Below are 230,686 nucleotides of genomic sequence, written 5' to 3'. Positions count from 1 at the left end.
ATAATAAAAGTATAGATGGCTTCCAGCCCTTTTCTTACCCAGCTTCTGCCCTGCCAAAGGAAGACATTTTTGGCCGTCTGCTGGGAGATCGTACTTCCGCCTCTTATTTTTTTCCCTTTTTCATTATACTTCATTGCTTTTTCAATGGCTGTATAATCAAAACCATCATGATCAAAGAATTTCTGGTCTTCTGAAGCAATCACTGCTTTTTTTACATTGCTTCCCATTTCATCATAGGAAATATAATCTCTGTGTAATTTTCCGTACTCAAAAAGACCTCCTATCTGCGTAAGGGTAATGGGTGGATTAAAAAATCTTCCCCAAATGATAAAAACCACGTTCAGCACAAGAACGATGAAAATAAATTGTTTAATTCTTTTCCACATAACTTTATAAAAAGGAAAGGCAAAAATAAGCAAATAGTCCGATTTACTGCAATTCTTTCATATAAGTAAGTTGGTAATCCGGTAAAAGTTCAGGATGAAAGATTTTAATATAATCTTTAAGGATCAAATCTGCTCTTACCACACCACTTTCAAAGAAATCGTTGGCTTTCTGTCTCTCTTTTCCAGCCATAGTATACAACTTCCCTGTATTGAATACATCTAGTTTTCCGTAAAAAGAATTCATCTTCAGCATTTCTTTTTTTGAAGTGTGATTTCCTGCATTTACCCAGTACTGAACGCCACTGGTCTTAGCAAAAACTTCTTCAAAACTCATGGTTAAGGCTTTTTCATCCTTATTATCTTTCATAATATAAGCAGCATTAGCATCAGCAATATAGTGAGCTACGGAAGTATTTCCACCAGGAAGATACCAAATATCACCATACATTTCATTCGCCAGTACAACAGGTTTTTCTTTTGCCGTTAAAGCCAGTTTCTTCAGAGCATTATAATTTTTCTCTATTTCCTGGTATTTAGCTTCGGCTTCTTTTTCTTTTCCAAAAAGTTCTCCGAACACTTTTACATAAGCTGTTTTCTGTAATGGCTGCTGCTCCATATACTCATCCAGGAATATCACCTGAATACCGTTGTTCTTTAATAGCTGATAGGCATTGTCAAAACTTGCAATATAGTTGGTGAAAATCGCATCAGGCTTCATGGAAATAATTTTCTCCACGTCATACTTCTGATCACTTCCTACATTCTGAATTTTTCCTTCTTTAATCAGATTCTGTATTTTTTCTGAATAAATATACTCGGGACTAGACACTCCAATGATCAAATTTTCAGCTCCAAGCTCTGAAATATACCCTGCCATACTTGCATTAAGCAAGATAATTTTCTTGAAAGGTGTTTGATTTTGCTTGAAATTATAGGTGAAATTTCCCGATTTCAGCTCCAAACTTCCATCTTGTTCCTTGTATTGGGTACGATTTGAGATATTTGTCCAATCTGAGGACGAAATTTTTGATTCTCTTTTACAGGCAATTAGCGAAAATACCGTAAATAAAAGTAAAATTTTCTTTTTCATGTTTCAAAGAACGGAAAAAAGTGGTATATTTGCAACCGTTAAACGACAACATAACAAACGGCCTCGTGGCGCAACTGAATAGCGCATCTGATTACGGCTCAGAAGGTTACAGGTTTGAATCCTGTCGAGGTCACAAGACCGACATTTGAAGATTTCACTCTTCGATGTCGGTTTTTTTTATTTCCTAATCCGTTGTTATACTGGTAGATACACTGAGCAACAATATTCATTTTAGGTGTTTGAAAACTTTTTCCGTCAAATTCGACTTTTTGGGGAAATATCAAACACCCAATCGTCCTTTTTGTTTGAAGATCTCCCTGCTGATAAAGGTTTGCAAGGTTTTCCATCCCGTCAAGTGCATTTTCTATTTTTGTTCTAATGTCAAGTTCCTTGCTATCCAAAACCATTTGCTGAAGTTCCTGTTCCAATTGTTCAATTTGTGATTTTGTGATTCTTTTGATCTCTTTATAATCTTCTTCATCCAGTTTATCAATAAGATATTTATCTCTTGCATTCGCGACCTTTTCATTAAGAAAGTTGATCTCTTTTGAAATTGACTTTCTTTTAGCTTCTATATCATAGGTGAATTGTTTATAATTATCTAAAAGTATCTCCTTCATAAGTTCTTTGATGATAGGATTGTATTCCAGTTTAGAAATTTCAAGCTCAAAGAGTTCATTTAACTTGTCAGAGTCAAACCTGAATCCGCACTTATAATGGCAATGATAGTAATAATAGGTTTTAGACTTTCCTTTTGCTCCGCTTGCCGTAAGATTCTTTCCACACCTTGGACAGACCAGAAGGCCTCTAAGGGGAAAGCGTTCGTTTCCAAGAACTCTTCCACCAGGACCCTCTGCTTTTCTTTTTTTGTCCATAATGTGTTGAACCTGATTAAACAATCGTTCACTAATCAATGCCTCATGTTTTCCTTCAGTGTAATAAGCCTCCTCTTGTTTATAGTCTTCAATATAGATCTTCCCGCAGTAAACAGGGTTTCTCATAGCTTTGGCGAAAGCGCTTCTTGACATTGATACTCCCTCTCTTTTATTCATTTGCTGCCTTACATGGTCAGCAGGAATATGACCTTTGGAAACTTCATTAAATGCCCAGATAATATTGGAAGCCTCCGGATCCTTAATTGCAATATATTTTTTACCATCTTCATGACTTCTGTTGATATATCCATAAGGAGCAATTCCCATCAATCGCCCCTCTTTTTTTGCTCTTCGCATTCCATGGAAAGTATTTAATGCTCTTCGGTCATTTTCCACTTCAGGAGTTGATAAATAAATAGCCAACATTAACTTATTTTCAGGAACCGACATATCCAAAGGCTGCTCAATCGCCTGAGGAATGATATGGTTTTTTTGAAGGAGACTGATCATTTGATAGGCATCACCCGTATTACGGCTAAATCGATCCCACTTTGTGAACAGAACCAAACTGCTTTTATGGCTCTTTTTTTTGATTTCGAGAAGATATTTTTTCCACTCAGGACGTTCAAAGCTTTTAGCTGAATGGTCTTCATAAATTATTTTGTTGATCAATATATTGCTATTAGCACAATACTTCCGTAATCGCTCATCCTGATCTCTTTGTGAATAACCTTTTTCAGCTTGTTCATCGGTAGATACTCTTATATACAGATCTGCAATAACCATAATTGTAATAATTTCGTTAAAATTGAGTTAGATTGGCATCAAAACAAAACTGATGCGGCAGAAATTCATCATTCCGATATATCGCTAAGATACAAATTATCAGTCAGATGTAAAAAATTCTTTTAAGGTAAGTTTTACAATAATATATATAAATTCCATTATTTCTTCGGATTGCTCTTCATTAATATCGTAGCCAGCTTTTCTTAGCAAATGCAATGCTTTTTGAGGAGAAATCTTTTTTAATTCAATAGATGGGATATATTTTTTACTCTCAGAATATAGAACTTTTTTGTTTTCTCTATGATGATTTTTCATAATGATTGGCTTAATGATTATAAATCACCATTAATTTAAAATCATCATTCCTGGAATCTTTTGAAGTGTCTTTGTCGTGTACTTGATGGCCTTCTTTTACAGTTATTTAACGACAGTATTTTTTATTAAAAACTTCTAATTTTTGTAACTTTGAAAACATGAAAGAACAACATCTGGAGCCTAAACAAGAACTTTATCATTCTATTGCCAAAATTATTGTCGATTCAAAATCAAGTCTTTACAGAACAACTAATACAATATTATTAAACATGTATTGGGAAATCGGTAAACTCATTGTTCAGGATGAGCAAAATGGCGAAAAACGTGCAGGTTATGGAAAACATATACTTAAAAACTTAGCGAACCAACTATCTCTTGAGTTTGGCAAAGGTTTCAATGAAAGAAATCTGAATAATATGAGAGCATTCTTTAGCTCTTTTCCAATTTGGAACGCAGTGCGTACCGAATTGAGTTGGACTCATTATAGGATTATTAGCAGAATTGACAACCCTGATCACAGAATTCAGTACGTAAATCACGCCATTGAAGGTAACTGGAATACAAGAACATTGCAACGAAATATTGACAGTCAATATTTGGGCAGATTATTAAAATTTCCTGATAATAATGATGAGAAAGAAGTTTCATCTTTTATCAAAGATCCCTATATATTTGAATTTCTTGGATTGCCCACTGATACCACACAGACAGAAACTCAAATAGAAACAGCACTTATCTCTCACTTGCAAAAATTCCTGATGGAATTAGGAAAAGGTTTTGCATTTGTTGCAAGACAACAGCATATTGTTACCGATACTTCCGATTTTTTCATAGATCTTGTTTTCTATAATTATTATCTAAAATGTTTTGTCCTTGTTGATTTAAAAACACATAAATTAACCCACGAAGCTATCGGACAGATGGATATGTACGTTAGAATGTATAATGATCTTAAAAAAGGAGATGATGACAATCCTACTATTGGTATAATCTTATGCACTGAAAAAGATGAAACAGTGGTAAAATATTCTGTTATGTCTGAAAATGAAAAACTGTTTGCAAGTAAATATAGAACTTACCTACCCGATGAGATAGAATTAAAGCAACTTATTGAAGCTGACCGATTAAAACTTGAACTGGACGACCTGACATAGAATAAACAATAATTCTATAATAAAAATTATAACCTCTTAGAGTTAAATAAAATTCTTTCTATGATTCCTTTTATTATTACTGATAAAGTATTAATAAAGGTCTTTTTATCTGAATCAGAATTACGAGACACCATTGCGTATTTCAATAAGTTCATTATTCATTTGTACACATTAGTAAATTAGTACGATTTGATTCGTCCAGGGAAGTTACACAATAATTTATTTTCAAATTCTTACATCAGCTAATCTCGACTATCTGGCAATTTTTATGATAAACCATATTAAAAAAACTCCCGTTTACAAATTAGATCACCATCTTGTTACTATAACGAAATTTTATATCCTGTATTTTTTACAGGATTTTTTATTTAATGTTCTGATATTTTCAAAAATAACCGGTAAAAAGGCAGCTAAGGTATTGTTGTCAGCCATCGTTGTGCCTCCAAAAGACTACGGCATAAACGGTTTCCTCCCTAAAGGTACCCTCCAATTATTCCGTTTCCTTTTGGTTTTTATTCTTTGGCAACACTTTATATCTGCTTTCTTTTTTCCGGTTTTTCTTTTGAAAAATATTCAGCGAAGCTTGAAAGGCTTTTAAGGAGTTAATCGGAAAAGAGACTGAAAACAAGTTAAAAATATAACAAGTACGGGAAATTCAAGTCTCTGCCGTATAAGAGCAATCACATGGATTTTAATATTGTCAATGAAATAAAACTAAGTTATTCAAGAAAAGGCAACTCTGAAAAATTAATAAGCTGCTCACTTGATGCTGTTGATGTATTCCGTCAATACTTTGACCTTGAAGAAATAGATTACAGAGAATCATTTTTTGCACTGTATTTAAATCAGGCAAACAAAGTTTTAGGGATAAAGAAAATATCCGAATCAGGTATTTCTTCAACAATAGTTGATGTAAGAATTATTATGCAAGCAGCCCTTTTGTGCAATGCAACTGCGATAATTTTAGCACATAATCACCCGTCAGGTAATTTAAAACCCTCAGCGGAGGACTTGAAAATTACTCAGAGCATAAAAAATGCATCAGAATTTTTAAATATCAAATTACTGGATCATTGCATTTTAACCTCAACAGATTACCTATCATTTGCCGATGACGGTCATCTATAAATATGAATTATAATTACTTAAAGCAAGCGACAATTGTGAATTGTCGCTTATTTACATATCGGCGAAAAGACAATTCCTTCCTTTGGTCAAAAACGTCTTTTCGCAAATTGTTAGAGTAACCCTATTGAAAAAAAATCTAGGTTAATTTTTTTTCAAAAAGGTTACGATTAGTTTCTCTGGCTATTTCTTATAGCTTTGAATGGCAAAAAAAAGCTATTTCTGATGAAATAGCCTAAGTATATTACATTTTATATAAAATCTATCTACAACGTCCCCGTACTTTGAGGATTAAACTGAAAACTGGCTTTCTGCTTATTTCCCATATTATCTGAGATCCAAATATCAAAACTTTGCGATACAGTGGATTCAGAAGTATAGTACAACCTGAATTCCTTCTCAGTTAAAGGATAGAAATCATTTGGAGCAAAAGGTGGATCGTTAAATAATCTGAGATTACCCGCTCCGTCGGATTGAAAATATCGTATCGAATAGGCAGTTCCTGCATAATTTCCAGTGGATATAATACGACATCGGATTTCTACTGTTTCACCTTTAGCGATGTACTTCTGAACTGGCATCACCTCTACCTCAAATGGAAAACTCTGTTGAATTTCTAAATCATCATTCTGACATGAGTGTAATATAAAACCCACGACGAATAGAAATAAGCCATACCTGAACAGTATCTTAAAAGTATTATCAATTATATTTTTCATTTTATATTATTTTAAAAATTATATCTTATTCCAAAACCGAATAGGGAATGAATCTGCCCCTGCTGACTGTTTTTTAAAAAGCGCAACTGCCCGTTAATTAAAAAGACCCAATGTCTCGTCAGATAACTTTCAAAAGAAAGCTTACCACCAACTCCATAAATAAAGTTGTCTGTTGAGTCAAGCATTGAACCGTCCTCAATCACTTTATTACCTCTATTTACCTGTTCATAACCTGCCAAACCTCCAATTCCAAGATTAAGATTGACATTTCGCATAAAGTCTCCCCACAAGTAAAAACTGTAACCTCCATTGAACAGGAACATCTCTATCGGGATTTCGTAGTTGGTGTATTCATAATACTTTCTACCATATTCTGCCAGTCCAAAAAAGTAACTACCATTTCGTACGTAAGAAATGACCCCAACGTTTAAAGCATAGTTTTGCTTTTTGGGGGATTGCGAAAATACTGAATAAGCAAATTCAACACCCTTTTGCTTTGGAATCATTTGCTGGGCAAATGTTTTAATACTCGCTGTAAGCATAAAAATTACTGTTAAAAATATTTTATACATCTTATTTCGTTTTTATGTTTAAACTGTTAATGAGCCTTGCGTGAATTAGGTCTTTATTTTCAAGCTGTACTTTCTGATGTCTTCCCCCACTCTTTTCCAGAATTTCGATCTCCAAAATCTGATCCTTTAGGAGCGTAAACTGATCTAATAGATAAATTCCTAACATGTTCGAATGATCGGAAGCCGTCATTGTAGGAAAATAAACTCGAATAGGTTCTAATAGCTTATCCTGAGCAACCGTACGTTTTAAGTTCTTCTTGTCAACAATCTTGAAGTTGACCCATTCAATAGTATATGACACATTACTGGAGTTTTCAACCTCCAAGGTGAAATATAACTTGTTATCATTGACATGTAGTGACCTGACCGAGAATTGAATTCCATAGCTTTTGGAAACAATATGCTTAATAGTTCTATTGTTTTTCTGGTAAAGATTTTCCATAATAAGCTCTGTCAGCATAGATGAGCTTCCTTTAAGATCTTCAAATAAAACATCTGTTGCATATTGTCGTTCCGTATCTCTCTGCAGTTTTAATAAATCATAACTAACTACTGTCGGATAAGGACTGTAGAATGCATCAAAACTGTAAAATTTCCCGTCTTCAGTAATGACTGAAAAATTAGTTTCTTCTTCGAAATCTCTTACTGACGACTTAACCCGGAGGACATTTCCAATAGGTTCTGCCTTATTGGCAACCAAGAGATCGCTTCCAAGATCAACATATCGAATGGGTGAGGGAAATAAGAGATGTGATGTTTTATTATAGGTAACCTCCATTCTGTACGGTATCAATCGTGCTTGCTCTAAAGGAAGGTAAGAAGTGGTGGAATCCTGAGCAAATGACCTGCTGCTTATGATGAGCAGCAGTAGAATTCCTAAAATATAATGGCTCTTTAGTGTGTTCATTTTTTATTAATTTAATTAGTTATTCTTTGGCACAAGTAAAATCTGATGGCCCGCTTTTACCGTTATCTTCTGTTGTCTGACTTTTTTCTGAAAATAACCGGACACTCCCTGTATCACTCCCCTGCTTAGATCCGATGCAATCTGCTGCCCGGCTGATTGGGTCATCATTATATTAGTTCCTGAAGTCTGACTCATATTCGCTATCATGTCATTGACTGCATTTTGTTCTGGTGAATAAGGAACATTCAGTCCTGGCTGGCCATCATTGTCATATACATTAATTTCCACCGGATAAATACTGCCTCGATATTCAATTGAACTCACTTTTAGCTGAAGTCTTCCCCCTTGAAATTTACAAGTGCCGATGAGCACTGTCCCAGATGGAATCTCTATCCGATCCAACTGCATACCTTCTGAAAGCATGATTGATAATGAGCTTTCATTCACTAATGTTTTGGTTTCAGAAACAATAGCCTTTATCGCATTCTTAGGTTGACTTGATTTTTTTTTATCACTTGGTACATCAAAAAATCTATTATGATTCAACCCTAGAATAAAAGCACTGTCAGATGGTTCCCTGTACAAGGATGAAACTATTCTGGAATGGGCAGCTTTCACTGCGGTAAGCTTGACCTTCTTTTCATTCGATGGATTTGTTTCTTCTTCTTCCTTTGATAGAGTCCCTTCTTTCGAAGCGGAAGGAAGGTATTTAGCTGCCATCTGGTAGGATTTTTCCATCAGCTCCAACTGATCGTTGATTCCAAGACTTGCAGGAACAGAATTATTCTGTATTGCGTCCTTTTTCAATCTGGAAATTTCCTTTCTTAAATCATTGACTTCCTGATTATCCTGCTGATAGAAAGAACCTAAGGTCTGTTGTGCATTTCGATAACTGTTTACCGCATTCTGATCTGAACGTGATAAATCACCTGATTTATTGGCAGATAAGGATGATCCGGAATTTTGATTAACATCACTTTCATCTGTCCAATAATCAGATAATATAGTGAGGGCCTTTCTCTTTTCTTCAGTTTTTTGTTCCAAAAGTTGCTGCTCATAAGCTTTCTGCTTGTCCGACTGCAACTGACCGTCTTTTGCATGGGGAATTGCAGCATTAAGCCCTTCCTCTGCAACAATCGTATTATTTGTTTTTGGTTTAAAAATCAGATATAAACAAATCGCACATAATAAAGTCATTAAACAATAAATCATTGGCTTTTTAAGCTGCTCCCATTTCGCTCTGGGATGATCTCCTACCCCATTATCATTCTGAAGTAGGTCATCTTCTGTAATTTTTATTTTTTCAGAATCTTTCATCCTTCTATTTCTTAATTAATGAGTTAATCTTATCAGCCTGTATTGTATCCTTCATTTGAAGGCTCCTAGAAATTCCATCAATATGATTGATCGATATTTCATTATTTCTCTGACTTGTCGATATGCAGATGCTAACAATTACCAGTAAAGTGAGCAAAGTATATCCTCCGAAAAAAAGCTTGGTTAATAATCTTTGCCTCTTAATAGGAAGAATTTTCCACTGATTATCAGCTTGCAAGACGTAATATTCTATTTTATCTCTTATACTTTTCATAAGGGGAGTTTTAGCGTTCAACGGTTTCAATATCTTTGTTTTCAAGGACGTTGAATTTCTCAATGGTAAATCCCTGAGGATTGCTGTCAGACCTTACTGAATTAACCAATGAGCAGTTTGTAATCAGACTTCTTATGGTAAGGTTGCTTGATCTAATGATAAATTGTCTGGCGTAGGTTTTTACGGTATATGGATAACTGTCAAAGTCTGCAGCTAAGCTGTCTACCTCCACTCTCTGCTGGATGTTCCCTGAAATAATTCGGTTATAATATCCTTTTTCCTGAAGGTCTTTATAATAATTAAATGCAGATTGATCAGCAAGATTGAATGCTCTTTTGACATTGCTTTCAATAGCATTTTTATCAGGTGCTACCGTAAAAAACAGTTCGTGAAATCTTCTGACATGTTCTCTGGCTTCAACAGGTCTGTTGATCGACATATCCTGAGACAGAGCAACCATCAGAGACTTGCCGTTATCCAATACATAAATCTTCTGGCGCTGCTCTTCAACAAACTGATATGATTTAAAAACAACAACTCCTACAACTCCAAAACACAGTAGAGTAAAAACCAGTGTAAACAAACGGATCTGCTTGAAGCTACTCTCAATATTCTTTAATGATTTAAATTCCATAGTACTGTATTTTTATTTTAATAACCTTCCTGAAATATTACCTGTTGCTGAGCCTGCTGCCGCTCCAGCAATATTTCCCGACTTTGAGGCGGTCTGATTGACATTTCGCATAAAGTTTCCTGCCCCTCCCGCCTGAATTACCCAGCCTGTAACAGTAGGTACCGTAAAGTATCCTATAATTCCGATCACCATATAGATGATGTAAACCGTATTGGAAGTATCCGGAATAAAGGTGGGATCTGCCAGCATTTCAATATCCCGCTCCAAAATGAGTGACTGTATTTTAGCCAGTATAGAACTGAAAATATCAGCAACAGGAAGCCAGAGATAAACACTGATGTACCTTGTCAGCCATTGCGTTAAAGTGGTCTGAAAGCCATCCCAGACTGAAATTGCAAAAGCAATGGGACCCAATATAGAAAGTACAATCAAAAAAAATGTTCTTATCGTATCAATGACCAATGCGGCTGCCTGAAAAAGAATTTCCAGAAACTCTCTGAAACCATCCCGTATGTCTTTCTTGATAGCAAACATTTCTCTTTCTATATACATACCGGACATGGTTACCAGATCAGAAGGTGACCATCCCAGTTCTTCCAGCTTTTTATCAAACTCTTCATTGGAAATCAGATAAGCCATCTCCGGATTTCTAAGCATAGCTTCTCTCTCCAGAAGGTCTTTTTTCTGTTGTAATTCATTCAAATCCAAAACCTGACTTTCCAACATCGAATGACTTCCCTGAACAATAGGGCTCAGAACACCATTGATACTTCCCAATACCAAGGTTGAAAAAAACATGATGCAGATCCCTATGGCAAAGGGTCTGAGCATTGGAAACAGATCAATGGACTCAGCACGGCTTAAGGCCTGCCAAACTTTGATGGCTACATAAAACAAAGCTCCTAAACCCGCAACCCCTTTTGCAACAGCCGCCATATCAGCACACAAAGGCATCATTTCCTCATATACTGATCGTAGAACTTCATGTAAATTCGTAGGCTCCATATTACCAGTATTTTTGGTTAGATGTTCCATACAAATCCAATACTCTTTTGGTATTGTTCTGCTTTTTAGCTCTCAGATAGCTCACTGAAATATTTTTGTTGGTATAGTATCTGACAAGATTATGGTATTCCTTGACCTCTTTGTACACTCGATCAATGACATCCATTCTTTCTTTATCATTTAAAGAAAGACCATTAGAGGTAATAATTTCTTTCAGTTCTTTAAGTAGCTCAGTACTTTCAGTGAGTAACGCAGAATAACCATTGGCTATGGAAGATAATTCCTGTGCATTAAAATTCGGGTCATTCAGCATTTTACCGAAATTATTGACATACATCTCGGAAACATCCCCTACAAGCAAAACAGTCTGTTGCACTTTTCTGGCATCTTTTACCAAATTATTGATCGCTTTCAGCTTATCGTAATATTCCTTGCCTTGTTCGTAAACTTTCTTTACTTCATTAAAGTTTTTTACTACGTTCGATACGGTTGATGAAGTCTGCACAATTTCATTGGCAGAGTTTAAAATACCTGATGCAAGATTAGCAGGATCGGTAACGACAAATTGTGCTTTTGCAAAGGTGAAGGTGGCGAAGAATGCCACCACTACTATTTTAATAATTAAATTTTTCATTGTTGTAAATAGGTGTTGATTAATTGTCTTTGGTTGATTTGATTCTTTTTAGAGAAATCCTCTTGATGGCATGCTCGACATTGCCATCAAGTTCTGATGCAAGATTCATTACTTCCATCTTTTCTGTCTCTTCGGTGGTGTACGCAAGATATTCCTCAGTTGATACTTCTGTGGCATACACCGCCGAGTGCGTTCCACCCAATCCGATCCAAACCTCTTTGTACAGTTGCTTCGGATCATTGTTCATATTGATAGATAATACCTGAGATTTTTCTTTATCCGTTAGTCCGAGCATTGCCTGAATGTCATCGAACTTATTCATGTATTTTCGCTGATCCAGAAGAATCTTACAGTCTGAATTATTAATGATGCTTTCCTTTACAATAGGTGACTGAATAATATCATCGACCTCCTGAGTCACTACAATGGCTTCTCCGAAAAACTTTCTGACAGTCTTGAACAGGTATTTGATATACTCTGCCATCCCCTCTTTGGCAATTGCTTTCCAGGCTTCTTCAATGAGAATCAGTTTTCTAATTCCTTTCAATCTTCTCATCTTATTGATAAAAACTTCCATAATGATAATGGTCACAATGGGAAACAGAATCTTATGATCTTTAATGGCATCGATTTCAAAAACAATGAAACGCTTGGACAGCAGATCCAGCTGCTTTTCGGAATTGAGCAGGTAATCATATTCCCCACCCCTATAATAAGGCTCCAATACATTGAGAAAGTTGGCAATATCAAAGTCTTTTTCCCTGACTTTTTTCTGCTCCAACACTTTTTGATAATCCTCCTTGACATAATCATAGAATCCATTAAATGAGGGATGTTGCTCGTTGGTCTTAATCATTTCAATATAGCCGCTTACCGCATTGGACAATGCTACTTCTTCTGATCGGGTTGGCGGTTCATCATCTCTTTTCCATAAGGTGAGAATCAGCGTTTTAATACTTTCACGCTTTTCGATATCAAAAACTCCATCATCAGTATAAAATGGATTGAAGGCAATTGGATTGTCCTCTGTATAAGTGAAATAGACTCCATCCTTCCTTTTTGTTTTAGCTTTGATCAGTTCACACAATCCCTGATATGAATTTCCGGTATCGACAAGCAGAACATGAGCTCCTTGCTCATAATACTGTCTGACCATATGGTTCGTGAAAAAGGATTTGCCACTTCCTGAAGGTCCAAGGATAAACTTGTTCCTGTTTGTAATGATTCCCTGTTTCATGGGAAGATCTGAAATATCTAAGTGGATCGGCTTCCCTGTGAGGCGGTCTGCCATCTTGATTCCAAAAGGAGAAGGAGAATCCTGATAGTTCGTTTCCTCAGTAAAGAAGCAAAGTGCCGGCTCAATAAATGTGTAGAAACTTTCCTCACTCGGAAAATCGCCTGCATTTCCGGGAATTCCTGCCCAGTACAGAGTGGCTGTATCCGTAGTGTTATGACGAGGCTTACATTCCATCAAAGCTAAAGCACTTCCTGTATCGTTTTTTATTTGCTTCAACTCAGCCGAATTATCAGACCAGGACATCACATTAAAGTGGGCACGTATCGATTGTAAACCAAAAGAATGTGCTTCATTCAAATACTTTTCAATCCATTCCTTATTGATCTGATTGGCTCTGCTATACCTTGCCAGGGAATGCATATTTCTTGCAGATTTTTCAAACTTAGACAGGTTTTCATCACTGTTGTCAATAAACAAATATTGATTATATAGGTGATTGCAGCTTAGTAGCAGCCCTACTGGAGATGCAAAAGACAGCAAACAGTCACTACGGTCTGTACTTAGCTTTTCATATCTGCTGTGAGATGAAACAGTACCGGGCAAATCATCGGTATCCGATAAGGTATGCATACTGAGACGGTTGTTGCCGATCCGCATTTCTTCCGAGCCTAGCTTAATATCCTGTAATGATGGATAGGTTTCACGAGATAAAGTGAGATACTGTTCCAGAAGTCCTGATTTTTCTGCAGTACCTGAAATTTCATCCTCGGTCATTCTTTCCAAATGGATATAACCACTATCATTCATAATCCGCTCAAGCTGATCGACAGCCTCCAGAAAACGGCTGATTACCTCTTTGTCCTTAATCTCCTTTGGAATCAGTTTGCCTTTACATAAAGATGAAAAATTACTCTGCATCCGTATTCTTTCCTTGGAGGTCTTCGTAATGAACAGATAACAATAATGATTTAAAAAAGGTCTTTCATTGAAATGCCTTTCAAAAGATTTGGAAAGAAAGCTTTGATCTTCTCTCGAAAGATCAGGATTATAATTTTCCTTGATAAACCAGTCCTGTTTATGAACGACGGTATAGTCAGGAAGCGTTTTAATCGCCTTGAACCATGCTGAATGAATTGCTTCATACTCAGCCGAGGCAATCGTAAATAATTCTGGAAGTCTGACCTTAAAACAAACCGTAATGTCTGCATCTTTTGAAATAATGCAATCATTTTCTATAGCAAGCAGTGGAAATTTACTCTCCAACGTTGCCGATTTAGAAGAATTTCTCATACTGAAGTTTTTTTACGGTTAGTGTGCAGATAGCGGTAAATACTCTTGCGACTAATGATATATTTGGGATGTTTTTTCTGAGCTCCCATTTTCATCAGACCATGCTCTCCGTATTTTCCATTCAGGGCGAAAGTCTGCCAGATCAAAAGACCACTACTGGCTCCACCTATGACCAAACACAAATAAGTATTGACACCAGCCATATACATGATCATCATGCAGACCAGTAATCCTAACAAACCACCTGCGAAAATAAACAGGTATTGTGCCTTCAACCCTTTGAACTCTACCGTCCGTCCTATTCCCTTATTGATATGATATATATTCATAATCGAAGATTTTTAAAGGAAGAATGAACGTAGGATGGTAGCAGCTACAATCAGGAATATACATGCACCAAACCAGCTGGCAGCTGTTTTACTGGTGTCGGGATCTCCACTACTGAACTTATTGTAAACCTTGACGCCTCCAATCAATCCGACTACCGCACCAATAGCATAAATTAATTGGGTAGCCGGTTCAAAATAAGAGGTGACCATCTGTGTGGCCTCATTGATTCCGGCACTGCCATTACCTTGTGCAAATACACCTGTATTTAGGAAAAGTGCCAAACTTGCATACAGCAGTTTTTTTCTCTGTTTCTCCATTTTTTAATATTTAAATTGGTTAATGAGACCCTGCTCCCTGCAGGATTCAGGAGCAAATGTGCTGTGGAAAAACCGGCTAATTTTTAAGTGTCTGCAATAGGTATAATTTGGCTTTGGATGACCTTTTCTTCAGTTTTTTGCATAAAAAAATCAGACTTTTCAGTCTGATTCATACAAAAAAAAGGGAGTCTGTTTAAACAAACTCCCCAATATCAAAACCATCCAGTCCTTTATGAAGTTGAGAAGAGATTGGCGTCCCATCATTCTGATAATTTTTACTCAATAAATGATCTACTCTTCTTGACGCTTCTCCCAATGATTTTTCTAAAAGATTGAAAAGCTCGGTTCCTTGAATTTTTTGAATAATATAGGCTGCTTCATTTTCAACATCAGGATCCAATACATCCTGTTGGAAAAACTGACTCACAGTATTCAATTCCTGAAAGGTAACCCCCGTGGCAAAACCGCTTTCAACTTCTATTTCCATCTCATCAACCCAGTCCTCTTCCTTTTCTTCCCAGACTTCACTTCTGACTAATATTTGATCCAAATTTTTCTTCAGATCGTTATTGTCAAATCCTTGGCTGTTGGTTTCTGATTCAAAAATAGGCACCCCCATTTTATTATTTTCACTCTGGCGTTGATCAGCATATGATGGCACTGATTGTCTCTCTTCTTTTTTTGTATCTCCAATAATAGAAGGCAAATTAAACTGAGTATACTTTTTTTCTTCCTGAGCTTTTCTCCGTGATAACTTCTTTTCCAGGAGAAGTAAAACTATAATAATTAATAAACCTATGATGACAAGTTGTTCCATAACTATTCATATTAAAAAATGGGACGATATTTACTATTGAAATCATCTGTAATTTCTTTTTCAAACATTCCGAAATGATAGGCCAAAATATTATCCAAATACGCATATAAAGGGATCTGGTCATCTGCAATGATTTGGATAATGCGGGAAAGACGCTCATGATACTCTGCCCGTATATAAATACTCTTATCCCCACGTTTAGTCATCGTATGATAGGTAAGGAATTGCTCAACGTATGTAATTTCCTCATTTTTTTTATTTCTCGATTTCTGCCTTACCATCAGTTTTTCTTTTGGCTGTTCTGATTCAAGGATTGGCGATTCTTTCTTTGTATTACCAGCCATGATGGACATCAGATAGTGTTCATCTATACTATTATCTTCCATCTTCTTTTTTTCATTTTCCATACTCTTGTACCTTGATAATTTGTAAAAGCTCTTCCATAAATTGATCAAACCGACATAAAGACATTAATTTGGGATCAGCCGGCAGCAGTGTAGAACGAAAAATTGTTTTAGTCAGCGCCTCACCCTCTTTACGAAATCTTTTGCTATCAGTAATGGTAGTTTCCATGAGCCGCAGCCCCAATTCTTTAATCACTTGGCTATAATTATTATATAAAACAGTCTTTTCTCTTCCATCAACCTGATTCCAAAATAGTTGAATACTTTTAATCTCTGTATATTTTTCTTTCATTAAAACATTGGTCAGAACATCTGTAAAACTTAAGGTACTTTCCAACACTAACCGATCTGCTGTAATCGGCGAAAAAATATGATGGACACTGGCTAATGTTTTTAAAATACCTGCAGTATTCACTGTTCCCGGCAAATCTAAAAAAATAAAATCAGGAGCAGTATCCAACTCGTCTAAATATTGCTCAATCTCTTCCAGCACTGTATCAGCTTTTGATTGAAAAATTGGATAGGCTTTTTTATTAATGGTTGTAAATTGCTGATGAGCCATTTTCTTTAACGCTTCATTTTTCATCACTGTCTTTAAATCCCGTTCACGCATTTGGATCAGACTGTACTGCGGAAAATCGCAGTCGAAAATCGCCACATTATAGCCTAAGCGGTAATGAAGAATACTTGCTGTAAGCACTGTAAAAGTACTTTTTCCTACTCCTCCTTTTTGAGTGGAGAAAGCAATAATACATGGTCTTTTTTTTGTGTTCATATTTCCTAATTTTTGAGTTAAACTTCAATTAATTAATTGTTTACTATTGTACTAAAGTGTAGTGATTGGATGCCATCAGCATCACTGGCTGGCTATCTTGATCGACTGAAAACAACCCATCACTCTATCTAGATTTAAATCAATCAATCAATCAATCAATCAATCAATCAATCAATCAATCCTGAAAGAAAGCTGTATTTCCAGCCCTATATAAGTTCTGACGGGTTTCGTGCCGGCTCTCTTGATTTCAGGCCTGCAGGCTTTCAGGAAACTGAGCAAGACCTTTTGATGGCACTCCGGATAACTTCCCTGTACAAATAACACGTATAAAATTGCTGCTAAAAGGTGATATTCTTTCTTTGGCGTGATATGTCATTGTTTGGCTTTATGATATACAGAGCATTCATTATCAATTGATTGTTACTTTGTAAAAGAAGCCGATGTTGATTTAGAATTAAAGAGTCTTTACAATGCACTCCTTTGTATACGAGATTTCAAGAGATCAAATCCACTATAATCTTAGGAGTTATCCTTTCACCCGAAAGGGGCAAGTTGTGTTTTGAGCATCTCGGAATGATTTCCGATGCTAAAAACAACTTGCCCTTGCAGGGAGCAGAAAAACAACCTCCGAAGTCGGTGTTTATATATTAAAGTAGAAGATTATGAATGATAAAAACAATGAAGAACAGAAAAAGGGAGGAAGACGACCTAAAGTTGATCCTGCCAAGATTAGATATACCATCTCTTTGAATGAAGTCGAGCATTCCCGATTTCTTGAACTTTTTGATCAGTCAGGAATGAAGGTTAAAGCTCATTTTATAACGTCATGCATCTTTGACAAACCCATAAAAACTATAAAAATTGATAAGGGAAGTTTGGATTTTTATATGCGTTTGACTTCTTTTCATAGTCAGTTTCGTAATGTAGGCGTCAATTACAATCAGATCGTAAAGATTCTTTACATTCATTTTTCTGAAAAGAAAGCAGCATCTTTTCTGTATAAGTTAGAAAAGCAAACGGTAGAAATGATTGAAATTTTTAAAAATGTCATTAAGATTACCGAAGAATTTCATCAAAAAAATCTACAAAATAATAAGGTAGAATGATCGCAAAAATTGGTAGAAGCAACAATCTTTTTGGAGTTTTGTCATACAATAATACCAAGATACAGCAGGAGAAAGGAGAAATTCTTTTGACCAACAAGATGATAGAAACCCTGAATGGACAATATTCTGTGCTACAGTTGATGAAATCATTTGAACCTTATTTGATCGCTAATCAAAAAACTGAAAAGCATACACTGCATATTTCTCTTAATCCCGATCCGGGCGACCATGTTTCTGATCAAAAATACACAGAAATAGCGGAGCAGTATATGCGTGAGATGGGTTATAGTGAGCAGCCTTTTGTGGTATTCAAACACACTGATATTGATCGTTCCCACATCCATATCGTTTCGGTTTGTGTAGATGAAAATGGTAAAAAGATTTCTGATCAGTTTGAAAAAATGAAGTCGATGAAAATCTGTAGGGAATTGGAAAAAGAATTCGGACTTCAACCGGCAACTGAAAAACAAAGTCAGCAAACTGAGAAAATTTTTCATTCTGTAGATTACAAAAAAGGTGATGTTAAAAGTCAGATTTCTTCGGTCATTCGCCATCTCCCTGAATATTATCAATTTCAAACATTGGGAGAATACAATGCATTACTTTCTCTCTATAATATTACTACAGAACAGATAGAAGGTGAATTGCATGGGATATTGAAAAGGGGTTTATTATATTTTCCTTTATCTGATGATGGAAAAAAGACAGGACATCCACTTAAAGCTTCTCTATTTGGGAAAACAGCCGGGCTTGAAAGCTTACAATTACATTTTGAGAAATGTAAACTCAATCTGAAAAATAATCCCACACAAGAAAGTCTAAAATCTCTTATTCTTAAAACTTTTCAGTCCACAAATAATGAGTCTGATTTTAAAAGAAAATTAGCTCAACACCATATTGATACGGTCATTCGGAGAAATGAAAAAGGAAGAATTTATGGGGTAACATTCATAGACCATCATTCTAAAACAGTCTGGAATGGATCACGGTTAGGAAAAGAGCTTGCTGCCAATAACTTTAATGACTGTTGGAATAGGAATATCAACCCAGAGATAAAAGAGCCAGAAGTATCAAGTCCCAAACTATCTACGTCGCATCCTGCTGATATGCCTCTAAAAAATCCACACCATCTGTTCGAATTCTTAACGACAGGTAAACAAGAAGACAACTGGGTTGAGTCACTTGGAGGTCTATTGCCCCAATTACAAGGAGAAGATTACGAAGGACAAAGCTTTGTCAACGAAATGATGAAAAAACGCAAACGCCAAAGAAGTCAGAAATAATATATAGCCAGGCACGGCAACAAAAAGCCAGGTACTGCCAAATTACTATAACAATTTTGTAAAGCCTCTAAATTCATTCCTGAACAGTAAGACATGAAATCATGCAGGGAGAGGATGACTTAAGAGGGCTCGCCAAGATAATGGCCTTTATGCGTGCAGTCAGTATTCTTTTGATACTGATGCATCTTTATTGGTTTTGCTATCGTTTCTTTTTGGAACGGGGTTGGACGTTGGAAATCATCAATAAAATATTAGCAAATTTCGACCGAACGGCAGGCCTGTTTTCACATCCCCTTTACACCAAAGTATTTGCAGTGGTTTTGCTGGCTTTGAGTTGTTTGGGAACTAAAGGGGTAAAAAATGAAAAGATAACCTGGTCAAAAATTTTCTTAGTAATAAGTATTGGCTTTGTGCTTTTCTTCCTCAATACACCGTTGCTAAATCTATCTCACGAAACAGCAATATTCCTCTATTTCATTACGATCTCATTAGGTTATATTGCCTTATTAATGGCCGGCGTATGGATGAGCCGATTGCTTCGCACCAATCTTATGGACGATGTATTCAACAACGAAAATGAGAGTTTCTGGCAGGAAACCAAACTGGTAGAAAATGAGTATTCCATCAATCTCCCTACTCAATTTTATTACAAAGGAAAATGGAACAAGGGATGGATCAATATTGTTAACCCTTTTAGAGCTTCAATTGTGCTGGGTACTCCAGGCTCGGGAAAATCTTACGCTGTTATCAACAATTACATAAAGCAGCATATAGAGAAAGGTTTTAGTATGTATATCTACGATTTTAAATTCGACGACCTTTCATCCATTGCCTACAATCATTTACTGAAACACAGCGATAAATATAAAGTAAAGCCGAAATTTTACATCATTAATTTTGATGATCCACGTAAAAGCCACCGATGTAATCCGTTAAATCCAAGTTTCATGACAGATATTTCGGACGCTTATGAGGCTGCTTATACCATCATGTTGAATCTCAATCGAAGCTGGATACAGAAGCAGGGAGACTTTTTTGTCGAAAGTCCAATTATTCTTTTGGCAGCAATTATCTGGTTTTTAAAAATTTACAAAGAAGGGATCTATTGTACATTTCCGCACGCTATCGAACTGCTGAATAAAAAGTATGAAGATGTATTTACCATATTAACTTCATATTCAGAGTTGGAAAACTACTTGTCTCCTTTCATGGATGCCTGGCAGGGAGGTGCACAGGATCAACTTCAGGGTCAGATTGCATCTGCAAAAATTCCATTATCGAGAATGATATCTCCACAGCTTTACTGGGTGATGACAGGAGATGATTTCTCTCTGGATATTAATAATCCTAAAGAACCAAAAATATTATGTGTAGGAAATAATCCTGATCGTCAGAATATTTATTCTGCAGCTTTGGGATTGTATAATTCTAGGATTGTAAAGCTTATTAATAAAAAAGGCAGGCTTAAAAGTTCAGTGATCATAGATGAGTTACCTACTATTTATTTTAGAGGGCTAGATAATTTAATCGCAACAGCAAGAAGCAATAAAGTCTCAGTTTGTCTTGGATTCCAGGACTTTTCTCAACTGACCAGAGATTATGGGGATAAAGAAAGTAAGGTTATTCAAAACACCGTTGGAAATATTTTCAGCGGCCAGGTTGTGGGTGAAACCGCAAAAAGTCTTTCGGAGCGTTTCGGAAAAGTACTTCAAAAAAGACAGAGCATGTCGATTAACAGAAACGATACCTCAACGTCAATTTCAACACAATTAGATAATTTAATTCCCGCTTCTAAAATTTCAACCCTAACCCAAGGATTTTTTGTGGGTGCGGTTTCAGATAATTTTGATCAGAGAATAGAACAAAAAATATTTCATTCTGAAATTGTTGTAGATAATGCAAAACTTTCTTCCGAGCTGAAAGATTATCATCCGATCCCACAAATTCGTTCTTTTGATGATGAAGATGGTGAAGATCGTCTGAAGGCAGAAATAAACAAAAATTACAAGAATGTTAAAACCGATATTCTTAGCATTATCACGGATGAGATGAATCGGATAAAAAATGATCCGGGTCTCCAGCATTTGATTAAAGAAGATTAAATAATGAAACCTCAAATACAATAAGATTTGAGGTTTTATCTATTACATTACTCATTATCATTGTTCATAAAGTAGTGATTCAAATTGTCACTCACCAATTGAAGGAATTTGGTGGGTCCCTTCTTTCGGTTACGAATTTCAAATATGGTTTTATGGAAATTGCCAAGATCACAATCCAATGACTTTTCTGTAAATTTTATGACTTCGCTTAATTCTATATTACCCCCGTTAAAACAACGCATCTGGTAAAGAGCATAGATAAGCTCTATAAGCCCGACCTTTGATCCCGACCAGTTAAGAGGAGAAAGTACTTTAGATGTTGTACCTTCATTGAAGCCTTCAATCTGCTTTTTTAAATACTGATCAAATTGCTGATTGGAAATAAATCGGGCAATCATATGATCATGTGATGTTGTAAAACATGGGTCATAGTTATAGAACCCGGAAGATAGCTTCATTTTCAAATCATAGGAGTTACGTACAAATATTTTATGATCAAGATAGGTCGCTTCCCGTTTATAATAACTATAGAATTCAGAATGCTCTGTATAAAAGTTCCTGAGTTTCTCCTGTTCAGCCTCATAGTACTTTTTTACTATTTTATTTCCTGTGGCCGGCTTATGGGACTCGATGTCCAGTACAGCAGAGTAATAAATGAATTTCGAGATAAATTGTGGTTTTAGCTTCTTAAAAAAATACACCTCTTCAGCAATATGATCAAAATGATGGTTGGAAACCAAAAGCTTTAACTTTCTTATGGACTCATCAATGATGAGTAAAGCCTTTTCTGAAATCTTGATAAGATTGTTTCCATCAGCACAGACTTCATTAATTTTTAAGTCCATATCTTCCAGCAATTGTGAAGTTCGTTTAAAAATAGTTTTTGTTACCATGTCCTTTTTTAAGGAATTTACAAAGATTACAGCTAAAAAGTATTTATTCAATTTTAAGTTCTTGTTTTCTTTTGCGAATAAAATCGGTTGGTCTTAATCCATTGACTTCATAAAAAAGGTCTGAAAAATGCTGGCGAGTTGAAATACCAGATTCTTCAGCGAGAGCTTCAATCGTATACAGGAGGTATTTCCTTTCCGAATTTAGTAGGTGTGTGATATAGGAAATTCTAAGCCCATTGATATAGGTCTTAAAATTTTCACCTTTATTTTCATTGATAAAAGTTGAAAGATATGATGTATTAGTGTTCATTTTAGTGGCTAATATTCCTAACGTTAACCCCCTTTGCTTAAATCCGTTTTCGATTTCAAATTGCTGAAGTTTTTGATCCAATTCTCTATAAAGTTCCTCAGGAAGAACTGTTTTTATAGGATTCCCACTAGCATTTTGCTTATCAATAATTAATGCATCATATTTCTTATTATTTAATCTATCCTGCATTAGCAGATATTTCAATTTTATATGTTGTTCCTTCTGATACTTCAAAATAAATAGACAGAGAAAGAATATTGTTGACACAATAAATACAAGCATGTACATCATACGTCGCGAACTCATTTTTTCCAATCTGTTTTTACTTTCGGTAAGCAATCTTTCATCATACTCCCGGTGTATTTTTGATGATAGGTAGGTGAAGTCTTTGCCAATAAGCTTATCAACCTTCAATAGCTGCTTGGTATAATATAGCTGATTTTCTTGATCCCCTTTCTCTGAATAATACATTATAAGATCTTCATATGCTGGTCTTACTTCAGGTAGAATAAATGTATGCCGATTGAAAATGGAATCAACCTTCTTAAGATAATAAACTCCTTTATTCTCATTACCAGGCATATGGTTTTTCCCCAGATAGTAATAAATAACAGATAACCACGAAAAATCATTCGATTTTACCATCTCTTGTAAAGCTGCATTTAAATCATGGATACTTCCTGCATAATTTTTATGATGATATGCCGAAATGCCGCGGCATTTTAACAGATAGCTTTTTTCAAGTAAAAGGTTATCCTGATCTGCAAGATGTCCTAAAGCATCTTCAACAAGGTCATCAGCTATATCATATTGCTTAAGATTTCGATAACAGATCACCATTTGATGAATAGAATTAAAATAACCTCTTTTAAAATTGAATAAGGTATTTGGATGATGTTTTTCTTTACTCTTTTTTTCAAAAAAGGTGCTGCATTGTTTAAACAGCTCTAAAGCTTCCTGATAAAATCCCAAATAGCTTTTTACAACACCCAGATGGTATATAATTTTTTGATGTAAATACTCATCCTTACCATTTTTAGAGTATTCATAAGCTTTTAGATACTCTGCCAAAGCAGGTTCATATTTTTTTAGGTTAAAGTAGTAAAAGATTCCTTTGCCCAAATAGGCATCCCCGATAAGTTCCGGCTGCTTTGACCTCAATGCTACATAGATAGTACTATCTGCATAGGAAAGTTTTCCTTCGTTGGACGGAGTGAAATATACAGCAAACTTATAAGCTTCCGAAAGCCTTGCAAAATCAGAATCCTTCTTTGCTTTTGATATATAAATATTTAAATACCTGAAAGCCGTCGAATCATTCTTTTTAAGATTTTCATATTGACTTCTGAGCCAAACATAATCATTCCTGTTTTCCTCTGCATGGAAACCATTCCTGGAAAAAAACAGCAACAATATTATCATGATACATTTTGAGGCCGCCATAGTGATTAGTTTTTAGCTGAAAGAGTCAAATTTAGCCAAAAAAAGACAACTAAAGCCACATAACTAACTAAATCACAATAATGTGCAGTATTCATTATCAATCATTCACCAATAAAGAGATTTTAAAGATTTATAACCGTCATCATTTATAAATGATGACGTCTTCTTTTGAAAAGCTGATCCAATATCACTTTTTTTATAGTCCGGTTTCAAAATACCTTTGGTTTAAGAATTCTAATAAATACCCCCGACCGGTTGGGAATAACTTAAATCAATATTAATATGAAAAAGTATATTCCTCACATCATTTTAGCAATAGCAGTATTGATGACAACTTTAAGCTGCAGACAGAACGATATAATGGATGAACAAGAATTACACATCATCCACAATCCTAAAAATAGTAAATATTCTTCCGGAAAAAATCAGGATACTATACAAAAAGACATACATCCGGCAGCAGATCCACCAATAAAAGATACCCACGATTGGCGGATAACTGAAAATAACCCTTAAAAATGCAAAGATATGATTCCCCATCACTTATCCCTTATCTGCAAAACAGGCTTACCATGTCCTAGAAGTGGCATTTGGGAAAGTATGGGGAATTTCAAAACAACCTGTCCGATTTCTAAAGGTTCCAAAATGCCGGATTACTGCGGAGAGAAAATAAAGTGGATTCTGATAAGAGCAATATAAATTAAAAATTACACCATGAAGATATCAACAACGTCCATCAGCATCATAGCCTACTTCTTTGTCTTATTGTTTGTATATGCTGCAGTGAGTAAAATACTTGATTTTGAAAATTTTCAGGTCCAGATAGCACAATCTCCCTTACTGAGCACCTATGCAGGTATTACTTCATATGCTGTAGTAATTACAGAACTTTTGATCTCCTTTTTTCTCATAATACCCAGATATCGACTAAACGGTTTATATGGTTCGCTTGGACTCATGGCCTCCTTCACAATCTATATTTATCTGATTATTCATTACAGTGAATTTGTGCCCTGTTCCTGTGGCGGTATTCTTGAAGAACTGGGCTGGGAGGAGCATCTTATTTTTAATATTGGGTGCATTATCATGGCTGTGATAGGTATTTATCTCTCTGTCCTTCCCAAACAAAAAATAATAAGAACCTCATTATGGATCAGTTCTATCATCATTTTTAGCTTTTCCCTGGTATTATTCCTCTTCTTTTCCTCTGAGCAGATGATGAAGAAAAACAACAATTTTATAAGACGTTTTCCCCATCATCCGGTTGTACTTGACAAGAGTCTTGACTTAGGAGCCAACTCGTATTATTTTGCAGGCATTAAGAACGGAAAGATAATGCTTGGCAATTATACCAGCCCACTTACCTTAACCGAGATCGATTCCACTTTTACCACTTTCACCCATCATGCCATACAACTTGATTATTACAATCATCCATTTAAATCTCTGGGGCTTTACATCCGTGGTTCATATTTTTATCTTGCTGATGGAACTGTTCCGGTCATCTATCATGGGAACCTGGATGATCTATCAGCAAAAACGATCAGTTATCGTAAAATGTATTTCGATCAGTTGCAAGTATTGGATTCTACCCAAATCGCGTTTAGAACCCTTAACCCTAATACCAAAATCAGGGCATTAGGAATTTTACAACCATTATCAGGGCATTATGAGCTCAATAATAAGATCATCAAAAAGCAAAAAGACGGCCTTTTTGATACAGACGGGCAGCTTATTGCAGACAGCCATACCAACACCTATTATTATATCTACTACTACCGTAATAAAATCATTACGATAAAAAATCTGGGCAATTCATTTTCAGAACAAAACACCATTGATACCACCCATATTGCAAAAGTTCAAAGTACTATTCTTTCCAATGGAAAAACAAAAATGACTGCTCCCCCTTTTATCGTTAATAAGATGGCAACAGCATGTAAAGGAATCATATTTAATCAATCAAATCTCATGGGGAACTTTGAAAATAGGGATCAGTGGAAGACCAATGCTATCATTGATATGTACAACACCAGAAATAAAAGTTACAGTGGAAGTTTTTATATTCAGAACCGGGGTAAAAATAAAATGACCGGAATGCTCGCCACAAATCATTACTTCTATACACTTATAGGCAATGAAATCGTTCGCTATCGTTATGCGCAGGCCATCGTGGATGATTTCAAAAAAGGGGAAGCCGAAAACCTTAGATCAGAGTAGGCAAAACAACAAATCCAATCTTATGAAAAAGTTTATTCTGCCTGTCGCCATTGTGATGATAGGCGCAACATCTGCTCTTGCGAGCAATGTCAGCAAAAGCAACACTAAAATCCCTGCAGCAGGTTATGTATTTCGTCCTGCAGCAGCTATTAAATGTGTCAATGCTCATGTTCAATGTGACACATCAGGGAATGTTATGTGTACCGCAGATCTCGGAAATGGACCTGAACAACTCTACCAGAGAATCAGTGATACCTCATGTCCCAATGCACTTTTTGTAAAACCATAATTTAAAAAGGATGCCTTTCGGCATCCTTTACTATTTGCTAATTAAACTTATTCTTCATATCCCTTCATCCAATCTGCTTTTACCCCATCCTTAAGATGATATTCAAACCACTGCTCTACTCTTCGGGCGATATCTATTTTATTGGAGCGCATCAGGAATCCATGAGCTTCATCCTTGTAAAATAAGGCTACTGCATCTTTTTTATTCCGCTTCAATCCAATATAAAACTCCATTACCTGATTCCAGTCTATATTTTTATCATTGATTCCAGTCCAAAGGAATATAGGTGCATTGACTTCAGATACATTATAGATCGGGCTGTTCTGAATATACAGTTCCTTATAATCCTTAAAACTTCCCGGCATTTGGTACTGCCCGTTTTCAAACTGCCAGTAAAAAGGTTTTAGAAAATTGTAATTATATGAAAAATAGGACCTGACCAAATCACTGTTTCCAGCTCCCGAAGCATACGCTTTAAACCTACTAGAATGGGTGGCTATGAAATTAGTTTCATAACCTCCATGGGAATATCCTATGAGTCCAAGTCTTTTAAAATCAATGGACTTCAATCCGGATAAAGCATCCAGTGCACTATTCACACAATCCAGAGCCGAGTACCCTGTCCCTTTTTTACCAAAAACAATATCAGGAAGAAACACAAAATAGCCATCATGAAGATAAGAGCGTATATTCAACCCCTCTGTGCGTTCAAAAAAGCCATCACGCAGATATTGGTTTCCAAAATGGCTTTGCCGCTCATATACAGTAACAATCATGGGATAACTTTTTTCATTCCTGAAATCAACGGGATAATAGAGAATACCAGTTAGGTCTACCCCTTCTGAATTCTTATAGCTGATCCTTTCACTTCGAATCCTTTCCACTTCTACATCATCCCTATTACTTTTATAAATTACCTTAGATGTAGAACCGTTATATATCCTAAGATAGGTAGGAACATTATAGTCTTCAAGACTAACCCCCAAGAGGATGCCATTCTTATACTCTATTTTATCAACCCGCTCTCTTGTGGGAGGCAGCAGCATTGCCTTTTTACCAGATCTGGAAGAATATGAAAAGATTGCTGTTTCGTCATTCTTTTTATCATAGATTTTTATGAGTACAGGTTCTTTGCTGTTATAAACTTTTTTGTCTACAATGAGATAGCTGCTACTATTGTTCCCGCGAATGCTATTTATAATAGTGGTATGAAAACCATTCAATAAAGGAATGTTTATAAAATCCCCAGTATCTGTGTTATACTGTAATAACCCGCCCTTAGTTTCAAACAGTATATGTTTATCATCCTCTGAAAAATAGGCATCTCCCATATCCGCTGTTATGATTTTTTTTTCAACAAGAGAGTGAACATCATAGAGCACCCATTTATTTTCAGGATTAGACAAAATAAACCTTCCCGTTGATCCGTAGTACAACAGATACCCTCCCTTTCCAATATATTGCTGTTCCCCACTCTGTACCTGGTAACGATACAGATCAAACTCAGGATACTGGTGTACATAATCCTGATTTTTACAAGGGTTAAAACCGATTACATATTTACTGTTGTCGATATTGATTTTCTCCGTAGCATTATTATCAGTATCCATTCTTATCTTATGCAGTTGTGGTTCCCAGACTACTTTTTCTTCAGATTCTCCTCCATGAAACTTCAATTCCAGCATTCGGTCATCAGTATGCCAGATATCCGGATTCCCCGGTAACTTCGATGGATCAGTATTATAAGTAAGTCTGACCAGAAAACGTTCCTCCTGCCCTAACTGAGAAAGTGAGGCCGTCTTAAAATCCCGGTTCATATCGCGGCTTAGGTGAAATACCTCATGGCTTTGGTTAATATAAACAAGATCAGTTTTTCCGTTACGCTCGGTAATCCACGCACTGGCTCCATTCGCCGACCAGCTGCAATCCATTATTTCCCGGGTGGACAAATAGATTGCTTTTTCCGGGCTACGCAGATCATAAAGTAGCTTTTTCCCTGATTCTTCTTTTATAAAAAATACATCAGTCCCGCTTACAAAAAACCTAAGAACGTTTTTATACTTACCTGTCAGACTCCCCTCTTTCCAAATTTCCAGGTCCTTTGCAGAACTTGAAGTTCCTCGTAATACCACCAATGTATTTGAAGACTTTAAAAATTCCAAACTGACAACGTGATTCAAGGTCGTATTCATTCCCGAATCAGGATCAATCAAGTCAGCGCTCCCTTTTCTTACTAAAAGAAGGTTTGAACGGGCTGTAAAATAAAATCTGGAGACTCCTGCATACTGCCTTATTATTTCTGGATTTTTATGATTTACTACAACCACCGTATCCCCGCTCTCTTCATAAGTCTTTCTAAAGGCCGTCCATTTGCCGTCAGGCGACGTTTCCTGAAACATCATTGAATATCGCAGATTATGATATTTGGGATCAGATCTCCCTTTAACAGTCTGGCTCAATCCTGCTACAGGAAGAAGCAGAATGATTATATATAACAGTTTAATAGCCTTCATTCTGAGGATTTAAATTAGGATTGAGTAACAGTTCATTAAGCGGAATGGGCCAAATCCTGTGATAAGATTTCCAATTAGGTTTTAGAAGGGGAAGCTGATTTAATTTATCCATTCTTTTCAGGTCAAAGAACCGCAGTCCTTTTTCCGTAAAAAACTCGTGCTGTTTTTCTTCCAGCAGTTCATTGAGAAAAACCTCTTTTGTAAGATCCATTCCAAGCGCAGGGATACCAGCTCTTTGTCTTATGCGGTTAAGGTAAGTAGTAGCTTCTGCCACCTTTCCCTGCTGGGCCATTGCTTCAGCAATAATACAATAGCCTTCTTCAAGCCTGAAAATAATCGAATACTCTGTGGTGTTAGGAGCTAGGCTTTTGTATTTATAGGGTCTATACCAAGTCTGCCCGTTGAATGTAACAGGAAGTGTCCAAAACTTTTTCCTAAGGTCTACATCAGAAAAAGAGACCAATAGTCCTTTAGAAATCGCATAGGAAGAGGGTGCAGCATCTGTAAAATAATAGAGCATAACCTCCTGCGTTCCATCATTTTCATTTTGCGGTTTCATCTGCCACAGGATGTGTTTTCCGGTCTTTAAAAACACATTTCTTATATCGTCTTCAAAAGTATATAAAGGATCATTAACCACTTGTTTTCCGATCTGTTCTGCTTCCAACCATTTTTTCCGGGACAGGTACACATCAGCCAAAACAAGCTGTACCACCTTACGGTTAGGATAGAGCCTCTCAGCATTCTGATATTGATCATCCAACATTTCCACTGATTTTAGAAGATCTTTTTCAATATGGCCTAAGACATCATTTTCAGGCATTCTTTGAAGGCTCTTATTGATGTTAAAATCTGTTGTTTCTGTATAAGGGATGTCTCCAAATAAACGCTGAAGATTAAAATAAATCATTGAACGGACCAATAGGGCTGTTCCGGCAATGCGCTGTCTATCCTTAAGTGGTATTGCAGAAGCCCTTTCCAATCCTTCTATAATTGAATTGGTCATATAAATTTCCTTATACGCATTACGCCATATCAGCTCTACACTGACATTACCTGCAAGCTGCTGATTGTTATAAATATCCTGAGCGGCATTGGTATTACTGATAAAGTAAGCGTCAAGTTCATCGGTATAGCTTGATAAAAAGGCTGAGAGTCCATTACTGCCTCCTGAAAACATAGAGTTATCCCTTACTTCCGTCATCAGATTTGCTAATGCTGCATCGGCAGTATGGACATCTTCAAAAACCATAGCGGTACTGATCTGGTCAGTGGGTGGATCAATTTCCACCAGTTTGTCACAACCTGGCAGGAACACTAGAAAAAGCAGGCCTGCCCCAATTATTCTATTGATATTGTATTTCATGATTTGATATTTAAAAGTTAAGCTGTATTCCAAAGGCAAAAGTTTTAAGCGGCGGAAGATATCCTGCTACACTGAACTCGGGATCTAATCCGAAGTATTTTGTCCATGTCCAGAGGTTTTGCCCCTGTACATACAGCGTTGTATTTTTAAAGAAACTGTTATCGCTTTCAATACGATAATTAAGCTGTATATTCTTAAGCCTTATAAAAGATGCATCCCCTATAGCTGCCGTACTATTCCTAAGATTGGCTGTTAGTCCATTCACCGTGGCGTTCCCACCCGCTGAGTATGGCATCACCATTCCTTCCTTATTATCCGGGGACCATACATCCAGAAAATCTACAGGCATATTATTCATAGTACCCGGAACCGCCATTCCTCTTATATAGTTCCAGTTTCTCTGCTTCACAAAATACAGCAGAAATGAAAGACTTATATTTTTATAGGAGATCTGGTTCTGCCAGCCTCCGTAATATTTCATGCCTATATTTTCTATCGCCTGCGCATCTGCCGGGGCGGTTATCTTCCCGTCTTCGTTAAAATCTTTGAACCGGTACTGCCCCGTCGTAGGATCAATTCCCTCATATTCAAAAACCCTTACCATTGAGGTGGGATATCCTACCTTATAGGTATTAGCATAGGTAGATCCTTCCAATCCGGGAAATGCCATCAGCCTGTTTTCGGGAATACTCAGATTCAATGCGGTTTCCCATTGTACAGGTGTTGACTTCAAAACATTGACATTAAGCGACAGTTCCCAGCCTCTGTTTTCAACTGTGGCACCAAGATTGGCCGTTACATTTGGGAAACCTGTTATAGAAGGCAGCGGAATTCCTACCAGCTGGTCCGTTGAACGGTTCCTGTAGAATGCTGTCGTCAGCATGATCCTGTCCTTTAGAAAACCTAATTCCAGAGCCGTTTCCAGTTTCCTTGTCTTCTCCCAGCTGTAGGCAGGATTATAAAGTCGTGAAGGATAAAGGCCTGTTACCCCGTCATAATTTGAGTCTCCTATCGTATAGGTATTCAAATACTGATAATCCCCTATAAAATCACTTCCTGTGATCCCGTAGCTTGTACGGAACTTCCCAGAGCTCAGCCATTTCCATGAATCGAACACCGGTTCTTTCGAAAATAGCCAGGCAAGTCCTGCCGCTCCAAAATCTGCGACCCTGTTCGAAGGTCCGAACCTGCTTGAGGTGTCACGGCGGCCCGTTATATTCAGTATATAGCGGTCTTTCCATTTATAATTTACCCGTGCATAAATGGCTGCATATTTATAGGGATTAACAATCTGATTGGATATAATCTTCGTTGAGGCAGCCCCGATATTTCCAATAAGGGCATTGCTTGCAAAACCTACTCCTGTCATGGAAGACAGTTGAGTGGTTGTCTTCTGAAAGGAAGTACCTAGCAGAATATCCAGTTCATGATGGCCTAGTTTTTTTGCCCACGAAAGCTGAGGTTCCGAGATATAGGAGAACATGGTATTACTGCTTTTGGAAGCTGAGGAATTTGCAGAAGTCATTCCATAGGCAGGATTGTACATTGAACTGGGCTGTAAGGAAAGTTCCTCCAGGTTCTGGTAATTGACACCGCCATTGGCTTTTAATACAAAATCTTTCCAAAACCGGTATGACAGATTTACACTGGAATTCCACTGCAATACTTTATTGGAATAGGTACTCTCTAAAGCTGCTAATGGATTAGCAAAGGTATTGTTCTCCCAGTTCAGGCTTCCATCAGCTGTATAAAGCATAGGAGCATTGGGACTCAGACTCAGTGCTTTTAACGTAAGATCTGTATTCAACACATTATTGGAAAGTGATGAAAACATATTGGAGACCTCTATCCTGAATCTTTTATCCGGTGAACTGTGACTGAATGAGGAATTCAATATATTGGTCTTATAGTGAAAGTCACCCGGAAATACCGTAGTCTGGTCATTATGGGAAAAGCTTACTAAAAAACTGCTATTTTCTGTCCCGCCACTAAGGCTTGCCTGGGTCATACTTCCTGTCGCTGTCTTCCCTATCAGTTCATTCTGCCAATTGGTATACCTATTCTGACTCCATACCCCATTAACATCATATACATTGGCAGGAAATACCGATATTCCATCATTCTTATAGGCTTCCCTTCGCATAGAAAGATACTGCTCAGTATTCATCATTTTCATACTGCTTCCCACACGGCTTATACTGTATGCAGTACTGATTAGCCCTCCCAATCTTCCTTTCTTTCCTTTTTTAGTGGTCACCAGCACCACCCCATTAGCTCCCCTTGATCCATAAATAGCCGTTGCATCTGCATCTTTCAGGATTTCAATACTTTCTATATCATTAGGACTGATGGCATTAAGCGGGCTTATACTTTTCAAGGGAATCACTCCCACCGAAAATGCTGAGTTCAGCTGCCCTCCTACCGGAACTCCGTCAATTACATAGAGAGGCTGGTTACCATTCACCACATTATTGGTCAGATTCCTCAAGCTATTTCTTCCCCGGATCTGGATATCATATCCACCTCCTGCTACACCCGAATTTTGGGTAATGTTTACTCCTGTCATCCTACCCTGTACTGCTGACAGGACATTGGTGACAGGTTGATTTTCTATATCTTTTGCTGAAACTTTGGCAATACTCCCGGTTCTTTCTTTGTCCTTTACCTTGTAGTAGCCAGCGTTGAGAATAACTTCTTCGATTCCCTTTACTTTTTGTTCTAAGCTGATATTAACGACGGTCTGATTAGTGATTGTGAATTTTTCTTCTGCATAATCAGGGTGTCTGAACAATAGGACGGTATTTTCTGCTGAAACCTGTAATCTATAGGTTCCGTTGTTGCCGGTCATGGTTACCTGATCACTGCCCTCTTGGGAGATGACGACTCCCTGTAAAGGTTTACCTGATGAGGTGACGGTACCGGAAATGGTGCGTGTCTGGGCTTTTGTAGTAGTGCTTACAGTGGTAAACACGAGCCCAAAGAAAATGCCTCCTATATTGTAATAGGAATTTTTCATAGATTTGTAAAGGTTTTTAATTTAATTAATGACTTAATTGTGCTCTTTTCTATAGGTCTGCAAACTGTATGGAAAAGGGCTTTCTTATGAGTTTCTGTTTCTTGGTTTTATTTTTTACTTTTTTGTACTCCTCTTTCCAACATAAGATAAGCTGCATCCAGCATCTTTGAGAGGTGGATATAAGGTTTTATCAGATTGCCTTCCGGTCCATATCTATACATTTGCTGTGAGAAATAGACAATGCCGGATATAAAATAATCATACTCCTGAATGCTGTATTCCTTAAAGGCTCTTTTGAAAACCAATATTGGGTTTTCATATTCTTTATTAGACAGAGAACCTTTCATGGGAGAGGCGATGTCTGGCGCTTCATTTACCTTCCATTTTTTTGTCTTTTTACCGATCATATAACCTTCTCTGATGAATATGCATAATGACTGATGAAACTGTAAAATGACAGAAGGATCTTTCTTTAGCCAGTCTTTTCCGTTGACTGCATATTGCATCATGGAACTGAGCATCTGTTTAGCTGTAACAAGGTCATGGGTCTGAAAGAAATTTTTAATACACTGTAGTTTTCTACGCTTCTTTCTAACTGATCCAACAGCTGTTTTCTTGTTTTTCAATGGTTGTTTTATAGTAAATAATAGTTTTTAAAGACCATGTAGGAGAAATCATAATGCTCCTCCCTACAAGGTCAAATGTGAATATGAATGAATTTGTGTTCCCGTGAAAGCCCTAAAGCCGCAATAGGTTGTACGTGCCTATTGTACCGTATCAGTATACCTCTATTTTGTAGAGCGGCTTAGAAAAGATAATTGTAGAAAAGCAGAACTGCATAAAATAAAAAACGGCATGGGACTCTACATTATCCTAACTGAGGTACTGGTATACCTAACATACAGATAAGAGAGCCCACGCCTAGGTCGTGAGCTTTCTGCTTATCGTCTCGTATGTTTAAAAATTACCAGTTTTCAGTTAGAGATTCTAAGCAATAGCTTCTATTATTCGTTGAAGTATCGCAAAGTTACACTTATTGTAACTTATTTTACAAATATAATAAAAATATATTTGGTAAACAAAAGCGTACCGAATTAAAATTTTAATAGTTTTTAATTGCATGTATGTTTACTGATGCTGAGAAAATCATAATGATAAAGACCGCAATTGCATTACGACTATTACTTGGTCGTAATAAAGGTTATTCCGAAAATAATAAGTCTGATATCATTGATAGTTATGAAAAAATTGCAATCAATTCTAACGCTGACTTAAGAAAGGCAACGGTTACCAATGCATTTAGTGGTAGAAAAAGATCATCAATGGTAACAATAACTCTTATCGTTGAATCAATGGGATTTACAATGTTTGATTTTGGTGAACAATACTGCAAAGTAAAGGATGAACATATTTCAGAATTTCAAAATAGTATTTTAAGAAAAAAGTCCTAACTAAAAGTAGCTATAATTTTATTATAACTTCCAGTCCTTTTTAACCATAATGGTAAATCTGGCATGGCAGACTAGTGACAGATCTATAAAATCGAATGTACGAAGTTGATTAAAGTTCAAATGATATTGAAATGCTTACAATTGCTTTGTCAATGTAAGCTTATACAAAAATAAAATGCACTTTATTGCTAAATAGCTATAATAGATAAAAAATCATTCCATATACGTAAAATACTAAGGATGATTTTAAACAATGAATATAGTACTACACTCTATCTATTACCGTCTGCTGGAAATTAAATCTTCCCTAATAACATAAGCAGTTGATGATAAGCCATGATTGATTAAGTGATCTAAAATGTTGATAAAATTGTTACGGAAAGTTACTGAATTTCGGATGTTGACTCGATGTTCGTGATTATGAAACGTCCTGATAGCAATCTTCTCAATATAAAACAACGTTTCTTTTTGGCCGGACCATTGGGTGTTATCCAAAAGTTCTGAAAGCCACGTAATGGCTTCTGGCATAAGTTCCTTGTAACCAATAGTAGCAATAAGTCGCGCAGAAGCATCAAGATCTCCTATGGCAGGAATAACCCTTCCAAAAAAGCTTTTTTTACCCAAAAAAGGAGTCCACTCACTATCCAATTTGAACTCGGTATGATTAAGTAATAATTTAGATCCATAGTATACAGTTCCGTAGTCAGTGATCTTTTTGAAGAAATAATCCCATAATCTCCAGAAATTGTTTGCTAAAGAGTGGTTGGGAATAATCTCCCAGAGAATCCATTCAAGCGTCTGTTCGATAAATCCATCCTTTTTTCGATTATATTTAGCATCCTCATCTATTGAAAAAACAGGTTTTAAAAGCTCATCAAATACCCTAGAAGCAACATCAAAAGGCTGATGTAACATGAAAGCGGCCAAGAACCTTTGAAATATTTGAGTTAATTCGAAATGTATTTTTTCAGTATTCCAACCTGTCTCTTTTTCAAATGTGCAATATAAAAATCGTAATAAATTAAAAATGTATTCTCTGAGTTCCTCCAGTGCGGTTGCATGAGGAATGATTCGCAATACTTCAAAAGCATGAAAAATGACACCCCGCTGGTCGAAATTGTAATGATCTGCACTCATCTGAATATTCCCTACTTCTAGCCCTTCTAATATTTCGTTAAATCCCTCTATATAAATATCTTGCGGATTTTTGCCAATATTTTTTTCTTGTGCCACCCTCTTCTCTTTTTCAGTAAAAAGTTTCTTTATAAAATCCACTGCACGAAAAACAGTCTTTTTATCGAAACTAACCTCTTTCCCAGAAATCATTCGCTGAGGCTGCATTCCCCTTAAATAGGCAATTTCCGTATATTTCAAGATAGCCCTAATACAAGTCAGCATAAAGTCAGGGTCATCTTTCCAAGTGTATTTATTAAGAGAATCAATCAACTTATCTCTTGATAACTTATAATCAATATGGAGACCGATTAAACCGATGAAGATTCTTTGCTTCCACGGGGACTTATTTTCCTCCACATTTAATATTATTGGCAATACTCCGAAAGCAGAATCGGTTTCGAAACTTGAATATCGCAGGTCGGGTGACCCATCCATGAGAATACCTTGGCCTGTCAAAACATAATCCACAGATTCTGCTATTAATTTGATGCAATCTTCTTTTTCTTTCGCAGAAAGATTCTCACCATAATCCCGGATTCCTATAGACGCCAATAAAACAGGTTGGTTTTCATGACTTTTATATTGATAAGCATCTGCACTTTGTGAAAGACTAAAATGGGATTTCCACTGTTGATAAGAACTATCGTTTACAGGATCATTATTGAATTTTTTTAATCCCCAAGTACTCGCTTGTAAATACTTACTCTTCGCTATCTCTTCCTTCTCACTCTCTGAGTAAAGAACCTGCAGATCTTCAGGAAGCTTATTTTCCATGATAATACCCTCTTCACTTTCACCGATCTTCTCCCATTTTCGTACATCCATCTTGTTTAAAAGCATTCGCCATTCGCGATCTTCTCCCGCAGATTCATACAGGTTGTCAATGATTGTATCAATAGTCTTTTTCTCCGTCGGGTAATAATTAAATATAATACTTTGAATCGTCTTTTTTCGATGCGTCAGACCATTGAACCTCTTGAGATCTTCCCAATATGTACGTTCTTTACGCGTTGTAAAAGGACTGTTAACTTTGTGTTCTTGTGCGCATCGATAAATATCCCATCGATAGAACACCTTAACAGGAAGCAGAGGCAACATCCATTTTTTTAATAGGTTAGGATTATAAAGAGCCGCACTCACCACAACTGCGGTTGTAGAAACATTATTACTCTTCGTCACTAAAATCTCACAGGCATCATTCAGAAGTTTTTCGTGTTCAGCTTTTTGTTTTGAATTATCCTCTTTCGATAGAGTGTCCAGCAAATTGATTAGCCAGTCTTCAACGGCCATTAACACAGATTTCAAAAGGTTAGGAATGGCAATATAACCACCTCTGTACATGGTCCACAACGTCAGGCTACAATGCTGATCAACCGTTTTACCATCATGGAGTACTATTTCAATTTTTTCCCGGACGTCATTCATACCCCACATGATATTTAACCCAAAATCCGTCTTAAGATAGGATTCGGTAGAATGGTTAAGCAACCTGGTCACAAAATCTAAGGTCTTTAATGGTTCCACATGTAATAAGTGACGAATAGGTGTTTTTTTTGGACCCGGATTAGAATACATCATGTTTACCTCACCATTGATTCCAAATGTATCTTCATCTTTATGAGATGACGCTAGTATGGCTCTTATCTTTTCGTCTTCCTCTTCAGTTTTCTTAGCATCCTTAGGTTTGTAGAACCACTCTTCTTCGGCAATTTGAAGGATGAATTCAGGAAATGATGCACATAAAGCTACACTGGTATCGTCTAACATAGTGAATTGCAGAATTTTATCATATAGGTCCCGTAAGCGGTATTCTTCAGCATTTTTATTATCCAGTGCATGCTGGATAAGATCCTGAACTTCTTGCTCTACCACAGGCGTAAGACGGAATAGTAATTTTATAGCCTTGGCAATATGATCGAAATCCCTATAGCCATTCTGTTGATAATCATATTCTAAAAAGTTATCATCCTTCAGATACTCAAGTATAATAAAACCAACCTCCCGGGCTTGCTTGGGAAAATTTTCAGAAGATCCATAGGAACTTTCCCAACTGAAAAGCACTGGGATAACCATAGGAAGAATCTGCTGTAGATCCTGCAGATTACTATAGATAAAATGGATCAGTGTACCCCAGCCTGGGCCATAAGGAATCAGATTAATATCATCGTAAAGATGTTCTCTTAATTCAGTCTTGATGTAAGGCAATAAATCAAAATCAGGTTTACGACATGAAACCTTGAGTAAAAGCAGACACCGCTTAAGAATATGAAAATCGTCTTCATAGAGCAGATTTGTATTATTCTGTAAAAAATGACCATTATAATCTGATTGCAAAATAGCAACTAAAACCTCATCCTTCCAAAAATTATCAATCTGCGCCTTTAAAGTAGCCCTTATCAAATCCTCCAGATCGAAATCAGGCCTCTGAACTTTCTCAGCCATCCACAATCGAAACGCCCTCCTTATAGAGGCGGCGGTTCCTAGCTCAGCATAAAAATCAATCGGTGCAAAACCGTTCCTGAAATGCCGTTCATAAATCACATCTATATGCCGATTCAGAGCCCAATCTTCATAGATATTATGAGAAACAGCATAGGAGATTCTTCGCTGAGGTTCAACATCAATGATATTATCTCCATTCAGTCGTTGAATAACGTCGGGATCTGCATTATCAACACCTGTATATAAAGCCATTTTTTCGGCCCTTCCAACAGCTATTTTCGATAATAGTTCACCGCGCATTTTCCGGATTGAAGCTGATGTCTCTTTATTTTCACCTTCTATAATAAACTTCCACATTAGTTCCCTAAAATCGGACTCTGTATTCAGTCGCGGAACCTGAATATCTCTAAGCAGAGTCGCCTTATCCATGTTGAAAGGAATCTCAAGAACTGATTGAAGAGAAGCCTTCTTCAATAAAAGTTGAATGTGGGGATACGTACTCGAAATATCTAAAAGTTCTTCATTACTCAATGATGGAACTTCAAACGAAAAATAGGACGGAAACTCATATAAAAATCTGAATTTCAGATTTTCCAGAGCATACGTTCTACAGGTGACTACTAGCTTAACGGTTGGATCAGCATTGATTATCGCCAGGAAATCGAGTATCGTGGAAGAATTGCTAGTTTCCATAATCTTCTCGATACTGTCGATGAGTAAAATTCTATTCGGTAATAACGCCTGCGAGTTCAATAGGGGCTGTAACCCATTTTTAAACAAAAAAGGTTCAGCTGAAAAAACACTTACTATATCCGTTTTATCAAGTTGTTCACCCTGTAAAGCGATGATTTCATACTCTTCGGAAAGAGCGTGTAACACTACCTTGGTAAGTGCTGATTTTCCCGAACCCGCCTTTCCGGCAACAATAACCACCCTATTGTTAATAATATATTGTCTTAATTTATCAACCTGTACAGTTCTTGGCAATTCAATATTTCCGATTTTCCCCCGAATTCTTTTTAAAATACGGTCTGTGTTAGATTGAAGCCTCTCAATTTCCCCAAGGATGTTGACGTCTGTTTCAATAAGCGGTAACGGGATTTCCTGATGACCGTGTTTAGTCAAAAGCACATTTAACATACGGAAATTAATCCCCAGTATCCTCTTACTGTTTTTCTCGTAAGCTCTGAATAGTCCACAGACAAACCAATTATTCCCGGATTCTATCACAATAGGGCTTCCGGAATAACCTTCCACCAAATTGTCAGCGTTATATTGGCTGCTTACTGGATCCTGAACTTCAAGTTGAATCTCATCTGAATAATCGCGGTCAGACAAGAATGTAAGCTTGTAGAGAGTCCGAAGATACTTTCCGGAAGTCTGCTTTGAAAAACCTGAAACAGTGGCTGCGGTTTCTAAGTCTGTTAAGTGACATAAGCGCTGTCTGTGAAATCTAAAAATAGCTTCGGGAAATACATCTTTTGGAAGTAGAATAACGGCAATATCTTCGAATTGATTATTATCACCATAATATATAATCGTGCTTTCAGGCAATTGTAATCCTACCCCGGGATCACCTGTACTCAAAAAGAAATTGAGTTCACTCAGATCCCACGGCAGATCATCATTAATGAGATTATGCCGGCTTGTTATCAGGTAAATATAGGAACAATCATATTCAGGATAATACACGAACCCACTTCCATACCCTTTTGGATTCTCAATCCTGAAAATACTGTTTTTTATATCTTGCATCCTAATTCAAATTCCAAATAATAATCATTTCCCTTTGGAAATTCCAAGTTCACTCGTTGCGGCTTATCCACCTTAAAAATATTCTCCGTTAATGGATTTTTTGCGGTAATATGAAACGTTATATCGCGATCAGGAAAAGCCTTGATGTATTTTACCATGGTCTCTTTATTGGGTAAATTATTCGTATTGTACGCGTCTCCCGAAATAATAAAGTCATTACATTCCACAGACTGCAATAGCTTCTTCGAGGTGTTGCTTTTACTGCCATGATGGGGAATCTGCATATATTGTAATGAAAGCTTCTCTCCATTCCACAAATCGATGATCCGTGCAGCAACCTTATTAGGATGACTATCTCCGGTCATTAAAATACGCTCACCATTGTATTCTAAAAGAAAAGCAATGCTGCTTGCGTTCTCAACAGAGCTGTCACTTCTATACTGATTCACATCAAAATCTTCGATTGTAATGCTGTAATCATTCTTCTTGGCCATCTTTAAGGAAGATGAATCCTTTTGCCGAATCTTCGTTTCTTCCATCTTCCATTTTGCCATAAGTCGGGAAAAGGACTGATGGTTAGGTGATAGAATCGTAATTCTCGCTCCAAAAAAGTCAACAACTTCACTTTGATCACTAATCATTTCATTAACCCTACTATTCTCCAACAAAAAATCTCTCAATCTCATCGCCTGACCTACACTCTTCAAATTATCGGGCCGAATGCCGGTATCATAATCCCAGTTCGAATAATTATACCAAAATTGCATCCTAGAAAAATCAACTATCTTACAAAGATCTTCATCTTTAAGGAGCCGTAAAACTCCCCCTATGTGATCATCATCAATATGCGTAATAATCCATAAATCAATATGTTCTCCCTGTTCAACAATCGATGTTAATGTTCTTTTTAGCGTTCTTTCATATACATCTCCCTCTTCGGTTCCACCATCAATCAGTATATTCCGTTTTTGTCCTTCTTTATCGGTAAAAAAAATATGGATGCAGTCACCACAACCCACATCTAGAAATCTTATTTTCATAATGTTATTGTTTTTTTAAATACTGTTCACCAGATTTTTATCGATTTTCGAGAACGAATGCTACAAAAAGGTTCCTTTTTGTAATAGCTGTGAAACGAGTAATTTTTATGGTTAAAATCTGAACCTATAAACATTTTTCAAGATCAAAAAATGTAACAGGAACAAATAGCGATAAGGCTTTATATAACCTTGCATAAAAATAGTAAAAATATACCTATAATATCTACTAAAAGTAGCACCCTGCATTAAACCATATTTTCAATAAACAATGATTTACCTTCAATTAATCATTATTCTGGTCTAAATCCCATATCATTTTTTTATCTCGAAAGCACGTCTCATTCTTTTCAACCTTTAAAGTAATCAGTTTCAATATTTAAAAATACTAAACAGTCAACACCTTTCCACATCTTGAGCACTTACTTTTTATGTCACAATTAGGATCCATTAATGATTTTACGGTTTCCCGTAAAATAATCTCGTATAATTATCTTATTTTAGCTTGATATGACTTTTACTAACCAATCACAAATGAATCAAGAACATCATAAATGGCTCACCTACTGGAAAAAGAATTTAGCAGACTCTCTTAATACCAATATTGAAATTGACGGTTCCCAGCATTTTGAAATTGAAGATTTAAAAATTGAAGACAATTCTATTGCTGATCTTCAAAAAGTCAATACACTCATTGATTTTGAAGAAAGAAGAATCAATGAAAAAAGAGGGATTAAAAATAAAGATGATGAAGACTGGATTACTATAGATCACGTATTTGTTGTTATAGCACCCTTTAAGCTTAAACCGGCAACAGATCATCTCGTTCATCTCAGAGACAAGAAACCCAAATTTCCTTTCTGGTACTCTGCTTATTTAGACAGGAATGGAAAACTCTATATTCCTGACGAAATGTTTCCTTTATTTCAAAGACAATATCTGGAACCCCTTGCTGATGAACGTACTGAATTTATTTTTGGGAATATTGAAGAAGTAGATTTAGCTACTACGCTAGGGAAAGAAAATTATTCAAAATATCCTGAATATGTACAATATGTAAAGGATATATTTAAAAAAGTTACCGGTCAGAAGCTATGCGAATACCAATCAGGAGCTTATGAAACGATCTTTAATGCCATAGTACTACTTCCACAAGAAGAAATGAATGCAGCAATGGGAATCATTGAGCTGTATGAAAAAATTCTTCACCAAAAGAATCTTCCGGACCTTTTACAGTCTTTTATAACCTTAAACAATAATCAGGAAAAGTTACCTATTACTGTACCTGATTTAATAGATAGCAATGAGCTGCATCTCGGGCAGATGGGTTTTGATTTTCCTATTTCCATTTCACAAAGAAAAAGTTTAAATACTCTTTTAGGGTCTAATGAAAAAGTTTTTGCTGTTAATGGTCCTCCCGGTACAGGAAAGACAACACTATTACAAAGTATTGTGGCCAATAAAATGGTTGAAAGTGCCCTAATAGGAGAAGATGCGCCAATTATTTTAGCCTGTTCCACCAACAACCAGGCAGTTACCAATATCATAGACAGTTTCTCAAGATCCAACACAAGAGAAGGAAAATTACAGGGCAGATGGATTCCTGATGTTGATGGTTATGCTACTTACCTTCCCTCTACCAGTAAAAAAGAAAGCGAATTAAAAGGGATTAACTATAAAAAACTAAATGGTAACGGCCTTTTTAATGACATTGAAAATTTAGAGTTTCTACAGGATGCTAAAGAATATTTTTTACAGAAAAGTAACGAATACTTTAATTCTACCGCTCTCAGTTTATCTTCTGTAGTTCAAAAATTACAAACAGAAATTTCAGATATTGAACAAATCCTAAAAGACTCCGGTGATACGTGGAAGGCTTATTTACAATCCGAACATGTATTTACCTCTCATTACCTTCTTGATAATTCAAAAATTTCCAAGTATTATCATGAAGATTTACTCAATGAAGATGTACTTAAAAATGATGTTGAGAAATTTGGTAAAACTGAACAAAATATCATTACCTATTTTAACAATGAACCATTCTTTAGAAAGGTCTTTTGCTTCCTGGGAATACAATCGGCACTGAAAAACCGCGCTTCTGAAGTAAAAATAATTCTAAGAGATTCCCAAATTGCAATTCCTGAAAATTTTTTGTTCAAGAAAAATGAAATTCTTGATACCATAGACTCTAAGATAAATACCGCTAAAAAAATTATGGGTTCCATTGAAAAATGGAAACTATGGAAGAATAACAATTCAATTAAAGGTAACCCTCCACGTTCAGAAGAAAAATATTGGGAGTTTGAGCACTTAAAAATAAAAGAAAAAATAAGTGCCAACTGTTTTTATGATGAGCTTGATATTTCACTTCGCCATAAAGCATTTCAATTGGCTTTACATTACTGGGAAGGAAGGTATCTACTACAGCTTGAATCTGATCTTTTCGATCCTAAATTTAATGGAAAAGGGAAAGAACCTATGATTAACAGATGGAAAAGACATGCTATGTTAACCCCATGCTTTGTCAGTACATTTTTCATGGCGCCAAAGTTTTTCAGTTTTTATAAATTTTTAAGGATGAGTGGAGAAGGCAACAAAATACATGATAATCCGCCTCTATTTAATTTTATTGATCTTCTCATTGTTGATGAAGCTGGTCAGGTTTCTCCTGAAGTAGGTATTGCCACATTTGCTTTAGCTAAACAGGCTGTTGTTGTAGGAGATGTAAAACAGATTGAACCCATTTGGAATGTTACCCATAAAATTGATATCGGTAACCTTAAAAAGTGTGAAATTATCGAGGAATATGATGATATTGTTTACGAAAAAGAATTTGACCCTAAAGGTTTTCTTTCTTCTACCGGCAGTATTATGAAAATGGCTCAAAATGCATCAGGATTTAAAGAAGCCAATTTACATGAAAAAGGAGTACTGCTTACTGAACACAGAAGATGTTATGATGAAATCATTAACTACTGCAATGTATTAGCTTATGATGGTAAACTTATTCCATTAAGGGGAAAAGCAAAAAAAGATTTACTTTTCCCGCCAATGCATTGTATTCACGTTGATGGCCAATCTACAAGAAACCCAAATGGCAGCAGGTTTAATATTGAAGAAGTCAAAACAATTATTAACTGGCTGACAGAGAACAAAGCAGAAATTGAAAAGAAATATGAGGCAATTGAACATGCTGTCGGTATTATTACGCCATTTACAGGACAAAAAAACAGTTTAAAATCAGCTTTAAAAGATGCAGGATTTAAAGTTGATGACTTTAAAATAGGCACAGTTCATGCCTTACAAGGTGCAGAGAGACCCATTGTCTTATTCTCAATGGTGTACGGTGACGAAGATAAAGGAACTCTATTTTTCGATAGAGACAACAAGCCCAATATGCTTAATGTAGCTGTTTCGAGAGCCAAAGATAATTTCATTGTTTTCGCCAATACCAAGATTCTTAATAAAAATGCAAAAACACCTTCTGGTGTACTGGCTAACTTTTTAAAATACGACGTAACAGCAAATTGATGTAGGCACAACTGTAAAAATAATCATTCACCATTAATTAAAAATAACTTCTATCAATATGAAAAACTCTGAACCTCTTACACCAAAACAAATTAAAACTAGATGGACAGATATTAAACGGCAAATTAATGCAAGACAGTTATTAGCATATAGAGTGTCTATTCCAGTCGAAAAATGGGATGAATATATGCACTCAACTCCATCTGAAGATGACATTAATCGAATATATGAAGCTATACAACAAGATAGGATAAATAAAACTGCTAGAGTTAAAGAAGCCTTATCAAGAATTGTAGGATACAGAGAATCGGTTGTTTATAGTAAGAAAATAGGAATTTCCGATAGCTCTATACGAGAGATCATTGAAGGAAAAAAAATAAAAGCAGGCTACGAAGTAATTGATAAAATAGAGTTGTTTTTAAATACTATCTTATGTGATTTTGAAATGTCCATTGAAAATCCTTTGACATTGAGAAACTTCACACAAGATTATGCAAACACCGTCACAAATGATATCAATAAAGTTGTTGAAAATCTAAAAGACTACCGCTTCGAACTTTCTCAGATGATTATAAAAGGAGAAACAACAACAGATTGGAAAGGCAATAAAATTCCGGTTACAAAATCGATTGAATACGCTATAGAGAGGCTTAAAGATATCAAGGAAGAAATAGATCTCTTTTGGAATCTTTATATTGAAAAACAAAATAATAAGATTAAATAATGGCAGTTGACAGCAAAATAAGAGGAGATGAAGGAGAAAATTTTGTAAACGAGATTGCTTACAAATCTTTTTTCAAATATTGGTGCTATCCAGGACCAAGATATGAGAATGGTGACAAGAAAGAAATTTGTGATTTACTTATCGTTTTTAATGACGTATGTATTATTTTCTCTGTAAAAAACTACGAATTCAAAGGCAATCATCTTCGCTATTTCAACAATACGATTGAAAAGGCTGTCAGACAGTTAAATGGAGCTTACAAAACATTATTCAAACAAGAAAATGTAGAGATTAAACATCCCGACAGAGATATAGAAAAATTTCCAAGAAATCAGATTACAAAGATTTTCAAAATAATAATCAATCTGGGTGAAGGTGTAGATTTTTATGATATAACTAGAACCCAAAGCAATTCAGATTTTATAACAATCTTTGATAAAGAAACTTTTCAGATTATCGCAGAAGAATTGAATACAGTTCCTGATTTCATTGACTATTTGGAGAAAAGAGAATTGCTTTTTAAAAGTAAAACTGTCCAAGTCATTTCACCTAAATTTCCAAAAGATTTAAATGAAAATGACAATAAATATCTTAAGGAAACTGTTGAAAATTCAATAAAAATTATTGGTACTGAAAAGGATCTCCTTGCTTACTTTTTCACAAATACCCGGACCTTTCCTAAAATTATTTCTGATAACATTGAGAAGAACCATATAGTTATTGATATAGAATCTGCCTGGGAGACATTTAAAAGCTCGCCAAATGCAATCAAAAAAGAATTTGCAGATTCCTCAAGTTATTTTGTTGATGAACTTGTGATGAATGAGATTTTAAGTCGGGAAGAACCATTAATGGAGGAAATAGCAAAGGAGCTATTATCTTTAAATAGATTACAACGCAGAGCTGTAGGTATCAGCTTTGAAGAATTTTTTGATGATATTCGAAATGCTCCTGAGGGAATGATTAAAAGACGCTTTACAGAACATGGCAATTTAGCCCTTGTCTTTTTTAATTTTTTTCCACAATGGGGTGAAGATTCCCTACTAAGAATGTTTGATTTAATTTTTGAAACATTTGCTTTTCACTATCAATATAAACATCAAACTTTTATATTAATAGGAGTAAGTTCAGATCCATATTTTATATTTCAGATGCATAAAAATTATGGAAAATTTGATGTAGAAGATGAAGAAATTATAAAAGCAAATATTAAAGAACTTGGGTGGTTTACAGAGTACAATGAACAGATTAGAAATGTTGATGAATTTCCTGAGTAACGAACTATATTTAAAATACATATTTTTTAATAGTAATAAACTTCAAAAATTAATACAATCATTTAAGCTATAATGAATAATATCGTTAAACTTACCCGTACAGAACTCTATGATAAGGTATGGACTACACCGCTAACTACATTATCAAAAGAATTTAATTTGTCTGATAACGGATTAAGAAAGATCTGTAAAAAATTTGATATCCCCTTACCTCCTATGGGACACTGGCAAAAATTACAGTATGGAAAAAAAGTAATAAAGACACCATTACCTAAACAAGAAAATGAGCAAGAGATAAAAATTTATGTAGATCAAAATAAAAATGATCCTAATCCTATAAATTTATTCAAACAGATTGCTACGGAAAAGATTAAGAATAATTCAGCACTAATTTTAAAGGTTTCAGAACGATTAAGCAAACCTGACGAAATCGTCAGTAAAGTGCAAGATAACCTTAGCAAGAAAAAAGTTAATGATTATGCCCAGATAAAAGGAACTATTCATACCGATGGTGGGTTACCCAATGTTGTTGTTTCTCCAAAAAATGTTTCTCGTTCATTAAGAATACTAGATAATCTAATAAAGAATTTTAAAATCTTAGGATATAGAGTAAGTGTAGATTCTGAAGGATTAAGATTCGCCGCATATGAAGATAAAATTACATTATACATTAAAGAAAAAAGTAATATTAAAGATACAACAAATGAAAGAGGATGGAAAAGCAGAGATTTAATAGCAAACGGTAAGCTAGCAGTTAAGATCATACAATACGGAACGACTGAATTTGCAGACACAGATAAATTACTTGTTGAAGATCAAATTGAAAAAATTTTGATAAAAGTTGAAACTGAGTTTCAAAGAATGGCTGAAAAAAGAAGATTGTGGAAAATTGAAAGTGAAAAGAGAGAAGAGCTCAGAAAAATTGAAGAAGCAAAACAAAAATTGAAGGATGAAGAGCTTACAAAATTTATTTCTTTTTATAATGACGCCCATCGATGGAAGAAGTTTATGATTCTAAAGGAGTATTTTGAGCATTTGAAATCCACTCATACTACAGACAAAGAATGGCTTGATTGGGCTGAAAAAAAACTCGATTGGTACAATCCGGCTAAAAATGCAGAAGACAATTTAATGGAAGATATTGATAAAAACTCGTTAGAAACCAAGAAGAAAAATAGATGGGAATGGTAAAGAATAAATTAATATACAAATCAGAATGTTATAGTAACACTCTATTATAAAGAATTTATTAGAATATTTTCAGTCATATAAATCCATGAAAAAAATAAAGAATTCAAAAGACTTTGGTACTTGCCAAGTAACATCTCCGAAAGTCTGCGCTAAATAAAGATGCAATAGGGATCTGAGAAACAGCCCCTCGCCCTTTATTTGGTTTCTTACCTGTGAACTTAACGTATTGGAATTTGCAACGCCTTCAATGACCGCATTGATATTATAAATCTGCGTATAGGTAGTTGCCAATAAATTGCTGATTTTGGAAGAGCTGGTCATATGGCTTAATTGGTAAAAGATCGAGACATCGCTGGCCACAAGAGCGTATGATTGTAATTCATCCACATACCCCCCAGCACAACCTGTGCGCCGGATGAAGAATCTGACAGAAATCCGGCTTCTTCCAGAGAACGGTAAACACCGGCCATTGCTGATTTTGCCAACTGGTCATCTTTAAATACAACATCCCTTGTGGTCTGGTTTTTAGGCAGACCAACATCGGTGAAGCTGTCACAGCTTTTGATAAGAATAAGCATAAGGATCAAAAGGCATACTAAGATGATATTTTTTATGATTGTATTGTTCATGATAATGCTGTTTAATAGGTTAATGAAAATCCAAAACTGATAATCCGCAGCGGGCTACTGTATCCAGCTAGCGTAAACTCAGGATTTCCCTGTTTATAGTCGGAGAATACAAATAAATTTTGCCCACTGAGAAATACTTTCGATCTCAGCTTTCCTTTTTCTTCTGATGGAATGCTGTAGCTTAAGGTTGCGTTCTTAACCCGTACTGTCAACATATCTGAAACCGAAGCATCACTATTATTAAAAACAATGCTTGCTATAGCAGCGGCTCCATTATACACTGCACTTGGCTTTTGGAACTGGGCGTTCGGGTTATCCGGGGTCCAGTAATCGGTAAACACAGACGGTATATTGGTCATAACAATGAAAAACCCTAACTAAAGAAGTAGGATTTTATTATTTAATTTTATTATTTACCAATTTCTTTATAATAACGATTAGAACATTGTTGAAGAACTTATTCTGTTTCTTTAAGTTCTTTTTTAGTTTTGTTATACACTTTATAACGTATGGTTTAGATCACTGGAATAAACTGATTAAAACAAGACTCACTTGATTACATTGTATCAAGATTCTCTATTTGTAATTAAAAAATAATCAGAAAATTCAAACCTGTTTAAAAAAATCTGTTATTTAAAACTAGTAAAATTACTACTCAAATATAGATTGAAAATCCTGACGAAAGTTAGATCAATTTATTTCTTTAATTTTCAAGATTACGAATACTATTACATTGAAAATTAAAGAAATAAAAGCATTCATTTGCAATCTGCAAAAAAATACTGTAATATATTTATTAAAAATTGCGCTAGAACTACAATTTATTTGTCTCTTATTTATACAGAAAGTTCGAAGACTTTTATTAAATTGCATTTCTATAAAAAGGTTTTGATAACCGATTAAATGTTGAAATATTTTATAAAATTAACTGATGGATTTAGTAGAACAAGGAATAAAAGAAGGGCTAATTAGATTTGATGAAGAAAATAAAAACATCTATTACATTCACCAAGAGGATAAACGTAGAAATTATAACAATCCTGAAGAAGTAGTGCAAGCAGATGCTTATTTAAGATTGATTCTTGTATATGGTTATTCACCAAGCCAAATTAAGCTTTTTAAAAGTATAACTATGGGATCTTCTATAAGAGAAGTGGATATTATAGTTTATAATGACGATGAATGTACACAGCCTTATATTGTTGTTGAATGTAAAAGAGAAGATGCATCAGAGTTGGAATTTAAACAAGCAATAAAACAAGGCGCTAGTTATGCTTATGCAGTTTCTGGTACTATTAAATATCTTTGGGTAACATCAAAAATAAAGAATGAATCTTTTTTGATTGATAAAGATAATGATCTAACCCAAACAATACCTAGTATTCCAAGGTTTGGTGTTTCAGAAATCCAAAGATTTCAATTTGTAAAAGGTGGGCGTATAGGACAAGAACCAATCACAAATGATATAAAAGCAAAATTCTTTGAACTTGAAAAAATTAGTGAAGAAGATTTAACAAAAGCTTTTAAGTTAGCTCATAATTCACTTTGGGCTGGTGGAGAATTGAATCCTTCGGAAGCTTTTGATGAATTAGACAAATTAATCTTTTGTAAAATTTGGGATGAAAGGATGCTACGAAAAAATGGAGAACCTTATGATTTTCAAATTTTTAGTGAGCCTATACCCAAAAACGCAACTAAAGAACAAAAAACAAAAATAGAAGAAAAGATTACTAATGATTTATACAATAGAGTAATCTCAATTTACGCTGAAGGTAAGAAGAAAGACCCAGAAGTTTTTAAAGACAACATTCGTTTATCACCTTTAAAAGTAAAAACTGTTGTAGGATATTTAGAATCAATTAATTTAAGTGCCACTGATTTAGACAGCAAAGGAAAAGCCTTCGAAACCTTTATGGGTAGTTATTTTAGAGGTGATTTTGGTCAGTATTTTACTCCAAGACCAATCGTTAAATTTATTGTTAATTCACTCCCTATAACTCATGAATCAAAGGTATTGGACACTTCTTGCGGCAGTGGAGGGTTCTTGCTTTATGCTTTAGATAAAGTTCGGAAGGAAGCGGATACATATTATTCAGAGTTTAAAACTAATCCCGAACAGTCCATTAAACATTGGACTCATTGGCATGACTTTGCAGAAAAGTGTCTTTTTGGAATCGAAATTAATGAACAAATTGCACGAACTGCTAAAATGAATATGATTATTCACGATGATGGACACACAAATGTCATTTCCTCTGATGGCTTAATTCGGGATGACGTGATGCAAGAAAGAAGTGGAAATAAAGGATTTCAATATGGATCTTTTGATTTTATTATTACTAATCCACCATTTGGCAGTTCAGTAAAGCTAACTGAAAAAGCATATTTAAGCCTATATAATTTAGGTAATAAAGATGTTAGCTGGTTAGATACTAAAAATGCTGGAGTTAAAGAGCGTGCAAATCAAAGTACAGAGGTATTATTTATTGAACAATGTCATAATTTTTTAAAAGAAAATGGCTATCTAGCGGTAGTTATTCCTGATGGAATTTTAACTAATAGTAGTTTACAATATGTTCGTGACAATATTGAAGAATGGTATAAAATTATTGCTGTTATTTCCTTGCCACAAACTGCATTTGCACACACAGGAGCAGGTGTTAAAAGCTCAGTTTTATTTTTGCGTAAATGGCCTAAAGCAATTACAGAAAAATATCAAATCTTAAAAGCTGAATTACAAAAACAAATAATAAAAGAAAATAAATATCTAGCACAAGTTGCTAATATTGAAAAAGAAAAAAAAGAAGTCATTAAAAATCATACTGGCTTTGAAAACACGACAGGAATTAAAGATATAAAATTACTGGAAAAACACGACTTATATTTAAATTGGAAAAAAGAAATTGGTGACACTTTCAATCAAAAGATAAATGATTTAAAAGAAGATTTGTCAGACAAATATGTTTCATTAAAACAGGAAAAACTAGATAACTATTCTATCTTTATGGCAATAGCTGAAGACATTGGATATGATGCCACCGGAAGAGAAACAGGAAATAACGAATTAGAACTAATCGAAAGAGAATTAACTCGCTTTATTAAAAGTTTAGATAAATAGCTATGGTAGATTTTAAATTAAGTGATACGGTAAATCCTAATAAAATATTTATTTTAAGTACCTCTGAACTTGAAAAAAGATTAGATCCTTTTTATTACATTCCCGAAATCAAAGAACTTGAAGATAAAGTTCGAAAAAAAGATGTAAAACCTTTAAGATATTTTGTAAAATCTGTTTCCAGTGGTGCAACACCCAAAACAGTAGAAAAAGATAAATATTATTCAGATAAGGAAAATGGAATACCTTTTTTAAGAGTACAAAATTTATCTCCAACAGGTTTCTTAGAGTATGAAGATTGTAAATATATCAACGAAGAAACACATAATGGTTATTTAAAGCGTAGCCAAGTACAGGCTGGCGATTTATTAGTTAAAATTACCGGTGTTGGTCGTATGGCTGTGGCATCTGTAGCACCCGATAACTTCATTGGGAATACCAACCAGCATATGGTTGTAATAAAAACAGAAAGCAAAGAAGTCAGCACTATATTAGCGTCTTTTTTAAATTCAGATATAGGTGAAAAATTGGCAAGTAGAAGAGCTACAGGTGGAACAAGACCTGCTTTGGACTATCCTGCATTATTATCAATCCCAATATTATTTGATGAAAGGATTTTAGCAATTTCTCAAAAAGCGGTTGAAGAAAAGGTAAAAAAAGAAAACAAAGCAAACGATTTGCTTGCAAGTATTGATGATTACTTATTGACTGAGCTCGGAATTACACTTCCAGAAAGAGATAATACAGTTGAAAATAGAATTTTTATTACATCAATAAATAAGCTGAGTGGCATTAGATTAGATCCGGACTACTCAAGTAAGATAGAATATTTAAAAAATCAAAAATGGAATTTCCCAACAAAAAAGCTAAGTGATCTTCTTTTAAATTCTCCACAATATGGAGCTAATGAAACAGCAATAAACAAACGACATGAAAATGACATCAGATACATAAGAATAACGGATATCGATGATTTGGGAAATTTAAAGAATAAATCTTGGAAGACGGCTGAAAAAACAGAATCAAAATATCTTTTGGAAAAAAATGATATTCTATTTGCTCGCAGTGGCTCCGTTGGGAGGTGTTACATTCATAAAAACACAGATATTGAATCTATATTTGCAGGATATCTAATTCGTTTTAAATTAGATACAAAAAAAATTAATCCAGATTATTTATTTTATTATTGTCATTCTTCAATTTACAAATTTTGGGTTTCTGCTATTGAAAGACCAGCCGTGCAATCGAATATAAACTCAGCAGAATTTAAATCTCTTGTAGTACCTGTTCCAACGCAAGAAAAACAAAAAGAAATAGCCGACCATATAAAGGAGTTACGAAATCAAGCTTTTAAATTAAAACTTGAGGCTGATAAAATAATGTGGGAAGCGAAAGCAGAAGTTGAAAAATTAATTTTGGGATAATGAGCATTATAAAAATACAAATAAACCACACCGAAAATCTAAGTAAAACGATTTTAGCATCACATTTATATGATGAAATAGGTGAAGAATACGATTTGAGCGAAGACGATGTAGAATCTTATCTTGAAATTGAAAACGTATATAAAATACCCAATGGTAGTTTCTCAACAATTTTCACAATTGATTTTCCTGATCTATCTCTAAGAGATCTAGAACCAAAGGATGTCGTCAAGTCATACTTAGATACTTTGAATAATTTGGAGGAAGTGATTAGTTTAGTAAAGCTACAGGATGATTTTTTGCAAGAAGTAGCTAACCAATATTTTAATAAACTTTTTATAATTGAAATGGAATTAAGAAATGTATTAACGTACATTCTTACATATGATGAAAAACCTATTGAAAAAGGAACTTTTAAAGAGTTTGGCGTACAACTGGCTGAATCTTTTGAAAATGGAAATGTTGCAGATAATTACGAAAATGGGTTATATTATATTCTTTTCAATCACTACGCAAGTTTTGGAGAACCCAAAAAGCTTAAAGCAGAACAAATTTCAGATATTTTGCAAGAAATTAGTTTAACTGATTTTCAAGAATTTAAAAACAGGTTACAAAAGAGGTATATTTCTGAACTGAGACACACAGAATTTCTTTTCTCGATTATGCAAAAATTGAAGCCTTTGGAAGATATGCGAAACTCAGTCATGCATATCAGGAACCTATCGGACACTAAAATGGCAAATTTTGATAAAGCTGTTAATGATATAGGAAGTGATAAAGGTATTCAAAGTTTGATTTCTGATTTCTGGACAATCGAAAATGAGGTATTAAAAGAAAGAACTTGGTTATCTTTAGCTGAAAAAGAAATTACGAAATATCAGTTAAAACAAAAAGAAGAAATCTATTTTATTGACATTAAAATTAGTGATAATGTTATCTTAACAAATGATGAAGAGGAGTATAAAGATTTAGACGAAGTAAAGAATTTTATATATGAAGAACTTAAAGATTCAATAGTGATAAATAACTTTTTACCAGATTGTAAAACGCAAATTGATCAATGGATTGATGAAAAATCAATTCATCAAGAATAAATAATATATTAGTAAAGTAATAACATTGTTACTTAGTTGAACACTACATATTATTCTGAATAAAATCTAATTGTATTGTTTTCCAGAGGGATTATAGAGTATGCTATGTTATTATTTTGGTATAGCAAATATAAAATACAACTATTATACAAAGCATGCAATTCAATTAAAATTATAATACATTCAAAACCAGTATTTTGAATTCATAACATAGCTTATTTAATAAGCATAACTCTTTTTTTGTATTATTTTTTAGATCCTTGCTTTAGTCTTGCATTTTCCTCTTTTAATAAAGTAATATAATCCAATAAGTTCCTAATAAGCTCAACATTTAGGTTGTCTTCAGGCGTAACAGAAGTAATTTTTTTAGATTCTTCATTTGTAATTTTTTTAGATCCTTCCCCCTCATAAATATCTTCTAAAGATACGCTTAGAAAATTGGAAAGTTTGTTCCATTCTTCCTCAGTGATCTTCACATCTCCGCTTTCTTTTCTGCTATAATTAGAAACATCGGTTGCAAGAGCATCGGCCACCTGTTGTTGTGTAAGACTTTTTTGCTTTCTTATTGTACGTAATTTATCTTTTTGCATGATAGTTTTTTGCAAATATGCAAAAAAAAATACAATTCATTATTATGGGATATAAGAAGACTTTTTTTAATTCTAAAACCTTTTCAAATCAGGAGTCGTAGAATTACTACACTTTTTAAAATTTATTAAAAGAATGGAATTAAAATAAAATAATATTTCTAAATTTCAAAAATTATTACAAAAAACACACTCTATATTATGAAAAAAAATATCCCAAATTCGGGTAATTTTCTGAGGGGAATTACCCCATCCTTGAAACAGGACATCTACTTTGTAAAACAAGGAGAAACACTGGAAGGTATTTCATGGGATTTGACCCTTGAAAATCCTAAATACCTTCGTGAATATCACAACTCAAGATGTAGTTACTTAGACCTTATTCCTGAAGACGGAACTTTAAGGTTTTTGCAGAAACTTCATATACCCAATCCAGATGAAATATTAAAACTCAATGAGCAAATACGAAAATCCGGAGAAAGCTTATGTTACCTACTTCCAATGGGGAAAATCTCTTTTAATATAGAATTAGTAGACGGGGATTATGAAGTGAAACAATCTGAAAGTGATGAAGGGATTAAAAAAAGTGAATATTCATACACGCTACACTTTAAATATATAAAAGAGGATGAAAAAGGACATCACGTACAATTCTCTATGAATAATTTCAAAAAAAATGAAGAGGAGCCAGAGGAAAAAATAAATAATCTGGCATCTGATTTTGTAAAAATAGTGTATCCTATAACATTGATTATAGACAAATCCGGAAATTTTGTTGAAGCAAATCCTATTAAAGAGACTAAGGATATAATTAATGAACTTGAGGCATTAAAGCAATATCATACTGGCTCTTATGCCGTTTCTCATATTGATCAAATGAAAAATAAAATGGCTGATCCACAGATGATCTATAATAGTCTCAAAGAAACATTACCCTTTCAATTCATTTTCAATCAATTTTATAAAGCAAATTATCATTCAAAAGATACTACGGCTCCATATCGTGATGAATTTTCGTGGCTGGCTCCGGCTTCTCCTATTAGACTGGAAATGGTTCATCAAACCTTACCACAAAACAGTTCCAATTTAGTAGAGCTAGTACAAACAGGGAAATCCATAGATTACCGAACCGTTTCGGAATTGTATTATTCAGACTTGGAGTATGACAAGCAAATAATACCCCATTCAAAATCATTAAAGGCTAATCACTTAGCTACATACACACTGGATTTCATGAACTTCTCTATTCAAAAGATAAAAGCCAGATTTGATATACAGATTGCCGATTATGAGAAGACAATGACTTTTGACTTAGAAAAGCTAGCAGGATAATTATCATTTTTAGAACCATCAATCACAAAGATATGTCAGAAAATTCATCAGCCCATAGTGACAAGCACTTTGTCATTCAAAAAGGCAAGGCTCAATGCAATCAAGGTGACAAGTTCCCGCAATTTAAAGTAACATCACACCAAAAGCATTATTGGAATAATAAGGAAGGACAAACAGATTATCTTGCCGTAACGGAAGACGATCTACAATTTAATCCTCCCGGACCAAGTTTTGGGCAATGTAAATTGAAACCCACATCAGGAGGATATTTACCCTGTGCTTATGCTCCAGCCGGAAAATGGCAGAAAACGTATGAAAAAACAAAGGTGATGAATAAAAGCTGCCTTTCTGAAATTTCTGAGTTGATGTGCAGTGTTGGGGGAAAAATCACCGTAAAAGAACATGGACAAACATCAACTATGAATAAGCAAAGTATAACAACAGCTGATCCAAAGACCTATAACATCATTAACCCATTTATGAATTTTGAGGAGTCCCAAAATGAACTGGAAGGACCTGATCAGGTTTATGAATAAAATGTCTATCAAACCTAACGACTATGGCAAAATTAACTATTAGAGGTAATACAAAACCTATTGTTGGAAATACGGAGGCTTATTCACTTTCAGTATTTGATAACGTAATGACATCCAATCCTTTTTCTTTTCCACCTCCTAAGGTAAAATGGGATATCTATGTACAAGACAGAAACGGATGGCGGATCGCCAAGGGAAATATAAAGGAAGGAGATAATGTAACCTATAAATTCACAGCTAAAAGTCTTAAATATAAAGCTTTAAGAATTGAAGTTGTAAGGGGGAAAGATAAAGGAGAACTCTATATAAAACCACAGGAAGCAGAAGATCCGAAAATTGTAAGTGTTGAACTACAAGACATTAATTCTGAACGACTACCCAAAGGAAAACTATTACATTATACTGATACCGTAATAGCTAAAGCCCATTGTGTAGGAATGTTTGGATATAAAGTGGCCTTTACTCTTTGGGAAGATGATGCCATAGGAAAAGGACATGATCCTATTGTAAATATGATGAATAAGATCAACCAGGTACCACTCATTGGGGAAGTGAATCATGAGGGAGTTGCCAAGGTTTATTTCAGGCTGCCTGCTTATACTATGGCCGTTCAAATTGCCAATGCCGGAGTAGCAAGAGGAGACAAAAGCGAAGGAAAAACTCATGAATATTATGTAACCGCAGAAGTAGTTTCCAAGCATATTTTAAAAGCGAGTCCTAATGTAAATGTTGCCAACCCGGCTCATATTCCAGCTCCACCTAAGAAAGCTGAACCGGTGGACAATACTCCAGCACACAAGAAACCGCCGGTTGCTCCTGAACATAATAAACCAAAACCCAATAAGCCGAAACCCAAAGAGGAAACAGCAAAGTTTCCTGTAACACCTGCGGCCAAGAAACAGGCAGATCCTGAAGGGAAAATATTAAATGCAGAGTTTACAGATGGTACAGGAAAAACGCTTAAGAAAGCCAAAACAGGAGATACAGTATCCATTAAAATAACTTCTCAAGGAATGAGAGGTAAAAATGTAACAGTAAAAATTTGGGAAGAAGACCTATCACGATACAACGATGATCTTCTATATAAAGAATCTGTAACATTGGCCTATGATACGTCTTTTATTAATTACATTAAGCTAACACAAGAGATGTATGATAAAAGTAATGATTTTGGAGAAGGAAATGAGCGGGAGTATTATATAGAGGTTGAAGATCTTAAGACTTCTGTCAACTCTCAGGTTATCCCGATAAGTCCAAGTACTGAACCAGTAAAAGTAGATCCTAATGATTCTCCTGCTATTATTAAGGAACCTAAGCAGGAAAAAGCCAAAAAACAAGGAAAGTGTTTCTGTAATAGAGATTTTACACCTGATGAATTTGAAAAAATAATTCATGGACTAAGAGATAGTGAACCAAGCGTTAAAAAAAATATCGGTTATACATTATTTGGTGCTAGTAATTGTAAATTAAAACAAGAGGATAAAACAATTGAAAAATTAAGAATTGAACTTAATAAAGTTTTTAATACTTATGAAATAAATACTTGTATAAGAAAGTTACATTTTCTTGCTCAGATTTATCACGAAACAGATCGTCTAAAAACTACTTTGGAATATGATACAGATAAAACATATAAACCTTATTTTGGTAGAGGATTAATGCAATTAACTTGGGAAAGCAATTACATAGTATATAAAGACTATAGTAAAATTGATTGTGTTAAAGATTATGATAGTATTGCAAATAATCTTTCCTATGCTTGTGACTCAGCCGGATGGTTTTGGAAACAAGGCAAAGTTCTTAGTGTAGGAAAGAGATGGACAGGACCCTCAAAACCTCCAACATACGTGAAAATTCATAAACCAGATTACCCAAAGAAAACTATTAGTTATAAACATGGCGAAAAAACAATTAAGTATGGAACTGTAGATTTAGGTTTAATAGCAGATGATGATAAAGTTGATTTAATAAGTTATTTGGTTAATGGAGGAAAAAATGGATTAGTAGAAAGAAGAAACTATGTTATAACATTAAAAAGTATCTTTAACTATCCACAAGAATGTATTAATAAAAAACAAATTGCGGCAGTAAAAAAAGAGAAAGAGGATGACGATGAAGTGACATTGCATTTTGTTGGTCAAACTGCTAAAGAAAATGCTCTATCAGACAAAACAAAAAAAATATTAAAAGAAGTTGGAAAAGTATCAGGAAACTATGATATATATATAACCAGTACTGCAAGAAGCTCTTATGATCAAGCTAGAATTATGTACGATAATTGTAAAACTGATGTAAACGAACAAAAAAGAATCTACAAAGCTCCGGGAAAAAAAGTTATAGCAGTTTATGAAGCTAATACTAAAAAACCTAAAAATGAAGTTGTTAAGTTAATGGAAAATAAGATTAATGAATTAGGTCCTTCAACTGTGTCAAAACATTTGGCCAATCCAGAGGTTTTAAATACCTTCGATGTGTCTTATGATAATCTTTCCAACAAAACTAAATTTTGGAATGAGATGGAAAAACGGCCTGAATTAGATGCCATACTTAATGAAAACAGATGTTATCATATTCAAATAAAACAAAAATGAAAAATATAATAATCCTTCATTTCCTAATTGTATCATGCTTGTTTTCTTGTAAAAAAAATGAGAAGAATGATTCTCAAAACATCAATTCTCAAGAAAAAAAAGATACAATAGTGAATAGTTCTGCAATTTTCTTATTAACTCCTGATGATATAGAAATAAAGGAACTAAAAGAAAAACATGGGGAAGATAATTTTTATACTATTGCAGATGACGCTAATTATTATGTCTCTCAAATTAGAGATATTTCCCCTCAAAAATTAAATAAAATTCATTATAAAAATATTAATTTTAGCAGAGAAGATTATGTTTTTAAAAAGAATGCATATAGTGATAAATGGCTAATTATAAATTATAATGAAGGAAGTAAGCCAAAAGTATATTCGTTAGTAGACTACTATATGTCTTTAAATGGAGAAGGGAAAGAAAATAGAGACTTTTCTTACTATGAGAAAAACGACGATTATTTTACTAGAGATATTGATATCAATAAGGATGGTTTCAAAGATAAAGTTGTTTCTAGTAAAAGAAATATGGGTGATGATTTAATATTTTTTTTAGGGAATGGAAAATCAAAATATCAATTTGCTTTAAAAACCTATAATTTTTCGGAAGATGGTGGGTTTGTGATTGATGATATAAAGCCTATTACTAATAATTCAACAAACGAAGTTTTTTATATTACTACATATTTTGATGGTTCAGGCGGGGATCAACGAATAAATTATGTTGCCTATGAAGGCAACAAATGGAAATTAACTAGGTCCGTTTATATAACTTCAGATTGGCGTTTGGATGTAAATAAAGAATACTATTGTGATGTAAAACAAAATATCGCTTTAGATGATAAAAAGATAAGAGAAAAATTACATCCAATACCTGATGAAGCCGTAAGAGATAAGGTATGTAAATCAAAGTATAAGTTTGGGGATACTTTAGGGCAATTTGAAGAAAATATAAAGAATTCAGCTAACTATACTGGCATTGAAAGATATCAAGAGTTATTACTTAAATTCCCAATAAATAATAGTAATATACTGCAATATAATAACATTGCTTATTACTTGTATCAAAAAGGTGCATATAATGAATCAATATTATTAATCAAAGAAATTTTAAAAAAAGATCCGAATAGGATTGTGGCATGGTTTAATTTGGCTGATTTACAATGGGAATTGGGTAATAAAAATGAGGCTAAAAAATCCTATCAACAATACATTTCATTAATGAAAAGCCAGGGTAAAGACCTAAAAAAAATTCCAAATAGAGTATATGAAAGAAGTAAATAAATTAATTTATTGGATATTCCTAGTATCTGTAATAACTTTAGTAGTCTCTTATTTTCTGTTAGAAAGCTCTAACTGTGGAAATAAAGTTATTGTGGGTGATGACATGTTTGGCATCAATAAAGCAAAATCGAATTGGTGCTCAATTCTCACATTTTTAAAAAATATATCGACTGGCTCACTATTTGTGGGAGCGTTGATCTATATAGTAAACTATTACTTTTCAGATAAGTATGATTATTAAAATGCCTTAGATTTTGACCTATAAAAATGATAATGCATATCTAAAAAACTCCGCCTCACTTTTTTTTGAGACGGAGTTTTTTTTGTATTTATCCCATCCTATAATTCAGTTCTAAAGAACGTGATACTGAATAAATATAAGAAAGTTTTCTTCAACTATTAAATGATAATACCTTAACGGTTTTCCGTAATTAACCTTACATACTATAATTTACTTTTGAAAATGATAGTCATCTGTTTTGATATTAAAAGTAATTATTAACTATTTTTTAACGCTATGAATACAATCGAAACAATCAAGCCAGGACCTAAACCTGGGAAACCAGATGGTGAGACTGACAGAAGAAGGAGAGTAAATCCTGCTAATCAACCTAAACATCCAAAGCTAAAACCTCATGAGCATGAGAAAGGTGATTAAGATTGAATATTAAAAAGTAAGCAGCCCTAAAGCTGCTTACTTACTATATTATTAATTTAATTTCTCTTTACAAATTCAAATGATGTACATAAATCATCCTTCAAAATGATAAATGCATCAAACTTTTTACCGTTTTTACTCTTCATGTTCTTGATTAATGATGTTTTGTTTTGAGTTAACAGTAAAGTAAGATCTTTAATGCTGAGTTGTATTCCGCAAATAGTTCTGAATAGAATCCAACTGCATTGTTCCTTGGGACATTTTACGATTTTATCTTTGATGATAAGATTATGTTGTTGACATTTGGGGCATTTGAGTTGTGGGATGTTTTCTTGGGAAATATGAAGTGATAAAAGTTCGCTGGTGATTTCTGCCGTGTAAGCTTGGATGTCTTTCATGAATTGATCTTTGTTGAGTTCGTCTTTTTCAATTCTATCCAGTGCTATTTCCCATTCTGCGGTCATTTGGACATTGGCTATTTTTTTGTTTTTGACAAGGTTGTAGACCTGTAAACCTTTATCAGTGGGATGTAGGGTTTTGCTTTTTCTGATGATATAGTTTCTGCTGAGCAGCGTTTCGATAATGGAAGCTCTGGTGGCTGGGGTTCCGATGCCTATATTGGATAGCGCTTTCTGCTCTTCTTTATTTTCAATAGATCTGCCAACGTTTTCCATCGCTGATAAGAGATCAGCTTCTGTAAAAAGTTTGGGAGGTTGTGTAGTTTTTTCCAATAAGTCGGTTTTTGAAATCTTCAACTCATCGCCGATTTTGAGTTCCGGTAGTTCAGTAAGAACTTCATTTTTATTATTGGAATTTTCATTATCAGATAGAATTCCTTTGATGGCTCGCCAGCCTTTGTTGAGTATTTTTGATCCCTTGATCTGGAATTCATAATGATGTACTTTTATCTGGATCTGACTGACTTGTTTTGTACAGGTATGAGATAGAGATTCCAATAAACGGTAAGCAATCATATCATAGATAGCTTTTTCAGTGGCAGTAAGTGCGGATGGAACTTTCGTAGTGATGAGTAAACCGTGATGGTCCGTTACTTTTACATCATTAACGATTCTCTTGTTGAAGTTTCCGAATTTTAAAGTAGATATGGCTGACTTAAATTGATCGTTTGTATTGAGGATTCTGACCAGTTCAGGAATCTCTGTCCAAAGGTCTTCAGGAATATACTTGCTGCCGGTTCTGGGGTAGGTAATGAATTTCTTTTCATACAAGCTTTGGGCAATTTGTAAAACCTCATCGGCAGAAAGACCCAATTTTCGGTTGGCTTCTTTCTGTAATTCTGTGAGGTCGAAAAGTAACGGAGATTGTTCCTGAACTGTTTTAATGGATACATCCTCGACAACAGCTCTCCCCTCGCGCTCTATGGATTTTTGGATTTGTTCTGCCTGCTTTTTTTCTTCCCATTGTAATAGTGAAAGGCTGGTGAAATCTGTATATTCTTTTCTATGGCTCAGCTGAATTTGAAAGTACTTTTGCTTGGTGAAGTTTTGATGCTGAAGAAATCGTTGACAGATTAAAGCAAGGGTTGGTGTCTGCACTCTGCCTAAAGAATAAATATCTTGGTTCCCTGCGATGGTTAATGCTTGTGTGGCATTGATTCCTACAAGCCAGTCGGCTTCGCTTCTTGCTTTTGCTGCCTGATATAAACCGTCAAAGGCATCGCCTGGCTGAAGGTTTTTAAATCCGTCCTGTATTGCTTTTTCGGTAAGGGAACTGATCCAGAGCCTTTCAAAAGGTCTATTGCATTGTATGTAATGATAGATATAGCGGAAGATCAGTTCTCCTTCCCTTCCCGCATCTGTGGCGACAATAATACTGCTGCATTGATTAAAGACTTGCTTTATGATATTGAGCTGTTTTAAAGCTGAAGGATCAGGCTCATAGCCTTTTGCTTTCTTTAGTTTTTTTGGAGTCAGAATAAAAGGATTTGGAAAGATAGGCAAAGAGGCTTTATTAAAGCCCCTTATCCCATAATCTTCCGGCATTCCTAATGCTATCAAATGTCCTAATGCCCAGGTGACACAATATCCGTTACCGGATAGATAACCCTCTTTCTTTTCATGAGCACCTAACAACAGTGCAATTTCTCTTGCAACGCTCGGTTTTTCTGCGATGATTGCTTTCATATGATGGGTGTAGATGGTTGTTATAGTTTTTGTCTTCTTGGTTTTCTAACCTTTTTTTGCTGATCTTCCTGTTGTTTATTGGCAGGCTGCTGCTGTTTTGATTCTAAAGGTTCCTTGATATTTTTAGTCGCTTCATTGGTTTTACCCTGAGAATTAATTGCAGTTTGAGTTTTATGATCTTCTGTAGGTTTTGCCTCCTCTTTAAGCTTATTAGGATTGTTGAATGAGAAATCGGTTTTGGAGGTTTCTTTGTTGAAGGTAATATAACCTTGATAGGCCTTGCCTTTAGCATCTTGGAGGCCATCGATATAAATGGTTTGTCCGGCTTTGAATTTTTCATACTGTGAATCGTCCAGTTTCTTTCCTCTGAATATTTTGGGTGCTTCTTGATTCGTATGTTGAGTTTGCTGTTGATCGTGTTGTTGGCTTTGTTGCAATGCCTGATTATTATTGAACAAAAATTCTACATACCGCTTATCTGCATTGAATTGTACTGTAGCATCGAAAAGTTCACCTTTTTTAGAAGTCATTCCTTCAAGATACAATGGTCCTCCTTCTAGTAGGATTTGTTTCTGATGTTCATCGAGTTGTATTCCTTTGATTTCATCAGGAATTTTCATGTATTCCGCTCGATAAGCTACCAGTTCGTTGGTGAGCCGGTCACGGCTGATGACTGATGGAATAATTTCATCGGTTTTAGGATTAACCAAATCTACTACCCTGCCCATATTCCCGGTTTCCTTTAGATTTTTTTTGTCCTGATCACTGAACTCATGCCCGAGAAATTTCATATTGAGATTAGGTTCTTTCCGGATACCATGCAGATGAACAGCAACCTGTCCGGTATCTCCTGTTTGAAGGGATAACCGAACATCCATCTTGCTGACAGCTGTTCCCAAATTAATAGTAATAGGAATCAATGTATTGGTTTTAAAACCTCTGAGTAATGAATCCATGGCGTTCATCTTTTCAAGCTTCTCCTGATTAAGTCCGAACTTTTCCATCGTTTTCCAGTCGATCTGTTCAGGCTGAAAACGATATTCCTGATTTTCTGTGTTGTTGTCCATTGTATTTTGATTTTTGGGATTGTTATTATTTTTAGGTAAAACTTCGTAGTCTTTCAACTTTTCTTTTTCTTCAGGAGATACCTGATCAACATATTTTTGAAGATCCTTGGCGGTATTGACAGCATCATATTCTGAAACCTTGAAAAAGTTGAAATGAAAGGGATTTTTGAGTTGTCGGTAGAAGTTGGAAAAGAAGTTGGAGAAAATATCGCCGTGTTTATCTACCTTGATCAGCTCATCATTTTCCTTTTTATTCTCGGGAGGGAACTTTTGCAGATTGCCTTCCTGATCAACTCCTTTGACCATTTCTACCTGATTGGTATGAATGTTCAAAACAATGACTGTATCTCTTGTTGGTTTAATTTCACCGGTTTCCTGAGAGTTTATTATTTCATCTTCCATCTTATTTTATTTAATGGGATGAAGGTATAGACTAGGTCACGAATCCATAAAACTTGGAACTATAATAGTGAATTTGGCTGTTGAAGTCTTTATCATATTTATGAGCTTAGGCTCTCTCTGATCAGTTGATGAACATCCGAAAGCTTATAATACAGCTTTCCGCTGATGGTATAGTAAGGCAGCTTTTTATCCGTTCGATATCGTTGTAATGATCTGGAGCTTATTTTTAAAAGCTGTAAAACATTCTGGTTGTCCAAAAGCTGCTCCCCATCAATTTCTATAAATCTGGACTGGTTCTTAATCATCTGTTCTTTTAGAATATCAAATCTTTCCATGATTCTCTCCATCCAGGCTATAAATTCTGTTCTCTCAATATTCATAACTGTGATTTTTATGATTTGTTGGTGATGTAAAATTGAACAACAGGAATGATATAAAATCACTACTTTTTCGTAGTACCGAAAAAAGAATATAGAATGATCGAATCTTTGACAAAAGGATTGTAACTTACAAAGCATTTGATAGCAAGGACTACCAATTATGAGTGAAATGGCTGATTTTAGAGAAAACTATATTAAACAACTTGAAAAAGAGGCGGAAAAAGTATTAAAAGACAATGAAAAAATAATTCTTGACTTTATACACTTTGCTGCTAATAAAAATGTAGAATTAACTACTCAGGACTTCAAGTATACCCAAATATCGGGTGTTGTTGTTGAATCACCTGATATACTTTTGAAGTTAAACGAAGATCTACTTCCTGATAAAGATGGTCTTTTAGATTATAAGCTGCTCAGTTCTAAATTTAAAAAGCAAATATTCTCTGATGGTTATTTTTTTGCAGACAATTATATAACGATGGCTAGTCCCTTATTCCGACGGAGCTACTCATCGTTAAATGGCTTCCAGCCTCGATTCATTAATAATTTTTGGGCTATAGACCCCACCACTTATGATGAAATAAAAATAAGCCTAGATCAGCACAATTTAAAAATTGATGTAAATAATGCTGCTATCTTAGAGTTAGATACCTGGTATGGTTCTGTTTTTAACAAAAATGTAGAGAGCATTTCTGATCAATTAGTAAAACTAAGACCATCGCCTGATTTTAATGATTCTGAAATTATTTTTTTCTTTGCAGATACATACTCCTTAGATATCAAATGGGCCTTATCAAAAAATATCAAAACGTTTCAGGCAGAAGAATTTAAAAGTGAACATATCAAAGTAAAAATTGATGATATTATTTATTTTCCTGTCAGATATATCCATGCAGAATTTGATATGAACACTCTTAGTTTTAGACATTTTGATGGAGCTTTTCATTTCTACACTGAAGAAGAATATTTCCGAAGACGGGATTCTGACCTTAACTATAACAGAAAAGATTATTCACAAATTAAGCCAAAGTCAAAAAAAATGTTTAAAATAAATGGTAAGATACCCATCGAAACTTGGGTAGATCTAACAGGTCATTTTTTTTCTAGAAATCCTTTGATCTATGAATATTTCAATGGTGAATACCCTCCGAATATAAAAGAAATTTTAGACTTAAAACGAAAAAATCAAACCTCTTAAAAATCCTTGAAAAAAATCATGAAATGTTGGATATGTCAAAATAATGAAGCAAATTCCGAGGAACATAAATTTAAGGCCTCAGATATCAGGCGTCAATTTGGTAAGTCATTTGATGCCATCTATTATGATGGTGAAAATTCGCATCCATTCAATTCACCAAAAGATAAACTTATCAAATTTCCAAAAGTGATCTGTATTGACTGTAACAATAACCAAACAAGAAATGCAGATATTGCTTATACCGAATTCTTTGAAAATATTGATCTTATCAATAATATGATAGAAACCTCAAACCAAATTAACTATCATGAAATCTTTGGTAATGATTGGAGAGTATCTAAAATGAACCTCTATCGATATTTTGCAAAGCATGCAGGATGTAAAATTATGACAAGTAATTTACTGGATTATGTAGACATAACTGCACTGAGACTCTTCATCCTAGGACGGGAGCATATTAGTAATTTTCATATTAAAGTATACTTTAATAAGGTCACAAAATATTATACTGATTATCTTAAACTTGATCAAAAGAATAAGTATAGAAGTAATATTGCGTTCGGATCAACTATATATGTTGGACAAGGCCATGATACCGGTTTTGCAGGAAGTATTATAAATGGCTCCATTCGTATAGAATGGTTTTATGGTAATCAAAATCAATTTAATAAAACTATCGATTTCAATACACATACTGATAATGTAGAAGTATTAAATACTGATGATTTTTATCCTCAGGCTTTTAAAGATTTTCAAAATGAAAATTTCTTTTCTTATTTAAATTTTGGAAAATATCATTTAAATGAAGAAACTCTTAAAGACGATTATCAAGCCGTCTTCAGGAATCTCCAGGTTTAGAAATAATTAAACGAAATGTCAGGTTGATACATTCTTTCATAGATATTGCTGATTTAACAATTCTATGTTCCCAGTTTTCCTGCAGATCGCATTTCATGATAAGTAATGCAAGTCAGCTTCTTCCCTGCTCAGGAAATTCTCCTTGTATTCCAAAAGATCTTCTGGAAACTCATAGAATTCTTCGGCATCAAATAAACTCAGCTGGGTCATGATAACTTTATATTAAAATATCTATCTTAGCAATATCCCGTTACTGCGGGATTTTTTTCATCATTTGTGTTTTTACTTCCCTCCGGGGAAGTTTTGTTCTTATGATCAATGATTTAGTTGAAAAATCCCCTTTTCCAAAAACAGGAAGTTTACCCTTAAAGCAGACTAACGGATTCTATATTGCATCTGAAATAGTTACATTAATGTATGTCGAGTTCAAAATTATTACTAATATTTTCATTTTTAACGATCATTCAAACTGAGCCTTGTAAAGTTCAAAATACCTACCTTTCTGCTCCAGAAGCGTTTTATGATTACCATATTCCACAATATTACCTTTATCTAACACAAGAATTTCATCTGCATTCTCGAGTGTTGACAAACGATGGGCTATAACAAAACTAGTACGGCCTCTCAAAAGTTGGTCGATTCCCTTTTGGATAATCTGTTCTGTACGGGTATCAATAGAACTTGTTGCTTCATCCAGGATAAGAATGGGTGACTGTGCAATAGCGGCCCGAGTTATGTTTATTAATTGGCGCTCCCCTTGGCTCAAACTTTGCCCATCATTTTGTAAGACTGTGTGGTAAGAATCTGGTAAGCGCGAAATGAAAGTATGTGCACCAGTTAATTTAGCAGTACTGATAATATCTTCATCAGTAGCCCCCAACCTACCATAGCGTATATTATCCATAATATTCCCTGTAAACAGATGGGTATCTTGTAATACCATAGCCATCAAACTACGTAACGTACTACGTTTGATGTCCTTTATATCAATATTGTCAATGGTGATGTTGCCAGAATCAATGTCATAAAATCTTGGTAAGAGATTCATAATTGTTGTTTTCCCCGCTCCCGTGCTTCCTACCAACGCTATGCTTCTGCCTGATGGGGCTTGGAACGAAACATCTTTTAAAATCATTTTGGACGAATCATATGCAAAAAACACATTAGATAGCTGTACATCACCTTTAATTTCAGGTAGTTCCAATACCTTATTTGTATCTTCCAAAGTTTCTGATGGTAGATCAAGAATCTGAAAAATCCGTTCTGCTCCTGCCAAAGCAGCCTGAAGGCTATTGTATTGGCTCGAAATTTCATTTACTGGACGTCCAAATTGTCTAGAATATTGTAAAAATGCAGCCAACCCACCAATATCAAGCCCTCGAACAATGGTAAATATCCCACCCAAAGTTGCCGTGATAGCAAAATTGATCGTGTTAAGGTTTTGCATAACAGGCATCATAATTCCTGAATACAATTGAGCTTTACCTGCTTTGCTCTTCAAACTGTCATTTAGTTTATCAAAGTCTTGTGCTATGACATGTTCATATCCAAATACTTTAATAGTCTTTTGTCCCGTTATCATTTCTTCTGCATAACCATTGACAGCACCAACTGCTTCTTGTTGCATAGCAAAATATTTTTTGCTTTTTTTTACGATAAACGAAGCCACCCACAACATCAGCCCAACCATTACCAAAGTAAAAAGTGTAAGCAATGGACTAATGTATATCATCATAAAGAATACACCTATCAAGGTAAGCGTACTCGTGATGAATTGTGTAATACTCGTGTTTAAAAAATCACTGATCGAATCTACATCATTGGTAAAGCGACTCATGAGGTCACCATGACTTTGGGAGTCAAAAAATTGCAATGGAAGTGTTTGAAATTTTGCAAACAGCTCGTTTCGGAGATCAGCAATAGCCCGTTGAGCTACATTAATCATCATACGGTTTTGCACAATTACCGTTATTGCACCAACTACATAAACACACAATAATATTGTGGATATTTTTATCAATCCGAGAATATCTCCAGGAATAATATAATCGTTAATAATTGGTCGGAGCAAATAGGAACTAGCAATGGTCGTTCCTGAGCTAATAATGAGCAGAAGTGTGATGATAAGCAACTGTTGGTGATCCTTACGCAAGTATTTCCATAGTCGTAGAACTATTCTAGGTGAAGCTTTTTCCTTTACCTCGGATGGTTGAGAAAGTGTTTTTGCTTTTCGTTTCATAGATCAACTTTAATTTTTGATTGTTGTGAGTAATATATTTCCCTGTATACTTCACAACTTTCCATTAGGGTCACATGCGTGCCGGAATCTGCAATTTCACCGTTGTCCATTACCAAAATTTTATCTGCTTGCTGTAAGGAACTTATTTTTTGTGAGATAATAAATAATGTTCTCCCACGATTATCCTTGCTTAAGGCATTTCGAATTTTTGATTCTGTAATGGTGTCCAAGGCACTAGTACTATTATCCAAGATAAGTATAGGGGATCTCTTCAAAAGAGCTCTGGCTATACATATCCGTTGTTTTTGTCCACCAGAGACATTTACTCCTCCCTGTTCTATAATTGTATTATACTGTTGTGGAAAAGACATGATAAAATCATGTGCTTGAGCTTCTTTTGCAGCTGTAATGATTTCCTCATCTGTGGCATGATGATTACCCCATAAGATATTTTCTTTTATAGTTCCTGAAAACAGTTCATTTTGTTGTAAAACCATACTGATGCTCTTACTAAGGTTTTCTAGAGTATAGTCTTTTATATTACGATTATCTATACATATTGTTCCTTTATCGGTATCATATAATCGAGGTATTAATTGTACCAATGTACTTTTAGAAGAGCCAGTAGGCCCAATGATACCCACAGTTTCTCCGGCTTGGGCCGTGAAGTTGATATTTTTGAGGATATACTGCCCTGCTTGAGAATTGTATTTAAAATAAACACGATCAAACTCAACCTTTCCATTTTCGATCGTAAAATCATTGTGTACAGCAGTTGTCGTATCCTTAATATCAGCAGAAGTATCCAACACCTCAGAAATACGGGTGTATGATGCACTGGCTCGGGAAAAGGTCATAATTGTCATGGAAAGCATCATCAAGGACATCAATATTTGGGTAATATAGCTGATGAAGGACATAAACGCTCCTACCTGAAAGGCTCCTGCGATTATCTTGTTACCACCAAACCATACAATACCTACAATAGATATACCCATAATAAGTTGCATTACCGGAATCATCATGATAACTATTCGTGAGGCACTGGTGGCAGTATCTTTGAGCCCAGTATTAGCATCCCCGAATTTCATGATTTCATAATCTTCCCTTACAAATGATTTCACAAGGCGTATATTGGTTAAGTTTTCCTGAACAACCGTATTGAGCCAGTCTAACTTTTGCTGCATTATCTTAAAAAAAACTATTCCTCTTCTTAGTATGAAATAAATGCTCAAGGATAATACTGGTACAATTATCACAATAATAATAGCCATTTCCGCATTGATATTGATAGCCATTAAAATGGCAAAAAACAACATAAGAGGTGCTCTTATCAACAAGCGGAATGACATAATGATTACTTGCTGCAATATGTTTACATCGTTTGTAATACGAGTAATAAGCGAGGCTGAGCTAAATCTGTCTAAATTGGAAAAGGACAGCTCTTGTATTTTGTTGAATAGTTTTTTACGTAACTCATAAGAGAAACTTACACCCAAAAGTGACGAATAATATATGTTCGCTATATTTACTATTATGGATAAAATAGACAATCCTATCATCAAAAACCCGATTTGCAATATGTAGCTAATATTGCCATCTTGTACCCCCATATCTACAATTTTTGACATAAGCAACGGTTGAGCTATTTCGCAGGCAACGTCTATGCATATTAACAAAGGGGCAAGTAATACGGCTATTTTATTAGCAATTAAAAAAGGGTACAGTCTCTTTAGCATAAGTAACCAAATGGAATTTATAATATTTAAAATAAAATGCGACCACAAATATATAGTCGCATTAAGAAAAAAAACTTATTTGTATTTATGCCAAATGAGCTCTTAAAAACCAAGCCATACTTTCATGTATTTCCAATAAGGAAGTTAAGAAATCTTCAGTACCTTGATCTTCATATTTTTCACTTATGATATGAACCAGTTCTCTTAAATAAATAATAGTACTTTCGTGATCAGCTAATAAATCTTTAATATAACTTATACTGTTATTACTCGTGCCACTTCTTTTCTCAGTTAAACGAGTTAGTTCCAAAAATTCTTTAAGCGTTCCCGGAGTGTAATGTCCCAATTTTCTAATTCTTTCGGCAACACTGTCAATCACCTTATCTAATTGATTGAACTGGTTTTCAAAGAAAACATGTTTGGAATGAAAGTCTGATCCTTCAACATTCCAGTGAGCATTTCGGGTTTTAGTGTACAAAATATGTTCATCAGCCAAAAGGACTGATAAATATTGAGTGATTAATTGTAAATCTTTTTGAGCAATGCCAATGTTTGCAGTGCTCACCTTTTTGTTGATTGTGGGTGTTTTCATATTTTAAATTTAAATTATAGGATAGGATTACTTTTTGAGTTTTTTCAGTTTATTTTGGGTACTAAAAAGATCAAAATATTGAATGACATTATATATGATTAAGGAAAAGATTATTTATTCGTAAGTGATACATACTGTTTAAGCATTGTTGGGTTTTCTGCTTGCTTTACCATAAAATCAGCTATGTCTGCACGGTTTATGGATGAGATACCAATACCCTTATACAATTTAGTTTCAAACCGGTATTGCTCTGTAAGCGGTTTATTTCTCAACATTCCTGGACGTACTATTTCCCAATTCATATTTGATGAGGTAATAATCTGTTCCATTTTTGTTTTATCAAAATAAATATCTTTTAAAATAAAACGGAATATTAGCTTACCAAAAAAACCTACATATTTGCCACTATCGCCAGCGCCAAAGCCGGTAAGCACAATAAAAGGGATAGTGGTATTCATATCAGATTGTACCTTCGTAAGCTGTTGTGCAGTTTCGGAGAACAATGTTGTGGCTTTAGTACTGCTACCCGTGCCTATAGCTACAATAACTGCCTCCGCATTTTGTATAGATATTTTTAAATCTGATGGGTTAATAGCACTTCCTTGTTGCATAATTAGGCGGCTATTGGAAGCTAGATCTATTTTAGAGCGTGAAAGAGTTGTGACAGTGTGCCCTCTTTCTAATGCTCGTTTTACAGTTTCAAGCCCTACACCTGCAGAAGCTCCGATGACAGTAATATTCATGATTTATTGTATAAATTTTATTGCTTAATAAAGCCTCTGTTAGTAACTTTACAAAGTTGAAAAACAGTGTCTAAATTTTACGTAGCTCAAATTGCTGACTCATAAATGTATTTCTTATCCTCATCATTTCAGCTTTGCTAACATTTCGTCTGTAATGGGTTCAGAATAGATACCATATCCATTTATCAAAATACCTTTTAAATTATATTTTGATGATGATATAGCATAAATAATTGAAGCCTCGCTTGGGTCAGTGTCTCCTTCAAATCGGTAATAATTTATTATCTCAAATTCATTGTGAAATACTTTGTATTGCCCATTCCGACATTCCAGACAACTTTGCTTTAGATTGAAATCTTCCACATATCCTTGTTTTCTAAGTCCGTTTATTGCATCTAGAAGGCTATCATAATGTTGCATGTTGTAGTTTGTTTACATTAATTTAACAAGAACCATTAATCATTTTTATTTATCCTGTACCCCAAAGCTCCTGTTGGACAGCTGTCAATTTGTGATTTTAGTTCCACTACGCTCACTCCTTCTGGGGTTATCCAAGGTTTTTCTTTCGGATGATAAACTTTTGGTAAGGTTTTTACACAAACACCAGCATGTATACACTTTGATGGTGTCCAAAGTATTGTAATATCTTTGTTTTTAGAGTATTCTCTCGTTTCCATATTTATTGAATTTGTATTAAATGTATATTTGCAAGGCAAATCACTCTAATTAAAATGTGAATTATTCTAAACAATTATGGATTTACCTCCACCCTAATTCTGGTGCTACGTGTTGTAAGATACTTGAAAGTACGTGTACATTGTATTCTACACCAAGTGTATTGGGAATTGTTAGAAGCACTGTATCTGCTTCCATAATAGTAGTATCTTGTGCCAACTGCTTGATAAGTTGATCCGGTTCAGCAGCATAACTACGTCCAAAAACAGCCTGACGGCCTTCGCCTAACATCCCAATTTGGTCTGTACTGTCACGATCTCTTCCAAAGTACAAGCGGTCAGTATCATTCATTAAGGCAAATATGGAACGGCTTACCGAAACTCTCGGCTCTCTTTGATGTCCAGCTTTTTTCCATGCTTCTTTGTATTGCCGTATCATTTCTGTCTGCTGAACGTGCAATGGTTCTCCGCTTTCATCCATTTTCAAGGTTGACAGCTGTAAGTACATTCCATGTTCTGCCGCCCAAACGGCTGTAGCATTAGTGGCAGCTCCCCACCAAATACGCTCCCGTAAGCCTTCCGAATATGGTTCTAAACGTAACAACCCTGGAGGATTGGGAAACATAGGATTTGGATTAGCAACAGCAAATCCTTTTCCTTCCAATTTCTCCAAAAACTCTAAGGCTTTACGACGTCCCATATCTACTTGAGTCTCTCCTTCTTTTGGTTCGTAGCCGAAATAACGCCAGCCGTCAATTACTTGTTCAGGTGAACCTCTGCTGATACCCAATTGTAAACGTCCGCCTGAAATAAGATCTGCCGCTCCGGCATCTTCTACCATATACAGTGGATTTTCGTAACGCATATCTATAACACCAGTACCAATTTCAACTTTTTTTGTTTTTGCACCAATGGCAGCCAAAAGAGGAAAGGGTGATCCTAATTGTGCAGCAAAATGATGCACCCGAAAATTAACAGTATCTATACCTATTTCTTCTGCAGCTACCGATAAATCTATTGACTGCAACAACGTATCGCTCGCAGTTTTAGCCTGGTAAGCTGGGTGATTAGCCCAATGTCCGAAAGATAAAAATCCTATTTTCTTCATTTTTTTTTCATTTTTAGGAATATCATAAGCATTCTTTCAAATAGTTATTAAACTTTAATACTACTAATTGTGCCTATTGTTCTTTGAAAATATTACTCAAAGCATCTAATGCTTCCCACGGGTGGCCTGATGCTATTTTTACTTTGGGATTTTTCTTGGTAAAAGCTGAAATAAGAATATTTCTGCTTCGAGGTCCTACTCCTCCTCCAAGTAACACCCCATCAAAATCAAATTTATCAAATGCTTCAAGAGCATCTTCATCTATGCTTTCACCATGGGCATCATAGTCATTTTCCTTAAGCATTTCTACCACCCCCTGTAAGGTTTTCGGATCACGGCCTACTACTAATATATTATTCTTTTTCATGGTATTAAGATTTTACAATAGGTTATCTTTCTTCTCCATTCATCCACCTTCTGAGCATCACCCTATGAGCAGGTGTTTCCTGTATACCACCCGCCAGAACATCCAAAAATTTATCCCAAAGATTTTTCTTTTTAGATGCTTCTTCCTTTAGTTCCTTATATGCCTGCATATACTCTTTTTCATATTCTGATGCTTCTTCTAATGAATAGTTCAAAGGGATGTGCTTAATTATATCCTTGGTTAGCTCATCAATCTCTTCAGGTCTAAGTATTTCAATCATCGAGAGCTTTGTATAAATAGTTTCTGCAATATCAAACAACTCGTTTACATCTTCTCGTACCTTTGCCCATAGTTCTTTCCATTGCTCTAAATCTTTTGATAAAAAAATAACCTCTCCCATTTTTTCCATTTCTCCAAACTTTACTTTGGTGATATCAGCATAGTTTTTCCCTTCTTTCCAAAAGGTAGATAAGCCTGCAGTTTCTTTTTTCTGAAGCCTATCAGACATAGTTCTTAAAAGATCCATGATGAGTGCTATATTAGAATTAATCTCATTTTTTTCACTCACCCAAATTTCTGTAAGGTCTTTTTGTAATGCGATTTTAACTCCTGCTTCTTCGATTTTACTAAAAATATCGTTATTCAGTTCAGTAATTCTTGGGGTTTCATCCGAAATATCGGAAACCATTTTACGTATTTTAACTACTGATTCAATTAATAAGCTTTGGTTATTTTCATCTTTCATATTGTTTATTTTTAGATTTATTATGTCTGAAACTCTTTTCATTCATTATTTTTTGATAATTATTTCTGGTTTTGTATTCTAATTTAATACTCATTACTTTTTCCAAAATAGGAAGGCTATAAAACACATTAGGTATTCTATGGAATACCTAATGCATAGAACCTAATCTAACCTAAAATCCACTTTTTCAACTTAAGATATTATTCTGAATATGTAGAAAAATGGTTTATTCCATCACATCCAACAATTGAGATTTCTACTCTCACATCTAATCAATCTCCTTTGAATATTAATCTAGATAATCAGGAGAAAAAGAGATTTGTCCATATTTTTTATTCAGACTATCTAAACGTTCCACGAACTCAGCTGTAAACTCAGGTACAGCCAAAAACTCCTCTGCCTGAACAGGTTCTCCCAATTCTTTAAAAAACTCGTCTAATCCCGCAGGAGCAATGGTACAAATTACACGTGCAATTTTATCAGATACATTTTTAAAACAGTGAATAGCTCCTCCTTTCGGAATATCAATAAAGCCACCAGCAGTAACATTCACTTGTCCCGCTTCAGTCTTGTAGAGTAACTCTCCTTCTGTCACAAAAAATGTTTCATGAATATCAGGATGCGAGTGAGGTACAGGCCCTCCACCAGGAGGAACCTTCATATCTATAATTGCATATTGCCCATTTGTATCTGTGCCGGAAACAACTATTCTATAATTATCACCCATCACTCCAAGATGTTCTCCTTGGTCTGGACTAGTAACCTTAATATTTTTAGGGTAGGTTTTATTCGACATTGATATTATTACTATTATTTATTGTTAATTTTTATTTACAGAATTATTTTTTTGGAAAGCTAGATACTAAGCTCATTTTTATGATAATAATTATCCAAAATACAGCATCATATATCTGTAGTTTACGACTTGATTATATATGATTTTTTAAGAGTAGCTTATTTCTGATTTCCACTATACATTCCACCATCATAATAAGGAGATTTCGTATCTGTAACAAATAGAACTAATTCAGCTCTGTCACTGGTTTGAAAACTAATGTTTTCATCCTTTATAAAAATACTTTCTCCTTTGCCTAATTCTATGTTACCGTTTACCACCATACTACCTTGAAAAACATATAACAGGCAATGAAATTCTTTATTAACTTCTTTTGGCAGACTAAAAACGATTCCAGGAGTAATCTGCATGTCATAAATCCATGTCTGACTACTGAGTTCCAAAACAGTTTTCGTTTTATCAGGAGATGCTATCAGACGCCATTCATTCATACTGTGTACTTCTTCCAATTCCTGAAAAATAACCTCAGGTTTCGAATCTTTCTCACCCGGACGGATGAATATCTGCAACCCTTCCTGTTCCTCCATTACAGCCTCTTCGTGATAAAAAAGCTTACCTGCTTTCATCAACATAAGCTTCGTAGGGGTTATATACTCCGTAAATCCTTCCGAATCTGTATGTTTCACCTTTCCAGAACGGAAATAAGAAAGAATGTCATCATTAATATGTGGATGCATTTTTATTACGGCTCCACCCTGGATATGTGCCTGATCAATCCTACCTATACTGTAGTAACCAGTATCATTATCAGTAAGCTCCAATCCAGGATATAGTATTGATATGTGCTGATTCCCTACTTTCTTAGAGTTATCAATTTTTCTTAACATCTTCTAGTTTTATATTAAAATTGACCAATCTTGGACATAACCTCTTCATAAACGATCTGCACGGCTTTCTGGCCATCCTCTGTCGCCCAGCTATCAATTAATTCCCCAACGAGCTGATTGATAGTAGTTGTACGGACTCCTCCTTTTTCCCAAGTTTGTTGGGCAATATCATCAGCAATCTGAGTAGGTGAACCACCTGCATCGATCACAACCTGTACATCGAATCCTTCATCTGTCATAGACCGAGAAGGAAAAACAATACATACGTCATGCGTAAGTCCAGCCATAATTACATTTTTTCTATCTCCGGCAGCTTCTAACACAGCCTTTTTGTAATTCTCATCATTCCATGCATTTGTTATTCCCTCTCTTTTAATTCGAGCAGCATATTCCGTAGGTAAAATTTCCTGTAGTTCCGGCAATAATAATCCTTGTGCCTGTGTTTCCTGACTACTCGTTAATACGATCGGAATACCTAACGCCTTACCTAACTTTGCCAGAGCAATTGTTCTGCTTATAATCATTTCTTTTGGACGGTTTACAGACCATCCGAGTGTACCGACCTGGTGGTCGATTAATAAAATAATCGTATCATTTTTTGTGAAATTTTTCATTTTTTTAAAAATTTTAGTTATTATATTTTCGAAATTACCGTTAATACTTTACATTTGCAAGTAGTTACATAAGTGTACAGTAATACCAAAAAGTAAAGTATTAAATAAATTAAGGGGTTTCAAAAGGATGAAAAAAAATGTTAAAATTGAATTTAAATGTGTTCTAAAGGATGTGTTAGATATTTTAGGGGGTAAATGGGCTATTCCAATTATATATGTTCTATTTGATGGTACCAAACGCTTTAAAGAGTTGGAACGTACTATTCCCAATATCAATACACGCATGTTAGTCAAAGAACTTAAGAAATTAGAAGCAGCCAATATCTTAACCAGAAAAGCATACCCCACTGTTCCACCAACAGTGGAATACTCATTAACTGTAAAAGGTAAAAAACTAGAACCAATCATTTTAAATTTATATAAATGGGGGGAAGAAAATGTGGACTTATAAAAATTAACATTTTTTGATCTTTCTACTTATGGGGTGAATTTTGAACAAATTTTTGCTTTCTCAACCTTTTAGTTTCAATCAAAAGGTGCCTCGCCATATTTAATTCTCTGAACTGATTTCATAAGATAATTGGACACAATTAAAACTGGAAACAGATAATATTTTCATATTTTAAATAGTTTTTTCCATTTCATAACTGTATTGCGGCTTATCTTAAAATGTTTTGACAATTCACTATTATTCAAACTATGTACCTTCTGATAATCCAAAATCTTATAAATATCAAACTTACCATATGAGCGATATCTTTGGTTATCCGAATTAATATCGTTATCAAAAATTCTATTATTTAGCTCAATGATATCAAATACTGAAAGTTTTTTTTTCAGTAATGCCTCACATTCATTCCTCTTTTCAGGATATTTTTGATCAAGTATATCATTATAAATTAAATTATAATTTGGACGTTTCTCGAAATATTGTATTCCCATAATTAGATGCATCAAAAATTAATAATCATGATAAGACTTCCTAACAATTCTTAATTAATTGTATTAATTAAGAAGATTTACTTATGAAAATCTGGAAACCGAAATATTAACAATCCTTTCATTAAGATTAACATTATCTATAAAACATGACCAATAAACTCGATACCACTTTCCATCTGGAAAGAATACATCAGCGGTCTCTGTTTCAAAGGTTTTACTTCCTCCATAAACAATCCCATCTGCATCTACATTTATAAATGCACCTGGCTGCAGAACAGTATTTGCACCTGATACATTTTGATTGACGGAAGCTATGGCCGAAAAATGAAACTTTATTGGCAAACTGGTTTTGTTATCAAATCTTGGATAATACAGTGCATCGGTCCCAGTTGTATAATTCTTAATATTAACAACCAACCCGTTTATAATTAGAACATCCGAATAAACATCTGATAATAATAAAGTAGCAGGTGCTATAGGCATTTTTCTAACGTAGAAAACAGTTTTACCGACTTCTATATCGACATTTCCTCCACCAGATGTACTAGTAAGGTCTTTAGGATCTACGGTCTTGAAAGTTCCATCCGCACTAGCCATGACTACTCTATCTGTTTTTACAGATCCTTTGTAAGGGTCAGAGTTAATGTTTCTTACTTTTAGCCCTCCTTTACCTAGTGAACTAACACCTGCTAAATCGAGTAATTCTGTTGGATTAGGAGTCCCAATACCAACCTGGCTAAAAGCTAACACGCTAGAGAAAACCCCTAGTGTCGTAATAATCTTTTTCATTGTGTTCATTTATTTTATGTTTTTATATAATAGCAATAACAGATACAATACTTTGATATATAATAAAGTTGACTGCTATGCTATCCTGTAGCAAAGGAATACTATTTTATTATAAAGACAAAACAAAAAAACCTCAAAGCATACTACAATAAATACATCATAAATACATCAAAAAGAAGCAGACTATGACTTAGAAATAACACTCCATCAATTACAAAAATATTTGCATCATGATTTTTGGTTCACACCAAACCCATTAAAATCTTAACAAAATCATCTTTTCTACATAATTATAATTAAAATAAATATTTCAATATTTAGAGACATAACGCCAATCAACCGATATCTACAATTAAAACAGCAGAAAAAAACCATTACATTCTCATGAGTAAAAATTAGGAGAAAACGTTATTTTAATAACATACAACGCAATGATGTAGGCATGATGTATCTATGTCGCAACTCATTATTCCTTGCATATTTTCTTAATTATACTTTTGCATCATATTCAGTTCCCTTCATTATTGAAATGATACAAAATCTAGTTCTATAACAAACATCAATTTCAAAAAACCATCTTAATGAATAAAAAAATTTATGCTTTAATACCATTGCTCATACTGAATATAATTTTTTCAAGAATGTATGCGCAAAACTTAATTAACAATGGTACTTTTGATACAGCAGCCTCTTGGTCTTTTGCCTATAAGAATAGTCCCACTAATCCTACTGGTTCCATTAATATTTCAGGAGGGAAACTAAACAGTTATGCTGACAATAATGGAAACTCATTCTCTGCTCTGAATAATAATATTCTGGCAGTCAACACTACTTCATTTAATTTAGAAAACGGAAAGAACTATTCCTTCTCAACACAGATACAGAGAGTGATAGGTTCAACATCCTATCAAGCAGCTTTTCAATGGGTTATCATTAACACCAATGGGAACATCGTACAGACAATAACCAATCAGTATATTACACGTTCACCAAACCCAGTATCAGGAAATTCTACTGGAACATTGATATCTACAAGTAATACCACCTATACCAGCAATATTACTTTTTCTGGAACAACAGGTAACTATCAGCTGGCGCTTGTTTGGATAGCTAATCAGCCATCTGGCTCAGGTTCTGTAGATGATGCTGCTTTTGATAATGTTAGCTTACAATGTACAATTCCTGCAATTACTACTCAACCCAATACTTCAGCATCGTACACTCAGAACTCTACACCTCAAGCTCTGAGCGTAACAGCAACTGCTGCTACTTCCTATCAATGGTACAGTAACACAACCAATTCGATAATAGGGGGGACATTAATAACAGGAGCAACCAATAGTATGTATACACCGTCTACAGCTGTTCCAGGAATATTTTATTATTATGTTGTGGTAACAAATTCCTGTTCCTCCGTAACATCTTCTGTTGCATTGATAACAGTAAATTCAGATAGAGATGGAGATGGCATATCTGACAATTTGGACCTTGACAACGACAATGATGGCATTTTAGATACCAATGAATGCTATGGAGAAAAAATAGCCAATGGTACTTTCACAGGAAATGCTAACGGGTGGACATTAGGAGGTGCCTGGTTATTCACTGGAAATATGGTTCAGAATAGCTTTGATAATGCTAACAATGACATCTTAAGCCAATTATTGGCTCCTTTAAGTACCCAAAGCTATAAATTATCTTTCAGATTGGGATCAACGGAATACAATAATACCAGTTCAGCCTATTCAGCATCTCTTACTATACGTATAGGAGGTGTCATTTATGCAGTATTTAATAATGCCGTGGGAAGGAATAACAATGTTACCCTGACGCTTAGCAATGGTGCGACCTCTGATTTTGTCCCTTTTTCCTCGACAAATACTCGAATCAACACAGATGTAAATATAAATATACCCTATATCTATTCTTCTACACAAACCAACAATATAGAGTTCATTGTAAGCGCAAATGGAGATGACTGGTATCTTGATAATGTTTCATTGATGGGAGGATGTGATACTGATGGAGATGGAATTCCAGATTACTTAGACCTTGACTCTGACGGAGATAATTGTCCTGATTCAATAGAAGGAGATGGAAATATTACACTTAATATGCTTAACCCCAATACGAGTATTTCGGGAGCGGTTGATGCTAATGGTATTCCCGTTTTGGTAAATGGAGGACAAGGAACTGGAAGCTCTAATATTCAAACAATAAATGCCTGCATTTGTTACAAACCAGCAATTCCTTCCAGTGCAGGAAATCCTGGATTAATAAGCAAAGTAGGAATTACTTCCTTAAACAGAGCCGGTTCAACAGGTGATAACTGGCCAGCTGTGCGTACTGGAGCTTGGCTGGTATTAGAATCAAAGACAAAAGGATTCGTTCCAAACAGAATAGCTTTTTCAGGAGGAAATCCAATAGGTATAAATCCTGCTAATTTTGTCGAAGGAATGATGGTGTATGATACAACAAATAAATGTATGAAAATATATACATCAACTAATGGAGGCAGCACTTTCGCCTGGTCTTGTATCAACACACAGACATGCCCTGATCTATAAATTAATAACAGCATTAGATATGACCAAAGAAAATATTCCCAACACTACATCATCACGAATAACCCAATAAGAAATGAAAAGAATTGCCCTATTTTTAACATTATGGATTACAAGTTTTACTAAAGCCCAAATAGGAATTGGAAGAGCAGATATTGCAAATGAATCCGTTTCCTTACAGTTTGGTGATAATGAGAACAGAGGTCTTATTGTTCCTTATGTTACAGATAAAAACAGTATTACGGAAAATGGAACAGTCATTTTTGATACAACGGACAACAAAGTAAAATACTTAAAAGACTCTAATCAGTGGTTTGACCTAAGTGTCGATACCACTGGAACTGCAAATTTGAATATTCAGGGAAACGATAAAACAGAATATGTAGGATCAAAAGTATCTATCCATAATACAACCAGTTCTGATTCTACACAGGGAATACTTGTACTTTCTGATAATAATAAAGCTATGATTTTGCCAAAGGTAACTAGTCCACATCTTAATATTATCAGTCCTAGCGCCGGAATGATAGTATATGACCCAATTAAGAAAATACTTGCAGTATACAATGGTAGCGTTTGGAGTTTTTGGAAACCATAAGTTTTATATAATAGAATAATAATCTATACATATGTATAGATTATTCTAATTGTTTAGTCTAAAGTATATCCATTACAAAACCTATTTAAGCAACAGGTACATTGCCTGCTGCAGAAGAGAAAAAAGTAGAATTATTATTCTAATTGGAAGAAAGTAGAAATAGCAAAAACTTTTTTTTAAAATAGGGAGTTTAGTACGTTGATATAGTATACTAATAGTAGCTACCGTTAACCCTAATACAAACAACTCGCAAATATTCAATAAATTATGAACTTCAAAGAAATCCATATTGGAATTTTAATCAGTCAACTTGTAACGGAGCGTGAAATAGAAATGTCTCGTATCTGTAAGTTTATGAAGTGTACTGAAAATGAAATAGAGAGAACATATAATGCCAGCAGTATTGATGCAGATCAGCTACTTCGATGGAGTAAGCTTCTGGAATATGACTTTTTTAGGATATATTCACAGCACCTGATATTATACGCCCCCTTACCTACCAATTTTGACAAAAAAAAGATAACCAAACTGCCACAGTTCCGGAAAAATATTTATACAAAGGAAATAATTAATTTCATACTTGAACAAATTAATGATAAAAAAATGACATTAAAGGATGTAGAAGAAAAATACAGGATACCCAAAACAACTCTATATAAGTGGATTGCCAAATTTAGAATTTAGTAACTATGCGTTTATTTTCGGGGGAGGATATAATTTCTTTTAAAAATAATTCTAATACAATAACAAAACCTTATGGCTTTATAAGGAAAATAAAAAATACCATGGAGAACTCAAAAGAAACACTGAGGCCTAATTATTGGCAGATTTATACCGACATGCTAAATTCAAAATATCCCGAGAAAAAGGAGATATGTAGTCCCATATTAAATAAGGGCCAATTATCTGTAGTTGATATAATAGAATTAAATAAAAAAATTTTTAGTGAAAATACCAAAAATAATCAGAAATATCGCTCTTATTCAAAATTTGATATTTTGGAAATACTAGCTTATCAGAAAAAAGAGAGAATGAACAATACTCAGCTCGCAAAACAATTTGATTTAAGCAAAAACACAATCACAAAATGGAAAAAACTATTTTTCTAACATTGGGATGCAAAACACTAATCACAAAAGAACCATCAAACTATACACAATATGTTTAATCATTGTTTATTTTTTTCGTTACATTTACACCCATAGTTACAAACAATTAACTAATCATTATACATTCTTATTCATCAAACAAATTTTAGGATTATATTCCATGATCATAACCAAGCCCAAATTTTGGCAAATTTCATCAGCATTTATTGTATGTCTTCTGTTTTTTATAAGCTGTAATAAAAAACATAACAATAAAATAATTGATAATGCATTAATTCACACCACAGAAGAATTAAGAGCAAAAGGTAAAACCCAAGAGATTATTACCCTTAACAGAAAATACATCAGCATTTCACAAAAACAAAATTATACCCGAGGTATTATTCTTGGCTATATTAATATCTCTAATGTATATGCCATGATTGGTAACTACAAAAAAAGCATGACCAACCTTAACAATGCTAAGGAATTGCTAAAGAATGACAAAGACCCCTATTTAAATATGAGGTTTAATCACGAATATAGTCAAATGAATTTCGTCATGGGGTTGTCTAATATGGCACTGAAATACAATACTGATGCTATTGAGTGGGCAAAAAAAATAAAATCAGACAGTATAAAAAAGATTTTCAGTAATATTTATACTGTAAGAGGGGATTTTATTTCTTCAAAATTTAAGGACTCCACATTAATATATTATCATAAAGGCTTACAAGAAGACGATTCTGATTTAAATTATGCACTGATTGGAAACTATCAGGTCATTGAACTCAAGAATCAAGACTCTGCAAAGATTTATTTTGATAAATCCTTAGAATTGTTGAAAAACCAAGAGTATTGGACAATCAGAAGGGGTATCATCTATTCTTCCTATGGTAATTACCTCTTTCAAGAAGGACGGTTCCAGGATGCCTTGGAGTATTATGAAAAGGCCTCAGAAATCTTTTTGAAGACAGGAAGGGTAAATAAGCTTCCACAGATTTATGCCGGAATAATTCAGGCATCCCAATTGGTTGGAGATAAAAAGAAAGAAGAGGAATACACACAAAAAAGTATAAAGGTAAAAGACGACTTGCAGCTTTCGGCTAATAAAGCTATTGATTTGGCATTGACTGATACCGTACAGGAACTCGAAAGCTATAAGGCTACAAACAGCAAGGTATTAATAATTATCTTATGCGTTGGCTCAGCTGTTGCTGCTGTGATTACATTCTTGCTTTTGGCTCATAAAAGAAAAAAGAAAATTAGGAATAAAATTGATGGGGTAGATATAGAAAATCATCCTCAGCAAAAAGATAACCTTGAAGAGATCATAAGGTTAGCAAAAGAAAATAACAGTGAGTTATTTCCACGTTTTTATGAATTCAACAAAGAATTTGTAAAAAACCTGTACAACATAAACCCAGAACTATCTAGCTCAGATATTGTTTTCTGCATCATGATATGGTTGGGATTTTCTTCGAAAGAAATTGCCCAGTATAGCTTCATGGAACATAGATCGGTACAAACTAAGAAAAACAGATTAAGAAAAAAACTGAATATTGATTCTGAAATTGACGTATATAAATTTCTTAGAGATCTATCCGTTTTTTCTCCAACAAAGCAATCTGACTATAAATCCACAACATAATTAAGAGACATTACTTGACCAATCTTACAAAAACCTACTGTATATCTCTGGTTATTTAATATTCATGTTCTCTATTCTGATTATTCCCATTATGTTTTTTAATATCTACCGGTTTATTCAGCAGGCTAAATACCTGCTGAACGTCCGGATTTATAATGAATCTGTGTTTTTCTATTTCTGACAATTAGGAGCCAACATAAAATAAAGCATTTTATTCTTGAAAATGTTCAGTTACATTTACCATATTATTACTTGGGGAACAAATAAATATGGTAATAATTAATATAACAAATATTATTTTCAAAGGAGTTACTTATTTCAGTTATAATGAAGTCATGACTCCTATTATCCGAAATAGTTATGGGTTAGTATCATATCATGGATGGTATGCATACTTATGCTCCCTAGGCTTTGTCATCCAGAGGCCAACATTAGGATCTTTCATGACATTCTAAAATTATTTTAATAAGATTTTCTTAAAAAAAACAAGCAATTAACAACATACATCACCAATTGCCTGGTCTTTATACATATAAACTATTGAGCCTTAACCTCTTCTATCTTTATATAAACTTTTGTTCGATCTGGCCTTGCAGAACCTCCTGTTGGAGCACCTGCCATGATAGTAGCTGTATAAGCCGTCTTAGAGCCTAGATCTGAATCAATCCAAGAATATCGTCTGTGTTCAGGCCCACTGCTATTAGCATCAAGTATCCCTTCATTTCCCCAATATGCAGAACCCAGAGCTCCTGTTCCTTGTGAATTCCAAGTTGTACCACTAGGTGCTCCGCCCCATGCAGACGTCGGAACAGTCATGATGCCGGCATCTATAAGAATACCTCCGTATTCTGTATTGTAGTTCCAATATAGATTTACAGACGCTCCTGTAAGATTAATAAGTTGTACGTTGGGACGAACAGCTGTTGCAGGATTGGTTGTATCCATAATTACACGTATCGCATATTTACCGTCAGGAGTACCCAAAATAATCGCATGAGACTGCTTTCCATTGACATCGGTATGCAAAGTTGGATAACCCATAACCGCCACAGATAAAATTTCTGCACGGCTGTTATTTCCTATTATGGCTGTACAGTTTTGTGCAGCTGTAAGAAATGGTATTAAGGAATCAGACATAGGGATAGTCATCTGATCTGAATTAATTGGTGTTCCTGTTACTGAAAAAACTAATTCTCCACCACCATATTCTAAGGTGCCAGGACGCAGTTGGAAAGTGAGTCCATTTACAGTATAAGGAGCACCTGTACTGTATCTACCTCCATTACCATTAGTATAGGTTACTCTTAAATTTCCAGTATAAGGTACTCCAGCTTGATAAGAATTGGGATTAAGGAAAGCACTATTACATTCAAGACTTGTTATCGCTGGAGAAATTGAGCTGACTGCCTCAATCCCTTTCCAGTATACTCCATCCCAATAGTAATACCCCTCTGGTAAATTACCTGTACCTCCAGTGTTATATACCCAAAGCCCCTTAGCATTTGCTGTTGTTGCATTAAGCTGTAAAGTACTATTGGACAGAACAACACGAGGAGGTAGAAATCCTTTATCTATAGCTTGTATCTCCAACAAAGCTGAACCATCAGGTGAAGCTGTACCTATTCCAGTATTTCCATTATCCTGAATAACAAAATCGGTTCCACTATCACGTGCTGTGATTCCATCTGATTTTTTCCCAAGAATAACATTTCCAGTGGCATTTATCCATTCATCATTAGTGTTATCAGCTCCTCCACTTCCTATTTTCTGCCATACATTTCCATCAAAAAAGTAATATCCAATAGTTGTCATATTGGCTCTTTGACCTGATGCAGTCCCACCACTCACATCAGTTATGTATATAAGCGCTCCTTTCTGATCAATACCAAAGGTTGCAGTATTAGCCGTAAGCTCTGCTCTACTTAGACGAGGAGCCTGCAATCCAATTGTTTGATCATTGTTTGTAATGGCTCCTAATCCATTTCGTTTTGCACTGACATCTAAAGTAGTTTTGGGATTTTCAGTATTAATTCCGACTTGTGAGTATGTCAATCCAAAAACCAACACTGAACCTAAAAAGATTATTTTTTTTTTCATGATATATTGTAGTTTGGTTAATTTAAATTCTATGGACAATAAAATGGTTAAGGTTATAATCTAATTACTTTTTGTTCTAGTATTATAGATTATTTCAAGTTTGATATCAATTTATGTTACTTTAGTATTATCTGATTAAAGATTTATAGTAAGAAAGAATAGGCCAGGTGGTGCTCTGAGAGCTCCTGAGAATATTTTAAAGATTGAGAAGAAGGGTTTGAATACAAACCCAATCTTCTCGCTATCTATAGTAAAAAATGAAAATATTATTGATTTTTTTTGCTTCAAAAAATTATTGATATAAACCCTTTTATTATTTGAAGGATTAGGAAATAGGGTTATAGATTTCTGAGCACTCACTGCAAAAAAGACATACAAAAATGCCAAAGAATAAGATTTTTTTTCTGATTCAGCTTCTCCCTGTTGTAATGATTTTTTCTTTTCAGCAACCATTTTCATCTTTTTACCAATGAGCTGAATTATCTTTTTTTTAACCTTTTCCTGCAAATTGTTCACATGAATAATTTCTTCTGAGAATTTATCTGATATAATAATTCCCGAATGAATATAGATCAATAGTGAAAAACCAAAAAAATTAGATGTTTTTCCTGGATAAAAAGAGTGATTTGATGTAACACACACTCCTCCTTCCATATGAATTTTGGAGAATATTAAATTTGATAAGAATAGCAATAAGGATTGTAAAATTCTATCAAAAAAAAATTTATAGTGAAAACACTCCACACGAACCCTAGTCATGTTTTATTATTTACACTAAAACTAATATTTCAATTAAAAATATTCACAATTCAAACATACATCAAGCATACACCAATAATACATCATAATGTAATATCCAAACAATTACAGTACAGTCGCGAGTTAACAGAGGTAACATCCCATTTTTTGACTAAAAAAGCATCTAAATAAGCAATATTAATTTTTCAATCATAAACAAATTCATTTAATATTTCCTTAAAATTCAACATCTCTCACCCATCAATAAACCTACCATTCTCCAAAAAAGACCTTAACAAGGTACATTCAACCCAAATACAACACGTAAATGTACTTATGATGTATCAACCATATGCTTGATATTAAAGGTTTTTTATTTGTAAAATGATATTATTGCAGTCATTATATTCTACATATGCAAGACATTGAAATATGAGCATAGAAAAGAATACTACTGATAACAAATAAGCATCTTCTTTTCAGTACATCAAATAATAGAAACTTTTTTCAATAAAAATAAAAAACACATGGATAAAAAAATATACACCCTACTCTTGGGGTTATCTGTATCTCTTACCTATTCACAAAATATTGAAACAGCAGAATGTGGAACTGATTTGTTAATGCAAGAACATTATGCAAAATTTCCACAGGAAAAAATTAAGTATGAAACATTGGAGTTAGAAATAACCAAATACTTTAATCCTGAAACAGGTAAAAATGGTACAAATCAAATTTATGAAATTCCAATTGTAGTGCATGTTATTAGTGATGGAAGCCCGATAGGTTCTGCAAATAACAGATCTGATGCTGCAATCCAATCATGGATAGATTATACCAATAAAAGACTTGCAGCTGATATTTCAACTGGAATGTCTCCACAAAGTGCAAAAATACCTGTCAAACTAGTTTTAGCCAAAATAGATCCAAACTGTAATCTTACAAATGGTATAAATCGAATCGATGCCTCCAATCTTCCTAAATACTCAACCAATGGAGTTACGATTTCAAGCGATACCACACGAGTTTCACAAAATCAAATACGAGCTTTGATAAAATGGGATCCAACAAGGTATTACAATATCTATATGGTCAATAAATTGTATGCAGGAAACAATGTAATTGGTGGAGTTGCCCAATTTCCAAATGGTAGTAAGGACGATACTTTTGTCACAGGAACGGGATCATACATAGGAAGTTCTACTATGTCCCATGAATTTGGTCATGCCCTCGGTCTATATCATACTTTTGAAGGAGGTACGTCAACAACTTGTCCTCAAAACAGCAATTGCTCTTCTCAAGGAGATCGAGTGTGTGACACTGAACCATTAAGGCAGATATCTTGCCCTTCAACAGGAGCTATAAACCCTTGCACAAATTTACAATATACAGAAAGTAGCATAAGAAATGTAATGGGATCCTCATGTACACGAGATTATTGGACACAGGGTCAAGCAAATCGGGCATTATCCCAACTTTTAGCATATAGACAAAACTTAATTGATTCTCCTGGGCTCAATGCATCAATATTAACAGACAATACATCTTCTCTTGTCCAAGCATGCACACCAACTACCATTCAAAACCCAACAGACAAATCAATTGGAATTACAGCAGTGAAGTTTGGAAGTATAAATAATAGATCAAGACCTTATGATTTAAATAAAAACAACTTCTATGAAAACTTCACCCAAAATTATTGTTCAGGAATTTCCAAAACTAATATACTTTTAAATACATCCACACCACTCTCCATTTCAGTTGGTAGTAATAACCATATGGTAAAAGCCTATATTGATTATAATAACGACGGCCAGTTTAATGAAAATACAGAATGTATTTTCAGTCAAAATATATCAAGTAATGCTAGTGCAACATTATCTGTAACTCCACCATCAAATGCTATCACAAACATACCACTTAGAATGAGAGTTGTTGGTGAGTCAGCCACTACGACTATGATTACAGCCTGTTACACTCCTGAATATGGGCAAATTGAAGACTATTCTGTAATAATCATACCTAATGGAACTCTGACAACATCGGAAAATAAAAAGGATCAAACCCATGTAACAATTTACGAAAACTCAGTTCTGGTAAAAAGTAAGAATAAAATTTCTTCAATAGTGCTTTATGATGCATCGGGAAGAGTATTACTGAACCAATTTGGTATTAATAAAACAGAATTCTCATATCCTCTAAATTACAAAAACATAATTGTAACGATAAATATTATTCTAGATAATGGAACAGTTATATCTAAGAAACTAAGAAACTAAAATCACTTTTCTATAAAATCACAGCAGCCAGTAGCAGTTAAATGTTTCATATCCAATATGCTACTGCTGTTGTGATAATTTCAAATACAATATACTGGATCGAAGAATGGAATTTTCATTCCGGTATACTCTCTGCTAATACATTCACTTAACATAGACATTATTAACATAACGGATCTTTAAAAGTATCTATCCAACCCATTTTGCATACCAATAAGTAACTTAATATTTAGTTTTCACAAATGCAGTTTACCTTCTTCTGGAAATACTCTTTCTTTAAGAGGCTCTATATCTGGCCATGAAAAACCTTCTGGAGTATATCTTGTTGGTTCCTGTATATAAAATGAATTGATACCTTGCACAACTGTCCCAATTCTTTTAACACACTCTTTAATATTCTCTTGATGTATTCCAAAATCAGGAAGATTTTCCCACAAAGTGATAAATTCCGCAAGGTCGGCATCATGAATCCGTTTACATTCAATAACAGCTTCCTCAAGAGATATTTTCAGCTCATTTTTCAGTAATATTACTGTATTAAAAGTTTCTTTTTGATTATGCAACTCTTTGCGTAGGGAGTGAATGTCATTTTGCCAAAGAGTCAATCTTTCTGCAAGTCTCCTGATACGCTGTATAACGGGATGTCTGATAATATCACCGGAAAATGGATAATCTAACCCTAGCTCAACAAAATCAAAATGCATATACATACCCACTGCATACTCCCTGATGATTGCATAGTTGGCAAGTGGTGGTAATGCATTGCTTTTCCTATAGGGTGTTTCGCCCTCTATACCATACTGGATATAGTCGCTTGTATCCTGTATAAATCTATCCATCCATTCTTTTGTTACAAATGCATTGAATTCGTCCCTTACAAGAGCAAGCTGACGAAACATGCCATTCTCTGTGTCCAATACTTCCCCTCCCTGTAAGATAGCTACTGTCCGTTCACGCAGGTGTTCCAGTTCCTCTATTGTACAATGTTCATACTGGTCATCCATTACAGTGTGCAGAAACAGAAAACGAACACAAGGGATCATCTGTTCTCTAGTCAGGTAGGGTTGCATCCTCGATGTCACCTTGTACAATTCAATTTTTTTATACTTTTCCCGAAGTTTTTCAGAGAGATGCAGGTAATCAGTGTCAATAGCTGTACATTCTACGATTCCCATTTCCTCAACATGTTCATTGATTAAATCAGGGAAAGGATAGTACCCCAAATGAAGAAAATCAGCAGGATTGAATTGTTGTATAAATTGCTCTGTTGTCATATTTTTAGTTTTTAAAAATGAATTACTGGTTGTTTATTGTTGATACATTAAATTATGCACTTGTTATTTTTGATTTAGTTTTTCTTTGAGTTCATTTGCATTTGGGAACTCCAAAGCATTGTACCGGGCTAGTTTTGTGGAGATATTTTTCCAGCCACTAAGTACCATACTCATGTAGTGTACCCAATTAACAACAGCATCGTGCCATATACCGAAATCAGGAAGAGAGGCTTGCAGCGATATGAATTCTTTCAGATCCTCATTATGCAAACGGAGGTCTTCGAGACATGCATCCTCCAACGAGGTTTGCCGTTCATTCTGGATTACTTTCACAATATTATAGTAAATACTTCCTGTGGCTTCATCTTTCATTATTGACTGTACTTCGTTGAAATAAGTAACCAGACGACAGGCCAATGCTTGCAGCCTGCAAATTATGGGATGTTCATGTATTTCAGGTGGTAGAATGATACCCGTTTCCACTTCTGTGAGTTGTAGGAAAGGATATAGGCAGATGGAATCTTCCCTTAGAGCAATGCATTCCGCTACACTAGGATATATTTTATTTTTCTTATACTTCAGCTCCGTTTCCAATCCGTTAAAATACCTGTTGATCATCTGACTGAAACGAAAAATGGATTCCTCCGGAATGAATTGAAGTAACTCTTTTCTTAATGAGTCCAGCATAGCACCCAAAGGAATTGTTGAATCGACAGCGTTTATCTCACCATTTAGTATTGCAATGGATTGGGAGCGTACATATTCAATGTCATGTGGTTCACTTTCCTCATAAAGATCATCATTGTACAAGGTCCATAGCATCAGTCTGCAAATGGGTTTGAAGCGTTCAACTGGCGCTGTAGGAAACCATTGTGCAGCGATGTGTGCTGTTTTTGTTTTCTTGTACTTTTTCCGTAAATCAGGGTTGTTTTCATAAATCCAAAGGTACTCTCCATCAATCCACTGGTTATCGGTAATCTCCTGTAGTTGATCTGCATTGGGATTTTTTAATGTTGGGAATGGATACTTAAATTGATGATTAAGTAAGTCAAATGTGTTCATAATGTATATTTTTATAATTTCAGGTGAGGGTAATATTTATTGGAAAAACTAAATCGAAACAGAATTTATGGAATAGAGTAGGATAAGAAATCTAAAATGTACAGAAAACAACAAAATGTATATATTGTTAGAGATACCATTACAATGTCATTCAATCCACTTACATTAAACTTTTTGGAAATATTGTACATAGATTATATATATATATGAAAAAATAATTCAATCATTGACATTAATAATCTGTTGATGCCTGACAATATATTACAAAGATAATGTCCAGTTTGATAACAGATTCCTTGACGCAAAAACACAGTTGATAAAGCTAAATAATTTCACTTTCTCGCACCAGAATTAGAATAAAATTTCCATAATTGATACATTAAATGGTTTAATTATTAGCCTATTGCTAAATTAATTAATTTTTTAATTAAAAGTAATTTTATTTCACATAAATTTGAGATTTAACATATTAAGATTTAAAAAATCATCATTATTAACTGATTTAAATGCACCAAAATAGTTATTAAATAAGATAAAATCGAAGGAAAACAAATAGCATCGATCTATTCAAAATATAAACATGAAGTCTGTCTGGTAATTGCCATTATCATTATAAAGATCAAATTCTAGTAAATACATCTCTTTCAAAATTTAAGTGATAATGGTTCAAGTAGTCTAGATAGAAGTCATATTTACTAATAAGGTTTTGGCAATATATTGAAGGAATAGAACTCTGTCTGTCTCCTTTAGTATTTGCATTTTTCTGTTCTGTTTTGACGACTCGAATCAATAAAAAAGCCTTTAAATACAATATTTAAAAGCTTTTTTTATTTATTTCTCCAACTTGTGGAGATAGTGAGAAGGATTTGAACCCAACACGTAAAGTACTATAAATGAAAAATACTTTTCTTATATATCAAATATATTCCACTACTCCTTATTATGATAGAAACTGCAACATCAGGAATGCCTTGCTAAAATCTTCTTTGATTTCTATAACAAATAGGCTAAAATTGATCTATATGTATCAATAATACTAAAAAAATGGTGCGAAAGTGTAAGCTTTTGCACCATTTTTTTTATAAATTTTCAACAGATAAATACTTAAGATATTATTTATTCAAAAACGGATAATCTATATAACCATTTTCGCCACCACCAAACATAGTTCCTTTATGTGGTTGATTAAGTTCCGAACCTAATTCAAAACGCTTTGGAAGGTCAGGATTAGCGAGAAATGAAGAACCAAATGAAATGAATTGTGCAATACCTTTCTCCAGTTCTGCCTCTGCTGTTTCTTTCGTATAGGCTGTTCCTGCTACCAATATATGTTTTATCAGCCTTCCAAATAATTCTATTTCATCCTCTTTAGGATATTGCGGTAATAAAGGGAACATTGGGCTGCGTTTCATTAGCTCCACAAAAGCAAAATCCAATTTGTTCAACTCCTCAATTAAATAGGTAAATGTTGCCAAAGGGTCAGTATGCCCAATTCCCGCATACGGATGCAATGGGGAGATTTTAATACCTACTCTATCACCACCTATAGCTTTTATTAATTCTTGCATTACTTCTAAAACAAAACGACCATTGTTTTCTATACTTCCCCCGTACTCATCAGTTCTTTGGTTGGCGCTTTCTGCTAAAAATTGGTTGGGTAAATAACCATTTGCGGCATGAAGTTGCACTCCGTCAAAGCCTGCCTCAATAGCATTTTTTGCTGCCTGTCCGAAATCTTTGATAATTTGTTTGATTTCATCAATAGTTAAAACGTGAGGTGTTTCAAAATCTTTCATTCCCTGTGAGGTAAAATGCTGTCCTCCCTCAATGCTAATTGCAGATGGAGCAACAGGCAACTCTCCTTTTTTGTCAGCAGAATGCCCTACACGTCCCGTATGCCAAAGCTGCGCAAAGATTACACCTCCATTATTGTGCACGGATGTTGTTACCTTTTTCCACGCTTCAATTTGTTCTGTTGTATAAATTCCTGGAGTTAATGGACTACCAATAGCCTGCTCTGAAATATTGATGGCTTCCGTTAAAATTAGCCCTGCACTTGATCGTTGGGTGTAATACTGTACGGTTAAATCGCCAACGACACCGTTAAGGTCTGCACGGCTTCTAGTCATTGCCGCCATTACCATTTTGTTTTTAAGCATTTGCTTACCTAGCATTGCCTGTTCTAATAATTTCATAAGTATTGTTTTTTACTGTGTTATTGATAAGATGATTTTAGCTACTTCTTCGGGTTGTTCTTCGGCTACGAAATGACCTGCGTCCTCAATTGTCCGTACTTCTACATTTTCAGCCACTAGACTAACCATATCACCGACATGGGTTCCCAAACTCTGTGCACCACCAACTGCGATAACAGGTACTTTTACTTTATCCTCCATCAGTGGTGTGGTTTGCTCTATAGAGTCAAATACTCCCCTATAGATACCAAATGCACCATTTACGCCCTCTTTGCCAGAAAACGTTCGCCATACTTCATTGATTTCCTCTTCTCCGATAGCTTCCTTGTTGACGGTTACCCAATCGTAAAACCAAGTAAGAAATTCACGTTCCTTACCCACAAAAAAGAGTTCCAGTGCTTCTTGTGCATGAGGGAGTATCCACCACCACATAGGCCCGATTTTACTTTGAGCGACTTCCCGCTTAAATGACAGATGATTGCCGAGTATGGCATCAAGCATAACGACCATTTCCATATACAGCAAGGCTGTTACTTCTTCAGGATGATCTGCTGCCCAAATCAGTGCAGGTGCTGCGCCCATATCATGTGCCACAAGGATTATGGGTTTACCTTTACCAAACTCGATTTTCTTAGCAAGCTGACGAAAGTCTTCACTCATTGTACGTGCATCATATCCAATTTTTCCCTCCGGTTTTTCAGAATCTCCATACCCACGCATATCTGGTACAAGCACAGCGTATCCAGCATCAGTCAAAATAGGCATTATCCGTTTCCAAGATTGTGACGTTCCCAGGAACCCGTGCCACAATATAACGGGGATTCCGTTTGGCTCTCCACCTAATAGATAATGTAAGCTAACTCCGTTTATCTCGGTTACATTGCTGGAGAACCCAGCTATTGCAGGGGTATTTCCATTTACTTTAATTCCTTCCATTATGATGATTTTATTATATTACTCACTTAATCCAAAAAATCTTTTGAATAGAACGGCGTATCATATTTTTCATTAAGCGAAATACAAGTTCTATATATTCTGGTGTAATTTTAGGCATTGGATAAAATTGTTATGTTTCAACAGGGAGTCCATATCTCCAGAATAGTTTTCCAGACCTATGGAAATTACTATATATAATAGAGTTTCAATATTTTTCAGACGAATTTTTGAAACAGAGTATTGCCCCACATTTAAGATCTTTTGCAAATCGGGCTTCCAAACAAGTTTCTTTTCTAGTTTCGATTTTAAATTCAAATTGTTTTTGAAGAATGTAATATGTTTCTTTAATATCCGAGCGAATATAATTAAAAGCTTCCGCCCTGTGGATTTGCCTGAGAACCCATACAGCAAATAACTCAAACCCTCTTTACAGTTAAAGTGATGTGCTTACATTGTATGCCAATAGTTTCATATTATACTAAATTTATTGATATTAAGTGGTAAAATTAATTCTATTACTTTACTTTAGCAAGTAGTTACACTTATGTATAGTAATAACATAAAGTAAAGAATCATTTAAAATCAATCTGTTATGAGCGAAAAAAAATTGAAAGATGATTTTGATATTGTCAGTAGTAAATGATCTATTCATTCATAATACCCTTTTTTGATGGAAGGAAACGTTTTGGAGAACGGGAACAAACGATACCAAAACTCAATACCCAAATGTTGACAAAATTTTTGAAAATCTGGAATAACATAGGTAATTATTCGTGAAGTATAAGTTACCATTCCTCTGAAATACCCAAATAGTTCTAATACTTAGTAGATATTATTTAGATCTTTTATTATAAGATTAATTTTACTATGCTACTTCATATAATATACTAAAAGTTTAACAAATTAAATTTGCTAAATTAGTCTGATGACCACATAGGTGTTTAGAATGTTCAACTTTTTCGAATGTATGAGTTTACCAACAAAGCCCAAGAACTTATTAAGACTAATCCATAATGTACAACTTAGTTTTTTACATGAAATTGACATATTATTCAGGTTGTAGAGATGTATTTCATCAGCAATCAGATCACTTAATATATTTGTGGAGTTATCTTTTCCACAGAAATTGTAAGGGTTTTCATCAGATACATTTTCCCTTCGGGGATTACTAAGATTATATCTTCCGAACGCAGTCACCTTAAATCAGGTAATTTTACTAAACTCTCCTTTCCGTGAGCATATTATTGTTGATGTTCTTATTATTTTTTTACAATAAATGAAAATTTATATTTTTGAGAAAAAAAATTTAATTTACACAACGTTGATGAATTAATTCGGTTAATACATATCAAAAATACAAACAATGAAAAAGATTATTACAATACTACTATTTTTAGGATATCCCTCACTGGCTTTTGCTCAAAAAGAAGTAAATGCAAAGGTCACAATTGATGAGAATTCAAATTTACAAATCACACAATATTTAAAAAATAAATCAAAAGATACACTACAGTTTGCAAAAGAAATTGCACTGAATTCAAAAGCTGCAAAATTGTTAGGCTCCTCATCCTCAAAATATAATGATTATGAAATTCAAAACAGTGATTTATTGGACTTCAATCTTAATATTCCTCAAACACCAAATGCTAAATCAACCGTAACTGCTGATTTTTTTTATACTTCTCAAAAATATTTAGCTCTACAAAAAAAGAGTGCTAACATAAAGAAGCAATTTAATCTAAAAATAGATTCAAAAAAATTCAAAGTTATTTTTCCTACTGAAGAAGATTTGAAGCGGAAGTATTTTACAGTACCTTCAATCATTGGAGGGGATTTTGAAATGATTAATGAGAATGATTTTCAAATTTACTTTTTAAAGAAGGATTCTTTGAAAAAAATTGAACATGCATCTTCTAGCATGCACAAATCTTTTAATTATTATAAAAGTATGTTTGGAGATGCAAAAAGACCCAAGGTAGTATTCGCTCCTATCTTTGGACCTAGTACAACATCTGAAAATCTCATTGTTTTTAGTAATGATCGATTGCAACCTCAAACCATTTCTCATGAAATTGCTCATATTTGGTTTGGCTCAGACGGAAAAATATTCAAAGAAAGACCAATAACTGAAGGAATAGCTGAGTTTCTTTCTATGCAATATCTTAAAAATATTTCCAATTTTGATAAGCAAGATTTCGATAAACTTATTAAATCTAAGTTCTATAGAATAGAAGGCATCAAATCATTTAAAGCTTTAAATGACAAAGACTTGGACCAAAAAGAAAATTTCACTTTATCATATAATCTTTTGCCATTATTTCTATACACCAAACAAAATGCAAGTACAAGTTTCATAAATCAAATTGTAGATTTTTACAAATACAAAAAAGGCGATAATACAACAAGCCTTGATGAAATGAATTATTATTTTATATCAAATAACTTTGAGCCAGTCTTTACAATTTCCAGTTTTCCTGATTACTTTGTTAAAGACTTTGGGAATTCTAGTGTTTGTATCACTTCTACTGCAAAAGATAATTCTGATTTAGAACTTGAAATTGTTTTAGATGACAACCAGAAAACAATCAAACATATATCTTTTTCAAAAGACAAAAAACAGCAAATCTTAGATGTTAAGAATATTAAGAAAATTACAATTGATCCTGAATTTAAAAAAATTCAAGTCACCCGATTAAATGACATTTGGAATAAGAATGATGATAATCTTCTTAATAAAAGCAGATATACTACAATTCAAGAAATAGCACCCGAATTTAAAGAAATCTCACAAGATATATTAGCCTTTTTAAAAAATACTGATACAACAGAAATCTCAAAAAATCTTATCATCGGTGAAAACGAACATTCAGATTTTTTAAATTTAAAAAAACGTTTGTTCGAGCTTAACAAAAATATAATCACAGGAAGTTTTGCAAGTTGGAACAAAGGTAATAAAACACTTTTCATTAGTTTATCATATTATGATGAAAGATCAACGGACACAAATGTTGCTACCCTAAAATTAGGTTTAAATGATGATTTAAAAACATTAAGAAAGCTTTGGATAATAGAAAATAATAATTAAAAAAGGTCATTATATACTAAAGTATACCAAAAGAAGAGTATTGAGAGGGAGAAACTTATGCTCGATTTCTAACTTTATAGATTCTGAAAGAAAACAAAAAAATCCTGATTTTCAGAAATACTTAATCTCTTTCTTAGCCTACTTTTCTTTTGCTGTACAGATCTATGCTGGATAAAGGTATAATTGGCAATCTCTTTGGATGTAAAATTCAATTTGAGCATCGCACAGAATTCCAGTTCTGATGTTGTAAGGTCCGAATTTATTTCTAAAAGTTTAGGGATAAAATCGGGATATGCCTTTTGAAACCCCGCCAGGAATGATGAATCATTTTTTTTAGCCATCTCAACCAATTCTTTAAAATCGTCATCAATTCTAGCTGATTCTATATTATTTATCAGCTTTTCTCTAGTCTTTTTCTGGCTTTTATAAATAATGAAACCAAGCATCAAGACCACCCCCATTACAGCAGTACAATATAGAAGAATCTTTTTCTTAAAACTATTTACCAGTTCATTTTCACTTTTTGAAATTTCCTTAGCTACGGAGCGGTTTATACCTACATCCTGAAGATAATCAATACTTTTTTTCGTTTTTACATATTGAACAAGATACTGTTGTTCTTCGCTTTTTTTATTAAGTTTTCTATAATCAAGAGCTATGTCTTGGTAAAGCTCTGGGATATTGAATCTCCGATTCGTTTTATCATACACAAATGCAGCTTTTTTATAGTTTATGATAGCCTTTTCATATTCCTTCCTTGCAGTGAAATAATCCCCATAAACTGAATAAAAAAATGCTTTTCTTGCTGTGTTGATTGTATCATTTTTTAATAATATCTCAGCTTTCCGAAGATATATAAGGGATGAATCAAGACTTTCTGAGATATGGTATTTCGCCAATTGCAAATTGGAAAGAGGAGTATTATTAATATGCAATGCTTTATGAAGATATACGATTACAGAATCAGTTTTATTCTTTCTGAGTAGGATATGCGCCCTGTTAGAATACAGTTTATCCAAAGAATAATTTTTCTTGTCTTCGGTCGAAATACCCTTCAAATAAGAAAGTCCCTTTGTATTATACTTTAATGCATTATCATATAATCTTAAAACGATATTAATTTCTGCATATTCATAGGAAATCCGGGCCAGTAAAACAGGATTATTGGTTATTTTCAAAATATCTTCAGCTCGTTTATGATATGAAAGAGCAGCTTCAAAATTGCTGATGGTAGCATAGATATTGGCTATATTCATATAACATAATGCTTCTCCATTTCTGTATTTTTTTTCTTTGGCTCTTTTAAGATATTGTAAATTAAGCCTGACAAGATTTATATAATCACCAGATTGTCGTAAAGCTTCATTTTTTTTTAATAATATACTATCAAAAGTTCTATAAGATAATTCTGTTTCTTTTCTCTCACAGCCTGAAAATATCATTAAACAGATATATACCGAAATAAATGTAGCATATCTATGAATATCTCGTAAGTAAGTTTTCATCATACCAGTGTTACAAATCTTTAAATCATAAGAATGAATCAAAGACTACTGATCACAAATTTATTATTTTTTTTATAACCTGCTTAAATTTTGTTCAGTAAAAGTCTTCTATCATTATCAAACCAGAAAGATATACTGTCAAAAAAATAATCTTTTATAAATGGGATTAAGTCCTATTTTTTGGTTATCAGACTACATAACTAATTGTATAATATAACCAAATTTTCATTTTTCTGACACCTATTACTTCTCCTCTATAACCAACATCAGCAATAATAACAGCTACGGGACTTAGAAAATAAGACATTAATATCATTAGAAATCTACAGCCTTACTATTGAGGATACTAGTTACTGTGACCATGACAACCAAATGAGTTCATTATTTTCTTTATAATATTCGGCCTTTGGAAAGCTCTTACCAACATTTAAACAGACTATAAATACAAAAATTTTTTTCTCCATTTTGCCACTGTATTCCTGCTCAGTTTAAACTGACTGGAAATCTGGGTATTATTAAGTTTATTCTTCTTTTGATAATCAAGAATTACTAATATAGTAACACGATCATAGGAACGAAAACTTTGGTTGGATAAAGCATGTTCTGCTTCGAAATTTGAGGTCAAAATTTCATTAAGCTTGATTACATCAAACGCAGAAAGCCTATTCTGAGATAAAATATCTGAACATTGTTCTTTTTTATCCGGATAACAAGCTGCTATAAGGTCTGTGTAAATTCTTTTATAATCTGGGAGCGGAGAATTTTTCATTAATATAAAAATTTTATTTTTTTACAATTTTACAGATATGCTAAGACCTGAAACATAATAATAAATATACTTAACTTATGTCATGAAACATAAACAGAATATTTCTGTATCCATGTATACAAAGTGGTTTTAGGTATTCTATAATCATCTACAATCTGTTGTTTAGTTTTTTCGCCGGAAATAATGAGTTTTAAAATAAATAATATTACTTCTTTAGTATAAATATTCTTTCGAAAACAAGGTAAACAACTCATTTTATTACCATTAGAATCAAATATGTTATTTTTTTTAGGAGGAGAATACAAAACCAGATGCTGCGAATAAAGACGGAAAAAATCATATTCCAGTAATTTACTCCATTTCAATACAATTTCAGTGGAAAGTTCTTTTTGTAAAAAATATTGGTTTATTTCTGATTCTGTACATTTCATAAAACTGGCAGCCCTTTTTATCGCAATATTTTCTTCAGCAAGCTTTGCCTGAATAAGTTGTCCTATATGGATTTCTTTAAAATTAATCATATTCTTTAATACATTTGATACAATGTCATTTATTTCCAGTAGCTCCATACTTTCCCATCAAAGAATGCAACACTTTTACTGGTTCTGTCATAACACATCATTCCGGGAAATGGACGGACAACTGAAGTATGTGGATTGGTTACCTGCGGAAGAATTACTGCTTTATTGTTACTTTCCAGAATAAGAACACCTTTTGCTAAAGAAGAGCTACTCCCCATAATAACACTTAATGAAGTACCAGGTGAAGTATTAGTTAGAATATTACTACCATTTCCTGTAGGAGATATGTCTACCCATACATCATTTTGATACATCCGGATTTTGGAAGTACTTTTATCAAAAATAAAAGTTCCATTATTCGCATTATTAATTCCGGTATAAACAGGCGAATTCAGTACAGCTGGAAGAATAATTCCCCTAGTATTCTCTACATTGTTATTAAAATCTAAAAGCGAACTGGTTCCCATCACATTTGCTTTCCCTATTGCAATCTGGGAACAAAAGATACCGGGTAATAAAAACACTAAGATATTTGTAAAATTTTTCATTATAACTTTTTATTGGTTACAGCTTTGTTCAATGCAATTCCAACTGGCTCCATTGTATAGCTTTACACATTTATCCGTAATACTGTAGATCAACATTCCTTCCCGTGGATCAGTGATTGAGCTGTCATTATTTACACGACTGATTACAAAACCTTTATCTGGAGCTTCTAATGCAATAAATCCATTTGGAATATTTTCCTGCCATCTAGGATTCACCGTTTTATGACTGGTAATTCCTACAATGGAGTGTACTGTATTTCCAGTCAGTAGGGGGGGCTGGGTACAAGCATTGGGTGCCTTAAAGCTTCCTACTTTAAAAAACAACCAGGAATCCAATATATTATCATAAAAATCTTCAACATAAATGGAGATGGTATTAAGACCAGCTTTAAGGTTAGTAGTAAATGTAAGAGTTTTAGAAATTCCGTCTGGTTCTGAATAGTAATTTCTTCCCCCTGTTGTATTCCAATCATTATTGATAAAAAGGTTGGAGTTTTCTATAGTGTTAATGTTATCTACAGCTACTTCTCTTCCATCTGGTGTAAGCAGAATATTAGTCCCGTTTACAATAATCCGGGTAACATCATTGATAAGGCCTACGTATTCCAAATATTCTTCAGACCCAAATATAACCTGACCACTGAACGGTCCTGCTGAAGGAGCATCATAGGTAAAAGTAATACCTGTTTTATCAAAATATATTTTATCCACAAAAGGATCTATACCATTGATCCCGCTTCCAGGCCCACTTGTAAAGCCTGAGGAAGTATTATCTGTCAATGAAAATGTTCTTCCAGTAGAAAAAAGAATAGCTTTATCAAAAGTTGCAAAATCTGCAGCAAAAGGATAGGCCTTCTTGATCTTGCTTAGGTCATGCATTCCATAAATTGACGTATTCTTTCCCCAGACCGTAATGTTGGATACTCTTGATGAAATATCTTTTCCAAAAAGAAGATTCAACAACTGGTTATCTGTCCATCCGGCGGCAGAAATAAATCCGGGAGTTCCAGTATTCATAATGACAGGTACTGCCTGTGCTTTTTTATAAATGGGAAACATAAACAGTAAAAAAGCAAAAAAGAAAAGACGGTTCATTCTCTAAAGTGTTAAATTATTTTTTAAAACTACCCCTGTACTAATTGTAAAGAATATATGGTGTAATTTTTTTGCAAATTTGACACAAGACAACATATTTATACCAAAATACAGGTGCCACGTACATACTACATACTATTAAAAAATGGTATTCGTACATACTTCATTCATTATTTTATTTGCTAAGCAATAGATTAACAATAACTTAAAATAATCATCAATAAGAAATTCAATTTACGATTTTACAGTTGTTTCTTCCAGCATAAACTATATGCTTCCCCGCAAGGGATGACAATAAAACTGCTGAATTCTGTTATTTTATTGAACCTGCTTCTTTAAGTATTTTTAATTGCAAATCAGTAGTTCACCATTCCATATAATAAGCATCCATATAAATATATTTCCCTCGAACTGATGAACATATTCAACTCATAGAACAACAACTTTTATCTGCCCATTCGTTAAGTTATCAGGCAAAAACAGACAATACGAGTCTTTAAGTTCTATTGGTTCTAAAACTTCCCGTTAGAATTCAAATGTAGCCATTATTGCTACAAGAAATCAATAGAAAGCAAGTTTTCGCCCTCCTTTAGACACTGCTCTCTTTACTAAATTATAAAAGCCATCTAATTGTTGGCTTTGTTAACTTTATATTTTATTCTTATATGTAAGAAATAAATATTGATTCTTACTCAATCCCAAAGCTGGCAGCACATCATCTTTACTTCTTCCGGATAATAACCTGTAAAGGATAAGTTTTTGGCTGTACGTTTTCTATCAACATCCCAGGTGGCTATAATGATTTCCCATTTTTCTTGGTTAAGTTTGGTTTTCATTTTTGTAATCTTAATTTATTTTCTTAAAAAACAACATCTGCCGAATTTGAAATTCGGCAGATGTTTGAATATATAGAATTTGTATTTATAAATTTACAGTTTTCATAACAGCTTAGTACAATAGACTAGCATATTTTTTGCTTCTTCTCTTTGAGCTATAGAAAACTGTTTGTTGTTGAAAGCTATAATTGCTAATTACAGTTTCTGTCAGGGTTTCCAAAAGCTCCATACAGTACCATTATATACACAAACAATTTTACTGTCAGGGTTATAGAGGATCATTCCGGCCTCAGGATTCATAAAATCACGAGAAATGAACCCTGCAACACTCGGTAATATCATAGCTTTATTGGTGTCAGAAAGGATTAAAATACCACTTACAGTATCGTTTGCTCCATTGGCTCCGATAACAGTTTTTGCTTTAGAGGACTCAGTTTTGTTTACTCCTTGAATGCTAAGATCAGCTGTACCAATAGTAACTGCTGTACCGTCATCTTCACTTAAGTTTACCCAATTTCCTCCATCTCTCAGATATTTTACCTTATGATCTGTTGTATCGAATATGACACTGCCTTCTGTAGTGATACCAGTTTTGTCTGTTACATATGGTAGAATTAATCCTCTAGGCTGATCATTAGCAAATTCTAACGATACCGAAGCATTTGTGACACTGCTTTTACCTATTGCCACCTGCGCATGAACAGAACACACGAATGTTATGGTTGAAGTTATAATGATATTTTTAATTTGTTTCATTTTGTAATTATTTTAACCTTCCAGATTTTTTATAATCTGGAAGGTTGAGTTTGTAGTTAATGTTTACCTTCTAAAGGTCTGCGGCATTTTCATCACATGTTTGTTTTGAGAGGCAGTGCCAAGCCATAGAAGTATCGCCAGATTTCAAAGTATAAATTTTCATACATTTATTGGTAGTGTCGTAGACCATCATACCTTCGACAAAGTCAGCAGGTGGAATGCCCACAGGGTTTGCTCCTGAAAACTCTACTCTGTTGACAACGAAAGGCTTGGTTTTGGATTCCAAAGCAATCCAGCCACTTTTTCTTACCATCGGCCAGTTATCTGGGTCATTTGCGCCAGCTCTCTTAAGTGAGGTGATGCCAACTTTCGTTTGTAACGGAGTACCGGATATATTTCCAGGCTTATAACAAACTTCTGGAGGACAACTGTTAACATTTGGATCGTACGCACTACCTCGTCCCTGTCCTTGCGTACCATTTCCACCATCTGCTACGCCACCAACGTTAACAAGGTTTGGAACCCCTTGAGCATCAACCCCTCCATTAGCATTAATATTAATGCTGCGGTCTGTGTTCAATTGATTCATTTTCACATTTTCATCTCCTTCTACTGCATCGGGACATCCGTCTCCATCAGAGTCTAAATCTAGATAATCTGGGATTCCATCACCATCTGTGTCACATTTTAGTATTAAGAAAGATACATTGTCAATTCCTACATCATCTCCGTTGCCCGCTGCTAATGTATAAGAGTCAAATCTTAATTCCTGTGACGTTACAGACGAATTATAGGGAAAAGAGATTTGAATATTCTGCCATCCTGTGGTAAATGATGAAGATTCTGCAAAAGACCCGATATTACTTACCGCCCCATTTTCGGTGATTACTGTGACATTTCCATTGCCATCCGAACTTGTCAATACTGCATAACGAACAGAGCCTAAATAAACATCCAAACGTTGTCTATCTCCACCATTGAAGAACACTGTTGAGAAGTTTAGCTTTACCATCGTTGGTGAAGTTATTCCCGTTAAAGTTTGTCTTAGCAAATTCACATTTGGTATTTTGGTGTCAGCTGTAATTCGAGCTTGTCCACTTGTTAAGCTCCAGTTGCTCATTGTCCAATTACTTGAACTAGCAAAACTTCCATTTTGTACTAAATCTGATGGAAGACACTCAACTGTGTCTAAAATACCATCATTGTCATTATCCAAATCAAAAATATCAGGAATTCCGTCTTTGTCTATATCGTTACATGCATTTACCTGACTCTGCTGAGAATAACCGATTCCCTGACCTACTTTTCCATCAACATCTGCTGCTCCGCCTGGGTTTACCAAATTGGGCACTCCATTCGGATTAACACCACTGTTAATACTTCCGTTAGGATTTAATTGACTATTAAGAACATTATCTCCTCCTTCTATTGCATCTGGGCAACCATCATTGTCTGAGTCTAAATCTAAATAATCTGGGATTCCATCACCATCTGTGTCAAAAAACAATGGAATTTCACAAGGATTGTCAAATCCTATACTATTATTTGATCCTGTTGCTCCCGTAGATCCTGTAAATCCAAAACGTACATTTGTTGTACCACCAAAGATATTTGCTATAGCGTTTGAACCTGTATTTGGAAATGTGTAGTTTGATACTGGAGCTCCATCAAATGTGTAAGAAATGGTTTGTGTAAATGCATCCCACGTTACAACCACATTATGCCATGTCCCATCATCTACTGTTCCATCACCTAATTGCCCATCACCAGCCAACTTGGTCCAGCCAGTAGTAGCAGTCCCTGCAGTTGTTCTTATACTTCCATGATCATAACTTGGGTCACAGTTCCCTCCATTATTACTATCATTAGCACAACTGTTTGTAAATGTATCCAATTCCAGCGCTATACCATTTTGAATTCCCCTTGCTCCTAATCCCTGACCATCAATTCCAGTAGCAGCAGTACCCAAAGGATCATTTTGAAAAACAATAGCAATTCCATCTGCGCCTGACAATAATACTTTCATAGATATAGTAAAATTTTTGGCAAAATCAATTTTTCCATACGACCAAGCCTGGCCACGTTGGCTCCCCCCATTTGTTAGTCTGAATTGGTTTATAGGTGCGGAACCTGGAGGATTTGTAAATCCTGTAGCATTAGCATTGGTTTTAAATGCTGAATTTGGGTCTCCATTAAATCCATTTTCAATACAGTCTAGAATACCATCATTATCATTATCCAAATCTACTATATCAGGAATTCCGTCACCGTCTGAATCACAAAAATCAATAAAATAATCATTGGTTTCTGGAGTATAAACATCCCCTAAAACAGGTAAACCGGCAGTAAAGTTATTGGTCGATCCGTTAGTTCCACTTGCTTTAATTTCAAATCTAAAAGTTTCTTTTGGTTCAGAAATTCCATCTGAAAGGGAAGCTATATTTATCCTTACCCCATCTTCATTATTGTTGGGACTAGCATATCCCGGTGTAGTACCTCCATCATAATCACCAGCAGGGATCGTAATTAAATATATATTGCCTGAATTGGTTATAGAAGGTGTACCTAGTGAATTGGCAGTTCCGGTTAACTGAATATCTGCCGGAGAAGCAAAGGCAGTTCCGTTGTTGGGGTTTTTCAATTCTACTGCTACCACAGTACCGGGCTCTACCTTTCCGCTAATTCTTAAAAACAAAGTTCCATTAGCCCTCCCTTCACAAGCAGTTGCAGCCATAGAGCTTTTTAAGTCAATTAGCGGTGTTGTGTGAATCTGAATATCATCTAAAAAATTCCCTACACCTCCACCTGAAAGAGCTTCAAATCCTACACGATAAACTCCAGCACTACCCGTGAATGTATAATTACCATTATATGTTATCCATTTGCTTGTATCAGCAGGTAAAGTGGTTGTAGCCAAAACTGCTATTTGTGCCCCGTTTTGATCTCTAATAACCCATTGTGCTTGTTCACTACCACTAACACGTGCTCTGTGTTTGAATGACCCACTGATAACATCACCTGGCACAAGATACATATTTTGGTATATCATGGATGCAGAAGCAGCATTTAGCTCCACGAAATTATTTCCTTGTGCCGCAGGAACTCCATTAAAGTTATTAACCCATACTTCAATCGGATGACAAGCTCCTTGAGTTCCTCCTCCATTACATAAAGAGGAAGTAGGATGAGAGGTAAACCACGGATTGGTTATTGTAGAGCCAGCATCAAAGGTTGCATTATACCCAAAGTTAGTATCATAATATGTGACTCCACTCATAGTAGTTGCTCCAAATTCTAAGCCTGGATTTACAAAAGTTCTCGATTGTGCAATTGTTTTGTTAGGAATACAAAACATGAAAATTGTCACAAAAACAACCCATATTTGATTTATTAAATAATGATAGGGCTTCCTTTCATTACTTAATGATAAAATGTTTTTATTCATCATAAATATTTATTTTTTACTTTAAAACTCACTTAATAGCGAATTATATTTTTTTTCAATTGAGAAGAACTAGTCTGAAAGAATTTCAAAAAAGAAAAATATTTAATTGATCCTATATTGTTTTATCCTTTCTATATGCAATTGGCGGGGGGCGTATTATCGATTCTCTGTTAAGAATGGAAGACATGACATTCCATTCGTATTCCGGTAATGCTGTCACATACTTGTGGAAACTTCCTAATATTGCTAAGGAAAAAAATTTCTGTATGTTTTGTTTTTGTTTTTTAGAAGCTATAAAACATACTTCCTTTTTTCCTAAAACTATTAAACTGGATGAACTGTTTTGACATGGAGTTACTTTACAAACAGAAAATGAATCATTTTTTTTTCTTTTTGACTTTTTATCGTCTAGAGCTTTATGTTTTTGTTTTTTAAGGATTGGCCGAGATGCCGCTGCAATTTTCTCTTCAGAATCAGTTACATAACTTATTAAATATTGAGAAGAAAGGCCTTCTATATGTGCATCTCCAATTATATAAATTTCAGATGGAGCCAACATTTTAATGGAGTCAATTTCGGCAATCAAAAATTTTGTGCCTTTTCCAACATAAATATGTTCACTTCCAACTATACTTATCTGAGCAGAAGTCCATGTAATATTGTTTAAGAAAAAGAACAATCGAATTAGTAACTTCCGTTTTGCATTAGAAGCTAACCAAAGTAGAGTGATTGGAAACATAGGTTAAAATTAACCCAGTATGTTTAAATTAAGAAATTTCAAACACTATCATAAATACATCACAAATACAACAATATGATGTATTTATGATGTAGACATAAGATTGTGTATTGATTTTTTTAAAATTTACCATTTCATCACTTCGAATTACTACCTTTTATACTATTCTATTTAGCTGAATGACTTTCAAGCTTTTATTCTATTTTTCCAACAATTTTTGACTTTGTATACCTTCATTTTTCAGGATTTTCTTTTTCCACTTTTTTCATTGTTTAAAACTGACTTTTTATCTCTTTAAATATACTTGATAAGCAATGTATTGTTGAAACTCATAGTGAATATTTGATTAATAGACTCAGATATTTAGTTGCAATATTTGAGGGCGATTCATTAGCAAAAAATTCTATTTTATATTTTGTAGAAAAAGAAAATTCTTTATCAACATATAAAGAAATTCGTATTAATAAATACGGAATTATTAAAGATTGGCAGAAAGGTTTCTTCGATGAAAGTGAAAAACTAGCATCAAGTATGCTTGAAGCGGCTATGTTAAAACGTAAAAAAGAAACGGAATAATGAATTTCTATATAGACCCATATATATTTGCGTTAGACAAAGACAGTATTACAAAAGACCAGATAGAATTATTGATCGAGAAAATTATTGATTGGAAAAAGCTAATTGATTCTAATTGGTCGAAGGTATACAAACTTACAGAAACATTTGATATACTTTTTAGTAATAATCTTTTTCCTTTGGTTAATAATATAAAAGAAATAATCTTAAAACATAACATTGAATACATTCAACCTAAAGAAGTTGACAAAATTTTAAATTCATTATTAATTAAACTTCTCACAATTGAGGACCATACTAAAATAAGTGATTTACTAATAGAAGATGATAATTATAATTTTAATGATGCATGAAATGATGATTTTAAAAATGCATTTAAAAAATTAACAATTTTAGCTAAATTAGATTGCATTCAAAATAAAAGAAATGAAAATTCTAAAATTATTATTTCGACTGAAGCAATAAAGAATAGAATATGATGTTAATCTATCTATTGTTGAATCCAAAACATTATTTGATTTATCAAAACCCTTTAATATAAATTTCAATCAGTATGAAACATATAAATATTTTTGTTTTTTCACGGAGCCAAAAGTTGTTTGGTTGAATTTTGTAAATAATAATTGTTTCAAAGTTTCATTATATATAAGCTTGTATCAAAATGATAATCAATTTAAATATTTTTATCTAGATAGAGAACCAAATTTTAAATTTAATGAAAGTTTTTATAAATCACTTAAAGACCTACATTTTGATAATGATGAAACCAATTAGAGCAATTACTGAAGAGATATTGCATATTAATATGAAAGATATTCATGAGCTACGAGAAAAAAAGGGAGGAAATAGTAACCAATTAAAAAATAATGACCACTCTGTTTGGAGAAGAGATTTAGATTATGAATATCATTTACATTATTGGCGAAAAGGTGATCAATTAATTTTTCAGATGTTGTAACTCACAAAAATTTCAAAATATTATCAATATAAACTACGTTTAACATATAAATATAGTAACTAGTCAGGTAAGCTATCCTAAAAATGGCTGATTCATAAATAAAAGATTTGGAGAAAAAATAAATTAAAATCAAACTTTAAAGAATATTCTATTTTCAAATTTATATTGTGTATCTTAAAAATTTAATATCACAACATCATAAAAAAGAATATAAAAATTCAACGTGCACTTTAACTTCTGAAACATCCACACATTCAAGCGAATCTCTTCACTCTCCTACGCCTCCTCAAAAAATCAATCAAATATGAAATCATCTAAAAAAAGAGATTTGCAATTTTTGTTTAATTTGGCTTAAACGAATCAAATCATCGACAAAAGTGTTTGAAGATACGCTCGTTTTGCACTGAAGGAGACAACTATTTGATAGTTGTCTCTCTTTTTTTATGCATAAAAATCTCTATATCAAACTTTTACAGCCTGATATTTTATGGTTTGAATTTTTTGATGTGAAATCCTTAGTCCATCTGAAACAGACAGTCTAAAAGTGCTCTATCAGAGATTTCATCGGTATTGAACCATAGTTTGAAATCCCATTAAGGTTCTAGTATTTTTTTCTCTTTCGGTTTATCATAATTTTTTGATACTAAATATAGTAATTCCAATATAATTTTAGCTTCCTTCTCATTTACCTGAATTCCATTCTTGGCAAGAAGAATGATTGCTTGCTCAACTGAAACATTTTTATCAATGAAGTTCATTTTTCTTGTTAGGTTTTCGGTTATTTTTTTTTAATAATATTTTTGAAAATGCTTGATTTAAGTCCAAAGAGAGATCTCCCGTTTTATAATCAATATCAACTGGTGGAATAAGACTCACAAGATATCTTTTGTCTGAAGTATCAAACTCGGAAAATTTTTGAAAGATTTCAACCAGTGCTTTATTTTCTATTTGATTCTTTCTATCAATAGCTTTTAATTTAAGAGTAATATCACGTCTTTCTTTACTGAGATTTTTAGTATTAACCAGACATTCTTTTTTTAAGTCATTATAATCATCAATCTTCAATATTCCTGCTATAAATAATTTTCTACCTCTAGAAAGAGTTAGTTCTTCCTCCTTTATTCTTCTTTCTAATAGTTTTTGACCGTATAAATAACTTGCTTTCTGTGTCTTTATATTCTGACCTTCCAAAATATCCTTAAATAGTTCAATTGTGTTATTTGATAGTATCAATTGCTTAAGCTTATTTTGATAGCAATCATTCAACAAAACTGCGTTTATCCTTGTTCTACAGCGATCATGACAATGATAATATGGGTATTTTTTTGAGCTTCCTTGCGCAATACTCCCACTGAGTTTTCGATCACAAACAGGACAGGTCAAAAAACCTCTAAGAAAAAACAGCTCTTTTAAATCATCTTTTTTAGAAGTAGTTTTTCTTTTTGTATTAATAACAGATTGAACTTGATAAAATAACGATTCAGATATTAAAGGTTCGTGCAAACCTTTTATCATTTGTTCTTCGTTAGATTTAAGTTTGATTGATATAAGCCCACAGTAAATTGGATTCCGTAAAATTCTAAAGAAGTGTGACCGTGAACATATCAATCCTTTTTCATTAGCCATTTTCATTATTTCGGAAATCTTATGATCGTTCTGGGCAGCTTGATGAAAAGACCACTTTATAATATCAGCTTCAGGCTCTTTAGGAGCAATAGTTTTTTTACCATCCATTAATGTCAAATTAATAAATCCAATAGGTGCTTTATTAGGATATCTACCCATCAGCTTCGCTCGACGAATACCATTTGCTGTATTTTGAGCCCTCCGAGTATTTTCCGCTTCCGGAACCGCTAAATATACAGCCAGCATAACGGTACTTTCCGGCACAGAGAAATCAATTGGTTGATCAATAGCCATTGCTGTTGTTTTATATTTTCGCAGCTTTCCAATCATTTCGTAAGCATATTCAACATTACGACTGAATCTGTCCCATTTTATAAATAGGATGCTTTTATCTTCTCCTGATGATTTCTTTTTAATTTCTGAAAACAATTCTTTCCACTCAGGTCGGTTGAAATTTTTGGCAGAGTAGTCTTCACGATAGATTCCTTTGACTTCAATATTGTTATATTTACAATATTTCAATAATCTATCTTCCTGCTCAGGCAGGGAGTAACCTTTTCTTTTTTGTTCATCTGTACTTACGCGGACGTATAAATAGGCTGACTTCATATAATTAATGTATTTATTTGATTTACAAATTAATATTTTTAAGTATATGAAATGATAAACAAAAAGCAGTTTACGCTATATCAATTAAAAAGGGAAATTCAGTAGAAACTTTCATAGCAGCAGCAGTAATTAATGACATTCTCACATCAATATGACACCTAGATATCAAAAGTATTTTTAAGGAACTGCAAAATTTTCATTACAATAAATACATATCTTCCTGTCATTAAGGATACCGCAGCAAAAAGGAAATATTACAGCAATAATGATTTAATAGCATAAAATCTATTTTAATATTTCATACTTAATCCAAAGTAGATATTATTAGCAGAATCACAACACCTATTTTAACACACTCATAATCAAAGTCTATCAAAAATTTTCACCAAAGCAAATACAAGCCTTATCAACTTTTTACTCTCTCCTAGCATAATAATTCCAACCAAATTAAACTCCAATTGACATGCCTTGTAATTCGTAGATGTTATATTGTTTGTTTTTAGTTACAAACAACCATTAAGTTTAAATAATAATATTAATGGTCTTCTAAAGCAAAGTTAAAATACCTTCCCGATTTACATAATATTATTCTCTTTATTACGGATAGCGTCTTGTTAAGTTCACAAACCGACATTTGAAGCTTTTTTCGCTTCATTGTCAGTTTTTTAATACATTTAACTACCTGTTTTACTGCAACATACGGACTTTACAAAGTGGTTTGATGTCATAATTTTCAACAATAAAGCCTTTTTGCTATCAAATGTCTAAAATACTTTTTATCAGTATTTTAAATAAAAAAACAGCAATATTCATTTTAAAATAATGCTATTTTTTTGTCGACAAGACAGGATTCAAACAATCCTCAAAGTACCATCAAAAGGGAGGAAATGTAAAATAAAAATTACGGTAAAAATTCTTTCAAAGTAATTTTGACTAATAAATGTAAAAAATCAAGTATTTCATCCAATTCTTCTTCATCTACTTTTATATCATTATCAAGCAATATTTTCAAAGCTTGTTTTGTAGAAATTTTCTTGAAATCACTTAATAAATATTCGTCGTCCATACATTTATCAAACTATTTTTTTATTTCAATATTTTTAACTAAGAAGTTGCACATTCAAGTGTAATGCCTTTAAAAATTTAATTTTATTAAATAAGAATTTTACGATTGTATAAATCGCAAATTTTTCATTTTCAAAATTTAGTAACATACTTAGAGGATTACTTGAGTTTAAATCCTCTCTCTTCTACGCTAGTACGAAGATTTTGTCTCCCATGCATATAATCTAAACTGTTGGCAGTATATGCAACATCTTTTTTCCACTGTTTCTCTTTCATTTTTTGTTCCTTTCTGAATTGCTGAAAGGATTCTTCATAGGTATCTAATGCCTCTAATGAATTAACCATATTATAATTATTATAATGCAGAACTACTTTTTGGCTGGGTCTAGGTCTTATTGAATTTAGACGATCCGGATCAGGTTTACCAACGACCATTCCAAAAGTGACATAGCTATAATCTGGTAAGCCAATCAGTTCTGCGATCTCCCTTGACTGACTACGCATAGCACCTATATAAACAACACCAAGTCCCATTGATTCAGCTGCTATAGCAGCATTCTGCGCTGCCAAAGTTGCATCTACAGTTGCCATAACAAAAGCATCCAGATAATCGTGAATTTCAGCATTACCGCCTTCTTGTTTAGCAATAGTATTACTTCTGGATAGATCTGCGACCCAAAGTAATAGTACCGGAGCCTGCTCGATATAAGGATTTCCAACACCGCCTGCTTCACGTTGCGAAACCTTCGAAATCTTTTCTTTTAAATTCGGATCTGTGATTGCCACAACACTCCATTGGTTTAAATTTGATGACGTAGAAGCAGACTGAGCAGAGGCAACCATTGTCTCAACAGTTCCGGTTTCTAGTGATTCTTTTAAATAATGCCTGACAGAACAGTGATCTAATAATAATTCTATATGTTGATTCCAATGAATATTTTCAGGTGTGCTTTGAAAACCATATCTTCTCCTTAAAAGTTCTCTTTGAAATTTTGTTTCTTTTAATTCCATTACTTAATAATTTGCTTGATAAATTGTATTGCAAAAGTATCTACTGTTTTCAACTCTGCTGGCATCAACAAGAAATTGTATGTGACATACAAATTTGTATGAAACCTGAATATCAATAAGATATTAGTAATGATTGTTGCTTTTCACAATGCTATTTCTTTGACTGCTGCTATTTTCATTAATTTTGTTTTTATAATTATTTAATTTGTCTCTATGTCAATTAAAAAAAGTTCGACTAACTGTGTTAATTGGCTTAACTATATTGTGCCACACGATTTGACATATGCCTATCTAGAATTGGTGGAAGATGGAAAGTCACAATTTTAAATACTCTTGAAAATCGAACGCTACGCTTTAGCGAACTGAGAGATTGTATAGAAGGTATCACTGAACGTATGCTGATTCTGCAACTCAAAGAACTTGAAAAAGAAAAACTAATAAGCCGAACAGTTTACAATGAAGCTCCACCAAGGGTAGAATATGAATTAACAAATATAGCAAAGCAACTCTCACCAATCTGGAGAGAACTAGAAAAATGGGGTGCAAAGCATCGAGAAATCATTGATGATCAGGAAAGCGAAAGTAAAACCGAGCAAAAAGCAGGAGAATAGCGATTTGTTAAATTATTTTATTGAATAATATCATTCGAAGTATTACAAATAATATATAGAAAACTTTAAAGACGCTTGAATTTTAAACTTTAAGCTGCAATTTTTTCTGATCTTTACAAAGTTAGCAACTCCAAATTGATGATGCCCGTGCTTTTAAGACACCCACAATCAAATTTAATGGAAATGGGAGCTTAAAGAATTTGACATCATATCGGAAACCAGAGACCTTCAGCAGAAAGGATTGATCCGTATAGAAACACAGATTCTGATGACGGTGATTTCTCTTCTCCAATACCTTTAGCTAGAGCAAGTATCACAATATCCGGAATGAATTTTTGTGGTTTATTATCGTTAGATGAAATTGAAACTAAAGTACTGCAAAAACTTAATGAAATGACTAAAATAAATACATAAGAGCTCTAAACCAGACACTCATTTTTAAATTTCATTAACGCATTTTAACATTTATTAACTTTTGGTATATATTTCGAATACTATTACATGTCAAAACAAGCCAAACAGCGACATAAAAAGTAGTAGGCGAAAAACAAAAAATTAAACAAGTGAGTAATTCAAACAACACAAACAAAAACTGGCCAAGTAAAACAGGTAACAAATCAGGAGATAACAGAGGTAATAATCCTCCAAAGTCATCTGGTGGAAAACCATTGACCCCAAAGAAATAAGCGTTTGAAAATTTTGAGAGTCTGAAATTTCAGACTCTTTTATTTTATTTGTAATGGTAAATTTCTTATTTTTTGAGAAGATAAGAAGTAAGGGTTCGAAATTTATTTTAGAACAACTGCCAGAAAATGCTCAAAATTTGTTAAAATCGAAGAGAGAAGATGTAATTAAAAATATTCCAAACCCCCTCACGAGACCTAATAATTTTACTTTAAAACATCATCAAGTTCTTGAAATGATTCTATCATTGCTTCCTAATAAATGATAAAGTAGTTATAATTTCTATAATTTCACTAAGTTTAGAGATTGTTTAAAATATATAAAAGATGAAAATAATACTTTTACGGAAAACCGTAAAAAGTGAATTAATATAATTTGTAAATTGCGATAGAAACTACAAACCATCAATGAGTATTATTTTTGAGCATGTCGATGAAGAACACCGTTCATACCAAGGTCTATCAATTAATGAAGATCAATGCCGCGAACATTTGCAAAATGGCGTAAAAGACAACCTTCTTGATCGGGAAGAATGGGAAGATTCACTAGTTAGATTAAGAGCACTTGAGGAAGAAACAGGCTTTGAAGCTAATGAGGGATTGCTTGCTGACATAGAAACTTTACTTAATGAAGAAATTGAATTTAAGCAATTTCGAATAGGTGAAGCTTATGCTGAAATTATATTAGAAGAGGAATTTGTATGTAGATTTCACTGGAATGAAAGCAGAGATGCAAGAAATCCCAGGGGCAACAAAACAGGAGCTGATCTTGTAGGATTTACAGAATTAAATGGGCAGGTAGTTTTTCTATTCGGTGAAGTAAAAACTTCCTCCGAAACAGCCAATCGCCCACCCCAGGTTATGACCTCCAAAGAAGGAATTGAAAAACAATTAAGAGATCTTTACAATGATAGAAATAAAAGGTTAATCCTTATTTCTTATTTGAAAAGTAAAATGCGTCATTATCCGGATGGTCACCCTTTCAAAATTGATTTTAACGAAAGCCTGCGCAATTATTATCGTGATACTTGTAATTTCCAGCTGTACGGAGTTTTAGTCAGAGATGTAGAACATGATCATAGAGATGTATCCATAAGTTATGATCGGTTGAAAAATCATATTTTGGCACCCAATGGTATCAGACTATTAGCATTATATTTGCCGTTTCGTAAGGAAGAATGGGAAAATATTATTAATGAAGAAACAGAATGAGTATCACTTTAAAATATAGCTTTCTAGAACATGCATACCCTGAGATGCTTGATTCTATCGGCTTGCTTATTCAGAAAATGAAACTCTCTGCAAGGTTCAATGACATTGAACTGACAACAGAAAATTTTCACCAACTTACGATAGCCAAAGAGCTGTGCGAACTTAGAATTATAGAATTGTGGGAAACAAGAACTGAGAATAATTATGAGTTCAAAGCTTTATGTGCGACATATTTTGATATTTCAAGTCAGCTTCCAGCTTCAACATATGATGAATACTTTGTCTACGAACAATTTAAAATCATTTCCTTTGGATATTTAGGTGAACACTGGCATTTTGTTAAGCAATATTTGAATAAAACAATTCAAATATTTGATAATATTGATGACAAAAATAATTGGAATCTCCGCATAATAACTCTTGCTTTTAAAGTACTGGTACATTTAGTTAAAAAAGATTCCTGGCGTGAAATAGATTACGGCGTAAATTTTATAAATCAACTAAGAAGAGAACAAGAAGAATTTGAAAACAATTTTCTTGAACAATTAGATGAAGAAGGCAGAGCATATGGGGCTGCAGAATTAGTTTCATTATATCATTTTGTAAAATGCGTTGAAATAGTCGGCAACTATTTACTGGAGGGAAGACCATTAGAGCCAGAAATTGAAATTAAATATCACCTTAGTTTTGCTAGAGAATATGCGCAAAAATCAGGTAATCTAAGTCTCACTCTATTATATCAGTTTTTTGAAGCCTTTGCTGAGAAAATTGTAAGAAATACAATTTGGTATACTACTCGAGGAATTAATAATTGGGTAACTAAATTTAATAATTATATTTCTCATAAAGAAGAGAAAGGTTTATTTGAATTATTGTATCCTCAGAGAGAATCGATTATAGAGGGTGAACTTTTAAATCCCGCGCATCGAGCAGTTGTAGTTAACCTGCCAACTTCCAGTGGAAAAACATTGATTGCAGAATATAAAATACTGCAAGCACTCAATCAGTTTAAAGCACAGGGAGGATGGATTGCATATATTACTCCTACTAAGGCATTAGTTAATCAGGTTTTTATACAATTAAAAAAAGATCTTGGATCCATTGGAATCAAAGTTGAAAAAGCAAGCGGTGCTATAGATCTAGATGGATTTGAACAGCATCTTGTAGAAGAAAGCGGAAATAATACAGATTTTGATATTTTAGTTACGACCTATGAAAAGATGAATCTCTTAGTTCGTCAGGGATTAGGAACTACAGCTGAACGGCCTTTAGTATTAACAGTGGTTGATGAGGCTCATAATATAGAAGAAGCTTCAAGAGGTTTAAATCTTGAGTTATTACTTTCCACCATCAAAAATGACTGTGAAGAGGCGAATTTTCTTTTAATGACTCCGGATATTTCAAATTCCGCTGAAATCAGTTCTTGGCTCGCAGGAGATAGAGGAAATGTTATTAACCTTGAATTAGACTGGTGGCAGCCCAACGAAAGAATTGTCGGAGCTATTGAGGTTGACGGTTATGGTAGAAATTATGATTTTTCTTTACGGCCGTTGCATACAAGCAAAGGAACTTATGAGATCGGTGAAAAAATTCCAATGGTGCAGTATGTTAACGCAAGCCAACCAAAGGCGACTGTTACGAATTCAAAATTAAAGATATCATCATATTTGGCGGCAGGTATGCTTGATATCAATAATCCGATTATTATTTTAGCATCGAAACCTTCAGAAACTTACACTATTGCTGAAAAATTAAGTAATGATACTCCGGATTTTGCAGAAAATGACGAAGATGTTGACTTGCTTATTCGTTTAGTAAAAAGCGAATTGGGAGATGCCTTTCCATTAGCAAAATATTTAGAGAAGAGAATTGCAGTTCATAGTTCTGCACTTCCTGATGATATCAGGTTTTTAATAGAAGATTTAATGGCCCGTGAAAAGTTGCAGGCTTTAGTCGCTACAACCACTATTGCACAGGGAATAAATTTTCCTGTTTCTGCAGTTATTATTGGATCATATAATTATCCATTTGTTGGTGCGATGCCTGTCAGAGATTTTTGGAATCTTGCGGGAAGAGTCGGAAGAGCTGGACAGGAAAATATGGGCTGGGTTGGAATGGCAGTAAGACATGATCGTGACCTTGTTGAGGTGACAACTTATGTAAAAAAAGCATCTGATGAACTGCATTCCCAGCTAGTCAGTGCAATAGATAGTGCACTAAGACATGCAGATGCAGATTTCGATCGATGGCTGTTTGTTGATGAACGATGGTCATCAATCTTGCAATATATTTCACATTTAAGACAGCAGGTTGAGCAGCAAGATGCATTCATAGCTCAACTTGAACTTAAACTCCAAAGCACTTTTGGATACCAGCAATTGTCAAATGATAAAAAAATATTTTTAAGAGATAATCTAAGAAGATATGCTTCAACATTGCGACTTTCAGACGCAAAGATATCTGATTCAACAGGATTTAGTTCCATTTCTGTTCGACAGATGATCGGCAAACTAAGACAGAGTGCTTTAAATGCAAATGACTGGAATAAAAACCAGTTATTTTCAGAGCAGAATCAAACTATGCAAAATTTAGTTGGAATTATGCTGAACACTTATGAAATAAGAAAATCGATTGAAGAACTTAATGGTGGTGAACAACCTTTAGACCGTGCATCAATCGCTAGGCTAGTTATTGATTGGGTCAACGGAAGAGAACTGTCGTCCATTGCTGCACGTCTTTATCCTGGAGAAGATTCAACAACTGCCATACAAAAAGCAACAAAAGCTTTATATAAAGTTGTCGCTAATTCAGCAACATGGGGCTTAGCTGCATTACAAAAAATGCCGACGAGCGGTATTGATTGGGAAGCGATGTCTGAAATTGATAAAAAGAAAATGGCTAACCTTCCTGCGTACTTACATTATGGTGTAAATACAGATGAAGGCGTTTTAATGAGGAAAAACAACGTTCCAAGAAGTTTAGCAAAAAACATGGGTGAATTATATCAAGCTAGTATAGAAGGTAGCATTTTTACTCAGTCATCGGATTCGGTTACGAATTGGTTGACTGCTCAGGCAATTGATATTTGGAATAGAGCAAAACCTCAAGATTCTCCCCTATCAGGTGAAGATTACAAAAAAGTTTGGAAGAAACTTAATGGCCTCTAATTTTAACGCTTGTCTTTTTGTCTACTCAAATAACTAAATACTTTGGCACTTAAGCTAAATATACAGTAAAAATAAAATATCTTATCCTCATTCAACTAATTGTTTGAGGATATTTTTTGTAAAAATAATTGCAGCAAAAAAGATTTATCTGCATCATATTTTTAATTTTTAAAATACTTCGAAAATAAAGTATGTAATTTTTAATGCTGATTATTAGGCTTAAATTTCCTTTTAAATATTTTTTCACGAGAAAATAATGCAATATTTTCGAAGGAAAAACTTACAGATTCTATTCCATTTATAACAATTAATAAATAGTAGCTATTTCTGTAGGTATCAATTTGCCGACTTCCATCTTCATCTGTTATTATTACAAGCCCGCCGATACATTTTTTAGGCAAAAGTTCTTTAAATCCTGTACTATTACCTTTTTTAAGATCTAAAAGTTCTAAAATATTTGCTTTGGACGGGTTATACCAGACTTTTCTGACCACAGTATCTACTGCCTGTATAGTATCAATTTGCGCGCAAGTTAGAAGAGTTTGTAAAACGGCTTCTAATGTTTTACTTCCCAGGTCGTATGATGACATTGAATTGGAGATATCAACAATAATATTCTTTGCATTATAATTTCTAATGTCCTTATAAAGTTTTAATGGAATAAAATTTGGCAAAACTGATTTAGGATATAGTTCCTGAAGTTTTTCTATAAAATCTTTCTGAATACAAGAATCAGGATATACATCGCCATAAGCTTCATTTCTACTTGGATAAGGGAGCACCAGAGATTTTGACATTCGCCCGTAATTAACAAGAATAACATAGGCTTTGGAAAAAGCGACAGAATAATCTCTAATCGCATCTCCAAAGTTTGAATTACTTGGTGTTCTATATTGTTTGACCTCAATGACAGCTAATGCATTTTCTATCTTATGATCATTTTTGAAAATAACATAGTCTGGCTGGACATGATCTTTTCTTTTATTACTTTGTAAATTTGCAACCTCAGTGAGCATTTCAGAAAAAACCAGTAAATCACCTTCTATAGATTGTATTGTCATTAGCCTTTTAGGTTTAAAAGGAATTTTTAAAACTCCGTCAGTATGATGCACATCTAAAGGATATCCGTCAAAAGATTTATCAATATTGGTCAATATCCATGCAGAATATAGTTCATGTCGTTGACTCCAGATTGGAAGGTTTAGCAAATCAACTAATTCCTTGACTATAGTGTCTTCGCTACTGGTAACTATAGGGAACGAATCCAATAATACACCTAGCTCTTTTGAGAGTTGAACTGCTTCAACATCTTTTTCTTGACCACCTTTAAGATTCAACTGCTCTACTCTGTAAAATATTGCATTCACAAAAGTAGCTGGCCAAGCATCAGTCAATGATATGTGTAGCGTTTTTAATGGCCAAGAACCAATTAAATCTTCTTTATTATTTGAAGATCTCATTATATCTTGAGCTGTCTGCCGAAACTCACTAACACTACGACAAGTGATCACATAGCTTTTCCAAATCCTCATACAGAAATCCAATTGAGAATCTAATTGATCATTACCAGTTTTAGGTAAAATTAAGTTTGGCTTTTCAATATGCCCTCCTTCCTTTTCGAACTCATCTTTCCATATCTTTAAATAAGGATCTAGTGATTCTACTTGCTCAAAATCATTATAGAATATATTTTTTAACTTCCAAAGATTACTGTCTATTAATTCATTGTCTATATATAATGACTTAACTGTTTCTAGCTTTGAAATATAAGCTCGAAAATTTTCTAAATTAAAATTCAGTTTATACTTCTCCAACTCCAAAAAGTCAAATTCTATTTGTAATGTTTTGTCTTCTTTTTGAATTTTATATTTTTCAAAGAATACACAAAGATCATTCATCATCATTCCATATGGCTGCAGAACACTGAAAAGAGCATTAATAAATTTTTCGACTGTAACGTTGTTGTTGGCAAGATCCTCGACAAAAGAATCTTTTTTATTTATTTCAAGTAATTGATAAATTCCGTCATAGGACTCGTTACCCTCAACCAAATCTTTATCATAAAAAGATTCATCTAAACCAGCTGTAAGATTCAATGCAGTCCATAAATCCGCTGCATTGGTAATTGGTTCAATAATGTTTTGATTTACAAATTGTTTAGCTTTCATGATTAGTTTATTTTGATTAAAAGGTACATATATTACTTCAATTAGAATTAACTATTTGTATTTAATATGTAAAATTTAAAATAGGCTATAAAGTTGCTGGCTCAATTATTGATCCTGAAACTATAGAATGCTTTGCTTTAAAAAAAATGACTCTAAAAAAAACAAAAAAGTTTACAAAATACTATTGCAAAAATTTTTCACAAGTATAATTTACTAACGTTTGAGTCTTAAAATTAAAAAATGTAATGGACTAAGCTACCACAGTAAAGCTTCTGGAGCAGCATCAAATAAAATTTCCAAAGCAGGCAATCTGCTTTTCTGGCGTTTCATTTCACGCCATACAGTCTGGTGATGCTCTCCTTTTATATCTTCAATCATATTATCCAGTTGAATTTGATTAGCGCCAGCATTTCTTCTGATAATATAGTTAGAGAGACGACTTTCAAAATTAGAAAATGCAAGTTTTCTTGCCTTTACAAGATACGATCTAGAATTTAATCCCAAAATATTTATCGTATAATCTGCTCTTATACTTATTTCACTAGTACTGTCGTCATCCATTGATGTAAAGAAAAAAGTGCTATCAATATCAAGAAATAAGTAATCAAGTGGATTTTCTAGACGTGGGTTTATCAAAACCGCTTCACCTTCTTCAGGTTCTATAATATCAGAATCTTTATTTCTGATCAGCTCCACCACTGTTCCGTCTATTCTCTTTAGAACAGCAAATTTGTTATTTTTAGGACCATTACAAGTACCACAAGCATAACAATAATTCATCCAGGCAAAACATTTTTCAGGATACCAATCTTTTGGGTAAATATGTTCAACCTCATCTGCTTTACTGTCTTCACAATAATTACATCGATCAGGCCCACAGCACATTACACTAAGCTTCTTCTTAACCTCTATAAATGCTCTGTTTTTCGTTGTGTTAGATGATTTGAATTTTTTCTTTGCTTCAGCTACACGTTCCGGATAAGTTGGTTTATCGTCAATTAATTTCTGATATTCTGCCAGCTTAGTAATTGCAAAATCCTCTAAATTACTATCATTTAGTTGTATCATTACTTGGCATCATTGATTTTAGTTGGCTTAATCTCAAATTCTCTTCAGAATTTATTGTTCCTTTGAAGGATTTTAAAGTCAAACCTGCTAACTCAGCTGAAAGTTCTTGACCACTTTCTGACTGCGTAACATTATTACCAAATAGTTCGGTACCATAAGCGTCAAGGAGGTCACCAAAAAGTAATCTCTCTCTATCAATACCTAATACCTCTTCAGAATCTTGATCAGTTCCAGGTGCTCTCAATCTCCATATAGTACCAGTTTCCGCAGCTCTACATATCAAAGGGCTATGTGTAGTAACAATGAATTGAATCTTAGGAAACACTTTTGTAAACCATTGCCCGATTCTAGCCTGCCAGGTTGGATGTAAATGTGCATCTATTTCATCAATCAAAACGACCCCGGGCATATCTATAAAATATTCATTTTGATTAAAATTACGAAATACCTTTTTAGATCCATAAGATCTTACGAGTTGTCTAATTAATTCAAATGTTAAACTTAAAATCGAACGGTATCCATCACTCATCTGAGTAACATCAATTTTGCTCCCATTTCCATCAATAAAAAAAACACCTTCACTGCTTATAGAGTCTAATCTTGAATTATGAGGAAGCAATCCCCCTTCATTTAGAAAAGATTTTAAGGCATCTAAAATAAAAGCAGTATCACTTTTAAGTGAGCTATTTTCCAAATTTTTAATATGTAAATCCTTTAGCCAATCTATCGCCTCAGTTAGGGCTACATCTTCACCAAAAACAGACAGATGAGCTGCTGCTCTAGGATCAGAGTAATAGACTTTCATCCATTCTTTTTCTCCACCAGTGAAACGTCTGAAGGGACCAAAAGCACAAGAAAACCAGCCTGCACTATTACTCCAGATACTTTCATAAGCTAAACCTTTATTTCCTTCTAAGATATAACCATTATGCTTATTGTCTATCAACGATAAAATGGCATCAAATTTTTTTTTAGCCTTATGAGTTGTATCTGATTTTTTATCATCAGGATGCTTAGTAACTGTTAGATGAATTTTTCCAGACTCGTTGGAATTCCACCTGATCCAGTTATTAAGATTTAATCGTAGCGCTCTCGCATCATTGGGACCGACAATCCCTAATGCAATGGAACGAACAATTGTAGACTTTCCAGCACCGTTATCTCCTATAATAACATGCCACCCTGCAGGCTCTTCAAATGTCATTTCGAAAGACTTTACAGATCGTATGTTTTTTATGCTAACTTTATTTAAATACATCTTTGTTCTATAATAGCAGTTACATTTTGAAATTTATATGGAAATACAGATGATAGATTAGTAAGTTCAACTGTTCCATTACAAAAATAATTAATTTGAGTCAAAAAAAATCTAAAATTATAATTATTGGATCACTATTAACATCAGTACAATTACGCACTCAAGATTAATAAATTATGAATTAATAATATTTTTCAAATTATCAGTAAACCAGGTAGGCAAATCAATGTCAAAAAAATCAGGAACACCATCATGAATTTGTACCAATTCAATATGCTCAGTAAATGAGGTGTCAAAAATTCTGATATAATTAAACATTTTGTAGTAAATATCTAACTTCTCCAAATTCCCGTAAAAGTTAGATTCCAAAGTTAGTGGATCAACATAATGTCCTCCCTCATTGACTCTTCCTAATACACGCAGTTGAGATGCATCGGTATCAGTCAATCCAAAAAATATCATAATTAAATTGTAGCCGGCTTCCTTAAATCTTTTTGGAATATCCCATGTTTCATGATTGGTAAAGTGCCCTTCGTACGCAAAATCACTTTTGTTCGCCAATGCATCTTCTACAAGATCATTAAAAGTTTCTTTCACGACGTCATAAGCTTTTAACTTACATATTTTAGGTGATCGAATGCCACTTCTCCAAAATTCATTTTTCTTTTCCATGAATAATTTATCTCCATCAAAAACAGATTTTTTCAAATGTTCAGGAAGATAATCAGGCCCTACAGAAGATTTACCAGCACCATTTGAACCAGTAATTATATATAAGTCAGGCATTATTTCACAACTTCAAAATCAAGTTGCTTTCTTAATTTATTAGCCTCGCTCTTTGTAAGAGTTTTAATTGTAGACATTTCTTTTGGAGTCATGATTGAAACAAGCTCAATAACACCATTTGGAAACTCATAATAACACTGATTTGATGCAAGTTCTTTAACATGTATCATAAATGGCATACCATTACTAAGCTTGTTAGTACGTAATTTTCGAACAATTGAAGCGCCAGCGGCATTATGATTTTTTACGCTTTTCATACAGTAAATATACTAAATATTAATCAAAAAATCAACAATAAGAAGACTTTAATTCAATATTATACCTGTTAAAATTCATGATAAAAAGTCTTTAATTTCTGATTATAAATTTAACATCAATACTGCTACTCAATGAATAAATAATTAGAAACTGTTCCATAAAGCAATAAGGCTGATCTTTATTTTAATAGTTTTATGATAATTCTATTTATATTTTTTCAGCAAATCTTTTGAAGCTAGGTCTTTCAAAATTTCTGAAATAATTGCTTGAGTCATTTTTTTTGCTGCGTAATTTTTTCCAAAATAAAATCCCGTATTTACAAATGGTTTAGATGTGAATGACCAAAATTTGGATAGTAGATTCTTTCTATATTTTTTCTTGATCCATTTTTCAGCAATCATATTTTTCTCAGCAGCTCTTTTAGCCATATTTCTTATTTTTTCTCTCTGTTTCTCCGAGAGATTTTCTAATTCTGTCCTCTTAGCTTTTTCTATTTCTTCAGTGAAATCACGGTTTTGTATTACATTTAAAATCTTTTTGAATCTGTTTTCAATTTGTTTTTCAAGTTTGAAAATCTCCTCTGGATTGTATTTTGGTAAATCTTTAATATCATAGTGAGTCCGTTGATTTTTTCTTTGATCTTTATCTTCATCGAATAGATAAAGATCCGGGATTATTGGCAAATAAAATTGCCCGTCCTTCTCAAATATAAATGTATCAACCATATCTTGTGTCCACTTCCTATGAATTGGATGCACATCATATTTTTCAGGATCATTACTATTATTATATGGAAACGAGAAAAAATATCGTACAAAATTACGGGCATTGTTACGACCCAGAAAAAAATCATGCTGTCGAAAACTAATATCTAAAAACCCTCCAAATGCCATTGCAGAGTCACATGCTATTGTTCTAGGAGCACCATTAATATTTCCGCCAAAATCAGTTCTCCATTTTCGAGGGAAGATTATACTTTTAAAATGTTGTGATGAATCCGTTTCTAACATTTCTCTTCGTTTAATCCTTGACTGGTCCATTAAAGTTCCAATAATCTTCTGAGCAACATCGACTGCATCATTAGGTCTCGCATAAGTTTCCTGTAACTGTGCTCTATCAGGAAAAGGATCTATCATGACTACACCATATCGTGGGTATCCATCATTTATTTTATTACTCTTATGTTCAAGGATGCTTAATATTTCTCTATAGGGTTCATTATTGATCGCCCCACCATCAATTACCACAGATGAATAATTTTCAGGAAGAAAATCAAGATTTATTTTATTATACGGATCAGGATTGTCACCATAATCACCTGTCACAACTCTTTTAATAGCGGTCCTAATATAATTCCCAGTCAGATGTTCACTTTTAAATTCTCTATATGCCAAGCCTATAGGAAATGCACCGGTTGCAATTGTCGATAATTTGAGTAAATCTGAATGTTTTTCATCATAAGGATTAAACCAAAGATATTTAGAAGGATCAGGTTTTATACCTTTGTTTAAATTATATTGGGTCACAATGTAATGTTCAAAAGTACTATGGTTAGGTATTACACTTCTTCTTCCCCTTTTTGAAATTTGAGTTTCAAAATTTACAGCAAGTGGTATACCTCTAAGTAAGCAGTGGGAATATAACAACTGGATATCTTTTGAAATGAATGATGGTAGATTTTCTACTTTGTCAACTAAATTTATACCTGCATTTACTTTAAAAGCTTTTTTAGCAATTGAGTCAATAAACTTAGAGTTTAGTAATGATCCAAATACACCTTTCTCTAAATCATCAGTATCCCAAAGTTTTTCAAACAATGGTCTTTTATCTCCATCCTCATTATTATCCACACCCTCACCCATCAACACCCAGCTATCATAAAGAATATTTACTTTGTTTTTACACAAATCTTTTGCTTCTATTACAGGATTAATAACACCATTGAGGGCATAGATAGCTGACATAGTTGTAGTCATTCCACCTGCAGAAGCACCACCCATCGCATCAATTCTCACACAATGCTGAGGAACTTTTTTAAAATCAGGTGATGATTTATCCTTTTTAGCTTTTTCCCACTTATCTAATATTTCGAAGAGGTAATCCATTACCCCCGCTGTATAACAGCCTGCAGATACAGCACCAGCCATTGTGATACCTAAAGAAAATATCTCTTCTTCGTTTTGAATTTCCATATAAATTGATTATTAATTAGTTACATATAAAATTACGGAATTTCAACAGAAAAAATTAAGAAAATAAATAAAAAAAAATGAAAATTAATAGACTATTAATATCAGCAAATTTTGAAAATTGATAAAACTAAATCTATTAATTAATTCCTGCCCGTATTTAATATAATTAAATTAATTTATCAAATGGAATTTCTGTAATTTCTAATTAGATGTCAGAATGGTTATAGAATATGTCGGCATCTATTATAATTTATATGGGAGAAATCCAACATTTTTTATACATTTATTTACATTTTAAATGTATTTACAGGTAATAAATACAGAATTGCAAAGAAAAAAGACCGATCTTAGTACATAAAAACTAACCTATAAACTCAACCATTTTTTTATGGAAATCAACAAACTTTTCCTTTTCTCAAAAGATACCGATGCATTTAGTTCTCAAAGAGGTTATAATTATCAAACATTAAAAACATTAGAAGCTTGGGTTTTTAATTACTTAAACAATATAAAGGAAGACATCTACTGTGAATATGAAGAAGATATTTTTCAAAAAAATATTGTTAATAGGGGTATAAAATTTAGGCAGATTAAACTGTATTCAAAAAACTTTTCATTCAGTACTGAAGAAATAAAGAAATGTCTTGCGCATTTTTTTATGCTCCATGTAAAATCTGATTATAATGAATTTACCAAGGAATTCATTTTTGAGACCAACAGCGGCATTGCTCAAAAGCGTCAAGAAAATGATGCTGAAATGTTGAAAGAATGGTTTGAACATCAGGATAGTTTAGATGAAGAAAAGCTAATTACTTATGCCAATAAAGTCAAGCAAATCATAAATGAATATGTTAATGAATATACTGGCAATGAAAAAAACAAAACAGAAATTGAAGAGGCCAAATCCATATTTAATGGTTTGGATGACAATTTCTGGATAAGTTTTGTAAAAATGATCCAATGGAAATTCTTAAGTATCAGTCCAGAACAAGAGTTTTCGAATACGAGAGAGAGAATAATAGATCTCATACAAAAGATGCCATTTGAATTTGACGACGATGAACCAAGTCAGATTCTGGGTGTTTTGCTGGATAATGTATTTTCTAAAGTCAATGAACCCGATGGAGAAAAGAGGAAGCTAACAAATGATGAGCTTGAGAAGCTTATGCTTGATATTGGCAGTGAGGAAGATAAGTGGTACGCTTCAAGACTAGAATACTATAAGCATATAGGAGAAATTACTGTTTTTCGTTTAGGTGAATTTTATGAGATACTTGACCTCGTAAACTATTGTCGCAGAAAAAAATACCTACATCAACATAAAGACATTTGGAATCCATTGCTAATTTTCTACGCACGAAACCACAGGCTTCATCAATTATTCCGGAGAAAGGCAATTTACGAGATTGTCTTTCTTAATAATGAATTTTATGAGGTCGATTATGAAAATTTAGGTAATAGAGTACGTCCAGACGGAAGTTTGATAGGATTCGAAGATGATATACGTTACTATTTTAGTGATTTTGATTTTTTTAATAATGCCGATGAAATGGAGACTGCGGACATCTTAATGAAGATCCTCTTTACCGTTATCGAAAATGAAAATATAGATATCCCCATTGAAGACCTTCAGAAATGGTATATTAATAATTACAAAAAAATAAGCCAACATCTTCTTTATGAAGAAGATCCAAACGAGAGATGTAAACTTTTAGAGATGAAAGGCACAATCTTAATGGTAATCAATAGACTTAGAGCTAAAAATAGCAGATCTTTTTTGCCATATTATGAGGAAATTATTGATCTTGTTAGACAAGCACCTCTATACAATCTTTCGCAATTTTCGGATAGAATCGATAAATATATAAAAATACAAATTTCAAGTGATCCATCTGATGACCTGGGTATCACTTCTGCTCTAGACGAATTTTCAAATAAATTAGATCCTATTGTGGCAGAACGAGATGGTAAGATCAAAGTAGCGCAAAAGCAGGTTAAAAGAGGTGTAGATTATTTAAAAACCAGATTACCTTTTAATATGTTAAAAGCTCTTGAACAGTTTCACTTGGCGAAGGATAATTATCAGCAAGAAGATACTATGGAAGGTTTTATTCTTGCACTTCTTAATATCGCTCAATTGTACAACTCTATTGGGATGCATTTTGCTGCAAAATATTATGCTTTGGGAGCATTTCGTGTTAGTATGAACAATCAGCTTGTCAAACGAGTTGAATCCAGCTTTGGTATTCTTTTTCATTCAGATTTTAAACAAGGATCCTGGCTTAATGCCATGATGATGTACAGTAAATATATACGTCTCCGATTCGACTCAAATTATGATGTTGAGACAGCAGAAATGGAAAAAACTACAACAAGAAATTTATGTTTTATGTTACATATAATGCTGTCTCATTCTTATCAATTCAATTATTTCATTCAAAGTTATTTTAACTTCTTGAATCATTTAAACGATCAAACCGGTATACAATTCGGAGATGACATTGTGAAACCTTCTATGGAAATCATCAAAACAGAAATTAAATCTGGCGCGGAAATAAATAGTGCTTTAAAAAATCTTGTCGATGATTTACCGTTAAATGATATTGGACAACTAAGAAATATATCTTTTTATGCATTAGGGAGTAAATGGACCGTAAGCTTTAATAATAATTACCAGATGATTTCTATCGCAGAAGAATATATCGCCAATATACAGATTGTACTGTCTGAAATTGCATTATCGGGAATCGATTTTCATTTACTCAAGACGGAAATAGTAATAACTTTAGAGTTAGGGACTTTAGTTAAACAACCTCAACAAATAGCATCAAATGAATTCATCAAATGGAAAATGACAGTAGTACATTTTGATGATCGCGACCCTGCAAAAATTAATCGGCATTCAGCAATGAACATGGGAACCTTAATGTTTATTCTTTCAAACATAAGTCTTCTTAAATCCGAGGAGTTTACAGAACTTTATTTAAATTTCTTTAAAAAAGCAAAACTAGACACTAAACAGCAATCAGTAAATCTTTATCAAAGAATCCATCGAGATGTATATACTGAAGAAGATTTTAATACTTTGACAATAGGACACTTCCAGAATGAAACATTTGACATTAATCTTCCAAAAGAAAATGAAATAATGATCTATGATGATTCATTAAGTTCTAAATATGATCATGAGTCAGCGATTACAGCAATAAGAAACAGATTTGAAAATATAAACAAATGCATGCATTTAACTTTAGAAGAGTTAAAAAAAGATCCTTCCTTTCCTGAATTTATTAAAAACTTTAGAAATGAAGGATGGAAAGACTGGCAAATACTAAGTAATATGTTAAACTTTATGCTAAACAAAAAAATAGACCATTTTGAGCAGGAAAACAGCAACAGTCAGGAGGAGTTTTTTAAGTTCAGGCAAGAAATGCATGAAAAATATATGAACTTGGATGAAAAAGACTGTTACCTAAACTTTCCTTTGGAGGTTTTTAAAAGTGAAGAATTTAAGAGTTACTTTGATATATCATATTTATCAATATTAGCGCTGCATGGGCTGGAATGTAATCTTGAAACTCCAAACTTTAGGGCTATAAGAGAATTTATGAACACACGCTTTAATATGGCCAATGATGATTATCAAGAGAATAATCTTCTTAAAGATGTATAAAACATAAACAAAGAAGTATACAAGGAATTTAAATTATCGAACCAACTTGTGTACAAAATAGTTTTAATACTATTTTAGCAAGACTAAACAATTGTCTATCTTTTTCATAAACTCAAAAAAATATATCTTTATCAAAGTTCCACGTACAACTTTTAGTGTTTAACGTTTTAATCGTAAAACACTAAAAGTCGTCTTAGTCTTACTTATTTTTATTAAACATCTCAGATATTGTACCAACATATTTAAGTATCATCGTTTCCGGTAGAAAGTGATCAAAAAGTATTTTGGTAAAGAAACCGTGTCCAACAAAAATTTCATTTCCGTCAATTTCTAACTTAATACCTTTATTGTCATTTGAAAATATTTCACGTTTGTTATGTTCAAATTTTTGGAGATATTTTTGAAGCTCTTTTGGCGTTGACCAAGATGCACTTACACCTAAATCATTAGAAAATTCAATAAAATTGTTGTAATTTATTCCTATAAAGACTTTAATTCTACCTAATACTATATCCATAATGACATCTTCAGGAAAGGGCTTTAGAAAAATTGGCTCACAGATTAATACCCCTCTGCTAGACATAAGATCCAAAAAAGGAAAAGGATCACAAAGCTGCTCCATTGAAAATTGTCCAAAAACTCGCCAATCATTTTTATAAACCCCGATATGTACGATTGCACCTACGCAGGTATATGCATAATCCTGAGACCGTAGTTGACTCAGTAATCCAAGAAGTTCCATATGGTAAGTCTCTATTTGAAAATTATTTTCAACAATATGTACGGCAGTATCTTTATATTTGGGATCTGGACCGCTGTTCTCCTTTACAATTTTAGCAGCTCTTTCTGTTTTACCCTTTTGTGATACCATTCTCTTCATCTGTTTGATAAATTTATCTTCAAACTCCTCCGATAATTTCTTTTCGTTAAAATCATCATCCGTGAGTTTTCGGTCATTTATTATATCAAGAGCCTTGAAATTCATCTCGCCAGACTTTATTTCTGACACTTTTATCCCATCTTTGTCTCTAATTAAACAATCTCCTAATTGAATGTTATTGGTAATGTCAGCAATAAGACAAAATACATCCGGATCTGCATTAACCTCGTTGGTAAAATCGATTACATGTGAAAAGGCTTTGTCAGACAAATCTTTAGTACCCGTTTCACCAGTATAGAATCTACGATATAGATAATGTTCACCATTTAACATCTGCCAAGCAATTGTATCAGCGAGATTTCTAAATATACTATCTTGGTATTCAATAGTTTTTGACTCTAAAACAAGTTCATCAGATAAATTTTTATTACCTTCTCTGCGGGCGATCTTTAATAAAATTTGATTCTCTTTTGCGCGGGTTTGAAGTGCTTTCAGCTCTGTTAAAATTTTCTCTTGACCAGACTTAAAACCAGATAAAATCTTCCGATGAATTTCCTTTAGTTGATCACTTGTTACTTCTTGTTCACTCTCTTCAAATTCAACCGCATACCTAACATCATGATAAATATCCCTAACTTTTTCTTCAAAAGCTTTATTTTCTTCGTCGAATTCCATATTTGTTTAATTTATAATTGACATACAATTTACTGAATATTAAAAGACCATTTTATCGACAATTTAGAATCAGATTCTTAAATTATACTACCTGTCTTTAAATCGGTATTAGCAATGTATTTAACTTTAGAACGATAACTAATTATTCAGAAACTCTCCTTTAAATTAATGATTTATTGTAAAAGATATTTATATTTAATTTCAGCTAAGTCAGCATCATATTTTTGCAATAAAGAGATATCAACAGATTTAATTATCGCTTCTATACCTGCAAATCTTTTTAAAATGACAGGAGAATCCTTTACTTCAAGCAGCCATCTAGTATCAAATTGACTGTAATCAAATTGTTGAGGATTAAGGAGCCAAGCTTCAAATGAGTTTAAATTGATGAAAACTTCAAATTCTTTCTTTCCAAAATCTATGTTCAGGTGATATATTAGAAGAATGAAATTGATGTATACAAGATCTGTTAATTGAAGATCTCCAAACTTATAAGCAATCTGCTTATTTTTAAGATCATTAATTACAACTGCATACTTAAAAAAATAATTACGATCCTCAATATTCAAAATCTTATAACGTAGTAAAAGACTATAAAAATTCTCTTCAAAATTCTCTTCGAGATAATCATTAAATGCATCTAATAGGATTCTTGTACAGTTTTCATCAGCGATCAAAGCTAGATAGATAATCTTTCTGTAATCTGTATTTGAATTGTTTTCTGATTGACAATTAAGTATAGCTCGTCGGATTAGCAATGTATTTGAAAATTTGTAATCCGGATAATTTTTTTTGATGGTTTTCGGAATCTTATTTAATAAAAGATCATATTTTGAGTATTGTTCATCTCTTCTAATTGCTGTGAACAATATTGCTTCCAAGTCTATAATATCAAATAAATGACCTTTTTTGCTTATGAAATTTGATAACTCTTCTATATCATACCAAACAAGAATATTTTCAATTTCCAAAAAAGATCTTAATGGCCTAACTATATTTTTTAACTGGTCATTATCCATTTCAATTTTTGAGAACAAAGTAAAACTGTTTGTAAAAATTGAAGTATACAGTTGTTTAAAATCCCAGTTGTTTAATTCTACAGCTAAAATATGATTTTCGTAAGGGTGTTTCAAAAAACCCTCATTTAAATAAGAAGTGATACAATTATATAGTTTATTAAGAAGTTTATTTACAGTGGTTTCATTTGCAGATATTACTTTTTGCTTTTTTAGTAATTTCTGCAGGTTCTTGCGCGGTATATTAAGAATAGACTCCCCCAAAACAAATTCATCAAAATCCTGCACACCATAGCCTGGTGTATTGTGGCTTATTAACAAAGCTTCCAAAATTTTTTCAACAATATTCTTATATCGTCCGAATTTTACGTAGAAGATTGAATTATTATAGAAATGCAGACAAAGTTTTTGATAATTAATTATCAAATTATAAGCATAATCAGCTCCTGTCATGGAGCCTCCATCATCAATTAGATTTTTTAATTCTTTAATTTCATTTAATAATTTTTCGACTTCATCTTGTACTTTGTAGATAAGATCATTATCTCTGATTTTTTTCAAGTATTCAATTACATCTCTTTCCAAATAGAATTCAAGTTCATTATATATAGTTTTATCTAGATCAATAGCTTTAATCTCGTTTCGAATTTCATCTCGATCATCTAAGCTATAAATGTTGAAGTGATTATATAGAAAAGTAGTATTTAATGACGCTAAAAAATAAGTTATTCCGTTTTCTGATTGTTGTTTTGTTTCATCCCTGATACTTTTCAAAATATTATAAGATGTTTTATAATCATTCCTAGAAACTAAGAAATTACCCAATGCATAATTTAGATTATTGTAGTCATTATTTCCTTCAGCGACCTTAAGTTTCTTCATCAATTTTTCAAATTCAAAATTTCTGTAATTACATACAATACAATCACAGATTTCTGCCTCATTTCTCAAATCAATATCCGCTTTAACAGCAATACTATCGTCGGTCCAAAAAACATGCTTGTGCGAAAATCCGATCGTATTGTTATTTTTTCTTTTATCTATTTCTTGTTGATAATCTTTTATCGCTTCGATTTCCGTAATCATTGAATTATTAAGAAATTTAAACGACCACATCAATTTTTCTTTAGCCTCGATAATATGATAGTCTTTAATTTCTACCTTTAATTTTTCAGATAGAAATATATCACCGTCTTTAAATTCAATTTCTTGAAGAAGGTAATAAATTTCTGGATTTAGAGTAAAAAGTTTATAATCATGATAATGCCAAACATATTCGTCCAAAATATTAAAAGGTTTAATTGAAGCCAAATAATCAGGATTTACAAAACCTAGCTCTTCAAATCTTTTAAGCGAATCATAAATTTTATCAATTATGTGAACTGTTGAATTAGGCATGGCCAGGACTTTAATAGAATGGTCAAAGAGTTTATCTGTATTTGATTTTTCTTTTAAATCAAATTTTATAAATCTGTCTTTATGGAAAAGAAATAATAATTCTTTAAGCTTTTCTTCTTTATTTAGATCTTTCAAATAAAAGATTTGACATTTAGACCTATCCAGAGATGGATAAATTCTGATTTCACGAATATTTGATATTATAACCCATTTGCAGTTCCCTCCCATCTTGGAAACATAATCATAAGCTTGTTCAACTGGACTAAGGCTTTTTGTCCTTCTTTGTTTTAGATCTAAATCAGTTTTGGCATCTTTTATCTCTATAGCAACTCTGACATCGTCATTGTTTTTATTAATAAAGAAGTATCCCAATACAGCATCTGGCTTTGTACCATCAGTCTTAGATTTTTTCTCTTCTCTAAGCATCCACTCATTGGCATTTCCATAATTAAAATTTAAAATATCTCCAAAAAAAGTTGATACGAACCTTGACTTAATTTCCTCTTCTTTTAAACTATCAAACTTACCAGATTCCAATTCTTTAATTAAATTGATAACAAGCATATTGATATGTCTAATATTTGGAATAGAAGAAAGTCTAAAATCGTAAAGATATTTATGGAGGAATGATTCGGAGAAAATAGGTTTAGTCATGAGTTTATTTTTGTAAAAAGAAATATTTCATTGTATGTATTTTTATTGACAACCACTTGAACGCGGCTTTTTAAATTTTAAAATATTGATTTAATGATATTAATATCATCCACACTTCTCTTTTCAAGATAGTCGTAATTAACCTTTTTAATTTCAATTACCTGGGCTTCATCCCAAGTATATTCCATATTCTCAGGATTAAATACGACCAAATTATCTTCGTCACTAATAGAACTAGGAAATAAAATACCGTCAAAATTTAGTTTTCTAATACAATCCGCTATAAGTTGCGTTATGTTGTATGAGCGCCTTTCAGAGGGAGTAATAACCTTTTGAAGTAATTCTGTAAATGTATTCAGCTTTCTATACTCATGAAGCATATGGTCATTGTAATAATATTTTACGAAGTGATTAGCTGTCAAATCAAAAATCAATAAATCTTTAATAGCGATAAACTTACCTATAGATACAATATCTCCAGGATGTGGTCTAATCTCAGCTGTAGCAGTATACTTATCAGTGGCGCAGTATAAATATGAGACGCCTACCCGATTTATTCTTCCATCACCAGCAAGATGAGGTGGAGGCGCTCCTATATTAGAACCAGAATATGGTTCATAAACGGTCTCAACTTCAACACTTAAATTTTGAAAATCTATTTTTTTATGTGCAAATCCTACCCTTGCTCTGAAAAACTCACTTTTTTTCTTAATAATAATTTTACAATTTTCCGCATACTCTGAAAGCATGCTTGTTATATTATTTTCGTACTTAAAATAATTTTCTGTTTTTAATTTTTCCTGAATTTTTAAAATCGAACTATCAAGAATTGATTTTAAAGAATCAAGCAAAGGGATTTGTTGACCATCAAGATATCCAGCATAAAGTGAAACTCCATTATCCATATCCCCATATGCATCTATACTTTCAATTCTACATAAAAGTTCCTCGTAAACATCTAAATTTTTAAAATTTTGTTTCTTAAAAAAAATATTATTCTCTGGTGAAAAAAAATTAATAAAACTAACTCCTCCAAAATGATGATTATAATCCCACTCTGAATAGTGATATCTTACTAAAGCTTTGGTCATTTGAATAAATTCATTGCTGTCCTGATTAATAACAATACCTTTTGTTTCGCAACATGTACAAATGCCCCTATTTCCTATTGTCTCAATTAGTCTTTTATATCGTTTATCTTTAACACACTTTGTACAAATTAATATTTCATCATCTTCAGTCATAATTTTACTGTTTATATTTTGTAATCATTAAATGTTAAGTTAATCATTTTTCTCTAATCTAAGTATTCTTGTCCGATGATAAGTGAACCTATAACAAAGTATTAGTGAAATCCCTAGTAAATGAGCATAAATTCCACTAGTTTGCTATTTAGCCATAAATCTAATCAGCTATAAAACATAGTTATCCTCAATTGAGATACAAACAGTCTCGATTGGGATACAACTCTTGTCTCTTTAATGTTCAACTTTGCTGCATTAACTTTAAATCAATTAAAATTATGCAGACAAATAAAAATAAAGTAGCTCTGGTATCAGGCGCAAATACAGGTGTAGGATTTCAAATCGCTAAAGCTCTTGTTGAAAACGGGTACATCGTTTATATAGGATCACGTGACAAACAAAAAGTAGATGCCGCTGTGGCACAACTTGGAGGATCAGCAAGAGCAATTCAGTTGGATATAACTGATAATGAATCCATCAGAACAACTGTAGAAACTATAGAACGTGAATATGGATATCTTACACTCTTAGTTAACAATGCTGCGGTTTCTCATGTTGGTAAACAAGGTCGTACAATGGAAGAGGTTCTTGACTCGCAGCGTGCATCAATTGTACCGATCAATGAACTGAAAGCCGTATGGGAGACGAATGTATTTGGAACTCTTGCATTAACGCAGACTTCCCTCCCTTTACTACATAAAGCGGAAAGTGCTCGGATTGTAACTGTTTCAAGTGCTCTTGGCTCACTAACAATCAATGCTAATCCGGAAAATCCCTTTCGAACAAGTTTCGATGCAGTTTATGGAGCTTCGAAAACAGCGCTAAACGGTATTTTTCTTTCTTTAGCAATCGATTTGGAAAAGACTAATATAAAGGTTCACCTTGTAAGTCCCGGATTTACGGCTACCGCACTTAATAATTTTCAAGGAACTGATACAGTAGAGGAAGGTTCTGTTGAGCCAATAAGAGTAGCTTTGGCTGAAGATCTCCCAACTGGAAGCTTTACCGGTCCTGCAAATTTTGGCAGAACGGACACTACTCTTCCTTGGTAGATTGTTTTTAAGATTAGAAACCTATAAGAGCAAATTTCATAGGTTTTTTATTTAAATTTATATTATGAAAAGTAAAGATGATAAACTGATCCGCTTTATATCAATATCGGAAACCCATCAGGCGTTCGGACTACCAGCACCGCAACATCCGATGATTAGTCTCGTTCATTTCAATGATGAAAATCCCTTCAATATAACGATGGCTCCCATCTACGATATTTTGAGTTTCTATAAAATCACCTTCATTACAAAAAATAGAGGGAGATTAAAGTACGGAAGAAATTATTATGATTACGATGAAAGCAGCATGCTGTTTTTAGCGCCCAATCAATTAGCTGGAAGTACTGATTACAACAGTGAAACTCATTGTTATATTTTACTAATCCATCCGGACTTTTTGTTAGGTCATCCAATTGCAAAGAAGATAAAACAATATAGCTATTTTTTATACTCCTATAATGAAGCGCTGCATCTTTCAGATACTGAAAAAGAGACTATCCTTTCTATTTTTAACATTATGGAGCAGGAACTCAACAGCCGGATTGATGAATTTAGCGAAGAGGTTGTGATTGCTCAGATTGAATTACTGCTAAGCTATGTTAATAGGTTTTACAAACGACAATTTATTACCCGAAAATTAGCTAACAATGATATTCTCCAGAAAGCAGAAACTATTATTGATGAGTATCTCAATAATCAGGAAACATTACGTCAAGGACTTCCGACTGTGCAGTACATATCAGACAAGCTGAACATTTCCCCCGGATACCTAAGCGATGTTCTGCGTTCGCTTATCGGAAAAAACACTCAACAATACATACGAGAGAAACTTACTGAAACAGGAAAAGAAAGGCTTACTAATACAGATCTTACAGTGTCTGAAATAGCTTATGAATTAGGCTTTGAACATCCCCAATCTTTCAGCAAAATGTTTAAAACAGCAACGGGTCTTACGCCCTTGCAGTTCCGGACTTCATTTAATTAATTAGTTAGTTAGTTAGTTAGTTAGTTAGTTAGTTTTAGCCTTTAATACACAAATTAATCTTCAATATAATTCAATAGATATTTTGATATAAAATAAAGATTTGTTTATTTCATTTTCCCGCCTTAAATTATAACTTAAATTATACTGAAAACATTCAAAATCTTATCGATATCTTCTAATAAATGGTTTGAAGATAGTCCTGTCAAGTTCACAAACGACAATATGCGCAAATTTAGGACAATTTGCGCATATTTATTTTTATACAACTCATAGTCAATCAGTTAACTTTTATCAAATTAAGACTTTCATTAAAAAAAGTGCTGATTCCAAAAAACTCATTGATTTTACAACAAAATATAAAAACAACTGAAAATCAATCAGTTAAAATCACAAACCATAGGGATTTGAAAATTTAGCTTTCGATGACCTAACAGGATTCGAACACCAAAAATTCACAAAAAATCACATATTTTTCACTAAATTGTTTTCAATTGTTGTTCAAATGCAAACAAGGAAATTTCCTTTAGAAAATGATTTATCTTCTCATCATTACCTAGAACCGCATCGGGCTTAGTACCGTCTGTTAACGATTTTTTCTCCTCCCGCAGCATCCACGTGTGAGCATTTCCGTAATTGAAGTTTAAGATATCTCCAAAAAAAGTAGTAACAAATCTAGATTTTATCTCCTCTTCTTTTAAACTACCTAACTTTCCAGACTCCAACTCTCTACTAAGTGATTCAACGAGATTTTTTATTCGCCGAATATTGGGTACAGTAGATAATTTAAAATCATACAAAAACTTATTTAGAAAGAATTCGGAAAAAATAGGTTTATTCATCATAGATTACTTGTAATTACAAATTCAAAACATAGCATATTTGACTCCTTTTAAGAATCAATTTTGAGATAAATCTTTAACAGTATAAATATTAGTAGTAGCAAAAATATCTGTAGCTCCAATTAGTTTTTTAGCGGCATCGACATCTGCATTAAAATATATTACCACAAGATCCTTTCTCGCCCGTGAGCAAGAAACATAAAAAAGTCTTCTGGTTCTAGCTATCACATTATCTTTTCCATCTTCAATATTTTTTTCATCTGTATCTGAAAGAGGAATAATACCAAAATATTTATCATATGAAAAAAGATTATGAGAACTTTCATCATCATCTAAAATTGTAATGACTTTTTCGAATTCAGCTCCTTTGATACCTTGCTGTGTCGCAAATGGAGATCCATCATCACAGTATTTTTTATAACCTAAGAATTCGTTTGCTCTACATGCAAAGTATCTTTGCATTGCATCGATTTCAATAGCTAAAGAATCATCATCACCATCATTTTGTTCAATAAACTCGCTTGCTATTGTTCCGTTTAAGTGGGCAACTATTCTTTCATCCAATACGATCAGATTATTATCTTGAATAATTTTAAATACATCTAGTACAGTAGAATTTGATGAAATATCCATCATCTCTATTAATTTGTCAGTGGCTATTTTTAGATCAACCAAAGCCTTTCGTAGTTCGGTCCCTTTTAAAGCCCCATTTGATAATTTTGGACATTGATTACGAAGAATATTTAAAATATCGAAATTTGATCCCTTATTATAAAATTCTACGACTGGAAGAACAAAATTCATAAATGGCTTGAGTGGCCAAGCACTACCATCAAGAAGTCCATCTCTAAATGCAGAAGGCGCAGCGTCATTCATTGAAGAATAAAGATTAGGGAATCCCAATCTGATAGCAGCCATTCTATGGACAATGACTAAAATTTTAATATCATCGGACAGCCATGATACATCTTTTTGAGTTTCAGCCATCCATTGTTGAACTTTGTTCACATTTTCAGTTCGAAATTCATCGATTGGTAATATAAATATTTGTGAACTTCCTTCTACAAGTTCACCTTCCTCAATACGTCCTCCTATTTGCTCTAATCCATCTGCTGGTTTTCTAATTGCATTTACAGTTTTTAATACTTGTTGTGAGCATCTAAAATTCTCTGGTTTAGTAATCGTCTCCCATTTCTCCTCAATAGGAATTTCTCCGACACCAGTCGGGAAAATTTTCTGCATGGAATCCCCAAAAAAACCCAAACAAAATGTTTCGCTATGTAATGAATCAATTTTTTTTAATGAGGTAACTATATTTGGAAAAGTATCCTGGCTCTCATCAACGAATATATATGGATATTTTTGACTAACAATTGTACCAAGCATTTTATAATCCTCAATCATTGAAATGGCCAATTTAATAATATCATCATGTCCAAGAATACCTTTGCTATAATTACTACCCGTACCATAACCAAAATAAGGTATATTTTCGATTGTTAATGCTTGAGAATTTAATTTTTCTAATTGTCTATAAAGCTTATCTTTGGATATTCTTGTACGTGGATTATCTATTTTTGATTGTATATCAAACTGTTTTTCACCGATATGCTTGATCACCCACTTCTTAATATCTTTTTGGAAAGGTTTGATTATAGTCCAAAGAAAGCTATGAATAGTAGAAACATGCACAAGAGGATTATTTTCAACATCATTCCAAATTTCTTGTGCAGCTATCTCAGTATAAGTAATACAAGCAACCTGTTGCCCTCTTCTTCTCAAAACATCCCCCTTTGTTGTGATTATATGATTTAATGCTTTAACAAGTGATGTTGTCTTACCTGAACCTGCACCAGCAATCATTTTAAAACTTACTCGAGGAAATTTGTCTAAACAGGTTTTTAATTTAACATCAGCTTCAGTATCGGGAGAATTTAATCTTTTAGTCATTGGATTGTTTTTTAGAATCATACTCGGCGCCAGTCATATCACTATGAATATTTTCCTCCAGTATTTCTGTAGGTACAATTGGAATATCAACCTTTACTTAACAGTCTAACCATTTTAGCCCTTCTTCTATATATTTAGGCACAATCCAATCTTCTGAACTTGAAGATAAAACTCCTAACGCAAAACTTGTTTTGTTAAATGAATTAGATTTTACACGCTTATGTATTTTTTCAGTTAGTTCAGTTATACTTTTAGGCTTAGTTCTAAGTTTTAATCCCACATGTTTTCCATCCGATGACTGACACCATTCTGTGTTTTCTAAACCAAAAGCTTCCTCCAAGGTCCTACCCACTACCATATGTTTTCCACCATCCCAAATTATTTCCACCATTCTTTGAAATGTAATATATACTGTTGACAAACTAGTTTCTGTTGGGTTCTGAATTAGATTTTCACTATTGCAAGCTAAAAGATCAGAAATTAATATTTTCTTAGGCAGCCATCTAATAAGTGTTTGGTTAGAAGTAATTGCATTTTCAAAGTCAGGCAGGCATGCCTTTCCTATAAGATATTTTTTTATTGTTTCTCCAGATTCAGCAGATTCAGAAATTTCCAATTCAACATCATCGTCGTCGTCGTCATCTGTATTAACACTACCATCTATTGTTTTTTGTTTTACACTATCAAGATCAGTAATGACTAACGCTGGTATACCTAAAAATTCGATCAAGCTTTTAAACTTATAAGCATAAGCTCCACCGACTTCTAAAATACTCAAATAAGCTTTAGTTAAATTATCTGCACATTTTTCAATCATCGCTGGTAATAATATTCGTTCAACATTTCCTTCAACCAGAATTGCAGCATCTGCAAAAAAAAGATCGCAATGTGTCATTTTCATATATCTTTCAAAAAAATATTTTTCTGGTTCATCCTTATAAAATGTAGAAAGATTTAAAGCAACAGAATGTTGGTCAGTGCCCGCAATCCCCTCTCTTCTAAAATATCTTACAGGTTTAAAGCCTCTTTCATACAAAATATGGGGTGAATGTGTTGTTACTGCTAACTGCATTCCATAATAATAAGCATCTTCACCTGTAATCTTCAAAATATTTAATATTTGCCTTATAAAGACTTGTTGTAGCTGTGCATGCAGATGAGCCTCAGGCTCTTCAATTATAATCAGTTGTAATAAGGCTCTATCTTCTTTTTCATCTATCCATTGGGCTTGCAGATCTAATAATTCTACAACCATGTATATTAAGTTCTTAAAACCTAAACCATTATAGTTATCAGGCAGCGTAAGTCCGTTTGAAGTCCCATCCATAGAATAATGAACCTTTGTATCTTGGCTCATTATAGTAGTTGGATTCAAAGCAGATTTAATAACTAGATGAGGATTAGAAATACCTGGATATCCCAATTCTCCAAGCTTTTTTAGCATATCAGCAAAAACACTTTTTAAATGCTCATTCAATTGGGTCTCAGAATCAAATAAAGCACTTAATGCATCATGGTCATCTTCTCTTTTTTCGAGGTTTCTTTTATAAAAACGGCTCAGACACTTAGAAAGATCTTCAGATCTAGCATTTGAGGCTAGATCTGAAAGATATCTTTGAGCATGTAAAGTGTCTACTCTAAGTAGTGATTTTACTAATGGTTTACTCTTGTCATTTTGTAATAAAAGTGGTGTATAGTTTTCTTTCTGATTAAATTGTTCATCAAATTTTGATTGATCTAGGGAATAATATCTAAATTCATACTCCTGACTTAGGTGCTTACTTAAAAAATTGATCAGATCTTTAGGCCAAGGCTTATATTGTTTATCTTTTTCTTTTGGCACATATTTAGCAACCTTAGCTTTAGATTCCATAAATCTAACTAATGTTTCCCGACTACTTTTAGGCTGAAATATAATTCTAAGTCCAATTATTGAACCTTCCCAAGTTAACTCTGGCAAAAGATATAAAACTCTGTGCAAATCAGTTTCTCTGATGTTGAACCATAAATCTAAACTTATTTGTGGAAGCTCAATATCATCAATAATACTCTGATCAGGATTATCACCAATGTTATTAATAATTGACCAACAACTTGAATTGAAATCATAAATAGTGAATTTATCCTTTTGATTGTTTACAAACATATCTAAGGCATGAGTAGCTGAGGTTTTACCACTGTTATTAGCTCCAACAAGAATAGAAATATCAGACTCAACATCCACAAGAATATTTTTAAAACGGCGGAAGTTTTGAATCCTAAAACAGTTAATTTTCATGGTTAGTTTTGAGATTTTATTAATCATAATATTAAGAAAAATTCATATGCAATCAAAACTCAGAAAATCATTTTTTAATTACTAAAATTAAGAGAGCTCAAACCACTAAAAAAATAATAAAAAGAGAATTATACAATTTGTTTATTCCGGCTTAATATAAAATATTTTATAAAGTCTATTTGAAATTTTCATTATATAGAACCTTTATTGAACTGTATTATTCATCAAATCTGTCAGTAAGAAAATTTAAGATATAAACAGACATCTTACGAAGCCTTTGCTTAAATATCTAATTTGATTCGTAGACTTTGTTCCTTTACAAAAGATGATAATGATAGATAACCTAACAGAATTCAAACAAAAACACATCGTAATTAAATGATTCATTTTCAATGCATTAATATTAAAATATTTTCTATATCAGCAAAAAAAGAGTTTGGATAGCGTCCTGTCAAGTTCACAAAAAACTACAAGGCGCCAACTGAAGACAGTTGGCGCCATTTTTTTATAATCTTTTTGAGATTATTTAAATCACAAATATCAACAATATGAATTCATAAAAATATCTTTTTCCATTTTCCAATCGTATTACGGCTCATATTGAATTTTAATGCTAATTGTTTATTATTCAATTTATTTATTTTTTGGTAGTCAAGAATTTCTAAGATAGCTTTTTTATCATAAGACCGATGTTTCTGATTCAAAATAAAATATTCATTTCCCCCGAATATTCTTTGATTTAGTTTAATAACATCCAGAGTTGATAGTATTTTTTTCTCTAATATAGATTTAAATTCCATTTTTCTCTCCGGATACCTTCTATCAATCAAGTCATTATAGATTCGTCTGTAATCAGGTTTCAATATTTTTTTTTGTATTTGTCTATCCATTTATGTAAAGTAGTTTTTGGAATTCTATAATCTTCTATTACCTGTTTTATAGTTTTATCTCCAGACTCTACAACTTCTACGAGAAAATCTATAACCTCTTTTGTATAAATATTTTTCCTGAATACAGGCAATGAATGCTTTTTACCGAATATCTTAGTTTGCTTAAGGGAAGCTGGTGGGGAATATAATATAAGATGCTGGGAATATAGTCTGAAAAAATCGTATTCAAGAAGCTTAGACCATCTAAGAAGAGTTTGTGTGTCTAAAGATTGTTGAATGTACATATTTTCAATTTCCATAGCATTTAAACTGAAAAAATCACAAATTCTTAAAATATCTATCCCTGCTTCATCGACCCTTATTTTAATCAGATTCCCTATGTGTATCTCTTTATATAAACTCATTATTCCGATTTATAATCTTTGTTAATTCACTTTCTAAACATAGCTGCTGAGCATTATTTAATCTATAAAATTTGAATGATTGGCTATGGAAACTCGAATTGTATACTTCTCCTCTTTTAAACGATATTTTAAGATTTGTTTCAAATAATGTCCTTTTAATTTTGTATTTAGCAAGTCTTTGTTTTGGAAATTCTGTAAGCATCTTTGAATTATGTATATTTTTTTTCTTAAAAGGATGGAAAATAGCAATACTAAGAACCTCACCCGTGCTGTCAATTTCTATTCTATTAGTAGAAATTAGATTATTAATTACTCCAATCATTATAAGTGTAAGAAAAATGACGATTAATATTATTTTCGAAATATTGAAAATAAAAATTAGAAAAAGTAGACCTAGAAAAGCAGCTGTGAGTACAAAACAGTTTACTATTAAAAATGTTCGTGCACTGCTATAATTATTAAATTTCATAAAGGTTCTATAAGATTTTTTAAGGATATTAAAATCTTGCCTTCTTTATTATTATATATATTGAAGTTGTGTTTTTTCTATTTTGAAGAAAACAAGAAGGCAATTAATTTTTATTTATCATTGTTGCTATTAAACAACAGTAATATTAATCGAATAATCCCTTAATTTGATGCCCAGAAAGACCAAACTGAGCCATTAAAAAAAGCTAATCTTTTAGCACCAATTTTATTAATATACACCATCATGCCAGGTGAGGGACTGGGGATATTGTTAACATCGCTTACAATAGGTATAATCATCGCTTTTGTTACAGACTCCAATACTAATACTCCATCTGCAGAACTGGTGTTAGATCCAATAATAACTTTTGCATTAGTATTTTCGATATTATCTGTTTGTTGAGTAAGAACTGCTCCCATGTTACCGTCTTTCCCACTTAGATCCTGCCAAGTCCCATTATAATATTTAATTCTCGCTTTTGAAGAGTTGGAAGCATCCAGCAGTATTGTTCCAGGAGTAGCTGCATTAGGTAGACTTTTTACGTAAGGCAGGATAATACCTTTATTATTTGTGTTTGCAAACTCCAGCAATACGGAAGTTTTATTGACTGCTGTTCCTATTGCATCACCAAAAATCACTTGAGCAAAAAATATTTTATACAAAAATATTGCACTTAGCATTATAATTTTTTTCATATTGAATGGTTTTAATTTAAATGAGGAATAGTAATTATGGACAAGACGGGATAGAAAAACATTTCCAGGCACCATCGCTATATATTTTCAGACATTTTGCTGTAGTATCATATACCATCATTCCCTCTTGTGGGGCTGTAATTCCGGATAATCCAGTGGTTGGAACCCTGGTAATCACAAAACCCTTGGTATTGGATTCTAAAACAGCGTGTGCTGATTTTCTGATCATTGGCCAATTTCCATTATTGGCGCCAGCCCTTTGCTGTAGGGTTATACCAAATTTTGTATCTATACCTGCATTTGTATTTATAGCCGGATTATAGCAAGAGCAATTCCCTACATTTACGACTAATTTTGATTCGCTGACACAACCACTTGCATTGGTATGATTATAAATAATTTCTGCGGTTCCGGAAGCTCCATAAACGGCTGAAGCAAGCCCTGTACTCGGGTTGATTGTAACTAAACTTGGATTATCTGACCTCCAAACCCCTCCTGCCAGAGAATTTGTAAACTGGTATTGTGTAGGACTACTACTCATATTACTGCACATAGTTGTTAACCCGCCTGCCATTTCAACGTTGGGTATCTCCGGAGGAGCCGGTGCAAAAGTGATATCATCAATGGCAATATCATTTCCATCACCTCCCACTGAATTATTCTTTAAAAATATCTCTCCGGTTGTAGAAGTTGCAGTAAATGTAAAACTATACCTCTTCCACACAGTAGATGAAATATCACCTGTATTAATAGAAGCCAGTAAAGTTCCATTATTAGGATCCACTATTCCCATTGTAACATTTGGACGTATGGGAAATGATGGACCTAGATCTGCAACCCAAAAGGCAAATTCATACTTTGTACCTATAGATAAACCTGTAACCGTTTGCCTAAAGAAGTCATCCGTTGCATATGAAGCATTGAAAAGTGCAAAGTAGCCATTAGGATCATTAGGAGTATGATTTAACAAAGGCGGCACCGGTCCACCCGCAAACCATCCGGCACTTGTTTTAGCTAAAGTATAATAGCCATCAGCCACTTGTCCGTTAGCAAAATAATGATATGAAGTAAATCCTTGTGCAGCATCTCCATAAGAAGAAGCACCTTGACCAAAAGTTAAGATATAGTTTGTAGCACAAACAGCAGGGGTTACTATCGAGTTTTCTAAAACATTACTGTAAACTACATTAACCACTTCATTGGCAGAAACATTTATTGTAGAAGTGGAACTCGCCAAATTTACAGAACTGTTATTAGTAGGATCATATAATTTGATATCACTATTATTCCATCCCGACGGAACTATCTCAGAAAGGTTGTAAATTCCTGCCGGAACCGGAATCATGATAGAATTACCATTTGTACTAGTTCTTACTCTTTCATCATCTAGCCAATCACCTGTGGAGGTTTTGGTATAAATGGTATGCTGAATAATTCCTGGATTATTTTTATTGATAGACCAAACCTGATCACTAGCCCCTGCCGTAAGACCATACAAATTTCTTGATTGTGGATTTGTGCTCCATGCACTCCCATTATATTTATAAATATTTACAGCAAAACTAGCATATATATTACCGTCATTAGTGATAGCAATATCACGTCTAATATCTACCGGGTTATTTGAAGGTGCATTTGTAACAAGAACAGGAACTGCTGAAGAGGGATCCGAAGATGATATTCTGTAAATATTTCCATCACCATTGTTCTTTATAAAAACAACGTCCCCTGTACCTGGTTGCACATCTAATCGAAATGGAAGACTAATCCCGTTATTCATTACTTTAGAAAATACAATCCATGAGTCATTAGTTCCATCTCCTGTGTATTTGTAGATCATTCCATTATCACCCACTACGGCTATAATTCCTGTAGGTCCACCAGAAGCAACATCTACAATTCTTACATTAGAATGGGAAGCAGGTGACCAGATAATAATAGAACTTCCATTATTATACAATCCCACATTACCAAGTACATCAGAATATACAGCAGTATTCTGCCCTATTCCATCTACAGATTTTACATTAGTAACTGAGGTTCCAAGCCAATTAGAGCTACCCACTGGTCTCGTATAAATTGTTCCGGCAACAGTATGTACTTCTTGTGCATTACTATTATTATTGACAACTGTCCATAACTGCCCTTCTCCTGCATCATGACTATTTCCTATATCAAATGAATTAAATCCTTCTGGTTTATCATTAAGGGTAAAATTGGCAACAGAATTGCCTCCGGAATCGGTTAAATTAAAATTAAAATTAAGTGACGCCACTTCACTTATAGCCTTTTTGTGAACATAAATATATCCGTTTTGAGCCTTTATGTTTTTGCCAAAAAGACAAAAAATAATTAGTCCGTAAATGTGTTTTTTCATTCCTTAGATTTGTATTTTTTTGATTCTAGTCTATATTAATTAGTGTTTTTAAAATGATATTATTAAGACATTCAAAAAAGCGTATTTAATACTTTTTATCATTAATAGTGTCCTTGTTTTCCGAGTAGATATTCGAACCATATTCCTCGATTGGGATATGGCGATTTTATACAATATAAAATGTCGTTTTTGAATAAATATTTACAACGCAAAACTAGTATTGATGTTAGAGAATAAAAACAAAAACACTATGAAGTAGCAGGAATTGAGATAGCCCAATAAAACCATAAACAACTAAGGATCAACAGTCTTTAATTGTATAATAGTTTTTTTTAATATTATTGAAAATTTAGAATTTTGGGACAGGTAGAATCATGAGTATACTCATAATTTAAAATTTGCATTTGGAAAAAAGAAAAAAAACAGCATGCAAATACATCACTTAAACAGCAAACCTGAAAATTATAATATAGATATTTTGATTAAAAAAGATTTTCTACTAAGATTTAATTTTCTGTTCCTCAGTTAAAAAACTAATGTATTGGCTAGGAGAAATATTCTTAATTGATTTAAAAATACTTCCAAACTGACTATGAGAATTGTAGCCACACATATCGGCTAATACAGAAATCTTATATTGTAGTAAGTGAGGGTTATCGTGAAGCTCTTTCACAATATAATTGATCCGTTGGGTATTGATGTAGTTGTAAAAATCCGAATTCCTATATTTTTTTATAATATAATTAAGATACTTTGTATTAGTTTTAAGCATTACAGACATTTGTGCAGCAGAAATTCCTTTAGTTATATAAAGTCTTTTCTTTTCAAAAGCGTCCAGTTTTTTTAGAATTTCTCTTTCTGTTTCCTCGCTTATTAAAATTTTTTCCTTTGAAGAATCACTTACACTTTTTTGAGATTCTGAAAAAATAGTAGTCTCTGAAAGCGGACTTTCAAGCTCCTTAATGATTTTTTGATATGTTGATTTTATTTTTTTATTTTTCGCCCTAAAAATGAAAATACTACAGATGATTAATACAATGATAATACAAATAAAAATGATCAGATTAAGCTTTATATTTTCTTTTTTTTCTTTTATGTTGTTTTTATCCTTAGTGGTTTCTTTTATTGTTAGATTTTTTGTAACTGTAATTTGAGAATTGGTAATACCAGAAATGATTTTCAAAAATTTTAATTGCTCTGTAGGGGTATCTATATTGGCTTCTAACCTATTCATTAGAATTTCTTTGATAACAATTCGTTCTACATGTGGATGAGAATAAGCCAAGTCAAAGTTTTTTCTCGCCTCGTACAAATTATTGTCTTTGAGATTAATAAGTGCTTTGTCCAATAAATAAAACTCATAAAAATTTATAGGAGATTTATCTTTAATACTTTTGAGAGTAATTTCAGTTTTTTTTAAAGTTTCTTTAGCCTCATCAATTCTACCACATCTGATTTGTTCATAGCACAATTGCACCAGCAATGTAAAATCGAACCGCTTCTTATACTCTACATTAGAGAGAGTATTGGACATATTGTCTGGTATCTTGCTGATATGTTGAATATACTTTTTTCTGCTATCTGCCGCTTTGCAATAATCACCATCAATATCAAAGATTTTTGCTTGAGTGTATAATAAATTTGCAGTCTTAATAAATGGGCTTGATTCATTATCAAGCTCTTTTACCAATTTCCACGTTTCCTCGGATTCTACGATTAGTCCTGCTCTTCGGTATGAATTTATAAGTGAATATAATATCGTTATTCGATTTTGGACAGAGTCGCTCTTCTTCATAAGAGAATCTGCTTTTTGCAAAATTGTTACAGATCCCAAATAATTTCCTTGTCCATACAGGCAATCACCCAAATTAGAGTAAGCAAGAGCCTTTTCATAGTCATTCTGTGCGTATTTAAGCATATTTTTTGCTCTTATCAGCAGTTTATCCGGACTATATGATTTATCATCGTATTGTTGATAGAATAATTTTCTCTTATTTACATCAATTTTAGCCTGAGAAGAGACTTGTATAAAAAGGAAAAGAGTACTAAAAATTAATAAAAACCTTATCATTTTATATTTAACCTTATATGTTATTTGCATACTCCACATAAATTATTGAAAATGTTCTTATTACCATTATATTCTTATTGTTTAAGCTATGTTTTTTTTAATATCAGCTGACCAAAACTAATATTTAAAAACCAGATTTCAAAGTATAAAGGATGATATAATAGTGGAGGTATTTTAAAATATTAATAGAGGTAAAATTAATAAACACAGTAGATAAAAATTATTAATCAAACTGGTATACATTTGTTGGTGAAGCAAAAGTTTTCGCAAAGATCAATTATATACATAAATATCCAAATGAAAGCAATAATTCTTGTTTAATTTGACTCAAACGAACTAAATCATCTATAAAAGTGTTTGAAGATACGCTCGTCTTGTCACTTAAGGAGACAACTATTTGATAGTTGTCTCTCTTTTTTTACGCATAAAATACTCTATATCAAACTTTTACAGCCTGATATTTTATGGTTTGAATTTTTTGATCTGTGAAGTGAAATCCCTAGGCCATCTGAAACAGACAATCTAAAGTGCTCTATCAGAGATTTCATCGGTATTGAAGCGTAATTTGAAATCCCATCATTGGGAGACAAACTTTTACCTTCGTAAAGACCTTGTATGGCTTCTGCCTTGAAACGTTCAAAGTCGAATGGGATCTTTTTCTTTCATAACCGTGTCGTTTGAATAATTGAATATAAATAATCTTATTGAATTATTCCTCTGACACAGTTCAGGCTACAGTCTCATATATTTGCCATTTTTAAGTACCTTATTTTTCAATTCTTAATAGATTTCATATCAATAACAAAGCGATAACGAACATCTCCTTTTTCCATTCTTTCGAAGGCTTCATTTACATTTTGGATATTGATCACCTCAATGTCTGATACAATTCCTGTTTTGCCACAGAAATCCAATAATTCCTGAGTTTCTGCAATGCCTCCGATAACAGATCCCACTACAGAACGTCTCATATATAAAGGAAGGGTGCTGAATTTCTTTTCAAAATCACCAAAATATCCTACCAATACCAATGTTCCATCAGTTGCTAACGTGTGCATATAGGGCGTTATATCATGATCATAAGGAACAGTATCAATAATCAGGTCAAATTTTCCGGCAACAGATTTCATCTCCGTATCACTGGTAGATATAACCACATGATCTGCTCCAAGTCTTGTAGCATCGGCAGCTTTCTCAGCACTTCTTGAGAACAAAGTAACTTCTACTCCAAGCCCTTTTGCCAGCTTAATTCCCATGTGTCCCAATCCTCCAAGACCAATGATGGCTACTCTTGATCCTTCTCCTACTTTCCAGTGTCTTAGTGGTGACCAGACCGTGATTCCTGCACAAAGAACAGGTGCGATAGCAGCTGCATCTACGTTTTCGGGTACTTTCAGAACAAAATCTTCATCTACCACAATCTTTTCTGCATATCCACCATACGTTGAACCTCCTAAATGTTTATCAGCACCACCATAAGTTACAGTAAAACCATTTAGGCAATATTGCTCCAAATCTTTCTGGCAATTCGGGCATGTTCTGCATGAATCCACCAGGCATCCTACGGCAACCAGATCGCCAATACTATATTTAAAAGCTTCCTTACCTACTTTTGTTACCCTTCCGACAATTTCGTGCCCCGGAACAACCGGATAGGTTGAACCTCCCCAATCATTTCTTGATTTATGAAGATCTGTATGGCAAACTCCACAATATAAGATCTCAATTTCTACATCCTTGGGCTGCACTTCACGACGCTGAATATGCATTTCTCCCAAAGGAATATCCTGTGCTGCCGTACCATATGCTTTTACTGTAAATGAATCCATATTTTTGTTTTTTAAATTATTCTGATGTCAAAGACATCTTTATTTATACTGATGCAAAGCTAAAAGCACCAGCTTTCTGAATTAGAATACAAATCACTTTTATATAGAAACATTTTACTGATGCAAAACAATATTGTATGGGGTATGCTCATTATAATCCTGTAAATTGTTTCATTCTTACTGTAATAAGTTTCATTCCTCTATTAAGTATTTCCTTATTTTTGAATAAATAATGCAATGGCGAAATCCTATAACATACCATCCTTTTTAAAGTATATTAATGTACAAGGCTCCAATAGTGATGCTATCCAGGTGATACATTATGATGAGCATGAGAATTTACTTTTAAAATCTCCAAATGTAGAACTTGAATTCTATGTAATTGCCATCAAGAACAATATTGCAGTGCAACCACCTGTTGAAGAAATGTCAAGCTCATGTCTTTTTCTGGATAAACCGGGAAATAATATGGAATGGGATCTGGAGCATCCTTTTATAGGATATGGAATTTTTGTCAATCCAAAACTTCTGGATAAGTTTGCAAAAGATTACACCTTTACAGGGTATACGCGCCATGAAGCCCTATTTCTGACAGATCGAGAGAGTAAAGTACTGTATGACCTTTTTATAAAAGCTTATGAAGAATATCAGCGGGAAGATTTCTCTCAGGATATTTTGGTTTCGTATGCTGTTCTCATTCTTTCCTATACCCAAAACTTTTACGAACGTCAGTTTGAATCAAGAAGCAAAGTTTACAATAAAGTAGTTGCTGATTTTTATAAGGATCTGGATTGGTATTTCGGAAAAGACAATGATATAGATACCTTTCCCACGGTTGCTTATTTTGCAGATAGAACCCACCTTTCTGTTAATTATTTTGGAGATGTAATTAAACACTTTACAGGACAGTCGCCAATAGAACATATTCATCAGTATATTATACAGTCTGCAAAGGCTAAACTCAGAGATACAAAGCTTAGTATTAATGAAATAGCCTATAGTTTAGGTTTTGAATACCCAACCTATTTTACCCGGTTCTTTCGTAAAAAAACAGGAATTTCACCCAAGGTATTCAGAAATCAGTAAAATGTTTCTGTTTTAAAGTATTTTGTTTTCAAATATAGCATCAACCTCATCATAACTTTGTCTTATCAAAATGAACAAACATTTAATAAGATACAATATGAAACCAGAATCAAGATACTTTAAGAATAAAGAATTGAGTATAGCCGCTAATATCTATACTCCGGAAAATTTTGATGCCACAAAAAAATATCCTGCTATTGTAGTAGGTCACCCTGCCGGAGGAGTAAAAGAACAAACCGCAGGAATCTATGCCGAAAAAATGGCAGCTAAAGGATTTGTCACCCTTGCTTTTGACGCTTCTTACCAAGGAGATAGCGAAGGAACACCACGCCATCAGGAAAATCCACAATTCAGAGTAGCAGATATAAGTGCTGCAGTGGATTATCTAACAACTTTACCATACGTGGATGCTGATCAAATAGCAGGAATCGGAATCTGCGCCAGTGGTGGATACTTTGTAGCTGCAACGAAACAAGATCATCGTATTAAAGCTTTAGCAATCGTTAGCGCAGTGGATATCGGTGAGATGTACCATAAAGGATGGAATGGACAGGGAGGAACAGTAAATATTTCTGAAACATTAGCTTCCGCCAATAACCAAAGAACAGCAGAAGCCAATGGAGCCGACCCAATCTATTTAAACTGGGTGGGAGAAAGAAATGAAGCCTGGGGAAAAGAAGCCACAGATGGATATGACTATTACAAAACGCCAAGAGCACAGCATCCTAATTCTACAGGAGAATATCTGTTAACAGATTTACCGGGTCTTATTGCGTTTCATGCTTTTGATCGTGTAGATACTCTTCTTACACAACCTTTACTTATTATAGCCGGCAGCAATGCTCTTTCAAAATGGAACAGTGATTTTCTGTATGAAAGAACTGCCAGCAAAACAAAAGAACTTTTTATAATAGATGGAGCCAACCATTTTGATCTGTATGACGTATCCACTTATGTAGATCAAGCCGTTGACAGAATCAACACCTTTTTTGAAACTACTCTAAAAAGCAATTCATAAAACAAACAAATTTTATAACAATAAAAATATTAAAAAATGAAAAAGTCAGTAAAATTCAAAGCAATGTATTGGGATATAGCAGCAGATCTATTATTCCCGCCAGATTTCGATGAAAACAAAAAATATCCTACTATTATCAGCACCCACCCTATCGGAAGCTGTAAGGAACAGACTTCAGGAAATGTGTATGGACAGGCATTTGCTGATGCAGGATTTGTCGTATTAGTTCCAGACGCTTCTTTCCAGGGAGGAAGTGGTGGTGAGCCTAGGTTTTTAGAAGATCCATCATTCCGTGTAGAAGATTACAGTTATGCCTGTGATTATCTGGTGACTCTTCCGTTCGTAGATGAAAAGAGAATCGGAGTTTTAGGAATTTGTGGTGCCGGAGGTTACTCTATCAATGCTACAATGAAAGAACGTCGTATCAAAGCTGTTGCCACAGTAACCGGAGCTAATTATGGCCGTGTAATGCGTGAATTCGGTGATCCGATTGCTAATCTTGAAGCGATTGCGGAACAGAGAACAGCAGAAGCAAGAGGAGCTGCTTTAAGAGTGGATCAAGGTCTTTATCCTACTTATGAAATGGCTAAAGCTGATAATAATGCAGACATTGATCTTCTGGAAGCGACTGAGTATTACCGTACTTCCCGTGGTGAGAGCGCCAACGGGGTAAACAAAACATTATTCTCTCATAATGCAGCGGCCCTAACCTGGGATGCTTATAATCTTGCTGAAAAATTACTAACCCAACCGTTATTAGTCATTGTGGGACGTAAACCAGGAGCATTCGGAGCATACAGAGATGGATTTGAAATCATCCGCCGTGCTGCTTCTCAAAAGAAAGAATTGGTAGTGGTTGATGGCTGGTCACATTATGATCTTTATGACAAACCGGAACCGGTAAAAATTGCATTGGATAAACTTATCCCTTTTTACAAGGAAAATTTATAATTAAATAACAAATGAGGTCAGATGAGTTCTGACCTCATTGTTTAAAACAACATAAAAAATGGAAACAACAAAAGTTTTGGTATTGGGTGCAGGCGGAGCTATTGCTCAACATGTCATTGAATTCCTTATTCCCAATAAAAATATTTCATTAACATTATTGGCTAGAAATGCAGATCACGTGAAAGAGTCTACCTCATCTTCAAACATCATTCTTGGTGATGTCCTGAATCAGGATGTCCTTACGGTAGCCATAAAGGAAAGTGATATTGTATATGCCAATCTTGCAGGACAAGTAGATAAAATGGCTTCAGCAATTGTCAATACAATGGAAGCTAATGCTAAAAAAAGGCTCATTTTCGTAACCTCTCTTGGTATCTATGATGAGGTTGCTGGTAAGTTTGGAGAATGGAACAACAGGATTATTGGTTCTGAGCTGGTAAGATATAGTAAAGCGGCTCAGATTATTGAGAAATCCAGTCTTGATTATACCATTGTCCGCCCTTCATGGTTAACGGATAAAAATGAGACCGATTATGAAACAACACAAAAGGGAGAACCTTTTATTGGAACTGAAGTTGCCCGAAAAGCAGTAGCGGCTTATATCGCTAATATTATACAGCATCCTGAAAAAGATGTTCAGGCCAGTGTAGGTATCAATAAGCCTGGTGTTTATGGTGACAAACCGTCATTTTATTAAAATAGTAATCTCAATCCCCGTACTAAGGGTTGAGATTTTTTTTCAATTATACCAATAACAAAACACCATCATTCAAAATGACTTTATGTATTCCTACTATTTCATGTTAATTAAAATTAAGAACTAACTCAACAGGATTCAAACTAAAATAATCAATTTACAATATCATAATTATCAACCACATACATCTAAAACATATTCCAAATCTTTTAAAAATTGGTTCGATGTTCCCACCAGCAAGTTCACTTAAGGAGACAACTATTTGATAGTTGTCTCTCTTTTTTCATACATAAAAGTCTATATATCAAACTTTTGCAGCCTGATATTTTGGATCAGGTACAAAACTTGGGGATGATTACAAAAACCCCCTCCTATGTAACTGAGCGTAAAAATATAACGCAAACAACTATATCCATGTAAGACAATTACTGTTAGTTTATTAGTGTTTAAGTAACTGTAAAAAATTAATTGAATTGAGCTCTATACTGCTGTGGACTTTGATTTGTTTTTAATTTAAATAATCTACTAAAGGACTGAGGCTGTTCAAAACCTAATTCAAATGCAATTTCGGAAATACTTAGAGCTGTAGTAGATAACTTATTTTTAGCACGGTAAATCATTTTATCATGAATAATCTGTTGCGTGTTTTGCCCTGTAAGATTTCTTAATAAATCACTTAAATAACTTGCTGACATATGTAGCTGACCAGCTAAATAATGAACGGTTGGGACTCCGGTATTCAGGACCTTATCACTATTAAAATAATCCTCCAACAACTGATCGATACGATCGGTAAGACTGGGATAGTTTTGTTTTCTGGTAAGAAATTGCCTGTTATAAAAACGCTGTGCATAGTTTAATAATAATTCAATTTGAGATATGATCACATTATGGCTCATGTCGTCTATTCGATTTTCAAGCTCTTCTTCTATATCTCTGAATAACGACAAAATGGTTTCTTTTTCTTTCGCAGAAAGGTGCAGCGCTTCATTAGCAGCATAAGAGAAAAAGTGATACTGGTGGATCTTTTGTGCCAATGGGTATTGCAGTAAAAAATCAGGATCTATAAGTAATGTGATCTGTGGACTCAGTATTTTTTGCACTTCAGTTTCCTCTTTATCGTTATCATCTATCGAGGATAGAATTTGTTTTGGAGCCACAAAAAACAAACCTCCCTCTTTAAAATCAAATTTAGTCTGACCATACATTAACTCTCCTCCGGCATCCGGTTTAAAAGCTATTTTATAATAATTCAGTACGTGTGATTTATTAGGAGCACGACCTTTAAGTGGTTTATCTACACCGTTTAGCAAAACAATTAAAGGATGCTTTGGAGGTAGAAAACCCGATACCTTCATTACTTCAGCCAGCGTATTAAATCTTTTTACGGAATGATTCGTTTTTTTTGAAGCCATGTTATAAAAATTCTAGATTACAAGGTAAGCAATATTCGCTTTTCCACACTAAAAAGAAAAGCGAATAGAACGGAAAGTTTGCTAAAGGCAGCATAGATCATTAGCCTTGGGCCGCTTCAGATATCGGTTTCCAAGTTTCCCATTCCTGGATACGTTCTGAATAGATTTGTTGGATATGTGGCAAATCGTTTTTACCCAGAAGTAATCTCAACGGCGGATTTTCAGTATCGACGACAGCAAATATAGCGTCGGGAGTGGCAATAGGATTTCCACGTTCCAGTTTTTGTAAATTTTCCATCAGACTGCTTTTTAAATCATCATAATCCGCTAGTCTTTTGCTAGCTATTTTCAGCGATTCAGCACTACCAAATTCAGTACTATATGCCCCCGGTTCAATCAGCGTTACTTTGATTCCAAATCCTGCAACTTCTTTAGATAAGCTATCGTAAATCGCTTCAAACGCAAATTTTGAAGAACAATAATACCCGATAAGAGGATTACTATAGATGCCAACGGCGCTGGATGTCCCCAAAATATGGCCATGCCCCTGGACCCGCAGTATTGGTAATGCTGCCTGAATTACATGGATAGGTCCTATAATATTGGTTTCGTACATGGCTTTAACCTCATCAGTACTGCTCTCTTCTATGGTTCCCACTAAAGAATATCCGGCATTATTAAATACAATATCTAATCTTCCAAAATATTGGTTAGCCTTGCTCATAGCGTTTTGCACCTGTGAGGCATTGGTTACATCTACTTCAAGTACCAAGACCTGATCGCCATACTTTTCTTTTAAGGCAGCAATACTATTGATATTACGTGCTGTAGCAGCTACTTTATCTCCACGTTTCAAAGCAGCTTCTGTCCATATTTTTCCAAATCCTCTTGAAGATCCTGTAATGAACCAAACTTTTTCTTTTTGTCTATTTTCCATTTTTTAATTGTATTAATATTAATGCAAAGTTGCTTCTAAACAGATATATTTGCGTTGCCGGAATGAGGATTATCCTAACCAAAACAAAGAAAAACGAACAACTGATTTTAGGAACTGTTTTGTTCGTCTTATTATTTACATCTAAATAGGTAGGTCCAATTTTAAACTGTTTGATTTTATTAGGACACTTGCTCTATTTTTATACAATCACATGCTCTTTTGAACAAAGTTAATTAGGCCTTTTGAACAAAACAAAATAGGTTAAGCTTCTCTAATTTTGTTTCATAACAATTAAACGTATTCAAAATGGAAAAGAATAATTATCAGGGAGCTCAACAACAACCTATCGGTTCAGGCTTCAATGCAGTTTCAACAGCCAATGATGTCATTCAAAACATCAATCTTACCGGAAAAGTCACCATAGTTACAGGTGGCAATACTGGAATTGGACTGGAAACCACAAAAGCTATCGCAGCAGCAGGAGCTACAGTAATCGTAGCTGCACGTGATATTGAAAAGGCAAAGAAGAATCTGGAAGGAATGGAAAATATTGAAATTGCAGCAATGGATTTGATGTCTCCCACCTCTATTGATTCCTTCGCGGAAAACTTTATCGCGTCAGGAAGACCTTTGCATTTACTAATCAACAATGCGGGCATTATGTGGGTACCACTTCGCAGAGATGAACGAGGTATAGAATCTCAGCTGGCAACCAATTATTTAGCTGCGTTTCAGCTTACCTCCGGATTATGGCCTGCACTTAAGAAAGCCAACGGATCACGAGTCATTAATGTTTCTTCTCACGGTCATCATTTTGCGTCTTTTAATTTTGATGATCCTAATTTCCTGCATAGAGAATATGAAACTTTACAAGGCTATGGACAATCCAAAACAGCCGTCAATCTTTTTTCGATGGAACTGGATGTGCGAGGACAATCTTCCCATATCAGAAGCTATGCGGTTCATCCCGGTTCTATTGGCGGAACAGAATTAGGCAGGGAAGCTCCATTGGAATTATTTCAAAAAATGGGTTTCATGGATGCAGAGGGCAATATATTACCTGCAGTAGCGGCATCCTTAAAAACTGTTCCCCAAGGAGCTGCTACAACAGTTTGGTGTGCTACCAGCCCTTTACTTGATGATATAGGTGGAGTCTATTGTGAGGACGGGGACATCGCTGTACTCTCATCAGATATTACCGATCAGAAAGGAGTAAATCCTTATTCACTGGATGAAAACAATGCTAAGAAACTATGGAAACTGACGGAAGAGATGACGGGTATCCGTTTCAATCCATAAATCCTGATAATTTTCTGAATGTTTTATTGAACTTATTCTATTAGCTCTGTAAGGCCAGGCCAGAAATCATGGACAAAATCGCGTTAAATGAAGAACTGGAAAACCATCTGATACAAAGCATTCAATGGGAAAGGCAGAAGTCGCTGATATGATCCATTATTTAATAAGTGAAAACGCAGGCTTTCTAACCGGAGCCAAGTTTCTGGTGGATGGCAGACAATCTATTTAGAATTAATTACAATCATAAAAGAGAGGCAAGATAGCCATTTTGCTTCTCTTACATGAACTTTTAAACAAAGTAAATGATGTTATTTCTTATATTTACCTTATTGATTTCCTTCTTAAAAAAGCAAAAATCATGGAATACCAAGCCCGATACATTACCGAAGATATAAAGCTTTCAAGCTACGAAGACAAGTTTTTCAAATCGGATATTATGTTTGAAGAGCATATGCTGGTCTGGTTTCTTTCAGGAGAAACCAAAATTGTACAGGCTGATGCTACTTATACATTTGGAAAGGGGGATATTTTTCTAATTCCCAGAAATCAGCTGGCTACTATTATTAACTACCCTAAAGACGGAGAACCCCACAAAACTGTGGTCATGCATTTATCATTAGAAACATTAAAGAATTTTTATGCAGACAAGAATATAAATCCTCAACCCAAAAATTCACCGAAGATTTTTTGTTTCAATAATCACCCTCTGCTGGAAAGCTGCCTGGTATCACTTATTCCCTATTTTGACATGAAGGAAATCCCTGTGGATATTGCTTCCATTAAAATCACCGAAGCCATCAGTATTCTCAGAACCCTGAACCAAGAAATTGATCATGTACTTGCTAATTTTGAAAAACCCGGAAAAATCAATCTTGTCGACTATATGGAAAAAAATTTTATGTTCAATCTTCCGCTGGAAAAGTTTGGTTACCTCACAGGCAGAAGCCTTACAACATTTAAGCGGGATTTTAAAAAGGATTTTACCATGACTCCACAACGGTGGTTAACACATAAACGTTTAGAACTTGCTTATTATCAAATTACTGAAAAGAAAAAAAAGCCATTGGAAGTTTGCTATGAGGTAGGATTTGAAAACCTCTCCCATTTTTCATTTGCTTTCAAAAAGCAATTCGGGATTTCACCAAGCTCTTTAGTGCCTTAAATTTTTATAGTAAATCTTCTATCAGTCAATTTCTATAGCTCCATCTTACATGGTTATAAGCATGAGCTGGCTCGATGGTACAACGGAGGATGTACTTAATTGTATACTGGATCTATGAAAATGAAAGAACTAAATTTAGCCATTGATTTGTAGATAGTAAAAAGTACATTACTTAGACATTCATAAACCTATCAGCGTATATTTCTCTCGGTTAAAAGATGATTAGCTGATAAGATTGGTATGGCCTTAAATTACCTTGAAAAATTCCGTTGGTTGTTTAGCTGTAATATTTCTTTTTTAGCCAAAGACTTGCTTTAACCAGTAATATGAGTACCGGAACTTCTACAAGTGGACCTATAACCCCTACAAAAGCTTGTGGTGAGCTAATACCGAATACTGCAATAGCTACCGCAATAGCTAGTTCAAAATTGTTTCCAGTTGCTGTAAAAGCTATAGAAGCATTTTTGTCGTAAGGAACTTTCAACGATTTGTTTACAAAGAAACTTACAAAGAACATAAGAACAAAATAAAGTACTAATGGAATAGCTACTTTTAACACATCCATGGGTACTGCTACTATTTTTTCACCTTTAAGACTAAACATCAGGACAATTGTGAATAATAATGCGTACAATGTTATTGGTGAAATTTTCGGCACAAATTTTCGGTTATACCATTCTATACCCTGGGATTTTACTAAAAAGTATCGGCTTAAAAAACCAGCCAGAAAAGGTATACCAAGATAAATAAGTACACTTTCCGTAACATCCTTCATAGATACACTTACATTGAAATTGGCAAAACCTAATTTACCCGGAAGTATATTGATGAACAACCATACAAAAAAGCTGTAGGTGAATACCTGAAAAATACTGTTTAAAGCGATCAAAAGTGCGGCATATTCTCTATTTCCTTTTGCTAAATCATTCCATACAATTACCATGGCAATACATCTGGCCAAACCAATTAGTATTAATCCAATCATATAATCAGGTTCATTTCTCAAAAACACAATAGCGAGAACAAACATTAAAATAGGTCCTATTATCCAATTTAGCAATAATGATATACTGATTACCTTTTTATCTTTAAATGCTATTCGTAAGAGGGAATAATCTACTTTAGCCAATGGCGGATACATCATTAAGATTAATCCAATTGCCAATGGGATATTGGTTGTACCTACCGATAGAGAATCTGTGACCTTTGAAATGTTCGGAAAGAAAAATCCTAAACCTATTCCAATCGCCATAGCAAGAAATATCCATAAAGTGAGGTATCTATCAAGAAATTTTAATTTTGGTTGCATAATCTTTTAATTTATTCCTATTATTTTGCTTCTATCAACACTGCGATCACTGACCACTGTTAATGCAGCCCGCCCTACCATAATATTGTCAATGACAGCAGCTATCCGAATATCTTTTAATTTACTTTTGTCCCAATCTTCCCAAGTTGGTACTATGGTCTCAAAAGTAGCATTACCTGTTTCAAGACCTTGTCTATATATTTCTGCAATTTCTAAAAATACCTCTTGATCAATTGTAGTTATCTGCATGCTATTTTTTTATAAGTGAAAAAACATAAAACATTTCTGCAGCTATCTGTAAACTTCTGTTTCTGTAGACTTGCGTCTGTTCTGCAGTGTTATCAGAAGCTTTAGGATCTTCATATTTTATAGGAAATCTGGCTTCTGCCCCAAAAACTAAGGGGCATCCTTCATCAGCATTGTTGCAGGTCATTATAGCAGCAAATTCATTTTTAGGATTGAATTCATTATTATATTCTTTGGAAAAACAGATGATAGCTGATTCATTTTGTGCATACTTTACAGCATAAACTGGATTTTCTGTTTCGCTGAGTTTTTGGATCTGAAAACCTTGGTTATTCAATGTTTCTACTACTTTTGGAAACATGGCAGTTGCTTCTGTACCTCCTGAATAGCAATATAAATTCTTAATGCCAAAATGATAAGCCATTGTTTGTGCCCAGATCTGTGACAAATGGCTTCTTCGACTATTATGCGTGCAGATGAAATTCAACCGGACGCTCTGATTCGTTTCTACTTTGCTTTGTATGTAATTTATCAGTGGCTGTAAAACATTTTTTCTTTCCTCTGAAATAGTATCAATAGAAACCTCATTAATACTTTCTACAATTTTTTTGTTCATTTTTAGTTGTTTGATTGGGAATTCTCTAATGTGATTATCTATATTTAGTTGATAATATGTGGGTTATTAGCAGCATCCACCGCCTGGTGTACAAGAATTGTTTTGGTTTACAGCAAGTTCGGAAAGATTTTTCTTTTGTTTTTCAGAAGGTATTCCACATGTATCTTGAGCCAAACATGTTGTGGTTTTAGTTTTCAGGACAAATGTTTTTCCATTGAACTCAAGATCATACTTACCAATCGTATCACTTTGATATTCCACCTCGATCTCAGAGTCTTCAATTCCTAATTTTTCCTCAGAAAGTCTGATAATGTTCAGTAATTTTCCAGGCTTTAAACGGTGCTCATAATCGTCGGCATTCCATAGCTGAAAGTTTACAGCTTTTTCATCACGGATTACTCCACCACAATCAATGAACTTTTTATTGATCTGCCCCACTTCGGTAATATGAAAGTGTTCCGGTACAAAGGTTCCATTCTCTAATTGAAATTCAACATTTTCTAATGTTGGAAGGATTTCTTTAATTTCTGATAATTTCATTGTTTTTACTTTATAGTTATAATGCAATATTGCGATATTTTAATCAAATTGATTCTATTGTATTTAGATTCATTACTATGAATGGAAAGGCATGAAAGTTTTAATTTGTTGACCTTTCTTCTAAGTTATTTCCAACCGATCACTAATTTTGATGACCAGTAGGACAGCAATAGCTTCAAATGGAAACTGTTCACAACACGATATACGATATATTCCCATCCCGGTAAGTCCCATTAATAGATCTACTAACTTATTTAACGTATAGATCCATGTAATGATCTCGCCTTCTATCAAAATGCAACCCACAGAAACAAACTGCTGTTTTCAACATTCATACATAATGAGATAAGGATACCTGTAAATAAAATAGGCCGGACATTATTTGTAAGATCTTCAAAACGGTTTTCTTTATGTTTATAAGGCAATATTATACGAGTGAAAATATGCCATTAATACTGATAGCAACGAATAAGAGATCAACAATACAAAGATGTTATGAAAGCCGTTTTTCATATTGTTAACAGCATTTCTGGCTGGTTACCGTGAATATAATTTTTGAAAAGTATTCTTTCATAATATCGAATGTATTTTCGTCAATACAGTAGCAGACTGAATTACCTTCAATACTCCCTTTTATTAATCCTGCATTTTTTAGCTCCTTTAAATGCTGTGATACTGTTGGCTGCGCTAGTGGTAGTTCATTGACAATATCTCCGGTTATACACGTGTTGACTTTTAATAAGTATTCTATAATAGCCACTCTTGCCGGATGTCCCAAAGCTTTAGCAATAGTCGCAATTTGGTTCTGACTGTCTGTAAAATGATCTGTTTTTGTAGCTCCCATAAATAATTATTATATTGCAATATTACGATATTAAAAATAAATTGAAAAATTTTCCAAGATTTTTTTCAATTTTTATTTGGATATAAATTAGGATGTTTAGCTAAAGTCCTGTAAAATAAATAGTCTCCGTTTGAAAAGATAGCGTACTGGCTACATCTAAGGAGTTTTTACACACTATATCATACCTGACCGTATTCAAATCTGAATGGATTTTTTAAAACCCTTCATAAATCAGGCAAAAAACTTCTAAATCCACAAAAAAAGGTTCGATGCTCCAACCAATGAATTCACAAATATTCAAATGGCGCCAACTGTTTTTAGTTGACGCCATTGTTATTAAATAATACCCTCCCGTGAATTAAAAAGATGAGAGTAAAGTTATTTTTTCACTTCCGCTATAGCATCTTTAATTCCGCTACCTGCAACTTCAAAGAATGATGGCCCTGCCAAAAGATATACTTTTTCTAATTTCTTTGTTTTGGAAAGATCATGTTCCTTCAAATAAGTTTCGGAGCGGTTTGCATTCACTATTCCTTTCACTACATTTCCAGCCACCAGAGCCGTTGGAGAGTCAATGCCGGCATCTTTTAAGTCGCTTGCAAAAGCAAAATTGCTTACCCCTAATCTCATCGCTTCACGAGCCGCGACTTCTCCCACTGAAGTCATTAATTCTGGAGTAAATGTATTCCTGTCTCCTAAACCAATCAGCAAAAGTTTTTGGGCAGACATAGCCCCTTTAGGTGGAGCAATCAATACTGTTTCCAAAGAATGTCCCTTGAAGTAACCTCCTTTTCTGATTTTTGTCAATTCTCCTTTCAAAGCTTCATCCAAATGTACCAACCCGTTCAGATTTGCGGGTAATGCCTGAGCGCTATGGATGTCATTATCCGTATATTCGAAAACACAGGCAACTTGTAATTGAGCATCTGCAGAAGAGGGTCCCTGAACCAAGCCTATCATCGAAATCCCATCTACGGAACCCCAGTTTTTTGACGTTCCTATTGTTGCTGGAGTCGGAGATGAATTGGCTGTTGCCGTTTGAGAAAAAATTAAAGTCGAGAAAGATAATCCTGCAATTAATAATGTTCTGCTTAAGGTATTTTTTATTGTATTTTTCATAATAATTTGTTTAAAGTTTAATTCTTGTTTTAAGGTTTATCAAAGGTAGCTTTAGAAATAAATTTCAACGTTGATGTGAGATAATTAATGAAATTCAACCATTTAAAATTTGAATACGATTCTTGAATTAATAAAAAGTCCGTCTTTGTCATTTTCGATGATATCATCTACGAATCCACCGGTTTTGAAATACTGTATTCCTGTATTGAAGGTGAAAAATTTATTGATTTTATAATTAAAACTTCCTAAAAAAGCCGTTCCTATATATCTTTTTTTAGAATTCATTGATGCCAGATTCAATGAACCACTGGGTCTGTAAACGCCGTCCTGTAAAGAATATCTCCAATTGAAAACCACATCTGCCTGAACTGTTATCTTACTATTCAAATCGATGGTTGCATAAGGATGAATATCAATCAGATTCACGGGTCCGATTTGTGGATTGAATCCAAAATAACCACCTTTTGGATAGAGCGGGTTAAAAGTACCCAATCTTCCATCACCTTTGTTTTTATCTCCTGAGATATAATCGTTGCGAAGATTGATGGTTGGCTTTCCTTTTATATTCTCGAACATATATCCTATATCTGCAGAAGCTGTCCATGCACTGATTGTTCCTTTATCAAAATTTCCGAACTGATAAGCCGCTTCAAAGTTGTAAATAAAACCGCCGCCATATTTCCAGAATCTTCCACCTAAAGTATGTCTTGTCTCATCCCCTGTTCCGTCTTCAAAACGGGATTCTTTTCTGTGTATTCCCAGATAATACCATTCTAAATTTCCACTTTTAGGAAGAATCAAGGTGTTGTAACTCCCCCAAAGGCTAATAGATTTTGAAAGCTTATTATCAAATGCTCCGGTATTGATTTCGCTTGCCATCATCACAAAAGCATCCGATTTGAAGTTTCCTCTTTGATACATTACTTTTAATCCATCGAAATAAAGTCTCAAGTTCGGGCCTTCACGAACTGAAATCAACCTTCCGCTTCCATAATCCAGTTCTTGCCTTCCAGCACGAACCGTTAATTTTTCTTTTTCATTTTTAATCACATCCATGTCTATGAAGAGATTCTGAATATTCAAATGGTCTTCATCAATCGGCCTTGGCCCATTCTTTCTTCCGTTTTCCCATGCACTTCTCAACTGTCCGAAAACTCTTACTCTTGAACCTAAATGCATATCAGCATGAATCGTATATCTCTGGATGAAAAACGGATTGCTTCCGATTCCCAATCTTCCCCAGTCCTCATTATTAAACTCTACAAATTCCGCTCTCGCTTCTCCGCCTAAGGATAAATATGTGCTGTTATTATTTTCGGAAAGCGGAATATATTTCAGTGAATTATAAAATGTTTTTGTTGAATCCTGATACACTCCATAGCTTTCATCAAATCTCATGAGCTTAAATTGTGCTGAAACCACTATCGGCAGGACAATCTGAACAATCAATAATATTTTAATCAGCTTCTTCATTTTATTTTTCACCTATATAATTATCGATTGAATATTTTCCTGAGCCTACAAAAAGCAGGAACAAATAACATAAACTATACATAAATGGTGTATCTTTTATCAGTAAAGCATCGTTCCAGTGGAGGACAAAATATCCCGTCAACGTTACCGCTAATATTGGTAAAACTGCAACTCTTGTAAATAATCCTATGATGACAAACACAGGAAAAACCAAGTTAGCTGCATCAGCAAAAAGGCTATTGAAGGCTTCCGGAAGATGCAATGGATTGGGAATCTGTTCTGCTTCCGCAACACCTACTCCGAGCTTTTTCAGCCCGTGAGCAATGATTAATTCTAATGATAATGCAATTCTGAAAATAAATAATGCCACGTGAATTAATTCGCCTTCTAGATTAGTGTTCGTAATGATTTGAATAAGCTTTTTCATTGTCTTCGGTTAAAATTTTCAAGAGTTTGATGATGAATTATTTTGCCTGATACCCTCCGTAATATTTTACAGGTGACCATTCAGGAATTACAGGAAGTGAAGCTGGAGCAATATTTTTATATGTTTCATCACCATACACTACTTTTCCGTCAACAATGGTTAGCTTTGAAGTGATTTCCTTGATTTCTTCTTCATTAACACTGAAATAATCTCTATCCAAAATTGTAAGGTCTGCAAAATATCCTTTCTTGATTCTTCCTTTTTCATAATCCTTTATCAGTTCGTATCCTCCAAAAGTAGAAAGCGATAAAGCAGTTTTCCTGTCCAGACCATTTTCTTTTGCCATGATCTGTGTTCCACCCACCGTTTTTCCGGAAGTAATCCAATATAAAGCAATCCAAGGATTATAGCTGGCCACTCTCGTTCCGTCTGTTCCCAATCCTACAGGAATTCCCATTTCCAGCATTTTCTTTACTGGTGGTGAAGCCAAAGCTGCTTTTTTCCCGTATCGGTGGATGAAGCTTTCTCCTTGATACGCCATTCTGTGTTGCACTGCAATTCCACCGTTTAGAGCTTTGATTCTTTTCATATTATCTTCTGAAACCGTTTCTGCATGGTCAAAAAACCAGACCAATCCGTTTAAAGGTGTTTCTTTATTTACCTCTTCTATTACATTTAAAAATCTTGTGATGCTTTCATTATATGTTGCATGAATTCTGAATGGCCATCTTTTTTTCACCAAAAGACTTACAACTTCTTTCATACTTTTTTCCATGGTTGCCGGTAATTCAGGTCGTGGAAAAAGGAAGTTTTCAAAATCAGCACCATCTGAAACCAAATTCTCTCCGCCCCCATTCACATGGTAATCAATTTCATTATGGTCATTGTGACCGTGGTTATCGATGTCTACCATCCCTGTCCATTTTGTATAATCTGATAATTCAGAGCCTTTCTTTTGAGCAAATAAGTAATATGGTAGTCTAACTGTAATTTTTCCTTGTTTATTCAATTCATCTGTAGTTCCGTAGTCGTCCGGGAAATTCTGGAAACCGCCGCCTGCATCCATCACAGCAGTTACGCCAAGACGATTAAGTTCAGTCATATATTGCAATGTTGAATTTTCTTTTTCAGCCTCAGACAATTCAGGTAATTTTGCCAAAGTTGAGTATAGAATAAATGCATTGGGTTCTGCAACCAATAAACCGGTTGGATCGCCGTTGTTATCCTTTTCAATCAAACCCTGAGCAGGATTTGGTGTGTTACCGGTGATATTTAATGTCTTTAAACCAGCCTTATTCAGCCACGCTTTTCCGTAGAGATACATTACAAAAGCCGGAACATCCCCTGTTGCTTCATTGATCTCCATCAAAGTTGGCAATCTTTTTTCTTCAAACTGGTATTCGTTCCACCCTCCAATTACTCTTACCCATTGGCCTTTTGGTGCTCTCTGGGCCTGCTCTTTCAACATTTCCAAAGCTCTTTTCAAAGTCTTTACACCGTCCCAACGAAGTTCCGTGTTGTAAAATCTTCCGCCACGAATCACGTGCAAGTGACTGTCAAATAACCCAGGAATCACCCTGTTTCCTTTAGCATCTATAACCTTAGTATTGCTGCCTTTTAATTTTAGAATCTGAGCACTGGTTCCTGTCTGGAAAATTTTATTGTCTTTGATTGCAACTGCCTGAACTTCCGGATTTTTATCATCCATCGTCGTGATTTTTCCATTCGTTACGATTAAGTCGGCTTTCTGAGCATTGAGCAATCCTGCACCTAAGACAATTGAGAATAGAATTTTATGTAGTAGTTTCATACTTTACTTTTTAATGGTTTGAAGAAAAAAGCAGGTCGGGTTTCAACCTGCCGTTGTTGAAATTTGATTAGTGTTTAAGCATATCTTGAGCATACTGGATTCCCAATCCGTAGGCACCACCATATTTTTTCATCAAATCGTTAACCGGCTTGTATGTTTCCTTTCTAGACCAATCTCTCTGCAATTCAAGAACATACTGAACAGAAGTAATAGGACGTGCACCTGCCTGAACCATTCTCGTAACTGCCTGATCATGGGCTTCTTTTGAAATATCACCAGAAGCATCTGTGATAATGTAAACCTCATAACCTTCATCAATGGCAGACAAAGCCGGGCCTACAACACAAACGCTCGTCCACAAACCTGCAAGAACCAGTTTCTTTTTGTTTTTTCCTGTAATCGCTTTATGAGCGTTCAAATCTTCCCAAGTATTCATTGTTGTTCTGTCCACATATCCACTTGTGGCTTCAGGATAAATTGTTGAGATTTCCGGGAAAACCGGTCCTGCGAAGGATTTTTCTGCAACGGTTGTCACCACTGTTGGAACATTGAAAATTTTTGAACCTCCCGAGATTAATGCGACATTGTTTCTCAGTTCTTCCATACTGATGCTTTTTGTTGCGAAAGCCATTTGTCCTTCGTGGTCAATTAGAACCAAAGCGTGATTGGTTGGGTTTAGCATTGTTTTCCCTGCATTTTGAGCGAATGCCGATACTGATAATATTACTGTTGCAAATGTTAAGATTAATTTTTTCATAATGTTTAATTTTTTAATGTTATTTATTCAGAATATTGTTTTGAATTTCAAAATCTCATTGATTATTTCTTTGATTTTGATATGACAAATTTAGGGCGATCAGAAAGCCTGCACATTTAACTAGTTTAATAAATTAGTTTTCATAAAAAAAGTTGATGCTTTTTTCAACCTTGTTATATCAAATAATTTCAGACTTATCTTAAAACAACACAAACACCTACTATACAAATATTTACATATTAAAACAATCAAGACATCAATTTAATTTCAGCAAAAAAATAGGCTTAGATATTAAATCCAAGCCTAAATATTTTAAAATATTTCACTTAAAAAAAAGTGATTGTTTAATTTTTCACCTACATCATCATCGGAACTTCCATCAATAAAATCTCTGTATTTTCTGAAGTTGATTTGATGTTCAAATCGGAAATATTCCAAACTCCGAAGCCATCTCTTTTTTCCAGTTTTTGGCCTTCAATTTCTGCACTTCCTTTCAGAATAAAAGCATAAACACCATTTGCATTTTTCTTAATCTGATAATTGGTGTCAATATTATTTTCAAAACTCCCTAAATGAAACCAGGCATCCTGATGAATCCAAACCCCTTCGTCATCAGCATTTGGAGAAAGAATCTGTTGAAATCTGTTCTTACCTTTTGTTTTATCTAACGTAATCTGATCATATCTTGGCGTTACATTTCTTTTGTTGGGATAAATCCAGATTTGAAGAAACTTTACCAGACTGTCATTATTTTTATTGAATTCACTGTGCATAATACCTTTTCCTGCGCTCATTACCTGGATATCTCCACTTTTGATAATAGCTGAATTTCCCATACTGTCTTTATGCTCCAAATCACCTTCCAACGGGATACTGATAATTTCCATATTGTCATGAGGATGCGTTCCGAAACCTCTTCCTGCCTCTACTTTATCGTCATTTAGTACTCTTAAAACTCCGAAATGCATCCTTTCAGGATTGTGGTAATTTGCAAAACTGAATGTATGATTACTCACCAACCAGCCGTGGTCAGCTTTCCCTCTGGAATCTGCTTTGTGGAACACAGAATTGTCTTTAATCTTTGAATCTGTATTTGGGAGATGATTGTATCCGATTGGTTCTAAGGGTTCAATTTCATCAATCTCATTTTTCATTGTATTGCCAAGTGAGGCCGATGCTACAAACATTCCTGTTCCCAATAATCCTTTCTTTAAAAAATCTTTTCTATCCATATCTGGTGTTATTTTTCTTTTTGATACAGCAAATTTAGAGCACTGAAAGATCTTGTACATTTAACTAGTTTAATAAATCAGTATCTGCAAAAATTAAAATATAAACTTATTCGGTTGCAATAATTTTAATTTCAACAAGCTGTCCGGGCAATGCAAGTCCGCTCACGCCAACCATCGTACTTGCTACAGCTTTAGGATTATTGTAAAATTCTGTTTTGAAGTTTTTTCTTGCTTCAAATGCCGTTGCCATATCCATTGCATAGATAACTTCTTCTACAACGTTTTCCATCGTCATATCAAATCTTGCTAGTAAGTCTTTGATATTCCTATAAGTTTGTTTCATCTGTGCATCCATTCCAGTAACTAAATCACCTTTTTCATTGTGTCCCAACTGGCCTGAAATCCAAACTGTGTTTCCTTTTTTTATTGCTTGTGAGTATCCGTAAATATCTTCCCAAGGCATTCCGAAGCCTTCTGCTATTTTATTTTGCTTTAACATTTTTCTTTGATTTAAATTAATAAAAACAAAAGTATCGCAATGAAGATTACTGCACATTTAACTAGTTTAATAAATTACTTGCAGCAAAAAAAAATGCCCAATATTTTCATATTCGGCATATTATAATTTTATATGGATTTATTTATTTCTGCTTATTCGCTAAACGTTTCCTAATTGTACTTACAAACTCCTTTGAAACACCAAGATAAGATGCAATATAATATTGCGCTACCCGCTGCGGAATTGTAGGATAGACTCTTATAAATTCCAAATAACGATCTGTTGCAGGTTGGGAAATTGTATTCACCAAACGGTTTTGAAGTGTTACCACATAACGCTGCATCATCAGTCGGAAAGCTCTTTCAAACTTGGGAACTTTTTGCAGCAGTTCCTCTTTTGTTTCCGGAGTCAGCATATAGATTTCGGTATCTTCTAGGGTTTCAATAAAAATCTTCGAAGGCGTTTTGTTATTAAAAGAATCAATATCAGTAATCCACCAATCTTCAACAGCGAACAGAAGTGTTACTTCAAAACCATTTTCATCGAGATAATACGTTCGTACACAACCTTCTTTAATAAAACCCTCGAACTGGCAAATTTCTCCTACGCGCAGAAGATGTGTTTTCTTCGGGAACTTTTGAAGTATTAGTAAATCTTCATAAATCTTTTCCTCTTCAGGTGTTAAAATTACAAATCGTGAGATGTTTTTGATGATATTTTGAAACATAAATTTATTTTACGGCTGCAAATTAGGAAAAAGTGTGTAAACTTCATTCTTCAGAAGCCCGCTTCCTCCGCCGTAGTGGTCTATTACTTTCACATCCTTATCCAGATTTTTACAAAAAATTTTGATTTCATTTTCAAATTCTTCCTCCAATCCTGAGCTTAGCAAAACAATATCTACCTCATTTTCTTTGATATAATCTGGGCAAATGGTTTCGTCACTTCTGATTTCCGCTTTCCAACCCGCATTATTTTCGATGATCCTTTTTAATGTTTCAAGAATTTCCTGATTTTTTCCAATCACTAAAAAATTTAATGTTTTCATCTTTTAATTGTTGTATAGAATTTATTTTTTAGGAGCTCAATCCCGCTATTCACTATATCTTTTTTCCACCCACATATTCATCTGCAAAAAAAGGATGTCGTTACTATCGGGGCTAGATATATTACCTATATTACAAATGTTTGTTACCTGTAATCTTTAGTTCATTCAGATCCAATTGGGATTCTGCCTTTCTGATTTCATCATCACTGAATTCTTTTTCACGCTTAATTTTAAACAATTCTTTTCGTTGCAAGGCAAAAATATCAAGCATAATTTCGTGATACTCATTAAGGTCGTTACGCCTGTTAGTACACATTTCCAATGATTCCAGATGACTTTGCTGCTGTATAATATCGTTTTCAATTGTATTTTTAAAATTCTCTACCAAACTATTTGTTTCCAGGTTAGACTGATATTTTTCGTTCAATCTGGACACGGCAAGATTATCCAATCTGATTTGAATACTCGCCTGTTGTTCGTGAGGTGGAAGTACAGGATCAATTTCACCGATTTTTGTCAGTTTAATAATCAAGGGAAGCGTTAAACCCTGAAAAACCAATGTCACAAAAATAACCACAAATGTTATAAAAATAATAAGATTCCTCATGGGAAAAGCCGTCTCACTATTCATCATTACAGGAATCGATAAAGCTGTTGCTAATGAAACCACACCACGCATTCCTGCCCAACCGATAATCAGAGGATTTTTCCATCCCGGACTTGGGTCTTTCCTCACATTTTTACTCAGCCATCTCGGAACGTGTGCGACAGGATAAATCCATAAAAGGCGTACTACAATGACAATTAAACTGATGATTAAACCATATTTAATGCCTTCCATTACAGAAGTTTCGCCAAGACCATTTATGATATCAGGAAGCTCCAAACCAATCAATACAAAAACCAGCGCATTCATTACGAAAATCAAAGTATTCCAAACCCCTGTCATATTGATTCTCGTCATTCCTGTTTTGAAAATTTCGTGCGAACGGAATGACATAAATAACCCACCACTCACTACAGCCATCACTCCAGAATAGTGAAAATGTTCTGCAGCCAGAAATAAGACATAAGGTGTGACCACCGTCAATGCCGCATCAATCGCCGGAGTTGTAGGCAGAAACCGATGAATAGCATAGAAAACATGTGCTCCTGCAATTCCTACCACAACACCCATTCCTGCTACTAAAAAGAACTGCCCCGTTGCTTCCTGCATGGAAAAAACTCCCGTCATTACGGCTGCCAAAGCAAATCTGAAAACGATAAGTGATGATGCATCGTTGATCAGACTTTCGCCTTCCAGCATTGCAATGGTACGTTTTGGAACTTTCAGACCTTTTAAAACTGTTGTTGCCGCAATGGCGTCGGGAGGAGAAACAATTCCACCTAATAAAAAGCCCATTGCTAATGTAAAACCAGGAATTAAAGCCTGCGATGCAAACGCTACTACAATAGAGGTAAGAAAAACCAAACCGAAAGCTAATAATCCGATAGTACGTTTCCATTTCCAGAAATCGTTCCATGAGGTATACCAAGCAGCTTCGTACAATAACGGCGGCAGGAAAATCAAGAAAATAATATCGGGATCCAGTTTTAAAACGGGAACTCCCGGAATCAAACTAATTCCCAAACCTGCCAATACCAAAAATATAGGATAAGCAATTCTGATGCGCTGTGCCAGCATCACCAGAAGCATTACGACAATTAAAAGTCCGAGAATTAAAAGGAGTTGTTCGTGCATAGTTTTTATTTGTTGGATGTCAGATGCTAGATGCTAGATGCTAGATGCTAGATGCTAGATGCTAGATGCTAGATGCTAGATGCTAGATGCTAGATGCTAGATGCTAGATGCTAGATGCTAGATGCTAGATGCTAGATGCTAGATGCTAGATGCTTAGCAAAATTACTTTTTACTTTTTACAAATGAATAAAAATTGAAGTTCTTTCCTTGCTTTCAAGATTTTTGGTTTTGTGGCCTTTTCCTAAAATATCTTCTACCAAAAGAATTTCTCCGGTTTGAAACTGTCGAATATCCCCTAACGAAGTTTCAATCTGTACTCCTCCGTCCAACAAAACAATATACTGTTTCTGAGGAGCGTGATGAAAATCGTAATCATAATCGGCAGCAACTTTTCTGAATTGTAATTTTTTAACAGAAATATCGTCTGATAAAAATCCAATTTCGCCCTTATTGAATAAAGGAATTTCGATATCTTCAAAGTGAGATTCGCCGATTTGGTCACTAAAGATTCTTGTAACTTTCATTGTCTCTAAGTTTTGGCTAAAGCCCGTTTCTACTGAATTCAAATAGTGTTTATTGTGAAAATATTGATGACTATTTGTATTTAAAAATTATTTGAAAACAATCGAATTTGCCCATTCAATTTCTTCCTGGTTGATAGAATGTCCGAAATTAGCATATACTTTTTCAGTTACATCAGCATTCATTTCCTTTAAAATATTGGCTGTTGCATATACTCTTTCAACCGGAACGTGGAAATCAGGATTGCTGGTTCCCAGGAAAACCGGCGTTTGTGCAAAATCGCCCTTGTAATTTTCACGATTGATTGTATCACCAATGACGCCTCCGATAATGGCAACTGCTCCACCAAACTTCTGAGCATTTCTTGCTAAAAACTCTAATGTCAAACAAGCACCCTGTGAAAATCCGAAAAAATAAATATTTTCAGCTTTAATTCCTGCATCCAAAGCAGTTTGAACTGTATTGTCGACAATATCAATCGCTGATGACAACCAAGGTTCGTTTTGTTCAGTTGGCGCAATAAATGAAAAAGGATACCAAGTTCCGTTCGTAGCCTGTGGCGCTAATAAGGCATAAGCTTCTACATTCAAATGTTGTGACAGGCTCAAAATATCCTGCGCACTTCCGCCTCTTCCATGGATCATTATTAAAACCTTTTCAGCTTCATTCAATGATTTCCCACTTGTTTTTATATCTAAAATATGACTCATTTTTTATATGTATTTTTCTGTCGGATAATTAAACTGAGGTAAAACCTCAACCAAATGTTCTCTTTGCTCTTCAAACTGTGACGGTAAACTCAAATGTTCTCCCAAAGATATCCATTCCTCATCCACATCAAACCCGGGACCTGAAGTTGCGATTTCAAATAAAACACCACCCGGTTCTTTGAAATAGACGGAAGTGAAGTATTTCCTGTCTTTCACTTCAGTATGTTCCAATCCGAATTGATTTAATTTTTCAATCATTTCAAGCTGAGTTTCGGCATTAGGTGTTGCAAAAGCCACGTGATGCACCGTTCCCCTTCCTGCAAGACCTTTCAGAGCGTTTGGTGTGCACAGCAAATCTATATATTTCCCGGGCTTATCTTCTGTTCCGAATCTGAATCTATCTGAACTTTCAGCAATTAATTGATGGTCCATCTGAGTGGTTAGAAGAGCTGCCGTTCTTTCATAGGCATCCAGCCAGATTTCGACATGATGGATTCCTTTGATGGCATAATCTTTTGGAATAAATCCATTATCATAACCTTTTCTGTCATCTTTATCATTGAAAACCAGTTCCAGACCCAATCCGTCAAAATCTTCCAGATAAATAAAGGCTTCCCCCGAGAATCTTTGTTGAGGCTGTTTGAAAGGGATATTAAACTGCTCCAAACGGTTCGTCCAATACTCCAATGCATCCATCGAAATTGAAAAAGCTGTCGTATTCAACATTCCTTTGCCATGTCTCCCGTTCACGAGCCCTTTTCCATAGGGAAAAGTCGTCATAATGGTTCCCGGAGTTCCGAATTCGTCTCCGAAGTAGAAATGGTAAACCTCAGAATAATCAAAGTTAACGGTCGTTTTTACCAATCGAAGTCCCAAAACCCCGGTATAAAAATCTATATTTTCCTGAGTTTCGCCTGTGATGGCTGTAACGTGATGAAGTCCTGTGATAAGTGACATAATTGTTGATTTTGTTGTTGTTTGAATTGCTGGTTATTGGTTTTTAAACTTCTTCCTTAAACCAAACATCGTTATATTCTTCCGGATGACGTTTGAACTGCGCATGAACATACGGACATAGTGGAACGATTTTCAGATCATTTTCTCTGGCATAAGAAACCAATTGATTTAATAATAATTTTGCAAAACCGTTTCCTGCATATTCATCATCCACTTCGGTATGATACACCGTTAGTTTATTTTTAATGACTGAAATATCCATTTTACCTGCTTTTTTATCGTCTGAGAAAAGCTGAATTTCTCCTCTTACATTTCCCAGAACTACTTTTGTTGTTTCCATACTATTATTGCTTATTGCTTATTGCTTATTGCTTATTGCTTATTGCTTATTGCTTATTGCTTATTGCTTATTGCTTATTGCTTATTGCTTATTGCTAAATTATGAAGGCTGTGACACTTGGGTAATGATCTATGATAACTTCGGCAACACTTCTTCTATTCTTTCACGTATTGGCTCATGCTGTTTTGGAAGTTTCAAATTGGTTCCCAATTCGTTCAAAGGTTCATCCACAGTGAATCCAGGATTATCAGTTGCAATTTCAAATAAAACACCCCCAGGTTCGCGGAAATACAATGAGTAAAAATAATCTCTATCAATTTTCGGAGTGATATTCAACCCTGCAGACATTACTTTCTCACGAAATTCCATTAAAATCTGGTCATTTTTCACCCTGAAAGCAACGTGATGGTTGGTTCCTGCCGCATTTTTTCCTGTCTGGATCTTATCATTTTCCATAATATCAACAAGATTAGCTGTTTCAATGGCATCAGTTGCCAATCTATATCTCGCGCCTTCTTGTTTTTGTAAATCGTATCCGAAAATATCCGTCAATACTTTAATAGTAGGATCTGCTTTCTTCAACGTTAGAGTGATGTTATGGAAACCTTTCAAAGCATTTTCATCTTTGATATCATCAGTTGTCCAAACTCTTCTGTCATCCGGCGTTGAAGATTCTATGAACTGCAATTGTAAACCATCCGGATCCTGAAATGAAATCAATTTTTCTCCAAAAATTTCACCTTCTTCAACATTCACATTAAATTGTTGCAATCTGTTTTTCCAGAACTCTAAACTTCCTTTTGGGACTGAATATCCGATATGTGTTGCCAAACCTGATCCGTTGCTTCCTTTTCCAATTCCTTCCCAAGGAAAGAAAGTCAGAATCGTTCCTGGTGTTCCTGTTTCATTTCCAAAATAAAAGTGATAGGTTCCGGGATCATCAAAGTTTACTGTTTTCTTTACCAATCTTAATCCTAAAACCTGAGTATAAAAAGCTAAATTTCTATTTGCATTGTCTGCAATCGCAGTAATATGGTGCAGTCCTAATATTCTATTTTCCATTTTGTTGATTGTTTGATTTTGATATGACAAATTTATAGCGACGAAAAATGCTGGACATTTAACTAGTTTAATAAATGCGTTTTTAATCAGATCCGGATAAAATTCCCTCAATACCGAATTCAATGATTCAAAAACTGATTGAAAAGCCAGTCCACTCTTTCGAAAAAATGATAATTATAAAATATAATCTGGCTTTATTTCCCTATGTGTCATTTATCCTTTGTCATCATTGATTCCGTTGGTACTTCTACCTCTTTTAAGACTTTTGTTTCCTGCTCTATCTTTACAATGAATAATAATAAAATGAGAAGAAAGAGTCTAAAACCCACGCAATTTATTTATTGCTTTTGTGGATAGGATTTTTGTCTGATATTGCAATAGATTCTCTCTTAATTAATGTATTGGTAAACTGGATTTTGATTTTGCATGCCATTTTATTGTTAACTTGTAGTAGATTAATTTCCAGTTCAATAACCTAAAACATTAAATATTATGTTACAAAAAGACACTGTTGCTCCCGATTTTACATTGTTTGCAACGCCAGATCAGAAAATCACTTTATCTGAATTTAAAGGCAGAAATGTAATCTTAGCTTTTTATCCCGCAGACTGGAGTCCGGTTTGCAGTGACCAAATGGCGTTGTACAATGAAACGCTAAAATTCTTCAAAAAATATGATGCAGAAATATTCGGAATCTCCGTGGACAGCAAATGGTGTCATCTTGCCTTTACACAAAACCGAAACTTACACTTTCCATTGCTGGCAGATTTTGAACCTAAAGGAGAAGTCTCTAAAAAATATGGTGTTTATGATGATGAAGAAGGAGAATGCAAAAGGGCTTTGTTTGTCATCAATAAAGAAGGCATCATAGAATGGAGTTATCTATCCCCTACTGCCATCAATCCAGGAGCAGATGGAATATTAGAGGCTTTAGAAACACTTAATACAAAATAATATGTCATTAAAACCAACAGTCAATAAAAATGATCACATCCAGGGTAATGATAATGCCAACCTTGTGATTGTAGAATATGGTGATTATCAATGTCCGTATTGCGGAGCAGCTTATCCCGTTTTGAAAGAATTAATGCGGGAATTCGGAGGTGGGGTAAAGTTTGTTTTCAGGAACTTTCCTTTATCGGAAATGCATCAATATGCAAGACCTTCTGCCATTGCAGCAGAAGCCGCCAATCTCCAGGGGAAATTCTGGGAAATGCATGATGCTATTTATGAAAATCAACAACATCTCAATGAGAGCTTTCTGATGACTTTGGCTGAACAATTGAGACTGAATATCCCGCAGTTTGAAAAAGATTTAAGAAATCCGGACTTAGCTGATAAGGTTGATTTGGATTTTGAAAGCGGGGTAATGAGTGGAGTAAATGGAACCCCTTCATTTTTTGTGAACGGAAATAAGTTCGACGGTAGTGCAGAAGATTTGCTTGAGCTGCTAAAGGAGAACATAAAATGATTGGTATAGAAAGAAGTATATTCTATCCAAATAAAAAATTTCATCAAAATGTACGAAATTAAACTAGATTAATTTCTATCCGGATTTACTGCCCTACATTTGCTAAAGAATTAAGACAACAACTATTAAACAATAAATAAATTTAAAAAAATATTATTATGAGTACATTAAAATTAAAAGACGGAACAGAGATTTTTTACAAAGACCAAGGAGAAGGACCAGTATTGATGTTCCACCACGGTTGGCCGTTATCATCAGACGATTGGGATGCACAGGTCATCTTTTTTCTTCAAAGAGGTTACAGAGTGATTTCGCATGACAGAAGGGGCCACGGTCGTTCCAGCCAGAATATTTATAACCACACTATTGAGCAATATGCTTCTGATGCAGCAGAGCTGGTTGAATTCCTGGATTTGAAAGACGTAGTTCACATCGGTCATTCAACAGGAGGTGGTGAAGTTATCCGCTATGTTAACAAATATTCTAACGGAAGAGCGAAAAAAGCAGTTTTAATCAGTGCCGTTCCACCAGTAATGGTAAAAAGTGAAAATAATCCTGATGGGGTTCCAATGGAAGTTTTCGATAACATCAGAGAGCAGACGCTGAACAATAGAAACCAGTTCTATTTTGATTTAACTTTCCCTTTCTACGGTTATAACAGAGAAGGTGCCAATGTAAAAGACGGTGTACAAAGAAACTGGTGGAGACAAGGAATGATGGGTGGTATTGTAGCTCATTATGACGGAATCAAAGCATTTTCTGAAACGGATTTCACTGAAGATCTGAAAGCGGTGGATATTCCTGTTCTGGTTCTTCACGGTGAAGATGATCAGATTGTTCCGATCGAAAATTCTGCTATAAAATCTGCGAAACTTTTGAAAAACGGAAAACTAATTACCTATCCAGGTTTTCCTCACGGAATGCCTACTACGGAGCACGAAACGATTAATAAAGATCTTTTGGAGTTTATTGAGGCTTAATAAAGGAATACGAAAAAGGGGAATCGAAAACGATTCCCCTTTTTTATGAGACAAAATAATCTATTCGATGTTGGGAGAAGCTTATTATACCAATCAGCAATATGATTGAGCATTGGATGGTTATCAAAAAGCAATAAGTATTGATGGAACGAAACGGGGAAGTAAAACAGGTGCAAAATGTAATAATATCCTTTTCTTAACTGTCTTATTAAATACAAATCAATTAATATTTCTAAATGAAAAAAATACATCTCATCCTACTACTTTCTTTATCATTGAATGTCTTTGCCCAAGATGTTAAGAATAAAATAAAATCATTGGAAAACAATCTGCTCAGTTGGGATACATCGAAAACAAAAAAATGGACGCTAAAAGAAAGAATGGCTTTCTACAATATGAATGCGGTAAGCATTGCAGTCATAAAAGATTATAAGATAGAATGGACAAAAGCTTATGGCTATGCGGATGTTGCTGAAAACAGAAAAGCAACCCAGAAAACACTATTTCAGGCCGCATCTATCAGCAAGTCTATCAACAGTCTCGGTCTTTTACAATTAGTTGAACAAGGAAAATTAGGTTTGGACGATGATATCAATAATTATTTAAAGACCTGGAAATTCCCATACGATTCAGTTTCAAAAGGTAAAAAAATTTCTCTTGCAAATCTGTTGAGCCATAAAGCAGGTTTGTCTGTTCATGGTTTCGGAGGCTATCAAAAAGGGAAAGAATTACCTACCATAATACAAATTCTCAATGGACAAAAACCAGCCAATTCTCCTGCGGTTCGGTCTGTGTTTGAGCCTAGTCTTAAATTTCAGTATTCAGGTGGCGGAACAACCATTTCACAATTAATTCTTGAAAATACTACAGGAGAAAAGTATGAAGATTATATGTTGAGAAATATTTTGACACCATTAGGAATGAGCGAAAGCTCTTATAATCAACCGCCTTCTTCAGATAAGGGAAAATTACTTGCAACGGCTTATAATAACGGAAAAGAAGTAAAAGGTAAATATCATATTTATCCTGAAAAAGCAGCAGCCGGTTTATGGACCAACCCAAATGATCTTTCAAAATATATCATCGAAACCCAGTTGTCATTAGCAGGTAAATCGAATAAAGTTTTATCAAAGGAAATGTCTGTAAAGAGAATTGAAAATAATTACGGTGTGTTTCTGAATGATTTCAAAGGCACAAAATATTTCGGACATAGTGGTGGGAATGAAGGTTTTGTATGTTATTATATTGGAAGTATCGAAGACGGAAACGGTCTGGTTGTAATGACTAACGGTAATAATTTTAAACTCATTGATGAAATTCTTCTGAGTATTGCCAGTTTGAACCAATGGAAAAATTATCCTATTGAGCCTCAAAAAGAATCCATTGCCTTAACCATTAGAAAAGAATGTTTAAAAAATATTGACAAAGGACTTGCATTGTACCAGGAACTCAAAAAGAGTAATCCCAATGACTACAACTTCTCCAATGAAAATGAACTCAACGAACTGGGCTACGAGTTTCTAAGAGATAATCAATCAGATCCAGCACTTAAGATTTTTAACTTAAATGTCAGTGAGTTTCCAACGTCAGGGAATGTGTATGATAGTCGTGGTGAAGCTTATTTTAACAAAAAAGAATATGTATTATCAAAAAGAGATTATCAGAAATCATTAGAACTTGATCCCACGAATCAGAATGCGAAGGAAATGATTTTGAAAATAAACCAGCTTTTGGCTACTCAAAAATAAATTATACTTTTTACTATTTAGTTGAAAAATATTCTTGATAAATATCAGAATTATAAACAAAAAAAATCCCGGTTAAGCCGGGATTTTCTATTTTATTTTATCTCTACAGGAACTGAGATTTTATCCCAATCCATTGTGAATCCATTGCTGTTTATTTTATACACTAAAGTTTCCTGTGTTGCTGGTAAAGCTTTTGTTTTTACATCTACACGTAAGGCATCTTTAGCTTCTTCGTATTTATAGGCACCCCATTGTTTTGGTTCTTTGTTAAAAATCGCAGTCCATGTTCCGCTTTCTTTAGGAATTAAGAAAAAGCTATATTTACCTTTAGCCAATTTTTTCCCCTGAACGGTAATGTCTTTATCTGTTTCAAAAGTGGTTGCTTCATTAGCTCCTGCACGCCAAACTTTATCATAAGCTTCTAAACCTCCCCAGATGGTACGTCCTTTAACAGATGGGCTGCTATAAGCAATGGTAATGGTTGCATCTTTAATTTTTCCCGTTGCAGTAGCCGGAGGGCTGGCAGGTTTTTTAGCCTCCTGAGCAAAAGCATTTACGGAAATGGTCATGGCAGCCATCACTACGGTAACAGATTTAATCATTGTTTTCATACTATTTTTATTTATTTGTTTTTATTATTGTTCGTTTACGAATTTACTTCTTTCGGCTTATAAAACAATACACCAATTGCAGAAAATATAATAACTGCTGCCGCCCCTATAACATTAAGCCATAGGAAAGAAACAATATCAAACTGATAAACCGCAATCACTGTAATTTCTGATAAAATGGCCGCAATAAATACATTGGACCCGTTGATTTTCTTATAGTAAAATGCAACAAGAAAAATCCCCAATATTGGACCATAGAAAAGGGACCCTAATACATTCACGGCTTCAATAAGAGACCCCATCTGCGTGGCAAACATGGCAACACCAATTGAGAAAATCCCCCAGGCTAAAGTATGCAGACGGCTATATTTCAATTCAGTGGCATCATCCGGAATTTCTTTTTTAAATATCAGATGAACATCTTTTAGTGAGCATGCAGCAAGGGAATTCAGTGCTGCAGAAATGGAACCCCAGCTGGCCAGAAAAATGACAGCAAACAGTAACCCGATCATTCCTACAGGCAGAGTATTTTTTACGAAATACAAGAAAATGTAATTGGTATCCGTTTTCTCCGCATTATAGTTTGAATTATTAATCGCATCCTCTACCCTGCTGTGAAGTGCTTTTACCTCGGTTTGTGTATTCTTAAAATCCTGAATTGTTTTATTAAGCTCGGGAGAATCAGTTTCTTTTAATTTTAAAATTTCTTTTGATTCTGCATTAAATTTGAGTTGTAAATCCTCGTGTTCTTTTTCAAAAGTCGCTGCCTGTTCAGGTTTTGTTTCTTTTAAATGCTGATAAGAACGTTCGTTAAAATAAATTGGAGCTGGTTTTAGAGAAAAGAAAGCGAAAAGTAAAGCACCAATCAGGAGAATCGCAAACTGCATCGGAATCTTAACCAATCCATTCAGCAGCAGCCCCATTTTTGCATTGGTATTGTCTTTCGCAGTAATATATCTCCCCACCTGGCTCTGGTCTGTACCAAAGTAAGACAATGCCAGAAAAAAACCACCGATTAATCCGCTCCAGATATTGTATTTGTCTTTCCAATCAAATTCTGTGGTGATGACATTCAGCTTTCCTGATTTTCCTGCCAGGTAAAGTGCATCGGTAAAACCAATTCCATTCGGCATATTCTGAATTAATAAATATCCTGCAAAAGCCATTGTTCCAAGAATAATAAGAAACTGCAGCTTTTGGGTATGAGCGATTGCTTTGGCACCGCCAACATAGGTGTAGATCAAAAGAATTCCCCCTGTTAAGACATTCGTTAAATAAATATTCCAGTTTAAAACGCTTGATAAAATAATACTCGGAGCGTAAATACTGATCCCTGTTGATAATCCTCTGGAAAAAAGAAAAAGCAGCGAAGTAAGCACTCTTGTTTTCTTATCAAAACGATTTTCTAAATATTCATAGGCCGTGTAAACATTTAAGCGCTGAAAAATCGGAATGAAAGTAATACAGATCACAATCATCGCCAAAGGCAGGCCAAAATAATACTGCACGAAACGCATTCCGTCCGTATACGCCTGGCCCGGTGCTGAAAGAAATGTAATGGCACTAGCCTGGGTAGCCATTATCCCTAAAAGAACAATGTACCAGGGCATTTTATTATCTGCTTTCAGGTAGGATTCGTTGCTTTTTTGGCCACGACCGATCAATACACCATAAACCACCACTACAACAAGTGTAAAAATCAAAACTATCCAATCTATAGTACTCATGCCCAGAATTTAGTAAACCAATAATAAAATACGATCTGCAATACTAATGCAACGGCTAATAGTATGTACCAGATATTCCAATTTTTAAGTTGCTTGTTCATCAGTTTTTTTGTGCAGATAAAAAGTTTAAAAATAAACGTGCCGCGCCAACATTTCCTGCAGGCAGCTGCCTGAAAAACGACAACGGAGTATAAATAAAATTACCCTTTCCGTATTTGGCATATAAAGTTGATCCCTTCAAAGGTTCTTCATCCGTATCGTGCATTTCAAAAAGCGGTTCATACGCGGCATCCCATTGAGCAGGGAAATAAGCACCACGCTCCTGTACCCAGCCTTTAAAATCATCTGTTGTAATTTTGTTCGGAAAGTTCAGTAGTTTATGATTTGGATTTAACAATGTAACCGCAGCATTTTCTTCAGTAACCCTTTTATTGGCAATGCTGAAATTGTACATTCCCAATTGATCAACGGTGGTATCCTGATTGGTGTTGTATTGCATTACCAGATTACCACCAGCTTTTGTATAAGACCACAAGAAAGGCATCCAGCGACCCAACTTCTTCTCTGTGTTATTGGCACGAACACCAAGTATGATGGCATCATATTGTGATAGCTTATTTTGGCTGCCATTTCCTCCAGATTCATTTAGGTTTCCATAAAAGTCCTCATCTTTCAGGACATCTACCTGAATACCTGCAATGCGTAAAAACTCAGGAATGAAATCGCCCGCACCTTCTATATACCCCACTTTTTTAACCTTCGTCTGAATATCCCCCTTCATTACAGTTACTGTTGCAGGTGTAAAATATTGTAGGGAAGGCAAATGCGGATACTGAATTAGTATTTGTTTTTTATTATAAGTGATCCCATCCGCCACAAAATTGGCATCCAACTGCAAACGAGACGAGTGTATTCCGGCAAGCTTAGTTTTTGTAATAACGTAATCGATGGTAGTATCTTTTCCATTGAGGGAATTTACATCAGTACCATCTAATCGCTCTCCATTATACATAAGATTTAGAACTCCTTTATTGAACTTCTTGTTAGAATTAGCTTTAATATTAAAACTCAAATGTAAATCTTCATTTTCTTTAGCCACATACAATGGTTGTGTAAATTTTAGTTCCAATGCAGGAACAATACGTAAGGCTTCTACTACATCACCACGCACCGGATCTAATTTCTTGAAAGATAAAGGAAGTTTAACCTGAAAATCTTCCGAACCGATTTTTAAACCAACCCAAACATTCAGTGGGGATTCTGCTTCAGGCAAACCGACTAAAGCCTCATCCGGAACCGAAAAAATGGCTGCATTCTTTGCTGGTCTTGCCAGCCAGTAAGGCTCTGTGAGTGCTGCATCTTCAGGAATCTGAATTGTATGTTCAATGGTAATTAAAGAGTCTTTTGATAATTTTCTATTAAAGCTTTCTGACTGACCTAGCCATTTTACATTGTTTAATACAACAGAACTTTCAGCTCTTGAAACCAGATTTAACCTGAAATTGTATCGCTCCCCGGCAACGGCTTCAGGTTGATTGGTAACTACCTCGCCCATAAATCCTGCACAGCTTAAAATAATTTGATCAAGAGATTGAAGTTTATCCTTTTTTTGATCTCCATCTTTCAGCGTCACCATTTTTTTTCGCAAATCAAGCAAAGCAGGCAAACTAAGGTCCGGATTATTGAAATTGAAAGTTGAAATAATTGTATCTAATGACTGGTCAATGTCTGCATTTCCTTGAGAAGTCCAGGTTTTAGTGACTCCATCAAAAAGTGTTGTTTTTGCAGGCTCGCCAATAACGTGGGCAAAATATTCAGTTCTGATTCCGGCTACAGACTGCGTTCCCGCACCCTGGCTTTTATGTAAACTTCTGCTTAATCCTGCCAGTTCACCATAGCCCATTCCCAATTGTGCATCATATTGCCCAACGGTCACTTTCAGTTGATTTTCAGCCGTTGTATTAACTCCTCCAAAGCGGAAAGTATTCCACAATACACGTTTTGGCTGCCATACATTGACAAATTTTAATTGTTCCGGAAAAGCATTTTTATCGCCTGCCAGCTTAAACGCTTTTTCCGCAACCACAGCCGAAGCTGCATGTTGTCCGTGGCCTGCCGCCGCATTAGGAGGAAAACGACAAATGATCACATCAGGACGGAATTTCCGGATGACCCAAACTACATCTGCTGTGATGCTGTCTGCATTCCATTGTTTAAAAGTATCGGTCGTATTTTTAGAGAACCCGAAATCAATCGCACGGGTAAAAAACTGTTGAGCTCCATCCAACTTTCTTGCTTCTAAAAGCTCGTGTGTTCTGATTAACCCCAATGCAGCACCCTGCTCTGTACCTAATAAATTCTGACCACCGTCACCTCTCGTTAAAGACAAATAACCCGTTTCTACATTTTGGTTATTGATTAACCATGACAGTAATCCCGTATTTTCATCATCGGGATGAGCTGCAAGGTACAAAACTTTAGGCAGCTGTTTAAGGGTTTTGAGTTCGCGGTAAATTTCAGATGATTTTGAAGGCCGGACCTGCTGGGCCGAACAAAAAACCGTATAAAATCCTAGGATAAATACAGTGCTTACTTTTTTGAACATTTAATTTTACTTTGCAGGACAAATATAAGTAAATCATCTTTCTTTCAATAGTAAAAGAATTAAACTGTGAATTTCATAAAAATGCTGTTTAATTTTTGTTAACCACAAAAGACACAAAAGTTTTTAGACACTTTAGTTTATTTAAGTAACAAGCATTGCGCAGATAAGTGGACTAAAGTGTTTAAAAAATAAAAACTTTTGTGGTGAAATTCAAACAGACTTTATGTATGAATTAGAGTTTCAAAGAAAATAAAAGCTCCTTATTTTTTTCTAATTATATCCCGTGTAAGATAGATATAATTAAACATGCAAAATGTGGCTATCACCCCAAAGGTATGCCATAAAAAGTGGGTCCCGAAGTCCAACCATTCCCATTGATCAATAATGCGGGAAGTAAGTGCAAGAATAAACGACAATAAAGCAAAACCTACCCATTTGCCAGCTTTCCATTTAGTATAAACCAGATAACTTAATACCGATAAAAGTACAAATGAAGCCATAATTGCATAATTTATGTTGATAAAGAGAGAAGTGTTATCTGCCAAAATCCAATTTCTCAAACCCAATGTAAGGACCAGATATACAAGAACCATTACAACGGCATAGTACCATTTGATGCTTTGTGCTAAAAAATAAAATCCTGCAGAAAAGCACAATATCATAATGGGCAGCCAATCCATCATGATAAATATGGGCCATTGTCTGAATGCATGATAAATGGTTCCTCCTAAGGCTCCAATATATAATAAAACCAGGCAGTAGGTTAAAAAAGGATATTCTTTAAAACTACCCTTCATTTTAAGCGTCCAAAAAATGGCTAAGGCTAAAAAAAATGCAGCAGTTATTGCATTTAACGGCTCAGGAAAAAAATGAGCCATATCTGTTTCTTTATATAACATACCTCCATCCAGAGGTAATTGATTTATTGGCATTGTCCTTTTTATATGGGTTCATAGGAAGGCTGTTGAACGCAAAATGCAAACACAAGCCATTTTTCTAAATATGAGTAATATACATCGTCTAAATATAGAGAAAATTATAGCATCCTATATCTGGATTTGCCTCATTATATTTTATAAAATTATTAATTCCTGCAACTTCGACTATTTCTTTTATTAGCAGATGATATCCAATCCTTCAATGTCTTGAAAGACTTGAAAATGTATGAATGTCCAGCTTTCAGCTTAACGAAAACTTAATACAAATGATATGTGTTGCATTTCAGCTGGTCCAAAATAGCCATTACTAGCTTTTATTTTAATACATTTTTAAGCTCCACAACTTCAAAGTTATCATTGTTTTCTAAAAAATGCTTTAAAATAGGAATGTGTCCCTGCCCAAAAATTAAAACAACATATTTGTCTGAAGGTTCGACCTGATCGAGAATATTTGAATAAATAGCAAGGTTTCTTAAATACCAGTCTGATACATATTCTGCTCCTGCAAAGTTTTTACCTGCTCCTACCTTTGCAATATAATTCAGATAAATTGATAAATTTCTTTTTAATTCTTCAGGTCTGTTGATGTATTGTAAAACATCAGTTATGGTACCATTTTTCAGTTTATTATCAAAATCACTGATCATTGCTTTTGCATGCACCTGTAAATCCTTCAGTAAATAAAGTTGATTATTTTCTTTTGCAGTCGCGGCCATTAAACTATCGTGTGTCATTCCATAAAATTTGTCTATGCAGTTTACACGATTTAATTTTAATTTTTTAGCTAATCTAAAGCCTATTTGCTCTCTTTCTGAAACGGTAATTTTATAATGATCTTTTAAATACAAACTGTACAAACTGTCGGTAGATCGTTGTTTGTGAATCGGCCTTTCAATCATTACTTTAGTAGCTTTTGTCTGAGACAGGGCATTCGTTAAGTTTTCTAATTCACTTTGTCGTTTTGCGCTTAGAAAATCGTCTACTTTTAATTCAAACTGATCAGTATGCGGGGTTTCAAAATGAATAGTTCCGATAAGTAAAATCTTTGTTTTCTGAGTTTGTCCGGATACGATAATCCCAAAAGCTAAAGCAAGAAATAGCATTATTACTTTCATGTTTTTTATATTGTTTTCATTGTTAAATAGTTTCTGTGGTATCATAACCGTAAACGTCTTGTCACTGCAAGACGTTATGAGCTAAAGATGCGAGTTTTTTCCATGAACCACAAATTTTTTAAATACAGTTCACAAACAATTAAAAAGCACGACTTTAAAAGTGGTATTTTCTCAGTATTGATACCTGATTCCTATTTTTTAAAATTTACATTTTTCTTTATGTCCATTTAATTCAATTTACTTATTAAATTTGCTTAACTAATGATTAATTTGCATCAATGGATCTACAGCAGCTCAAATATTTTCTGGCATTGGCAAAAGAACTTCATTTCTGGAATACCTCCGCGAAAATGAATATTACTCAATCTGCTTTGAGCCGAAATATTCAGTCTTTAGAGAGTGAACTGGGCGTTCAGCTGTTTTATCGTGATAAACGAAATGTAAAACTTACCCCAGCAGGAAAATTTTTGCAGGAAAAATGGGGTGACGAGCTTAGTCAAATGGAGGCTTTTCATCAGTTGGCCAGACAAATTCATTTAGGCGAACATGGAACAATAAGAATTGCGCATCCCGATTCTATTTCTTCTTCAGTTTTACCCGATTTTGTGAAAAAGGTTTCGGCTGCTTTTCCCACTCTTCATCTGGAATTGTTTCAGCTGACTAATGAAATTCAGGAGGAATATCTTAAAAATTACAAGATAGATCTGGCATTTTCCCGCGATATCAATACCTATTCAGGAATTAATGAAAAGAAATTATGCCAGGAAAATCTTTCTTTGGTGGTTCCTGAAAATCACCATTTCACAACCTTATCTGATATTTCTGAAGAAACATTGAAAACGCAGAAATTTCTTTTAACTACAGGAGATGACGGCAGCAGTTACAATTTGCTGGTCCAGGAAGTTCTCGGTTTTTACAAGATCAATCTTGATTCTTATATTCGATGTGAGTTTGGATCTACCATTATTTCATTAATTAAAAACGGATTAGGCATTTCGATTCTGCCACATTCTTATCATCTTCACCAAAATACCGGAATCCGTTTTATCCCTCTTCCTTTTGTTACCGATTTATACATCCAATGGCGGAAAGATGATCCTAACCCAATTCTTAAAAATATTCTGGAATTAGTTTAACACCATTTCTATGTGCGGAATTCCGTCTTCATCGTAAGGATTTCCTACTTCTTTAAAGCCCAGCGCATTGTAAAAGTTCAGCAGGTACAATTGTGCACTGATTCTAATTTTTGATTCCTTGAGAATATCCTGACAACCTTTGATTGAATTTTCCATCAGCTGCTTTCCCAGTCCCAATCCTCTATAATCTGACCCGATCACAACACGGCCAATTGAAGCGTCTTCGTAGGTTAAACCATGCGGAACAATTCTGGTATACCCTGCCAGTTTTCCGTCCACTAAACACATCAGATGATGGCATTTTAAATCTTTATCATCAATATCCTGATACACACAATTCTGTTCTATAATAAATATTTCACTTCTTAATTTTAATATGTTGTAGAGTTCGATAGTGGATAATTCTTCGAATGATTTTATAAAAAATTCAATTTTCATTTTATTGTTTTTCAAATCTAGTTTCATCATAATATCCGTCTGCTCTTCATTTCCGAGTCTGAACATATGTTTATCAAACTCTTTAAATCCATTTTTCCTGTAAAAGCTGATAGCCCGCCAATTGTTTTCCCAAACACCCAGCCAAACGTAATCTGCATTTTTTTCTGCAGCAACGGCCATCGCTTTGTCATAAAGAGCCTGCCCTACTTTCTTTCCGTGAAACTCTTTAGAAACATATATCCTTTCAATTTCAAGCGCATGATCTCCTTTCATTTCAGTTTGTGATAAACCCGTGTTGAGTTTTAAATATCCAATGACTTTATGATCCAGCTTTGCAAAGTAGAATTCAGAGTTTCTGTCGCTGAGTTCGGCACGAAGCTTTTCTGCCGCAAAACTCGTTTCAAGATATTGTGCCATGCTTTCTTCCGAATTATCCTTAGAGAATGTTTCGGAGAACGTTTTTTTACTGATCTCCTGTAGTTCTGCTATATCGTTTTCTGTAATTTTTGTGATGATCATTTCCATGTTCTATACAGTCCATTCGTAGTTCAACCAATCTTTATTTTCTTTTGCCCCAAGGCGTTCATAGAAGTTTTGCCCGGACTTGTTCCAGGGTGCAACCGCCCATTTTATTTGGGAACAATTGTTTTTTACAGCCTCCATTTTCAAAGCGTTCATTAGCTGTTCTCCAATTTTCTGACCCCGGTAATTTTCTTCTACATACAACTCTTTTATATATATTACAGGTTTGTTTTGTGCTGTGTAAGGAAGAAAATAATAGACCAGCATTCCTGCCATTTGATCTTCATTTTCTGCAATCAAACAATAAAAGTCCGGCGGGCTTTTTCTAAAACCGGATTCCTTCACTATTTCAGGGGTAATTTCAAAAGTGTCAATATATTTTTCAAAAACCGCCAGTTTCTCCATCAAAACCCAAAGTTTTTCACTGTCTGATTCTATTGCTTTTCTGATGCTCATATCTGTATTCAAATCCATGTATTTATTGCAGCAAAATTAGCGCATAGAATAATGCAGAAAAATGCTATTTTTTGATTATTTGATCTGATTTTTGCATTAAAACAGGAACGAAAAGTTTATTGATAATCCGGCCTTATTTACGTAGGCAAGTGATGCAGCTTTGTCGATGATGAAAATATTCATTTTTGTGGTCTATTTTAAGATCACCATTTCTGAACCCAGCTAAATATTATTCTTATTATTAAACATCACATTTAATCTTTGGCTTGTGAAACCCTGAGAACATTATCGATAGTAAGATCCATAGCAGTGTCTGATTTTACCTTAAAACTATAGCCGCTTCCTATGGATGTAGCATCAGCAACTGCTACAAAATAAAACACTAAACTTCCTGTTGTGGTACCATTAGGAGCAATTGCTGTTTGATCCATAGAAAGTGTTCCTGTAGCATTCGTCATATTAACTGTTACAAATCCTACAGATCCGTTATTTTTATTATCAAATTTAGCAATAACTCTCCATGTATGCACCTGGCCAGGCACCGAATTATCCAGAAACCTTCCGGTCGCCTGGTTATAAATATTTGCGGCTGACGGGGAAGCTATATTTTCCGGCCAACTGGTTGTGGGTGCTGCCGCTACATCGGTTAAAAGATTGATGGTCTGATAAACAATATTCTGGAAAGCATTAAGAGGAATTCCCCCTGAAGTTTTAAATGAAAAGAAAGGCTTTACTCCTGATCCACTGTTAATTCTTACCACACCTTCATTGGCAGAGGTAAGTGTTGCAGAAGAAAGAACAGAGCTCCATTGCGTTCCGTTATAATAACGCAATGTTTTATTTGCAGTATCATAAATCACCATTCCTGCAATAGGTGTAGTGATGTTTCCCCCCGGATTGGCATTTCTTGGCATAATAATCCCTGAATTAGCTGATGATACATCAAGAATTCCCTGCGGAGTGGCAGTACCTATTCCAAGATTCCCATTCATATCTATCCTGATCCTTTCCACATTATTTGTTTTCAAAACAAGTGGAGAAGAATTAGTAGTTCCAATTTCGTCTTTAGAAGTTAAAAGCTTGGTCCATGTCGTACCGTTACTCACGTAAGCTCCGGGGCTTACGTCTTCTGATGTTATCGTATTGTATACAAGCATCCCAGCGTTAAAAACTCCGGTCGTGGTATTGGCAAGCGCTACCCGATTCAGCAAAAGCCCTTTGTTTTCTGAACCTAGCGTTAAATCAGAATTCAGATCAGGCTCTGAAGTATTAATACCTATCTGTGCAAAAACCATCGTAGAGGTTGCAAATAAAATGAAAAAAGAAATTGTTTTCATAATAATTAGTTTTGGTTACCACAAAGTTAAAAAAATACACTATGTAGTGATATATAATTAATAAACTCCGCATTTATTAAGAAAACATAAAAAAACAACTACAACACATAAGTAATCTACCAGATATATTACAATCAAAATAATCATATTCAAAATGCGAGTTACAGGAAATTACAGGTTCTCATTAGATAGGGCACTGAACTATTTTTAATAAAGCCTGCAATCCAAAAAATTTTGAATATGATCTCGTCAGGTTTTCTAATTCCCCAAAAGGTATTTATGATTTAGAATTCTAGCCAGAAAATTCTGCTGGTCTATTTAGACTATGGACAATTTATCATATTTAATGATAACTATTTATATTTAGCTGTACTATAATTGGTCACATCTTCACATTATCAAAACTGCTTGAAATACAACAATAAGCTCAAACACATGTATGTTAAACAAAAAACAACTTTTTTTAGGAAAAAATAGAATTTAATATAAATAGATTCAATTAACATAAAATACTGAAATTAAAATCATTACAAACCCACTTATAATTCCTATACTTCAATATAATATTAAGTATTAATTAATTTTATTCAATTATAAATGTATTTTTTTATTTTTTTATTAAAAAAAAGGTATATTTGACTTACCCAAAATAACACCTTAACATGAAAACAAAATTTACACTATTCAGTGCTATTCTTATTACTGGATCCGCATGTGCCCAAGTAGGCTTCAATACAACTTTACCGAAAACAACAATGGATGTCTCTGCTAAAAGAGATGGTTCCGGAGTGATTACGGATAATACACAAACATTCGGGTTACAGGCTCCAAGGCTTACAAGAGCTGAACTTACCGCCAACACGGCTTCCTATGGCAGCGACCAAAGAGGAGCATTAATTTATATTACGGATGTTACCGGTGGCGATGCTACAGGACAACGTATTAATGTTACTGCTATGGGTTATTATTATTTTGATGGAGCAGTATGGCAAAGGCTTACCCAGGCAACCAATACAATCGCTCCGGCAATTTCAGCATTACAATGTACTACAGCCTATTTAAATCCCTCTACTTATACTGCCGGCACTCCTTTCAACGGAAACCTGAGAGTTACTTATAATCAGGGAAACGGTGGCGCGTATAATTCAGGTGCTCCTTTTACAGTGAATGGATTAACCTTCCAGCTAAGACCCGGAACATTAGAGTTTGGGGATGGTGAATTGGTATTCTCAGTGACAGGAACTCCTACCACGGGTAATAATATGACTCTTCCTTTGAACAGCACAGCAATTCCTTTCTTAACGGCAGCCCAAAACTGTACTGCGACAGTAGGAAATACCAGCCGTGCAGATATTTCTGATCTCGCCGTGATGGGATATCCTACCCTCACAACCGATCCTAATGGGAAACAGGCCTATACTTTACCTCTTGCTACTCCAGACGGTAAGTATTCAATCAGGGTAATATTCGATACCACAAGTGGTACCACCACTGCTGTTCCGAATGTACAATTGTTTAATAATACAGGTTCTACCGTTAATCTATATTGGAATTATAACACCGAATATGGCGGATATATTGGTTCAGCTGTAACAACTACCGGTATTACTTCAGGAGTATGGGGCGGTATGAATGATTCATCAACTAGCTGGTTTCCTCAAGGTATAGGAGCAGTAGGATCTGCATACTGGGGAAATATAGGGATTATAGATGGAGCAGGAGGCGGACCTGAGCATAGAAGATATACCTGGATAGACAGTAATGCTTCTTCAAAAACGGCTTACACTGCAACCATTATGGTAGGAGCGCCTACTTCAGGCAGCGCCCAACCTAACCTTTCTAAAGTATACATCAAGATAGAGCAAGTAAAAGCACCATAATAGAATGCCCCTGAAAAAGGGGCATTTTTTATTGATCTACGGTATTTATTGTAAATGTACGGATGTAGAATCATATTTTAAATTATTTGGTAAACGCAAAGTATATAAGTAATTCTGCTTTATTGTAAGGAGGCAAAGTAATGCGACGTTGTCGCTGATGAAGCTTTATGGTTATTCACACGCTTCGACGAATCAACAAAGTTGATTCTATCCTTTGCTCCCTAAAAATACACATAACGAAGCTAGAACTTTGCGTTTAAAAAAAACACATCATCAATACGTTAATCATCTGAATCAATAGTTTATACACAACCCTCCTATCCTGGATGAGTATCAGCCATCTTCTTTTCTCTCTTTCTTTGAACAATAAGGTATGCAGCATCCAGCATTTTAACGGTATGGATGTAAGGCATCACGATATTTCTTTCCGGTAGATTTTCATAGACACCCATGGAGAAATAGACGATTCCGGACATAAAATAATCAAATTCTTTGAGGGTGTATGCTCCGAATGCTTTTTTGAAAACCAGCAGCGGATTCCGGTATTCCTTCTCCGAAAGCAAGCCAAGAACCCACGGGGAAATCTTTTCCGGCTGGGTATCTACCGTCCATTTTCTTTCCTTCAGCATCATGAGATACCCTGCCCGGATCAACGACCTCATCGACTGATGAAACTGGAAGATCAGCGCCGGATCTTCATGGACCCAGCTATTTCTCTTTACCGCATAGTTCACTAAGTTGCTGAGCATTTCTTTGGAATCATCCAGCTCATTGAAGTGGAAGAAAGTTTCCATCAGCTGTAGCCCGGAGTGCTTGCTGTCTGCCCGAAAGCGGGTATCGAAATGTGTTTTTATCTTTTTCATTGGTTGTATTTTTTTATAAATGTAAGAAAAAAACAAATAAAACACATATATGTGTTGATGAAAAATTTTAGAAAGCTCAACCTTTACTAAATGTATAAATGGGAAATAGAAGAATTAAAATTTCAAATTGGAAAGCTTATTCAGTTACATAGGCTCAAAAGAGAACTTTCACAATTACAACTTGGAAATGAGCTCAATATCTCAAGTAACCATGTTGGTAGAATTGAAAGGGCTGAAACTAATCCAACTATTGAAAGTCTTATTACATTCTGTAATTTTCTAGAAATTGATCTATTACATTTATTTACAAAGCTTAATGAAAAGGAATTAAAGAAGATTGAAAGTGAAATCAATCAACTGCAAAAAGAATTTAAAAATCAAAATAAGAGAAAATCCTGACGAAAGTTGGGACTTTTACTTTACGGAAAACCGTAAGGATATGATTTTAAGCTCATTTACCTTTGCTCTTATTAACCCTAAAAATTATTTATTATGAGCGATGACTTAAGCAAAAAAAGGCCACAAGATGCAACCAAAGTGAATGTAAACGAAAGTTGGGAGCTAGAATATTGGTCAAAAAAGTTTGGTGTTACCAAAGAACAATTAAAAGATGCAGTTAAAGCTGTTGGAGTTTCTGCCGCTGCCGTTCAAAATTATCTTGGAAAGTAATGGAAGTTTTTCAATAGGAAAATTTTATTTTAGTAATAAATCCTGACGAGAGTTAGGATTTGCTTTTTACAATCATTGTATAATTGATAATTAAGAGTTTTTATATTAACTTACATAATATTTTTCAAACAAAACACCATGACTCATATTGAAAGAAAGAAAGAAATTGCTATTGGAATTCTCCCTAAAAAGGAAACAGAAAATTATAATACAGTAATTAAGCATCTAGAAAAAAACAGCACATCACAACATACTGAATTTGCAAAGAAAAATTGGGAAAAAGCAAATTTATCATTACAAGCACAGTACTCATCGAGTTGTAACCTTACTACAGAAAAAAATTTACGCCATTTTTTACTAGAATTTAATTCAAGAGCATGGCATACTGGCTTATGGTCTATGCCTACTATGTTTAATATAATGGAAAGTTTTTTTAATTATAAAAAACCAGAAATTTATTTTGAACTAATCGAAGAAGAAAACTATTATGTTGCATTGTTTGATTTTCTAGAATTTGTTACATCGGATAAATTTGTATTGGATAAAATTATTCTAGAAAATACTATTAGTGAAAATATAATCTACAATTTTGAGTTTAATAAGGATTTCGAAAAAATAACATTTAAAAATTCTAACGATCAGATTTTTATAATTAAAGGAGTTTCAATGATTCGAAGAGAAAGTGAAATTACCTTATCATTAATTACTGGAAAAAGGAAAACAGAAACAGACTTTATAGATAAAAATATTTACAAAGATTTCAGACCAGCAAATCCTGAAAAAGTTAAGATTGTTGAAAAAATTAGAAATGATTTTAAAAATAATGAATTAGAATTTGAGTATTTAGATAAAGATAAATGCTATATTAAAACAATAATTGCAATTAGATTAGATCTTGAAACACTAACCATCGACTCAAGATATGTTGGAGAAGAGACAAATATGATGTTTAATATCACAACTGATGATTTAACCATTTTTATTGATAATAATGGCAATTTTCTTAGTAAGGAACATGAAGAGTTATTTAAAAATAATATTGAAGAAATTTTTAAATATGATGCCATATATGATTTAATAAATTATTTGATATATCTACCTCATTATTTTAATATAAATGAAAATTATATTAAAGATGAAGATATTGATACAGAATATAAAAAATTAATTAAAAACCCTCTTAAAAAAAGAAAGTTTAAAAATACTCTTGGATACAAAACTCCAATTAAAAATATATTTTACTTGGATAAGAAAGATATTTTATCTCCTAGCAAAATAATACTTAGAGATGATCTTTTTAAAGTACAGAAATCTGGATATTGGAAAACCTTATTGCCAGAAGAGATTGGATTAGATAAAAAAGGTAAAACAATTCATGGCAGAACGTGGGTAAGCCAAAGTTCTTCTTGGTTTGAAGCATCCGAAAACGATTTAATAATAGAAGAAGAACAAACTATTTTAGAAGGGCCAAATACTGGATATATCTATATTTTACGTAATCCTGTTATGGGAAAAAATATTTTTAAAATTGGACTTACTAGGAATGAAGTAAATTATAGAGTCGAGCAGTTATCAAAAACTAGTATTCCAGATAAATTTTATAAAGCCCAAGAATGGTTAGTAAAAGATTGTATATTGGCAGAAAAAAGAATACATAAAACTTTACAAGATTATAGAATAGACCCTAGAAGAGAATTTTTTGATGTAAGTTATAATAAAGCAATTGATATAATTACAAAAACTGTCAAAGAGATAAATGAAATATAAATTCCTTTAAACTATCTCAAATTAAAGAGACTTTGTACAGTAAAAACACCCTTCTAATCTAAATAATTTATTGAGCCATTCTAAATTTATAAATTTTTGATAATAGCCAATTACAAATGTTCAGGATATGGAAATAACATTTTACTATTCTTTCAAAGAATTTGAAAAAAATTATAATATTGATTTTAAAAACTGGGGTGATACCTATCCTGATGCTGATGAAATTGATTATTTGAATGAACTAAAGAATAAATACCAATTATTTTTTTATGAAAATAATTCTGATTTTATAATAAACTCAAATTGGATTTATAATGAATATCCTGAATATGAGGAATTATCAATCATAGCATACCATGAGTTTATGCAAGGGAAACTAATAGATTATTTATATAGTAATGGATTTTCAAATTTTGACGGAGATTTTTTAGAAATTCCCTCCGCTACCGCACGAATCCTTTCGTGTGGTTTTTAAACTTACAAATCAAAACATTCTAAAAACAACAATATTATCCAAAAGCCCTTTTTCATCAGAATAATCTATTGCACTACTGTATATATAATCTTCCGCATTGAAAACTAAACCTGCTTCTACAGGATTTTGATGTACATAATTAATCTTTGTCCATTTATGCTTCTGAAAACTAAATGTACATGGCTTGACATGCATGTATTTCATTCCTCTATTCTTTTTGCAAAATCTTAAACTTTCTGAAAGAATTTCTTTGTATTCATTTCTAATGAAGACATCCAGCCAACCTACGACAGCGAAACTTATGAAATATAATCCTTCAGGATTATGGAATTTATAATTACGACTCATCAAGAATGTTTTTATAAAGATAAAAACTTTATGAGAAAATGATTGAAATAAAAACCACACGATGCAATCGTGCGGTAGCGAGGGAAAATATTTGATCTTACTTAATATTTAATTGCGTTTCAAACAATACGGTTTTCCGTAATGTATAGGTTTTAAATTACTCTAAATTTAGTATGTTAAATAAATTCATTATGGAAACAATTAAAGCAATTAAGCCTGGCCCAAAGCCTAGCAAACCTGATGGAACTCCAGATAGAAGACGAAGAGTTACACCAGAAGTAAGACCAAAACACCCAGAATTAAAACCTCACAAGCACAAACCTGGAGATTCAAAATAATCTTAATTATTACAAATGTCTCTTAAAGTCTCAGCGCTGCTGGGATTTTTTAATTACCGAGAACAATAAGTTTAGTAATAATTTACGATAGAGTTATAAGAGAAATATTGAAATCAAGTAATAAAAAGTCAACCTATAAATTCATGACACTTAAAGAAATTGAAAAAGCTAAACTAGAAAATCAAAAACTTTATAAGGAAAAGATCATTAGTAAAAATGAGTATATTGAAAAATTATTTGAACTATTAAAGGAATTAGATGAACATAAATATAGATTAGAAAACATTCATCTAGAGTTTTTTAAAAATATAAAGAATTGGTTTAGAAAAAAAATCAACAAAAGAGAATAATCTGCTCTTCAGAAATAAATCAAAAAAATCCCAACTTTCTTTGGGATTTTTAAGTAAAGAGCATCTAATGCTATATTATTACAGAATTTACCTTATTTTTTCACCAGCTCTGCTCTACGGTTTTGCGCCTTCGCTTGTTCAGAACTATTATCTGCAATAGGATTTTTGCTGCCGAATACATCTAATGTTTTTTTATTTAAACAAAACATCAAACTCGTTATCAAAAACCATTGTTTTTTTGCTTACAAAAAATGATATAGAAAGATGACATCTCCTGTATAAGCAGGTTTACCCTGATCTTTTATCAGAAGCTTTGCTTCAACCACTACTTTTACGGTTCCTCTGAGATCGGTAACCGATTTTACGGTTGCCTGGAGCTTTACATCGCTGTCTACCGTTACAGCCTGACCAAATTTGAGATTCTCAATCCCATAATTGATTTCCATTTTTACGTTTCTTACATCGGCAATTTGTTTCCAGAGATAAGGAATCAGTGATAACAGTAAATAGCCATGGGCAATGGTAGATTGAAAGGGACCTTCTTTTTCAGCCCTTTCCTTATCAATATGAATCCACTGATCATCTAAAGTAGCTTCAGCAAATTTGTTGATTTGCTTTTGATCTATGGTGTGCCAGTCAGAAAACCCAACCAGTTGGCCTTCCAAAGCTTTATATTCAATAAAATTGTTGATGATAATCATTCTATTCCTTTGTTTTATAATAAGCCGGCTCATATTCTTTTCCTAAAAAACCTCTCACATAACGTGTGAGAGGCCAATGAACATAATGAAAATAAAAAGTAATCTAATTTGCATCCATGTTCTTTCAAACAATAGGTCCGGAAACCAAAGATTCCTGGACTTTGCATTGATAAAAATATAAAAATATGATACTGAAATTGAAAATAATATTATTTCAAACAGATGATATTAAAGGGTAACTTATGCCAGTTTTACATTAACAGCATTTAAACCCTTATCACTTTTTTGTACCTCGAAAACGACTTTATCATTTTCACGGATTTCTCTTGTGGACAATCCTGATGAATGTACAAATATGTCCTTACTCCCGTCTGAAGGAGAAATAAATCCGAAGCCTTTTGCTTCATTGAAAAATTTTACGGTGCCTTGTTGCATTGTAATGAGTATTAAAATTATATATTATCTTCTGTAAACTCTACAGATTTTATTTGTAAAATGATCTGACCGGCATTGTGAATCCTATCAGTTTTTGAATATTCTTAAGGTCTAAACGCTCATCGGCATCGCAAAATGAAATGGCGGTACCTTCCGTTCCTGCCCTTCCGGTTCTGCCGATCCGGTGAACATAAGTTTCCGGAATATTGGGAAGCTCATAGTTGACCACATGCGGAAGGTCATCAATATCGATTCCCCTGGCTGCAATATCTGTAGCGACCAATACTTTAATCTTGCTGCTCTTAAAATCATCAAGAGCATTCTGTCTTGCTGTCTGAGATTTATTCCCATGAATCGCTGCCGCAAAAATCCCTACACCTTCCAATTGCTGAACCAGCTTATTCGCTACATGTTTAGTACGGGTAAAAACTAATGAACGTCTCATATTTTCGTTTTGCAACAAATCAATCAGTAAACCTGTTTTATCTCTTTTTTCCACAAAATAAACAGATTGCTTCACCGTTTGTGCAGTAGAAGAAACCGGAGATACAGTAACCTCTACAGGTTTATTCAGAATCGTTTCTGCAAATTTCCTTATCGATGCGGGCATCGTGGCTGAAAAAAACAATGTCTGCTTTTTCTGAGGAATGAGTTTCAAAACCTTTTTTACATCATTGATAAACCCCAGATCGAGCATTCTGTCTGCTTCATCCAAAACAAATATTTCTATTTTAGAAAGATCAATATGTCTCTGATTGACCAGATCCAACAATCTGCCCGGTGTAGCCACCAGAATATCTACCCTTTTTCTAAGAGCAGCAAGCTGATTACCTACCGGAACCCCTCCAAAAACAGAGAGCTGTGATAAAGGCAAATATTTGCTGTAAACAGCAAAATTTTCTTCTATCTGTATCGCCAATTCGCGGGTTGGGGTAAGTATTAATGTTCTTATCTCTTTATGTTCAGGAGTATATTTTTTTAGAAGCTGCAGGATAGGCATCGCAAATGCTGCCGTTTTTCCCGTACCTGTCTGGGCACATCCAATGATATCTTTTCCGGTAAGAATATGGGGTATTGCATTATACTGTATTTCAGTAGGTTTGGAATACCCTGCTTCTGTAACAGCACGGATAATTGGATTGATTAAATTTAAATTTTTGAAACTCATCATAATTTTCGGTTCCGATATTTTGTAAGCAAACTCACTTCCTGGAATTTGAATTGGTGTATGATTAGGATGAACAAAGAACTTTTTTCTATTCATCATTTTACTTGCTTACCTTCTGATACATTATTATATAATATTCATGAGTTGCAATAACGTACCATTCTAGGATGAAAAGACCTACATATCATTTTCACATTTGAACCCCGATTGATAATTGGGTAGCTGAAAAAGCAAAGACTGAAAGAAAAAATTGTGATTTTAAACTATTACAGAATGGCAAAGGCAGAAACCTGTTTTATAAATGTTCTGCAAATGTACAACAAAATAACTGAGCAATAATTAATTTAATTAATTGATTATCAAAAATATATTCGTAGCTTACGCCCACAACTGAATTGTTTGCCAACGCGGATGATTTTTAAAATTGAATCCTATGCAAACGTCATTTCCCTCCACTCATCCCCATCTACAGGCTTCAGAACAATCTGCGACTCCACAGGTTAGAATTGCCTATTTTATTATGATACATCATAGATCTGATGTGTTTAAAGCAATGTTCCAGAAGATTTACACAAGGGATCAATTCTACCTTATCCATATTGACAGAAAAGCTACGGCAGAACTCACCGAAGAAATACAACTATACCTGGTACATTTTCCGAATGTCTATATTTTGGAAAGTATGAATATTGTAGCCGGAGGCTTTAGTATGATCCAAGCAGAGCTTAATGCAATGGAATACCTGTTGAATGCAAGCCGTGAATGGGATTATTTCATCAATTTAAGCGGTGAAGATTATCCTCTGAAATCACAAAATATTATTCGTGATTTTCTGACAGTTAATAATGGCAAAAATTATCTTTTCTATTATGACCAGAAATTTTACAGGCCAGACACTCTTCAACGAATACAAAATCATTTTACAGAGCTTACCCATAAAATCTCATCACTCATTTATAAAAGAGAATTTATGAAAGGAGTCATCCCTTATATTGGCGGGAAATGGCTTATTCTTACAAGAGATACCTGTTTCTTTTTGACCAATAATAAAAGAGTAATGGACTTTGAAGACTATTACCTACATACCCTTTTACCAGCTGAGTCATTTTTCCAGACGGTTCTTCTCAATACAGCATTTAATGATATTATTGTAAATGATGATAAAAGAGCAATTATCGAAAAAACAATTTTTAATAAAGAACTGTATGCTGATAACTTCATTGAAACCCTAAAATCCAGCAATCATCTTTTTATTAGAAAAGTAAATCATAAGACAAGTAAAGATATTCTACAATACATAAGTGATACTTATCTTATCCCTTTAGCTGAAATTGATGAAATTGAAAGAGAGCTGCGCAGGGATAATACACAAAATAATTGATAATTCATCTTTTACGAGGCTTCCCTACTTCCAAAGTTCCCTTACTCCGGAACAATTTTAAAGAAAATCATCTTAAGATCAAAGTTTTATGACATCACACACAAGCATTCAAAACAAAAAATCCCAGCTTTAGTTGGGATTTGTAAGTAAAGAATATTTAATCTAATATTCTTATAATTTTATATTATTTTTTCACCAGCTCTACTCTACGGTTTTGCGCCTTCCCTTCTTCAGAACTGTTATCTGCCATCGGATTTTTGCTGTCCACCTGCTAATACCTGTGAAACATTCAAGCAGCTGTGGTCACTTTATGCCTTCATATGTTTTAATATCCAGTTTAAACATTCTTTAGAATCCATGATACTCCATGAATGAGGATGTCTTGTACCGTCCGGACGAATTCCACGATCATTGGTGATGACAAGATCAGCATTTTTGTGGCCTTTTAGCCGTAACAGATTAATCATAGCCGTAATATCTGCCACATTAAGATCGTAAATATCCCTTCCTCTGTTTTCCATCTGCCATATAATCCCCGGTTCTGTATAAATCAGAACAGGAATATTGAGAAGATATTTGGCATTGCCTCCATCTTTTTCACGATAAGAAAACATAGATTCTCTTAGGTAATTGGCTCTGTTTTTATCGGGTGTACCAATGGCTTCAACCATTTCAGCAGTTAGATATTTTGCTTCATTAGTTCCAATATCAGAATAGTCTCTTTCTATCTCTCTCTGCAGCCTGTAATACATATTCTCGTAATCTAACGGTGCATCAAGAGCGAATACAGAATTGGGGATAAAATAGGTATTTTTGTCCCTGATTGCTCTTTCAGCATAGGTAACAGCCAGCATACCTCCGCCGGAAAGTCCGCCAATTGATATTTTATCTTTAGAAACTTTATGCTTTTCTACTGTATCCTTTACCATTCTGTCTAAAAACTTCTGCTCTATATGAAATCCGAAATCCCCGTCTTCCCAGGTTGGAAGTAATACGATGAGATTCTTTTCCAATGCCAGATCATCCAGCTTAATCTGATTCATTACTTTTTCGCCATTTTCACCTCCTCCGTGTAAAATAACAAGTATTCCTTCAGCTTTATCCTTCGGAACCAATTTCAGATAATGGTTTTGAGTATCTTTAAAAGTGATTTTTTCAGGAGTCTGTCCAAAAAGGCCTGCTCCAACCATTCCCAATAAAAGGGTAAAATATCTGATTTTCCTCATTAAATAGTTTATTACGAGTTTACATTATTTTTTCACCAGCTCTACTCTACGGTTTTGCGCCTTCCCTTGTTCAGAATTATTATCCGCTATCGGGTTTTTACTGCCGTAGCCTTCTGCTGAAAGTCTTGCTTTATCGATGCCTGAAGTAGTGATGGCATTCAATACAGCTGTTGCGCGGTCTTTTGAAAGCTGGAGATTATGGGCATCATTTCCGCTGTTATCAGTATATCCGTTGATAGCCAATTTTAGGCTGCTGTCGTTTTTCAGAACTTTTGTGATTTCATCTACGGCTGTTTTGCCATCGGGTTGTAAGCTCGCTTTGTCGGTATCAAAATTAATATGCAATACCGCCTTGCCTTTTGCGTCTAATTCTTTTTTTATTTCATCAGATTTTAGGATTGAAATCGTTTGTTTAAACGGGGTTTTTTGTAGAATTTGTATGGCTCCGGTAGAAGTATTTCCATACAGCTGAATATAAATATCATCGCCATTGGTCCTTCTGATGACATATACTTTTACAGGTTCATTCCAATAATCTATAGAGCCTTCTTCACCAAAGTATTTGGCGTCTTCTTTTATTCTGTCAAGCTCCTGCTGGGAAACTTTACCATCAAATATTTTTACTCCGCCCACTTTTGTAATAGCGTCATCATAGCTTTTCAAAAAATAAGGCAACGACCATTCTTCTGTATTGCTTTTCTCGTTGACAACATATGTTTTCCAAACTTTTCCTTCTATTGGGGTCATTACGCCATTAAGTGGGAAAAACAGCATATCATAACTTCTTTGTACCGGTTTGTTTTGAAATGCCAGTCCTTTGGGAAAACTGAAAAAGGGAAGATCACCCAATTCAGTGGTAGAAACCGGTATGGAGTTGATATCAAAACTATTGGTTCCACCTGAAGATTTTTCAGCTGCTCTAGGATTTTCTATGGCTACAGTATCGTGTGCTGTATCTGTTTTTTGTTCAGCCTTTTTGTTACAGGCAGCAAGCAAAACGCCTATGGATAGAATAATCAATGTCTTCTTCATGTTAATAAATTTTAGGTTTATGGTGTATCATTTCTTTTAAAATAGTGAAGGATAAAACAACTCGAATCTTTCTGAATCAAAATCGTTCGATATATTTTACCGTACTATTTTTTGCGGCACTAACTTACAAATAAAATGCTAATGGGAAACTACCTAGATTTAAGGATTTTAGTGATTAAAAAGATCATGTACGGATGATAGCAAAGATTTTATTTGAAACTGTTGATTGTGAGAGAGCAAAGATAGAATCCACTTTAATGATTCGTCGAAGCTTACGGATAAAAATATACCACATCATGAAATAATATTGTAACAAGAGTGAAAAATGCCTATTCTGCCCATCTGATGCAAAAGCTTGTTAGCAGTGGCTATTTAGTTCTTTTTATAACTTCTTTTACCCCGCCTTTTGTCAAAATGATAGAATTGTAAAAACCCGCACTGTCCGGAATAAATTCTATGGTCCTGTCATGATTATCCGCTCTGAAAAATTTGGTTTTTGACTCCGGAATGAGTTCCATTTCTACGTTGTTGAAATAAAGTTTACCATCCATTTTCAATATGTTAATTTTATCATATTGCCCGACATATTCATCGTATAAACTTGGGTCTATTTCAATTCGATGGTGTTTGTAAGGAAGTTCAACCTCTTTTCCGAATGCAATAGCAGCAAGTCCATAACTTATGATATGAGAAAATGATTCGTTATTAGAAAGTACAGTCACAAAAAGCTTATCATCCGTAAATCGGTCAAAAGAAGTCATGGTACCAAAAAAACCTCCGTCATGAGCAATCAACTGATGCCCGTGATTGTAAAACGGATTGATAATAAAGCCATATCCCCAGTTTTCAGTGCCATAGGGCGTAAACATAAGTTTTTTCATCTTATCGGAAAGAATACTTGTTCCATATAGAGCGTTGTCCCATAAAGCCAGGTCTTCAATGGTAGAATAAACGCCATCATGGCCAACATTAATTTCCCAATTGATATAAGGATTATGAATAAGCCCGTTTTCTGTCTGGCAATAAGCCTTTGCTTTTTTTTCAACTACAGATTCATTATTACTGACGCCTGTATTCTTCATTCCTGCTTTTTCAAATATATTCTTCTTTAAGAAAACAGCATACTTCTCACCTGATACTTTTTCAATGATCTTAGCCAGTAAATAATAGCCAATATTACTGTATCCGCTTTTAGTGCCTGGAGAGAATTCATAAGGCATTTTCTTTATTTTGGCATAGGCAGAATCCTTATCCATGGTACTTAAGGCTATTTCTTTAAAGCCCATAGCCAGCCCTGAAGTATGTGATAACAGCATATGAATTGTAACACTATCAGCCTTGGGATAATCCGGAAAAAATTTACTCAGTTTATCATCAAGAGACAGTTTCCCTTTTTCAACCAATAGAAGGATAGCTGCAGCGGTAAATTGTTTGGTTACTGAGGCCAGCTGAAATTTAGTATCTATGGTGTTTTTAATATTCCACTCGTAATCTGCACAACCATATGCTTTTTTTAGTAACACCCGACCGTCTTTTGTCACAAGGACAGTACCACTAAAATGATTCACTTCAACCTGGGCCTGCATATATTTTGCGAGCTTAGCTTCCATATTTTTCTGCCCGAAAATAAGAGTGGGGAATAACAGTATGATTAGGATTAGCTTCATAAACTATTGAATGATATTATTAGATCACAATGTTACTACTTAATCAATAACCATCATTGTATTTTTGTAAACCCACTAAATAAACATCCATTTTATAAGACCTTTTTCAAGCGTTGTTGTTTTCGAAAAAAACACTTTGGGAGTAAAACCTGTTAGCTTTTTAAAATCTCTTATCATGTGTGACTGGTCAAAATAATCCACGGTATAAGGCATTCCTACTCTATTTTTGTCATCCAACCGGCTTTGAATGGCAGCTCTGAATCTGATAATCTTTTTGAATTCAGAGGGCGTTTTACAAATATGCTGATCAAAATGCTTATTTATTGTTGTTCGTGACCGGCCCGTTGTATAAGACCACCGGGCCATAGATTGATCTGTGTTATTGGTATCCAGCATTTCGGTCAAGATCTCTGTCAATAAGGCATTCTCAAACGGACGAAATTTTGAAAGCCAATACAATTCTATCGCACGGATCTTTTCAGACGGATCTTTTATGGAAAGAATGGCGGTCATGGTTTCTTTATAATCCTCATATGGACTAAAATCAGGAAAGCTTCCTTCCGAGTACTCTTTTAAATTATTCGGTATAAATGAATTGATTCCCAATGGCTTGAAGTAAGTCGTAACTTCATTAATTCTGCCTTCATAGCTGACCAGTACCGGCTCATTAAAATTACTTACCAGGTTGGTTTCAATAGGTTTGGATGGACAGTATCTAGTCGTTATTTTGTTTTTGGTGGCCAGAGTTTCTGTGTTTTCACTAATGGTGACAATAGTATAGATGCTTGGAAAAGTAAAATAAATAGCAGGGGATTCATCTGAAGTTTGTTCTAAAATATAAAAGCATTCAATATATTTTTTTAATAAGGGATCTTCAGGTTTATAGATTTTTATGGTCATCTTTTTTAGCTATAAAATTTATATGAATCTAGTTCAAGTAACAATATTCTAGTTACTAAATTAAAAAGAAAAGTACAAAACAAAAGACACAAGTGAATTGAAAAAAAACAGTAAAAATAATTGTCAATCACCTATGTTCTGCAATATAAGTAATGCCTGCCCTACTCTGGAAAACACTTTTTCATAAAATGCAGTATTTATACGTAATGATAAAACTGAAAATTGAAATATGTTTGTGCATCTGATTGACGATATATAATAGGCCTTTTATTTATCACAAATTAATGAAATAAATCATTTATTTAAAAAAATCATAAAAACTACAAACTAATAACCGATAACATGAAAGCTAAGAAATTTTATTCTTTTATCGCTTTGTGTGCAACAGCTGCAACCACATTTGCACAGATAGGGATTAATACCGACACTCCCCATGCAACATTAGATGTTACAGGAAGTACAAGCCCTCATATGAAAGATGGTCTTCTACCACCAAGAGTTTCTAAGCAGCAATTAGCTGCAAAAGATTTCGGAACGTATGGAAGCGACCAGATAGGTGCCATTGTTTATATCACAGACATTATTACCCCAGCCGGGTTTGCCCCCAGTATCGCACAGGTAGGCAGCATTCATAACACAGGATATCACTATTTCACAGGATTTCAATGGATAGCAATCACAACAAATATTTACAATACTGACGGAAATCTTACCGGAAACAGAGTCGTAACACAGGATGCCAATACATTAGCCTTTACCTCTACCGCTATTAATGGTTTTTCTGTTGACGGAACTACTTTTTCAGTAGATGCAGCCAATCACAGAATTGGGTTGGGAACAGCGTCTCCTGAAACACGTTTACATGTAGTTTCCACCACTCCATCCTCCAACAGATATAATTTGATTGATGCTGCAGCCGGAACCAACCCATATGGAATTTTATCATTAAGAAATACTTCTGCTTTAGCTACGGGAAATTACTCATTACTGGGTTTTACCAACAGCGGTCCTTCTTCAGGTGGTGCCAACTGGGCTTTAGGGTCCGTTCGTTCGGGTTCCACATTAATCAACGGTTCAGAAGAAGATTTCTATATCGGAAACTCTGTAGGCGGAGGGTTGATTGAAAGAATGAGAATCAATCCAATCACAGGAAATATAGGTGTAGGAACTTCCTCTGCAACTAATAAACTTCACATCAACGCTACAAACCCTTTAAGACTGGAAGGATTGCAGGGTGCATCAAGTCCTGTAGGAAGTTTAGCTGTAAACAGTACTGGTGTTGTACAATTACGCACTTCATCGAACGTAAGTGCAGCAAGAGGAACCGGCACAGCAATAATAACCTTAAATAACACATTTACCAATGCAGTAACTTCTGCAAAGACTTTTGATAATCTGAGCGAAATGTCAGGAAATACTTTTACAGCCAATGCAGCCGGATTATATAAGGTAGATTTTATAATTAATTACCCTCAAAGAGATTCAAGCGAAGACGATGGAGATGGATATACAGGATATGCTCAAATCAGCTTAAACGGAATTCAGCAGTCATTTACAAGTACCAAAGTTCCGCTCCCTGAAAAAAACGGAGCCCCATCATTTATTACCTGTACAAACTCTACGTTGTTAAAAATGAACGCAGGCCAGGTTCTATCATTCCAGGCACTTTCTTTTGGATCAACCCCGAGTTCCACAAATATTGCAGCTCCCTTCATTATTAATGTAGTGCGATTAGAATAGTAATACAAGAGCTAAAAGCCCTCATTTACATTTATCAGGCAAAGTTTCTATTAACACAAAAAAAATCACCGTTTTATATAAAGTGGTGATTTTATTATTCTTTCAAGACAATGAATAGTATTTAAAGAAACCCTACACTTCAATGGATCAACCTTTTTTAAACTCATGAATAGTTAAATGAATAGCCAGCATGAATTATATCAATGTATTTCCATTGTTTATAAGCTTTTCAGTTGATGATAACTACCACAGCGATTGAAAGAAAATTTCATATATTTTTTTTACTGCTGTGCATTTCCGTAAATTTGACTTGTAAAAATAAAATAAATCTTAAAATAAGATAAGAATGGAAAAGTACAATTACGGGGTCATCGGTCTCGGAGTCATGGGAAGAAACCTGCTTTACAATATTGCCGATAACGGTTTTTCTACAGCAGGATTCGATTTGGATGAGGAAAAAGTAAAAGAACTTCATCAGGGAGCAACTCCAGGAACTTCAGTGAAGGGAACAGCTTCTCTGGAAGAGTTTATCTCCGTTTTGGAGAGTCCGAGAAAAATTATTTTAATGGTTCCAGCAGGAAAACCTGTAGATGCTGTTCTGGAAAGCATTACACCGCTTCTCAGCCCGAAAGACATTGTAGTTGACGCGGGGAATTCTTATTTCAAAGATACTGAAAGACGCATTGCTGATTTAGCATCCAAAAACCTGCATTTTATGGGAATGGGCGTTTCAGGAGGCGAGCAAGGAGCAAGAAGAGGACCTAGCATTATGCCTGGTGGTGATTTGGAAGCCTTTAACCTGTTAAAACCTATGTTAGAATTAATTGCAGCAAAAGTTAACGGTGAAGCCTGTACCGCTTACATGGGCAAAAGTTCTGCAGGAAACTATGTAAAGATGGTTCACAATGGGATTGAGTATGCCATCATGCAGTTGATCAGTGAGGCTTACGATTTGTTGAGAAAAGGAGCCAACCTGAACAACGATCAGCTTTATGAAGTGTTCAAAACATGGAATGAGGGGGAAATGAATTCTTTCCTTGTTGAAATCACAAGAGATATTTTCCAGCAAAAAGATGATCTAACAGATGGTTTTCTTGTGGATCAAATTTTAGACAAAGCCGGTGCAAAAGGAACAGGGAAATGGACTTCTGAGCAGGCTATGGAAATTGGTGTTTCTATCCCGACCATTGATGTTGCGGTAACTTCCAGAATTATATCAGCATATAAAGAAGAGAGAGTAAAAGCTTCTCAATTATATCCAAAAGAAGAAATAACCACTCCGGAAAATACAGAATTGTTCATCAAAGAAGTGGGTGACGCGCTTTATTTAGCAACTTTAATCAGTTATGCTCAAGGGTTGGCATTATTGGTAAAGGCCTCTGAAGAATATCAGTTTGAAATTCCTTTAAAAGATGTTGTTAAAATATGGAGAGGTGGATGTATCATCCGTTCCGTTTTATTAGAAAAATTCTATTCTGCATATTCTAAAGATCAGAATTTATCTAATATTCTATTAGACCAGGGAATTTCAGAAATCGTAAAAGAAAAAATTTCTTCATTAAGAAAAATAGCTTCTTTTGCTGCATCAAACGGAATTCCAAGCATAGGAACCCAAGCTGCTTTAGGATATTTTGAAGCCTATACCACAGAATCATTACCTATAAACCTACTTCAGGCTCAGCGTGATTATTTTGGAGCACACACCTACCAAAGAACAGATAGAGAAGGAGTTTTTCACACTTCATGGCAAAACCTAAATAAATAAATCCGGAAAATGAGTGACAATACAATCCTGCACCCAACCACAATTGTTATTTTTGGTGCAACAGGAGATTTGGCAAAAAGAAAGCTCTTTCCTGCATTTTACAATTTATATATTGATGGCAGAATGCCCAAAGGCTTTAATATTTTAGCGTTGGGAAGAGCTGAAAATACGGATGAAAAATTCAGAGCTTATATTAAAGAAAACCTGGAAAGCTTTTCAAGAAAAACGGTAACCAAAGAAGATTGGGCAGGTTTTCAGGCGCACATCAGCTACTTTCAGCATCAGCTGGATGAAGAAGATTCTTATCAAAATCTGTATCATAAATTAGAAAATTTCGACAAAGTTTACGGAATGAGAGGGAATAGATTATTTTATCTTTCCATTGCACCGAACTTTGTATCTGTCATTTCAAATCATATTAAGAATACTTCTATCGCTTCAGATCCTTCAAAAGATCGAATTATTATTGAAAAACCTTTTGGCCACAATAAAGAATCTGCCATAGAACTTAATACTCTTCTTTCACAAACCTTCCAGGAAGAACAAATTTACCGTATCGACCACTATCTGGGAAAAGAAACGGTTCAGAATATTTTAGCATTCAGATTCGGAAATTCAATTTTTGAACCTTTATGGAATCACAGGCATATAGAGTCGGTTCAGATTACCGTTGCAGAAGAAGTAGGGGTAGAAACAAGAGCCAGCTTTTATGAGCAGACAGGAGCTTTGCGTGATATGATTCAGAACCACCTTCTCCAAATCCTCTGTATGGTAGCCATGGAACCACCGGTTTCATTGGAGTCTGGAGAGATCAGAGATCGTAAAGTGGATGTTTTAAAATCAATCCGCAGAATTTCATCAGATAAAGTAGATCATTATGCAGTTCGGGGTCAGTATGGAAAAGGAAAAGTAAACGGAGCCAAAGTAAACGGCTACCGTCAGGAAGAGGGAATTGCCGCTGATTCCAATACAGAAACATTCGTTGCTATAAAGTTTTATCTGGATAACCATCGATGGGAAAACGTTCCTTTCTATGTACGTACCGGAAAGAGAATGAAAGAGAAGCATTCTTATATTACCATTCAGTTTAAACCTCTTCCTCATTCTACATTTTCAGAAAGCTCATCCCCTTTATCCGCTAACCGACTGATTATTAACATTCAGCCACAAATGGATATAAGGTTACAGTTTATGTCTAAAAAGCCGGGACTTTCATTAGAATTGAAGCCGGTAGAAATGATTTTTGATAATTTTGCCTGTCAGACAGATACTCCTGAAGCTTATGAAACCCTCTTGTTAGAGGCACTTGCAGGTGATCTTACCTTGTTTATGCGTTCTGATCAGGTAGAAGAAGCCTGGGATGTTGTCAAAACGATTCAGGAAACCTGGGAAACAACCAAAGATCCTTCTTTCCCTAATTACGATGCAGGAAGCTGGGGACCTGACGACAGCAATGCTTTGGTGGAAAGACAAGGGCATGAGTGGATTTAGAATTTAACGAAGAAATAAAAATGGATATCACAATATTTAATACACTAGATACTTTATATCAAAAAGCGGCAGATACATTTGTTGAGCTTTCAGAACAATCTATTCAAAAACATGGAAAGTTTGTAGCAGCCGTAAGCGGCGGCTCTTCACCAAAAGCCATTTTCAGTTTATTGGCCACTTCGCAATATGCAGATAAAATAGATTGGAGCAAGGTCTATATTTTCTGGGTAGATGAAAGATGGGTTTCGCTGGATGATGAAAAAAGTAATTTCAAAATGACCCTGGAAACACTTTTAGATAAAGTACCAGTGAATAAAGATCAGATTTTCCCAATGTATAAAGATGGAATTGAACCTGAAGATTATGCTAAAGAATATGAAGCAAAAATCAGAAACGTATTAGGTGAAGAAGGTGTTTTTGATTTTATCCTTTTAGGAATGGGTGATGATGGCCATACAGCGTCTTTATTTCCGGGAGAAGCAATTCTGGATGAAAAAGAAAAATGGGTGGCTGCTTATTATCTGAAACCTCAGGAAATGTTCAGAATTACTTTGACAGAGCCTATCATCAACAAAGCTGACAATATTTTGATTGTTACATTCGGTACTTCTAAAAAGCATGCTCTGAACGAAGTTTTAAACGGAGAATACAATCCGAAACTATACCCGCTTCAGTTAATTGAAAAGAAAGCCGGCGTCAAGATTTTCACTGACGAAGAAGCAGGCGCTTAACCTTATCCATTTCATTAAAACTGATTAAGGTCATACAGCCTTGGCCAAACAAAATACCATATCACCACTTTAAATAAGTGGTGATATTTTATGTATACACTAATCATTAGAAAAAAGCCCTACTTTTTCAAAACGAATTTTCACCATTCCTTCAAAATAATGCACAAAAGAGCTTAAATAATTTAAAATACTGAAAAAAATCAATATAAATATTAGGACAAACTTTTGTATTTTTATAAAAGAAAATACATTTCTGCCTCCATGGCTATGAAAACCAAACACTATCATTCGTGAAAAAATTAAACCCAAGTTATTTCGAGTTCTTCTTTTACAGGTATGGAGTGATTATTATTTTCGTTCATATAGTAACAACAGCCTGTTATTTTTTAAGTACACAAGAAGAAGATCCTATCACCTTAATTTTTCCTACTATTCTTTGTTTCATTTTTTTCCCACTTATCTGTTTATCAGAATATCGGATGCTGGAAAAAAATCTTCCTCCTGCCAATGTCTTTCTAACAGATAATGGCCTTATCATCAATAAAATTTCTTATCCTGCTGAGCAAATAAAAGAAATTACCTATATGCCTGTAAGAAATACGCTGAATAAATTTTCGGATGATTTTTTCGAAATTGAAACCAATGATGGTGCTGTTTTTTATTTTCTGGATAAAAGGCCAAACTGGAAATTTGAATCACCTACCATGAAACTATTGAACAACCACCCTCTTTTCTCTTTAAAAACAAAGAAAAGAGAGGAGTCATCAGATGGTTTTTCAGTGTTTAAAAAGCAAAAACAGTCGTAACCATCAACAAATATTATTTTATAATCCCATATTACAACCTTAAATTTTCTCAATCATGAAGTTAGAATTATATCAAATAGATGCGTTTACAGAAGAGATCTTCCATGGAAATCCTGCATGTGTTGTCCCATTGAAAAACTGGCTGCCCGATGAAGTCCTTTTAAAGATAGCCCGAGAAAATGCTGTAGCAGAAACTGCTTTCTTTATTGATAATGGTGAAAAGATTCACCTAAGATGGTTTACTCCCGAAATAGAGATGGACTTATGCGGACATGCTACCCTTGCCACTGCTCATTGCCTGGCTTCCATCTTAGGTTATCCGAATAGCAGAATCGTTTTTGAAACCAAAAGCGGTGAATTAACCGTGGATGTAAAAGACGGATTTTATTATATGGATTTCCCGTCAAGAATGCCTGAACCCTCTGCACTTCCGGATAATATCATTCAATCTCTCAATATTCAGCCTAAAGAAGTCTTTAAATCAAGAGACTATATTCTTGTGTACGAGTCTGAGGAAGATATCAAAAAGATCACCGTCGAAAGATCTGTTTTCGATCTTCTCAACCTGGATCCAGGTGGAGTTGCGGTGACAGCAGCAGGTACAGATAGTGATTTTGTTTCCAGGTACTTTACTCCGCAGTCATCCATTCTTGAAGACCCTGTAACCGGCTCAGCACACTGCTCACTTATTCCGTTCTGGTCATCAAGATTGGGAAAAGATAAGCTTTTTGCCCGTCAGCTCTCAGAAAGAGGCGGCCAGCTTTTTTGTGAAAACAAAAATGAAAGAGTGATTGTGGCAGGGAAAGCCAAAACCTATTCGATGGGGCATCTATGGATAGAATAACGCTATTTTATTTATAAGGTATAGAGCTCCTTGGAGCCCAAAAAGCACTGATTATATTGGTGCTTTTATTTTTTAAAAACATTCATACCAACCATTTTTAATATCTTTAAAGAAAGGTTTTATGTTTTCATTTATAAGATGATAAAAGAAAAACTAATGATCAAATTAAGTGAAATATGAGAATTGCAATATTCGGTGCTCACAACGTTGGCAAAACCACTCTCGCTGAAGAACTCCTGGAGCATCTTCCAGGTTATACCCTTGAGACAGAGCCTTATTATCAATTGGAATCATGTGGTTATGAATTTTCAGAAACTCCTGATGCTGAAGATTTTGTTGAACAATTCAATTATTCGTCAAAACTGATATATCAAAGCGGAGACAATGTAGTATTTGACAGATGTGTCCTTGATATTTTGGCCTACCTTCATATTCTTGACCCCAGTAGAAATATCCAAATGCTCTTTGAAAAAATGCAGGCAGTCATTGCTGAAATTGACCTTTTTGTATTGGTTCCCATTGAAGAACCGGATGTAATCCCGATTCACCAGATAGAGCTTCCGAAACTCAGAAATCAGGTCAATGATTTACTCTATGATTGGATCAGTGACTTTGGAATAGACATCATTAAAGTAAACGGAACATTATCTCATCGCAGAGACCAGGTACTCGCTGGAATGATATCATAAATATTTTATTCACCCCTGACACATAGCTGTCATTGATACTGCTAATTTTGTTGTATTAAAGTAAACAAAATCCTTATCACGCATGATAGTGTTTCATGTAAACTCTACCTGTCATATGGCATAGATTAGTGAATTTAAAAAAAATAAAAGCAAAATAACAGCACAATGAAAATAGATTTAGAAAAAAATACCATTACAATAAATACAAGACAGGAATGGCGTGAATGGCTAATGCAAAACCATCGTTCAGTTCAGAATATATGGCTGATCTGCAATACTAAAAAATCAGGTCTTCCTACCGTCAGCTGGAGTGAGCTTGTGGATGAGGCGCTTTGTTTCGGGTGGATTGACAGTACAAGAAAAACTGTGAATTCCCACTCATTTATGCAATTGTATAGCAAACGTAAAATCAAAAGCATCTGGTCTAAAATCAATAAAGAAAAAGTTCAGAAACTTATAGATGAAGGATTGATGCAGGCCGCCGGATTCGAAAGTATTGAGACTGCCAAACAAAATGGCTCTTGGACCAGCCTGGATAGTGTTGAAGAACTCCTCATCCCCAATGATCTGGAACACGCTTTTACAGCCCATGCAGGTTCAAAAGACTATTTTTTATCTCTCAGCAAAACAGTAAAAAAAATGATGCTGCACTGGGTAACATTTGCTAAACGGCCGGAAACCCGTAAAAAACGCATTAATGAGCTGGTGGAACATGCGGCAAAAAAGCAAAGACCGGAACGATTTCGATGATCTTCCCTTTTTAATACAACCGGAAATATTCAAAACTTCACCTACTGATGCATTTCTGTAACTCAAACTATAAAAAAAAACAGATTAAGAAATCATATTCAAAGGAATATTATCCATCTGATGTTTTTCTTTTAAAATAAGAGGATAAATATCAGTTTCTGAAGTCTTAATTGATTAAATTAGCCATGAATTAAAATGCGTTAAGATTTCTATGAAAAATATATTCGGTGTATTGCTTCTTTCCATGGTGCAGCCTATACTGGCACAAACTAAACTGGAAAAGGCACTTACAAGTCTTGAGGATAATTACGAACAGGAAAAAGTATACTTACTTACCGATAAAACCCAATATGCAGCTGGTGACAAAATCTGGTTTAAAAGCTTTGTATTCGACGGATACAACCGTTCTGCATTATCTACTACTCTATTTGTAGAATTATATAATTCTGATAAAAAATTAATCGACTGGAGAACCGTTCTTCTTACTAATGGTGAGGGCAGCGGTGATTTCCAACTGAAAGAAGACCTTCCTGAACAGGTGTATTTTGTAAGAGCTTATACGCCTTACATGACCAACTTTAGTGAAGATTTTCAAATCGTTAAAACACTTCCGGTTTACAATCCCAATTCCACAGAATCATTAACAATTGCTAAAAGTTCCGATTGGTCTGCAAAAGCATTTCCGGAAGGCGGAAATTTCATTAACGGTACTCCCACAAAGTTTGCCGTAAGAGTATCAAGCAGTACTTCTTTACCGGAAAACTGGACCGGAAAAGTAATTGATGCACAAAACCCTACTGTTTCTATTGCCTCCTTTAAGTCTTTTGATAAAAATGTTGCCTCTTTTACCATCACTCCTGCTTCAGGAAAAAAATACCAGGCCATCATTCAGGATAATACAGGAAAAAGTAAAACAATAGACCTTCCCCAGGTTGCAGACAGCGGTCTCCATTTAGAAGTTAACAGCTCTAAAGAAGGAATTAAATATACCTTAAAAGGCGTTAATCTAAAACAACAGATTCAAAATTATAAGGTGGTAGGAACCATCAATAACCATCTTGCGTATAAAGCCAATATTAAACAATTAACGAATGAAGCTTCAAGCCTTATTCCTACTAAAGTAAGCAATGGAGCAAACGGGGTTTTCCAATTAGCGATTTTTGATGATCAGGATAATCTGGTTGCTCAAAGACTATGCTTCATAAAACCGAATGATTTAAAACTTGCAAAAGCAGAAATTATAGGCCAGAGCATAAAACAGACTCCAAGATCTTTTAACAGCATTGATCTTTCTCCTGAATCCTATTTTAAGAACTATACGGTTTTGGTAAGTGAGGATGACGGCAGCAATAAGCCTGAAGAAGAAAATATACTGAGCAGCCTTTGGCTAACAGGAGATTTCACAACAAAAATCGACAATCCGGCACAGTATTTTACTAAAAATGCCAATAGTGAAGCTTTGGATGCCCTGCTTATTTCTGAAAAATGGAAAAGATTTGACTGGAATTCCGTGCTTAGCGGATCCGTGCCCGCCATTAAAACCAAGTCACCAAAATATCTTTCTTATAGGGTAAAGCCTATTAAAAACAATGCACTGATTATCAATTCCAGTGTGATTCTACTATTGAAGTCAGGTAAAAACGAACCCGTTATCAGCCCGTTTCAAACCGATCAAAGCGGATATGTTTATCTGAATAACCTCAGCAATGATGAACCTTTGAGTGTTTCCTTATTTGCCAATTCAGGAAATGATAAAGAATCAAGTGCTGATAATTTATTCGTAACGGCAGAACCTTTAGTAAATCCTACACCCTTTAGCGGGACTTTCCCGGAGACAAAATATAAACTTGTAAAATCCACCGGAAATAAAACCCTTCCACCAGCTATTTCCAGAGCAATCAACACTCAGAAAAACAATAAAAAGATAGAAGGTGCTGAAGTACAGGAAATAAAAGAAGTAGAATTAACCGGAAAAAAGAAAGATCCAAAAGAAGAGTTGGATAAGCAGCTTTCCACAGGAATGTTCAATTCTCTGAACTCTACAATATTCGATTTTGTGAATGAAGATCAGCATGCCGAAGGATCAATCAATATATTAGAATGGTTACAGGGAAGAGCTGCCGGTTTAACGTTCCAAAGAAATAGTTCAGGGATCAATGTTCCTTATATTCGAGGCCAGCAAGCGAAGCTGTATTTAGATGAGATTGCAACAGACCCTTCTATGATTTCCACACTGCCTATCAACAATATTGCTATGGTAAAAATCATTAAAGGAGCAGGGTTAATAGGTGATGCGGTAGCCATCTACACAATGAAAGGTGATATGAAACCTAAAAACAAAGGAAAAGAAGCTCCAAAAAACAATTCATCTGTTGTCAAAGGCTATGATAAACCTTCAGAGTTCCTTGTTGAAATGCTGGATGAGAATGCAAAAATTGAAAACGATACCCGCGAAACCCTTTACTGGAATCCTAATTTATTTGACAGTGATTATGTTCCGCCAAGAATCAAGTTTTTCAATAACGACAGTGCGAAACAGTATAAAGTTACCATCATAAGTTTTGATGAAGACGACAATCTTCTTTATGACCAGCAAATTTTTAAATAATAGATCTTAATATTAAAAGCCTTTCAGTTCTCCTGAAAGGCTTTTTCTTTAAGCTATTCCGTACATAAAGCTATCAATATAAAATATCAGGAATATAATAAATAATGAAGTTGAAATTATAAGTTATTGCAGTCATAAAGATCAAAAAACACAGTCAAAGAGTTGCCCTTCTCTCAAAAAAACAGGATCTTTCAAAAGAAAATATCAAATATTCCGTTTAATTCTTAAATTTGGCCAATGCGAAAGAATCTTTATCTCATCTTCATATTATGTTCTCTTACCAGCTGCTATACTTATCAGGTAAAAAAAACAGCGGCTCCTGCCACTGACAATAAGCAGGAATCTAAAAAAGGAACAGCTGTTGCTAATAGTATGGTTGCCACAATGAAAACAGCTCAACCCCAGAACAACAACACACAACAAACACCTGCCCCTGCTCCAGTCAACATTCAGGAGAAACTAGCTCCTAATAAAAATGTTAAAATTGATGTTGACGGCAAGAGCTATAAAATAATTGTTGACCGATGGGAAAGCGACAGTCTGGTTGCTCATCCGGCTAATAATCCTAAAAAAATCCTGAAATTCCATAAGAACCAGATCAATGGTGATAAAATTGCAGAAAAAAGATTTTCAAAACCCATAGCTGATATTATTACAGTTACAGCTTATGCTGGAATTGCAGCCGCAATCTGGTATCTTCTCCGGTAGAATATTGTAAAAAAGCATCAATAAAAAGCATCCTTGTCAAGGTTTTAAACCTTGACAAGGATATCAACCAAATTCTCTTCACACAAAAGCCTTTTTACATCAGAATAATCTATAGCTCTGCTATATCTACTAAGATTTTCTATTTCTAATAATTAATTCTAGGTTCATTATTAGAAAATGAAGAAAAACTCCTATACCTATACAATAAATAACAACATAATGAATAGTATATAATATATTAGCCATTGGTGTCAAAGGAGACCCCCGCTACCGCACGATTGCATCGTGTGGTTTATATATTACAAATCAAACATTCTGAAAACAACAATATCATCTAAAGCCTTTTTTCGTCGGAATAATCTATAGCACTGCTGTATCTATAATCTTCCGCACGAAAAACTAGACCTGCTCTCCGAAGTCTCCCCCGCTACCGCACGATTGCATCGTGTGGTTTATATACTACAAATCAAACATTCTGAAAACAACAATATCATCTAAAAGTCCTTTTTCGTCGGAATAATCTATAGCACTACTGTATCTATAATCTTCCGCACGAAAAACCAGACCTGCTTCCACAGGGTTTTGATGTATATAGTTAATCTTCTGATTAATCACTCTATTGCTCCACAACTCAATAGGTTTGTTATCATGTCTCCAAAATTGATATTGACTTACATTTGAAGTTTTTGCACCTTCTTTAACGAAGAAATCTAATAAGAATTCTTTTCTGCTTTCTGTAGGATTTTCTTTGATTGCTGCCACAATTGCCTTGCTTGTAAATCTTTTCAAATCACCAATTAGAGCTTCAGGCTTTTGCCCGTTTATACTTCTGAAAACTAAATGTACATGGCTTGACATAATACACCATGCATGTATTTCCATTCCTTTACTCTGTTGGCAAAATCTTAAACTTTCTAATAGAATTTCTTTGTATTCATTTCTAATAAAAACATCCAACCAACCTACCACAGCAAAACTTATAAAATATAATCCTTGAGGATTGTGAAATTTGTAATTACGACTCATCAATTATGTTTTTATAAAGATAAAACTTTGTGAGACAATGGTTGAGATAAAACCACACGATACAATCGTGCGATAGCGAGGGCTATTATCTAATATTTTTACAGCTTTAAAAATTTTCTTTTCAAAAAGCAAGAGTCAACCCGCTCTCCGAAGTCTCCCCACGTTGAAGATTTTATTTCAATCAAACCTTAAACAATACTTCAAAACCTACTTTCCGAACCAGAACTCCATCAATCCTAAGAATTTATACAAACGTCTAATTTAAAGTCATTTAAATAAACCAATCGTAGTTTTACTACAATTTTTCAGATTTAACAAAAATTTACATTTTGTACTATTTTTTTTATCTAACTTCGGTGACATAAGATCCAAAAAAACGCACCAAATATTATGAAAAACACCTCAAATTCTGAGAAAGTTTCAGAAAACCACATTTCGGGGATCAACCGGGTGGTAAAACTGGAAATTGTGGTTGAGGGCAAAACAATCAATCACTTTAAACACTTTCGTTTGCAGCAGAGTGCAAGAAAGCACCATGATTTTGAACTGGTATTGGCTCATGATTCTTTAGGAGAGGTACAAAACCACAACCTTCAGCAGGCCCAAAAGTTTTTAGGAAAAAGAATCACCATTGTTTTTAAATATAAAGATTACGAAAATGAAACTCCAGAGAGAACATTTGTGGGTATCATTACCAAAGTAGCCTTCAGTCAGGAAAAAATGAGTCTGGGAAATATTATCTTAAAAGGAATGAGCCCTACGATTCTGATGGATGCGGCTCCCCATACCCAAAGCTTCGGCGGCACCCAGTCTGTGAATACCAATATTATTGCAGACCGGATTATCAAGGAAACTTTAGGGACAAGCAAATTTGATTTCAGGGTAGACACCCAGAACAAAAGTTATATCAGCTACAGCGCACAATACAACGAAACGCATTACAATTACCTGACAAGGATTGCAGAAGCTTATGGTGAACAGTTTTATTATGATGGAGAAATCCTTCATTTCGGAAAGCTCCCTCCTTCTGAGAAACCTATCCTATTGGTATATGGAAGCAATGTCATTGATGTGAACGTTGAACTAAGAGCTGTTCACACCAAACCCGAATACTTTGGTTATAACAGCAGCAGACATACAAAAATGGTGGGTACTGATGACCGGATCAACCATTTAGGAGAATTATCTTCTAAGGCATATGAGCTGAATGAGACTATATTCACCACCCGCTCATTAACCCCTACTCCTATCAATCCCAATGTATTTCTTGATGTGGATGATTCCCAGAAAAGCGCAAGGGGAAGTAAGGCGGTAGAAGTTTTTACCGTTTCGGGAAAGACTACCGTTCCGTTCCTTTATATTGGCTGTGTGGCAGATCTGGCGATGAGAAAGGAAGACAGTAATGAAACCTCTCATTTTACAACACTGATGATTACAGAAGTAAGCCATGAAGTAGATGCAAGAGGCTATTATAAAGGAAGCTTTGAAGCCATCGCCGAAGGAACCGGTTTTATGCCAAAACCTGATTTTGAAATGCCAAAAGCAGAACCGCAGGTAGCCACTGTGATCTCCAATGTAGATCCATTGAATCAGGGAAGAATACAGGTAAGGTTTGACTGGCAGTTAAATGATACTACCCACTTTATCAGAATGATGAGTCCTGACGCCGGAGGAACAGATGCGATCACTCAAAACAGGGGTTTTGTGGCTGTTCCTGAAATTGGCGATCAGGTCATGGTAGGGTTTGAATACCATAACCCCGATTTTCCATTTGCCATGGGAGGAATGTTTCATGGGCAGGTAGGTTTGGGCGGAGGCCTGGACAATCATCTGAAGTCTATACAAACCAGAAGCGGAATTAGGGTTTTAATGAATGATGCTGATAGAAGTGTTACCATTAAAGACCCAAGTGGAAATACTTATTTTATGGATGGCCAAGGGAATATCAATGTTACCGCACCGAAAAATATGACTTTCACCGCAGGGGAAGATATGCATATTTCAGTGGGAAGGAATATGACCACAAAAATTGGGCAGGACAGCACCCTGAATATAGGAAATGATCATACCGAATCGATTACAAAAAGATATACTCAGACCTCTGAAAATAAAATTGTTACCGTAAAGCAGGATCAGACAGAAAGTACAGGAAGTAAATTTAAAAGTATTTCCGGAGAAGCCGATATACAGACCTCAAAAGGCGATTTAAAACTGAGAGGAACCTCATTGGCCGTATTCCAGGGCGGAAAAGACGTTAAAGTAAGTAAGGGATAAACTATCCGAGGGATGAAAGTCAGTTTTTCATTGGCAGCCCACGAATAGAACAACCACCTCACCATTGAATCCCATCCAAAATAGTAACACATGGAAGATCAGAAAACTTCAACACACGATCAAAAGCTTTCTGAAAAAAGAGCAGAACAACAGAAAAAATCCAGCGAACCTTCTCCTACCGAAAAAAGAGAAATGGTAATGAATGGAGCTACACTGAAATGCCCTTATGCTCAGGGGCCTGGAGAGCTGAAAGTGACCTCCAATGAAATCAACCTTCAGGATCAGCCGTTTGCGACAATAGGCGATGGAAACAATATGGTCAACCTTCAGTTCAAAGGAACCTGCGGACATCCCAAATGGCCGGCAAGAAACATGTCTCCCCCACCCTGCATGAGCGTTATCAAATTAACGCCATGGGAAAACCCGGGAACGACTCAAATACAGGAGCAAACCGTTTTGGTAAAAGAATCTTATATCGATTGTGATCCTGAATTTAATTCTGCTTCTCCATCACCCATTCCTAAAGTGGATAGAGTTTTAACACCGGAAGAGCCAAAAACTGAAATTGATTATAAATTTTTAATCAATTTTAGAAGAGGAAATTCTTACAAAGGAGAATATGGTTTTGATTGGTTAAGAGAAGAATATATTGCACCAGTGGAAAAAGTTTTGTATAATAATAGTAATCCTCCTACTCCTATAAAAACTAAATCTAACGGAAAAGCTGAAGCTACAAAAACACCTCTTTGTGAAAATTTTGAAGAGTTAAAAACTCAATATAGCCCATTTGTTAGATTTCAGAAAGACTATTATTGTACCTGGTTATCTATATTTCCGATAGATTATCCAAACTCTCCTCATATAAACGGAATTAAATTGGACATTGAAGTATTTGAAGATTTTAAAGAAAATGAAAAAATAAAAAAACCTGCTGAAATAGAAATTCACTTTGAATGCAAAAATACTGATATTGAAATTACGCCTAAAATTGCAAAAAGTATAAAAGAAGCAAAAAAAGGGATAACAGTAAAATGTAACAAGGCAATATCAAAAGACACAGAAATTATAGTAAAAGCAGTTTTAAAAGATGGAGATCAAGAAAAAACGAATGAACAGATTGGAAAGTTGTTCATCTATGCTAATAATGAAATTAAAAATATAGATATAACAATTGTAGATTGTTTAATCAATAATGAAAGTTCAAGGGTGTTAAAAAGAAAAAGAGGCAGCGATTTAGAAACTTATTTAAATACAAAAGTTTTAAATCAAGCTCTGATTCAATGCAAAATAAAAACACCTGAAGATTTTGATTTGCGACTATATAAAGAAAGTGGAAAAACATTGATAGAAAAATATGGTTTAGAAAAGACTTCAATAATGAAAGAATTAGAAATCTCTCCCAAAAAAGCGTCTACAAGAATTGCTGAAAATGAGATAGAAGATTTAGAAATTTTCAGAAATGATTTAATGAGTTTATATGAAAAAAATGGAGCAAATAAAAACCCAGTAAGAAACATAAACGATAAAAATAAATTTATGTTTTTTGCAAATATTTTTGTTCAAATGGGAAAGAAAGAAGAAAGATTTTTTATTACAAAAGATCCCGCAGGCAATGAGTCTTTTTCTATTAGAGTAATAAATGTGGATGCTTTTGCCTATTTAAAAACGGCACAACCGATTGGAAACACTGTTGTTTTTTTTACCGAACAAGCATTAGACAACCCTACAATTGCTCACGAGTTTGGTCATAATTTAGGGTTGTGGCACTTATTTGACAATAGTCCATATAGATTTTATAAAGGACATACAGATAACTTTATGGATTATTCAGAAAGAGTAAGAGTTGATGTAGAAGACTCTACAGATAAGAATAAGAATACACGATTAGCATATTACAAATGGCAGTGGGATGAAATGCGAAGAGGAATATAAAATATAAAATATGAAAAACATACTTTTTTTAGGACTAATTATTTTTTCTACGTTTTATAATGCTCAAAGGCATTATAACGTTGATATTTTAGGAGAAGGACATTTCTATTATGATACCAAAACTCCTTTTAAGGATTTCATCCAAAACTTTAGCAAGAATGAATTTATAAAATCATCAAAAGTTAATATCATAGATTCAACAAAGATAAGTTCAGATAAACTGAAAAATTACCATACAATGATTTTAGATAATATTCCTAAGAATAACATAAACCATATCTGGATCCTTTTTGGATATAATAAAGGCAACTATTATTCTAAATATTTTTTGGGAGAAAAATTGACTAAAAATGAAAATAATTTTTTTGCCCAATTAAATTATTTTGTCAATAAAAAAAGTAACCTGATTGATAGTATTAGTATTTGCATTCCCAAAAATGGATGCAAGGAAATAAAAAAATATAAGCCAATTAATTCAATAAAAGCTTTTCAATCTATAGAAATACAAAAAAATAATTTCCCTGTTGACAATAGCTATAATTTAAAAAAATTTGAAGAGGATAGAAAGAAATTTGAAGAAGATAAAAAAGCTATTTGGACAATAAATGAAAAATAAAAAATTGTTAATAAAAGATTAGTAATATGAATGAAAAAATATGTTTTAATACTAATTCTGCTGATTTCCTGTGTAAGAAATCAACCTAAAAATATCTCAAACAATGAAGATATCAATATAGCAAGAATTGATTCTACAGAGGTTGAAGGTAAAATACGATCTCCCGTGCCTTCCAAGAAACAAAGTTCACAAAAAAATATAGATACATTGGGAGTACCATTAAAGTATATGGTAACCATTCCTCTGAAAGCAAATAACAAAAAGATAGACATTCGATTGCTGCTCTCTAGGTCTGAAGATCTGTTAAGAGGAAAACATTATACGATTCCTGAAGTAGAAAAAGGTACGAGCTTTTTACCTAAGTCTGCATATGAATGTATAGAAGGAACTGTTGAATTTCAACATTCGCAAGTTATCAATTACAATTCATATTATTATACTTATAATTATTATAAGAATAGCGGATTTATAGAAAATGATTATATCGGTTATGATAAAGTTGATTTCAGGAATGGTCATCTGAATTTTATAACAGTTATGGATATTGATGAAGACGGGTATGAAGATCTTCTTATTCTGGATTTTGCAAGCTCTATGAGAGACAATGATATGTATCAATTTTACAGATGGTCTGAAAAAGAAAGCAAGTTTATTTTCGAGCCTGATTTTTTTGATAAAGCAGCATTCTACGGCTGGGACAAAACAGGAAAATATCTTATAACAGGAGTGAGTGATACCAGAGAAAGAAAGCTTTATAAAAATAAAATTGTTAAGGGTAAATTAAAGACAGTTGATCAATGTACAGAATATGCAGTATCAGATAAATTCTGTTGGTAGATGAATGTTTTCAAATATTAAAAAAATGAAAAGCTTGGTTACTAGTTTAATATTATTTTTCTTCATTCCTGTGTTCGGGCAAAAGCCTGTGCATGACAGTTTGAAAGTATACTATCAGGATTCATTGATGATCAGTAAAGATTTTAAAGACGGAACGGTGTCCAATAAGCTTACTGTAAAAGTCATAAACCCTTGTAATGCTGAAAAAAACAGGTTTGATGGTGCGGTAACCCTTATCAATGCCACTGTTCAAAATAAACATTATACAGATAATGTAACTTACAATTATCCGTATGCACAATCTGGTTTAATCAATTTAAAAACAAATAATATATCCAATTTTACAATAGATAAACATCAGGCAGTATTAATTCCTTTTACGTATTGCGGAAACATGGATAATGATACACAGGTCTCATACATTCTATTTTATAAGCATAAAAAGTACCTGCATCATATCAGATATTATTGTGGAGAAGACAATACATGTACAATCAATGAAGATCTGAATGTGACCTTAAAAGATCTGCCTTCCCAATTAAAACTGAAAGTGATCAAAGACCTGGAAACAAAGTATAAGAACTCAAAGGATTTTTACTAATCTGCTCAAAATACAGCGATATGAGTGACGAACAAGAAAAAGACAGCTATACAGCAAATCCCCGTCAAATAGCTTATGATCAGCAAAGTCAGAAGGATCATGAGGTACATGTGGTGAAAATTTATTTTGCTAAGAAGGTTCCTAAAATGACCTGGGGATCCAAAGAAGAAATGTATCCTGTAAAAAAAGGCGGGCTGGTATCTGATGTTAAAAAGAAATATGAACAAAAAGGAAGAAGAAACATTCAGGCTGATAAAGAAGATTCTGTAAAATTAAAGGCCCAAGAATCGGTAAAAATTACCTGGGAAGAAGAAGTACAGGAAATGAAGGATGGTCAACCTGTTTTTAATTTTGAAAAACTTGATAAAAGTGTTATTAAAAAGAAAGTCTGGGTAGTCGCAGAATGTCAGGGATTCACTGGAAAACTCTCTGTGGAAATCCATGAAAATAAATTAACGAATCCGGAAAACGTATATGATAATCCCGTAAAATTTTTGGATGGTGATACGGAAAAAACCACTATTGAATTCCCGATCAACGGCACTCTGGAATATTCTAAAGAAATAACGCTGCGTCCCAAAAGCGATCAGGATGTAAAGAAACTGGTAGAAAAGTTTGAGAAAAGAACAGATGTAAATGCTTTTGTATATTTTAAAGCGGAAGTAAAAGATACACAGGATACCATCATATTTCCGGATGATACCCATGAGTTTTTAAACAAAGACGGCGAAAGATTTGAAATTGCTGGAACTCCTTGTTACTGCAACAGAGACATCACTGTGGATGAAATGATTGATTTAATTTATCATTTAAGAGATAAGCAGAATTACAAATCGAAAAGAGACGCATTTTTTAATGGCGGTAAAGAAAAAATAACAGCTATTAGTATTACCAGCGGAAAAATCTCTGAAAACAGGGATAAGATAAAACTGTTTACTGATGAAATGAATGCCATGTTTAAGAAGTTCAGCATTAAAACCTGCAGAAGAAAAATTCATTTCCTGGGGCAGATGTATTTAGAAACCATAAGCTTCACCTACACCTATGAAAGTAGAGATTCTGTTCCTGCCAATTATAAAGGCGGTGTGCCTTTCCAGGGAAGAGGAATGAAACAAATCACCCATGACTATAA

Annotated in this window: 198 protein-coding genes and 1 tRNA gene (2 of these 199 cut by a window edge); 78 read left to right on the top strand and 121 right to left on the bottom strand. The window is 34.2% G+C overall.

The window, feature by feature from the left end; all coding sequences use genetic code 11:
* Nucleotides 1–386 carry the 5' portion of a monofunctional biosynthetic peptidoglycan transglycosylase gene (gene mtgA / locus AC3HD6_RS04590; RefSeq protein WP_488895296.1) on the bottom strand. Its footprint begins 259 nt before the window's first position, so the window shows 386 of its 645 coding nt (coding positions 1–386); it begins with the start codon at nt 384–386; its stop codon lies off the left edge, out of view.
* Nucleotides 387–429: 43 nt separating this feature from the next.
* Nucleotides 430–1,476 (bottom strand): ABC transporter substrate-binding protein, encoded by a 1,047-nt coding sequence (locus AC3HD6_RS04585; RefSeq protein ID WP_488895295.1) that lies wholly within the window; start codon nt 1,474–1,476, stop codon nt 430–432.
* Nucleotides 1,477–1,535: 59 nt separating this feature from the next.
* Here AC3HD6_RS04585 and AC3HD6_RS04580 point away from each other — a divergent pair.
* A tRNA-Arg gene (locus tag AC3HD6_RS04580) sits at nt 1,536–1,609 on the top strand.
* On the opposite strand, the gene AC3HD6_RS04575 is transcribed toward AC3HD6_RS04580, so the two are convergent.
* On the bottom strand, nt 1,575–3,137 hold the full coding sequence (locus AC3HD6_RS04575) for a recombinase family protein (RefSeq protein WP_488895294.1): 1,563 nt from the start codon (nt 3,135–3,137) through the stop codon (nt 1,575–1,577). The genes AC3HD6_RS04580 and AC3HD6_RS04575 overlap by 35 nt on opposite strands.
* 99 nt (nt 3,138–3,236) lie before the next feature.
* Nucleotides 3,237–3,452, bottom strand: coding sequence for a hypothetical protein (locus AC3HD6_RS04570; RefSeq protein WP_488895293.1), 216 nt, complete (start codon nt 3,450–3,452; stop codon nt 3,237–3,239).
* A gap of 158 nt (nt 3,453–3,610) precedes the next feature.
* Between AC3HD6_RS04570 and AC3HD6_RS04565 the strand changes: the two genes are divergently transcribed.
* Together AC3HD6_RS04565 and AC3HD6_RS04560 are read left to right on the top strand one after the other, a co-directional pair.
* Nucleotides 3,611–4,606, top strand: a complete 996-nt coding sequence (locus tag AC3HD6_RS04565) for a PDDEXK nuclease domain-containing protein (protein ID WP_488895292.1) — start codon at nt 3,611–3,613, stop codon at nt 4,604–4,606.
* Between the two features lie 684 nt (nt 4,607–5,290).
* A complete protein-coding gene (locus AC3HD6_RS04560; protein ID WP_488895291.1) occupies nt 5,291–5,734 on the top strand; it encodes a JAB domain-containing protein in 444 nt (147 codons plus the stop codon).
* 263 nt (nt 5,735–5,997) lie between these two features.
* Here the strand turns inward: AC3HD6_RS04560 and AC3HD6_RS04555 are convergent, their stop codons facing one another.
* The 13 genes from AC3HD6_RS04555 to AC3HD6_RS04495 all read right to left on the bottom strand — a co-directional run bounded on the left by AC3HD6_RS04555 (nt 5,998) and on the right by AC3HD6_RS04495 (nt 16,963).
* A complete protein-coding gene (locus AC3HD6_RS04555) occupies nt 5,998–6,450 on the bottom strand; it encodes a DUF3872 domain-containing protein (protein ID WP_488895290.1) in 453 nt (150 codons plus the stop codon).
* Between the two features lie 11 nt (nt 6,451–6,461).
* The gene (locus AC3HD6_RS04550) at nt 6,462–7,022 is read right to left on the bottom strand and encodes a conjugal transfer protein TraO (RefSeq protein ID WP_488895289.1); all 561 of its coding nucleotides are present in this window, start codon (nt 7,020–7,022) and stop codon (nt 6,462–6,464) included.
* Nucleotide 7,023: 1 nt separating this feature from the next.
* A complete protein-coding gene (gene traN / locus AC3HD6_RS04545) occupies nt 7,024–7,929 on the bottom strand; it encodes a conjugative transposon protein TraN (protein ID WP_488895288.1) in 906 nt (301 codons plus the stop codon).
* A gap of 15 nt (nt 7,930–7,944) precedes the next feature.
* Nucleotides 7,945–9,246 (bottom strand): conjugative transposon protein TraM, encoded by a 1,302-nt coding sequence (gene traM, locus AC3HD6_RS04540; protein WP_488895287.1) that lies wholly within the window; start codon nt 9,244–9,246, stop codon nt 7,945–7,947.
* Nucleotides 9,247–9,530: 284 nt separating this feature from the next.
* Complete coding sequence (gene traK, locus AC3HD6_RS04535; RefSeq protein WP_488895286.1) at nt 9,531–10,154, bottom strand: conjugative transposon protein TraK; 624 nt, start codon at nt 10,152–10,154, stop codon at nt 9,531–9,533.
* A 12-nt stretch (nt 10,155–10,166) separates the two neighbouring features.
* Nucleotides 10,167–11,159 (bottom strand): conjugative transposon protein TraJ, encoded by a 993-nt coding sequence (gene traJ / locus AC3HD6_RS04530; protein ID WP_488895345.1) that lies wholly within the window; start codon nt 11,157–11,159, stop codon nt 10,167–10,169.
* 1 nt (nt 11,160) lies between these two features.
* Complete coding sequence (locus AC3HD6_RS04525; RefSeq protein ID WP_430807433.1) at nt 11,161–11,793, bottom strand: DUF4141 domain-containing protein; 633 nt, start codon at nt 11,791–11,793, stop codon at nt 11,161–11,163.
* Nucleotides 11,794–11,812: 19 nt separating this feature from the next.
* Nucleotides 11,813–14,320: a TraG family conjugative transposon ATPase gene (locus AC3HD6_RS04520; protein ID WP_488895285.1), complete on the bottom strand. Its 2,508-nt coding sequence runs from the start codon at nt 14,318–14,320 to the stop codon at nt 11,813–11,815.
* Entirely contained in the window at nt 14,317–14,649 is a 333-nt protein-coding gene (locus AC3HD6_RS04515; RefSeq protein ID WP_488895284.1) for a DUF4133 domain-containing protein, read from the bottom strand. The genes AC3HD6_RS04520 and AC3HD6_RS04515 overlap by 4 nt, the downstream gene beginning before the upstream one ends.
* 12 nt (nt 14,650–14,661) lie before the next feature.
* The gene (locus AC3HD6_RS04510) at nt 14,662–14,967 is read right to left on the bottom strand and encodes a DUF4134 domain-containing protein (protein WP_488895283.1); all 306 of its coding nucleotides are present in this window, start codon (nt 14,965–14,967) and stop codon (nt 14,662–14,664) included.
* 193 nt (nt 14,968–15,160) lie between these two features.
* Nucleotides 15,161–15,784 carry a hypothetical protein gene (locus tag AC3HD6_RS04505; protein WP_488895282.1) on the bottom strand — a complete coding sequence of 208 codons (624 nt, stop codon included), beginning with the start codon at nt 15,782–15,784 and terminating at the stop codon, nt 15,161–15,163.
* 11 nt (nt 15,785–15,795) lie between these two features.
* The gene (locus AC3HD6_RS04500; RefSeq protein ID WP_488895281.1) at nt 15,796–16,191 is read right to left on the bottom strand and encodes a DUF3408 domain-containing protein; all 396 of its coding nucleotides are present in this window, start codon (nt 16,189–16,191) and stop codon (nt 15,796–15,798) included.
* A complete protein-coding gene (locus AC3HD6_RS04495; protein WP_488895280.1) occupies nt 16,181–16,963 on the bottom strand; it encodes a ParA family protein in 783 nt (260 codons plus the stop codon). The genes AC3HD6_RS04500 and AC3HD6_RS04495 overlap by 11 nt, the downstream gene beginning before the upstream one ends.
* Before the next feature lie 662 nt (nt 16,964–17,625).
* Here AC3HD6_RS04495 and mobA point away from each other — a divergent pair.
* The 3 genes from mobA (at nt 17,626) to mobC (ending at nt 21,454) form a co-directional block, all read left to right on the top strand.
* On the top strand, nt 17,626–18,069 hold the full coding sequence (gene mobA / locus AC3HD6_RS04490) for a conjugal transfer protein MobA (protein ID WP_488895279.1): 444 nt from the start codon (nt 17,626–17,628) through the stop codon (nt 18,067–18,069).
* Nucleotides 18,066–19,352, top strand: a complete 1,287-nt coding sequence (mobB, locus tag AC3HD6_RS04485; RefSeq protein WP_488895278.1) for a conjugal transfer protein MobB — start codon at nt 18,066–18,068, stop codon at nt 19,350–19,352. The genes mobA and mobB overlap by 4 nt, the downstream gene beginning before the upstream one ends.
* A 101-nt stretch (nt 19,353–19,453) precedes the next feature.
* Nucleotides 19,454–21,454 carry a conjugal transfer protein MobC gene (gene mobC / locus AC3HD6_RS04480; RefSeq protein ID WP_488895277.1) on the top strand — a complete coding sequence of 667 codons (2,001 nt, stop codon included), beginning with the start codon at nt 19,454–19,456 and terminating at the stop codon, nt 21,452–21,454.
* A gap of 47 nt (nt 21,455–21,501) precedes the next feature.
* On the opposite strand, the gene AC3HD6_RS04475 is transcribed toward mobC, so the two are convergent.
* Together AC3HD6_RS04475 and AC3HD6_RS04470 are read right to left on the bottom strand one after the other, a co-directional pair.
* Nucleotides 21,502–22,347 (bottom strand): RteC domain-containing protein, encoded by an 846-nt coding sequence (locus AC3HD6_RS04475; RefSeq protein WP_488895276.1) that lies wholly within the window; start codon nt 22,345–22,347, stop codon nt 21,502–21,504.
* A gap of 43 nt (nt 22,348–22,390) precedes the next feature.
* Nucleotides 22,391–24,079: a helix-turn-helix domain-containing protein gene (locus AC3HD6_RS04470; protein ID WP_488895275.1), complete on the bottom strand. Its 1,689-nt coding sequence runs from the start codon at nt 24,077–24,079 to the stop codon at nt 22,391–22,393.
* A 303-nt stretch (nt 24,080–24,382) separates the two neighbouring features.
* Here AC3HD6_RS04470 and AC3HD6_RS04465 point away from each other — a divergent pair, with 303 nt between their 5' ends.
* From AC3HD6_RS04465 to AC3HD6_RS04450, 4 genes are read left to right on the top strand one after another with little or no spacing between them, the layout of a single operon-like run.
* Complete coding sequence (locus AC3HD6_RS04465; protein ID WP_488895274.1) at nt 24,383–24,616, top strand: hypothetical protein; 234 nt, start codon at nt 24,383–24,385, stop codon at nt 24,614–24,616.
* A gap of 12 nt (nt 24,617–24,628) precedes the next feature.
* Nucleotides 24,629–24,799: a hypothetical protein gene (locus AC3HD6_RS04460; protein WP_164464497.1), complete on the top strand. Its 171-nt coding sequence runs from the start codon at nt 24,629–24,631 to the stop codon at nt 24,797–24,799.
* A 15-nt stretch (nt 24,800–24,814) separates the two neighbouring features.
* Nucleotides 24,815–26,320 (top strand): DoxX family protein, encoded by a 1,506-nt coding sequence (locus AC3HD6_RS04455; protein WP_488895273.1) that lies wholly within the window; start codon nt 24,815–24,817, stop codon nt 26,318–26,320.
* Nucleotides 26,277–26,609, top strand: a complete 333-nt coding sequence (locus tag AC3HD6_RS04450) for a DUF6520 family protein (RefSeq protein ID WP_488895272.1) — start codon at nt 26,277–26,279, stop codon at nt 26,607–26,609. The genes AC3HD6_RS04455 and AC3HD6_RS04450 overlap by 44 nt, the downstream gene beginning before the upstream one ends.
* Nucleotides 26,610–26,656: 47 nt before the next feature.
* Here AC3HD6_RS04450 and AC3HD6_RS04445 read toward each other — a convergent pair whose 3' ends face one another.
* The 4 genes from AC3HD6_RS04445 to AC3HD6_RS04430 form a co-directional block, all read right to left on the bottom strand.
* Nucleotides 26,657–29,122: an alpha/beta hydrolase family protein gene (locus tag AC3HD6_RS04445; protein ID WP_488895271.1), complete on the bottom strand. Its 2,466-nt coding sequence runs from the start codon at nt 29,120–29,122 to the stop codon at nt 26,657–26,659.
* A complete protein-coding gene (locus tag AC3HD6_RS04440) occupies nt 29,109–30,488 on the bottom strand; it encodes a RagB/SusD family nutrient uptake outer membrane protein (protein ID WP_488895270.1) in 1,380 nt (459 codons plus the stop codon). The genes AC3HD6_RS04445 and AC3HD6_RS04440 overlap by 14 nt, the downstream gene beginning before the upstream one ends.
* 10 nt (nt 30,489–30,498) lie before the next feature.
* Nucleotides 30,499–33,504, bottom strand: coding sequence for a SusC/RagA family TonB-linked outer membrane protein (locus AC3HD6_RS04435; protein WP_488895269.1), 3,006 nt, complete (start codon nt 33,502–33,504; stop codon nt 30,499–30,501).
* Nucleotides 33,505–33,611: 107 nt separating this feature from the next.
* Nucleotides 33,612–34,130, bottom strand: coding sequence for a hypothetical protein (locus AC3HD6_RS04430; RefSeq protein WP_488895268.1), 519 nt, complete (start codon nt 34,128–34,130; stop codon nt 33,612–33,614).
* A gap of 498 nt (nt 34,131–34,628) precedes the next feature.
* Here AC3HD6_RS04430 and AC3HD6_RS04425 point away from each other — a divergent pair, with 498 nt between their 5' ends.
* Nucleotides 34,629–34,955 (top strand): hypothetical protein, encoded by a 327-nt coding sequence (locus tag AC3HD6_RS04425; RefSeq protein WP_488895267.1) that lies wholly within the window; start codon nt 34,629–34,631, stop codon nt 34,953–34,955.
* Nucleotides 34,956–35,234: 279 nt separating this feature from the next.
* Here AC3HD6_RS04425 and AC3HD6_RS04420 read toward each other — a convergent pair whose 3' ends face one another.
* Both AC3HD6_RS04420 and AC3HD6_RS04415 read right to left on the bottom strand, forming a co-directional pair.
* Nucleotides 35,235–40,328: an NACHT domain-containing protein gene (locus AC3HD6_RS04420; protein ID WP_488895266.1), complete on the bottom strand. Its 5,094-nt coding sequence runs from the start codon at nt 40,326–40,328 to the stop codon at nt 35,235–35,237.
* Complete coding sequence (locus AC3HD6_RS04415; protein ID WP_488895265.1) at nt 40,316–41,368, bottom strand: ComEC/Rec2 family competence protein; 1,053 nt, start codon at nt 41,366–41,368, stop codon at nt 40,316–40,318. Before AC3HD6_RS04415 ends, AC3HD6_RS04420 begins: the two co-directional genes overlap by 13 nt.
* Nucleotides 41,369–41,899: 531 nt before the next feature.
* Here AC3HD6_RS04415 and AC3HD6_RS04410 point away from each other — a divergent pair.
* From AC3HD6_RS04410 to AC3HD6_RS04395, 4 genes are all read left to right on the top strand, one after another.
* Nucleotides 41,900–44,899 carry an AAA domain-containing protein gene (locus AC3HD6_RS04410; protein WP_488895264.1) on the top strand — a complete coding sequence of 1,000 codons (3,000 nt, stop codon included), beginning with the start codon at nt 41,900–41,902 and terminating at the stop codon, nt 44,897–44,899.
* 58 nt (nt 44,900–44,957) lie between these two features.
* Nucleotides 44,958–45,623 (top strand): hypothetical protein, encoded by a 666-nt coding sequence (locus AC3HD6_RS04405; protein WP_488895263.1) that lies wholly within the window; start codon nt 44,958–44,960, stop codon nt 45,621–45,623.
* Entirely contained in the window at nt 45,623–46,900 is a 1,278-nt protein-coding gene (locus AC3HD6_RS04400) for a hypothetical protein (protein ID WP_488895262.1), read from the top strand. Before AC3HD6_RS04405 ends, AC3HD6_RS04400 begins: the two co-directional genes overlap by 1 nt.
* A gap of 72 nt (nt 46,901–46,972) precedes the next feature.
* Complete coding sequence (locus AC3HD6_RS04395) at nt 46,973–48,091, top strand: hypothetical protein (protein ID WP_488895261.1); 1,119 nt, start codon at nt 46,973–46,975, stop codon at nt 48,089–48,091.
* A 69-nt stretch (nt 48,092–48,160) separates the two neighbouring features.
* Here AC3HD6_RS04395 and AC3HD6_RS04390 read toward each other — a convergent pair whose 3' ends face one another.
* The 3 genes from AC3HD6_RS04390 to AC3HD6_RS04380 are packed head-to-tail and all read right to left on the bottom strand — an operon-like array spanning nt 48,161 to nt 49,079.
* On the bottom strand, nt 48,161–48,412 hold the full coding sequence (locus tag AC3HD6_RS04390) for a RagB/SusD family nutrient uptake outer membrane protein (RefSeq protein ID WP_488895260.1): 252 nt from the start codon (nt 48,410–48,412) through the stop codon (nt 48,161–48,163).
* A gap of 5 nt (nt 48,413–48,417) precedes the next feature.
* Nucleotides 48,418–48,720 carry a hypothetical protein gene (locus AC3HD6_RS04385; RefSeq protein ID WP_488895259.1) on the bottom strand — a complete coding sequence of 101 codons (303 nt, stop codon included), beginning with the start codon at nt 48,718–48,720 and terminating at the stop codon, nt 48,418–48,420.
* A gap of 11 nt (nt 48,721–48,731) precedes the next feature.
* Nucleotides 48,732–49,079, bottom strand: a complete 348-nt coding sequence (locus AC3HD6_RS04380; protein WP_488895258.1) for a hypothetical protein — start codon at nt 49,077–49,079, stop codon at nt 48,732–48,734.
* Between the two features lie 572 nt (nt 49,080–49,651).
* Here AC3HD6_RS04380 and AC3HD6_RS04375 point away from each other — a divergent pair.
* The 3 genes from AC3HD6_RS04375 to AC3HD6_RS04365 are packed head-to-tail and all read left to right on the top strand — an operon-like array spanning nt 49,652 to nt 54,353.
* Nucleotides 49,652–51,838 (top strand): type I restriction-modification system subunit M, encoded by a 2,187-nt coding sequence (locus tag AC3HD6_RS04375; RefSeq protein WP_488895257.1) that lies wholly within the window; start codon nt 49,652–49,654, stop codon nt 51,836–51,838.
* Nucleotides 51,839–51,840: 2 nt separating this feature from the next.
* Nucleotides 51,841–53,259, top strand: coding sequence for a restriction endonuclease subunit S (locus AC3HD6_RS04370; RefSeq protein ID WP_488895256.1), 1,419 nt, complete (start codon nt 51,841–51,843; stop codon nt 53,257–53,259).
* Nucleotides 53,259–54,353 (top strand): hypothetical protein, encoded by a 1,095-nt coding sequence (locus AC3HD6_RS04365; RefSeq protein ID WP_488895255.1) that lies wholly within the window; start codon nt 53,259–53,261, stop codon nt 54,351–54,353. The genes AC3HD6_RS04370 and AC3HD6_RS04365 overlap by 1 nt, the downstream gene beginning before the upstream one ends.
* A 245-nt stretch (nt 54,354–54,598) precedes the next feature.
* On the opposite strand, the gene AC3HD6_RS04360 is transcribed toward AC3HD6_RS04365, so the two are convergent.
* Complete coding sequence (locus tag AC3HD6_RS04360; RefSeq protein WP_488895254.1) at nt 54,599–54,943, bottom strand: helix-turn-helix domain-containing protein; 345 nt, start codon at nt 54,941–54,943, stop codon at nt 54,599–54,601.
* 198 nt (nt 54,944–55,141) lie between these two features.
* Here AC3HD6_RS04360 and AC3HD6_RS04355 point away from each other — a divergent pair, with 198 nt between their 5' ends.
* The 5 genes from AC3HD6_RS04355 (at nt 55,142) to AC3HD6_RS04335 (ending at nt 61,343) form a co-directional block, all read left to right on the top strand.
* Complete coding sequence (locus AC3HD6_RS04355) at nt 55,142–56,272, top strand: hypothetical protein (protein ID WP_488895253.1); 1,131 nt, start codon at nt 55,142–55,144, stop codon at nt 56,270–56,272.
* Nucleotides 56,273–56,304: 32 nt separating this feature from the next.
* A complete protein-coding gene (locus AC3HD6_RS04350) occupies nt 56,305–56,808 on the top strand; it encodes a DUF4280 domain-containing protein (protein ID WP_488895252.1) in 504 nt (167 codons plus the stop codon).
* Between the two features lie 23 nt (nt 56,809–56,831).
* The gene (locus AC3HD6_RS04345) at nt 56,832–59,399 is read left to right on the top strand and encodes a hypothetical protein (RefSeq protein ID WP_488895251.1); all 2,568 of its coding nucleotides are present in this window, start codon (nt 56,832–56,834) and stop codon (nt 59,397–59,399) included.
* Nucleotides 59,396–60,685, top strand: coding sequence for a tetratricopeptide repeat protein (locus AC3HD6_RS04340; protein ID WP_488895250.1), 1,290 nt, complete (start codon nt 59,396–59,398; stop codon nt 60,683–60,685). Before AC3HD6_RS04345 ends, AC3HD6_RS04340 begins: the two co-directional genes overlap by 4 nt.
* Nucleotides 60,686–61,202: 517 nt before the next feature.
* Nucleotides 61,203–61,343: a hypothetical protein gene (locus AC3HD6_RS04335; RefSeq protein ID WP_488895249.1), complete on the top strand. Its 141-nt coding sequence runs from the start codon at nt 61,203–61,205 to the stop codon at nt 61,341–61,343.
* Between the two features lie 56 nt (nt 61,344–61,399).
* Here AC3HD6_RS04335 and AC3HD6_RS04330 read toward each other — a convergent pair whose 3' ends face one another.
* From AC3HD6_RS04330 to AC3HD6_RS04320, 3 genes are all read right to left on the bottom strand, one after another.
* On the bottom strand, nt 61,400–63,487 hold the full coding sequence (locus AC3HD6_RS04330; RefSeq protein WP_488895248.1) for a type IA DNA topoisomerase: 2,088 nt from the start codon (nt 63,485–63,487) through the stop codon (nt 61,400–61,402).
* Nucleotides 63,488–63,507: 20 nt separating this feature from the next.
* Nucleotides 63,508–64,956 carry a DUF3945 domain-containing protein gene (locus AC3HD6_RS04325; RefSeq protein WP_488895247.1) on the bottom strand — a complete coding sequence of 483 codons (1,449 nt, stop codon included), beginning with the start codon at nt 64,954–64,956 and terminating at the stop codon, nt 63,508–63,510.
* A 98-nt stretch (nt 64,957–65,054) separates the two neighbouring features.
* Entirely contained in the window at nt 65,055–65,336 is a 282-nt protein-coding gene (locus AC3HD6_RS04320) for a helix-turn-helix domain-containing protein (protein ID WP_488895246.1), read from the bottom strand.
* A gap of 160 nt (nt 65,337–65,496) precedes the next feature.
* Here AC3HD6_RS04320 and AC3HD6_RS04315 point away from each other — a divergent pair, with 160 nt between their 5' ends.
* Complete coding sequence (locus AC3HD6_RS04315) at nt 65,497–66,534, top strand: hypothetical protein (protein ID WP_488895245.1); 1,038 nt, start codon at nt 65,497–65,499, stop codon at nt 66,532–66,534.
* Between the two features lie 18 nt (nt 66,535–66,552).
* Nucleotides 66,553–67,392 (top strand): hypothetical protein, encoded by an 840-nt coding sequence (locus AC3HD6_RS04310; protein ID WP_488895244.1) that lies wholly within the window; start codon nt 66,553–66,555, stop codon nt 67,390–67,392.
* 460 nt (nt 67,393–67,852) lie between these two features.
* Here the strand turns inward: AC3HD6_RS04310 and AC3HD6_RS04305 are convergent, their stop codons facing one another.
* The 12 genes from AC3HD6_RS04305 to AC3HD6_RS04250 form a co-directional block, all read right to left on the bottom strand.
* Nucleotides 67,853–69,631 (bottom strand): ABC transporter ATP-binding protein, encoded by a 1,779-nt coding sequence (locus tag AC3HD6_RS04305; RefSeq protein ID WP_488895243.1) that lies wholly within the window; start codon nt 69,629–69,631, stop codon nt 67,853–67,855.
* Nucleotides 69,628–71,370: an ABC transporter ATP-binding protein gene (locus AC3HD6_RS04300; RefSeq protein ID WP_488895242.1), complete on the bottom strand. Its 1,743-nt coding sequence runs from the start codon at nt 71,368–71,370 to the stop codon at nt 69,628–69,630. The genes AC3HD6_RS04305 and AC3HD6_RS04300 overlap by 4 nt, the downstream gene beginning before the upstream one ends.
* 85 nt (nt 71,371–71,455) lie before the next feature.
* Complete coding sequence (locus AC3HD6_RS04295) at nt 71,456–71,962, bottom strand: Dps family protein (RefSeq protein WP_488895241.1); 507 nt, start codon at nt 71,960–71,962, stop codon at nt 71,456–71,458.
* 110 nt (nt 71,963–72,072) lie between these two features.
* Nucleotides 72,073–72,705 carry an NAD(P)-dependent oxidoreductase gene (locus AC3HD6_RS04290; RefSeq protein ID WP_488895240.1) on the bottom strand — a complete coding sequence of 211 codons (633 nt, stop codon included), beginning with the start codon at nt 72,703–72,705 and terminating at the stop codon, nt 72,073–72,075.
* Between the two features lie 123 nt (nt 72,706–72,828).
* On the bottom strand, nt 72,829–73,125 hold the full coding sequence (locus AC3HD6_RS04285) for a phosphoribosylpyrophosphate synthetase (protein ID WP_488895239.1): 297 nt from the start codon (nt 73,123–73,125) through the stop codon (nt 72,829–72,831).
* Between the two features lie 35 nt (nt 73,126–73,160).
* Complete coding sequence (locus AC3HD6_RS04280; protein ID WP_488895238.1) at nt 73,161–73,382, bottom strand: (4Fe-4S)-binding protein; 222 nt, start codon at nt 73,380–73,382, stop codon at nt 73,161–73,163.
* Between the two features lie 82 nt (nt 73,383–73,464).
* Nucleotides 73,465–74,487 carry an LLM class flavin-dependent oxidoreductase gene (locus AC3HD6_RS04275; RefSeq protein WP_488895237.1) on the bottom strand — a complete coding sequence of 341 codons (1,023 nt, stop codon included), beginning with the start codon at nt 74,485–74,487 and terminating at the stop codon, nt 73,465–73,467.
* Nucleotides 74,488–74,560: 73 nt separating this feature from the next.
* Nucleotides 74,561–74,854: a hypothetical protein gene (locus tag AC3HD6_RS04270; protein ID WP_488895236.1), complete on the bottom strand. Its 294-nt coding sequence runs from the start codon at nt 74,852–74,854 to the stop codon at nt 74,561–74,563.
* Between the two features lie 22 nt (nt 74,855–74,876).
* Complete coding sequence (locus AC3HD6_RS04265) at nt 74,877–75,641, bottom strand: hypothetical protein (protein ID WP_488895235.1); 765 nt, start codon at nt 75,639–75,641, stop codon at nt 74,877–74,879.
* A gap of 247 nt (nt 75,642–75,888) precedes the next feature.
* A complete protein-coding gene (locus AC3HD6_RS04260; RefSeq protein WP_488895234.1) occupies nt 75,889–76,395 on the bottom strand; it encodes a cupin domain-containing protein in 507 nt (168 codons plus the stop codon).
* A gap of 158 nt (nt 76,396–76,553) precedes the next feature.
* Nucleotides 76,554–77,282, bottom strand: coding sequence for a pirin family protein (locus tag AC3HD6_RS04255; protein WP_488895233.1), 729 nt, complete (start codon nt 77,280–77,282; stop codon nt 76,554–76,556).
* A 14-nt stretch (nt 77,283–77,296) separates the two neighbouring features.
* Nucleotides 77,297–77,896: an isochorismatase family protein gene (locus tag AC3HD6_RS04250; RefSeq protein WP_488895232.1), complete on the bottom strand. Its 600-nt coding sequence runs from the start codon at nt 77,894–77,896 to the stop codon at nt 77,297–77,299.
* A 127-nt stretch (nt 77,897–78,023) separates the two neighbouring features.
* Between AC3HD6_RS04250 and AC3HD6_RS04245 the strand changes: the two genes are divergently transcribed.
* Nucleotides 78,024–78,347 carry a winged helix-turn-helix transcriptional regulator gene (locus AC3HD6_RS04245; RefSeq protein WP_488895231.1) on the top strand — a complete coding sequence of 108 codons (324 nt, stop codon included), beginning with the start codon at nt 78,024–78,026 and terminating at the stop codon, nt 78,345–78,347.
* A gap of 572 nt (nt 78,348–78,919) precedes the next feature.
* Here AC3HD6_RS04245 and AC3HD6_RS04240 read toward each other — a convergent pair.
* A complete protein-coding gene (locus tag AC3HD6_RS04240; RefSeq protein WP_488895230.1) occupies nt 78,920–79,627 on the bottom strand; it encodes a hypothetical protein in 708 nt (235 codons plus the stop codon).
* 581 nt (nt 79,628–80,208) lie between these two features.
* Here AC3HD6_RS04240 and AC3HD6_RS04235 point away from each other — a divergent pair.
* From AC3HD6_RS04235 to AC3HD6_RS04215, 5 genes are all read left to right on the top strand, one after another.
* The gene (locus tag AC3HD6_RS04235; RefSeq protein ID WP_488895229.1) at nt 80,209–82,194 is read left to right on the top strand and encodes a DUF8696 domain-containing protein; all 1,986 of its coding nucleotides are present in this window, start codon (nt 80,209–80,211) and stop codon (nt 82,192–82,194) included.
* Between the two features lie 73 nt (nt 82,195–82,267).
* Entirely contained in the window at nt 82,268–82,789 is a 522-nt protein-coding gene (locus AC3HD6_RS04230) for a hypothetical protein (protein ID WP_488895228.1), read from the top strand.
* A 267-nt stretch (nt 82,790–83,056) separates the two neighbouring features.
* Nucleotides 83,057–83,473 (top strand): transposase, encoded by a 417-nt coding sequence (locus tag AC3HD6_RS04225; RefSeq protein ID WP_488895227.1) that lies wholly within the window; start codon nt 83,057–83,059, stop codon nt 83,471–83,473.
* Between the two features lie 5 nt (nt 83,474–83,478).
* Nucleotides 83,479–83,898, top strand: a complete 420-nt coding sequence (locus AC3HD6_RS04220) for a helix-turn-helix domain-containing protein (protein ID WP_488895226.1) — start codon at nt 83,479–83,481, stop codon at nt 83,896–83,898.
* A gap of 160 nt (nt 83,899–84,058) precedes the next feature.
* Nucleotides 84,059–85,528, top strand: a complete 1,470-nt coding sequence (locus tag AC3HD6_RS04215) for a hypothetical protein (RefSeq protein ID WP_488895225.1) — start codon at nt 84,059–84,061, stop codon at nt 85,526–85,528.
* Nucleotides 85,529–86,065: 537 nt separating this feature from the next.
* Here the strand turns inward: AC3HD6_RS04215 and AC3HD6_RS04210 are convergent.
* Complete coding sequence (locus tag AC3HD6_RS04210) at nt 86,066–87,625, bottom strand: hypothetical protein (RefSeq protein WP_488895224.1); 1,560 nt, start codon at nt 87,623–87,625, stop codon at nt 86,066–86,068.
* 135 nt (nt 87,626–87,760) lie between these two features.
* Entirely contained in the window at nt 87,761–88,279 is a 519-nt protein-coding gene (locus tag AC3HD6_RS04205) for a hypothetical protein (protein ID WP_488895223.1), read from the bottom strand.
* Nucleotides 88,280–88,890: 611 nt separating this feature from the next.
* On the opposite strand from AC3HD6_RS04205, the gene AC3HD6_RS04200 reads away from it, so the two are divergent.
* Nucleotides 88,891–90,642, top strand: a complete 1,752-nt coding sequence (locus tag AC3HD6_RS04200; protein WP_488895222.1) for a M43 family zinc metalloprotease — start codon at nt 88,891–88,893, stop codon at nt 90,640–90,642.
* 236 nt (nt 90,643–90,878) lie between these two features.
* On the opposite strand, the gene AC3HD6_RS04195 is transcribed toward AC3HD6_RS04200, so the two are convergent.
* The 4 genes from AC3HD6_RS04195 to AC3HD6_RS04180 form a co-directional block, all read right to left on the bottom strand.
* Nucleotides 90,879–91,916 (bottom strand): terpene synthase family protein, encoded by a 1,038-nt coding sequence (locus AC3HD6_RS04195; protein ID WP_488895221.1) that lies wholly within the window; start codon nt 91,914–91,916, stop codon nt 90,879–90,881.
* A gap of 63 nt (nt 91,917–91,979) precedes the next feature.
* Nucleotides 91,980–92,978, bottom strand: coding sequence for a terpene synthase family protein (locus AC3HD6_RS04190; protein WP_488895220.1), 999 nt, complete (start codon nt 92,976–92,978; stop codon nt 91,980–91,982).
* A gap of 1,112 nt (nt 92,979–94,090) precedes the next feature.
* Nucleotides 94,091–95,173, bottom strand: a complete 1,083-nt coding sequence (locus AC3HD6_RS04185; protein ID WP_488895219.1) for an alkene reductase — start codon at nt 95,171–95,173, stop codon at nt 94,091–94,093.
* 12 nt (nt 95,174–95,185) lie between these two features.
* On the bottom strand, nt 95,186–96,109 hold the full coding sequence (locus AC3HD6_RS04180) for an alpha/beta fold hydrolase (RefSeq protein WP_488895218.1): 924 nt from the start codon (nt 96,107–96,109) through the stop codon (nt 95,186–95,188).
* 1,363 nt (nt 96,110–97,472) lie between these two features.
* Here AC3HD6_RS04180 and AC3HD6_RS04175 point away from each other — a divergent pair.
* Nucleotides 97,473–99,194, top strand: a complete 1,722-nt coding sequence (locus AC3HD6_RS04175) for a hypothetical protein (RefSeq protein WP_488895217.1) — start codon at nt 97,473–97,475, stop codon at nt 99,192–99,194.
* Between the two features lie 74 nt (nt 99,195–99,268).
* Here the strand turns inward: AC3HD6_RS04175 and AC3HD6_RS04170 are convergent, their stop codons facing one another.
* The 9 genes from AC3HD6_RS04170 to AC3HD6_RS04130 all read right to left on the bottom strand — a co-directional run bounded on the left by AC3HD6_RS04170 (nt 99,269) and on the right by AC3HD6_RS04130 (nt 109,408).
* Nucleotides 99,269–100,702 (bottom strand): tetratricopeptide repeat protein, encoded by a 1,434-nt coding sequence (locus tag AC3HD6_RS04170; RefSeq protein WP_488895216.1) that lies wholly within the window; start codon nt 100,700–100,702, stop codon nt 99,269–99,271.
* Nucleotides 100,703–101,135: 433 nt separating this feature from the next.
* Nucleotides 101,136–101,468 carry a helix-turn-helix domain-containing protein gene (locus tag AC3HD6_RS04165; RefSeq protein WP_488895215.1) on the bottom strand — a complete coding sequence of 111 codons (333 nt, stop codon included), beginning with the start codon at nt 101,466–101,468 and terminating at the stop codon, nt 101,136–101,138.
* 80 nt (nt 101,469–101,548) lie between these two features.
* On the bottom strand, nt 101,549–101,989 hold the full coding sequence (locus AC3HD6_RS04160) for a transposase (protein WP_488895214.1): 441 nt from the start codon (nt 101,987–101,989) through the stop codon (nt 101,549–101,551).
* A gap of 29 nt (nt 101,990–102,018) precedes the next feature.
* Nucleotides 102,019–102,537 carry a hypothetical protein gene (locus tag AC3HD6_RS04155; protein WP_488895213.1) on the bottom strand — a complete coding sequence of 173 codons (519 nt, stop codon included), beginning with the start codon at nt 102,535–102,537 and terminating at the stop codon, nt 102,019–102,021.
* Nucleotides 102,538–102,546: 9 nt separating this feature from the next.
* A complete protein-coding gene (locus AC3HD6_RS04150; protein ID WP_488895212.1) occupies nt 102,547–103,632 on the bottom strand; it encodes a choice-of-anchor L domain-containing protein in 1,086 nt (361 codons plus the stop codon).
* A gap of 692 nt (nt 103,633–104,324) precedes the next feature.
* The gene (locus AC3HD6_RS04145; RefSeq protein ID WP_488895211.1) at nt 104,325–104,468 is read right to left on the bottom strand and encodes a hypothetical protein; all 144 of its coding nucleotides are present in this window, start codon (nt 104,466–104,468) and stop codon (nt 104,325–104,327) included.
* A gap of 207 nt (nt 104,469–104,675) precedes the next feature.
* A complete protein-coding gene (locus AC3HD6_RS04140; protein WP_488895210.1) occupies nt 104,676–105,224 on the bottom strand; it encodes a hypothetical protein in 549 nt (182 codons plus the stop codon).
* Nucleotides 105,225–105,294: 70 nt separating this feature from the next.
* Nucleotides 105,295–108,672: an L-type lectin-domain containing protein gene (locus tag AC3HD6_RS04135; protein ID WP_488895209.1), complete on the bottom strand. Its 3,378-nt coding sequence runs from the start codon at nt 108,670–108,672 to the stop codon at nt 105,295–105,297.
* 109 nt (nt 108,673–108,781) lie between these two features.
* Nucleotides 108,782–109,408 carry a hypothetical protein gene (locus AC3HD6_RS04130; protein WP_488895208.1) on the bottom strand — a complete coding sequence of 209 codons (627 nt, stop codon included), beginning with the start codon at nt 109,406–109,408 and terminating at the stop codon, nt 108,782–108,784.
* 342 nt (nt 109,409–109,750) lie between these two features.
* Between AC3HD6_RS04130 and AC3HD6_RS04125 the strand changes: the two genes are divergently transcribed.
* The 3 genes from AC3HD6_RS04125 (at nt 109,751) to AC3HD6_RS04115 (ending at nt 110,942) form a co-directional block, all read left to right on the top strand.
* Nucleotides 109,751–109,984, top strand: a complete 234-nt coding sequence (locus AC3HD6_RS04125) for a DUF3696 domain-containing protein (RefSeq protein WP_488895207.1) — start codon at nt 109,751–109,753, stop codon at nt 109,982–109,984.
* On the top strand, nt 109,984–110,337 hold the full coding sequence (locus AC3HD6_RS04120) for a hypothetical protein (protein ID WP_488895206.1): 354 nt from the start codon (nt 109,984–109,986) through the stop codon (nt 110,335–110,337). The genes AC3HD6_RS04125 and AC3HD6_RS04120 overlap by 1 nt, the downstream gene beginning before the upstream one ends.
* Before the next feature lie 404 nt (nt 110,338–110,741).
* The gene (locus AC3HD6_RS04115; protein ID WP_488895205.1) at nt 110,742–110,942 is read left to right on the top strand and encodes a hypothetical protein; all 201 of its coding nucleotides are present in this window, start codon (nt 110,742–110,744) and stop codon (nt 110,940–110,942) included.
* Nucleotides 110,943–111,535: 593 nt separating this feature from the next.
* Here the strand turns inward: AC3HD6_RS04115 and AC3HD6_RS04110 are convergent.
* The 4 genes from AC3HD6_RS04110 to AC3HD6_RS04095 all read right to left on the bottom strand — a co-directional run bounded on the left by AC3HD6_RS04110 (nt 111,536) and on the right by AC3HD6_RS04095 (nt 115,253).
* Complete coding sequence (locus tag AC3HD6_RS04110; protein ID WP_076350970.1) at nt 111,536–111,700, bottom strand: PTS sugar transporter subunit IIBC; 165 nt, start codon at nt 111,698–111,700, stop codon at nt 111,536–111,538.
* Entirely contained in the window at nt 111,687–113,177 is a 1,491-nt protein-coding gene (locus tag AC3HD6_RS04105; RefSeq protein ID WP_488895204.1) for a recombinase family protein, read from the bottom strand. Before AC3HD6_RS04105 ends, AC3HD6_RS04110 begins: the two co-directional genes overlap by 14 nt.
* A gap of 901 nt (nt 113,178–114,078) precedes the next feature.
* Nucleotides 114,079–114,243, bottom strand: coding sequence for a hypothetical protein (locus AC3HD6_RS04100; RefSeq protein WP_488895203.1), 165 nt, complete (start codon nt 114,241–114,243; stop codon nt 114,079–114,081).
* Nucleotides 114,244–114,401: 158 nt separating this feature from the next.
* The gene (locus tag AC3HD6_RS04095; protein ID WP_488895202.1) at nt 114,402–115,253 is read right to left on the bottom strand and encodes a nitroreductase family protein; all 852 of its coding nucleotides are present in this window, start codon (nt 115,251–115,253) and stop codon (nt 114,402–114,404) included.
* Between the two features lie 281 nt (nt 115,254–115,534).
* Between AC3HD6_RS04095 and AC3HD6_RS04090 the strand changes: the two genes are divergently transcribed.
* The 4 genes from AC3HD6_RS04090 to AC3HD6_RS04075 all read left to right on the top strand — a co-directional run bounded on the left by AC3HD6_RS04090 (nt 115,535) and on the right by AC3HD6_RS04075 (nt 120,926).
* The gene (locus tag AC3HD6_RS04090; protein WP_488895344.1) at nt 115,535–115,864 is read left to right on the top strand and encodes a winged helix-turn-helix transcriptional regulator; all 330 of its coding nucleotides are present in this window, start codon (nt 115,535–115,537) and stop codon (nt 115,862–115,864) included.
* Nucleotides 115,865–116,427: 563 nt separating this feature from the next.
* On the top strand, nt 116,428–116,550 hold the full coding sequence (locus AC3HD6_RS04085; protein WP_488895201.1) for a hypothetical protein: 123 nt from the start codon (nt 116,428–116,430) through the stop codon (nt 116,548–116,550).
* Between the two features lie 405 nt (nt 116,551–116,955).
* Nucleotides 116,956–117,759, top strand: coding sequence for a hypothetical protein (locus tag AC3HD6_RS04080; protein ID WP_488895200.1), 804 nt, complete (start codon nt 116,956–116,958; stop codon nt 117,757–117,759).
* Entirely contained in the window at nt 117,756–120,926 is a 3,171-nt protein-coding gene (locus AC3HD6_RS04075) for a DEAD/DEAH box helicase (RefSeq protein WP_488895199.1), read from the top strand. Before AC3HD6_RS04080 ends, AC3HD6_RS04075 begins: the two co-directional genes overlap by 4 nt.
* A 200-nt stretch (nt 120,927–121,126) precedes the next feature.
* On the opposite strand, the gene AC3HD6_RS04070 is transcribed toward AC3HD6_RS04075, so the two are convergent.
* From AC3HD6_RS04070 to AC3HD6_RS04045, 6 genes are all read right to left on the bottom strand, one after another.
* A complete protein-coding gene (locus AC3HD6_RS04070) occupies nt 121,127–123,094 on the bottom strand; it encodes a hypothetical protein (RefSeq protein WP_488895198.1) in 1,968 nt (655 codons plus the stop codon).
* A gap of 255 nt (nt 123,095–123,349) precedes the next feature.
* Nucleotides 123,350–124,162, bottom strand: a complete 813-nt coding sequence (locus AC3HD6_RS04065; RefSeq protein WP_488895197.1) for a hypothetical protein — start codon at nt 124,160–124,162, stop codon at nt 123,350–123,352.
* Nucleotides 124,146–125,420 carry an AAA family ATPase gene (locus AC3HD6_RS04060; protein WP_488895196.1) on the bottom strand — a complete coding sequence of 425 codons (1,275 nt, stop codon included), beginning with the start codon at nt 125,418–125,420 and terminating at the stop codon, nt 124,146–124,148. Before AC3HD6_RS04060 ends, AC3HD6_RS04065 begins: the two co-directional genes overlap by 17 nt.
* A 174-nt stretch (nt 125,421–125,594) precedes the next feature.
* A complete protein-coding gene (locus tag AC3HD6_RS04055; protein ID WP_488895195.1) occupies nt 125,595–126,206 on the bottom strand; it encodes a hypothetical protein in 612 nt (203 codons plus the stop codon).
* On the bottom strand, nt 126,206–126,463 hold the full coding sequence (locus AC3HD6_RS04050) for a hypothetical protein (protein WP_488895194.1): 258 nt from the start codon (nt 126,461–126,463) through the stop codon (nt 126,206–126,208). Before AC3HD6_RS04050 ends, AC3HD6_RS04055 begins: the two co-directional genes overlap by 1 nt.
* Nucleotides 126,464–126,667: 204 nt before the next feature.
* The gene (locus AC3HD6_RS04045) at nt 126,668–128,656 is read right to left on the bottom strand and encodes a patatin-like phospholipase family protein (RefSeq protein WP_488895193.1); all 1,989 of its coding nucleotides are present in this window, start codon (nt 128,654–128,656) and stop codon (nt 126,668–126,670) included.
* Between the two features lie 388 nt (nt 128,657–129,044).
* Between AC3HD6_RS04045 and AC3HD6_RS04040 the strand changes: the two genes are divergently transcribed.
* Nucleotides 129,045–132,329, top strand: a complete 3,285-nt coding sequence (locus AC3HD6_RS04040; RefSeq protein ID WP_488895192.1) for a hypothetical protein — start codon at nt 129,045–129,047, stop codon at nt 132,327–132,329.
* A 199-nt stretch (nt 132,330–132,528) separates the two neighbouring features.
* Here the strand turns inward: AC3HD6_RS04040 and AC3HD6_RS04035 are convergent, their stop codons facing one another.
* The 3 genes from AC3HD6_RS04035 to AC3HD6_RS04025 all read right to left on the bottom strand — a co-directional run bounded on the left by AC3HD6_RS04035 (nt 132,529) and on the right by AC3HD6_RS04025 (nt 138,196).
* Nucleotides 132,529–133,884, bottom strand: coding sequence for a hypothetical protein (locus AC3HD6_RS04035; RefSeq protein WP_488895191.1), 1,356 nt, complete (start codon nt 133,882–133,884; stop codon nt 132,529–132,531).
* 173 nt (nt 133,885–134,057) lie between these two features.
* Nucleotides 134,058–136,952: a hypothetical protein gene (locus AC3HD6_RS04030; protein WP_488895190.1), complete on the bottom strand. Its 2,895-nt coding sequence runs from the start codon at nt 136,950–136,952 to the stop codon at nt 134,058–134,060.
* 77 nt (nt 136,953–137,029) lie between these two features.
* Complete coding sequence (locus AC3HD6_RS04025) at nt 137,030–138,196, bottom strand: RES family NAD+ phosphorylase (protein ID WP_488895189.1); 1,167 nt, start codon at nt 138,194–138,196, stop codon at nt 137,030–137,032.
* A gap of 278 nt (nt 138,197–138,474) precedes the next feature.
* Between AC3HD6_RS04025 and AC3HD6_RS04020 the strand changes: the two genes are divergently transcribed.
* Entirely contained in the window at nt 138,475–139,248 is a 774-nt protein-coding gene (locus AC3HD6_RS04020; protein WP_488895188.1) for an SDR family NAD(P)-dependent oxidoreductase, read from the top strand.
* A 64-nt stretch (nt 139,249–139,312) separates the two neighbouring features.
* Nucleotides 139,313–140,233 (top strand): helix-turn-helix domain-containing protein, encoded by a 921-nt coding sequence (locus AC3HD6_RS04015; protein ID WP_488895187.1) that lies wholly within the window; start codon nt 139,313–139,315, stop codon nt 140,231–140,233.
* A 476-nt stretch (nt 140,234–140,709) separates the two neighbouring features.
* On the opposite strand, the gene AC3HD6_RS04010 is transcribed toward AC3HD6_RS04015, so the two are convergent.
* From AC3HD6_RS04010 to AC3HD6_RS03975, 8 genes are all read right to left on the bottom strand, one after another.
* On the bottom strand, nt 140,710–141,075 hold the full coding sequence (locus AC3HD6_RS04010) for a hypothetical protein (RefSeq protein WP_488895186.1): 366 nt from the start codon (nt 141,073–141,075) through the stop codon (nt 140,710–140,712).
* A gap of 54 nt (nt 141,076–141,129) precedes the next feature.
* Nucleotides 141,130–143,022 carry a UvrD-helicase domain-containing protein gene (locus AC3HD6_RS04005; RefSeq protein ID WP_488895185.1) on the bottom strand — a complete coding sequence of 631 codons (1,893 nt, stop codon included), beginning with the start codon at nt 143,020–143,022 and terminating at the stop codon, nt 141,130–141,132.
* A gap of 97 nt (nt 143,023–143,119) precedes the next feature.
* Nucleotides 143,120–145,300 (bottom strand): ATP-dependent nuclease, encoded by a 2,181-nt coding sequence (locus AC3HD6_RS04000; RefSeq protein ID WP_488895184.1) that lies wholly within the window; start codon nt 145,298–145,300, stop codon nt 143,120–143,122.
* A gap of 859 nt (nt 145,301–146,159) precedes the next feature.
* The gene (locus AC3HD6_RS03995) at nt 146,160–146,594 is read right to left on the bottom strand and encodes a transposase (protein WP_488895183.1); all 435 of its coding nucleotides are present in this window, start codon (nt 146,592–146,594) and stop codon (nt 146,160–146,162) included.
* A 630-nt stretch (nt 146,595–147,224) separates the two neighbouring features.
* Entirely contained in the window at nt 147,225–147,758 is a 534-nt protein-coding gene (locus tag AC3HD6_RS03990; RefSeq protein ID WP_488895182.1) for a hypothetical protein, read from the bottom strand.
* A gap of 34 nt (nt 147,759–147,792) precedes the next feature.
* Complete coding sequence (locus tag AC3HD6_RS03985) at nt 147,793–150,135, bottom strand: hypothetical protein (protein ID WP_488895181.1); 2,343 nt, start codon at nt 150,133–150,135, stop codon at nt 147,793–147,795.
* A 499-nt stretch (nt 150,136–150,634) separates the two neighbouring features.
* Entirely contained in the window at nt 150,635–152,236 is a 1,602-nt protein-coding gene (locus AC3HD6_RS03980; RefSeq protein ID WP_488895180.1) for a helix-turn-helix domain-containing protein, read from the bottom strand.
* A 743-nt stretch (nt 152,237–152,979) separates the two neighbouring features.
* Complete coding sequence (locus tag AC3HD6_RS03975) at nt 152,980–154,035, bottom strand: NAD(P)-dependent alcohol dehydrogenase (protein ID WP_488895179.1); 1,056 nt, start codon at nt 154,033–154,035, stop codon at nt 152,980–152,982.
* 237 nt (nt 154,036–154,272) lie between these two features.
* Between AC3HD6_RS03975 and AC3HD6_RS03970 the strand changes: the two genes are divergently transcribed.
* The 4 genes from AC3HD6_RS03970 to AC3HD6_RS03955 all read left to right on the top strand — a co-directional run bounded on the left by AC3HD6_RS03970 (nt 154,273) and on the right by AC3HD6_RS03955 (nt 157,787).
* Nucleotides 154,273–155,121 (top strand): helix-turn-helix domain-containing protein, encoded by an 849-nt coding sequence (locus tag AC3HD6_RS03970; RefSeq protein WP_488895178.1) that lies wholly within the window; start codon nt 154,273–154,275, stop codon nt 155,119–155,121.
* 97 nt (nt 155,122–155,218) lie between these two features.
* A complete protein-coding gene (locus tag AC3HD6_RS03965) occupies nt 155,219–156,139 on the top strand; it encodes an alpha/beta hydrolase (protein WP_488895177.1) in 921 nt (306 codons plus the stop codon).
* Nucleotides 156,140–156,175: 36 nt separating this feature from the next.
* Nucleotides 156,176–157,090: an alpha/beta hydrolase gene (locus tag AC3HD6_RS03960; protein ID WP_488895176.1), complete on the top strand. Its 915-nt coding sequence runs from the start codon at nt 156,176–156,178 to the stop codon at nt 157,088–157,090.
* 58 nt (nt 157,091–157,148) lie between these two features.
* On the top strand, nt 157,149–157,787 hold the full coding sequence (locus AC3HD6_RS03955; RefSeq protein WP_488895175.1) for an NAD(P)H-binding protein: 639 nt from the start codon (nt 157,149–157,151) through the stop codon (nt 157,785–157,787).
* 464 nt (nt 157,788–158,251) lie between these two features.
* Here the strand turns inward: AC3HD6_RS03955 and AC3HD6_RS03950 are convergent, their stop codons facing one another.
* Nucleotides 158,252–159,202, bottom strand: coding sequence for a helix-turn-helix domain-containing protein (locus tag AC3HD6_RS03950; protein WP_488895174.1), 951 nt, complete (start codon nt 159,200–159,202; stop codon nt 158,252–158,254).
* A 100-nt stretch (nt 159,203–159,302) separates the two neighbouring features.
* On the bottom strand, nt 159,303–160,139 hold the full coding sequence (locus AC3HD6_RS03945; protein WP_488895173.1) for an SDR family NAD(P)-dependent oxidoreductase: 837 nt from the start codon (nt 160,137–160,139) through the stop codon (nt 159,303–159,305).
* Nucleotides 160,140–160,445: 306 nt separating this feature from the next.
* On the opposite strand from AC3HD6_RS03945, the gene AC3HD6_RS03940 reads away from it, so the two are divergent.
* Complete coding sequence (locus tag AC3HD6_RS03940; RefSeq protein WP_488895172.1) at nt 160,446–161,438, top strand: SDR family NAD(P)-dependent oxidoreductase; 993 nt, start codon at nt 160,446–160,448, stop codon at nt 161,436–161,438.
* A gap of 358 nt (nt 161,439–161,796) precedes the next feature.
* Nucleotides 161,797–162,600 (top strand): helix-turn-helix domain-containing protein, encoded by an 804-nt coding sequence (locus AC3HD6_RS03935; RefSeq protein WP_488895171.1) that lies wholly within the window; start codon nt 161,797–161,799, stop codon nt 162,598–162,600.
* 277 nt (nt 162,601–162,877) lie between these two features.
* On the opposite strand, the gene arsB is transcribed toward AC3HD6_RS03935, so the two are convergent.
* The 20 genes from arsB to AC3HD6_RS03835 form a co-directional block, all read right to left on the bottom strand.
* Entirely contained in the window at nt 162,878–163,909 is a 1,032-nt protein-coding gene (gene arsB / locus AC3HD6_RS03930) for an ACR3 family arsenite efflux transporter (protein ID WP_488895170.1), read from the bottom strand.
* Nucleotides 163,910–163,915: 6 nt separating this feature from the next.
* The gene (locus AC3HD6_RS03925; protein WP_488895169.1) at nt 163,916–164,158 is read right to left on the bottom strand and encodes a GNAT family N-acetyltransferase; all 243 of its coding nucleotides are present in this window, start codon (nt 164,156–164,158) and stop codon (nt 163,916–163,918) included.
* 1 nt (nt 164,159) lies between these two features.
* The gene (locus AC3HD6_RS03920; RefSeq protein WP_488895168.1) at nt 164,160–164,771 is read right to left on the bottom strand and encodes an arsenate-mycothiol transferase ArsC; all 612 of its coding nucleotides are present in this window, start codon (nt 164,769–164,771) and stop codon (nt 164,160–164,162) included.
* A gap of 66 nt (nt 164,772–164,837) precedes the next feature.
* Nucleotides 164,838–165,311: a DUF6428 family protein gene (locus AC3HD6_RS03915; protein ID WP_488895167.1), complete on the bottom strand. Its 474-nt coding sequence runs from the start codon at nt 165,309–165,311 to the stop codon at nt 164,838–164,840.
* 517 nt (nt 165,312–165,828) lie between these two features.
* A complete protein-coding gene (locus AC3HD6_RS03910; RefSeq protein ID WP_488895166.1) occupies nt 165,829–166,155 on the bottom strand; it encodes an ArsR/SmtB family transcription factor in 327 nt (108 codons plus the stop codon).
* 378 nt (nt 166,156–166,533) lie between these two features.
* The gene (locus AC3HD6_RS03905; protein ID WP_488895165.1) at nt 166,534–167,274 is read right to left on the bottom strand and encodes a M17 family peptidase N-terminal domain-containing protein; all 741 of its coding nucleotides are present in this window, start codon (nt 167,272–167,274) and stop codon (nt 166,534–166,536) included.
* A 102-nt stretch (nt 167,275–167,376) separates the two neighbouring features.
* On the bottom strand, nt 167,377–168,747 hold the full coding sequence (locus AC3HD6_RS03900; protein ID WP_488895164.1) for an alginate export family protein: 1,371 nt from the start codon (nt 168,745–168,747) through the stop codon (nt 167,377–167,379).
* A 1-nt stretch (nt 168,748) separates the two neighbouring features.
* On the bottom strand, nt 168,749–169,174 hold the full coding sequence (locus tag AC3HD6_RS03895) for a DoxX family protein (protein WP_488895163.1): 426 nt from the start codon (nt 169,172–169,174) through the stop codon (nt 168,749–168,751).
* 37 nt (nt 169,175–169,211) lie between these two features.
* Complete coding sequence (locus tag AC3HD6_RS03890) at nt 169,212–170,984, bottom strand: amidohydrolase (RefSeq protein ID WP_488895162.1); 1,773 nt, start codon at nt 170,982–170,984, stop codon at nt 169,212–169,214.
* 67 nt (nt 170,985–171,051) lie between these two features.
* Nucleotides 171,052–171,741 (bottom strand): hydrolase, encoded by a 690-nt coding sequence (locus tag AC3HD6_RS03885; RefSeq protein WP_488895161.1) that lies wholly within the window; start codon nt 171,739–171,741, stop codon nt 171,052–171,054.
* Nucleotides 171,742–172,097: 356 nt separating this feature from the next.
* Nucleotides 172,098–172,973: a pirin family protein gene (locus AC3HD6_RS03880; RefSeq protein WP_488895160.1), complete on the bottom strand. Its 876-nt coding sequence runs from the start codon at nt 172,971–172,973 to the stop codon at nt 172,098–172,100.
* A 106-nt stretch (nt 172,974–173,079) separates the two neighbouring features.
* Nucleotides 173,080–173,472 (bottom strand): RidA family protein, encoded by a 393-nt coding sequence (locus AC3HD6_RS03875; protein ID WP_488895159.1) that lies wholly within the window; start codon nt 173,470–173,472, stop codon nt 173,080–173,082.
* A 142-nt stretch (nt 173,473–173,614) separates the two neighbouring features.
* On the bottom strand, nt 173,615–174,199 hold the full coding sequence (locus tag AC3HD6_RS03870) for a Crp/Fnr family transcriptional regulator (RefSeq protein ID WP_488895158.1): 585 nt from the start codon (nt 174,197–174,199) through the stop codon (nt 173,615–173,617).
* Nucleotides 174,200–174,208: 9 nt separating this feature from the next.
* The gene (locus tag AC3HD6_RS03865; protein WP_488895157.1) at nt 174,209–174,520 is read right to left on the bottom strand and encodes a hypothetical protein; all 312 of its coding nucleotides are present in this window, start codon (nt 174,518–174,520) and stop codon (nt 174,209–174,211) included.
* Nucleotides 174,521–174,650: 130 nt separating this feature from the next.
* Nucleotides 174,651–176,261, bottom strand: a complete 1,611-nt coding sequence (locus tag AC3HD6_RS03860; protein ID WP_488895156.1) for a Na+/H+ antiporter — start codon at nt 176,259–176,261, stop codon at nt 174,651–174,653.
* Nucleotides 176,262–176,437: 176 nt separating this feature from the next.
* Nucleotides 176,438–176,785, bottom strand: coding sequence for a cupin domain-containing protein (locus AC3HD6_RS03855; RefSeq protein ID WP_488895155.1), 348 nt, complete (start codon nt 176,783–176,785; stop codon nt 176,438–176,440).
* An 87-nt stretch (nt 176,786–176,872) separates the two neighbouring features.
* Nucleotides 176,873–177,493 (bottom strand): alpha/beta hydrolase, encoded by a 621-nt coding sequence (locus AC3HD6_RS03850; protein ID WP_488895154.1) that lies wholly within the window; start codon nt 177,491–177,493, stop codon nt 176,873–176,875.
* Between the two features lie 3 nt (nt 177,494–177,496).
* The gene (locus AC3HD6_RS03845; RefSeq protein ID WP_488895153.1) at nt 177,497–178,450 is read right to left on the bottom strand and encodes a VOC family protein; all 954 of its coding nucleotides are present in this window, start codon (nt 178,448–178,450) and stop codon (nt 177,497–177,499) included.
* A gap of 43 nt (nt 178,451–178,493) precedes the next feature.
* Nucleotides 178,494–178,790: a GNAT family N-acetyltransferase gene (locus AC3HD6_RS03840; RefSeq protein ID WP_488895152.1), complete on the bottom strand. Its 297-nt coding sequence runs from the start codon at nt 178,788–178,790 to the stop codon at nt 178,494–178,496.
* Nucleotides 178,791–178,919: 129 nt separating this feature from the next.
* On the bottom strand, nt 178,920–179,852 hold the full coding sequence (locus AC3HD6_RS03835; RefSeq protein WP_488895151.1) for a ring-cleaving dioxygenase: 933 nt from the start codon (nt 179,850–179,852) through the stop codon (nt 178,920–178,922).
* A 492-nt stretch (nt 179,853–180,344) separates the two neighbouring features.
* Here AC3HD6_RS03835 and AC3HD6_RS03830 point away from each other — a divergent pair, with 492 nt between their 5' ends.
* From AC3HD6_RS03830 to AC3HD6_RS03815, 4 genes are all read left to right on the top strand, one after another.
* Nucleotides 180,345–180,806: a redoxin domain-containing protein gene (locus tag AC3HD6_RS03830; protein ID WP_488895150.1), complete on the top strand. Its 462-nt coding sequence runs from the start codon at nt 180,345–180,347 to the stop codon at nt 180,804–180,806.
* Nucleotide 180,807: 1 nt separating this feature from the next.
* Nucleotides 180,808–181,323 (top strand): DsbA family protein, encoded by a 516-nt coding sequence (locus AC3HD6_RS03825; protein WP_488895149.1) that lies wholly within the window; start codon nt 180,808–180,810, stop codon nt 181,321–181,323.
* Nucleotides 181,324–181,481: 158 nt separating this feature from the next.
* Nucleotides 181,482–182,303 carry an alpha/beta fold hydrolase gene (locus AC3HD6_RS03820; protein WP_488895148.1) on the top strand — a complete coding sequence of 274 codons (822 nt, stop codon included), beginning with the start codon at nt 181,482–181,484 and terminating at the stop codon, nt 182,301–182,303.
* A gap of 236 nt (nt 182,304–182,539) precedes the next feature.
* Nucleotides 182,540–184,051, top strand: a complete 1,512-nt coding sequence (locus AC3HD6_RS03815; protein ID WP_488895147.1) for a serine hydrolase — start codon at nt 182,540–182,542, stop codon at nt 184,049–184,051.
* 92 nt (nt 184,052–184,143) lie between these two features.
* Here the strand turns inward: AC3HD6_RS03815 and AC3HD6_RS03810 are convergent, their stop codons facing one another.
* From AC3HD6_RS03810 to AC3HD6_RS03790, 5 genes are all read right to left on the bottom strand, one after another.
* A complete protein-coding gene (locus AC3HD6_RS03810) occupies nt 184,144–184,662 on the bottom strand; it encodes a DUF2911 domain-containing protein (protein WP_488895146.1) in 519 nt (172 codons plus the stop codon).
* Between the two features lie 35 nt (nt 184,663–184,697).
* Nucleotides 184,698–186,389, bottom strand: coding sequence for a sodium:solute symporter family protein (locus AC3HD6_RS03805; protein ID WP_488895145.1), 1,692 nt, complete (start codon nt 186,387–186,389; stop codon nt 184,698–184,700).
* 100 nt (nt 186,390–186,489) lie between these two features.
* Complete coding sequence (locus AC3HD6_RS03800; protein WP_488895144.1) at nt 186,490–188,994, bottom strand: PIG-L family deacetylase; 2,505 nt, start codon at nt 188,992–188,994, stop codon at nt 186,490–186,492.
* Between the two features lie 260 nt (nt 188,995–189,254).
* Nucleotides 189,255–189,926 (bottom strand): hypothetical protein, encoded by a 672-nt coding sequence (locus tag AC3HD6_RS03795; RefSeq protein WP_488895143.1) that lies wholly within the window; start codon nt 189,924–189,926, stop codon nt 189,255–189,257.
* 320 nt (nt 189,927–190,246) lie between these two features.
* Nucleotides 190,247–191,047 carry a DUF5694 domain-containing protein gene (locus AC3HD6_RS03790; RefSeq protein ID WP_488895142.1) on the bottom strand — a complete coding sequence of 267 codons (801 nt, stop codon included), beginning with the start codon at nt 191,045–191,047 and terminating at the stop codon, nt 190,247–190,249.
* Between the two features lie 278 nt (nt 191,048–191,325).
* On the opposite strand from AC3HD6_RS03790, the gene AC3HD6_RS03785 reads away from it, so the two are divergent.
* The gene (locus AC3HD6_RS03785; RefSeq protein ID WP_488895141.1) at nt 191,326–192,183 is read left to right on the top strand and encodes a LysR family transcriptional regulator; all 858 of its coding nucleotides are present in this window, start codon (nt 191,326–191,328) and stop codon (nt 192,181–192,183) included.
* On the opposite strand, the gene AC3HD6_RS03780 is transcribed toward AC3HD6_RS03785, so the two are convergent.
* From AC3HD6_RS03780 to AC3HD6_RS03770, 3 genes are all read right to left on the bottom strand, one after another.
* Nucleotides 192,175–193,146 (bottom strand): GNAT family N-acetyltransferase, encoded by a 972-nt coding sequence (locus AC3HD6_RS03780; RefSeq protein WP_488895140.1) that lies wholly within the window; start codon nt 193,144–193,146, stop codon nt 192,175–192,177. The two genes, AC3HD6_RS03785 and AC3HD6_RS03780, sit on opposite strands and share 9 nt — an antisense overlap.
* A 3-nt stretch (nt 193,147–193,149) precedes the next feature.
* Nucleotides 193,150–193,617: a GNAT family N-acetyltransferase gene (locus AC3HD6_RS03775; protein ID WP_488895139.1), complete on the bottom strand. Its 468-nt coding sequence runs from the start codon at nt 193,615–193,617 to the stop codon at nt 193,150–193,152.
* Between the two features lie 236 nt (nt 193,618–193,853).
* Nucleotides 193,854–194,936, bottom strand: a complete 1,083-nt coding sequence (locus AC3HD6_RS03770) for a hypothetical protein (RefSeq protein WP_488895138.1) — start codon at nt 194,934–194,936, stop codon at nt 193,854–193,856.
* Nucleotides 194,937–195,598: 662 nt separating this feature from the next.
* Between AC3HD6_RS03770 and AC3HD6_RS03765 the strand changes: the two genes are divergently transcribed.
* Nucleotides 195,599–196,816, top strand: coding sequence for a hypothetical protein (locus AC3HD6_RS03765; protein WP_488895137.1), 1,218 nt, complete (start codon nt 195,599–195,601; stop codon nt 196,814–196,816).
* A gap of 317 nt (nt 196,817–197,133) precedes the next feature.
* Here AC3HD6_RS03765 and AC3HD6_RS03760 read toward each other — a convergent pair whose 3' ends face one another.
* Complete coding sequence (locus AC3HD6_RS03760; RefSeq protein WP_488895136.1) at nt 197,134–197,610, bottom strand: hypothetical protein; 477 nt, start codon at nt 197,608–197,610, stop codon at nt 197,134–197,136.
* A gap of 159 nt (nt 197,611–197,769) precedes the next feature.
* On the opposite strand from AC3HD6_RS03760, the gene AC3HD6_RS03755 reads away from it, so the two are divergent.
* The 4 genes from AC3HD6_RS03755 (at nt 197,770) to AC3HD6_RS03740 (ending at nt 200,590) form a co-directional block, all read left to right on the top strand.
* Nucleotides 197,770–198,078 (top strand): helix-turn-helix domain-containing protein, encoded by a 309-nt coding sequence (locus tag AC3HD6_RS03755; protein ID WP_488895135.1) that lies wholly within the window; start codon nt 197,770–197,772, stop codon nt 198,076–198,078.
* Between the two features lie 93 nt (nt 198,079–198,171).
* A complete protein-coding gene (locus AC3HD6_RS03750) occupies nt 198,172–198,348 on the top strand; it encodes a DUF3606 domain-containing protein (RefSeq protein ID WP_488895134.1) in 177 nt (58 codons plus the stop codon).
* A 138-nt stretch (nt 198,349–198,486) separates the two neighbouring features.
* Nucleotides 198,487–200,115, top strand: a complete 1,629-nt coding sequence (locus AC3HD6_RS03745; RefSeq protein ID WP_488895133.1) for a GIY-YIG nuclease family protein — start codon at nt 198,487–198,489, stop codon at nt 200,113–200,115.
* Nucleotides 200,116–200,242: 127 nt separating this feature from the next.
* Nucleotides 200,243–200,590, top strand: a complete 348-nt coding sequence (locus AC3HD6_RS03740; RefSeq protein ID WP_488895132.1) for a hypothetical protein — start codon at nt 200,243–200,245, stop codon at nt 200,588–200,590.
* 9 nt (nt 200,591–200,599) lie between these two features.
* Here AC3HD6_RS03740 and AC3HD6_RS03735 read toward each other — a convergent pair whose 3' ends face one another.
* Nucleotides 200,600–200,938, bottom strand: a complete 339-nt coding sequence (locus tag AC3HD6_RS03735) for a transposase (protein WP_488895131.1) — start codon at nt 200,936–200,938, stop codon at nt 200,600–200,602.
* 191 nt (nt 200,939–201,129) lie between these two features.
* On the opposite strand from AC3HD6_RS03735, the gene AC3HD6_RS03730 reads away from it, so the two are divergent.
* Both AC3HD6_RS03730 and AC3HD6_RS03725 read left to right on the top strand, forming a co-directional pair.
* Nucleotides 201,130–201,276: a hypothetical protein gene (locus AC3HD6_RS03730; RefSeq protein ID WP_172279071.1), complete on the top strand. Its 147-nt coding sequence runs from the start codon at nt 201,130–201,132 to the stop codon at nt 201,274–201,276.
* 143 nt (nt 201,277–201,419) lie between these two features.
* Entirely contained in the window at nt 201,420–201,626 is a 207-nt protein-coding gene (locus tag AC3HD6_RS03725) for a hypothetical protein (protein WP_488895130.1), read from the top strand.
* Between the two features lie 242 nt (nt 201,627–201,868).
* On the opposite strand, the gene AC3HD6_RS03720 is transcribed toward AC3HD6_RS03725, so the two are convergent.
* The 3 genes from AC3HD6_RS03720 to AC3HD6_RS03710 all read right to left on the bottom strand — a co-directional run bounded on the left by AC3HD6_RS03720 (nt 201,869) and on the right by AC3HD6_RS03710 (nt 203,930).
* Complete coding sequence (locus AC3HD6_RS03720) at nt 201,869–202,327, bottom strand: MaoC family dehydratase (protein WP_488895129.1); 459 nt, start codon at nt 202,325–202,327, stop codon at nt 201,869–201,871.
* A 240-nt stretch (nt 202,328–202,567) separates the two neighbouring features.
* Complete coding sequence (locus tag AC3HD6_RS03715) at nt 202,568–202,762, bottom strand: cold-shock protein (RefSeq protein WP_488895128.1); 195 nt, start codon at nt 202,760–202,762, stop codon at nt 202,568–202,570.
* A 49-nt stretch (nt 202,763–202,811) separates the two neighbouring features.
* Nucleotides 202,812–203,930, bottom strand: coding sequence for a DEAD/DEAH box helicase (locus tag AC3HD6_RS03710; RefSeq protein WP_488895343.1), 1,119 nt, complete (start codon nt 203,928–203,930; stop codon nt 202,812–202,814).
* 433 nt (nt 203,931–204,363) lie between these two features.
* Here AC3HD6_RS03710 and AC3HD6_RS03705 point away from each other — a divergent pair, with 433 nt between their 5' ends.
* Complete coding sequence (locus AC3HD6_RS03705) at nt 204,364–205,311, top strand: beta-1,6-N-acetylglucosaminyltransferase (protein ID WP_488895127.1); 948 nt, start codon at nt 204,364–204,366, stop codon at nt 205,309–205,311.
* 308 nt (nt 205,312–205,619) lie between these two features.
* On the opposite strand, the gene AC3HD6_RS03700 is transcribed toward AC3HD6_RS03705, so the two are convergent.
* The 4 genes from AC3HD6_RS03700 to AC3HD6_RS03685 all read right to left on the bottom strand — a co-directional run bounded on the left by AC3HD6_RS03700 (nt 205,620) and on the right by AC3HD6_RS03685 (nt 210,136).
* Nucleotides 205,620–206,537: a hypothetical protein gene (locus tag AC3HD6_RS03700; protein WP_488895126.1), complete on the bottom strand. Its 918-nt coding sequence runs from the start codon at nt 206,535–206,537 to the stop codon at nt 205,620–205,622.
* 24 nt (nt 206,538–206,561) lie between these two features.
* A complete protein-coding gene (locus AC3HD6_RS03695; RefSeq protein WP_488895125.1) occupies nt 206,562–207,569 on the bottom strand; it encodes an OmpA family protein in 1,008 nt (335 codons plus the stop codon).
* A gap of 368 nt (nt 207,570–207,937) precedes the next feature.
* Entirely contained in the window at nt 207,938–209,236 is a 1,299-nt protein-coding gene (locus AC3HD6_RS03690; RefSeq protein ID WP_488895124.1) for a serine hydrolase domain-containing protein, read from the bottom strand.
* Between the two features lie 75 nt (nt 209,237–209,311).
* Nucleotides 209,312–210,136 carry a helix-turn-helix domain-containing protein gene (locus AC3HD6_RS03685; RefSeq protein WP_488895123.1) on the bottom strand — a complete coding sequence of 275 codons (825 nt, stop codon included), beginning with the start codon at nt 210,134–210,136 and terminating at the stop codon, nt 209,312–209,314.
* 342 nt (nt 210,137–210,478) lie between these two features.
* Between AC3HD6_RS03685 and AC3HD6_RS03680 the strand changes: the two genes are divergently transcribed.
* The 10 genes from AC3HD6_RS03680 (at nt 210,479) to AC3HD6_RS03635 (ending at nt 222,268) form a co-directional block, all read left to right on the top strand.
* Entirely contained in the window at nt 210,479–211,876 is a 1,398-nt protein-coding gene (locus tag AC3HD6_RS03680) for a hypothetical protein (RefSeq protein ID WP_488895122.1), read from the top strand.
* Between the two features lie 346 nt (nt 211,877–212,222).
* Nucleotides 212,223–213,641, top strand: a complete 1,419-nt coding sequence (gndA, locus tag AC3HD6_RS03675; RefSeq protein WP_488895121.1) for an NADP-dependent phosphogluconate dehydrogenase — start codon at nt 212,223–212,225, stop codon at nt 213,639–213,641.
* A gap of 9 nt (nt 213,642–213,650) precedes the next feature.
* Complete coding sequence (gene zwf / locus AC3HD6_RS03670) at nt 213,651–215,132, top strand: glucose-6-phosphate dehydrogenase (protein WP_488895120.1); 1,482 nt, start codon at nt 213,651–213,653, stop codon at nt 215,130–215,132.
* Between the two features lie 20 nt (nt 215,133–215,152).
* Nucleotides 215,153–215,863, top strand: a complete 711-nt coding sequence (gene pgl, locus AC3HD6_RS03665) for a 6-phosphogluconolactonase (protein WP_488895119.1) — start codon at nt 215,153–215,155, stop codon at nt 215,861–215,863.
* A 290-nt stretch (nt 215,864–216,153) separates the two neighbouring features.
* Entirely contained in the window at nt 216,154–216,669 is a 516-nt protein-coding gene (locus tag AC3HD6_RS03660) for a hypothetical protein (RefSeq protein ID WP_488895118.1), read from the top strand.
* Between the two features lie 55 nt (nt 216,670–216,724).
* Nucleotides 216,725–217,513: a PhzF family phenazine biosynthesis protein gene (locus AC3HD6_RS03655; protein ID WP_488895117.1), complete on the top strand. Its 789-nt coding sequence runs from the start codon at nt 216,725–216,727 to the stop codon at nt 217,511–217,513.
* Between the two features lie 176 nt (nt 217,514–217,689).
* Complete coding sequence (locus AC3HD6_RS03650; RefSeq protein WP_488895116.1) at nt 217,690–218,202, top strand: AAA family ATPase; 513 nt, start codon at nt 217,690–217,692, stop codon at nt 218,200–218,202.
* Nucleotides 218,203–218,367: 165 nt separating this feature from the next.
* A complete protein-coding gene (locus AC3HD6_RS03645; RefSeq protein WP_488895115.1) occupies nt 218,368–218,952 on the top strand; it encodes a YdeI/OmpD-associated family protein in 585 nt (194 codons plus the stop codon).
* 211 nt (nt 218,953–219,163) lie between these two features.
* Nucleotides 219,164–221,560, top strand: a complete 2,397-nt coding sequence (locus AC3HD6_RS03640; protein WP_488895114.1) for a hypothetical protein — start codon at nt 219,164–219,166, stop codon at nt 221,558–221,560.
* Nucleotides 221,561–221,797: 237 nt separating this feature from the next.
* Nucleotides 221,798–222,268 (top strand): hypothetical protein, encoded by a 471-nt coding sequence (locus tag AC3HD6_RS03635; RefSeq protein WP_488895113.1) that lies wholly within the window; start codon nt 221,798–221,800, stop codon nt 222,266–222,268.
* Between the two features lie 459 nt (nt 222,269–222,727).
* Here the strand turns inward: AC3HD6_RS03635 and AC3HD6_RS03630 are convergent, their stop codons facing one another.
* Complete coding sequence (locus tag AC3HD6_RS03630) at nt 222,728–223,294, bottom strand: REP-associated tyrosine transposase (RefSeq protein ID WP_488895112.1); 567 nt, start codon at nt 223,292–223,294, stop codon at nt 222,728–222,730.
* A 390-nt stretch (nt 223,295–223,684) separates the two neighbouring features.
* Between AC3HD6_RS03630 and AC3HD6_RS03625 the strand changes: the two genes are divergently transcribed.
* The 6 genes from AC3HD6_RS03625 to AC3HD6_RS03600 all read left to right on the top strand — a co-directional run.
* Nucleotides 223,685–225,568 carry a type VI secretion system Vgr family protein gene (locus AC3HD6_RS03625; protein ID WP_488895111.1) on the top strand — a complete coding sequence of 628 codons (1,884 nt, stop codon included), beginning with the start codon at nt 223,685–223,687 and terminating at the stop codon, nt 225,566–225,568.
* 198 nt (nt 225,569–225,766) lie between these two features.
* Nucleotides 225,767–227,500 carry a PAAR-like protein gene (locus tag AC3HD6_RS03620; protein ID WP_488895110.1) on the top strand — a complete coding sequence of 578 codons (1,734 nt, stop codon included), beginning with the start codon at nt 225,767–225,769 and terminating at the stop codon, nt 227,498–227,500.
* A 10-nt stretch (nt 227,501–227,510) separates the two neighbouring features.
* Complete coding sequence (locus AC3HD6_RS03615; protein WP_488895109.1) at nt 227,511–228,116, top strand: hypothetical protein; 606 nt, start codon at nt 227,511–227,513, stop codon at nt 228,114–228,116.
* A 30-nt stretch (nt 228,117–228,146) separates the two neighbouring features.
* Nucleotides 228,147–228,953: a hypothetical protein gene (locus AC3HD6_RS03610; RefSeq protein WP_488895108.1), complete on the top strand. Its 807-nt coding sequence runs from the start codon at nt 228,147–228,149 to the stop codon at nt 228,951–228,953.
* A gap of 25 nt (nt 228,954–228,978) precedes the next feature.
* Nucleotides 228,979–229,554: a hypothetical protein gene (locus AC3HD6_RS03605; protein ID WP_488895107.1), complete on the top strand. Its 576-nt coding sequence runs from the start codon at nt 228,979–228,981 to the stop codon at nt 229,552–229,554.
* Nucleotides 229,555–229,574: 20 nt separating this feature from the next.
* Nucleotides 229,575–230,686: the 5' portion of a hypothetical protein gene (locus AC3HD6_RS03600; RefSeq protein WP_488895106.1), read on the top strand. It continues 391 nt past the right edge of the window; 1,112 of the gene's 1,503 nt are visible here — the first part of the coding sequence; its start codon is at nt 229,575–229,577; its stop codon lies off the right edge, out of view.

This window comes from Chryseobacterium sp. II3a (genome assembly GCF_057815135.1).
Note: the sequence above shows the minus strand (reverse complement) of the source record. Positions and strands in the feature narration are given on the sequence as shown.

Excerpts from the sequence above, each read along its gene's own strand:
- AC3HD6_RS03915 (WP_488895167.1), bottom strand. The coding sequence starts at position 165,311 with ATGAAATTATCAGAAATTAAAGAAATCCTTCCAACATTAGAAAATGTT.
- AC3HD6_RS04315 (WP_488895245.1), top strand. The coding sequence starts at position 65,497 with ATGAGTGAAATGGCTGATTTTAGAGAAAACTATATTAAACAACTTGAA.
- AC3HD6_RS03640 (WP_488895114.1), top strand. The coding sequence starts at position 219,164 with ATGAAAAATATATTCGGTGTATTGCTTCTTTCCATGGTGCAGCCTATA.
- AC3HD6_RS04560 (WP_488895291.1), top strand. The coding sequence starts at position 5,291 with ATGGATTTTAATATTGTCAATGAAATAAAACTAAGTTATTCAAGAAAA.
- AC3HD6_RS03855 (WP_488895155.1), bottom strand. The coding sequence starts at position 176,785 with ATGAAAGTTACAAGAATCTTTAGTGACCAAATCGGCGAATCTCACTTT.
- AC3HD6_RS03845 (WP_488895153.1), bottom strand. The coding sequence starts at position 178,450 with ATGTCACTTATCACAGGACTTCATCACGTTACAGCCATCACAGGCGAA.
- AC3HD6_RS03780 (WP_488895140.1), bottom strand. The coding sequence starts at position 193,146 with ATGGAAATGATCATCACAAAAATTACAGAAAACGATATAGCAGAACTA.
- AC3HD6_RS04045 (WP_488895193.1), bottom strand. The coding sequence starts at position 128,656 with ATGGAAATTCAAAACGAAGAAGAGATATTTTCTTTAGGTATCACAATG.
- AC3HD6_RS04230 (WP_488895228.1), top strand. The coding sequence starts at position 82,268 with ATGAAAAGAATTGCCCTATTTTTAACATTATGGATTACAAGTTTTACT.
- mobC (WP_488895277.1), top strand. The coding sequence starts at position 19,454 with ATGCAGGGAGAGGATGACTTAAGAGGGCTCGCCAAGATAATGGCCTTT.
- AC3HD6_RS03975 (WP_488895179.1), bottom strand. The coding sequence starts at position 154,035 with ATGGATTCATTTACAGTAAAAGCATATGGTACGGCAGCACAGGATATT.
- AC3HD6_RS04240 (WP_488895230.1), bottom strand. The coding sequence starts at position 79,627 with ATGAAAAAGATTATTACGACACTAGGGGTTTTCTCTAGCGTGTTAGCT.
- AC3HD6_RS04410 (WP_488895264.1), top strand. The coding sequence starts at position 41,900 with ATGAATCAAGAACATCATAAATGGCTCACCTACTGGAAAAAGAATTTA.
- AC3HD6_RS03720 (WP_488895129.1), bottom strand. The coding sequence starts at position 202,327 with ATGATTATCATCAACAATTTTATTGAATATAAAGCTTTGGAAGGCCAA.
- AC3HD6_RS04380 (WP_488895258.1), bottom strand. The coding sequence starts at position 49,079 with ATGACCAATATACCGTCTGTGTTTACCGATTACTGGACCCCGGATAAC.
- AC3HD6_RS04035 (WP_488895191.1), bottom strand. The coding sequence starts at position 133,884 with ATGGAATTCGACGAAGAAAATAAAGCTTTTGAAGAAAAAGTTAGGGAT.
- AC3HD6_RS03940 (WP_488895172.1), top strand. The coding sequence starts at position 160,446 with ATGGAAAAGAATAATTATCAGGGAGCTCAACAACAACCTATCGGTTCA.
- AC3HD6_RS04325 (WP_488895247.1), bottom strand. The coding sequence starts at position 64,956 with ATGGAAGATGAAATAATAAACTCTCAGGAAACCGGTGAAATTAAACCA.
- gndA (WP_488895121.1), top strand. The coding sequence starts at position 212,223 with ATGGAAAAGTACAATTACGGGGTCATCGGTCTCGGAGTCATGGGAAGA.
- AC3HD6_RS04460 (WP_164464497.1), top strand. The coding sequence starts at position 24,629 with ATGATTCCCCATCACTTATCCCTTATCTGCAAAACAGGCTTACCATGT.
- AC3HD6_RS04415 (WP_488895265.1), bottom strand. The coding sequence starts at position 41,368 with ATGAAAATAAGATTTCTAGATGTGGGTTGTGGTGACTGCATCCATATT.
- AC3HD6_RS03865 (WP_488895157.1), bottom strand. The coding sequence starts at position 174,520 with ATGAAAACATTAAATTTTTTAGTGATTGGAAAAAATCAGGAAATTCTT.
- AC3HD6_RS03765 (WP_488895137.1), top strand. The coding sequence starts at position 195,599 with ATGAAAACAAAATTTACACTATTCAGTGCTATTCTTATTACTGGATCC.
- AC3HD6_RS03685 (WP_488895123.1), bottom strand. The coding sequence starts at position 210,136 with ATGACCATAAAAATCTATAAACCTGAAGATCCCTTATTAAAAAAATAT.
- AC3HD6_RS03740 (WP_488895132.1), top strand. The coding sequence starts at position 200,243 with ATGGAAATAACATTTTACTATTCTTTCAAAGAATTTGAAAAAAATTAT.
- AC3HD6_RS04175 (WP_488895217.1), top strand. The coding sequence starts at position 97,473 with ATGAAAAAGATTATTACAATACTACTATTTTTAGGATATCCCTCACTG.
- AC3HD6_RS04390 (WP_488895260.1), bottom strand. The coding sequence starts at position 48,412 with ATGACCAGCTCTTCCAAAATCAGCAATTTATTGGCAACTACCTATACG.
- AC3HD6_RS04140 (WP_488895210.1), bottom strand. The coding sequence starts at position 105,224 with ATGAAACAAATTAAAAATATCATTATAACTTCAACCATAACATTCGTG.
- traJ (WP_488895345.1), bottom strand. The coding sequence starts at position 11,159 with ATGGAGCCTACGAATTTACATGAAGTTCTACGATCAGTATATGAGGAA.
- AC3HD6_RS04060 (WP_488895196.1), bottom strand. The coding sequence starts at position 125,420 with ATGTATTTAAATAAAGTTAGCATAAAAAACATACGATCTGTAAAGTCT.
- AC3HD6_RS04165 (WP_488895215.1), bottom strand. The coding sequence starts at position 101,468 with ATGAAAAATTCTCCGCTCCCAGATTATAAAAGAATTTACACAGACCTT.
- AC3HD6_RS04015 (WP_488895187.1), top strand. The coding sequence starts at position 139,313 with ATGAAAAGTAAAGATGATAAACTGATCCGCTTTATATCAATATCGGAA.
- AC3HD6_RS03985 (WP_488895181.1), bottom strand. The coding sequence starts at position 150,135 with ATGAAAAAACACATTTACGGACTAATTATTTTTTGTCTTTTTGGCAAA.
- AC3HD6_RS04280 (WP_488895238.1), bottom strand. The coding sequence starts at position 73,382 with ATGGAAACGAGAGAATACTCTAAAAACAAAGATATTACAATACTTTGG.
- arsB (WP_488895170.1), bottom strand. The coding sequence starts at position 163,909 with ATGCAACCAAAATTAAAATTTCTTGATAGATACCTCACTTTATGGATA.
- AC3HD6_RS03770 (WP_488895138.1), bottom strand. The coding sequence starts at position 194,936 with ATGAAAACAATTTCTTTTTTCATTTTATTTGCAACCTCTACGATGGTT.
- AC3HD6_RS04385 (WP_488895259.1), bottom strand. The coding sequence starts at position 48,720 with ATGAACAATACAATCATAAAAAATATCATCTTAGTATGCCTTTTGATC.
- AC3HD6_RS03680 (WP_488895122.1), top strand. The coding sequence starts at position 210,479 with ATGAAAGCTAAGAAATTTTATTCTTTTATCGCTTTGTGTGCAACAGCT.
- AC3HD6_RS04585 (WP_488895295.1), bottom strand. The coding sequence starts at position 1,476 with ATGAAAAAGAAAATTTTACTTTTATTTACGGTATTTTCGCTAATTGCC.
- AC3HD6_RS04500 (WP_488895281.1), bottom strand. The coding sequence starts at position 16,191 with ATGGAAAATGAAAAAAAGAAGATGGAAGATAATAGTATAGATGAACAC.
- AC3HD6_RS03645 (WP_488895115.1), top strand. The coding sequence starts at position 218,368 with ATGAAAATAGATTTAGAAAAAAATACCATTACAATAAATACAAGACAG.
- AC3HD6_RS03890 (WP_488895162.1), bottom strand. The coding sequence starts at position 170,984 with ATGAAACTACTACATAAAATTCTATTCTCAATTGTCTTAGGTGCAGGA.
- AC3HD6_RS03980 (WP_488895180.1), bottom strand. The coding sequence starts at position 152,236 with ATGCAAATAACATATAAGGTTAAATATAAAATGATAAGGTTTTTATTA.
- AC3HD6_RS03885 (WP_488895161.1), bottom strand. The coding sequence starts at position 171,741 with ATGAAAAAATTAATCTTAACATTTGCAACAGTAATATTATCAGTATCG.
- AC3HD6_RS04300 (WP_488895242.1), bottom strand. The coding sequence starts at position 71,370 with ATGCTAAAGAGACTGTACCCTTTTTTAATTGCTAATAAAATAGCCGTA.
- AC3HD6_RS03925 (WP_488895169.1), bottom strand. The coding sequence starts at position 164,158 with ATGCAGATAACTACAATTGATCAAGAGGTATTTTTAGAAATTGCAGAA.
- AC3HD6_RS03870 (WP_488895158.1), bottom strand. The coding sequence starts at position 174,199 with ATGTTTCAAAATATCATCAAAAACATCTCACGATTTGTAATTTTAACA.
- AC3HD6_RS04030 (WP_488895190.1), bottom strand. The coding sequence starts at position 136,952 with ATGACTAAACCTATTTTCTCCGAATCATTCCTCCATAAATATCTTTAC.
- AC3HD6_RS04150 (WP_488895212.1), bottom strand. The coding sequence starts at position 103,632 with ATGAACCGTCTTTTCTTTTTTGCTTTTTTACTGTTTATGTTTCCCATT.
- AC3HD6_RS04435 (WP_488895269.1), bottom strand. The coding sequence starts at position 33,504 with ATGAAAAATTCCTATTACAATATAGGAGGCATTTTCTTTGGGCTCGTG.
- AC3HD6_RS03935 (WP_488895171.1), top strand. The coding sequence starts at position 161,797 with ATGGAATACCAAGCCCGATACATTACCGAAGATATAAAGCTTTCAAGC.
- AC3HD6_RS03955 (WP_488895175.1), top strand. The coding sequence starts at position 157,149 with ATGGAAACAACAAAAGTTTTGGTATTGGGTGCAGGCGGAGCTATTGCT.
- AC3HD6_RS03835 (WP_488895151.1), bottom strand. The coding sequence starts at position 179,852 with ATGGAAAATAGAATATTAGGACTGCACCATATTACTGCGATTGCAGAC.
- AC3HD6_RS04525 (WP_430807433.1), bottom strand. The coding sequence starts at position 11,793 with ATGAAAAATTTAATTATTAAAATAGTAGTGGTGGCATTCTTCGCCACC.
- AC3HD6_RS04345 (WP_488895251.1), top strand. The coding sequence starts at position 56,832 with ATGGCAAAATTAACTATTAGAGGTAATACAAAACCTATTGTTGGAAAT.
- AC3HD6_RS04025 (WP_488895189.1), bottom strand. The coding sequence starts at position 138,196 with ATGACTGAAGATGATGAAATATTAATTTGTACAAAGTGTGTTAAAGAT.
- AC3HD6_RS03990 (WP_488895182.1), bottom strand. The coding sequence starts at position 147,758 with ATGAAAAAAATTATAATGCTAAGTGCAATATTTTTGTATAAAATATTT.
- AC3HD6_RS04000 (WP_488895184.1), bottom strand. The coding sequence starts at position 145,300 with ATGAAAATTAACTGTTTTAGGATTCAAAACTTCCGCCGTTTTAAAAAT.
- AC3HD6_RS04550 (WP_488895289.1), bottom strand. The coding sequence starts at position 7,022 with ATGTATAAAATATTTTTAACAGTAATTTTTATGCTTACAGCGAGTATT.
- AC3HD6_RS03700 (WP_488895126.1), bottom strand. The coding sequence starts at position 206,537 with ATGAGGAAAATCAGATATTTTACCCTTTTATTGGGAATGGTTGGAGCA.
- AC3HD6_RS03785 (WP_488895141.1), top strand. The coding sequence starts at position 191,326 with ATGGATCTACAGCAGCTCAAATATTTTCTGGCATTGGCAAAAGAACTT.
- AC3HD6_RS03805 (WP_488895145.1), bottom strand. The coding sequence starts at position 186,389 with ATGAGTACTATAGATTGGATAGTTTTGATTTTTACACTTGTTGTAGTG.
- AC3HD6_RS03850 (WP_488895154.1), bottom strand. The coding sequence starts at position 177,493 with ATGAGTCATATTTTAGATATAAAAACAAGTGGGAAATCATTGAATGAA.
- AC3HD6_RS04320 (WP_488895246.1), bottom strand. The coding sequence starts at position 65,336 with ATGAATATTGAGAGAACAGAATTTATAGCCTGGATGGAGAGAATCATG.
- AC3HD6_RS04180 (WP_488895218.1), bottom strand. The coding sequence starts at position 96,109 with ATGGAAGGAATTAAAGTAAATGGAAATACCCCTGCAATAGCTGGGTTC.
- AC3HD6_RS04340 (WP_488895250.1), top strand. The coding sequence starts at position 59,396 with ATGAAAAATATAATAATCCTTCATTTCCTAATTGTATCATGCTTGTTT.
- AC3HD6_RS03825 (WP_488895149.1), top strand. The coding sequence starts at position 180,808 with ATGTCATTAAAACCAACAGTCAATAAAAATGATCACATCCAGGGTAAT.
- AC3HD6_RS04360 (WP_488895254.1), bottom strand. The coding sequence starts at position 54,943 with ATGCAAAAAGATAAATTACGTACAATAAGAAAGCAAAAAAGTCTTACA.
- AC3HD6_RS04160 (WP_488895214.1), bottom strand. The coding sequence starts at position 101,989 with ATGATTAATTTTAAAGAAATCCATATAGGACAACTTATTCAGGCAAAG.
- AC3HD6_RS04170 (WP_488895216.1), bottom strand. The coding sequence starts at position 100,702 with ATGATGAAAACTTACTTACGAGATATTCATAGATATGCTACATTTATT.
- AC3HD6_RS03730 (WP_172279071.1), top strand. The coding sequence starts at position 201,130 with ATGGAAACAATTAAAGCAATTAAGCCTGGCCCAAAGCCTAGCAAACCT.
- AC3HD6_RS04350 (WP_488895252.1), top strand. The coding sequence starts at position 56,305 with ATGTCAGAAAATTCATCAGCCCATAGTGACAAGCACTTTGTCATTCAA.
- AC3HD6_RS03970 (WP_488895178.1), top strand. The coding sequence starts at position 154,273 with ATGGCGAAATCCTATAACATACCATCCTTTTTAAAGTATATTAATGTA.
- AC3HD6_RS04075 (WP_488895199.1), top strand. The coding sequence starts at position 117,756 with ATGAGTATCACTTTAAAATATAGCTTTCTAGAACATGCATACCCTGAG.
- AC3HD6_RS04200 (WP_488895222.1), top strand. The coding sequence starts at position 88,891 with ATGGATAAAAAAATATACACCCTACTCTTGGGGTTATCTGTATCTCTT.
- AC3HD6_RS04420 (WP_488895266.1), bottom strand. The coding sequence starts at position 40,328 with ATGCAAGATATAAAAAACAGTATTTTCAGGATTGAGAATCCAAAAGGG.
- AC3HD6_RS04050 (WP_488895194.1), bottom strand. The coding sequence starts at position 126,463 with ATGAAAAGCGTAAAAAATCATAATGCCGCTGGCGCTTCAATTGTTCGA.
- AC3HD6_RS04145 (WP_488895211.1), bottom strand. The coding sequence starts at position 104,468 with ATGAAAACCAAACTTAACCAAGAAAAATGGGAAATCATTATAGCCACC.
- AC3HD6_RS03830 (WP_488895150.1), top strand. The coding sequence starts at position 180,345 with ATGTTACAAAAAGACACTGTTGCTCCCGATTTTACATTGTTTGCAACG.
- AC3HD6_RS03710 (WP_488895343.1), bottom strand. The coding sequence starts at position 203,930 with ATGAGTTTCAAAAATTTAAATTTAATCAATCCAATTATCCGTGCTGTT.
- AC3HD6_RS04565 (WP_488895292.1), top strand. The coding sequence starts at position 3,611 with ATGAAAGAACAACATCTGGAGCCTAAACAAGAACTTTATCATTCTATT.
- AC3HD6_RS03820 (WP_488895148.1), top strand. The coding sequence starts at position 181,482 with ATGAGTACATTAAAATTAAAAGACGGAACAGAGATTTTTTACAAAGAC.
- AC3HD6_RS04210 (WP_488895224.1), bottom strand. The coding sequence starts at position 87,625 with ATGAAAAAAAAAATAATCTTTTTAGGTTCAGTGTTGGTTTTTGGATTG.
- AC3HD6_RS04040 (WP_488895192.1), top strand. The coding sequence starts at position 129,045 with ATGGAAATCAACAAACTTTTCCTTTTCTCAAAAGATACCGATGCATTT.
- AC3HD6_RS03880 (WP_488895160.1), bottom strand. The coding sequence starts at position 172,973 with ATGGATAGAAAAGATTTTTTAAAGAAAGGATTATTGGGAACAGGAATG.
- AC3HD6_RS04425 (WP_488895267.1), top strand. The coding sequence starts at position 34,629 with ATGTTTACTGATGCTGAGAAAATCATAATGATAAAGACCGCAATTGCA.
- AC3HD6_RS04375 (WP_488895257.1), top strand. The coding sequence starts at position 49,652 with ATGGATTTAGTAGAACAAGGAATAAAAGAAGGGCTAATTAGATTTGAT.
- AC3HD6_RS04235 (WP_488895229.1), top strand. The coding sequence starts at position 80,209 with ATGAATAAAAAAATTTATGCTTTAATACCATTGCTCATACTGAATATA.
- AC3HD6_RS03960 (WP_488895176.1), top strand. The coding sequence starts at position 156,176 with ATGAAAAAGTCAGTAAAATTCAAAGCAATGTATTGGGATATAGCAGCA.
- AC3HD6_RS04215 (WP_488895225.1), top strand. The coding sequence starts at position 84,059 with ATGATCATAACCAAGCCCAAATTTTGGCAAATTTCATCAGCATTTATT.
- AC3HD6_RS03695 (WP_488895125.1), bottom strand. The coding sequence starts at position 207,569 with ATGAAGAAGACATTGATTATTCTATCCATAGGCGTTTTGCTTGCTGCC.
- AC3HD6_RS04475 (WP_488895276.1), bottom strand. The coding sequence starts at position 22,347 with ATGGTAACAAAAACTATTTTTAAACGAACTTCACAATTGCTGGAAGAT.
- AC3HD6_RS03965 (WP_488895177.1), top strand. The coding sequence starts at position 155,219 with ATGAAACCAGAATCAAGATACTTTAAGAATAAAGAATTGAGTATAGCC.
- AC3HD6_RS04310 (WP_488895244.1), top strand. The coding sequence starts at position 66,553 with ATGAAATGTTGGATATGTCAAAATAATGAAGCAAATTCCGAGGAACAT.
- AC3HD6_RS04285 (WP_488895239.1), bottom strand. The coding sequence starts at position 73,125 with ATGCAACATTATGATAGCCTTCTAGATGCAATAAACGGACTTAGAAAA.
- AC3HD6_RS03995 (WP_488895183.1), bottom strand. The coding sequence starts at position 146,594 with ATGAGTTTATATAAAGAGATACACATAGGGAATCTGATTAAAATAAGG.
- AC3HD6_RS03945 (WP_488895173.1), bottom strand. The coding sequence starts at position 160,139 with ATGGAAAATAGACAAAAAGAAAAAGTTTGGTTCATTACAGGATCTTCA.
- AC3HD6_RS04505 (WP_488895282.1), bottom strand. The coding sequence starts at position 15,784 with ATGGAACAACTTGTCATCATAGGTTTATTAATTATTATAGTTTTACTT.
- AC3HD6_RS04005 (WP_488895185.1), bottom strand. The coding sequence starts at position 143,022 with ATGACTAAAAGATTAAATTCTCCCGATACTGAAGCTGATGTTAAATTA.
- AC3HD6_RS04020 (WP_488895188.1), top strand. The coding sequence starts at position 138,475 with ATGCAGACAAATAAAAATAAAGTAGCTCTGGTATCAGGCGCAAATACA.
- AC3HD6_RS03795 (WP_488895143.1), bottom strand. The coding sequence starts at position 189,926 with ATGCCAATAAATCAATTACCTCTGGATGGAGGTATGTTATATAAAGAA.
- AC3HD6_RS04555 (WP_488895290.1), bottom strand. The coding sequence starts at position 6,450 with ATGAAAAATATAATTGATAATACTTTTAAGATACTGTTCAGGTATGGC.
- AC3HD6_RS04250 (WP_488895232.1), bottom strand. The coding sequence starts at position 77,896 with ATGAAAAATTTCACAAAAAATGATACGATTATTTTATTAATCGACCAC.
- traN (WP_488895288.1), bottom strand. The coding sequence starts at position 7,929 with ATGAACACACTAAAGAGCCATTATATTTTAGGAATTCTACTGCTGCTC.
- AC3HD6_RS04295 (WP_488895241.1), bottom strand. The coding sequence starts at position 71,962 with ATGAAAACACCCACAATCAACAAAAAGGTGAGCACTGCAAACATTGGC.
- AC3HD6_RS04245 (WP_488895231.1), top strand. The coding sequence starts at position 78,024 with ATGAAAAAAAATGTTAAAATTGAATTTAAATGTGTTCTAAAGGATGTG.
- AC3HD6_RS03735 (WP_488895131.1), bottom strand. The coding sequence starts at position 200,938 with ATGAGTCGTAATTATAAATTCCATAATCCTGAAGGATTATATTTCATA.
- AC3HD6_RS04260 (WP_488895234.1), bottom strand. The coding sequence starts at position 76,395 with ATGTCGAATAAAACCTACCCTAAAAATATTAAGGTTACTAGTCCAGAC.
- AC3HD6_RS04070 (WP_488895198.1), bottom strand. The coding sequence starts at position 123,094 with ATGAAAGCTAAACAATTTGTAAATCAAAACATTATTGAACCAATTACC.
- AC3HD6_RS03625 (WP_488895111.1), top strand. The coding sequence starts at position 223,685 with ATGAAAAACACCTCAAATTCTGAGAAAGTTTCAGAAAACCACATTTCG.
- AC3HD6_RS04570 (WP_488895293.1), bottom strand. The coding sequence starts at position 3,452 with ATGAAAAATCATCATAGAGAAAACAAAAAAGTTCTATATTCTGAGAGT.
- AC3HD6_RS03775 (WP_488895139.1), bottom strand. The coding sequence starts at position 193,617 with ATGGATTTGAATACAGATATGAGCATCAGAAAAGCAATAGAATCAGAC.
- AC3HD6_RS03610 (WP_488895108.1), top strand. The coding sequence starts at position 228,147 with ATGAAAAAATATGTTTTAATACTAATTCTGCTGATTTCCTGTGTAAGA.
- AC3HD6_RS04455 (WP_488895273.1), top strand. The coding sequence starts at position 24,815 with ATGAAGATATCAACAACGTCCATCAGCATCATAGCCTACTTCTTTGTC.
- AC3HD6_RS04405 (WP_488895263.1), top strand. The coding sequence starts at position 44,958 with ATGAAAAACTCTGAACCTCTTACACCAAAACAAATTAAAACTAGATGG.
- pgl (WP_488895119.1), top strand. The coding sequence starts at position 215,153 with ATGGATATCACAATATTTAATACACTAGATACTTTATATCAAAAAGCG.
- AC3HD6_RS04510 (WP_488895283.1), bottom strand. The coding sequence starts at position 14,967 with ATGGAGAAACAGAGAAAAAAACTGCTGTATGCAAGTTTGGCACTTTTC.
- AC3HD6_RS03875 (WP_488895159.1), bottom strand. The coding sequence starts at position 173,472 with ATGTTAAAGCAAAATAAAATAGCAGAAGGCTTCGGAATGCCTTGGGAA.
- AC3HD6_RS03950 (WP_488895174.1), bottom strand. The coding sequence starts at position 159,202 with ATGGCTTCAAAAAAAACGAATCATTCCGTAAAAAGATTTAATACGCTG.
- AC3HD6_RS04275 (WP_488895237.1), bottom strand. The coding sequence starts at position 74,487 with ATGAAGAAAATAGGATTTTTATCTTTCGGACATTGGGCTAATCACCCA.
- AC3HD6_RS04190 (WP_488895220.1), bottom strand. The coding sequence starts at position 92,978 with ATGAACACATTTGACTTACTTAATCATCAATTTAAGTATCCATTCCCA.
- AC3HD6_RS03755 (WP_488895135.1), top strand. The coding sequence starts at position 197,770 with ATGTATAAATGGGAAATAGAAGAATTAAAATTTCAAATTGGAAAGCTT.
- AC3HD6_RS04270 (WP_488895236.1), bottom strand. The coding sequence starts at position 74,854 with ATGAAAAAGAATAATATATTAGTAGTAGGCCGTGATCCGAAAACCTTA.
- AC3HD6_RS04080 (WP_488895200.1), top strand. The coding sequence starts at position 116,956 with ATGAGTATTATTTTTGAGCATGTCGATGAAGAACACCGTTCATACCAA.
- AC3HD6_RS04110 (WP_076350970.1), bottom strand. The coding sequence starts at position 111,700 with ATGAACTTCATTGATAAAAATGTTTCAGTTGAGCAAGCAATCATTCTT.
- AC3HD6_RS04370 (WP_488895256.1), top strand. The coding sequence starts at position 51,841 with ATGGTAGATTTTAAATTAAGTGATACGGTAAATCCTAATAAAATATTT.
- AC3HD6_RS03905 (WP_488895165.1), bottom strand. The coding sequence starts at position 167,274 with ATGAAAAATACAATAAAAAATACCTTAAGCAGAACATTATTAATTGCA.
- AC3HD6_RS03615 (WP_488895109.1), top strand. The coding sequence starts at position 227,511 with ATGAAAAACATACTTTTTTTAGGACTAATTATTTTTTCTACGTTTTAT.
- AC3HD6_RS03605 (WP_488895107.1), top strand. The coding sequence starts at position 228,979 with ATGAAAAGCTTGGTTACTAGTTTAATATTATTTTTCTTCATTCCTGTG.
- AC3HD6_RS03900 (WP_488895164.1), bottom strand. The coding sequence starts at position 168,747 with ATGAAGAAGCTGATTAAAATATTATTGATTGTTCAGATTGTCCTGCCG.
- AC3HD6_RS04365 (WP_488895255.1), top strand. The coding sequence starts at position 53,259 with ATGAGCATTATAAAAATACAAATAAACCACACCGAAAATCTAAGTAAA.
- AC3HD6_RS04185 (WP_488895219.1), bottom strand. The coding sequence starts at position 95,173 with ATGAAATTATTAGAACAGGCAATGCTAGGTAAGCAAATGCTTAAAAAC.
- AC3HD6_RS04130 (WP_488895208.1), bottom strand. The coding sequence starts at position 109,408 with ATGTTTCCAATCACTCTACTTTGGTTAGCTTCTAATGCAAAACGGAAG.
- traK (WP_488895286.1), bottom strand. The coding sequence starts at position 10,154 with ATGGAATTTAAATCATTAAAGAATATTGAGAGTAGCTTCAAGCAGATC.
- AC3HD6_RS04330 (WP_488895248.1), bottom strand. The coding sequence starts at position 63,487 with ATGAAAGCAATCATCGCAGAAAAACCGAGCGTTGCAAGAGAAATTGCA.
- AC3HD6_RS03630 (WP_488895112.1), bottom strand. The coding sequence starts at position 223,294 with ATGAGTCGTAATTACAAATTTCACAATCCTCAAGGATTATATTTTATA.
- AC3HD6_RS03790 (WP_488895142.1), bottom strand. The coding sequence starts at position 191,047 with ATGAAAGTAATAATGCTATTTCTTGCTTTAGCTTTTGGGATTATCGTA.
- AC3HD6_RS03620 (WP_488895110.1), top strand. The coding sequence starts at position 225,767 with ATGAATGGAGCTACACTGAAATGCCCTTATGCTCAGGGGCCTGGAGAG.
- AC3HD6_RS03725 (WP_488895130.1), top strand. The coding sequence starts at position 201,420 with ATGACACTTAAAGAAATTGAAAAAGCTAAACTAGAAAATCAAAAACTT.
- AC3HD6_RS04520 (WP_488895285.1), bottom strand. The coding sequence starts at position 14,320 with ATGAGAAATTCTTCTAAATCGGCAACGTTGGAGAGTAAATTTCCACTG.
- AC3HD6_RS04195 (WP_488895221.1), bottom strand. The coding sequence starts at position 91,916 with ATGACAACAGAGCAATTTATACAACAATTCAATCCTGCTGATTTTCTT.
- AC3HD6_RS04465 (WP_488895274.1), top strand. The coding sequence starts at position 24,383 with ATGAAAAAGTATATTCCTCACATCATTTTAGCAATAGCAGTATTGATG.
- AC3HD6_RS04305 (WP_488895243.1), bottom strand. The coding sequence starts at position 69,631 with ATGAAACGAAAAGCAAAAACACTTTCTCAACCATCCGAGGTAAAGGAA.
- AC3HD6_RS04155 (WP_488895213.1), bottom strand. The coding sequence starts at position 102,537 with ATGAAAAATTTTACAAATATCTTAGTGTTTTTATTACCCGGTATCTTT.
- AC3HD6_RS03705 (WP_488895127.1), top strand. The coding sequence starts at position 204,364 with ATGCAAACGTCATTTCCCTCCACTCATCCCCATCTACAGGCTTCAGAA.
- AC3HD6_RS03715 (WP_488895128.1), bottom strand. The coding sequence starts at position 202,762 with ATGCAACAAGGCACCGTAAAATTTTTCAATGAAGCAAAAGGCTTCGGA.
- AC3HD6_RS03760 (WP_488895136.1), bottom strand. The coding sequence starts at position 197,610 with ATGGAAACTTTCTTCCACTTCAATGAGCTGGATGATTCCAAAGAAATG.
- AC3HD6_RS04225 (WP_488895227.1), top strand. The coding sequence starts at position 83,057 with ATGAACTTCAAAGAAATCCATATTGGAATTTTAATCAGTCAACTTGTA.
- AC3HD6_RS03840 (WP_488895152.1), bottom strand. The coding sequence starts at position 178,790 with ATGGAAACAACAAAAGTAGTTCTGGGAAATGTAAGAGGAGAAATTCAG.
- AC3HD6_RS03635 (WP_488895113.1), top strand. The coding sequence starts at position 221,798 with ATGCGAAAGAATCTTTATCTCATCTTCATATTATGTTCTCTTACCAGC.
- AC3HD6_RS04055 (WP_488895195.1), bottom strand. The coding sequence starts at position 126,206 with ATGCCTGACTTATATATAATTACTGGTTCAAATGGTGCTGGTAAATCT.
- AC3HD6_RS04115 (WP_488895205.1), top strand. The coding sequence starts at position 110,742 with ATGATGAAACCAATTAGAGCAATTACTGAAGAGATATTGCATATTAAT.
- zwf (WP_488895120.1), top strand. The coding sequence starts at position 213,651 with ATGAGTGACAATACAATCCTGCACCCAACCACAATTGTTATTTTTGGT.
- AC3HD6_RS04255 (WP_488895233.1), bottom strand. The coding sequence starts at position 77,282 with ATGTTAAGAAAAATTGATAACTCTAAGAAAGTAGGGAATCAGCACATA.
- AC3HD6_RS03895 (WP_488895163.1), bottom strand. The coding sequence starts at position 169,174 with ATGAAAAAGCTTATTCAAATCATTACGAACACTAATCTAGAAGGCGAA.
- AC3HD6_RS04205 (WP_488895223.1), bottom strand. The coding sequence starts at position 88,279 with ATGGAAGGAGGAGTGTGTGTTACATCAAATCACTCTTTTTATCCAGGA.
- AC3HD6_RS04355 (WP_488895253.1), top strand. The coding sequence starts at position 55,142 with ATGAAAAAAAATATCCCAAATTCGGGTAATTTTCTGAGGGGAATTACC.
- AC3HD6_RS03800 (WP_488895144.1), bottom strand. The coding sequence starts at position 188,994 with ATGTTCAAAAAAGTAAGCACTGTATTTATCCTAGGATTTTATACGGTT.
- AC3HD6_RS04120 (WP_488895206.1), top strand. The coding sequence starts at position 109,984 with ATGAATTTCTATATAGACCCATATATATTTGCGTTAGACAAAGACAGT.
- AC3HD6_RS04495 (WP_488895280.1), bottom strand. The coding sequence starts at position 16,963 with ATGAACACAAAAAAAAGACCATGTATTATTGCTTTCTCCACTCAAAAA.
- AC3HD6_RS04335 (WP_488895249.1), top strand. The coding sequence starts at position 61,203 with ATGAATACAATCGAAACAATCAAGCCAGGACCTAAACCTGGGAAACCA.
- AC3HD6_RS03690 (WP_488895124.1), bottom strand. The coding sequence starts at position 209,236 with ATGAAGCTAATCCTAATCATACTGTTATTCCCCACTCTTATTTTCGGG.
- AC3HD6_RS04100 (WP_488895203.1), bottom strand. The coding sequence starts at position 114,243 with ATGGACGACGAATATTTATTAAGTGATTTCAAGAAAATTTCTACAAAA.
- AC3HD6_RS04290 (WP_488895240.1), bottom strand. The coding sequence starts at position 72,705 with ATGAATATTACTGTCATCGGAGCTTCTGCAGGTGTAGGGCTTGAAACT.
- AC3HD6_RS04220 (WP_488895226.1), top strand. The coding sequence starts at position 83,479 with ATGCGTTTATTTTCGGGGGAGGATATAATTTCTTTTAAAAATAATTCT.
- AC3HD6_RS03650 (WP_488895116.1), top strand. The coding sequence starts at position 217,690 with ATGAGAATTGCAATATTCGGTGCTCACAACGTTGGCAAAACCACTCTC.
- AC3HD6_RS03920 (WP_488895168.1), bottom strand. The coding sequence starts at position 164,771 with ATGAACAAAAAAATTGTAGAAAGTATTAATGAGGTTTCTATTGATACT.
- AC3HD6_RS04095 (WP_488895202.1), bottom strand. The coding sequence starts at position 115,253 with ATGGAATTAAAAGAAACAAAATTTCAAAGAGAACTTTTAAGGAGAAGA.
- AC3HD6_RS03655 (WP_488895117.1), top strand. The coding sequence starts at position 216,725 with ATGAAGTTAGAATTATATCAAATAGATGCGTTTACAGAAGAGATCTTC.
- AC3HD6_RS04515 (WP_488895284.1), bottom strand. The coding sequence starts at position 14,649 with ATGAATATATATCATATCAATAAGGGAATAGGACGGACGGTAGAGTTC.
- AC3HD6_RS04010 (WP_488895186.1), bottom strand. The coding sequence starts at position 141,075 with ATGATGAATAAACCTATTTTTTCCGAATTCTTTCTAAATAAGTTTTTG.
- mobA (WP_488895279.1), top strand. The coding sequence starts at position 17,626 with ATGAATGATAAAAACAATGAAGAACAGAAAAAGGGAGGAAGACGACCT.
- mobB (WP_488895278.1), top strand. The coding sequence starts at position 18,066 with ATGATCGCAAAAATTGGTAGAAGCAACAATCTTTTTGGAGTTTTGTCA.
- AC3HD6_RS04470 (WP_488895275.1), bottom strand. The coding sequence starts at position 24,079 with ATGATAATATTGTTGCTGTTTTTTTCCAGGAATGGTTTCCATGCAGAG.
- AC3HD6_RS03815 (WP_488895147.1), top strand. The coding sequence starts at position 182,540 with ATGAAAAAAATACATCTCATCCTACTACTTTCTTTATCATTGAATGTC.
- AC3HD6_RS04105 (WP_488895204.1), bottom strand. The coding sequence starts at position 113,177 with ATGAAGTCAGCCTATTTATACGTCCGCGTAAGTACAGATGAACAAAAA.
- AC3HD6_RS04400 (WP_488895262.1), top strand. The coding sequence starts at position 45,623 with ATGGCAGTTGACAGCAAAATAAGAGGAGATGAAGGAGAAAATTTTGTA.
- AC3HD6_RS04395 (WP_488895261.1), top strand. The coding sequence starts at position 46,973 with ATGAATAATATCGTTAAACTTACCCGTACAGAACTCTATGATAAGGTA.
- AC3HD6_RS04065 (WP_488895197.1), bottom strand. The coding sequence starts at position 124,162 with ATGATACAACTAAATGATAGTAATTTAGAGGATTTTGCAATTACTAAG.
- AC3HD6_RS03860 (WP_488895156.1), bottom strand. The coding sequence starts at position 176,261 with ATGCACGAACAACTCCTTTTAATTCTCGGACTTTTAATTGTCGTAATG.
- AC3HD6_RS04440 (WP_488895270.1), bottom strand. The coding sequence starts at position 30,488 with ATGAAATACAATATCAATAGAATAATTGGGGCAGGCCTGCTTTTTCTA.
- traM (WP_488895287.1), bottom strand. The coding sequence starts at position 9,246 with ATGAAAGATTCTGAAAAAATAAAAATTACAGAAGATGACCTACTTCAG.
- AC3HD6_RS03745 (WP_488895133.1), top strand. The coding sequence starts at position 198,487 with ATGACTCATATTGAAAGAAAGAAAGAAATTGCTATTGGAATTCTCCCT.
- AC3HD6_RS04265 (WP_488895235.1), bottom strand. The coding sequence starts at position 75,641 with ATGAAAAGAGTTTCAGACATAATAAATCTAAAAATAAACAATATGAAA.
- AC3HD6_RS04445 (WP_488895271.1), bottom strand. The coding sequence starts at position 29,122 with ATGAAGGCTATTAAACTGTTATATATAATCATTCTGCTTCTTCCTGTA.
- AC3HD6_RS04575 (WP_488895294.1), bottom strand. The coding sequence starts at position 3,137 with ATGGTTATTGCAGATCTGTATATAAGAGTATCTACCGATGAACAAGCT.
- AC3HD6_RS03750 (WP_488895134.1), top strand. The coding sequence starts at position 198,172 with ATGAGCGATGACTTAAGCAAAAAAAGGCCACAAGATGCAACCAAAGTG.
- AC3HD6_RS03810 (WP_488895146.1), bottom strand. The coding sequence starts at position 184,662 with ATGAAAACAATGATTAAATCTGTTACCGTAGTGATGGCTGCCATGACC.
- AC3HD6_RS03910 (WP_488895166.1), bottom strand. The coding sequence starts at position 166,155 with ATGGGAGCTACAAAAACAGATCATTTTACAGACAGTCAGAACCAAATT.
- AC3HD6_RS04135 (WP_488895209.1), bottom strand. The coding sequence starts at position 108,672 with ATGATGAATAAAAACATTTTATCATTAAGTAATGAAAGGAAGCCCTAT.
- AC3HD6_RS04450 (WP_488895272.1), top strand. The coding sequence starts at position 26,277 with ATGATTTCAAAAAAGGGGAAGCCGAAAACCTTAGATCAGAGTAGGCAA.